Here is a 228198-nt window from a genome sequence, read left to right as displayed (position 1 = left end):
GGCGACCGTCTCGGCCACCAGCTGCTGCAGCGGGTGCGCGGGGTCGAGGTAGCCGGCGACGTCCCAGCCGTTGTGCGCGCTGGCGGCCAGCATCGCGGCGTGCTTGCCCGAGCAGTTCATCCGCACCCGGCTGCGCTGCTCGCCGGCGGCGATCAGCCGCTCGCGGGTGGGCTCGTCCTCGGGCCAGTCGACCGGGCAGCCGAGCGCGGACTCGTCCAGCCCGGCGGCGGCCAGCACCTCGCGGACGACGGCGACGTGCCGGTCCTCCCCGGTGTGGCTGCCGGCCGACAGCGCGGTCGCCTCGGTGCCCAGGTGCAGCCCCGACCGCCGGACGGCGAGCGCCTGCCACGGCTTGGTCGACGAGCGCGGCAGCACGGCGGTGTCCGCGTCGCCCAGGCGCAGCGCAACGGTGCCGTCGGCGGCGAGGCCGACCAGGGTGCCCAGGTGCCGGCTCTCGGGGAAGCCGTTGCGCTCCAGGACGGCGAGCTCGGCGTACGGGAACTCAGGCATGGATCTCCTCGGCGGCGAGCAGCGGGACGTCGGGGGTGCTCGGTGTGCGCCGGCGGCTGGCGTCCTGCAGCCGGCTGGCCAGGGCCGACAGCAGCCCGTTGACGACGAGGTACATGGCGGTGACGACCAGGAAGGTCTGCACCAGCAGGCGGTTGTAGGAGGCCAGCACCTGCGCCCGGAACAGCAGCTCGGTGAAGGCGACGACGTAGCCCAGCGAGGTGTCCTTGAGCAGGCTGACCAGCTGCGTGACCACCGAGGGGGTCACCCGGCGGACCGCCTGCGGCAGCACGACCAGCCGCATCGACTGCGCGCCGCTCATGCCGAGGCTGCGGGCCGCCTCGTCCTGTCCGCGGGGCAGGCTGAGGATGCCGGCGCGGAAGATCTCCGCGAACGCCGCGGAGTTGGCCACGGTCAGCGGGACGACGAGCTTCCACAGCAGCGGCAGGTCGATGCCGTAGCGGGGCAGGCCGAAGAGCGTGACGTAGATGAGCAGCAGCACCGGCAGCGCGCGGGCCACCTCGATGTAGGCGGTGGCCGGCCAGCGCACCAGCCGCACCCGGCTGAGCCGGCCCAGGGCCAGCAGCACCCCGGCCGCGGCCGACAGGACGGCGGTCAGCGCGGCCGCCAGGAGCGTGCCGCGGAGCCCGACGAGCAGGTAGGACCAGATCGGCCAGCTGGCGAAGGGCGCCCAGCGGTCGGCGTCGAGCTGCCCGTGCGAGGCGAACTCGCGCAGCGCGAGGACCAGCGCGGCGACGACCACCACGACGGTGACGCCGGAGGCGAGGGCGATCCGGCGGCGGGTGCGGGGGCCGGGTGCGTCGTACAGGACGCTGGCCGTGGAGGCCCGGCGGGGGCGGCGGGCGCTCATCGGGCGATCGCCACCCGGCGCTCCACCACGCCGCTGAGCAGCCCGATGGTGAGTGCGACCAGCATGTAGAGCACGCCGGCGCCGGCGAAGATCGGGATGGGCTGCGCTTCCACCAGGTTCACCTTGTTCGTGGCCGAGGTCAGTTCCACGACGCCGACCGCCGCGGCCAGCGCCGTGTTCATCACCAGCGCGATCAGCACGTTGCCCAGCGGCTGGACGACGGCGCGCACGGCCTGCGGCAGCACCACCAGCCGCAGGCTCTGCACGAAGGTCAGGCCCAGGGCGCGGGCGGCCTCGGCCTGGCCGAGGGAGACGGTGTTGACCCCGCTGCGCACCGCCTCGGCGACGTAGGCGGCCTCGTAGACCACCAGCACGACCACGACGGTGGTGGCCAGCGGCATCAGCAGGCCGACGTCGGGCAGCGCGAAGACGAAGAGCACCAGCAGCGCCAGGAGCGGGACGTTGAGGAACAGCTGGACGTAGCCGAAGGCGACGCCGCGCAGCACGGGCACCGGGCTGACCCGGGCGGCGGCGACGAGCACGCCGAGCACCAGGGCGCCGACGCCGGCGACGGCGGCGATCCACAGCGTGGTCAGCAGGCCCTGCAGCAGCGGGCCGGCGTTGTCGAGCAGGGCTTCCACGGGCGGTCTCCCTCAGGGGGCAGCGGGTCCGGTGGGGGACACGGCCCCGGCCCGGTCGTCGACCGGGCCGGGGCGTGCGGGGGTCAGGACCCGGGGACGGAACCGATCTCCGGCGGCGTCGGGGCCTCGCCCTGGACGACGGTGCCGAGGGAGTTCTGCCAGATCTTGGTCCAGGTGCCGTCGGCGTAGATCTGCTCGAGCCAGTCGTTGACGAACTGCTTCATCTGCGCGTCGTCGTGCTTGAGGCCGATGCCGTAGGGCTCGGAGGTGAAGGGGCTGCCCACCACGGTGATGTCCTTGTTGCTCACCGCGTCGCTGGCCAGCAGCGTGACGTCCTGGACGTAGGCGTCGCCGCGGCCCTGGGTCAGCGCCTGCACCGCCTGCGGGTCGGTGCCGAAGGTGATGATCTCGGCGTTGGGGGCCTTCTCCGGCACGGCGGTGACGGCCGGGGTGTTGGCCCCGACGATGACCTTCTTGCCGTCGAGGTCGTCCACGGTCTTGATGTCGGTGTTGCCGGTCTTGACCGCGATGGACAGCCCGGAGGAGAAGTACGGTCCGGCGAAGTCGACCTGCTCGGCCCGCTCCGGGGTGATCGTGTAGGTGTTGAAGACGACGTCGACGGTGCCGTTGGCCAGCAGCGCCTCGCGCGTCTCGGTCGCCGGCGGCACGATCTTCACCTTCGGCTCACCGAGGATGTAGGTGGCCAGCGCCTTGGCCATGTCGGCGTCGAAGCCGGTGACCTGGTCGGGGTTCGCCGGGTCCTGCTGGCTCAGCAGGGGGGCGTCGAGCGCCTCGGCCACGACCAGCTCGCCGCGCTGCTTGATCCGCTCCATGGTCGAGCCCGGCAGGATCGCGGCGACGTCGGCGACAGGGGCGCCGGCGAGCACGTCCTGGGCCGCAGCGGCGGCCGAGGACGGCGCAGCGCCGGGCACCGCGGAGGAGGCCGACTCCGAGCTGCCACCGCACCCGGTGAGTGCCAGGGCGAGCACGGTCGCGCCGATGGTGGGTCCCACCAGCGCACGGGGGCGCAGCCGGGAACGGGTCGTCGACATGGGGTTCCTCCTGTCCCGCCTGCGCGGGGTCGTGGGTCCTGTGGGGGTCGTGGGGTGGTGCGGGGTGCTGCCGGGGTGCGGGTGCGCCCCCGGGCGGTGCGGACCCGGTGCCTGGGCACCTCGGGCTCAGTGGGCGAGCACCTTGGACAGGAAGGAGCGGGCGCGTTCGGTGCGGGCGCCGGCGAAGAACTCCGCGGGCGTCGACTGCTCGACGATCTCCCCGGCGTCCATGAAGACGACCCGGTCGGCGACCCGGCGGGCGAAGCCCATCTCGTGGGTGACCACGACCATGGTCATGCCCTCGGCGGCGAGGCCGGCCATCACGTCGAGGACGCCGCTGACCAGCTCCGGGTCCAGGGCCGAGGTGGGCTCGTCGAAGAGCATCACCTTCGGCTCCATGGCCAGGGCTCGGGCGATGGCGGCGCGCTGCTGCTGCCCACCGGACAGCTGCGCGGGCAGCGCGTCGGCCTTGCCGGCCAGCCCCACCCGGTCCAGCAGCTCCAGGGCCCGGTCGCGGGCGACCTGCTTGGACAGCTTGCGGACGGCGACCGGCGCGAGCATGAGGTTGTCCAGCACGGTGCGGTGTCCGAAGAGGTTGAAGGACTGGAAGACCATGCCCACCTCGGAGCGCAGCCGGGCCAGCTCGCTGCCCTCCTCGGGCAGGGGGCGGCCGTCGATCTCGATCCGGCCGGAGTCGATCGTCTCCAGCCGGTTGAGGGTGCGGCACAGGGTCGACTTGCCCGAGCCCGAGGGGCCGACCACCACCACGACCTCGCGGGGCGCGACCTCCAGGTCGATGTCGCGCAGCACGTGCAGGTCGCCGAAGTGCTTGTTGACCCCGGAGACCGTGATCATCGCTGGCATCGTGTGTCGCTCCTCACCGGTCTCGCTCGGACGAGGCAGACATAAGTCCAATTTCTGGAGCATGTCAACGCAACACCGGGCAAAGTTCACAGAGCTGGTACAAAGTCCGCTGTGGCCACCGTCTCCTCCTGGACGCCCGACGGCCCCTCCTGGGCGCCGAGCGGACTGGTGGCGCCCGACTCGCCCGGGGCGGTGCTCCAGCTCGTCCGCACCGGGCACGTCTCCTCCCGCTCGGAGATCGCCCGGCTGACCGGCATCTCCGCCACGACCGCGGCCACCCGCGTCCAGGCGCTGCTCGACCACGGCTACCTCGAGGAGGCCGGGGAGGGCGTGTCCCACGGCGGGCGCCGTCCCCGCCAGGTGCGGCTGCGCAGCGCCGGCGGGGTGGTCGCCGCCGCCGACCTCGGTGGCTCGCACGCCGCGCTGGCGCTGTTCGACCTCGGGGGCCGGCTGCTGGCCGAGCGCTCGGCGTCGATCCGGGTGCAGGACGGCCCGGAGTCGGTGCTGGGCTGGGTGCACGGTCAGCTGGTGGAGATGCTCGCGGGCCTGGACGGGCCCGCGCCGCTGCACGCGGTGACGGTGGGGGTGCCCGGTCCGGTGGACGCCCAGGCCGGCCGGGTGGTCACCCCGGCCCGGATGCCCGGCTGGAACGGCGTCGACGTGCGCGCGCTGCTGGGGCGGCTGGTCGACGTCCCGGTGCTGGTGGAGAACGACGCCAACCTGATGGCGGTGGGGGAGTACGCCGCGACCCCGGAGCCGGGGCGCCACCTGGTGTTCCTCAAGGCCGGGTCGGGCATCGGCTGCGGGGTGGTCATCGACGGGCACCTGCACCGGGGGGCGCGCGGCGCCGCCGGCGACATCAGCCACGCCTCGGTCGGCACGCACTCCGACGTCCCGTGCTCCTGCGGCCGGATCGGCTGCCTGGACGCCGTGGCCAGCGGCGCCGCCCTCGCCCGCGACCTGGCCGCGGCCGGCCTGCCGGTCACCGACACCGCCGACGTGCTGCGGCTGGCCGCCGACGGCGAGCCGGTGTCCGCCCAGCTGCTCCGCTCCGCCGGGCGGGCCACCGGCGAGGTGCTGGCGAACGTGCTGAACTTCTTCAACCCCGACACCCTGGTGCTCGGCGGCCGGCTGAGCCAGGCCGAGCCGTGGGTCTCCGGCCTGCGCGCGGTCGTCTACGAGCGGTGCCTCCCGCTGGCCACCGACGCCCTGCAGGTCACCGTGACCCGCGCCGGGCCGCTGGCCGGCGTCATCGGCGGGGCGCACCTGGCGCTGGAGCACCTCTTCGAGCCCACCCGCGTGAACGCCGCCGTCGGCGCCGGTCCGGCCGCGTGAGCACGCCGGCACCGGTGGGCAGCTGGTTCGACCTCGGCGGACGGGTCGTGCTGGTCACCGGCGCCACCCGCGGCATCGGCCGCGAACTGGCCTTCCACCTCGCGGAGGCCGGGGGAGAGGTCGTGGCGACGGCGCGGACGCGAGAGGACGTCGCCGCGATCGAGGCCGAGGCCGCCGACCGCGGCCTGCCGGTCACCTCGGTGCTGCTCGACGTGCGGGACGTCGCCTCGATCGGTGCGGCCGTGGCCGAGGTCGTCGCCCGGCACGGCCGGATCGACGTGCTGGTCAACAACGCCGGGCTCGGCACCGCCCACCGCGCGCTCGACGTCACCGAGGACGACTTCGACGAGATGATGGCGGTGAACCTGCGGGGCGCCTTCTTCGTCAGCCAGGCGGTCGCCCGGGTCATGGTCCCGCGCGGCGGCGGCCGGATCGTGATGATCGGCTCGCAGGGCGGCCTGGTCGGGCTGCCCGACGCCGCGGTCTACTGCGCCAGCAAGGGCGGCCTCCACCAGCTGGGCAAGGTGCTGGCGCTGGAGTGGGCCGAGCACGGCATCACCGTCAACACGGTCGCGCCGACGTTCGTGCGCACGCCCGGCACCGCACCGCTGCTCGACGGCCCGGGGCTGCGGGACGAGGTGCTCGCCCGGATCCCGCTGGGGGTGCTGGGCACGCCCGCCGACGTCGCCGGCGCGGTGGTCTACCTGTCCGCGCCGGCCTCCCGGCTGGTCACCGGGACCGTCCTCGTGGTCGACGGCGGGTGGACCGCGCGCTGACCACCGGTCAGCGGGGCCGGGTCCCGAGCAGCGCGGCCACGCCGGCGAGGTCGTCGGCCTCCCGCCGGGGTGCCGGGCCGGCGGGGTCCAGCCGGTGCCCGGGCCGGCGCAGCCGGACCACCGGGACGCCGGCCTCCAGCGCCCCGCGGACGTCCCGCGCGGAGGTGGCCACGTGCACCAGCTCGCCGCCGGCCCGCTCCTGCGCCCGCCGGTAGAGCAGCGGGTCGGGCTTGTAGGCGCCCAGCCGCTGCGACGTCAGCACGCCGTCGTCGGCGACCAGGCCGGCCACCCGGGTCCGGGCGAACAGGTCGTCGTCGACGTTGGACAGCACGCCCACCCGGTGCGAGCGGGCGAGCGTGGCCAGCCCGTCGGGGACGTCGGGCCACAGCGGCCAGTCCCCGAGCGAGCCGAGCAGCTCCCCGGTGTCGGCGTCGGGGTCGCCGTCCAGCCCGAGTGCGGCGCAGGTGCCGGCCAGCGCCCGCCGGCAGTGCTCGGCGAAGGGGACCCAGTCGGCGAGCTCCCGTTGGGAGGCCTTGTTCCGGGCGTCCCAGTCGTCGTAGAGCTGCTCACCGGAGACGGGCCAGCCGCGGTCGGCGGCGAGCCGCCCGAGGGCGGCCGAGCCACCGGTGCGCGAGTCGATCAGCGCGCTGAACAGGTCGAGGGTGACCAGCGGGGCGGCGCTCACCCCAGCGGGGGGCGGCGCCGTCCGAAGCCGGTGGCCTGCTCGAACGCGTGCCCGACCTCCAGCACCCGCCGGTCACCCCGCGGCGGGCCGATGACCTGCAGGCCCACGGGCAGGCCGTCGGGGGTGAAGCCGCCGGGCACCGACAGCGCCGGGCAGCCGGTCGGGGTGATGATCGTGCAGGACCGCATCCACCCCAGGTAGTCCGCCTGGTGCTCACCGGCGATCTCGGTCGGGTACTCGACCTCGACCGGGAACGGCAGCACCTGCGTGGTGGGGGCGAGCAGCACGTCGTAGGAGTCGAACCAGGCCACGACGCGCTCGTACAGCCTGGTGTGGGCGAGCTCGGCGCGGCCCACGTCGGCGCCGGTCAGCTTCGCCCCGACCTCGACGTTCCAGCGGATCGACTCCTTGAACGACTCCGGCGTGCGGCGCACCCGCTCCCCGAAGGTCGCCTCGAACTGCCAGCTGCGCAGCACCTCGAACACCTGCTGGGCGTCGGTGAGGTCCGGGCACGCCTCGTCCACCCGGGCGCCGAGGTCCTCGAACACCCGGACCGAGGCCCCCAGGACCTCCAGGATGGCCGGGTCGACCGGGATGCGGCCGCCGAGGTCGGGCGCCCAGCCGATCCGCAGGCCGTCCAGGCGCTCGGGCAGCGGTGCCGCGAAGGGGGCGCCGTCGTCGGTCAGCGCGATCGGCACCCGCGGGTCGGGGCCGGCCAGGACGGACAGCTGCAGCGCCACGTCGGCGACGGTGCGGCCGAGCGGGCCCTGCACCTGCATCTGCGACCAGCCGATCGGCTGGGGGTGGGAGGGCACCCGTCCCGGCGTGGGCCGCAGACCGACGACGTTGTTGAAGGCCGCCGGGTTGCGCAGCGAGCCGCCCATGTCCCCGCCCTCGGCCAGGGGCACCAGGCCCGCGGCCAGCGAGGCCGCCGCCCCACCGGAGGAGCCGCCGGCGGACAGGCCGTGGCGCCAGGGGTTGTGGGTCACGCCGAAGACGGTGTTGAAGGTGTGCGAGCCCGCCGCGAACTCAGGGGTGTTGGTCTTCCCGACCCGGATCGCGCCGGCGGCCTTGAGCCGGGCGACCACGAGCTCGTCGTGGGCGGGCACGGTGTCGGCGTGCAACGGCGAGCCGAACGTCGTGCGCATCCCGCCGGTGAGGTGGGTGTCCTTGTGCGCCACCGGCAGGCCGTGCAGCGGGCCGACGGCCTCGCCGGCGGCCAGGGCGGCGTCCGCAGCGTCGGCTGCCGCCCGGGCGCCGGCGGCGTCCAGCGTCACGATCGCGTTGAGCCCGGGGTTGAGCTGCTCGATCCGCTCCAGGTGGGCGTCCAGCAGCTCACGCGCGGACACCTGCCGGTCGCGGAGGAGGGCGGCCAGCTCGGTCGCCGGTCGGGTGCACAGGTCGTCGTGGACTGCGGTCATCGTCGGCATCCCTGGTCGGTCGGCAGTGCCGGGCCCGGAGTGGCTCGCCAGGACACCTTAGCGCTGAGGTACCTGCCGGGGCGACCGTCGGTTCACGGTGCGGCGGGCGTGCGCCCCAGGGTGATGAGCAGCCGCCGCAGCAGGCCGGCGAGCTGCTGCTGGTCGTCGGTGCTCAGGCCGGACAGCAGCCGGCGCTCGGTCTCCAGGTGGTCGGGGAGCGCGGCGTCCAGGGCCTGCCCGCCGAGCTCGGTGAGCGTGACCAGCACCGCGCGGCCGTCGTCCTCGCTGGGCTCGCGGGAGATCAGGCCCTTCTCCTCCAGCCGGTCCAGCCGCTGGGTGATCGCGCCGGAGGTGACCAGCGCCGTGCGCATCAGCGCCGTCGGGGTCAGCTGGTAGGGCCGGCCCGCGCGGCGCAGCGCCGCCAGGACGTCGAAGGCGGCCGCGTCGAGACCGTGCCGGGCGAAGGTCTCCCGCTGGGCGAGGAAGACCTCGCGCTGGGCCTGGGTGACCCGGGCGATGACGCCCATGGGCGAGCAGTCCAGGTCCGGGCGCTCCCGCTCCCACTGCTGCAGGATCAGGTCCACCGCGTCCGCGTCCGCCTGCGCCATGGCGGTCATGGTAGCGACGCGGCGCCCGGGTCCCGCCCGCTCAGCGGAGGCGGTCACCGGCTGACCTGCAGGTCCGCGAGGTGCTGGGCCAGGGTGCGGGCCGGCCGGCCCAGCAGCGCCTCGAGCGCCCAGGGCGTGCCGGTGAACCCGTGCTCCCGGTACCAGTCGAACATCAGCCGGCGGCAGTGCGCGGCGTACTCCGCGACCGGGGGCACAGGTGTGTCGGGGACGACGTCCACCGCGGTGACCTCGCGGTCCAGCCGCCGGGCGAGCAGCCCGGCGATCGCCGGTGCGGTGAGCGGCTCGGGGCCGGCCACCTCGAACGTGCCGCCGTCCAGGCCGTCCTCGGTGAGCAGCACGGCCGCCACCTCGGCCACGTCCCGCAGGTCGACCAGCGACTGCCCGCGGGTGAGCCCCCACGGGCTCGGGAACCGCCCGGTCGCGGCGACGTCGGCCAGCCCCGCGTCGAGGTTGTCGGCGTAGGCGCAGGGACGCAGGACCCGCCAGGGCACGCCGCCGGCCACCACCGCCTCCTCGACCCGCTCCTTGGCGGCGTGGTGCGGCATGGCCCGCACCTGCGGGTGCAGCACGGACTGGTGGACGACCCGGCCCACGCCGGCCCGTTGGGCGGCCGCGAGCACCGCGAGGGAGCCCGACTCCTCCTGCGGGTCGAAGTTCGGCCAGATCAGGTGGACCGCCTGCGCCCCCGCCAGCCACGACGGCAGCCGGTCGACGTCCGTCAGGTCGGCCTGCACGACCTCCGCCCCGAGCGCCGTCAGCGCCGCCGAGGCGCGCGGGGACGACACCAGGGCGCGCACGGTGCAGCCGCGGGTGCGCAGCGCCCCGACCACGGCCAGCCCCGTGCGCCCCCCGGCGGCGGTGACGACGATCATCGGCTCAGAGGAAGTCGAACTCGTTGGCCGAGGCGCCACCGGACAGCAGCGCGTAGCCGGGACCGCGGTCGAAGAACGGCTCGACGTCGGGTCGGGCTCCCCGGACCTCGGCACGCAGCCGGTCGGTGGCGTCGGCGTCGACCGAGCCGTCCTCGCGCACCACCACGCCGTAGTCGCGGCGGGCGCCGTCGACGCTCACCTTGCGCCAGGCGATGTCCTGGAGCACCTCGTCGACCGGGCGCTCCAGCGGGTCGCCCCAGCCGCCGCCGCCCGTCGTCCGCACCCGGACGACGGTGCCGGCCCTGAGCGGCTCGGCGTCGGCGAGGGCGTCGACCTCGTGCTCGTCGGGCCCGCCGGGGTCGACGGTGATGGAGAACGGCCGGCCCGCCTTGCCGCCCTTGACGCCCCAGCAGGACAGGATCGAGCGGTCGGCGATGGACATGAAGTGGGCGTCGCGCAGCACCCGGATGTCCTTCTCGTAGCCGCAGCCCCCGCGGTACCGGCCCGGTCCGCCGGAGTCCTGCGCCAGCGCGAGCCGCTCGATCCGCAGCGGGAACCGGGACTCGGTGAACTCCGTCGGCAGGTTCCGGGAGTCCGGGACGACGTGGATCGTGTCCTCCCCGTCGGCGTAGTAGCGCCCGCCGGACCCACCGCCCAGCACCTCGCGCATCAGGTAGGGCTCGCCGTCGGCGTCGGTGCCGTAGACCCCGGTGTAGCGGATGGTCTCCTGGTCGGCGGGCATCCGGCCGCCGGTGGCCTTGGCCAGGACGCCGGCGAGCACCCCGAGCAGGCGCAGGATGACGAAGGTCCGCGCGTTGGTGGGTGCGGGGAAGACCGGCGTGAGCAGCGTGCCCTTCTCCGGGAAGCGCATCTCGATGAGCGGGACGACGCCCTCGTTGACGTCGAGCTGCGCCATCCGCTCCGGCGTCGCGGCGAGGTTGCGCAGGACCGGCGCCAGCCACTTCTTGAGGAAGTTGCCGTCGGCGTAGTCGCCGCAGTGGTTGATCGGGCCCTTGGCCTGCGGGCCGGTGCCGGTGAAGTCGATGACCAGCGGGACGTCGGCGGTCGAGTCCATGGTCAGCGTGATCCGCTGCCGGTGCAGCTGCGGCTCGTCGACGCCGTCGTGCTCGGCGTAGTCCTCCCACACGTAGGTGCCGTCGGGGATCTGGGACAGCACCTCCCGCCGGTACACCTCGGTCGAGCTGGTCAGGGTGGCCTCGAAGCAGGCCTCGATCGCCTCGACGCCGTAGCGGTCGAACAGCTCGCCGAGCCGCCGGGCGCCGGCCAGGCAGGCCGAGCACTCCGCGTCCAGGTCCGCGGCCAGCGAGTCCGGCATCCGCGAGTTGCGGGTCATGATCTTCAGGGCGCTCTCGTTGGGCACTCCGCGGTCCCACAGCTTGATCGGAGGGACCATCAGCCCCTCCTCGAACACGCTGGTCGCCGCCGACGGCATGGAGCCCGGCACCGCGCCGCCGATGTCGTCGTGGTGCCCGAAGGCCTGCACGAACGCCACGACGGTGGGCGCGCCGTCGACGTCGGCGAACACCGGGACCGTGACGCAGAGGTCGGGCAGGTGGCCGATCCCGCCCTCGGAGAGGTAGACGTCGTTGTGGAAGTACACGTCGCCCGGGGCCATGGTCGCGATCGGGTAGTCGCGCACCACCGGTTGCACGAGCGCGGAGTACGAGCGCCCGGTGAGCTTGCGCATCTGCCGGTCGTGGATGCCGGCCCGGAAGTCGTGGGCGTCCCGGATCATCGGCGAGCGGGAGGTGCGCCCGATCGACGTCTCCACCTCCTTCTCGATCGCCGCCAGCGTGCCCGCGACGATCTCGACGAGCACCGGGTCGGCCTGGGGCTTGCTCATCGCTGGGCCTCCTTGGTGAGCAGCAGGTTGCCGTGGGCGTCGACCGCGGCGGAGAAGCCGGGGTGCACCGGCACGGTCGAGCCGAACTCCTCGACGATCGCCGGGCCGGGGACCACGTCGCCGGGGGTCAGCGCCGTCCGGTCGTAGGTCGGGGTGTCGACCCAGTCGTCGAAGAAGACCCGGCGCCGTCCGGTGACCGCGCGGTCGGGACCGCCGTCCCCGGCGGGCAGCTCCACGACGTCGGGGCGGCGGATCGGGCCGATGCCGGTGACCCGCAGGTTCACCCACTCCACCGCCTGGCGCGGGTCGTCGGAGAAGTCGTAGCCGTAGAGCTGGCGGTGCGCGGCGTGGAAGGCCTGCGCCGTCTGCTCCGTCGCCTCCTCGTCCAGCTCGCCGTCGGGGACCGGCACCCGCACCTCGAACGCCTGACCGACGTAGCGCAGGTCGGCGTTGCGCTGCATCCGCTGGGCGGCCGGGCCGAAGCCCTCGCCCTCGAGCGCCGCAGCCGCCTGGGCCTCGAGGTCGACGTAGCCGGCCCGCAGCCGGTCCAGGTCCAGGTCGGTGTGCCGGGAGACCATCGTCTGCACGTAGTCGTTGCGGACGTCGACGGTGAGCAGCCCGAACGCGCTGACGTTGCCCGGGTTCGGGGGGACCAGCGTGCGCGGCAGGCCCAGGACGTCCATCAGCCGGCAGGCCAGCAGCGAGCCCGAGCCGCCGAACGTGGTGAGCGTGAAGTCGCGGACGTCGAGGCCCCGGGCCACGGTGACCTGCCGCAGCGCGTTGGCCTGGTTCCACGCCGAGATCTCCAGGATGCCGGTCGCGGCCTGCTCGACCGTGAGCCCGAGCGTGGTGCCGAGCGCCTCGAGCCCGGTGCGGGCGGCGTCGACCGACAGCGGGATCTCCCCGCCGAGCAGGTGTGGCGGGATCCGGCCGAGGACGACGTGGGCGTCGGTGACGGTGGGCTCCTCGCCCCCGTTGGCGTAGCAGATCGGGCCGGGGTCGGCGCCCGCGGACTTCGGTCCGACCTTGAGCGTGCCCTCCGGCGACAGCCAGGCGATCGACCCGCCACCGGCCCCGACGGTGACGACGTCGATCATCGGGATCTTGCTGGGGTAGTCGCCGACCGAGCCCTCGGTGGTGAGCGTGGGCTGGCCGTCGACGACCACCGTGACGTCGGTGGAGGTGCCCCCGCCGTCGCAGGTGAGCACCCGGTCGAACCCGGCGACCCCGGCGATCAGGGCCGCGCCCAGCGCCCCGGCGGCCGGCCCGGACAGCATCGTGGTGATCGGCTGGTGCACCACCTCGGCGGCCGACAGCACGCCCCCGTTGCTCTTCATCACGTAGAACGGCACCCCCGGCGCGAGCTCGTCGAGCCGGTGCCGGATGTTGCGCACGTAGGCGCCGACCCGCGGCTTCACCGCGGCGTCGACCAGCGTGGTCACCGAGCGCTCGTACTCGCGGTACTCGCGCAGCACCTCGCTGGAGATGGACACGACCGCGTCCGGGCACTCCTCGCGCAGGACCTCGAGCATGGCGCGCTCGTGGGCGTCGTCGGCGTAGGAGTGCAGGAAGCAGACGCCGATGGTCGTGATGCCGGCGTCGCGGAAGAACCGGGCGGCGGCGACGGCGTCCTCGCGGGAGAACGGGCGCACCTCGGCGCCGGAGACGTCGAGCCGGCCGCGCACCGTGCGCACCAGGTCCGCCGGCACGATCCGCGGCGGCTTGACCCAGAAGTAGCTGTTGCCGTAGCCGTCGGGCACCGACTGGCGGGCGATCTCCAGCACCGACTCGTAGCCCTCGGTGGTGATGAAGCCGATCCGGTCGAGCTTGCCCTCCAGCAGCTGGTTGGTCGCGACCGTCGTCCCGTGGCTCACCGCGGTGACGCTCGAGCCGTCCAGCCCCAACAGGTCCAGCACCTTGCGGACCCCGGTGAGGAACCCCTCGGCCGGGTCGGCCGGGGTCGAGGGCGTCTTGGTCGTGGCCGTGCGGCCGGTCTCCTCGTCCACGGCGACGACGTCGGTGAACGTCCCGCCGGTGTCGATGCCGATGCGGATCTGGCGGGCGCGGGCTGGTGTCCCCATGCAATTTACCTCAGCGTTGAGATGGTGTGGGCGGAAGGGTCCGGGAGGACGCCGGTCCGGTGCGGCGCCGGGGCGGCCGCACCGGACCGGGCGTCAGCGGCCGCGACCGAGGCGGGACCCGACCCAGACACCGAGCAGGGTCAGCAGGCCACCGCCGGCCACGCCGACCAGCAGCGGCCGTGCCTCGCCGGGCACCCACCCGCCCGAGGCCGCCACCGGCCGGGCCGACGGCGACCGCCGGGCCGGGGGAGCGGACGGGGACGACGGGGCCTGGGAGGCCGACTGCCCCTCGGCGCCGGTCGAGGACACCGCTGCTGCGCTCGCCACCGCCGACGGTGCCTCGGCGTCGTCCGACCGACCCGGGTTCGTGAGCTCCCCGTCGATCGCGGAGAAGAACTGCCCGGCCATCCGCTTGGCGACGCCGGAGATCATCCGCTGGCCGACCCCGGCGACCGCACCGCCGACGACGGCGTCCGCCGACCAGGTCAGCTCGGTGCCCTCGCCGGAGGGGGCCAGCCCGATCTGCACCGTCGCCCGCACCGATCCCGGGCCGCCGGACCCGCTGGCGTGCATGACGTAGGAGGAGGGCCGGTTCATGTCCGCGAGCCGGACCTCACCGGCGTAGGTGCCGCGGATGGCGCCCACCCCGGCCGAGACGGACATCGTGTAGCTGTCCTCGCCCACCTGGTCCAGGGAGAGGCAGCCGGGGATGGTGCGGGCCAGCACGGCCGGGTCGGTGATCACCGACCACACGTCCTCGGGTGGGGCACTGAGCACCGCACTGCCGTCGAGGTTCACGCGGGGACTCCTGTCGCAGTGGGGAGGCGGGGCACCTGTTCGCCGTCGGAGCGCATCAGGTCGTAGAGCTCGGTGGGGCTGATCGGCATCGCGGCGATCCGTCGGCCCACGGCGTCCTCGATGGCCGAGGCGATGGCGGCCGAGCCGGGGATCACCCCGGCCTCGCCGGCGCCCTTGATCCCCAGCGGGTTCAGCGGTGAGGGCGTCTCCTGGTGGTCGATGTCCACGTCGGGGACCTCGCTGGCGTAGGGCATGAGGAAGTCCATGAACGAGGCGTTCTGCAGCTGCCCGTCGCGGTCGTAGGCCATCCGCTCGTACAGCGCCCCGCCCACGCCCTGGGCCACCCCGCCCTGCACCTGGCCCTCGACGATCATCGGGTTGACCACGTTGCCGCAGTCGTGCACCACGGCGTACTGCACGACGTCGATCTCCCAGGTCGCCGGGTCGATCTCGACGACGGCCGCGTGGGCGCCGGCGGCGAACGTCGAGCGCAGCGGGGAGTAGTAGTCGGTGTACTCCAGGCCGGGGGAGTCCCCGACCGCGATCGGCGGCTTGGAGTCGTCGCCCGGCCCGGCGAACTGGGTGGCCTGCCGGGCCGCCTCGTCGAAGGCGTACCGCAGCGGGTTGGACAGCACGGCGACCGTGCGCAGCGGGATCGAGGCGCCCGGCGTCCCCTTGACCTGGACCAGGCCCTCGTCGATCTCCAGGTCGCCGGGGTCGGCCTCCAGCAGCTCCGCGGCGATGCGCAGCGCCTTCTCCCGCACCCCCTTGGCCGCCAGCGCGACCGCGTTGCCGCTGACCACCGCGGCCCGGGAGGCGAACGTGCCCACCGCGTAGCCGAAGCGCCGGGTGTCACCGGTGGTCACCTCGACGTCCTCCAGGGGCACGCCGAGCTCGGACGCCGCCAGCTGGGCGAACACCGTCTCGTGGCCCTGGCCCTGCGACGTCAGCCCGGTGGAGACCAGCACCTTGCCGCTGCCGAGCACCTCGACGTGCGCGCCCTCGTACGGCCCCGGGCCGGTGCCCTCGACGTACATCGCCATCCCGGCGCCCAGCAGCTTGCCCCGGGTGGCGGCCTCGGCCCGCCGCGCCTCGACGCCGGGCCAGTCGACCAGCGCCTCGAGCTTGTCGACCAGGCCGGGGTAGTTGCCGGAGTCGTAGACCAGCGGCCGGCCGTCCTGGAAGGTCATGCCCCAGTCGTAGGGGAACTGGTCGTTCTGGATCAGGTTGCGCCGCCGCACCTCCAGCCGGTCGAGCCCGCGCTCCTGGGCGATCCGGTCCATGGTGCGTTCCATGACGAAGGTGCCCTGCGGACGCCCGGCCCCGCGGTACGGGGTGACCAGCACGGTGTTCGTGTAGACGCTGTTGACCCGTGCCCGGTAGACCGGGATGTCATAGGGCCCGCACAGCTGGGTCGCGGTGTTGATCGGGACGATGATCCCGTAGTTCGTGTACGCGCCGTTGTCGTGCCAGACCAGGACGTCGAGGGCGGTGATGCGGCCGTCGTCGTCGTAGCCGACGGACACCTCCTGGCGCTGCTGCCGCTCGTGGGCGCTGGAGATGAAGTGCTCGCGGCGGTCCTCGACCCACTTCACCTCGTGACCGAGCTTGATGGCCGCCATCGGCACCAGCAGCTCCTCCGGCCACGGGTGCATGATCTTGACGCCGAACCCGCCGCCGACGTCGGGGGCGATGACCTCGACCTTCTCCAGCGACAGCTCCAGCTTCGCCGCGATCGCCGCGCGCACCGAGGTGGAGGCCTGGGTGCTGGAGTGCACCCGCAGCGCGGAGTCGTCGGCGTCCCAGCGGGCGTGCACGCCCTTGCCCTCCATCGGCATGGACGCGCTGCGCTCGAAGTACTGGGTGAAGCTCAGCGTGTGCACCGACGCCGCCAGGGCGGCCTCGACGTCGCCGCGTTCCTGGTGGTGCCGGGCGGCCACGTTGTCCGGGACGTCGGGGTGGACGGCGTGCACCGCGGCCTCGGCGGCGTCGACGCCGACCACCACGGGCAGCTCCTCGTACGTGACCTCGATCAGCGCAGCGGCGTCCTCGGCGACGTACCGGTCGACGGCCACCACCATGACCACGGCCTCGCCGACGTGGTGGGCGACGTCGCGGACGAGGGTGTACCCGGTGCGGGCGTGGGTGAGCTGCGGGTGCGGGATGAGCACCGGCAGCGGCTCGGCCATCGGGCCCGTGAGGTCCTCGTAGGTGTAGACCGCCAGCAGCCCGTCCACCTCGAGGGCCGCCGTGACGTCGATGTCGACCACCCGGGCGTGGGCGTACGGGCTGCGGACGAAGGCCGCGGCATAGGCGCCGGAGCCGATGTCGTCGAGGTAGCGGCCCTGGCCCACGATCAGCCGGGCGTCCTCCCGCCGGCGGACCGGCTCGCCGAACAGCTTCGTGGTCACCGGGTCGCCTCCGCGGCGGTGCGCATCTGCTCGGCGGCGTGCCGGCAGGCCTTCTTGATGTTGGCGTAGCCGGTGCAGCGGCAGAGGTTGCCGCCGACCAGCTCGTCGACCTCGTCCTCGGTGATCGGGACCGCGGGGTCCCGGGCGTCCAGGCCGGCGGCGATGGTGGTGAGGAAGCCCGGCGTGCAGTAGCCGCACTGCAGGGCGTGGCACTCCCGGAACGCCTCCTGGACCGGGTGGAGCACCTGCCCGCCCTGGTGGTCGGACCGGCTCAGCCCCTCGACCGTGGTGACCGCGGCGCCGTCGACCTGGACGGCGAGCACCAGGCAGGACCGCACCGGCGCGCCGTCGACCAGCACGGTGCAGGAGCCGCAGACGCCGTGCTCGCAGCCGGAGTGGGTGCCGGTCAGGCCGAGGTCGTGGCGCAGGGCGTCCGACAGCAGTCGCCGGACCGGGACGGTGACCTGCTGCGGGACGCCGTTCACCGTGACCGTGACGGTCCGTTCGGTGCTGGTGCTCCGTCCGGTGCTGGTGCTCATGGCCGGCCTCCTGGCTGGTCGGGTGGTGCGGTGGGGAGTGCGGGCCGTGCCCGGCGCGGCGCGGGTGTCACGCCGACCGCTCCAGCGCCTCGGCCGCCGCCGAGGCCAGGGTGCGTGCGGTGAGGGCGCCGACCAGCAGCCGGCGGTAGTCGGCGCTGGCGTGCAGGTCGCCGTCCGGGTCGACCAGCCCCTGGGCCATCGCGCCGGCGGCGGTCCAGTCGGCCGTGTCGACCGGTCGGCCGGCCACGGCGTCGGTCAGGTCGTGCACCTCGGGCACCAGCCCGACGGATATGTAGGCGGCCCGGGCCGAGGTCACCCGCCGGTCCTCGTCCAGGGTCACCACGACGCCGGCCCCGCAGACGGCGTAGTCGCCCTTGCGGCGGGACACCTCGGCGAACGCGGTGCCCGACCGGGGCGCCAGCGCGGGGAAGAAGGCCGAGGTGACCACGGCCGGGCCGTGCACCGAGGTCTCCAGCGGGCCGAGGAAGAACTCCGCCCAGTCCACCGACGACGAGCCGTCGGGCATGGCCACGGTCACCGAGCCGCCGGTGAGCGCCAGCACGGCGGTCATCTCCCCGGAGGGGTCGGCGTGGGCGATGGAGCCGACCGTCGTCCCGCGGTTGCGGATGGCCGGGTGCGCGACGTTGGCCGTCGCCCGGGCCAGCAGCGGCTGGACGGCGCTCGCCTCGGCCGACCTGAGCAGCTCGGCGTGCCGCACCAGGGCGCCCACCCGGACCCCGTCCTCCCCGGCCTCGATGCGGTCGAGGCCGGGGACCCGGTTGATGTCGACCAGGGTGGTCGGTGCGGCGAGCCGCATGTTCAGCAGCGGCAGCAGCGACTGGCCTCCGGCCAGCACCTTGGCGCCCTCTCCCTCCTCCGACAGGACCGCGAGCGCCTCGTCGAGGCTGCGCGGGTCGGCGTAGCTGAAGGGGGCCGGCTTCACCTGCCGACCGTGCCCTCTCCGGTCGTCCCCCGACGGCCCACCTGGTCCATCGAGGAGGGGTCGGGACTTCCGTGCCGGCCGAACTGGTCGGCCAGCGGCTCGCTGCTGCCGTAGGGCCCGGCCTCGGCCAGCAGCGCGGTGCGCATCTCGGCCGGGGCCAGGACGCGGGCCAGGTGCCAGCCGGCGACCGCCACGATCGACCCGAGCGAGATGCCGCCGAGCGAGTAGTTCTCGCTGAACACCAGCTGGACGTTGCCGATGCCGATGATGATCCCGGCGGCCAGCGGCACCAGGTTGATCGGGTTGGCGAAGTCGACCCGGTTCTCCTTCCAGATCTTCACGCCGAGCAGGCCGATCATCCCGTAGAGGATCACGGTGATCCCGCCGAGGACGCCGCCGGGCACGGCGTTGACCAGGGCGCCGAACTTCGGGCACAGGCCGAGCAGCAGCGCGACGACGGCGGCGACGTAGTAGGCCGCGGTCGAGTAGATCCGGGTGGCGGCCATGACGCCGATGTTCTCCGCGTACGTGGTCGTCGGGGAGCCGCCGACCGAGGTGGCGACGACGGTGGCGAGACCGTCGGCGAAGACCGCCCGGCCCATCACCGGGTCCAGGTCCCGCTTGGTCATCGCCGCGACCGCCTTCACGTGGCCGGCGTTCTCCGCGACCAGGGCGATGACGGCCGGCAGCACCAGCAGGCTGAAGTTCACCGAGAACGAGGGCGCGGTGAAGGTCGGCAGGCCGATCCAGTCCGCGGTGCCGACCCCGGAGAGGTCCAGCCGGTCGTGCGTGGTGGCCTCCGTGGCACCGCCGAGGACCGAGGTGATCGGCCCGGCCGTGGCGTCCAGCAGCGCGGACAGCAGGTACCCGAAGACCAGCCCGAGCAGGATCGAGATGCGGGCCCAGAAGCCGCGCAGCAGCAGCGAGGCGACGATGACGAAGGCCATCGTGGCCAGACCGACCCACTGGTCCTGGGGCCAGTAGGTGTTGGCCACCACCGGGGCGAGGTTGAAGCCGATGATCAGGACGACGGCGCCGGTGACCGCCGGGGGGAGCACGGCGTTGACCATCCGCGGCCCGAGCGCGCTGATCAGCACGCCGACCAGGGCCAGGACGATGCCCGAGACCAGGATCGCGCCCAGCACGTCGCCGGAGTCGCCCCCGCTGGCCCGGATGGCCACGACGCCGCCGACGAAGGCGGCGCTGGTGCCCAGGTAGCTGGGCACCCTGCCCTGCACGACCAGCAGGAAGATGATCGTGGCGATCCCGCTCATCATGATCGCCAGGTTCGCGTCCAGGCCCATGATCAGCGGGAAGACGAACGTCGCGCCGAACATCGACACGACGTGCTGGGCGCCGATGCCGATGGTGCGCGGCCACGACAGCCGCTCGTCCGGCGCGACCGCCCCGTCCACCGGCGGGGTCTTGCCGCCCTCGTAGAGCTTCCAGCCCAGTCCCAACGCCACAAGGTCCTCCTCGACAGGTGCGACACCGGACTCGACACCTGGGGTCCCGGAGCTCGCTGCAGGCAGGTCCTGGGCGCGTTCCGGGGGCGTCGATCGCCGCACCCGGAAGGTGTCACAGCTCACGTTACGACGGAAGTACCTCAGTGCTAAATCTTCTCGCTTTTTCCGGCGGCGTGCGTCCGCGGGGACACGTCCCGGACACGCGGGCCGGGACGTGCCGCGCGACCCCGGCCGGCGGGGTGGGGACGGCCGGGACCCGCCCGCGCGGCTGAGCCGTGCGGGCGGGTCCGGTGCCGGACGTGCGGAGGGGTCAGGCCGTGATGATCGCGGCGACCGGGCCGCCACCGGAGGGGCCCTGGTGCACCGCGGCCACGGACACGAACACGGCCGGGTCGCCGGTGACCGCCGCGGCCACCCCGCCCACGGTGGCCTTGATCTGCCGGTGCCAGAAGACGTCGGAGTCGTCCAGCATCGCGTTGCGCCGGCCGCGCACGTAGCCGGTCGGGTCGGCCTCGCACTTGAGGAAGACGTTGACCAGCCGGTCGCCCAGGTCGCTGGTGTGCGGCCGCTCGGGCAGGTCCAGCCCCGCGTTGCGGATGGCGGTCCAGATGCCGTCGGAGTCCAGCGCGTCGGTCATGACCGAGTGGCCGATCCGGTAGGCGCCGCCGTGCCCGCGGGCGTTGCCGACGACGATGATCTGCGCCCGGTCCAGCTCCACGCCGGAGGAGCAGGAGGCGACCGCGCTGAAGAGGGAGAAGTCGCGCATCACCTGCTTCTGCTCCGGCATCTCGATCTCCCCGAGGGCGAGGGCGATGCCCAGTGCCGTCGTCCCGTTGGAGAGGTCCATCGAGCCGTGCGGCTCGTCGTAGTAGGTCTCCTGGCCGCGGGCGTGCGCGTCCCGGATGGTCTCGATGGTCAGCAGCGGCGTCTTGGTCTGCACGTAGTGGACGTCGGCCGGGTCGGTGATGCCGGCCTCGGCCATCGCCCGCCGCACGCCCTCGGCGACCTTCTCGACCATGGTGAGCCGGCCGATGTCCTCGGGCAGCAGCGTCTCGCTCATCGCGAAGCCCACGGTCAGCCGCGGCTCGTCGGTCTTCTCGACCGAGTCCTCGGGCAGGGTGGCGAAGATCGTGGCGTGCGGGCTGATCACGCCGTCCGTGCCACCGGACCACACGATCGGGATCTGGCCGACCTCCTCGGCCGAGCGGCTGCCCTTGGCCAGCAGCACCTCGCGGAACGCGCGGTCGGCGATGATCCGCGTGTAGTCGTTGACGCCGCCGTTGCCCTCGGTCTTGCCGATGACGGCGACCACCCGGTCGGCCTCCATGACGCCGGTGTCGATCAGCGCGGCGAGCTCGGAGGCGTCGCTGACGTTGTGCAGGGGGACCTTGCGGACCTCGATCGGTGCGGGCATGGCGATCTCCAGGGGGTGAGGTGGATCGATCGGGCTGCGGTCGCCGACGACGCGGTGGCGTCGTCGTGGTGCGTCGTCGTGGTGCGTCGTCGTGGTGCGTCGTCGTGGTGCGTCGTCGTGGGGCGCCGGCCGCGGTGCTCCCGCCGCAGGCGACCTCGTCGAGACCCTAGCCCCGATTCCCTTAGCAGTGAACTACTTGTCGTGGCGCCCGTCACCTGTCGGCGGTGCGGTGGACGGGCCCGGCACCGCCGGTCAGCCGGTCCCCGGACCCGCCCCAGCGGGCGGCGACGATCTCCGCGGCGATGGAGACCGCCGTCTCCTCCGGTGTGCGGGCGCCGAGGTCCAGGCCGATCGGTGAGGACAGCCGGGACAGCTCGGTCTCGGTCAGCCCCGCCTCCCGCAGCCGCTCCAGCCGCTCGTCCGACGTCCGCCGGGAGCCCATCGCGCCGACGTAGGCCACCGGCAGCCGCAGTGCGACCTCCAGCAGCGGGACGTCGAACTTCGGGTCGTGGGTGAGCACGCAGAGCACGGTGCGCTCGTCGATGCGCCCGGCGTCGGCCTCGGCCTGCAGGTACCGGTGCGGCCAGTCCACGACCACCTCGTCGGCGTCGGGGAAGCGGCGGGTGGTGGCGAACACCGGGCGGGCGTCGCACACGGTGACCCGGTGGCCGAGGAAGGACCCCACCCGGGCGACGGCCGCGGCGAAGTCGATGGCCCCGAAGACGACCATCCGGGCCGGCGGGGCGTAGGAGGCGACGAACAGCGTCAGCTCGTCCCCGCGCCGCTCGCCGTCGACGCCGTAGGCCAACGTGGCGGTGCGGCCGGCGGCCAGCATGCCCCGCGCGTCGTCGGCGACGGCGTCGTCCAGGTGCTGCTCGCCGAAGCCGCCGGCGCGGCGGTCGGGCCACAGCACCATCCGCCGGCCCAGCCGGCCGGCCGGGCCGCGGACGCAGGTGACGACGGCGACCGGCTCGTGCGCGGCGACCGAGGCCGCCACGTCCCCGAGCTCGGGGAAGGTCTCCTGCGACACGGCCTCCACGAACACGTCCAGGACGCCGCCGCAGGTCAGGCCCACGGCGAACGCGTCGTCGTCGCTCACGCCGTAGCGCTGCAGGACCGGCGTCCCGGTGCCGACGACGTCGGTCGCCTGCTCGTAGACCGCGCCCTCGACGCAGCCGCCGGACACGCTGCCCACCGCGGTCCCGCCCGGACCGACCAGCATCGCGGCCCCGGCGGGCCGGGGGGCCGAGCGCCACGTATCCACGACGGTGCCCACCCCCACGGTCTCCCCGGCCCGCCACCAGGCGAGGAGGTCCTCGAGGACGTCCCTCATCCGACTGCTCCTCTCCGGTGCCGCGCGGGGGACGGGGTCCCCTCGCGGTCATCCTGCAGCAGGTGGCCGGGGGCCCGCCGCGGGCGGGCGGGCGGAGCCGGGACCCGCTCGATCACCCCGACCAGCTCCTCGAACGCGGCCATGCTGTGCCCGGACACGAAGGCGTCCACGCTCGGCAGTGCCGCGACCATGCCGGCGGCGAGCGGCTCGTAGCCGGGCCGCCCCTTGTGCGGGTTGACCCAGACGACCGCGTGGGCCAGCCGCCGCAGCCGGGCCATCTGCTCGCCCAGCAGCTCGGCCCCGCCCCGCTCCCAGCCGTCGCTGCACACCACGACCACCGCGCCGCGGGCGGTGCCCCGCTGCCCCCACCGGTCCAGGAACGCCTTCAGCACCTCGCCGATCCGGGTGCCGCCGGACCAGTCGGGGATCGCCTGCCCGCTGGCGGCCAGCGCCCGGTCGGGGTCGCGCAGCCGCAGCTCACGGGTGACCCGGGTCAGCCGGGTGCCGATGGTGAACACCTCGGTGGTGGACGGCCGCGCCCGGACGGCGGCGTGCGCGAACCGCAGCAGCGCGTCGGCGTAGGGGGTCATCGAGCCGGAGACGTCGACCAGCAGGACCACCCGGCGCGGTCGCGGGCGGGCCCGGTGGCGCACCAGCCGGGTGACCTCCCCGCCGTCGCGCAGGGCCGCGCGCACGGTCCGCCCGACGTGCACCGGGCCGTGCGGGGCCGGTCGCCGGCGCCGGGAGGGCCGCATCGGGGCGGCCGGGGCGAGCAGGGCGAACAGCCGCCGCAGCTGGGTGCGCTCGGCGGCGGTGAGCTCGCCGACGTCCCGGTGGCGCAGCGCCTCCGCGCCGCTGGCCCGGGTGGCGAGGTCGTCGGGCTCCTCGCCGTCCGGTGTGCCCGCGCCGGTGTCCAGCGGCGCGGAGCGCAGCACCCGCGGCCGCGCGGCCGGGACGGCCGGGCGGGCACGCGGGACCACGCCGCCGAACCAGGCGGGGAAGGCGGCGTCGTAGCGGTCCAGGTCGTCGGGGCTGCCGCACAGGGTCAGCCGGCCGGCCCAGTAGACGGCGGCCGGGTCGAGCACGTCGAGGTGCGCGACGGCGTCGAGCATCGCCGCCACCCGGTCGGGGGAGGCCGCGACCCCCGCGTGCCGCAGCGTGCGGGCGAACCCGAGCACGCTCGTGACCACGTCCCGCTCGGCCCTGTCCCGAGACCCGCCGCGGGCCGACGAGCGGTGCGGAGGACGGGGTCCTCCGTCAGCCGGCACCGAACAGCACCCCCGGGCCCGCAGCGCGGACCCGCTCGCCGTCCTCGCGGTACTTCAGCACCGCCCCCAGCGTGCGGGCCGCGGTGTCGGGGTCCAGCTCCCGGGCACCCAGGGCGTGCAGTGCGCTCGCCCAGTCCATCGCCTCGGCGACACCGGGGGGCTTGAGCAGGTCCAGCGCGCGCAGCCGGGCGGTGGCGGAGGCGACCTGGCGGGCGAGGGTCTCGGTGACCTCCGGCAGCCGGCGGCGCAGGATCGCCACCTCGCGGGTGAAGTCCGGGTGCTCGAGCCAGTGGTACAGGCACCGGCGCTTGAGCGCGTCGTGCACCTCGCGGGTGCGGTTGGAGGTGAGCAGCACCAGCGGCGGCGTCTGCGCCCGCACGGTCCCGAGCTCGGGGATGGTGATGGTGAAGTCGCTGAGCATCTCGAGCAGGAACGCCTCGAACTCGTCGTCGGCCCGGTCGACCTCGTCGATGAGCAGCACCGCCGGGGAGTCCTCCAGCGCCTGCAGCAGGGGACGGGCGAGCAGGAAGCGGCGGTCGTACAGGCCGGCCTCGAGCTCCGCCGGGTCGGTGGCGGTGCCGGCGGCCTCGGCGGCGCGCAGGTGCAGCAGCTGGCGGCCGAAGTCCCAGTCATAGAGGGCGGAGCTGGCCTCGAGCCCCTCGTAGCACTGCAGCCGGTACAGCGGCCGGCCGGTGACCTCGGCCAGCGCGTGGGCCAGTGCGGTCTTCCCGACGCCGGCCTCGCCTTCGAGGAACAGCGGGCGGTGCAGGGCCAGCGCCAGGTACGCCGCCGTCGCCAGGCCCTCGTCGGGCAGGTAGCCGGTCGCCTCCAGCGCGGCGGCGACGGCGGCGGGGTCGGTGAGCTGGTTCACAGCCGGAGCATCCCACCGCCCCGCGGCGGTCCACCGCCGGGGGAGCAGGCCGGCACCGGGCCGGCCTGCCCGCGCCGGTCAGAGCCGGGTCTGTGCCGGCGGCGACGTCGCCTCGACCGCCGTGAGCGCCTCGACCACCCGGTAGCTGTGCTCGGCGCCGCGCGGCACCGCCCAGGAGTCACCCGGGCCCAGGTCGAGCACGGTCGTGCCGAGGGTGAGCTCGACCCGACCGGACACGACGTAGCCGACCGTCTCGTAGTCGCGGGCGACCGGCGGCTCGGCCTCGCCCGGCTGCTGGTCGTCCCACAGCCGCAGCGCCACGGTGTCCGTGCCGGCCAGGAACCGCTGACCCATCGGGCCGGTCCGGGCGTCGTCCTTGCTCACGGTGTCAGGGGTGTTCTCGTCGGTGGCCATGACCGGGGTCTACCCGCGCAGCGCGCACGACACCTGCGTGGCGCAGCGCCGTCCGGCCACCGGTCAGTCGTCCTCCGCCGGCACCTTCCGCGCCCGGCTGGGCTGCACGCGCATCGGCTCGCCCGGCATCTTCGGGTAGTCGGGGGGATAGGGCATCTCGCCCAGGCCCAGGTCGCGCTCCTGACGGTCGGCCAGCTCGACCAGCGGCGTCAGGTCGTAGGCGTGGTCGGCGAGCCCGGCGTGCTTGTCCCCGACGGCGGCGAAGCGGGCCGGCATGGTGAGGACGTCGAAGTCGAACGGCGTGACGTCGGGCAGCTCGTCCCAGTCGACCGGGGCGCTCACCGGGGCGTGCGACCTCGCCCGGATCGAGTAGGCGCTGGCGATCGTGCGGTCCCGGGCCATCTGGTTGTAGTCGATGAAGATCTTCTCGCCGCGCTCCTCCTTCCACCAGTTCATGGTCACGCGGTCGGGGATGCGCCGCTCCAGCTCGCGGCCGAAGGCGATCACCGCCCGGCGCACCTCGGGGAAGGTCCAGCGCGGCAGGATCGGCACGTAGACGTGCACCCCGCGCCCGCCGGAGGTCTTCGGCCAGCCCTCCATGCCGAACTCGTGCAGCAGCTCCCGCACGTGCGGGGCGACCCAGACGGCGTCGGAGAAGTCGGTGCCCGGCTGGGGGTCCAGGTCGATGCGGATCTGGTCGGGCGCCTCGACGTCGGCCTTCGTCACCGGCCACGGGTGGAAGGTCAGCGTGCCCAGGTTCGCGCACCACGCGACGACGGCGACGGAGTCCGGCGCGATCTCGTCGGCGGTGCGGCCGCTGGGGAAGGTGATGTGCGCGGTCTGCACCCACTCCGGGGCGTTCTTGGGCACCCGCTTCTGGTAGAACGCGTCGCCGGTGTTGTCCATCCGGGTCGACAGCCGCGCGCCCTCGAACACCCCGCCGGGCCAGCGCTCCAGCGTCGTCGGCCGGTCGCGCAGCGCGAACAGGATGCCCTCGCCGACGGAGACGAAGTAGTTCACGACGTCGATCTTGCGGACGCCCTTGTCGCCGAAGTAGGGCTTCTCCGGGCTGCTGACCCGCACCTCGTGCCCGTCGAGGGTCAGGACGACGGCGTCCTTGCTGCTGGCCATGCGGCTCCGATCGGTCGGGCGGGTGGCGTCAGGCGGGGCAGGTGGTCCCCTCGGCCGGGACGACCAGGTCGACCAGGTAGGCGTCCACCGCCGCCGTCACGCAGTCGGTCTTGGGATAGGCAGTGTGCCCGTTGCCCTCCCAGGTGAGGAGGGTGCCGCTCGCCAGGCCCGCGGCCATGTCCTCTGCGCCGGCCAGCGGGGTGACCGGGTCGCCCTTGGTGCCGACGACCAGGATCGGCGCGCTGCCGGCGGCGTCGCGGGCGGGCAGTGGCGTGCGGGGTGCCTGCCACGGCGAGCAGGTGTAGAGCCCCAGCGCGGCGTCGGCGCCGAACAGCGGGTACTTCGTGTTCCAGTCGGCCAGCACGGTGCGCACCTGGTCGGCGGTGAACCGCTCGTCGGTGTCGGCGCAGGTCACGGCCACGTTGGCGTCGACGACGTTGGTGTAGGTGCCGTCGTCGTTGCGCCCGGTGTATGTGTCGGCGAGGGTGAGGATGCCGGCGGCGTCACCGTTGCGGGCGGCGGCCAGCGACTGGGCCAGCTGCGGCCAGGCGCTCGGCTGGTAGAGCGCGGACCGGATCCCGTTGAGCACCAGCCCGGGGGTGGCCTGCCGGGTCTCCCCGGCGCGGGTGCTCGGGACCGGGGTGGTGGCGGCCTGGGTCAGCAGGTCGGTGACGAAGGCGCGCGGGTCGCCGCCGATCGGGCAGCCGGCGAGCAGCCCGGTGCAGTTGGCGGCGAACGCGTCGAAGGCGGCCTCGAAGCCCTGTGCCTGCTGCTCGGCGAACTCCTGACCGCCTGCGTCGGGGTCGACCGCGCCGTCGAGCACCAGCGCCCGCACCCGCGCGGGGAACAGCTCCGCGTAGGTCGAGCCGAGCGTCGTCCCGTAGGAGTACCCGAGGAAGGTCAGCTGCTCGTCGCCGAGGGACTCCCGCACCAGGTCCATGTCGCGGGCACTGTCGACGGTGTCGAAGGCGCCGAGGGCGTCCTTGTACTTGTCCGCGCAACCGGCGGCGACCGCGTCGACCTGGGCGAAGGCGGTGTCCAGCGCGGCGGCGTCGGCGGTGCGCGGGTCGACGGAGAACAGCTGGTCCTTCTGCTGGTCGGAGATGCACTCGACCGGGGTCGACAGACCCGCGCCGCGGGGGTCGAGGCCGACGACGTCGAAGCGGCGCAGCACGTCCTCGGGCAGGGTGAGGGCCGACTGCACCGCCGCGTCGGTGGCCGACTGGCCCGGGCCGCCGGGGTTGACCAGGAGCGAGCCGATCCGGTCGGTCTGCCCGGCCAGCGTGGCGCGCACCAGGAACAGGTCCAGCGGGCCGCCGGCGGGGTCGTCGTAGCTGGCCGGCACGGTCGTCGTCCCGCACGAGAAGGCGATGTCGCGGTCGGCGCCGGGCCGCCCGGCGATGATCGTGTCGATGTCGGCGTCGCAGTCGGTCCACTGGACAGGCTGGGCGACCGGCGCGGCCGGCGCCGCCGACGACGAGGCGGCCGTGGCCGTGTCGTCCCCTCCGGAGGTGCACCCGGTGAGGGTGAGGGCGAGCAGGACGACGGCGGCGGCCAGGCGGCGGTGTCCGGTCATGATCACCCCAGGGTAGGAGCCGGAGCTGTGCCGGGCAGCCACGCCCCGCGCCTCAGCCGCCCAGCACCTCGGCGAGGTCGTAGTGCACCGGCACCTCCAGCTGCTCGTACGTGCAGGACCGGGCGTCGCGGTCGGGACGCCACCGCTGGAACTGCCCGGTGTGCCGCAGCCGGCTGCCTTCCAGCTGGTCGTAGCGGATCTCCACCACCAGCTCCGGACGCAGCGGCACCCACGACAGGTCCTTGCCGGCGTTCCAGCGGCTGGTCGCCCCGGGCATCCGGTGCTCGCCGTCCTCGCCGGTGACCGCGTTGGCCCAGTCCTGCCACGGGTGCCCGTCGAGGGCCTGCGCCCGGTAGGGGGCCAGCTCCTCGACCAGCTCGCCGCGCCGCTTGGTGGTGAAGGACGCCGCGACGCCGATGTGCTGCAGCGTGCCGTCGTCGTCGTAGAGGCCGAGCAGCAGCGAGCCGACGATGGGCCCGCTCTTGTGCCAGCGGAACCCGGCGACCACGCAGTCGGCCGTGCGCACGTGCTTGACCTTGGCCAGCACCCGCTGGTCGGGGGAGTAGGGCTGGTCACCACGCTTGGCGATCACCCCGTCCAGGCCCGCGCCCTCGAACTCGCGGAACCAGCGCTGCCCCACCGCGGGGTCGGCGGTGACGGTGCTGACGTACACCGGCGCCCGCACCCCGGCCAGCGCCTCGCGCAGCCGCAGCTGGCGCTGGGCGTACGGGGCGTCCATCAGCGACTCGTCGCCCAGTGCGAGCAGGTCGAAGGCGACGAAGGACGCCGGGGTCTCCGCGGCCAGCTTCGCCACCCGGGACGCCGCGGGGTGGATGCGCTGGAGCAGCGACTCGAAGTCCAGCCGGTCCCCGCGCGGGACGACGATCTCGCCGTCGACGACGCACCGTTCGGGCAGGTGCTCCAGGGCGGCGGCGACCACCTCGGGGAAGTAGCGGGTGAGCGGGCGCTCGTTGCGGCTGCCCAGCTCCACCTCGTCGCCGTCGCGGAAGACGATGCAGCGGAACCCGTCCCACTTCGGCTCGTAGAACCAGTCCTCGCCCACCGGCAGGGTGGCCGCGGGCTTGGCGAGCATCGGCTTGACCGGGGGGTTCACGGGCAGGTCCATGGCGTCAGTCAAGCAGTTCCCCGGCGTGGCGCGGGCGTGCCCGCGGACGGCGCGGCCGGGAGCGCCCCGTGCGGCCGCCGGGACCGCTAGCGTCGCCGGCGCACGGGGGGAGCGCTCTCATCGCCCGTCCCCGGCTGCCCAAGGAGCCACCCGTGGAGTCCCTCGCCCGGTTCGTCATCCGCCACCGGCTGTTCGTCGTCCTCGGCTGGCTGGTGCTCATGGTCGCCGGCGGCTCGGTCGCCGGCACGGTCACCGACCGCCTCACCTTCGACTTCTCGCTGCCCGGCCAGCCCGGGTACGAGGCGGAGGAGCAGCTCATCGCCACCTTCGGCGCGAGCACCGCCGACACCCTGGTGCCGGTGCTGACCGTGCCCGAGGGCAGCACCGTGACCGAGCGGGCCGCGGACGTCGCCGGCGTGTACGACGCGGTCCGTGCCGCGCTGCCGCAGGCGCGGGTCGTCGACCTGGCCAGCACCGGGGACGCCCGGTTCGTCACCGATGACGGCCGGAGCACGTTCGCCCTGGTGCAGGCGCCGCTGCCCCAGGGGTTCGGGCCCGGCATCGAGACACAGCTGCAGCCGGTGTTCGAGCAGGCCGCCGCGGCCGCCGGGCTGGACACCGGGCTGACCTCCTACGTGCTGCTGGCCGCCGGTGGGGAGACCGAGGGCCCCAGCGTGCTGGTCGAGACGCTGTTCGGCGCGGTCGGTGCGCTCGCCGTGCTGCTGTTCGTCTTCGCGTCGTTCCTGGCGCTGGTGCCGCTGCTCATCGCGGCGGTGTCGATCCTGACCACGTTCCTGCTCGTGCTGGGGCTGACCTACCTGACCGACGTCAGCTTCGTGGTGCAGTTCCTCATCGCGCTGGTCGGGCTGGGGGTGGCGATCGACTACTCGCTGCTGCTGGTGTCGCGCTGGCGGGAGGAGCGGGCGCACGGGCACACCAACGACGAGGCGGTGGTGATCGCCGCCCGCACCGCCGGGCACGCGGTGCTGGCCTCCGGGGTGACGGTGGCGATCAGCCTGCTGGCGCTGATCGTCGTCCCGGTGCCGTTCCTGCGGAGCATGGGCCTGGGCGGGATGCTCATCCCGCTGGTCAGCGTGGCCGTCGTGCTCACGCTGCTCCCGGCGCTGCTGTCCAAGATCGGTCCCCGGGTCGACTGGCCGCGGATCCGGCACGACGCGGTGGCCGCACGGGGCTGGACGGCGTGGGCGCGGCTGATCGTGCGGCGCCGCTGGGTGGCCGCGGGCGTGGCGCTGGTGGTGCTCGGACTGGTCATCGCGCCGGTGTTCGGGCTGAAGATCGGGCAGGCGAACACCGGGTCGCTGGCGCGCAGCGGGCCGTCCTTCGACGCGCTGCAGACCCTCGAGGCCGGCGGGGTCGGCAGCGGCGTGCTCACCCCCATCGCGCTGCTGGTGCCCGACGACCAGGCGCGGACGGCCGCCGACGCGGCGGCGGGGGTGGACGGCGTCCGGATGGCGGTGCCGGGCGGCAGCCGGAACGGCACGACGGTCGTCGACGTGGTGCCGGAGCAGGAGACGGTCGACAGCGCGAGCAACCAGGTGGTCGACGACGTCCGCACGGCGGTCGAGGGTGCGACCGGCGGCGAGGTGGGCGTCGCCGGCACCGGTGCGATCGTGCAGGACTACTTCCGGGCCGTGTACGACAACTTCCCGTACGTGCTGGCGCTGATCGCGCTGATCACCTTCGTGCTGCTGGTGCGCACGTTCCGGTCGGTGCTGCTGCCGGTCAAGGCGGTGCTGCTCAACCTGGTCTCGCTGGCCGCGGTGTTCGGCGCGGTGACGTTCTTCTGGCAGGAGGGCCACGGCTCCGACGCCCTGTTCGGGGTCTCACCGACCGGCGCGATCACCTTCTGGCTGCCGGTGATCATCTTCGCGTTCCTGTTCGGCCTGTCGATGGACTACGAGGTCTTCATCCTCGCCCGCATGCGGGAGGAGTACGACGACACCGGCAGCACGTCGGCGGCGGTGGTCACCGGGCTGGGCCGCACCGGCCGGCTGGTCACCTCCGCCGCGCTGATCCTGTTCTTCTCCTTCGCCGCGTTGGCGTCCTCACCCGGCGTCGACATCAAGGTGCTCGGGACGGCGCTGGGCGTCGGCATCCTCATCGACGCGACGCTGGTGCGGGCGCTGCTGGTGCCGGCGCTGGTCAGCCTGTTCGGCAAGTGGAACTGGTGGCTGCCCGCCGGCCTGGCGCGGGTGCTGCGGGTCGAGCCGTCACCGCTGCGCGACGAGCGCCCGGTGCCGGTGCCGGCCGAGGAACGCCCGTTCGCCCAGGCCTGAGCCGTGCGCCCGTCAGCTGCCCAGGGCGTACCGGGTGAACAGCACGTCGTCCTCGGTCAGCACCTGCGTCAGCCGCCCGCCCGCGGGCACGGGCAGGGGAGTGGGCAGCAGACCGGACCCGCCGCCCACCAGCAGCGGGGCGATCGACAGGTCCAGCTCGTCGACCACCCCGGCGGCCAGCGCGGCGGCGAACAGCGCCGGACCGCCCTCGCACAGCACCTGCGCCAGGCCACGGTCGGCGAGGCCGTCCAGCGCGGTGGGCAGGTCGACGTCGTCGTCCCCGCAGACCAGCACCACGACCCCGGCCGCGGCCAGGGCGGCGAGCCGGTCGGGGTCGGCGGCCGCGCAGGTCACCAGCAGGGTGGGGACGACGGCGTCGGTGACGAGCTGGTCCTCCGGTGACAGCGACGCCCGCCGCGACACCACCGCGATCGGGGCCACCGGCGGCCGGTCGAGCGCGGTCCGCAGCCGCCCGACCGCGGAGTCGGGGAGCACCGGGCGGTAGCCCTCCGCGGCCGCCGTCCCGGCCCCGACCAGCACGACGTCGGTCAGCGCGCGCAGCACCTGGAACACCCGGCGGTCACCGGGGGAGCCGAGCCCGCCGCTGCGCCCGTCGACGCGGATCGCGCCGTCGAGCGCAGCGACGAAGTTGACCCGCAGGTGCCGCCCGGCGGGGAGCCGGTAGGCCCCAGCCAGCTCGGCGTCGCCGTCGAGCGGGCCGGGGTCGGGCAGCAGTCGCCGCACGGGTCAGCGGCGGGTGGACAGCACCGCGGCGCTCTCCGCCGGCATGGTCACCACGCCGCCGTCGAGGGTCGGCATCTCGCCACTGGCGAACAGCACCTCGTCGGCGTCGACGTCCAGGTCGATCTCGCGCGGCTGGCCGGAGAGGTTGGCCACCACCCGCAGCGACCCGCGGCGCACCACCAGCCAGCGGTCGGCGTCGTCCCAGCTGACCGCCACGGCGTCCAGGTCGGGGTCGACCAGGTCCGGGTGCGCCCGGCGCAGCGCGATCAGCGCCTTGTGCACCGCGAGCACGTGCGCGTGCGGCTCCTCGGCGACCTCGGCCCAGTCCAGCTTGGACCGGGTGAAGGTCTCCGGGTCCTGCGGGTCGGGGACGACGTCGGCGTCCCAGCCGTGCTCGGCGAACTCACCGATCCGGCCCTCGGCGGTGGCCTTGCCCAGCTCGGGCTCGGGGTGGCTGGTGAAGAACTGCCACGGCGTCGAGGCGCCCCACTCCTCGCCCATGAAGATCATCGGCGTGAACGGGCTGGTGAGCACCAGCGTCGCGCCGACACCGAGCAGGCCGGGGGAGAGGGTCGCGGAGATCCGGTCCCCGACCGCGCGGTTGCCGATCTGGTCGTGGTCCTGCAGGTAGCCCACGAACTTCCAGCCCGGCAGCGCCTTGGTGTCGACCGGGCGGCCGTGGTGGCGGCGACGGAAGCTGGACCAGTCGCCGGCGTGGAAGTAGGCACCGGTGAGCACCTTGGCCAGCCCGCCCAGACCGCCGGCGGCGAAATCGGCGTAGTAGCCCTGCGCCTCGCCGGTCAGCTGGGTGTGCAGCGAGTGGTGGAAGTCGTCGCTCCACTGCGCGTCCAGGCCCTTGCCGCCGGCGACGCGCGGCGTGACCATGCCCGGGTCGTTGAGGTCGCTCTCGGCGATCAGCGTCAGCGGGCGGCCCTCGGCGACGGAGAGCTTCTCCACCTCGGTGGCCATCTCCTCGAGCACGTGGGTGGCCCGCTCGTCGACGAGGGCGTGCACGGCGTCGAGCCGCAGCCCGTCGACGTGCATGTCCCGCAGCCACATCAGGGCGTTGTCGATGATGTAGCGGCGCACCTCGTCGGAGTCGGGGCCGGCCAGGTTGATCGAGTTGCCCCAGCTGTTCGCCCCGCCCTCGGCGAAGATCGGGAAGAACTCGGGCAGGTAGTTGCCCGAGGGCCCGAGGTGGTTGTAGACGACGTCCTGGATGACGCCGATGCCGCGCTGGTGGCAGGCGTCGACGAGGCGCTGGTAGCCGGCCGGACCGCCGTAGCTCTCCTGGACCGCGTACCAGGCGACGCCGTCGTAGCCCCAGTTGTGCGTGCCGTTGAAGCCGTTGACCGGCAGCAGCTCGACGAAGTCGACACCGAGGTCGACCAGGTGGTCGAGGTTGCGGATCACGGCGTCGAAGGTGCCCTCGCGGGTGAAGGTGCCCACGTGCAGCTCGTAGACGACGCCGCCGGCGAGCGGGCGCCCGGTCCAGGCGCCGTCGCCCCAGCTGTACGCGGCGGGGTCGAAGCGGCGGGACAGCCCGTGCACGCCGTCGGGCTGCCGGCGGGAGCGCGGGTCGGGGCGCGCGGGCTCGGTGTCGTCGAGCAGGAAGCCGTAGTCGGACTCGGGCTCGGCCGGTGCGGTCACGCGCCACCAGCCGGCGTCGTCCCGCTGCATGTCGTGCACCTGCCCGTCGAGGGAGAGGCGGACCCGCTCGGGGAGCGGAGCCCAGACGGAGAACTCGACGGGCTGGGGCATGGAGGACCTCCGGGCGGTGGTGCGGGGGGAGTGGGAGAGCGGATCGATCATGCCCGCCCAGGCGGCTGGCGAACCGTCGCACCCGTCACCCGCCCCGGGACGGCGAACGGCCGGGCACCCCCACGCTGGGGTGCCCGGCCGTTCGTGCCGTGCGGGTCCGGGGCGAGCCCCGGGGTGGATCAGACGGCGAGCAGCTGACCGACGAAGATCAGGTTCGGGTTGCTGACGATGCCGCGGTTCTTGGCGTACAGCGACTGCCAGCTGGTGCCGTTGGCGGCCGCGATCTTGTTCAGGGTGTCGCCCGGCTTCACCGTGTAGTTGCCGGCTGCGGTCGCGGCCGGCGCCTGACGGGTGGAGCGGGTGGCGGCCGTGGTCTCCCGCGCGGCGGCAGCCTTGGCGGCAGCCTTGGGAGCAGCGGCCTTCGGCGCCGGGGCGGCCTTGGGGGCAGCGGCCTTCGGCGCCGGGGCGGCCTTGGGAGCGGCGGCCTTCGGAGCCGGGGCGGCGGCCTGGGGGGCGGCCTTCGGAGCCGGGGCGGCCTTCTGCTCGGCCGGGACGGCGGTGCTGCCGCCGGTCAGGCGCTTGCCGCAGGTCGGCCATGCGCCGACACCCTGGCCGGCGAGGACCTTCTCGGCCACGGCGATCTGCTCACCGGCGGAGGCCTGGTCGGCGCGCGGGGCGTAGGCGGTGCCGCCGTAGGCGGCCCAGGTGCCCTGGTTGAACTGCAGGCCGCCGTAGTAGCCGTTGCCGGTGTTGATGCTCCAGTTGCCGCCGGACTCGCAGGCAGCGACGCCGCTCCAGTCGTGCTCGGCGGCGGATGCCGTCGCCGTCCCGATGCCGACGGTGGCACCGAGGCCGACAGCGGCGGCCCCGACGGTGACCACACCGCCGCGCAGGACGCGACGAGCGAGGGCGTGACGGGGCTGAGAGTGCTTGGACATGCGTGTTCCTCCGATCACCGCCTGCGAGGTGAGCTGTCGGGTTCGGGCGATCGGTGCCCGGCCGCAGATCTGCGGCTTCACCCCGTAGACGCGCGGCGCTGGATGGGCGGCGCGTCGGATGTGGGTCCCCCGCCCCCGTCCGGAAGGGTCTGGTTGAGGTCACCGGCGGACGGGGCTGAGCGGTCCGGTGCCGCGCTCGGCCAGGAAGGCCCGAACGCGAGGACGACGGTAGGTGGACAACTGCCAACTGGCGAGCGGCGTGTCGCGGATCGACGGCGCGTCGCGGCGGAAATGTGACGACATGCGCACCGTCCAACGCCCTCCGAGACCATTTCGTTACGCACTGTCGACAGGTCGACCTGTCGACACACCGGTGGGAACACGGGTTGACACCGGGGTCCGCACCACCGGTCGGGGGTGGGTGCCCGACCGTCCACGACCGGTGGTGCCGCCACCAGGGGGACGTCAGGACGCACACCGGCCCCCTCGACCGGGTGGTCGAGGGGGCCGGTGACGCCCTGTGCCCGGAGGGACCGCAGGACCGTGCGTCAGTCGCGGACGAGCAGCGCCACAGGGAGGGCGGACAGCAGCTCGGACAGCTGCACCCCGGAGGCGTCGGAGACGACCCGGGCGCCGGTCAGCAGGTCCCGCCACGCGCCCGTGGGCAGCGGCAGGGTCGTGTCGCCCCAGCCGGTCTCCGCCAGGTGGGCCGGCAGCCGGGTGGCGACGGTGACGACGCCACCGCGGTCGAAGGCCACCACGTGGTCGGCCGCCGTGCCGCTGGCCGTCACCGGGGCGTACCCGGCGAAGGCCTCCGGGTGGTCACGGCGGTGCCGCAGGGCGCGGGAGACCACCAGCAGCTTGGCCGCACCGGTCTCGTCGACCTCGGGCACCCAGCCGCCGTCCAGCCGGGCGAGCAGCTCGCGGCGCTGGTCGTAGTCGACCGGACGGCGGTTGTCCGGGTCGACCAGGGAGAAGTCCCACAGCTCGGTGCCCTGGTAGACGTCGGGCACCCCGGCGATGGTCAGCTGCAGCAGCTTCTGGGACAGCGAGTTGCTGTACCCCAGCGGTGCGATCCGCTGCACGAACGCGGTGATCTCGGCGTTCGTGGTGGCGTCGTCGAAGGCGGCGTCGACCAGCGCGTGCAGCTGGTCCTCGAACTCCTGCACCGGGTTGGTCCAGGTGGTCGAGGTGCCGGCCTCACGGGCCGCCTTCTCCACGTAGGCGTGCGCCCGCTCCCTCGACAGCGGCCACGCACCGATGAGGTTCTGCCACACCAGGTGCGCCAGTGAGGCGTCGGCCAGCGGGTGCCGGGCGATGAGGCCCCGCACCAGCTGCGCCCACTCCTCGGGCAGCTCGGCCAGCACGGCCAGGCGGCTGCGCACGTCCTCGCTGCGCTTGGTGTCGTGCGTCGACAGCGTGGTCATCGACGCCGGGCGGCGCTCCGCGCGGCGCTGCTGCGCCTCGTGGAAGGTGGCGACCGTCGTCCCGAACTCGGCCGGGTCACCGCCGACCTCGTTGAGCATGACGAACCGCGCCCACCGGTAGTAGGCGCTGTCCTCCACGCCCTTGGCCATGACCGGGCCCGAGGTCTGCTCGAACCGGGTGGCCAGCTCGGTGCCGGCGCTGCCCAGCAGCGGGTGCAGGGCGTCGACGGCGGCGGCGAGCTCCGGCCGGCGGGCCTTGACCGCCGCCACCGTCTCGTCCAGGTACGGGCGGCCGTCGGGCAGGTAGCTGCGGTAGACCGGGAAGCTGGCCAGCAGCTCGGCCAGGCCCTCGGTCACCTGGTCGGCCGGCACACCGGTCAGGTCGCCGACGATGCGCTGCAGCCGGGCCACCTCCGAGCCGAGCATGCCGTCGGTGACCTCGCGCTTGCAGTCGTGGACCAGCTGGGCGTAGTCGACCGGGTGCCCGGCCAGCTCGCTGTCCAGGGCGGTGAACGCCGCCTCGCCGGCCGGGTCCACCAGCACCTCGTCGACCTCGGACAGCGCGTCGTAGCCCGTCGTCCCGGCGGTCTTCCAGGAGTCGGGCATCTCCTCGCCCGGCTCCAGGATCTTCTCCACGACGGTCCACCGGTCGCCGGTGGCGTCGGCGAGGCGGTCCAGGTAGCCCTTGGGGTCGGCCAGGCCGTCGGGGTGGTCGATCCGCAGTGCGTCGACCGAGCCGTTCTCCACCAGCTGCACGATCAGCGCGTGGGTGGCCCGGAAGACCTCCGGGTCCTCCACCCGCAGGCCGGCGAGGGTGTTGATGGCGAAGAACCGGCGGTAGTTGAGCTGGTCGTCCGCGCGGCGCCAGTCGACCAGCTCGTAGTGCTGCCGGCCGTGCACCTCCTGCGGGGTGCCGTGCTCGGTGCCCGGGGCGATGGGGAAGCGGTTGTCGTAGTACCGCAGCTCCCCGTCGACCACCTCCAGCGCGGAGACGTCGTCGGCACTGCCCAGGGTCGGGATGCGGATCTTCCCGCCCCCGAAGTCCCAGTCGATGTCGAAGGCGTCGGCGTGCGCGCTGTCGCGGCCGTGCTGCAGCACGTCCCACCACCAGCCGGACTCGTGCGCGTCGGCCACGCCCATGTGGTTGGGGACGAGGTCCAGCACCAGACCGAGGCCGTGCTCGTGGAGCTGCGCGACGAACCGGTCGAAGCCGGCCTGCCCGCCGCGCGGCTCGTCGATGTGCGCGTGGTCGGTGGTGTCGTACCCGTGCGTGCTCCCCGCCGCCGAACGCAGCAGCGGCGAGGAGTACGCGTGGGTGACGCCCAGGTCGGCCAGGTAGCCGGCCACCGCCGCGGCGTCGTCGAGGGTGAAGTCGGCGGTCACCTGCAGCCGGTAGGTGCCCGCGGGCACCGAACGCCGCCGGTTCGCGTCGGTGGCCGGCCCGGTCACGCCTGGGCCTGCAGGACGACGGTGGCGCGGGCGGCGACGGTGAGGGTCTCGCCGGCCTTGACGGTCACCGGCTCGACCTCCTCCAGCTCCGCGGTGTCGGCCACGACGGTCCAGCCGGCGGCGTAGTCGTCGCTGGGCATGGTGAACTCGATCGGCTCGTGGTGGGCGTTGAAGGCCAGCACGAAGCAGTCGTCGACCAGGTCCTCGCCGCGCTCGTCGGTCTCGCGGATGCCGTGGCCGTTGAGGTACATGGCCATCGACTTCGCGTAGCCGGCGTCCCAGTCCTCGTCGCTCATCAGCTCACCGGCCGGGGTCAGCCAGGCGATGTCCTGGACGGGGTCGCCCTCCTCGCGGCGCACCGGGCGACCGTGGAAGAACCGCCGGCGGCGGAACGTCGGGTGGTCGGTGCGCAGCTTGGTGACCAGCTTGGTGAACTCGAGGAGGCCCTCGTCGATGTTCTCCCAGTCGATCCAGGTGATCTCGTCGTCCTGGCAGTAGCCGTTGTTGTTGCCGCCCTGGGTGCGGCCCAGCTCGTCACCGTGCAGCAGCATCGGCACGCCCTGGCTCAGCATCAGCGTGGCGATGAAGTTGCGCCGCTGCTGCGCCCGCAGCGCGAGGATCTCCGGGTCGTCGGTCTCGCCCTCGACGCCACCGTTCCAGCTGCGGTTGTGGCTCTCGCCGTCGTTGTTGTCCTCGCCGTTGGCCTCGTTGTGCTTCTCGTTGTAGGACACGAGGTCGTTGAGGGTGAAGCCGTCGTGGGCGGTGACGAAGTTGATGCTCGCCACGGGGCGGCGGCCCGAGCCCTGGTAGAGGTCGGCCGAGCCGGAGATGCGCGCGGCGAACTCGCCGATCGTGGCGTCCTCGCCCCGCCAGAAGTCGCGGACGGTGTCGCGGTACTTGCCGTTCCACTCCGTCCACAGCGCGGGGAAGTTGCCGACCTGGTAGCCGCCGTCACCGATGTCCCAGGGCTCGGCGATGAGCTTGACCTGGCTGACGATCGGGTCCTGGTGGACCAGGTCGAAGAACGCCGACAGGCGGTCGACCTCGTGGAACTGGCGGGCCAGGGAGGAGGCGAGGTCGAAGCGGAAGCCGTCGACGTGCATCTCGGTGACCCAGTAGCGCAGCGAGTCCATGATCAGCTGCAGCGACTGCGGGGTCGCGACGTTCAGCGAGTTCCCGGTGCCGGTGGTGTCCATGTAGTACTGCTTGTCGTCCTCGACCAGGCGGTAGTACGCCGCGTTGTCGATGCCGCGGAAGGACAGCGTCGGGCCCATGTGGTTGCCCTCGGCGGTGTGGTTGTAGACCACGTCGAGGATGACCTCGATGCCCGCCTCGTGCAGGGCGCGGACCATGCCCTTGAACTCCTGCACCTGCTGGCCGTCGGTGTTCTGCGCGTACTCGTCGTGCGGGGCGAAGAAGCCGATCGTGTTGTAGCCCCAGTAGTTGCGCAGGCCCTTCTGCAGCAAGGTGTCGTCCTGCACGAACTGGTGCACCGGCATGAGCTCGATGGCGGTGATGCCCAGGTCGGTGAGGTGCTCGATGACCGCCGGGTGCGCGACGCCGGCGTAGGTGCCGCGGAGGTCCTCGGGCACCCGGGGGTGGGTCATGGTCAGGCCCTTGACGTGGGCCTCGTAGATGACCGTCTTGTTGTACGGGGTGCGCGGGGGACGGTCGACGCCCCAGTCGAAGAATGGGTTGACCACGACGGACTTCGGCATGTGCGCCGCGGAGTCGTCGTCGTTCGGCGAGCCGTCCTCGAAGCGGTAGCCGAAGACCGACTCGTCCCAGTCGATCTGGCCGTCGATGGCCTTGGCGTAGGGGTCCAGCAGCAGCTTGTTCGGGTTGCAGCGGTGGCCCTGCGCGGGGTCGTTCGGCCCGTGCACGCGGAAGCCGTAGCGCTGGCCGGGCTGGATGCCGGGGAGGAAGGCGTGCCAGACGTAGGCGTCCATCTCGGGGAGGCGGACGCGCTCCTCGTTGCCCTGCTCGTCGAACAGGCACAGCTCGACCTTCTCGGCCACCTCGCTGAAGATCGCGAAGTTGGTGCCGGTGCCGTCGTACGTGGCACCGAGGGGGTAAGCGGAACCGGGCCACACCTGGGTGGTCATGGGCTGTGTTTCCTCCTGCGCTGGGTGGCCCCGGTGATCGGGGCCGGGGACCGCGCGGTCGCGGTCCGGTGGGGTCGCGCAGCGCATGCCCGCCCGGGGCCCTCCGCACACCTGGGGTGATCAACGACATGACGGCGGCCGACGGGCGCCGGGCGGCCGGGCCCGGACACGACGACGCCCTCCGTGACGGGGTCACGGAGGGCGTCGCACGCAGTGCCGAGGACGTCGGTGCCACCGACCTCGCCCGCGTACGGGTGGCGCTGGTGGGCACCGTCTGTTCGTCCTGCGGGGAGCACGGTAGGGGGCCGGGTGCCGGGGGGACAAGTCGGCGCGGCCGTGTCGCGCGCGGGCGGCACACCACCCGTCCCAGGCGCAGCAGGAGCGCGCGTGCGCGACGGCGGGCGTTGTGTCGGAGGGTCGTCGTACCGTCGACGCCGTGACCGCATCAACCGAGCTCCGGCCCACGAAGGGCCGGTTCCGCGTCGTCAGCGAGTTCCAGCCCTCGGGCGACCAGCCCACCGCGATCAAGGCCCTCGCGGAGCGGGTGAACGCCGGGGAGACCGACACCGTGCTGCTGGGCGCGACCGGTACGGGCAAGTCGGCCACCACGGCCTGGCTGATCGAGCAGGTGCAGCGGCCCACCCTGGTGATGGCGCCGAACAAGACCCTCGCCGCGCAGCTGGCCAACGAGTTCAAGGAGCTGCTGCCCGACGCCGCCGTCGAGTACTTCGTCTCCTACTACGACTACTACCAGCCCGAGGCCTACGTCCCGCAGACGGACACCTACATCGAGAAGGACTCCTCGGTGAACGAGGAGGTGGAGCGGCTGCGGCACTCGGCGACCAACAGCCTGCTCACCCGCCGCGACGTCATCGTGGTCTCGACGGTCTCTTGCATCTACGGCCTGGGCACGCCGCAGGAGTACGTCGAGCGCGCGCTCAAGGTCAAGGTGGGGGAGCAGCGGTCCCAGGAGGAGCTGCTGCGCACCCTGGTCACCGAGCAGTACACCCGCAACGACCTCGCCTTCACCCGCGGCACGTTCCGGGTGCGGGGCGACACGATCGAGATCTTCCCCGTGTACGAGGAGCTCGCCTGCCGGATCGAGATGTTCGGCGACGAGATCGAGCGGCTGTACTACCTGCACCCGCTCACCGGTGAGGTCGTGCGCGAGGTCGACGAGCTGTTCGTGTTCCCGGCCACGCACTACGTCGCGGGCCCGGAGCGCATGGAGCGGGCGATCGGCAACATCGAGGCCGAGCTGGAGCAGCGGCTGGCCGAGCTGGACAAGCAGGGCAAGCTGCTGGAGTCCCAGCGGCTGCGCATGCGCACCACCTACGACATCGAGATGATGCGCCAGGTCGGGTTCTGCTCGGGCATCGAGAACTACTCCCGGCACATCGACGGCCGCGCCCCCGGTTCGGCCGGCGCCTGCCTGATCGACTACTTCCCCGACGACTTCCTGCTCGTCATCGACGAGTCGCACGTGACGGTGCCGCAGATCGGCGGCATGTACGAGGGCGACATGAGCCGCAAGCGCACGCTGGTCGAGCACGGCTTCCGGCTGCCCTCCGCGATGGACAACCGCCCGCTGAAGTGGGAGGAGTTCACCGACCGGATCCACCAGAGCGTCTACCTGTCCGCGACGCCCGGGCACTACGAGCTGGGCAAGGTCCAGGGCGACGTCGTCGAGCAGGTCATCCGCCCGACCGGCCTGGTCGACCCGCAGGTGGTCGTCAAGCCCACCAAGGGCCAGATCGACGACCTGGTGCACGAGATCCGGGTCCGCACCGAGAAGGACGAGCGGATCCTGGTCACCACGCTGACCAAGAAGATGTCCGAGGACCTCACCGACTACCTGCTCGAGCTCGGGATCAAGGTGCGGTACCTGCACTCCGAGGTCGACACCCTGCGCCGGGTGGAGCTGCTGCGGGAGCTGCGGCAGGGCGAGTACGACGTGCTGGTCGGGATCAACCTGCTGCGCGAGGGGCTCGACCTGCCCGAGGTCTCGCTGGTGGCGATCCTCGACGCGGACAAGGAGGGCTTCCTCCGCTCGGCGACCTCGCTGATCCAGACCATCGGGCGGGCGGCACGCAACGTCTCCGGCGAGGTGCACATGTACGCCGACAAGATCACCCCGTCCATGGCCCAGGCCATCGACGAGACGACCCGGCGCCGTGAGCGGCAGGTCGCCTACAACCTCGAGCACGGGATCGACCCCACGCCGCTGCGCAAGAAGATCGTCGACATCCTCGACGGCATCTACCAGGCCGCGGAGGACACCGAGGGCACCACCGAGCTGCTGGGTGGCTCGGGCCGGCAGCAGTCGCGGGGCAAGTCGCCGGTTCCCGGGCTGTCGTCGAAGAGCCGCGCCAAGGCCGGGTCGATCGACGTCCAGGGCCTGCCGCGCAACGAGCTGGCCGACATGATCACGAACATGAACGAGCAGATGCTCGCCGCCGCGCGGGAGCTGCAGTTCGAGGTCGCGGCCCGCCTGCGCGACGAGCTCAACGAGCTCAAGCGGGAGCTGCGCCAGTTCGACGCCGCGCACGCCTGAGGTGACGTCCCCACCATCCGGCACGGATGGTGGGGCGTCGCCGGGTGCTGCCGTGCAGCCGGCAACCGGTTCCGCGCCCTCGACCGACACCGGGGCTTCGGCGATCCTGAGCGCATGACCACCGTCGAGGAGCCCGGCTGGTACGGGGTGCGCTGCGTGATCGACCTCGGGGGTGTGGAGGAGGGACGGCTGTACGAGGAGCGCGTGACCATGTGGCGTGCGGATTCCTTCGAAGCCGCCATCGCCCTCGCCCTGGAGGAGGCGGCGGAGTACGCCGCCCTGTTCCCACCCGCCCGCTCGACCGACCTTGCTCAGGCCTACACGCTGTCGGACGTCCCGGGCCACGGAGCCGAGGTGTTCTCGTTGATCAGGGTGGACCCCAGGGACACCGACCCGTACCTGGACGCCTACTTCGACACCGGTCGGGAGCGTCAGGGGACATCGGGCTGACGTCCGTCGACGAGTGGGCCCAGATTCCGCCGACCGGCCGGGAACTCTCCGGACGTCCCGCCCGTTGGGCGCTGTGAACCGGCTGGGTACGGCGTCGATGACCTGCGCCCGGGTGGTTCGTGGAGGGGAGTATCCCTACGCGGCAACGTCGTCAACACGAGGTCCGATGACCTCCGGCGCTGCTGGTCGACCGAGGACGGTCGGCGGGAGAGACCTCCGGTACTGACACACGCTTGTCTACCGGAGGTACACCGTATGGACGTCCCCTTCTGGGTCTGGGCGATCACGATCGCCGGCATCGTCGGGATGCTGGTGTTCGACTTCGTCGGCCACGTGCGCACCCCGCACGCCCCCACGCTCCGCGAGTCGGCCATCTGGTCGGCGGTCTACGTCGGCATCGCCGTCCTGTTCGGCCTCGGCGTGCTCGTCTTCGCCGGGGGCCAGTACGGCGGTGAGTACTTCGCCGGCTACATCACCGAGAAGAGCCTGTCGGTCGACAACCTCTTCGTCTTCGTGCTGATCATGGCCAGCTTCGGCGTCCCGCGGATCGCCCAGCAGAAGGTGCTGCTCTTCGGCATCACCTTCGCGCTGGTCCTGCGCACGATCTTCATCCTCGTGGGCGCCGCGGCCATCGAGAACTTCAGCTGGGTCTTCTACCTGTTCGGCGCGATCCTCATCTACACCGCCTGGGTGCAGGCCCGCAGTGGCGGCCACTCCGAGGAGCAGGAGGAGTTCAAGGAGAACGGCGTCATCCGGCTGGTCCGCAAGCTGGTGCCCACCACCGAGGAGCACCACGAGGACCGGATGACGGTCAAGCTGCAGGGCAAGCGGTACATCACCCCGCTGGCCATCGCGCTGATCGCCATCGGCACCGCCGACGTCATCTTCGCCGTCGACTCCATCCCGGCGATCTTCGGCCTGACCCAGGAGACCTACCTGGTCTTCGCCGCCAACGCCTTCTCCCTGCTGGGCCTGCGGCAGCTGTTCTTCCTCATCGACGGCCTGCTCGACCGGCTGGTCTACCTGGCCTACGGCCTGGCCGTGATCCTGGGCTTCATCGGCGCCAAGCTCGTCATCCACGCCCTGCACACCAACGAGCTGTCCTGGATCAACGGCGGTGAGCACGTCACCGCGGTCCCGGAGATCCCGACCTGGCTGTCGCTGGCGGTCATCCTGGTGACCCTGCTGGTCACCACGGTCACCAGCCTCCGGCACGACAAGAAGGTGCGTGCCGCCAAGGCCGCGCGCACCGCTGCTGCCGGGCAGCACCCGGTGTCCGACGCGACGCCGGAGCCGGTCGAGTCCGGCCGACCGGCGGCGCCCCTCCCGAGGGACTGACCGCACAGCCCGCCCACACGGCGGGCACAGCACCACCCCGGGCCGGGGACGACCGACGTCGTCCCCGGCCCGTCGTGCAACCGCCACCGGGACTGCGACTCGTTGGCCTCTGCACCCGCGGTGCGCCCCGTACAGTCGCCTCCCGTGGAGCTCCCCGTCTGGTTCGAGATCGCGACGTTCGTAGGGCTGACCGTCCTGCTGCTGGCCGACCTCGCCCTCGTCGTCCGTCGCCCGCACGAGCCCTCCGCGAAGGAGGCGACCGGCTGGGTCGTCTTCTACGTGACGCTGGCACTGCTGTTCGGGCTGATCGTGCTCGCCGTCACGAACGGCACGTTCGCGACCGAGTTCTACGCGGGCTGGCTGACCGAGTACTCGCTCTCGGTCGACAACCTCTTCGTCTTCGTGATCATCATGGCCCGCTTCCAGGTGCCCAGGAAGCTGCAGCAAGAGGTCCTGATGGTCGGGATCATCATCGCGCTGGTGCTGCGCGGCCTGTTCATCCTGGCCGGCGCCGCGGTGATCGAGCGCTTCATCTGGGTGTTCTTCCTCTTCGGCGCCTTCCTCGTCTACACCGCGATCAACCTGGTCCGGAACCGCGACGAGGACGAGGACTACGAGGAGAACGGCTTCATCCGGCGCATCCGCAAGGTGCTGCCGATGACCTCCGGTTTCCGCGAGAACAAGATCCGGGTCAGCGAGAACGGCAAGAAGCTCTGGACGCCGATGATCGTGGTGTTCCTGGCGCTCGGCACCACCGACCTGCTCTTCGCCCTGGACAGCATCCCGGCCATCTTCGGCCTCACCCGCGAGCCGTTCATCGTGTTCACCGCGAACATCTTCGCGCTGATGGGCCTGCGCCAGCTGTACTTCCTGCTCGGTGGCCTGCTCAAGCGGCTGGTCTACCTGTCCCTCGGCCTGGCGGTCATCCTCGCCTTCATCGGCGTCAAGCTGATCCTCGAGGCGCTGCACGAGAACCAGTACCCCTTCGCCGGCCACCGCGAGCCGCTGGAGAGCGTGCCCACGATCCCGACCTGGTTGTCACTCACCGTGATCCTCGGGGTGCTCGTCGTCGCCACGGTGGCCAGCCTGCTCAAGACCCGCGGGGAGACCGCCGACGCCGACGAGACCCCGGCCGGCGCACCCGAGGTCGACACCGACAGCACCGGCCGCACCGCGCCGAACAGCGGCCCGGCCCCGGTCTCGCCGCGCGAGCCGCTGGGTGATCACCGAGACTGACGCGGCCCGCCGACATGGCGGGTCCTCCCGTCACTGAAGGTGAGCACAGCGAGTCATGGCCGGCCTGTATGGCAGCAGCACCACCCAGAACATCCCCAGGGTCGCCCTCGCCGAGCTGATCGGCACCTACTTCCTGGTGCTGGCCGGCACCTCGGTCGCGGTCACCGCGGTCCTGGGCCGGCCGGTCGCCGGCGGGCCGGCGGACACGCTGACCGTCGCCCTGGCCTTCGGCCTGGCCCTGGTGGCCCTGGTCAACGCGCTGGGGCACGTCTCCGGCGCGCACTTCAACCCCGCGGTCACCCTCGGACTCGCCGTCACCGGCAAGTTCCCGTGGTCCTACGTCCCGGCCTACCTCGTGGCGCAGGTCGTCGGTGCTGTCCTGGCCAGCCTCACCGTGTGGGCGACGTTCGGGGACGCGGCGCGGGACGAGGCGTCCCTCGCGGCCACCCTGCCGGCGGCCGACACCAGCCAGGTCACCGTTCTCGCCATCGAGGCGATCGTCACGTTCTTCCTCGTGCTGACCATCGTCTCGGTGGCCACCGATCCGCGGGTGCAGCAGTCGGTGGCCGGGCTGTCGGTGGGCTTCACCCTGGCCGTCTGCGTCCTCGTCGCCGGTCCGCTGTCCGGCGGCGCGGTGAACCCGGCCCGGGCGCTCGGCCCGATGCTCGTCTCCGGCCAGTTCGACGGCGTCTGGGCCTACGTGCTCGGGCCGCTCGTCGGTGGCATCGCCGCGGCCTTCTTCTACGCGCGCTTTCTGGCCAAGGGCGAGGAGCCCAGCCAGGCGGAGGACCCCGAGGGCGGCAGCGGCACCGGCGTCGTCAGCGGGGACTGAGCCCCGGTGCGACCGTCAGCGCGGGGGCACGACCCCGCGCTCGACGGTCGCACCGCCGACGGCCACCAGCTCGCCGTCCCGCCAGACCTCCCGCACCCGCCCGGCCAGACCCGACAGGTCGGTGGCGTCGCCGTCCAGGACGACGACGTCGGCGCGCTTGCCGGGCTCCAGGCTGCCCAGCTCGCCGGCCACGCCCAGCAGCTCGGCCGCCGACAGCGTGGTGGCGTGCCAGGCCTGCTCCGGGGTGAACCCGCAGTCGGCCATCAGGCCCAGCTCGACCAGGTTGTCCCCGTGCGGCCCGACCCCGCTGTCGGTGCCCATGGCCACCTTCACGCCGGCCGCGATGGCCCGGGTCACCGACTCGTCGTGCACCGCCTGCACGGCGCGGGCCTTGTCCACCACCGCGGTCGGCAGCTGGGCGCCGCCGGCCACCGCGGCGAGCACCGCGCGCGGGGCGGCCAGCGTGGGCACCAGCCAGGTGCCGTGGGCCAGCATCAGGTCGATGGCCTCGTCGTCGAGGTAGATGCCGTGCTCGATGGAGCGGATGCCGGCCCGCACGGCGGACTTGATGCCCTCGGCGCCCTGCGCGTGCGCCATGACGGCGACGTGCGCGGCGTTCGCCTCCTCGACCAGCACGTCCAGCTCCTCCGGGCGGAAGTGCGGGTGCCGCGGGTCGTCCCGGGCGGAGAGCACGCCGCCGCTGGTGGCCACCTTGATCACGTCGGCGCCGGCCCGCAGCAGCTCGCGGACGGTGCGGCGCATCTCGTCGGGCCCGTCGACGATCGTGCGCGGCCGCCCCGGGTGCGGGCCCATCAGCGGCAGCTCGGCGCCGCAGACGTGCCAGCCGTCGCCGTGCCCGCCGGTCTGGGACAGCATGCTGATCGCGATCTGCATCCGCGGGCCGCTGATCAGGCCCCTGCGCACGGCCTCCGCGACGCCCAGGTCGGCACCGCCGGCGTCGCGCACCGAGGTGATGCCCAGCGCGAGGGTGCGGCGCAGGTTGTGCAGCGCCTCGTAGAAGCCGTAGCTGAACGGCGTCTGCAGCGTCCGCATCAGGTCGACGCCGCTCATCATCACGTGCACGTGGCAGTCGAACAGGCCCGGCAGCACGGTCGCCCCGGTGCAGTCGACGACCTCGTCGCCGTCCAGGCCGACGCCCACCTCCACGATCCGGCCGTCCTGCACGGCGACGTCCGCGGGGGCCGCCGGGGCGCCCGTGCCGTCGAGGACCTGGCCACCGGAGAACACGCGTCGGGTCATGCCGGGAGCCTAGGACGTCACCCGTCAGCGTCACTCGGGCTCGGGACGCCCGCTGCAGCTGGGTTAGCGTGCCGTCATGCGGCCCACCGACCTGTCCCTGCTGCGCACCCCCGGCGTCGCGGCGGTGTCCCCGGACGGGACGACGGCCGTCGTCGCCGTCAGCCGGCTGGACCTGGAGGCCGACGAGTACCGCAGCCAGCTCTGGACCGTGCCCACCGACGGCTCCGCACCGGCCCGGCCGCTCACCCACGGCCACCGCGACTCCGCCCCGGCCTTCTCACCCGACGGACGCTGGCTGGCCTACCTGTCGGCCGGCCCCGAGGGCCCGGCGCAGCTGCACGTGCTGGCCACCGGCGGGGGAGCGGCCCGGTCCCTGACCGACCACCACCTGGGTGCGGGCGTGCCGGTGTGGTCGCCGGACTCCCGCCGGATCGCCTATGTGGCCCGGGTCCCGGAGGCCGGCCGCTACGGCACCGACCCCGGTGTGGCCCCGGCCGCGGAGGCGCCGCGGCTGATCACCACGCTCAAGTACCGCGCCGACGGGGTGGGCTTCACCACCGACCGGCGTCCGCACGTGTTCGTCGTCGACCTGCCGGCCGACACCGCCGAGGACGCCGTCGAGCGGCCCGTGCCGTTCCAGGTGACCGACGGCGAGTTCGACGACTCCGACGTCACCTGGCGCCCGGACGGCAGCGAGCTGGCGTTCGTCTCCGCCCGGCACGAGGGCGCGGACTCCGACCGCGTCAGCGACGTGTACGCCGTCCGGCCCGACGGCACGGGGCTGCGCCGGGTCACCGACTCCCGCGCGGCGGTGTCCCACCCGGCGTACGACCCCACCGGCCGCACGATCTACGCGACGGCTGTCCCCGACCTCGGGCCGCTGGGCCGGGACTTCGTCGGCCGCAACTCGACGCTGGTGCGGGTGGACGCCGCCGGTGGCCCGGTCGTGCCGCTGCTGGACCCGGAGCAGCACGACCGCGGCGACGAGACCCCGGCGACCGTGGTGGCCGACGGGGCGGTGTTCTTCGGTGTCCAGCGGCGCGGCGCGGTCGAGCTGCTGCGCGTGCCGCTGGACGGCGGCCCGGCGGAGCCGCTGGTCGACGGCCCGTACACGGTGCGCGGCATCGGGGTGGGCGGCGGCGTCGTCGTCGCCACCGTGGCCCACGACCGCTCGGCCGGCGAGCTCATCGCCATCACCCCGGGCCGGCGCCGGCTGATCACCGGCTTCGGTGCGCCGCTGCAGGCCACCGGCCGGCTGCACCGGCTGCGGGAGACCACGGCGACCGCGCCCGACGGGTACCCGGTGCACGGCTGGGTCACCACCCCGCCCGGTCCCGGCCCACACCCGGTGCTGCTCACCGTGCACGGCGGCCCGTTCGCCCAGTACGGCTGGACGCTGTTCGACGAGACGCAGGCCTACGTCGAGGCCGGGTACGCGGTGGTCAAGTGCAACCCGCGCGGCTCCTCGGGCTACGGCCAGGCGCACGGCCGGGTGATCAAGGAGCACATGGGCGAGCTGGACGCCGACGACGTGCTCGCCTTCCTGGACGCCGCCCTGCAGGACCCGGCGCTGGACGCCTCGCGGGTGGGCATCATGGGCGGCTCCTACGGCGGCTTCATGACCACGCTGCTGCTGGGCCGGACCGACCGCTTCGTCGCCGGCATCAGCGAGCGCGGGTTCAACGACCCGGTGAGCTTCGTCGGCTCCTCCGACATCGGGTTCTTCTTCCCCGACGAGTACGTGGGCACCGACCCCGAGCGGGTCGCGGCCCAGTCGCCGATGGCCGGCGCCCACCGGATCACGACCCCGACGCTGGTCATCCACTCCGAGGAGGACTGGCGCTGCCCGCTGGAGCAGGGGACCCGGCTCTTCGTGGAGCTCAAGCGGCGCGGGGTGCCCACCGAGCTGCTGCTGTTCCCGGGGGAGGGGCACGAGCTGTCCCGCTCGGGGACGCCGGGGCACCGCCGGGCGCGGCTGGAGCACGTGCTGCGCTGGTGGGGCCGCTGGCTGCCGACGACACAGAACACCTCCGCGGTGGCCGAGCTGCCGGCCGGGCGGTCGTCGTCCGTCCCGTCCGGGTCGTCGGCCGGGTCGTCACCGGCGGCCGAGCCGCTCACCGTCCAGGCGACCCGGCTGCCGTGACGACGCCCGAGCTGCTCGCCGCGGCGCCGGAGCTGGCGGCCACCGCGCTGCGGACGGTGCGGGAGGAGTTCCCCAACGCGCTGCGCGTCGACTACGCCCGTCCCGGCGACGCGCCGCACCGGCCGCGTGACCGGCACCCGGCGTTCTACGGCAGCTACGACTGGCACTCCGCCGTGGAGATGCACTGGGTGCTGGCGCGGCTGCTGCGGGTCGCCCCGGCGCAGGTCCCCGCTGCGGACATCCGTGCCCTGTTCGACGAGCACTGGACGCCGGCGGCGATCGCGGCCGAGGTCGCCTTCGCCGCGTCGTCACCGGGCTGGGAGCGGCCCTACGGCTGGGCCTGGGCGCTGACGCTGCACGAGGAGCTCGCCTCCTGGGCCGCCGAGGGCGACGAGGACGCGCGACGCTGGAGCGCGGTGCTGCAGCCGCTGGCCGACCACCTCCTCACCGCCTACGCCCGCTGGCTGCCGGCCGTGACCTTCCCGGTGCGGTACGGGCTGCACCCCAACGGTGCCTTCGGGCTGCTGATGGCGCTGCCGGCCGCCCGCCGGGCCGGCGTCGACGGGCTGTTCACCGACGCCGCCCGCCGGTGGTTCGGCCCCGACACCGGGGCCCCGCTGCGCTGGGAGCCCTCGGGGTCGGACTTCCTGTCCCCGGCGCTGGTCGAGGCCGTGCTGATGACGGCGGTGCTCCCGGACGCCGGCCCGTGGCTGGCGGGCTTCCTGCCGGACGGCGTGGCGCTGACCCCGGTGGTGGTGGGCGACGCCTCCGACGGGCAGACCGCGCACCTGCACGGGCTGAACCTGAGCCGGGCATGGTGCCTGCGGCGGCTGGCCGACGCGCTGCCGCAGCACCGGGAGCCGCTGCTGGCCTCCGCCGCCGAGCACGCCGCGGCCGCGCTGCCGCACGTCAGTGGCAGCGACTACATGGTGGAGCACTGGCTGGCCGCCTACGCCCTGCTGTACCTCGACGCGGCGTACTGACCCGGGGCCGCGGTCGTCGGATCACCGGCCGAGGCCCTAACGTGCAGGCATGGCGCTCATCTACCCGATCCGGTCCGACGCTCCCGAGCCCGATGAGGACTCGGAGCCGGTGTTCGAGGAGCTCGCCGCCGACCTGTCCGACACCTGGCTGGTGCAGATCGAGGCCGATGACGACGACGACGGCGTGTCGTTCGGCCCCATGGCGGCCCCTGCGGCCTTCGAGCTCGCGCTGGAACTCGACGACCGGCGTCCGGACTGGACGATCTCGGTCCTGCCGCTGCACGTCCCCGGGACGGCGGACGAGCTCATCGCCCTGTTCGACGACGAGGACGAGCTGGACTGACCTGCCTCCGGTCCGGCCGCCGGGAGGTCCGGCGGCCGGACCGGCCGGTCAGCGTCCGCGGCGCCGGAGCACCACGGCGCCGAGCAGCACGAGCACCGCTGCGGCCACTGCCTCGACCTCGCGCGCCCGGGCACTGGCCCGCAGGACGCCGAGCGCGTCGGGACGGGCCAGCCGGGTGCCCAGCAGTGCCCCGCACAGCGCGGAGTCGACCCCGGCACCGATCGTGACGACGTGCTGGGCGGGGGAGCGCAGCCGGGCGGTGAGCCCGACGTCGGCGAGCGCCCCGGCCAGGGAGCCGACGTCCGCCCGGCCCGGGCGGGTGCCGGTCCGGGCGGTGGCCGCGGCGCGGAGGCCCAGCACGAAGCCGCGGACGTCGTCGGCGACGACGTCCACGTCACCGCCCCGTGCGGTGATCCGCACCGGTGCGCCGTCGACCTCGAGCGTCAGGTCGCCCGTCAGGTCGAGGCGGCCCACCTCCGGGATCATCCCCGGGAGGCGTTCTCGGCGGTGGTGATGCGCAGCGTGCCGTTGAGCCGCCAGGTGGCGCGGGGGGCGTCGGCACCGGTCTCGCGGGGCACCTCGACCGTCATGTCGACGAACTCGTAGTTGATGGCGGCACCCTTGCCGGTGAGGTAGGACCACATCTCCTTGCCGAGGTCGGCGAAGCTGGTGCTGCCCTGCGTCTTGATGTCCCGCTGGCCGGTGGCTGCATCGGTGTTCGACATGCTCATGGGTGTCTCCTCAGCTCGGACGGAGGCGCGGGGGTGGCCCGGCACCTGGACCCCGCGGCTCCCGCCGCGGCATCGATCGCGCACTACCCGGTTGACTGTTCGCGAACCGCCCGGCGTCCGCCCGCCCCCGGTCCGGCCGGGACCGGCCGCCGCTCAGAGCCCGACGCTGCCCTGCATGATCCCGCCGTCGACGAACACGGTGGTCGCGGTCATGTACGAGGCCCTCCCCGAGGCGAGGAAGACGACCAGGTCGGCGATCTCCGCCGGGTCGGCCATCCGGCCGAGCGGGATCGCCGCGTCCAGCGTCCGCAGCGCCGCCGGGTCCTGCTCGGTCGAGGTGTTGATCGGGGTCCGCACGGCGCCCGGGGCGATGTTCACCACCCGGATGCCGTGCTCGCCCAGCTCGACCCCGGCGGTCCGGGTCAGCATCCGCAGCCCGCCCTTGCTCACGCAGTAGGCGACGTTGCCGGGCATCGGCCAGTCCTCGTGCACCGAGGAGATGTTCAGCACCAGCCCCGGGGTGCCCTGGGCGATGAACTGCTTGGCGGCGAACTGGGTGCCGAAGAAGGCGCTGGTGAGGTTGATGTCCATGACCCTGCGGAAGTCGTCCTCCGAGGTGTCCAGGATCGACGTCCGGGTCTCGATGCCGGCGTTGTTGACCAGCACGTCCAGCCGGCCGAAGGAGTCCACCGCGGTCTGCACCATGCGGTGCAGGTCGGCGGGCCGGCTCACGTCCGCCTCGACGCCCACGGCCCGCCCGCCGGCCGCCTCGACCTCGGCGATGATCGTCTCGGTCGCGTCCCCGTGGGACACGTAGTCGATGACGATGCTGGCGCCCTCGGCGGCGGCGGCGCGCACGATCGCCGCGCCGATCCCGCTGTTGCCCCCGGTCACGATCAGTGTCTTGCCCTCCAGCAGCACAACGGTCTCCTCGTCCTCGCGAGCGGTGGGCGCAGCTGCGCCTGCCCGCCGCGCTACCCGGGGCCGGGACCGGCACGCCCGCTCCCAGGGGACCCGCAGGAGACCTCCAGCCGGCCCGGCGTTTCCGTCGGGTGCCGGGCGCCGACGAGAGGTGCATGCCCCGGATCGAGGACCACGCCCTGCTGGGTGACCTGCACACCGCCGCCCTGGTGACCACCGAGGGGTCGATCGACTGGCTCTGCCTCCCGCGCTTCGACTCCCCGGCGTGCTTCGCGGCACTGCTGGACACCCCCGACGCCGGGCGGTGGCTGCTCGCACCCGCCGCGGGTGGGGTGTGCAGCGCCCGGCGCCACCGCGGCGACACCCTGGTGCTGGAGACCGAGTGGGACACCCCGGAGGGCCGCGTGCGGGTCGTCGACCTCATGCCGCCCCGCAGCGGTGACCCCACCGTCGTCCGGATCGTGGAGGGGCTGTCCGGTGCGGTGCCGATGCGCGGGGAGCTGCGGATCCGCTTCGACTACGGCCGGGTCGTGCCGTGGGTCCGCCGTCACGACGGCCGGGTGCAGGCCCTGGCCGGTCCCGACGCGCTGTGGCTGGACACCCCCGCCCCGGTCGAGGAACAGGACCGGTCGACGGTCTCGGAGTTCACCGTGCGCGCCGGTGACCGGGTCCCCTTCGTGCTCACCTGGGCCCCGGGTCACCGCCCGGCCCCCGCACCCGTGGACGCCGAGGAGGAGCTGGCCCGGACGGTCGCCTTCTGGGAGCGCTGGGTGGGGGCCGGTGAACGCGTGGGCGGGCGCCACGCCGCGGCGGTCACCCGGTCGCTGGTCACGCTCAAGGCGCTGACCTACGCCCCGACCGGTGGCATCGTGGCCGCCGCGACGACGTCACTGCCCGAGCAGCCGGGCGGTCCGCGGAACTGGGACTACCGGTTCAGCTGGCTGCGCGACTCGACGTACACGCTGCAGGCGCTGCTGGTCGCCGGCCACACCGAGGAGGCCCGGCAGTGGCGGGACTGGCTGCTGCGCGCGGTGGCGGGGGACCCCGCGGACCTGCAGATCATGTACGCCGTGGACGGCACCCGCCGGCTGCCGGAGCTCGAGCTGCCGTGGCTGCGCGGGTACGAGGGCTCCCGACCGGTGCGCACCGGCAACGCGGCCGCCGGTCAGCTCCAGCTCGACGTCTGGGGTGAGGTGCTCGACGGGCTGCACCTGGCGCGGGAGGCCGGCCTGGGCACGACCGACGCCGCGTGGGAGCTGCAGACCGCGCTGATGGAGCACCTGGAGGACCACTGGCAGGAGCCGGACGACGGCCTGTGGGAGATGCGCGGCGACCGGCGCCACTTCGTGCACAGCAAGGTCATGTGCTGGGTGGCCGCCGACCGGATGGTCCGCGGCGTGCGCGACCACGGCCTGCCCGGGCCGGCCGACCGCTGGGCGCAGCTGCGGGACACGATCAGGGCCGAGGTGCTCGACCAGGGGGTCGTCGACGGCCACTTCGTCCAGTCCTACGGCTCCACCGAGCTGGACGCCGCCCTGCTGCTCGTCCCGCGCGTGGGCTTCCTGCCCGGCGACGACCCGCGCGTCGTGGCCACCGTCGACGCCGTCCAGCGCGAGCTCACCCGCGACGGCCTGGTGCTGCGCTACCGCACCACCGCGGCCGGCGACGGGCTGCCGGGTGACGAGGGCGTCTTCCTGGCCTGCTCGTTCTGGCTGGTCGACGCCCTGCACGGCGCCGGACGGCGGGCGGAGGCCGCGGCGCTGTTCGAGCGGCTGCTGGACTGCCGCAACGACGTCGGCCTGCTGTCGGAGGAGTGGGACCCCGGGACCGGGCGGCAGCTGGGCAACACCCCGCAGGCCTTCAGCCACTTCGGACTGGTGGTCAGCGCGGCCCAGCTGCACGCCGGACGGACGCGGCGCAGCGACGAGCTGCCCGGCTGACCCTCACCACCCGCGGGCGCGCCACTCCGCCAGGTGCGGCCGCTCGGCGCCGAGCGTGGTGTCCGCCCCGTGCCCCGGGTGCACCCACGTGTCGTCGGGCAGGACGTCGAACAGCCGCTGCTCCACGTCGTCGATCAGGCTGGTGAACCGCGCGCTGTCGCCCTGGGTGTTGCCCACCCCGCCCGGGAAGAGGCTGTCGCCGGTGAACACGAGCGTGTCCGCGCCGTCGGCGCCCCGCCAGACCAGGGCGATGCTGCCCGGGGTGTGCCCGCGCAGGTGCACCACCTCGAGCACCTGGTCACCGACCTCGACGGTGTCGCCGTGCTCGACCGGCCGCGTCACCGGCACCGGCAGGTCGCCGGCGTCCGCGGGGTGGGCGACGGTCTGCGCGCCGGTCGCCCGGACGACGTCGGCGAGGGCCCGGTGGTGGTCCCAGTGCCCGTGGGTGGTGACCACGGTGCGCACGTCGGCGTCCCCGATGAGCGCCAGGAGCGCCGCCGGGTCGGCCGCGGCGTCGACGAGCAGCGACTCCCCGGTGGCCGTGCTGGTCAGCAGGTAGACGTCGTTCGCCATCTCGCTGACGGCCAGCTTGGTCACGGTCAGCCCGGGCAGCTCACGCCGCTGCGGCGGGCCACCGACCTCGACGTCCCCGGTGTACTGCTGGCTCATCCTGCTCCGATCGAGAACTGTCGGCGGTCCCGGCTAGGTTGCCCATCATGGACTCCGGGGCAGGTGCGGGTGCAGCCGCCGGCCCTGCCCGGCGCCGTCCTCCGGTGACCCGTGCCGGCGCCCGCGGGTGGTCTGCACCCGCCGGTGGCGCCCGCCGGCCCGGGGTCGTGCCCGGCCCGCCGCCGGGTCCTCCCGGCCGGGTCGCCCGGTCCCCGGACGCGTCTACCCTGGCTGGGCGGAGAGCCGGCACGGCTGCTGCCCCGGCGGCGGCCCGCTCCCGTACCCGACGTGCGAGCGGGGTCCGGCCGAGCGGTCCGGCCGACCGGGCCGGCGGGGGAGACCCAGCCGACACCGACCGCCGGGAAGGCCGGCTCCCAGGGGCCCGTTCCCCTGGGTGACGGACCACCCGCGCACCGCCACCACGCACCACCGGCCACCGCCCCGAGCGGGCGGGCCGCACCGGACCACTGCGACCGACAGGGATCACATGGACAGGCTCGTCGTCCGCGGCGCCCGTGAGCACAACCTCAAGGACGTCCACCTCGACCTGCCCCGCGACGCGATGATCGTGTTCACGGGGCTCTCCGGATCAGGCAAGTCGAGCCTCGCGTTCGACACGATCTTCGCCGAGGGCCAGCGCCGCTACGTCGAGTCGCTGTCGGCCTACGCCCGCCAGTTCCTCGGCCAGATGGACAAGCCCGACGTCGACTTCATCGAGGGGCTGTCGCCGGCCGTCTCGATCGACCAGAAGTCGACCAACCGCAACCCGCGGTCGACCGTCGGCACCATCACCGAGGTCTACGACTACCTCCGCCTGCTCTACGCCCGCGCCGGGCAGCCGCACTGCCCCAACTGCGGCAAGCCGATCTCCCGCCAGACGCCCCAGCAGATCGTCGACCAGGTCCTGGCCATGACCGAGGGCACCCGCTTCCAGGTGCTGGCCCCGGTCGTGCGCGCCCGCAAGGGCGAGTACGTCGACCTGTTCAGCTCGCTGCAGACCCAGGGCTTCTCCCGCGTCCGCGTCGACGGCACGATCCACCCGCTGACCGAGCCGCCGAAGCTCAAGAAGCAGGAGAAGCACACGATCGAGGTGATCGTCGACCGGCTCACGGTCAAGGAGAGCGCCAAGCGGCGGCTCACCGACTCCGTCGAGACCGCACTCGGCCTCGCCGGCGGGCTGGTCGTGCTCGACTTCGTCGACCTGCCCGAGGGCGACCCGGAGCGGGAGCGCACCTTCTCCGAGCACCTGGCCTGCATCGACGACGGCCTGTCCTTCGAGGCGCTCGAGCCGCGCTCCTTCTCCTTCAACTCGCCCTTCGGCGCGTGCCCGGAGTGCACCGGCATCGGCACCCGCAAGGAGGTCGACCCCGAGCTCGTCGTCCCGGACCCGGGGAAGAGCCTGGGTGAGGGCGCGATCGCGCCGTGGGCCGGCTCGATGAGCAACGAGTACTTCCAGCGGCTGCTCGGCGGGCTCGCCGACATGAACGGCTTCTCGATGAACACCCCGTGGGAGGAGCTCCCCGCGAAGGTGCAGAAGTCGGTGCTGCACGGGTCCCCCGACCAGGTGCACGTGAAGTACAAGAACCGCTACGGCCGCGAGCGCAGCTACTACGCCGCCTTCGAGGGCGTGCTGCCCTTCCTCGAGCGCCGCCACGAGGACACCGACAGCGAGTTCATGAAGGACAAGTACGAGGGCTACATGCGCGACGTGCCCTGCCCGGTCTGTCACGGCACCCGGCTCAAGCCGGAGATCCTGGCCGTCAAGATGATGGGCCGCTCCATCGCCGAGGTCACCGGGCTGTCGATCGGGGAGGCCTCCGAGTGGCTCAACGCCCTCGAGCTCGGTGAGCGCGAGCGGGCGATCGCCGTCCAGGTGCTCCGGGAGATCCAGGCCCGGCTGTCCTTCCTCGTCTCCGTCGGGCTGGACTACCTGTCCCTGGACCGCCCGGCCGCCACGCTGGCCGGTGGGGAGGCGCAGCGCATCCGGCTGGCCACCCAGATCGGCTCCGGGCTGGTCGGCGTCCTCTACGTGCTCGACGAGCCGTCGATCGGGCTGCACCAGCGCGACAACGTCCGGCTGATCGAGACGCTGGTCCGGCTGCGCGACATGGGCAACACGCTCATCGTCGTGGAGCACGACGAGGACACCATCAAGCAGGCCGACTGGATCGTCGACATCGGTCCGGGCGCCGGCGAGCACGGTGGCGAGGTCGTGGTCAGCGGCAGCTACGCGGACCTGCTCGCCAGCGAGCGGTCGATCACCGGCCAGTACCTGTCCGGTCGCCGGGAGATCACCATCCCCAAGATCCGCCGCGAGCGGACGCCGGGCCGCGAGCTGGTGGTCAAGGGCGCGCGGGAGAACACCCTGCGCGGCATCGACGTGGCGTTCCCGCTGGGCATGCTGGTCGCGGTCACCGGGGTCTCCGGGTCGGGCAAGTCCAGCCTGGTCAACGACATCCTCTACACGACCCTGGCCAACGAGCTGAACCGCGCGCGGATGGTCCCGGGCCGGCACCGCACGATCACCGGGCTGGACCAGCTGGACAAGGTCGTCGGTGTCGACCAGTCGCCGATCGGGCGCACGCCGCGCTCCAACCCGGCCACCTACACCGGGGTCTGGGACCACGTCCGCAAGCTGTTCGCCAGCACGTCGGAGGCCAAGGTCCGCGGCTACCAGCCGGGCCGGTTCTCCTTCAACGTCAAGGGCGGCCGGTGCGAGGCGTGCTCCGGCGACGGCACGCTGAAGATCGAGATGAACTTCCTGCCCGACGTCTACGTCCCCTGCGAGGTGTGCAAGGGCGCCCGGTTCAACCGGGAGACCCTCGAGGTGCACTACAAGGGCAAGACGGTCGCCGAGGTGCTCAACATGCCGATCGAGGAGGCCGCGGACTTCTTCGCCGCGATCCCCGCCATCGCCCGGTACATGCGCACCCTCACCGACGTCGGCCTGGGCTACGTCCGGCTCGGCCAGCCGGCCACCACCCTCTCCGGTGGTGAGGCGCAGCGGGTCAAGCTGGCCAGCGAGCTGCAGAAGCGGTCCAACGGCCGCACGATCTACGTGCTCGACGAGCCGACCACCGGCCTGCACTTCGAGGACATCAACAAGCTGCTGCAGGTCGTCCAGGGTCTGGTCGACAAGGGCAACTCGGTCGTCGTCATCGAGCACAACCTCGACGTGATCAAGAGCGCCGACTGGGTCATCGACATGGGCCCCGAGGGCGGTTTCCGTGGCGGCCAGGTGGTCGCCGAGGGGACGCCGGAGTTCGTCGCCACCGTGCCGGAGAGCCACACCGGCCGGTTCCTGGCCGAGATCCTGGACGCCGACGCGGTCGCCGCGGCGGCCGAGGGGCCGAAGAAGCGGGCCCGGAAGAAGCCGCAGCTGGCCACCGTGTCGGCCGGGGACAAGGCCAGCTGACCGGTCCGACCCCGTCCTGACGGCCCGTCGGCCGCGCCCGTGAGGGTGCGGCCGACGGGCCGTCGTCCGTCCTCGGGGCAGGGTCCCGGTCGTCGTCGACACCCGTGCCCGGGCGGCGCCCGCCGGAGTCGTGCAGGTCAGCGGCCCGCCCGGCGGGGGAGCGGCGGGCAGGTGGCGGCCGGCCCGCCGGACTGTCGGTGGACCGACCTAATCTGGACCCATGGCCGATCCGTCCTCGTACCGCCCAGCGGTCGGCAGCATCCCCGAGAGCCCGGGGGTCTACAAGTTCCGCGACCCGGCCGGCCGGGTCATCTACGTCGGCAAGGCCAAGAGCCTCCGGCAGCGGCTCAACAGCTACTTCGCCGACGTGTACGGCCTGCACCCGCGCACCCGGCAGATGGTCACCACCGCGGCCAGCGTCGAGTGGACCGTCGTCGGCACCGAGGTCGAGGCGCTCCAGCTCGAGTACAACTGGATCAAGGAGTTCGACCCGCGGTTCAACGTCCGGTACCGCGACGACAAGAGCTACCCCAGCCTCGCCGTGACGCTGAACGAGGAGTTCCCGCGGCTGCAGGTGATGCGCGGGCCCAAGCGCAAGGGCGTCCGCTACTTCGGCCCCTACGCCCACGCCTGGGCGATCCGGGAGACCCTCGACACCCTGACCCGGGTCTTCCCCGCCCGCACCTGCTCCAACGGCGTGTTCAAGCGGGCCGCCCAGATCGGCCGGCCGTGCCTGCTGGGCTACATCGGCAAGTGCGCGGCCCCCTGCGTCGGCCGGGTCAGCGCCGAGGAGCACCGCGAGATCGTCGACGACTTCTGCGACTTCATGGGCGGCCGCACCGAGCAGATGACGCGCAGGCTTGAGCGTCAGATGGCCGAGGCCGCCGAGGCGATGGAGTACGAGAAGGCCGCCCGGCTGCGCGACGACCTGGGTGCGCTGCGCCGGGCGATGGAGAAGCAGGCCGTCGTCCTCGGTGACGGCACCGACGCCGACGTGGTCGCCTTCGCCCAGGACGAGCTGGAGGCCGCCGTCCAGGTCTTCCACGTCCGCGGCGGCCGGGTCCGCGGCCAGCGCGGCTGGATCATCGACAAGGTCGAGGACGTCACCACCGGCCAGCTCGTCGAGCAGTTCCTGCTGCAGGTCTACGGCGGGGTCGACGAGCAGACCGGCACCGGCGAGGTCGGCGAGGCCGTGCCCCGTGAGGTGCTGGTCCCCGAGCTCCCCGACGACGCCGACGTCTACACCGAGCTGCTCAGCGAGCTGCGCGGTTCCCAGGTGTCGCTGCGGGTGCCCCAGCGCGGCGACAAGCGCAGCCTGATGGAGACCGTCGAGCGCAACGCCAAGGAGTCCTTCGCCCGGCACCGGGTGAAGCGGGCCAGCGACCTCACCGCGCGCTCGCTGGCGCTGTCGGAGATCCAGGAGGCGCTCGACCTGCCCGACGCCCCGCTGCGGATCGAGTGCATCGACATCTCGCACGTCCAGGGCACCAACGTGGTGGCCAGCATGGTCGTGTTCGAGGACGGCATGGCCAAGAAGTCCGACTACCGCCGGTTCGCCGTGGCGGCCGGCACCGACGACACCGCGGCGATGGCCGAGGTCGTCCGCCGCCGGTTCGCCCGGCACCTCAAGGACGAGGCCGACCGGCGCGACGAGCAGGGCGTCGCCGCCGAGGAGGGCCGGCCGCGCCGGTTCGCCTACCCGCCCAACCTGCTCGTCGTCGACGGCGGCCAGCCGCAGGTCGCTGCGGCCAGCCGGTCGCTGGCCGAGCTGGGCGTCGTCGACATCGCCGTCTGCGGGCTGGCCAAGCGCATGGAGGAGGTGTGGCTGCCCGACGACCCCGACCCGGTCATCCTGCCGCGCACCTCCGAGGCGCTCTACCTGCTGCAGCGCGTCCGCGACGAGGCGCACCGGTTCGCGATCACCTACCACCGGCAGAAGCGATCCAGCACCATGTTGGTCTCGCTCCTGGACGACGTCCCGGGGCTCGGCGAGACCCGTCGGAAGGCCCTGATGAAGCAGTTCGGATCGCTCAAGCGGCTGCGTGCCGCGACCGTCGAGGAGCTGACGGCGGTGCCCGGCATCGGCCGGCGCACGGCCGAGGCGGTGCTCGCGGCCGTGGCCGAGCCCGTCGAGCCGGGTTCGGCGGCCGACCGCGCCCCCGACGTGGTGGCCGAGGACGCCGTCGAGCTGGAGGAGGCGCCGGTCGGCGCCGCCGCACTGCCGGTGCACGCCGCCGCGGCGCCGCCGGTGCACGGTGCGGCCGCCGGCGACACCGCCGAGATCGGCCGGGTCCACCCGGTGGCGGGGAGCAGCTCGTGACCGCCGCGCCGGAGCCCGGTCCGGCCGGGGTGCCCGAGGACGTCCCGCCGCCGGACGACGCGGCGGTCGCCGAGCCGGCGCCGCTGGACGTCGTCGTGGTCACCGGCCTGTCCGGTGCGGGCAAGAACACCGCCGGCCGGGTGCTCGAGGACCTCGGCTTCTTCGTCGTCGACAACCTCCCGCCGGCGCTGCTGCAGCCGATGGTGGAGCTGGGCGCCCGCGGTGACGTGCGCCGGTTCGCCGCCGTCGTCGACGTCCGCAGCCGGGCGTTCTCCAGCGACCTGCAGGAGTCGATCCGCCAGCTCGCCGAGGCCGGGCACCGTCCGCGGGTGGTCTACGTGCACGCCCGCAACGAGGTGCTCATCCGGCGCTACGAGTCCAACCGGCGCGAGCACCCGCTGCAGGGCAGCGGCCGGCTGGTCGACGGCATCGACGCCGAGCGGGAGCTGCTCACCGGCATCGCCGGCGAGGCGGACCTGTGGGTCGACACCAGCGACCTCAACGTCCACCAGCTGCGGGCCACGCTGGAGTCCTCGTTCGTCGCCCACGGCGCCGCCCCCGAGGTGACGGCGACGGTGCTGAGCTTCGGCTTCAAGTACGGCCTGCCGCTGGACGCCGACCTGGTCGTCGACGCCCGCTTCCTGCCCAACCCGCACTGGATCCCCGAGCTGCGCCCGATGACCGGCCGGGACGCGGAGGTGCGCGACTACGTGCTGGGCCAGGACCACGCCGGGGAGTTCCTCGACGAGTACATGAAGGTGCTCGCCCTGCTGCTGCCCGGCTACCGGCGGGAGGGCAAGCGCTATCTCACCCTGGCCGTGGGCTGCACCGGCGGGAAGCACCGCAGCGTGGCGATCGCCGAGGAGTTCGCCCGCCGGCTCTCCACCGAGGGCGTGGCCGCCACGGCCCGGCACCGCGACCTGGGGCGCGAGTGAGCGACGCCGCTGGGCCGGTGCGGATCACCACGCCGCCCCCGGTGCCGGCCACCCGGCCCGCCCGCGCGCCCGGTCCCGGCGACGGACCGCGGGTCGTGGCGCTGGGCGGCGGGCACGGGCTCGCCGCCGCGCTGGCCGCCTGGCGGCTGCTCACCGGCAACCTGACGGCGGTCGTGACCGTCGCCGACGACGGCGGCAGCTCGGGGCGGATCCGGCGCGAGCTGCCCGTCCTGCCCCCCGGCGACCTGCGGATGGCGCTGGCCGCGCTGGCCGGCGACGAGCCGCGGACCCAGGAGATGGCTGCGCTGCTGCAGCACCGGATCGGCGGCGAGGGCGCGCTGGCCGGGCACCCCGTCGGCAACCTGATGCTCACCGGCTGGACCGAGCTCCACCACGGCGACACCGTGCGGGCCCTGCGCGCGCTGGAGGAGCTGCTGGGCTCCGTGGGCCGGGTGCTGCCGATGGCCGACGTCCCGCTGGACCTGGTGGCGACCGTGGCCAGCGTCGACCCCGACGACCCGCGGGAGACCCGGCGGATCCGCGGCCAGGTCGCGATCGCCTCCACGCCCGGCCGGGTGCGCGACATCCGCGTCTCCCCGGCCGACCCACCGGTGCACCCCGACGTGCTGTCCGCCATCGCCGGGGCCGACGTCGTCACCCTCGGCCCGGGCTCCTGGTACACCTCCGTGCTGCCGCACCTGCTGGTGCCCCGGCTGCGTGCGGCGCTGGCCGCGACACCAGCCCGGGTGGTCGTCGTGCTCAACCTCGAACCCCAGCCCGGGGAGACCGACGGGTTCTCCCCGGAGGAGCACCTGGGGGTCCTGCTCGCACACCTGGAAGGCGTGTCGTTGCACACTGTCATCGCGGATGCTGCTGCGGTTGTTGACCGGCGTGGTCTGCTGTCTGCTGTGCAGGGGTGCGGAGCGGAGCTGGTCCTGGCTCCGGTCGCTGCGCCCGACGACGCAGCACGGCACGATCCTCCTCGGCTCGCCGCCGCACTGGCCTCCGTGGTCGGTGCCCGGTGACCGCCGGGGGAGTGGCTGCGCACCGGGACGACCGGTGCACCTGCCGGCACACAGGGGGAGAGGAACACCGCTCATGGCGATGACTGCGATGGTGAAGGACGAGCTCTCCCGCGTGGAGTGCACGAAGACCTCCGAGCGCAAGGCCGAGGTGACGGCGCTGCTGCGCTTCTCCGGTGGCCTGCACATCGTGGGTGGCCGCGTGGTCATCGAGGCCGAGCTGGACACCGGCTCGGTGGCCCGGCGACTGCGCCGCGACATCAGCGAGGTCTATGGCTACACCAGCGGGGTCAGCGTGCTCGCCGGCGGCAACATCCGCCGCGGTGTGCGCTACCTGGTCCGGATCGCCAAGCACGGCGAGGGCCTGGCCCGGCAGACCGGGCTGGTCGACCAGCGCGGCCGGCCGGTGCGCGGGCTGCCGCCGTCGGTGGTCTCCGGTGGGATCGGCGACGCCGAGGCCGCCTGGCGCGGGGCCTTCCTCGCCCACGGCTCGCTGACCGAGCCGGGGCGCTCGTCGTCCCTGGAGGTCACCTGCCCCGGGCCGGAGGCGGCGATGGCGCTGGTGGGCGCCGCCCGCCGGCTGGGCATCGCGGCCAAGGCGCGCGAGGTGCGGGGCACCGACCGGGTCGTCGTCCGCGACGGCGACGCGATCAGCGCGCTGTTGACCCGGATGGGCGCCCACGACGCGGTGCTCGCCTGGGAGGAGCGGCGGATGCGCCGCGAGGTGCGGGCCACGGCCAACCGGCTGGCCAACTTCGATGACGCCAACCTGCGCCGCTCGGCGCGGGCCGCGGTCGCCGCCAGCGCCCGGGTCGAGCGCGCCCTGGAGATCCTGGCCGACGAGGCACCCGAGCACCTGCTCGTCGCCGGCCGGCTGCGGCTGGAGTTCGGGCAGGCCTCGCTGGAGGAGCTCGGCCAGCGCGCCGACCCGCCGATGACCAAGGACGCCGTCGCCGGGCGCATACGGCGTCTGCTGGCAATGGCCGACAAGCGGGCCAAGGACCTCGGCATCCCCGACACGGAGTCCGTCGTCACCGACGACATGCTCGCCCAGTAGTCGAAGGACCCCCTCGCCCCCCACGCCTCGCAGGCTCGGCGCGGGCCCCCGCGAGGGGGCCGGGCGCCGGGGCCCTGCAGACGGGCTGTACCCGCTGGTTGCTGCTGTCGGGCCCAGAACTCGATACGTCCGCGACGTCTGCCCGTGTGAGCCGGGGAGACGTCGCGGACGTCTGTGCGGGGTCCGGTGGAGCGTCGGACCGCCCGGTCGGGGCGCTCAGCGGAGCCCGTTAGGCTGCGTGCGAAATGTGGCCGCGCACACGTGCGGCCGACGGTTCCGCTGGGCCGACCGGGCCCGGCTGGGCGACGAGGTCTGGGAGGCCGCAGTGACGGTACGGGTCGGGATCAACGGGTTCGGCAGGATCGGCCGCAACTTCTACCGCGCAGTCGCAGCGAGCGGCGCGGACGTCGAGATCGTGGCGGTCAACGACCTGACCACGCCCGAGACGCTGGCGCACCTGCTCAAGTACGACTCCATCCTGGGCAAGCTGCCCGAGGACGTCTCGGTCTCCGGCGACGGCATCAAGGTCGGCGAGAAGACCGTCAAGGTGCTCGCCGAGCGCGACCCGGCCAACCTGCCCTGGGGCGAGCTGGGCGTCGACATCGTCGTGGAGTCGACCGGCTTCTTCACCAAGGCCGAGGACGCGCGCAAGCACGTCGACGCCGGTGGCGCCAAGAAGGTCATCATCTCCGCGCCGGCCACCGGTGACGACCTGACGATCGTCATGGGCGTCAACCACGAGCAGTACGACGGCTCGCAGACGATCATCAGCAACGCGTCCTGCACCACCAACTGCCTGGCCCCGCTGGCCAAGGTCCTCAACGACGCGTTCGGCATCGAGCGTGGCCTGATGACCACGATCCACGCCTACACCGCCGACCAGAACCTGCAGGACGGCCCGCACAAGGACCTCCGCCGCGCCCGCGCCGCCGCGTTGAACATCGTCCCCACCAGCACCGGTGCGGCCAAGGCCATCGGCCTGGTCCTGCCCGAGCTCAAGGGCAAGCTCGACGGCTACGCGCTCCGCGTCCCGGTCCCGACCGGCTCGGCCACCGACCTCACCGTCACCGTGGGCCGCGACGTCACCGTCGAGGAGGTCAACGCGGCCTACAAGGCGGCCGCCGACGGCCCGCTGGCCCCGTACCTGGTCTACACCGACGCCCCGATCGTCTCCTCCGACATCGTCACCGACCCGGCGTCGTGCATCTTCGACTCCGGCCTGACCAAGGTCTTCGGCAACCAGGTCAAGGTCGTCGGCTGGTACGACAACGAGTGGGGCTACTCCAACCGCCTGGTCGACTCCGTCGTCCTGGTCGGCTCGAAGCTCTCCTGATGCGGTCCGTCGACGAGCTCATCGCCGACGGGGTCTCGGGTCGGCGCGTGCTGCTGCGCGCCGACCTGAACGTCCCGCTGGACAAGAAGACCGGCGCGATCACCGACGACGGCCGGATCCGCGCCAGCCTGCCCACGCTGCAGGCGCTGCAGGCCGCCGGTGCCCGCGTCGTCGTGGCCGCGCACCTGGGCCGCCCGAAGGGCGCCCCGGACCCGCAGTTCTCCCTCGCCCCGGTCGCCGCGCGGCTGGGCGAGATGCTGGGTGCCCCGGTGACCCTGGCCGGCGACGTCGCCGGCACCGACGCCACCGCGAAGGTGGCCGGGCTCGCCGACGGCGACGTGCTGATGCTGGAGAACGTCCGCTTCGAGGCGGCCGAGACGTCCAAGGACGACGCGGTCCGCGGTGAGCTGGCCGACCGCCTGGCCGCGCTGGCCGACCTCTACGTCGACGACGCGTTCGGCGCCGTGCACCGCAAGCACGCCTCGGTGTACGACGTCGCGCTGCGCCTCCCGCACGCGGCCGGTCGGCTGGTCGCCCGCGAGCTGGACGTGCTGACGAAGCTCACCGAGAGCCCCGAGCGCCCCTACGTGGTCGTGCTCGGCGGCTCGAAGGTCAGCGACAAGCTCGGCGTCATCGAGGCGCTGCTGCCCCGGGTCGACAAGCTGCTGATCGGTGGCGGGATGACCTACACCTTCCTGGCCGCCCAGGGCCTGGAGGTCGGGAAGTCGCTGCTGGAGGCCGACCAGGTCGACACGTGCCGCCGGCTGCTGGCCGAGGCCGGTGACCGGCTCGTGCTGCCCGTCGACCTGATCAGCTCCACCGAGTTCAGCGCCGAGGCCACCACGCGGGTCGTGCCCTTCGACGGCATCCCGGCCGACGAGGAGTGCCTGGACATCGGTCCGGCGACCATCGAGCTGTTCACCCAGCAGCTCGCCGGCGCCCGCACCGTGTTCTGGAACGGCCCGGTCGGCGTCTTCGAGCTGGCCCCCTTCCAGGCCGGCACGCGGGGCGTGGCGCAGGCCGTGGCCGCCGTCGACGGTCTGTCCGTCGTCGGCGGTGGCGACTCGGCTGCCTCCGTGCGCACGCTGGGGCTCGACGAGGCCGCCTACGGCCACATCAGCACCGGTGGCGGCGCGTCGCTGGAGTTCCTCGAGGGCCGGGAGCTCCCCGGTCTCGCGGTCCTGGCCGACTGAGGCCGGCGACGATGGCGCGGACGAAGGCGACGCCGGTCCGGGAGGGCCGGCGTCCGCTGATCGCCGGCAACTGGAAGATGAACCTGACCCACCTCGAGGCGATCGGGCTGGTGCAGAAGCTGGCCTTCTCGCTCACCGACCCGCAGCTCGAGGCGGCCGAGGTCGTCGTCGTCCCGCCGTTCACCGCGCTGCGCAGCGTGCAGACGCTGGTGGCCGGCGACAAGCTGGAGATCGGGTACGGGGCCCAGGACCTCTCCGCCGCCGACGAGGGCGCCTACACCGGCGAGGTCAGCGGGGCGATGCTCGCCGCGCTGGCCTGCCGGTACGTCCTGGTCGGGCACTCCGAGCGGCGCACGCGGCACGGTGAGGACGACGCCGTCGTCGCCACCAAGCTGCAGGCGGCGCTGCGGCACGGGCTCGTGCCCGTGCTGTGCGTGGGGGAGGGGCTCGAGGTGCGCCGGGCTGATGCGCAGGTCCAGCACTGCACCGACCAGCTCGACCGCGCCCTGGCCGGGCTGAGCACCGAGCAGCTGCAGGGCGCCGGCCCGGGGTCGGAGATCGTGGTCGCCTACGAGCCGGTCTGGGCGATCGGCACCGGTGAGGTCGCCACCCCCGACGATGCGCAGGAGGTCTGTGGGGCGTTGCGGGCGCGGCTCGCCGAGCGTCACGGCCCCGAGCTGGCCGCGGCCGTCCGTATCCTCTACGGGGGTTCGGTCAAGGCCGACAACACGGCCGGGATCCTCGCCGGCCCGGACGTCGACGGTGCGCTCGTCGGCGGGGCCAGCCTGGACGCCGACCAGTTCGCGCAGATCTGTCGTACCGCCGCCGACGGCAGCTGACCGCCGCCGGCACCGACCGGGTGGAGCTCAGCCACGTTGACGTACCGCACCGCACGCCGGCCGACCGGCCCCGCCCCCGCTCCGGGGGCGAGGCGGTCGGCCGTCGTGCTCGCCGTGCTGGTCGCGCTGGCGGTGCTCACCGGGTGCAACGGCACCAACACCGGTGCTGCCGCGGTGCCCACCCAGGCCGGTGAGCCCGACAGCGGGGTGACCGGCGTCCGCGCACCGTCGGAGACCCCCGGCGGCACGCTGCGGCTGGTCGCCGGCCAGGTCGACAGCCTGGACCCGCAGCGGTCCTACACCCCTGGGGTCTGGAACCTGATGCGGCTGTACACCCGCACCCTGGTCACCTACCCCGCGACCCCCGGCAACACCGGTCAGCTGGTGCCCGACCTGGCCACCGACCTGGGCACCACCCCCGACGGCGGCCGCACCTGGACCTTCACCCTCCGCGAGGGCGTCCGGTTCGAGAACGGCCGGTCGATCACCTCCCGCGACGTCAAGTACGGCATCGAGCGGTCCTTCGCCTCCGAGGTCGTCGTCGGCGGTCCCACCTACGTGGTCGACCTGCTCGACGACGACGCCGACCCCTACCCCGGCCCCTACGTGGACGAGACGCCCGACCGGCTGGGCCTCCGGTCGGTCACGACGCCGGACGACCGGACGATCGTGTTCACCCTGACCAGCCCCAGCGTGGACTTCCCGTTCGTCCTGGCGCTGCCCTCCAGCAGCCCGGTGCCGGCGGAGAGCGACACCGGCGGGGCGTACGGCGACCACCCGATCAGCTCCGGGCCGTACATGATCACCTCGGTGGACGCCCAGGCCGGCATCGCGCTGCAGCGCAACCCGCAGTGGGACCCGGCCACCGACGACGTGCGCACGGCGCTGCCGGACACGGTGCTGGTGCGCACCGGGCTGTCCGGGGTGGCCCGCGACCAGGCGCTGCTGGCCGGCTCCGCCGACCTCGACCTGTCCGGCACCGGCGTGCAGCAGGCCACCACCAGCAGGCTCGCCGACGACGCGCTGGCCGGGCGGATCGACGACGTGACCACCGGGTCGGTCCGGCTGCTGGCCATGCCGACGACGGTCGCCCCGATGGACAACCGGGACTGCCGCGCGGCCGTGGCCGCCGTGGTCGACCGGGCGGCCGTGCAGCAGGCGCTGCAGGGCCCCAGCAACGCCGACCCCATCGCCCGCCTGTGGCCCAGCGTGCTGGCCGGTGGGCCGCAGGACGCCGAGCCCCGGCCCGACCCGGTCGCCGCCCGTGCCTCGCTCGCCACCTGCGGCCACCCCGAGGGGTTCAGCACGGTGCTCGCCGTCCCCGACGTGCCGGCGAGCGTCGAGGTGGCCCGGGTGCTGTCCGCCGCGCTGGCCGAGGTGTCGATCACCGCGGAGGTCCGGCCGCTGGACCCGAGCACGTTCTACGCCGAGATCAGCAACCCGGCCGCGGTCACCACGGCCGGCTACGGGATCGTGCTGGCCAACTGGCGGGCGGACTTCTCGACCGCGGCGTCCTTCCTGGTGCCACTGGTCGACGGGCACTCCATCCGCACGGTGGGCAACATCAACTACGCCCGGCTCGACGACGCCGGGGTCAACGGCCTGGTCGACGCGGCCCGTGCGGCTCCGGACCCCGCGGCCGCCGCGGACGCCTGGCGCCAGGTGGCCGAGGCGGTCCAGCAGACCGCGGCCTACGTGCCACTGGTCGAGACGCGGGTGCAGCTGCTGGCCGGTCAGCGGCTGCGCAACGGTGTGGTCATGCAGCCCTACGGCAGCTACGACGTCGCCACCGCCGGCGTCGGCTGACCGGATCCGTGGCGGGTCGGCCGGGCCGGGCGCGGGGTCCGTTAGGCTGGTCCGCTGAGAGCCCCGGACCACGTGGGTGGAACCTCACCCGCCGGCGTGGGCAGAGGACAGGAGACGGACGACGATGGAACTGTTCCTCAACGTGCTGCTGGCGCTGACCAGCGTCCTGCTGATCGTGCTCATCCTGCTGCACCGCGGCAAGGGCGGCGGGCTGTCGTCGATGTTCGGTGGCGCCGTCTCCTCGCAGCTGTCCGGCAGCTCCGTGGTGGAGAAGAACCTGAACCGGATCACCGTGATCGCCGGTCTGCTCTGGGCCGTCTGCATCATCGGCCTGGGCATCCTGATCAAGGCCTGAGCGAGGACCACCTCACCCTCCACCCCTCGCTCCGCTCGCGGCGGGACCCTGCGAGGGGGCCGGGCGCGGCCCCAACTCATCCCGGTTCGAGACGATCGTGTGCCGGTACCGGGGGACGCCGGATCGTGACCTGAGACTCCCTGTGAGGCCCTAGACTGCGCGGGCGGTGATCACTCAGTCACCGCGACGACGCGACGATCAGGGGGCCGCTCGTGGCAGGTGGGAACGCGATCCGGGGGAGCCGGGTCGGTGCAGGTCCGATGGGCGAGGTCGAACGGGGCGAGGCAGCGCCGCGCAACCGGGTCGGCTTCTGGTGTGCGAACGGGCACGAGTCGCGGATCGCCTTCGCGGCCGACATCGAGGTGCCGGAGTGCTGGGACTGTCCGCGCTGCGGGCTGCCGGCCGGCACCGATCAGCAGAACCCTCCGCCCGCACCGCGGACGGAGCCGTACAAGACGCACCTGGCCTACGTGCGGGAGCGCCGCTCGGACGAGGACGGTGACGCCCTCCTGCAGGAGGCGCTCGCCCGGCTGAAGGCCCGCCGCGGCGGCTGACGGAGGAACCCGCTGCTCACTGCAGCGAGGCGGTACGACACCGGCCCGGTCACCCCATGAGCAGCTGGGGTGACCGGGCCGGTGTCGTCCGGGGCTCGCCGGTCAGCGGCCGGGGAGCTCGCTGGCCGCGTCGGCGTCGAGCAGCCAGCGGGTGGCCTGCCGTCCGCGTGCACCCGCTGCGGGGAGGTCGACCGGTGCGGCGCCGCCCAGCGCGCGGGCGACGGCCGCGGCCTTGCCCTGCCCGCTGACCAGCAGCCAGACCTCCTCGGCCGCGGTGATCGCCGTGAACCCGAGGCTCACCCGGGTCGGCGGCGGCTTCGGGCAGTCGTGCACCGCGACGACCGGGCGGTCGTCGGTGGCGGCGGGGGAGTCCGGGAAGATCGAGGCCACGTGGCCCTCGGGTCCCATGCCCAGCAGCAGCACGTCGATCCGCGGCACGGCCGCGCCGTCCTCGGCCACCGCCGCTAGCTGCTCGGCGTACCAGGCCGCGGCGTCCTCGGGGGAGTCGTAGCCGGCGTCGGAGGAGGGCATCGGGTGCACCTTCTCCGGGTCGACGGTGACGTGGTCGAGCAACGCCTGCTGCGCGCCGAGCTCGTTGCGGTCCGGGTGGTCGACGGGCACCCAGCGCTCGTCACCCCACCAGACGTGCACCGCGGTCCAGTCGACGACCTCCCGCTCCGGCTCGGCCGCCAGCGCGGCGACCCGCTGGAGCACGGCGGTGCCGATGCCCCCGCCGGTGAGCACCACCGACGCCGTCCCGTGCACCGCCTGGGCGGCGGCCAGCCGCGCGACCAGCGCGGAGGCCACCGACCGGGCGAGGGTGTCGGCGTCGGGCTCGATCACCACGTCGGGGGTGGCCAGGCCGGCCTCGGCCAGGGCCTCGTCGACCTGCTCCCCGGGGGACTCCTGGCTCATCGCTTCCCGCCCTTCTTGCCGGTGGCGGCGTCGGCGGCGGGCGCGTCGGCGTCCTGGACCATCGACTGCTCGTCGGAGTCGTCGGCCGGGTCGTCGTGCTCACCGCTCAGGGCCACCTCGTCGGTGCCCTCCGAGGACGGCGGGACGGTCGGCAGCGGTGCGGCCGCACCGGTCGGCTCGTCCGGCTCCTCACCGACCACGGGCTTGTTGCGCATCGGGTCGAACCAGACGTGCTCGCGCAGCGCCGGACGGGCGGCGAGACCGGTCTGGCCGGTCACCACCTCGAGCGCCTCGCTGAACGGTTCGTCCTGGTCCAGCCGGCGCAGCTCCTCACCGATCAGCTCGCCCAGCGAGCGGTCCGGCAGCGCGACGACGGCCTCGGGCCGGTTCGGCTGCTGGATGACCGCACCGCCCTTGCGGTCGTCCTGCAGGCGCACCTCCTCGTCCTGGTCCAGCCGCAGCACCACCGAGTCGATGCCGGCCGGCCCCGGCACGCGGGTGCTGGGGACGACGCGGATGGAGGTGCCCGACCGGGAGGACAGCCAGCCGGCGACGAGCTGCGCGGTGGCGTTGTCGACGTCGCCCTGCACCTCGCCACCCAGGATCCGCACGGCCTCGGCCCGGCGACCGGACACGGAGTCCAGCGTGGAGGCCAGGGTCGCGCGCCAGGGGGTGCTGCGGGTCCAGGTCAGGTCGGTGTCGCCGGGGGCGTAGTCACGGGCCCGGATGTTCAGGGCACCGATCGGGTCGTCCGACATGGAGGAGTCGCTGATCCGGCGGTCGGCGATCACGCCGAGCGCGTCGGTGGAGACCCGCTCCGGCGGCGGGGCGTGCCACCAGGTGATCACCGGGGCGTCGGCGGCCAGCAGCGGCAGGACGACGGACTCCGCGTGCAGGCCGAGCCGGCCGTACATGCGCATCACCACCGCTTCACCGGGGCCGAGCCGCCCGCCCACGACCACCTCGGCGTCGAGGCGGGGGACCGGTGCCTCGACCTGCCGGCGCACCACGATCAGCAGCCGGCAGGGGTTGACCTCGGCGGCGGCGCTGGCGGCCTCTTCGGCCTCGGCGACCCGGCTCTCGTCGGCGACGACCACCAGGGTCAGTGCGACACCGCTCATCACCGCACCGCCGGTGCGCCGCTGGGCGGCCAGCTCCTTGACCACCGCGGATCCGGTGGTGTCCCACAGCGTCGTCACGACAGGCCTCTCTCGTAGGTCGGGTGCGCGGCGGCCGGTGCGTCCGTCGTCGTTCCGGTCACGGCCGGCGCCACGAGCGGCCCTCGGCGGCCAGCATGTCGTCGGCGGCCTTCGGGCCCCACTCCCCGGCCCGGTAGGGCTGCGGGGTGGTGTCGGCCCAGTACTCCTCGAGCGGGTCGATGACCGCCCAGGAGGCCTCGACCTCGGCGTTGCGGGGGAACAGCGTGGCGTCGCCGAGCAGCACGTCCAGCAGCAGCCGCTCGTAGGCCTCGGGGCTGGCCTCGGTGAACTGCTCGCCGTAGAGGAAGTCCATCGCGACGTCGCGGACCTCCATGACGCTGCCGGGCACCTTGGAGCCGAACTTCAGCGTCATGCCCTCGTCGGGCTGCACCCGGATCACCAGCTGGTTGTGGCCCAGCTCCTCGGTGTCGGTGGGCGCGAAGGGCAGGTGCGGTGCGCGTTTGAACACCAGGGCGATCTCGGTGACCCGGCGGGGGAGCCGCTTGCCGGTGCGCAGGTAGAACGGCACGCCGGCCCAGCGCCGGGTCTCCACGCCCAGCCGGACGGCGGCGTAGGTCTCGGTGGTCGAGTCGTCGGCGACACCGGTCTCCTGCCGGTAGCCGGTGGCGCGCTGCCCGGCCAGCCAGCCCTGCTCGTACTGGCCGCGGACGGCGTCGCGCTCCATGTCCTCGGGCGCGGGGACGGAGACCGCGCGCAGCACCTTGAGCTTCTCGGTGCGGATCTCCTCGGCGGAGAACTCCACCGGCTCCTCCATGGCGGTGAGCGCCAGCAACTGGAGCAGGTGGTTCTGCAGCACGTCGCGGGCGGCGCCGGTCTTCTCGTAGAAGCCGGCCCGGCCGCCGATCCCGACGTCCTCGGCCATGGTGATCTGCACCGAGTCGACGTGGTGACCGTTCCAGACGGGCTCGAACAGCTCGTTGGCGAAGCGCAGCGCCAGCAGGTTCTGGACCGTCTCCTTGCCCAGGTAGTGGTCGATCCGGAAGACGTCGTCGGCGGTGAACACCGAGTCGACCAGCGAGTTGAGCTCGCGACTGGAGGCCAGGTCGTTGCCGAAGGGCTTCTCCACGACCACGCGGCGCCAGCGGTCGGGGGTGCTCTCCGCCATCCCGGTGCGCTCCATCTGCTTGAGCACGGTGGGGAACATGGCCGGGGGGATGGAGAGGTAGAAGGCGGCGTTGCCGCCGATGCCGTGGCTGCCCTCGAGCTCGGCCAGGTTGGCGGCGAGCTCGTCGAAGGCGGCGTCGTCGTCGAAGGAGCCCTGGATGAAGCGGACGCTGCTGGCGAGGCGCTCCCAGACCTCCTCGCGCCACGGGGTGCGGGCGTGCTCGCGGGCGGCGGAGCGGGCCAGCTCGGAGAACTCCGAGTCGCCCCAGTCGCGACGGGCGAAGCCCAGCAGCGCGAAGTTGGTGGGCAGCAGGCCCCGGTTGGCCAGGTCGTAGACGGCCGGCAGGAGCTTCTTGCGCGACAGGTCGCCGGTGATCCCGAAGACCACCAGAGCGCACGGCTCCGGCACTCGGGGCAGCCGCCGGTCCCGCGGGTCACGCAACGGGTTGGTGGACATCGTTTCCGTCCTCGAGGGCTCGCAGGGGAGCGCCCGCCGTCCGGCCCGGCGGGCGACCCGGGCGGCGGGCGAGTGCGGGGGCGGTGCGTCCGGTCGCCCGGACGCACCGCCCCCGGCGGGTCACTTCTTGTCTTCGAGCTGCTCCTTGACGGAGGCGGTGAGCTCGTCCCACGCGTCGACGAACTTCTGCACGGCCTCCTCCTCGAGGACGCGGAAGACGTCGTCGAAGTCGATGCCGGCAGCGGCGACGTCGGCCATGACCTTCTCGGCCGCGGCGTAGGAGGACTGGATCGGGGTCCCGACCTGACCGTGGTCGGCGAAGGCCTGCATGGTCTTGCCGGGCATCGTGTTGACCGTGTCGGGGGCGGTGAGCTCCGAGAGGTACAGGGTGTCGGAGTACTCCGGGTTCTTGACCCCGGTCGAGGCCCACAGCGGGCGCTGCTTGCTCGCGCCCTTGGCCTCCAGCGCCTTCCAGCGGTCGGAGGAGAAGACCTCCTCGTAGGCCTGGTAGGCCAGCTGCGCGTTGGCCACGCCGGCCTTGCCCTTGAGCGAGGCGTCGGCGCCGCTGGCGTCCAGGCGCTTGTCGATCTCGGTGTCCACGCGGGACACGAAGAACGAGGCGACGGACTCGATGCCCTCGAGCGAGGCCTCCGGGTCCTCGGCCAGGCGCTGCTCGAGGCCGGCGAGGTAGGCGTCCATGACGGCGCGGTAGCGCTCGGTGCTGAAGATCAGCGTCACGTTGACGCTGATGCCCTTGGCGATCGTGGTGGTGATCGCCGGGAGGCTGGCCAGCGTGGCCGGGATCTTGATGAAGAGGTTCGGCCGGTCGACGAGCCACCACAGGTGGGCGGCCTCGGCGGCGGTGCCGTCCTCGTCGTGGGCGAGGCCGGGGGCTACCTCGAGGGAGACGCGGCCGTCACGGCCGGTGCGGGCGTAGACCGGCTCCAGCAGGTCGCAGGCGTCGCGGACGTCGGCGGCGGTGATGGTGCGCAGCGCCTCCTCGACGCTGACGCTGCGCACGGCCAGGGCGTGCAGCTGGTCGTCGTAGGACTTCGAGCCGCTGATCGCCGCGGCGAAGATGCTCGGGTTGGTGGTGACGCCGACGACGCTGGACTCGTCGACCAGCTTCTGCAGGTCACCGCCGTGGATCAGGTCGCGGGACAGGTCGTCGAGCCAGACGGCGACCCCCGTCTTCGACAGGTTCGCCAGGTTCTCGTTCTGTGCCATCTCACTGCCTTCCGTGGGGTGGGCGGGGCACCAGGCCTGGTGCCCCGCCCGAGAGTGTCTGTCGGCCCCGCTGCAGGGGCCCGCGCTGAGCTAGCGAAGCGTGGGGGGCAGCGGGGTCCTTACATCAGTGGTCGCCGGTGGCGGTCGAGGAGTAGACCCCGCCGCGGGCGACAGCGGCGCCGGAGGGCGGGTTGGCACCGTTGGCGGCTGCCTCGATGCTCTCCCGCGCGGCGGCGACGACGGCCTCGCCGGTCAGCCCGAACTCCTCGTAGAGCTTGGAGTAGCTGGCGCTGGCGCCGTAGTGGTTGATGCCGACGATCCGGCCGGCGTCGCCGACGAACTCACGCCAGCCCATGGGCACACCGGCCTCGACGCTGACGCGCGCCTTGACCGAGGGGGGCAGCACCTGCTCGCGGTACTCCTGGCCCTGCTCGGCGAACCACTCCCAGCACGGGATCGACACGACCCGCGTGGGGACGCCCGCGGCCTCGAGCTGCTCGCGGGCGGCGACGGCGATCTGCACCTCTGAGCCGGTGCCCATGAGGATGACCTCGGGCGTGCCGGTCGAGGCCTCGGCCAGCACGTAACCGCCCTTGGCGGTGCCCTCGGCCGAGCCGAACTCGGTGCGGTCGAAGACCGGCAGGTTCTGCCGCGACAGCGCCAGACCGGCGGGCCGGTCGTTGTGCTCGAGGATGGTCCGCCACGCGACCGCGGTCTCGTTGGCGTCGGCCGGGCGGACGAAGTCCAGACCCGGGATGGCGCGCAGCGCGGCGTAGTGCTCGATCGGCTGGTGGGTCGGGCCGTCCTCGCCCAGGCCGATGGAGTCGTGGGTCCACACGTAGGTCACCGGCAGCTGCATGAGGGCGGCCAGGCGCACCGCACCGCGCATGTAGTCGGAGAAGGTGAGGAACGTGCCGCCGTAGACGCGGGTGCCGCCGTGCAGGGCGATGCCGTTCATGACCGCGCCCATGGCGTGCTCACGGACACCGAAGTGCAGGGTGCGGCCGTAGGGGCCACCGGACCACGCCTTGGTCTGGCGGCTGGCCGGCAGGAACGACGGCTCGCCCTTGACCGCGGTGTTGTTGCTCTCGGCCAGGTCGGCCGAGCCGCCCCACAGCTCGGGGAGCTCGGGGTAGAGCGCGGCGAGCACCTCGCCGGAGGCCTTGCGGGTGGCGACGCCCTTGGGGTCGGCGTCCCAGCTGGGGAGCTTGTCCTGCCAGCCCTCGGGGAGGGTGCGGGTGGTCATCCGCTCCATCAGCGCGGCGGCCTCGGGGTTGGCCTGCTGCCACGCCTCGAACTGGGTCTGCCAGGCGGCCTGGGCCTCCTGGCCGCGGCTGACGGCCTTGCGGGTGTGCTCGATGACCTCGGCGGCGACGTCGAAGGTCTTCTCGGGGTCGAAGCCGAGCACCTCCTTGGTGGCCTTGACCTCGGCGTCGCCGAGCGCGGAGCCGTGGACCCCGCCGGTGTTCTGCTTGTTCGGCGACGGCCAGCCGATGACCGTGCGCAGCACGATGATCGAGGGCTTCGTCGTCTCGGCCTTGGCGGCGGCGAAGGCAGCGTCGATCGAGGCGAGGTCCTCACCGTCGGCGACGTGCTGGACGTGCCAGCCGTAGGCGGCGTAGCGGGCGCCGACGTCCTCGGTGAAGGCGATCGTGGTGTCGTCCTCGATCGAGATCTTGTTGTCGTCGTAGACCAGCACGAGGTTGCCCAGCTGCTGGGTGCCGGCCAGCGAGGAGGCCTCGCCGGAGATGCCCTCCTCGAGGTCACCGTCGGAGGCGAAGGCCCAGATGGTGTGGTCGAACAGGCTCTCGCCCTCGGCGGCCTCGGGGTCGAGCAGACCGCGCTCGCGACGGGCGGCCATGGCCATGCCCACCGCGTTGCCCACGCCCTGGCCCAGCGGGCCGGTGGTGGTCTCGACGCCGGCGGTGTGGCCGACCTCGGGGTGGCCCGGGGTCTTCGAGCCCCAGGTGCGCAGCGCCTGCAGGTCCTCGAGCTCGAGGCCGTAGCCGGCCAGGTAGAGCTGGACGTACAGCGTCAGGCTGGAGTGGCCCATGGAGAGCACGAAGCGGTCACGCGCCGGCCAGTTGGGGTCGGAGGGGTCGTGCTTGAGCCACTTCTGGAAGAGCAGGTAGGCGACGGGCGCCATGCTCATCGCGGTGCCGGGGTGGCCGTTGCCGACCTTCTGGACGGCGTCCATCGCCAGCACGCGGGCGGTGTCGATGGCCTTGCGGTCCAGGTCGCCGAAGCCCTCGGGGAGGGTCGGCTGCGGCTGGCGCGGCGACCCCGTGGGGGTGTCGCTGGCGGCCTCGGCCGGTGCCTCGGCGTTCGTGGACTGCGTGGCGGAGCTGCTGTCGGTGGTCATGTGGCGCTCGGTGCTCCCTCGGGGATCGGTCGATGTCGGACCCACCCGGGGGCTCGGGGGCGACCCTGCCCCGGGCGGACGACGGTGCACACCACGGCCGCCCCGGTCGGCGCGGTCGGAGGTCGTGACCGGAAGCGCGCCGTCGTCCTCGACGTCCGCCCTACCCGCATCACGCGCAGAGTCAACGTGATCAAACCCTAGTCATCCCAGGCGCTGCACAGAGGGAGGCGGGTTACAGTTGTCAGGCAAACCACATCCCGGCGGATAAGGACTCATCGGTGCCCTGCTGCCCGCGCGCGACCGCGCCCCTGGGCACCCGGTGACGGCGATCGCCGACCGGCCCGTCAGCCGGGCCCAGGCCCTGCGGTCCACCCGCGCGACGGTGGCCGCCTACGTGTCGCTGACCAAGCCCAAGCTCGTCGAGCTGCTGCTGGTCACCACGCTGCCGGCGATGATGCTGGCCTCCGGCGGCTGGCCGGGCACCGGCCTGGTGCTGGCCACCCTGGTGGGCGGGATGCTCGCCGCCGGGGCCGCCAACACCATCAACTGCTGGTTCGACCGCGACATCGACCGGCTGATGTCGCGAACCCGCGACCGGCCGATCCCCAGCGGGGTCATCAGCCCGCGCAACGCGCTGGTCTTCGGCGTCATCCTGGCGTGGGTCTCGCTGGTGCTGCTGGGCCTGTTCACCACGCCGCTGGCCACCGCGCTGGCCGCCGCGGCGGTGCTGGCCTACTCGGTGCTCTACACGATGGTGCTCAAGCGCCGCACCCACCACAACACCGTCTTCGGCGGCCTGCCGGGCGCGGCCCCCGTGCTCATCGGCTGGGCCGCGGTCACCGGGTCGCTGGACTGGCCGGCGGTGGTGTTCTTCGGGATCGTCTTCTGCTGGCAGATGCCGCACTTCTGGGCGCTGGCCAGCCGCTTCCGCTTCGACTACTTCCGCGCCGGGGTGCCGATGCTGTCGGTGGTCGCGGGTCCGGTCACCGTCGGGCAGCAGTCGGTCGCGTGGGCCTGGGGCACCCTGGGCACCTCCCTGCTGATGGTGCCCGTCACCCCGCAGCTCGGCTGGATCACCGGGCTGTCCACGCTCGGCCTGGGGCTCTGGTACGTGGCGGAGTCCCACGCCTGGCTGCGGCGGATCCGCTCCGGCGGTCCCGACCGGCCGATGAAGCTGTTCTCGGTGTCGATCACCTACATGACGCTGCTGTCGATCGCCCTGGTCGCTGACGTCCTCGTCTGAGGACGGACCCACCCGGCCCACCGGCGCCCTGCGCCGCGGTGAGCCGGCCGACGCTGTGCCCCACGAGCCCACTCCTCGCCGGGAACGGGCACCCGCCGCACAGTGCCCACGACCGGCGCGGGGGCGTCCGGGCGCGTGACCGGACGACGTCCGCCGTCCGTGGCGCGCGACGGCGGCGGACATCCGGGTATGACGTGACGGCCGACGCGGCCCTCACGGTCGAGTGCGGACGTCCGGTACGACGTCACAGCGCGGACGTCCAGGTACGACGTCACGGAGGACTCGGACTTCACGGTCGAGTGCGGACGTCCGGGTACGACGTCACGAAGGGCTCACCTCTCACGGTCGAGCGCAGGCGTCCGGGTACGACGTCACGGCCGACTCGCCTCTCACGGTCCCGCGCGGACGTCCGGCTACGGCCTTCCGGAGGGTTCGGCTCTCACGGTCGAGCGCGGACGTCCGGGACGACGTGACGGCTGATTCGCCCTCACGGTCCAGCGCGGCAGTCGGCCGGACGGGTTCGATCCGGACGACGAGTCACGGACGCCGCACGACACCAGGTGTCGCGGCCGGCGTGTTGCCGCGCCGGGTCCGGTGCGAAGGGGTGTCCCGCAGCGCCCATCAGGCGCGGTGCCGGACGGCGCCTCGGCCGCCCGGCCCGCCGTCAGCGGACGGCGGCGGAGACCGGGTGGGCCGACTCCAGCGGCACCTCGGAGGCCGGGCCGCGCACCGACCACACCAGCCGCGCGGTGTAGACGGTGATCAGCACCGCCCCGGCCATGTGCAGCAGCACCGCGACCACGGGCAGGTGCGTGAAGTACTGCACGTAGCCGATGACGCCCTGCAGGAGCTCGACCACGAGCAGGTCGCGGGCGGCCCGGCGGACCCGGCCGGGGGAGTCGGTGGCGGCCAGCGCGACCAGCAGCGCGACGGTCAGCCCGATCAGCAGGAACACGAAGTCGGCGTGCAGCTGGCTGACCAGCTCGGGGTCGAACCCGGTGCGCCCGGCGCCCGGGTCGCCGCTGTGCGGCCCGCTGCCGGTGACCACGGTGCCGACCACCTGCACGGCGGCGACCGTGGCAGCGATGCCGGTGACCAGCAGCGCGAACGGCCGCCGGACCACCAGCTGGCCGACGCCGGGTTCCCGCGAGCGCAGCCACAGGACCGTGGCGATCGCGACGAGCACCGCGGACACGAGGAAGTGCGCGGCGACCGTCCACGGGTTGAGGCCGGTCAGCACGGTGACGCCACCGAGCAGCGCCTGCGCCGGGATGCCCAGGAAGCTCAGCACGGCGAGCTTGCGCAGGTCCTTGCGGACCGAGGCGAAGACGGCGACCACGATCGCGATGGCGACGACGGTCACGGCGAAGGTGAGCAGCCGGTTGCCGAACTCGATCAGACCGTGGCCGGCGAGCTCGGGGGTGGGCCGGATGCTGCCGTCGGTGCACTCGGGCCAGGTGGGGCAGCCCAGACCCGACCCGGTCAGCCGCACGGCGCCGCCGGTCACGACGATCACGCCGTTGGCGATCACGTTGGCCAGGGCAATGCGGGAGACCATGGAGGGGTTCATCCGAGAGCGGAACGACGCGGGAAGAACCGTCACCGCACCGATGCTACTTACGTCAGTGCCCCCGCCGCCCGGCCCGATCAGCCGCCCGGCGTCCACCCCGACGCAGCAGACGTCCCCGAGCCCGGAACCGGGCCCTCGGGACGCCGTGAGCCGGGTGGAGAGGTGAGCACTCCCACATCCGACACGAGAGGTCCCTGTTCGCCATGACCAGTGGTTTCCCGGGTGGTCCCTTCGGGGGCAGCCCCTTCGACGACTTCTTCTCCGCCTTCTTCGCCTCCGGTGACGGCGGCCCCGGCGCCCGCCGGGGCATGCAGCGGGTGGACATCACCCAGCTGCTCAGCGACCACTCCCGCGAGGTGGTGTCCGCGGCGGCCCAGGCGGCCTCCCAGTGGGGCAGTGCCGACCTGGACACCGAGCACCTGCTCTGGGCGCTCGCCGGGCACGAGCCCACCAGCACCCTGCTCCAGCGGGCCGGCACCGACCCGGCCCAGCTGCGGGCCGCACTGGAGTCCCAGCTCCGCCAGGGCGAGCCGACCGGCCGGCCGGTGTCGCTGACCCCGGCGGCGAAGCGGGCCCTGCTCGACGCCCACCAGGTGTCCCGCGCCAGCGGCTCCACCTACATCGGCCCCGAGCACCTGCTCTTCGCCCTCTCGGTGAACCCCGAGTCCGGTGCCGGGCGCGTGCTCGGTGGCGCCCGGGTGACCCCCGAGGCACTGCAGCAGGCGGCGGCCGGCGGACCGGTCCCGACCCGGGGCGGCGCCGGCGGTGCCGGTGGCGCTGCGCCGGCGCCGTCGAACACCCCCACCCTCGACGAGTACGGCCGCGACCTCACCGCGCTGGCCCGGGACGGGAAGATCGACCCGGTCATCGGCCGCGCGCAGGAGATCGAGCAGACCATCGAGGTGCTCTCCCGCCGGAACAAGAACAACCCGGTGCTGATCGGCGAGGCCGGCGTCGGCAAGACCGCGATCGTCGAGGGCATCGCCCTGCAGATCGTCGACGGCGACGTCCCGGACTCCCTCCGCGGCCGCCGGCTGGTCGAGCTCGACCTCACCGGCCTGGTCGCCGGCACCCGCTACCGCGGTGACTTCGAGGAGCGGCTCAAGAAGGTGATGGACGAGATCCGCGAGCACAGCGACGAGGTCGTCGTCTTCATCGACGAGCTGCACACCGTCGTGGCTGCCGGTGGCTCGGAGGGCTCGGCCGGCGCGGGCAACATGCTCAAGCCGGCGCTGGCCCGCGGCGAGCTGCACGTCATCGGCGCCACCACGCTGGACGAGTACCGCCGCAACATCGAGAAGGACCCGGCCCTGGAGCGGCGCTTCCAGCCGGTCGTCGTCCCCGAGCCCAGCACCGCGGACACCATCGAGATCCTGCGTGGGCTGCGGGACCGCTACGAGGCCCACCACCAGGTGCGCTTCACCGACGAGGCGCTGGTCGCCGCGGCGGAGCTGTCGGCGCGTTACATCACCGACCGGCACCTGCCGGACAAGGCCATCGACCTGATCGACCAGGCCGGCGCCCGCACCCGGCTGCAGGTCAAGCGGCCCACCACCGACCTGCGCGAGCTGGAGCAGGAGGTGCAGCGGCTGCAGCGGGAGAAGGACCAGGCCGTCGCCGCCGAGCGGTACGAGCGTGCCTCGGCGCTGCGGGACGAGCTGTCCACGGCGCAGGCCGCCCTGGAGCGCGCGCAGGGCGGTGGCGAGGCCGGCATCCCCGAGGTCGGCGCGACCGACATCGCCGAGGTCGTCTCCCGGGCGACCGGTGTGCCGGTGGCCCAGCTGACCCAGGAGGAGCGCGCGCGCCTGCTGGGCCTGGAGGCGCACCTGCACGAGCGGGTGGTCGGCCAGGACGAGGCGGTCGAGGTGGTCGCCGAGGCCATCCGGCGCTCGCGGGCGGGCCTGGGCGACCCGGACCGGCCGATCGGCAGCTTCCTGTTCCTCGGCCCGACCGGGGTGGGCAAGACCGAGCTGGCCCGGGCGCTGGCGGAGGCGTTGTTCGGTGACAGCGACCGGATGGTGCGGCTGGACATGAGCGAGTTCCAGGAGCGGCACACGGTCAGCCGGCTGGTCGGCTCGCCTCCCGGCTACGTCGGGTACGAGGACGCCGGTCAGCTCACCGAGGCCGTGCGCCGTCGTCCGTACTCGGTGGTGCTGCTCGACGAGATCGAGAAGGCGCACCCCGACGTGTTCAACACGCTGCTGCAGCTGCTGGACGCCGGCCGGCTCACCGACTCCCAGGGCCGCACGGTCGACTTCAGCAACACCGTGGTGATCATGACCAGCAACCTCGGCTCGGAGGCGATCGTCAACGCCGGCCGCGGCCCGCTGGGCTTCACCGCCAACGGCGGCGGGGACGACCTCCGCGACCAGGTGATGCGGCGGCTGCGCGACGCCTTCCGGCCGGAGTTCCTCAACCGGATCGACGAGATCGTCGTGTTCCGGCAGCTGGAGACCGAGCAGCTGACCCGGATCACCGACCTGCTGCTGGACGAGACCCGCAGCCGGCTGGCGGTGCAGGGCATCGGCATCGAGTTCACCCCCGAGGCCGTGGCCTGGCTGGCCGAGCGCGGTCACGAGCCGGCCTTCGGTGCCCGGCCGCTGCGCCGGGCGATCCAGCGGGAGGTCGACAACCGGCTCTCCCGGCTGGTCCTGAGCGGTGAGCTGGGCGCCGGTCGGCACGTGACGGTCGGCGTCACCGACGGCGAGCTGGACCTGCAGGTCACCAGCGCCCCGAACACCGTGGCCGAGGCGGAGACGCCGGCCGCCGTCTGACGGCGGCGGTGTGGGGGTGGGTGCCGCGGTCGACCGTGGTGCCCACCCCCACACCGCCCAGGTCGGGTGCCTGGACCCGATGTGGTCCGGCCTCCGCAGGCACGGCTGCGTGACGTTGGTCCCAGAGAGCCCGCAAGCAAGGGTCACCTTGCTTGCGGGCTCTCGGATTAAGCACACAATCGTGTTGTGGAATCCACTGCGGCTGCTGCCGTCCCCGCCGGTGCGCCGGCCGAGGACGGCCGTACCCGTGACCGGGTGGGCGCGCTCCTGTTGGAGCACGGCCCCCAGTCGGCGACCGAGCTGGCGGCCCGGCTGGGCGTCAGCCCGGCCGCCGTCCGGCGGCACCTCGACGGCCTGGTCGCCGCGGGCCGCGTCGCCGAGCGCGAGGCGCCCGGTGGCCAGCGGGGGAGGGGACGACCGGCCCGCCGGTTCACCCTCACCGACGCCGGCCGCTCGGGCTTCCCGCACGCCTATGACGACCTGGCGCTGACCGCGCTGCGGTTCGTCGCCCAGCACGGCGGCCCCGACGCCGTCCGTGCGGTCGCCGAGCAGCAGCTGGCAGGCCTGGCCCAGCGGTGTTCCACCGCCGTCGACATCGCGGTGGAGGAGGCCGGCACCCAGCCGGTCGACCGGGCCCAGGTGCTCGCCACCGCGCTCACCGCGGAGGGCTACGCCGCGACCGCCTCGGCGATCTCCAGCGGTGGCCAGCTGTGCCAGCACCACTGCCCGGTGGCGCACGTGGCCGCCGAGTTCCCGCAGCTGTGCGAGGCCGAGACCGCGGTGATCAGCCGGCTGGTCGGCACGCACGTCCAGCGGCTGGCGACCATCGCCCACGGCGACGGCATCTGCACCACGCACATCCCCACCCAGCGCGTCCCGTCGACGGCCCAGCCGACGACGCGCGCCGGGAACAAAGCCCGCCCGATGGGCCCTGTACCTGCTGGTCGCGCCACGGCTCCCGGAGCCGGCGCCAGCACCCTGAGCACCCCCTCGATCGACCGGGAGAGGACCCCCGCATGACCACCACGCAGCCGGTGCCCAGCACGCCGATGACGCAGGACGAGACGATCGACTCGCTCGGCACGTACCAGTACGGCTGGGCGGACACCGACGTCGCGGGGGCCTCGGCCACCCGTGGCATCAACGAGGACGTCGTCCGCGACATCTCCCGCCGCAAGAACGAGCCCGAGTGGATGCTGGAGAAGCGCCTCAAGGCGCTGCAGGTCTTCGGCAAGAAGCCGATGCCCGACTGGGGCTCGGACCTGTCCGGGATCGACTTCCAGAACATCAAGTACTTCGTGCGGTCGACCGAGGCGCAGGCCGCCTCGTGGGACGACCTGCCCGACGACATCAAGAACACCTACGACAAGCTGGGCATCCCGGAGGCCGAGAAGCAGCGCCTCGTCTCCGGTGTCGCCGCCCAGTACGAGTCCGAGGTCGTCTACCACAAGATCCGTGAGGACCTCGAGGAGCAGGGCGTCCTGTTCCTGGACACCGACACCGCGCTCCGTGAGCAGCCCGAGCTGTTCCGCGAGTACTTCGGCTCGGTCATCCCGGCCGGTGACAACAAGTTCTCCGCGCTGAACACCGCGGTGTGGTCGGGTGGCTCGTTCATCTACGTCCCCAAGGGCGTGCACGTCGAGATCCCGCTGCAGGCCTACTTCCGGATCAACACCGAGAACATGGGCCAGTTCGAGCGCACCCTCATGATCATCGACGAGGGCGCCTACGTGCACTACGTCGAGGGCTGCACCGCGCCGATCTACAAGACCGACTCGCTGCACTCCGCGGTCGTCGAGATCATCGTGAAGAAGAACGCGCGCTGCCGGTACACGACCATCCAGAACTGGTCGAACAACGTCTACAACCTGGTCACCAAGCGGGCCGTGGCCCACGAGGGCGCGACCATGGAGTGGGTCGACGGCAACATCGGCTCCAAGGTGACGATGAAGTACCCGGCCGTGTGGATGACCGGTGAGCACGCCAAGGGCGAGGTCATGTCCATCGCCTTCGCCGGCGAGGGCCAGCACCAGGACGCCGGCGCCAAGATGGTGCACGCCGCCCCGCACACCTCCTCGACCATCGTGAGCAAGTCGGTGGCCCGTGGCGGTGGCCGCACCTCCTACCGCGGTCTCGTGCAGATCGACGAGGGCGCCTACGGCTCCAAGTCCACGGTCAAGTGCGACGCCCTGCTGGTCGACACGATCAGCCGGTCGGACACCTACCCCTACGTCGACGTCCGCGAGGACGACGTGTCCATGGGCCACGAGGCGACCGTCTCCCGGGTCAGCGACGACCAGCTCTTCTACCTGATGAGCCGGGGCATGTCGGAGGACGAGGCGATGGCGATGGTCGTGCGCGGCTTCGTCGAGCCGATCGCCCGGGAGCTCCCGATGGAGTACGCCCTCGAGCTCAACCGCCTGATCGAGCTGCAGATGGAAGGTGCCGTCGGCTGATGTCGGCAACAGACGAGACCAGTACCGCTGAACTGGCACACGAGGAGAAGGCCGCCCTCGCCGCGGAGCTGTTCGCTCCCGGCGTGGGCGCCCAGGCCGGTCCGCCGACCACCCCCGCGACGGCCACCGGGTCCGCCGGCGACACGCCCCCCGGGGCGCACTCGCACGGCGGCCCGGTGCTCACCGGGCAGCCGGTGCCCACCGGCTCCCCGGCGGAGCGCTTCACCTCCACCGACCCCGACGCCTTCCCGAAGCCCACGGGCCGGGAGGAGGAGTGGCGGTTCACCCCGCTGCGCCGGGCGCGCCAGCTGCTGGACGGCGCCCCCTCGGACGCGCGGCTGCAGGTGGACAGCGACCTGCCGGAGGGTGCGGTGCTGACCTCGGTGGAGGCCGGTGACCCGCTGCTCAAGGGCCTGCCCGAGCCGGTCGACCGGCTCGCCGCGCTCACCCGCCAGCGCAGCAACGGCGCCACGGTGCTCCGGATCGCCAAGGAGGCCGTGCTCGACCGCCCGGTCACCCTGCGGCTGTCCGGCACCGGCTCCGAGGACGTCGTGTGGGGCCAGCTGGTCGTCGAGGTCGGTGCGTTCGCGCAGGCGACCGTCGTCCTCGACCACGCCGGCCTGGCCAAGTACTCCGGCGGTGCGGCCTTCCTGCTCGGCGACGGTGCGCAGCTGACCGTCGTCTCGGTGCAGGAGTGGGCCCCCGGCACGGTGCACGGCGGGCAGTACGACTCCGTCGTCGGCCGGGACGCCACGCTCAAGCAGGTCGTCGTGACCCTGGGCGGTGACCTCGTCCGGCTGGTGAGCAACGTGTCCTACACCGGCACCGGTGGCTCCGCGGACCTCTACGGCCTGTACTTCGCCGACGAGACCCAGCACCAGGAGCACCGGCTCTGGGTCGACCACGCCACGCCCAACTGCCGCAGCAACGTCGTCTACAAGGGCGCGCTGCAGGGCGACAAGGCGCACAGCGTGTGGATCGGCGACGTCCGGATCCGTCCGGCCGCCACCGGCACCGAGACCTACGAGCTCAACCGCAACCTGGTGCTCACCGACGGCGCCCGCGCCGACTCGGTGCCCAACCTGGAGATCGAGACCGGCGAGATCGTCAGCGCCGGCCACGCCAGCGCCACCGGCCGGTTCGACGACGAGCAGCTGTTCTACCTCTGCTCCCGTGGAATCGACGCCGAGACCGCCCGCCGCCTGGTCGTCCGGGGCTTCTTCGCCGACGTCGTCCAGCACATCGGCATCCCGGAGCTGCAGGACCGGCTGATGGGCACGATCGACGCCCGCCTCGGTGCGCTCCCGGAGCTCGACGAGCAGCCGGTCGAGGTCGGCTGATGGCGTTCGAGCGCGTCTGCGCCGTCTCGGAGGTCCCCGAGGACGGTGCGCTGCGGGTCGAGCTGGACGACGTCGACGTCGCGGTCGTGCAGTTCGACGGCGACTTCTACGCCCTCCAGGACGTCTGCTCGCACGCCGACTTCCCGCTGACCGACGGTGACGTCGACGAGGTCGACGGCGCCCCCACGATCGAGTGCGCGCTGCACGGGTCCTGCTTCGACCTGCGGACCGGTGCCCCCACCAACCTCCCGGCGAACAAGCCGGTCCCCGTCTACCCGGTCCGGGTGGAGGGTGACGACGTCCTGGTCGACGTCGACGCCCCCCTCGCCGTGGCCGCATCCTGAGAGCGAGAACCCCGTGACCAGCCCCACCGCGACCCCGACCGCCTCCGGCCTGAAGGCCGGCAGCGTCCTGGAGATCCGCGACCTGCACGTCACCGTCGGCGACGGTGACGACGCCAAGGAGATCCTCCGCGGCGTCGACCTGACCGTCCGTGGCGGCGAGACCCACGCGATCATGGGCCCCAACGGCTCGGGCAAGTCGACCCTGGCCTACTCGATCGCCGGGCACCCCAAGTACACGATCACCGGCGGCACCGTCACCCTCGACGGCGAGGACGTCCTCGCGATGACCGTCGACGAGCGCGCCCGGGCCGGCCTGTTCCTGGCCATGCAGTACCCGGTCGAGGTCCCCGGCGTCTCGGTGTCGAACTTCCTGCGCACCGCGGCCACCGCGGTGACCGGCGAGGCCCCGAAGCTCCGCACCTGGGTCAAGGACGTGCGCACCGAGATGGAGGCGCTGGAGATGGACTCCGCCTTCGCCGAGCGCAACGTCAACGAGGGCTTCTCCGGTGGTGAGAAGAAGCGCCACGAGATCCTGCAGATGCGCCTGCTCAAGCCGAAGATGGCGATCCTCGACGAGACCGACTCCGGCCTGGACGTCGACGCGCTGCGGATCGTCTCCGAGGGCGTCAACCGCGCCAAGGCCGACAGCCCGGTCGGCGTCCTGCTGATCACGCACTACACGCGGATCCTGCGCTACATCAAGCCCGACTTCGTGCACGTCTTCGTGGCCGGTCGGGTCGTCGAGGAGGGCGGCCCGGAGCTGGCCCAGAAGCTCGAGGACGAGGGCTACGCCGCCTACGTCAAGGACTCGGCCGAGCAGGCCGCCACCGAGAAGACCGCCCTGGAGGCGACCCAGCAGTGACCCAGACCGTCTCGCGTCCCGCTGGGGCGCAGCAGGTGCCGCTCCCGCTGGACGTCGAGGCGATCCGGGCGGACTTCCCGATCCTGGGCCGCACGGTCCGGGACGGGAAGCGGCTGGTGTACCTCGACTCCGGCGCCACCTCGCAGAAGCCGCGCAGCGTCCTGGACGCCGAGCGCTGGTTCTACGAGAACGTCAACGCCGCGCCGCACCGCGGTGCCCACCAGCTCGCCGAGGAGGCCACCGCGGCCTACGAGGCGGCGCGGGCCACCATCGGTGCGTTCCTCGGCGCCCCGGAGAACGAGATCGTCTTCACCCGGAACAGCACCGAGTCGATCAACCTGGTCGCCTACGCGCTGTCCAACGCCGCCACGGCCAAGGAGCCGGAGTTCCGCCGGTACGCCGTCGGCCAGGGCGACGAGATCGTCGTGACCGAGATGGAGCACCACGCCAACCTGCTGCCCTGGCAGCAGCTGTGCGAGCGCACGGGCGCCACGCTGCGCTGGCTCGGGCTCACCGACGACGGCCGGCTGGACCTGTCGGACCTGGACACCGTGGTCAACGAGCGCACCAAGCTCGTCGCGGTCACCCAGCAGTCCAACATCCTGGGCACGATCAACCCGCTCGAGGGCATCATCGCCCGCGCCCACGAGGTCGGTGCGCTGGTGCTGGTCGACGGCGCGCAGTCGGTGCCGCACCAGAAGGTCGACGTCGCCGAGTTGGGCGCGGACTTCCTGGTGTTCTCCGGGCACAAGATGCTCGGGCCCACGGGGGTCGGCGTGCTGTGGGGGCGCTACGACGTCCTGGACGCGCTGCCGCCGTTCCTGACCGGTGGCTCGATGATCGAGGTCGTGCGGATGGAGGGCAGCACTTTCGCCGCCCCGCCGCAGCGCTTCGAGGCCGGCGTGCCGATGAGCGCGCAGGTGATCGGGCTGGCCGCGGCCGCCGACTACCTGACCGCGCTGGGCATGGACCGCGTGCAGCAGCACGAGGAGGTGCTCACCGGCTACGCCCTCGAGCAGCTCCAGGCCATCCCGGGCGTCACCGTGATCGGCCCGCCGGACACCGTCGCGCGCGGCGGTGCCATCAGCTTCACCGTCGACGGCATCCACCCGCACGACGTCGGCCAGGTGCTGGACGACCTGGGCATCGCCGTCCGGGTCGGGCACCACTGCGCCTGGCCGGTCGTGCGCCGCTACGGCGTGCCGGCCACCACCCGCGCCACGTTCTACGTGCACACCGGCTACGACGACGTCGACGCGCTCGTCGAGGGTGTCCGGGAAGCCCAGCGCTTCTTCGGTGTTGCACCTGACGTGACCGAGGGCGGGACGAACTGATGCAGCTGCAGTCGATGTACCAGGACATCATCCTGGACCACTACCGGAACCCCCACGGGCGCGGACTCCGCGACCCGTTCGAGGCCGAGGTGCACCACGTCAACCCCACGTGCGGTGACGAGGTCACCATGCGGGTGCACCTGGACGGCGACACCATCGCCGACGTCTCCTACGAGGGGCAGGGCTGCTCGATCAGCCAGGCCTCGGTGTCGGCGATGTACGACCTCGTCATCGGCAAGAGCGTCACCGAGGCGCTGGGCACCGGCGAGCACTTCATGACGCTGATGCAGAGCAAGGGCGACGCGGCCGTGGCCGAGACGCTCGAGGACGAGCTCGAGGACGCCATCGCGTTCGCCGGGGTCAGCAAGTACCCGGCCCGCGTGAAGTGCGCCCTGATGAGCTGGATGGCGCTCAAGGACGCGAGCGCCCGCGCACTCTCCACCAGCAGCGAAGGGAACTGACATGACCGAGCCCACCACCACCCCCGAGGGCGGTCTGTACGGCGGCAAGTCCGCGCTGCTGGAGGACGTCGAGGAGGCCATGCGCGACGTCGTCGACCCCGAGCTCGGCGTGAACGTCGTCGACCTCGGCCTGGTCTACGGCATCGACGTGGACACCGAGGCCAACGTGGCCATCCTGGACATGACGCTGACCTCGGCGGCCTGCCCGCTGACCGACGTGATCGAGGACCAGGCCCGGCAGGCCCTCACCGGCCCCGGCCTGGTCGAGGACATCCGGATCAACTGGGTCTGGATGCCGCCGTGGGGCCCGGACAAGATCACCGACGACGGCCGCGAGCAGCTGCGCGCCCTCGGCTTCCGGGTCTAGCAGTTGGCCTCTCCGCAGGGGCCCACGTCGAGCTCGCGAGGCGTGGGGGGCGGAGAGGTCCGTGCACTCCTCGAACGGCTGGCCGCGGGGGAGACCCCGCCGGCCGATGCCAGCGTGACGACCGTGCCGGCGCCCCTCGGGGCGCCGGCACTCGTCGTCGGGGGCACGGCCTGGCACGTGGTGGCCGCCGACGTCGACCCGGCGTGGGTGGCGGAGCAGGTCGCGCACGACCCGCTCGCAGCACCGCTGGGAGCCCGCTTCCTGACCGCGCTGGCCGGACCGCGTCGGGGTCGAGCCCGGCGTCCTGGACGCCGTCCTCGTGGCGCCGCCGGCCCCGGTCCAGCCGGGGGTGACGCTCGTGCCGGCCGACGTGGACGACCACCCGCGGGTGCAGCGGGCGCTGCGCCACCGCACCGACGTGTGCACCTGGACGACGCCCGACGGCTCGGCGCTGCTCGTCCTGGGCCGCGGCGTGGCCGGCCGCTGGGAGGCGAGCATCGAGGTGGACCCGGCCGCCCGGGGCCGTGGACTGGGCGCCGCCCTGGCCGCAGCAGCACCGGCGCTGCTGCCCAAGCCGGCCCCGCTGTGGGCCCAGGTCGCGCCGGCCAACGTCGCCTCCCTGCGCGCCTTCCTGGCCGCCGGATGGCGTCCGGTCGCGGGCGAGGTGCTGTTCGGCTCCTGAGTGCAGTGGCTGTAGCCACGTCGCATCAGCGCATGTCAGCGACGTGCGGGGCGGCCTTCCGCCGCCGGGTCTCGTAGCGCGCACCCGCACCCAGCAGCACGACGCCCACCACCAGGATCGTCAGCAGCCCCGGCAGCGGCAGCGACACGGCGAGCCGCCCGAGGGCCACCGTCACCACCGAGACCGCGCCCACCACGAACGGCGCCCGGATGCTGCGCGCGCTCGCCAGCGTCATCGCCAGCCCCGCGGCCGCCACCACCAGGACCAGCCGCAGCAGGCCGTCGTCGAGGACGGCCAGCACCACCGACGGCGCCGCTGCGGTCACCAGCCCCGGACCCCACGCCGGCCACGACCGCTCGGTCGCCAGAGCCCGCCCGGCGTACAGCAGCAGTGCGGCTGCAGCCGGCAGTGTGTAGGCCTCCGGCACGTGCACGCCGGCGTCGGCCGCGGCCAGCCAGGCCGCGCCGGCCAGGGCGGCACACCCACCGGCGCGGGCCGGCGTGCGGCCGGTCCGCGCGGCGTACCCGGTCAGCGCCGCACCCAGCACGGCGAGCCCGCCGGCGGCGGCCAGCAGGTCACCCGACCACCCGAGGTGGACGACGGCCAGCGCGCCGACCACCACGGCGGAGACGGCCAGCGGCACCTCCGACCGGGAGTGCCGGTCCAGGGACGCCGCAGCCAGGGCCACCACTGCCAGCACCAGCAGCTCGACCCCGGTGCGGCCGACCGCGGCGGTGCCGTCGGCCTCCAGCAGCAGTGCGGCCCCGGCCAGGCAGCCCACTGCGACGGGCAGCGCGCCCGGACGGTCGACCGGCTGCCGGGCGGCGACCAGCACGGCCGGGACCGCGGCGGCCATCAGCAGCAGGCCCAGCGCGGTCCACCGGCCCTCGAGCAGCAGCTGCCCGGCCGACAGCAGGGTGCAGGTGCCGGCCAGGGCCAGCCCGACCGGGCGGGCGAGCGCCTGCGGCCGCGGGTCGGCACGGGCGGCCACTGCCACCGCGACGGCGAGGCCCAGGTACCCGGCCGCGGGTGCGCCGGCGGTGCCGCTGGCCTGCAGCGTGCCGGCGATGCCGGTGCCGGCCACGACCCCGGCGACCACCGGGACCAGCGCCCGGGGGCCCAGCACTGGGCGCAGCGCGGACCGGGAGCGCAGCGCGGCCAGCCCGGCCGCGACCGCCACCAGCAGCGCGGCGGTCCCGGGGGCCCACGTCGTCCACACCTGGTGCACGCCGGCGGCGACCCCGGCGAGCCACCACGGGGCGGTGGTGGCCAGCGCGACCTCCGCCACCGGGCGGCGGGCGACCCGGCCCACCAGCAGCCCGGCCAGGGCGGTGCCCAGCACGAGGTCGGTGTGCCACCCGTGCTGCGTCAGCACGGCGAGCACGGCCAGCTGCGCGGCCAGCCACGCCCCGATCGGCCAGGCCGCCGCGGTGCGGGCGAGCAGCCCGGCCAGCAGCAGGACCGCGGCCAGGGCGCCGAGGAGCGCCGCGCGGCCGGTCGCCGGGCTGCCGGTCGACCAGGCGGCCATGACGGCCAGGACGACGGAGGCCGCGGCCAGGGTCTCCTCGCTGGTGCGCAGCCCACGGCGGCCGGCGGCCCAGGAGGCGACCGCGGTGCCCACGGCGAGCGCGGTGAGCAGCAGCTGCCCGAGGGGGCGCCCGACGGCGGCGAGCGAGGCGGCACCGGCGGCGGTGAGCGCGACCGCACCGGTGATCAGCAGCACCTGCTGGGGGCTGACCGGCCCGAGGCCGTCGGGGGCGTCGGGGGCCGGCGGCGGCGTGTACGGGGCGCCGACCGGTGGCGGGTAGACCACCTCGGGGTCCCGGCTCACCGCGCACCTCCTCCGCCGTCGGTCAGGCCGACCACGCTACGGGCGGGCGGTGCCGTCAGCTCATCTGCGCGACCCAGGCCACCGCCTCGCGGGCCTGCTGGCGCCGTCGCTCGTAGGTGGCGCCCAGCACGAGCAGCACCAGGCCGGCCGCGGCCAGCGTGAGCCAGCGCGGCAGCAGCGGCGCGTAGGGCCCCAGCCGGACGACGACCACGAACGCCAGGGCGCCGGCCCCCAGCACGAACGGCGCCTGCCGGTGGGCCAGCGTGCCCAGCACCACGCACCCGACCGCGGCGACCACCACCAGGACCAGCCGCAGCGCGCTGGGTGTGGCGACGACCGCGAACACCGAGGGGACCAGGGCCACGCCCACCGCCGCGCCCTCGGCGGCCCACGACGGCCCGCGGAACCGCAGCCGGGGGAGCGCGGCGACCAGCAGCCCGGCGGCGGCCGACAGCGTGTAGGCCTCCGGGGTCTCGACGCCGGCGCCGCCGACCGCTGTCCACGAGGCCAGCACCAGGTCCGCGATCGCCAGCAGCGCCACCGGCCGGCGGGAGGCGACCAGGGCGTAGCCGCCGGCCGCGACCCCGACCACGGCCAGCTGCAGGCCGACCTGGCCCCAGGCCGCGGCCGAGGCCGTGGTCAGGCCGGCGCCCGCCCCGGCCAGGGCCCCGGCGACGGCCGCGACCTGCTCCTCCGTGGTGCCGGCCCGCCAGGCGGCCACCGCGAAGGCGGTGGCGGCGACCAGGGTGAGCAGCAGGCCGGCGGTCGTCGAGGACACCAGCCCGCCCTCGCGGGCCAGCAGCGCCGCGACCGCCGGGGCCAGCAGCGCGACGCCGGTGGACCCGCTGCGCAGCACCGGCACCCGGACGGCGGCGAGGGCGGCCGGACCGACCACGGCGAGGACGAGAAGTGCCAGCGGACCGAACCGCTCGGCGTCCAGCAGCTGCTGGCCGGCGACCACGGCCAGCGCGACCGCGGCACCTGTCAGGACCCGCAGCACCGTCGGGTGCGGGCCCCGCACCGGCCGGGGCCCGGCCAGCAGGACACCGGCCGTGGCGAGGAGCAGGGCCAGCACCCCGCCCAGCACCGGCCCGGCCGGGCCGCTGAGCCCCAGCGACTGGCCCAGCGACAGGCCGACCACCGCGCCGGCCGCCGGCGCGACGCCCCGGGCCGGCACCGGCCGGCCGGTGACCCGGCGGTCGCGCAGCGCCGGCACGGCCACTGCGGCGGCCGCAGCCAGCAGGGCGGTCGCCGTCCACGCCTCGGGTGCGGTGCCCAGCTGGCCCAGCAGCAGGCCACCGGTCACGCCGGCGGCCGCCCACAGCGCCGCGAGCACCCGGGCGACCGGTCGCAGGACGCGCCGCAGCACGAGCACCAGGTCCAGGTCGACCGCCGCCAGGCCCAGGGCGACCGCGACCCCGGCCGGCCCGGCCGGCGCGTCGCCGGGCAGCAGCAGCAGCGGCACTGGCTGCACGGCGAGCAGGGCGGCCAGCGGCCAGGTGACGGTGGTGCGGGTGCCCCGGCCCAGGCCGAGCGCCACCGCGACGACGACCAGGCAGGAGACCGCCGTCCACGGCCGCAGCCCCACCTCGTCCAGGCCGAGCAGGCCCCGGGCGCGGGCGGCGCCCAGGTCGACGGCCAGCAGGGCCGTGCCCGCGGCGGCCAGCGCCTCCTCGGTGGCCCGCAGGCCACGGCGGGCGGCGAACGCCGACGCGGCGCAGGCCGCTGCCGTGCCGGTGAGCATGACGGTGGCCTGGAAGACCAGCCCGAACCGCGTCCAGCCCAGCGCCACGAAGGCCAGGGCCCCGGCGACGACCAGTAGTGCGCCCAGGCCCAGGAGCACCTGCTGCGGGCTCAGCCGGCGCCGCGGCGGGGGCGGCGTCCGGTCCGGTGGGGGGAGGGGCTGCCAGGGCGCGGCGGCGGGGACGAGCGGCTGGGCCGGGGGCCCGAGCGGGGGCGGTACGGAGGCCGGGGGCGCCGGGGTGGGGTCCGCGATCGGGGCCGGTGGCGGGACGAACGCGCCAGGGGTGGCCCGCGACGCCCCGGGAGCCGCGGCGCGCAGGGTGGCCAGCAGCGACTCGCGGTCGCGGGCGAGCTCGGTGAGCGTCGCGGTGATCCGGCCGACGACGTGCGCGGCCCGGCCAGCCGCGGGCAGCCCGCACACCGGGCAGGGCATACCGCCCGAGTCCAGCACCGGCGTCCCGCAGACCGGGCACGGCAGGTGCGGCAGGTGGCTGGGCGAGACCATGGCGGCATCCTGGCCGGTCCGGGACGTCCCCGGGGGCGGTCTCCACAGCGGCTCGCCCGCCCAGGTGACGTGGACGTCACCTGGGAAAGGGGTCGAGGTGGGGGTCGGAGGCGCCTATCCTGGGGTCAGTGATCACGACCACTGGCCTCGAGCTGCGCGCCGGGTCCCGCATCCTCATCAGCGAGGCGGACCTCCGGGTGCAGCCCGGCGACCGGATCGGTCTGGTCGGGCGCAACGGCGCCGGCAAGACCACCACCCTCACCACCCTGGCCGGTGAGCGCGTGCCGCACGCCGGCAAGGTCGACATCACCGGTGAGCTCGGCTACCTCCCGCAGGACCCCCGCAGCGGCGACCTCGACATCACCGCCAGCGACCGGGTGCTGTCCGGCCGCGGGCTCGACGTCCTCAAGGCGCAGCTGACCAAGGCGCAGGTCGCCATGGCCGAGCCGGCCGACGACACCGAGATGGACCGCGCCGTCCGGCTCTACGGGCGGCTGGAGGACCAGTTCGCCGCGATGGGCGGGTACGCCGCGGAGAGCGACGCCGCGCGGATCTGCACCAACCTGGGCCTGCCCGACCGGATCCTGGGCCAGCCGCTGCGCACGCTGTCCGGTGGTCAGCGCCGCCGCGTCGAGCTCGCCCGGATCCTCTTCTCCGACGCCGACACGTTGCTGCTCGACGAGCCGACCAACCACCTGGACGCCGACTCCATCGTCTGGCTCAAGGGGTACCTGGCCAGCCACCGCGCCGGCCTGATCGTGATCAGCCACGACGTCGACCTGCTGGCCGCCGTGGTGAACAAGGTCTGGCACCTGGACGCCAACCGGGCCACCGTCGACGTCTACAACCTCGGCTGGAAGCGGTACCTGGACGCCCGGGAGACCGACGAGCGCCGTCGCCGTTCCGAGCGCGCCAACGCCGAGAAGAAGATCGACGCCCTCACCGCGCAGGCGGACAAGATGCGCGCCAAGGCCACCAAGGCCAAGGCCGCGCAGAGCATGGACAAGCGCGCCCAGCGCCTGGCCGCGGGCCTGGCCGACGTCCGGGTGCAGGACAAGGTCGCCAAGCTGCGCTTCCCGACCCCGGCACCCTGCGGCCGCACGCCGCTGACCGCCGAGCACCTGTCGAAGACCTACGGCTCGACCGAGATCTTCGCCGGCGTCGACCTGGCCATCGACAAGGGCGCCCGGGTCGTCGTCCTGGGCTTCAACGGCGCGGGCAAGACGACGCTGCTGCGGATGCTGGCCGGCACCGAGCAGCCCGACACCGGTGAGGTCAAGGCGGGGCACGGGCTGCGGGTGGGTTACTACGCCCAGGAGCACGAGACGCTGGACATGGACCGCTCGCTGCTGGAGAACATGCGCTCGGCGGCACCGGGGTCCACCGACACCGAGCTGCGCAAGATCCTCGGTGCGTTCCTCTTCTCCGGGGAGAACGTCGACCAGCGCACCGGCACCCTCTCCGGTGGTGAGCGCACCCGGCTGGCCATGGCCACGCTGGTGATCTCCGGCGCCAACGTGCTGCTGCTGGACGAGCCGACCAACAACCTCGACCCGGCCAGCCGGGAGCAGGTGCTCGAGGCGCTGCGCACCTACGAGGGCGCGATCGTGCTGGTCACCCACGACGAGGGCGCGGTGGTCGCGCTCAACCCCGACAAGGTGATCATCCTGCCCGACGGCACGGAGGACACCTGGAGCCCCGACTTCGCCGACCTGGTCTCGCTGGCCTGAGGAAGGACCCCGCTGCCCCCCACGCCACGCTCCGCGCGGCGCGGGTCCCTGCAGCGGGGCCAGGACCTGCCGTGCACGGTCTTGTTGCGGTGGCCCCACTCCCGATGCTGGGTGATCATGGCGAGCAGGACGTCGGGGTCAGAGGGACCGCGGCGCCGGGGGAACAGCGGGCAGTCGTCGGTGCGAGCCGTCATGCCCCTGACACGGAGGGGAGTCATGGCCGACTCGAACACTGCAGACCTGGGCAAGGGCAAGCGGATCACCGGCGACGACCGGAACTCGCTGGCCGACGAGCTGCGGGAGCGGTACGCCGGCGGGGAGAGCATCCGCTCGCTGGCGACCTCGACCAACCGCTCGTACGGCTTCGTGCACCGGTTGCTGTCGGAGTCCGGGGCCTCGCTCCGCGGCCGCGGCGGCGCGAACAGGAACGCCAAGAAGTCCGCGTGACCGGGCGAGGGCGGGGGCCGACGGTGCAGACCGGCGCCGTCCGTCCCCGCCCGGCCCACCCGCACCCGGCCTGACCGCACGGGCCGGCCGACCGGCCCCGGTCCCGTTCCCGGTCGGCGGAACAGCCACCACCCCCCGCACGGTTCGACCTCGTGATCACGCCGTTGCAGCAGGGGGACCGCCATGAGCTCGCCGATGACCTCGATGGCCGCGATGCGGTCGTTCAGCAGCGATCCGTCGGTCACGAGCAAGCAGATCCCCAAGGGGACCACCCGCCGGATCCTGGGCATCGCCGGCCCGTACCGCCGTGAGCTGACCTGGTTCCTGTCCCTGGTGACCTTCTCCTCGGTCATCGGGGTGGCCACGCCGCTGCTCGCCGGCGACATCGTCAACCGGATCGCCGGCCTGCGGGGCACCTCCGGGGACGTCGTCCGGATCGCGCTGGTCATCGCCGGTCTGGCGGTGCTCGACGCCGGCAGCTCGCTGGCCCAGCGCTGGTACTCCGCGCGGATCGGTGAGGGCGTCATCTACGACCTGCGCTCTCGGGTGTTCACCCACGTGCAGCGGATGCCGGTCGCCTTCTTCACCCGCACCCAGACCGGCGCGCTGGTCAGCCGTCTGAACAACGACGTCATCGGCGCCCAGCGGGCGTTCACCTCGACGCTGTCGGGCGTGGTGTCCAACGTGATCGCGCTGGTGCTCACCGCCGGGGTGATGCTGTCCCTGTCCTGGCAGATCACCCTGCTGTCGATCGTGATGGTGCCGCTGTTCGTCGTCCCCGCCCAGCGGGTGGGCCGGAAGCTGCAGACGATCACCCGGGAGTCCTACGGGCTCAACGCCTCGATGAACGCGACGATGACCGAGCGGTTCAACGTCGCCGGCGCGCTGCTGGTGAAGCTGTTCGGCCGCCCCGAGGCCGAGGCCGCCTCCTTCCGCGGCCGCGCCGCCCGGGTGCGCGACATCGGGGTGCTGTCGGCCATGTACGGCCGCGCGTTCTTCACCGCGCTCACCCTGGTCGCCGCGCTGGCCACCGCCCTGGTCTACGGGCTGGGCGGCACGCTGGCGTTCGACGGCTCGCTGTCCGCCGGTGACGTGGTGGCCCTGGCGCTGCTGCTCGCCCGGCTCTACGGGCCGCTGACCGCGCTGGCCAACGTCCGGGTCGACGTGATGAGCGCACTGGTCAGCTTCGACCGGGTCTTCGAGGTCCTCGACCTGGAGCCGATGATCACCCAGGCCCCCGACGCCGTCCCGGTGCCCGACGACGACCGGTCGGTGGAGTTCGACGCGGTGTCCTTCCGCTACCCCGCGCCCAGCGAGGTCTCGCTCGCCTCGCTGGAGGACGTCGCCGTGCCGGCCCAGCACGAGTCGGCCGAGGTGCTGCACGAGGTGTCCTTCCGGGCCGAGCCGGGGCAGCTGGTGGCGCTGGTGGGCACCTCGGGGGCGGGGAAGTCGACGATCGCGTCCCTGGTGTCCCGGCTGTACGACGTCACCGCCGGCGCCGTGCGGGTCGGCGGGGTCGACGTCCGCCAGGCCACCAGCGACTCGCTGCGGGACGCCATCGGCGTCGTCAGCCAGGACTCCCACCTCTTCCACGACACGATCGGGGCCAACCTGCGCTACGCGCGGCCCGAGGCCACCGAGGAGGAGCTCTGGGCGGCGCTGACCGGTGCCCGGATCGCCGCGCTGGTGCACTCGCTGCCCGACGGCCTGGACACCGTGGTCGGCGACCGCGGGCACCGGATGTCCGGCGGGGAGAAGCAGCGGCTGGCCATCGCCCGGGTGCTGCTGAAGCAGCCGGGGATCGTGATCCTGGACGAGGCCACCGCGCACCTGGACAGCGAGTCGGAGGTGGCGGTGCAGCACGCCCTGGACGCCGCCCTGGCCGGCCGGACGTCGCTGGTGATCGCCCACCGGCTGTCGACGATCCGGGGTGCGGACCAGATCCTGGTGGTCGACGACGGGCGGATCGTCGAGCGCGGCACCCACGAGGAGCTGCTGGCCGCCGGTGGGCACTACGCCGACCTGTACCGCACCCAGTTCGCCCCCGGTCCGGCCGCCGCGACGCTGTAGCCGTCCGGTCACTCCCGGTCGCGGCACAGCTCATCGACACCGTCCCGTCACGTCGTTGCCACCTCCGCGTGGGACCTTCGCACCGACGACCGACGTCTCTCCCGAGGACAGGGGCCCCACGATGACCGCTCAGAGCTGGCACTCGATCGCTTCCGGCAAGCCCTACCTGGTGACCGGCTCCTCCGCCGGCGCGGTCACCTCGCTGGACCAGTTCCTCGGTGACGCCGAGTTCTCCATCGACGGGGAGGGCGGCCCGGTGCTGGTGCGCGGGCACGGCGTCCCGCTCGAGGGCAAGGTGCGGTTCCACGAGAAGAGCGAGATCGGCGGCAAGGACGTCCGCGTGTGGCACGTCAGCGCCGACGAGCGCGGCATCGTCGCGGAGTCCATCGCCGCGTTCTGACCCGCCGGCCGCAGTGCCACCCGGCAGCGGGTGGCACTGCGGACCGGTCGGTCACACCCGCTGCGGCGCGGGGTCGGCGGGCGCACGGACGGGCGCACTACCGTCACTCCCGACCCACTCGCACCACCCGCAGGAGCACATCCCTTGAGCGCAGGCCATCCGCAGGACACCCAGATCCGCGCGCTGTACGCGCGGTACCTGGCCGGCTGGAACCAGCGCAGCGGCGTCACGGTCTCCTCGGTGTTCGCCGACGACGGCGAGCTGATCGACCTCGACGGAACGCTGCGCAGCGGCCGGCTGAGCATCGCCGCCGACATGCGCCGGATGTTCGCCGAGCACGCCACCCCCACCTTCGTCGGCGTCGTCCGCTCGGTGCGCCGGCTCGCCGACGGGGTGGTCCTGCTGCACGCGGTGGCCGGCATGGTGCCCCCCGGCGCGGACGGCGTCGACCCGGCGCTGCACACCGTGCACGCGCTGACCGCGGTCGAGGACGCCGGCCGGTGGAAGATCGCCCTGCTGCAGAGCACCCCCGCCCGCTACGGCGGCCGTGCCGACGCGGTGGCCGCACTGACCGCGGAGCTGGACGCCGCCCGGTGAGGGTGCTGACCTCGGTGGCGGAGCTGCGGTCCGACCCGCCCGACGTCCTGCTCGACGTCCGCTGGGCGCTGGGCGACCCGCACGGCCGCGAACACCACCGGGCCGGACACCTGCCCGGCGCCGTCTTCGTCGACCTGGACGCCGAGCTGTCTACACCGCCCTCACCTGCGCAGGGACGCCACCCGCTGCCGTCGTTACAGCGACTGCAAGCAGCTGCGCGGCGCTGGGGCGTCTCCGCAGGCTCGCGGGTCGTGGCCTACGACGCCGGGGCAGGCGTGGCCGCCGCCCGCGCCTGGTGGCTGCTGCGCTGGGCGGGTGTCGAGCAGGTGACGGTCCTCGACGGCGGGCTGGCTGCCTGGACCGCCGCGGGCGGGGAGCTGGAGCAGGGCGACGTCGTCCCGCTGGTCGGGGACGTGGAGCTGACCGGTGGCGGCATGCCGGTGCTGGACATCGACCAGGCCGCCGCCCTGCCGGCTGCCGGCGGGGTGCTGCTCGACGCCCGCGCCGCCGAGCGGTACCGCGGCGAGGTCGAACCGGTCGACCCCCGGGCCGGTCACGTGCCCGGCGCCGTCAGCGCACCCACGACCGACAACCTGGACGCCGACGGCACGTTCGCTGCTGCGGCTGCACTCAGCGACCGGTTCGCCCGGCTCGGCGTCCGGCCCGGGACGCCGGTCGGTGTGTACTGCGGTTCGGGGGTGTTCGCCGCCCACGAGGTCGCCGCGCTGGCGATCGCCGGCATCGACGCCGCGCTGTGGCCGGGGTCGTGGTCGCAGTGGTCGAACGACCCCGACCGCCCGGTCGCCACCGGCGCCTGAAGCTCGGTCCAGGCGCCGGCCGGTCGTCCCGAGCTCGCGAGGGACGAGGAGGACGGGGTCCTTCCTCAGCTGGTCGCTGCGACGTCCCGGACGAACTGCGTGGACCGCTCGCGGAGCCCGGCGATCCGCTCGGCGACGACCTGGTCGGCGACCGCCTCGATGCCGTCGCCAGACTCGGCACTGGTCGGGGGCCGGCGGACGTTGCGCGAGCAGGACAGGTCCTCGCAGATCAGCGTGCCGATGGTGTTGCCGTCGCGCCCCGCGCTCCCGCCGCGTCGGGCGACCCACAGGGTGGCCCGGACGGAGGCGAGGTCGCGGCACCAGCTGCACATCGCCGAGCGTCGCCGTCCGCTGGCCGGGGCGGGGCTCGCCCGCAGCAGGACGCCGGTCGGCCGGTCGTCGAGCTCGAGGACGACGTAGGCCGACAGCGGGGAGCGGCGGTCGCGCCAGCCCAGGTACTCGAGCCGGTCCCAGGCGACGGCGTCGAGGTCGGGCAGGGCGGCCTGGGTGACCTCGCGGCGGCTGGCGTTGAGGAAGGACGAACGGATCTGCTTCTCGGTCAGGCTGTGCACGGTGGTGTCTGCTTCCGGTCGGTCGGGACCGCCGGCCGGGCAGAGGGGTGCACCGGCGGCGGGAGGGGAGGACGTGCAGGGGCGTCCGTCCGCGACCTGCCCAGCGCAGCACGCACCCGCGCGCGTGCGCGAGTGGAGCTCAGCAGGTGGGCGGGCGCCGGACGCAGGTCCGGCTCGGGTCCGTGCAGGCCACGACGGCCACCTCACGATCCGCGCCCGGACTGCGCACCTGTTCGCTCCTCGGCTCACTCCCCGGTCCCGTGACCGGTTGCCCCGATGCTACGACGCCGGGCAACCGGGTTCCCGGATCAGCCCAGTGCGGCGTCGTACCGGTCGACGAGGACCGCGGCGATGCGCTCGTCGGGCAGCAATGGCGCCGTGACGCAATCGGCTCCGGCGCCCTGGAGCTTGTCGTGGAAGTGCCCGGGAGCCAGCAGGTAGGCCGCGACCACCACGCGCTGTGCACCGGCGGCGCGGGCCGCGGCCACCGCGTCGGGCACGGTGGGCTTCGCGGCCGAGCCGTAGCCGGTGGTCACCGGTCCGGTCCAGTGCTCCTGCAGCATGGCGGCGGTCGCCTCGACGTCGGCGACCGACCGGGCGTCGCTGGAACCGGCGGCAGCCAGGACGACCGCGTCGGTGAGGTCGGCGCCGGCCTCGCGCAGCCGGTCGGCGAGCACCGCGGCCAGCCGGGCGTCGGGGCCCAGCGGCCGGGCGGCGACCGCGCCGGGGTGGGCGGAGACGGCGCCGGCGATGTCGACGTGCACGTGGTACCCGCCGGACAGCAGCAGCGGGACGACGACGGCCGGCGTCTGCGACCCGGCCAACCCGGCCACGACGTCGACCACCGTGGGCGGCTGGACGTCGACGAACGCCGCCGTGGTGCGCAGCCCCGGCCGCAGCGCCCGCGCGGCCAGCGCCAGCTCACCGATCAGCCGCCGTCCGGTGGGGTTGCGGGTGCCGTGCGCGCAGGCGACGAGGACCGGTCGGCCAGGTTGCTGCTCCGTCATGACGGCCTTCCTGCGCGGTGTGGGGGTGGCTGGCGCGGTAGACCGCGCGGGGAACCCCCACGAGGCGCAGGCCGGGCGGTGTTCAGAGGGCCCTCGTGCTACCGCCGTCGACGGTGAGCATCGTGCCGGTGACGTAGGAGGCGGCGGGGGAGAGGGCGAAGGCGGCGACCCGGCCGAACTCCTCCGGGCGGCCCACTCGGCGCAGCGGGATGGCGGCCTCGGTGCGGGCGCGGGCGGCGGCCGGGTCCCCGGACGCGGACTCGATCTCGGTGATGCGGTCGGTGGCGATCGTGCCGGGCAGCAGCCCGAACACCCGGATGCCGCGCGGGCCCAGCTCGTCGGCCAGCGCCTTCGCCGTCATCGCCAGGCCGGGGCGCAGCCCGTTGGAGACCGCCAGCCCGCCGATCGGCTGGCGCACCGAGGTGGACAGCACGAAGCCGAGCGAGGCGCCGTCGGCCAGGTGCGGCACCAGCGCCCGGACCAGCCGCAGCGGCCCGAGCAGCACGCTCTCGACCCCGGCCCGCCAGGCGTCCTCACCGACGTCGAGCACCGAGCCGGGCGGGGGACCACCGACCGAGATCAGCGCCCCGTCGACCCGGCCGAGCTGCGCCAGCGCCTCACCGACCAGCGTCTCGGCGGCCGCTGGGTCCGCCAGGTCGGCGGCCACCCCCGCGGCGAGCGGGCCCAGGGCCTCGACCGCCGCGGAGACGCCGTACGCGTCCCGGGAGCTGATCAGCACCCGGGCACCGTCGGTGACCAGTGCCTGGGCGGTCGCCAGCCCCAGCCCCCGGCTCGCGCCGGTGAGCAGGTAGCCGCGACCGCCCAGACCCAGGTCCATCGGGTCAGGCGCTGACGGTGCCGCGCAGCGAGCGCAGCACGTACTGCATGATCCCGCCGTTGCGGTAGTAGTTCGCCTCACCGGGGGTGTCGATCCGGACGCGGGCGTCGAACTCGACGGCCGGACCATCGGACGGCTGGGCCTTCACGTGCACCGTGCGCGGGATCCCGCCGTCGTTCAGCGCGGTCACCCCGGTGATCTCGAATGCCTCGTCACCGGTCAGGCCGAGGGACTCCCGGCTCTGGCCCTCGGGGTACTGCAGCGGCAGCACGCCCATGCCGATGAGGTTGGAGCGGTGGATGCGCTCGTAGCTCTCGGCGATGACGGCCTTGACGCCCAGCAGCGCCGTCCCCTTGGCCGCCCAGTCGCGGGAGGACCCGGAGCCGTACTCCTTGCCGGCCAGCACGACCAGCGGGATGCCGGCGTCGATGTAGGCGCGCGAGGCGTCGTAGATCGAGGTCGTCTCGCCGGTCAGGTGGTTCTTGGTGACGCCGCCCTCGGTGCCGGGCACCAGCTGGTTGCGCAGCCGGATGTTGGCGAAGGTGCCGCGGATCATCACCTCGTGGTTGCCGCGGCGGGAGCCGTAGGAGTTGAAGTCGCGGCGCTCGATGCCGTGCTCGCTCAGGTACTTCCCGGCGGGGGAGTCGCCCTTGATCGAACCGGCCGGCGAGATGTGGTCGGTGGTGACCGAGTCGCCGAGGACGGCGAGGGTGCGGGCGCCGGTGATGTCGGTGACCGGGGCCGGCTCGGCCGGCATGCCCTCGAAGTACGGGGGCTTCCGGACGTAGGTGCTCTCGGCGTCCCACTCGAACGTGTCACCGGTGGGGGTCGGGAGGTCCTGCCACTGCTGGGTCCCGGCGAAGACGTCGGCGTAGTCGTTGCTGAACATCTCGGCGGTGACCGACTCGTCGATCGTCCGCTGCACCTCGTGCGGCGAGGGCCAGATGTCGCGCAGGTAGACCGGCTGGCCGTCGGTGCCCGTGCCCAGCGGCTCGGTCGTCAGGTCCAGGTCCATCGTGCCGGCGAGCGCGTAGGCGATCACCAGCGGCGGGGACGCCAGGTAGTTCATCTTGATGTCGGGGTTGATCCGGCCCTCGAAGTTGCGGTTGCCCGAGAGGACGGAGACGACGGCGAGGTCGGCGTGGTTGACCGCCTGGCTGACCGGCTCCGGCAGCGGGCCGGAGTTGCCGATGCAGGTGGTGCAGCCGTAGCCGACCAGGTAGAAGCCGAGCTTCTCCAGGTACGGGGTCAGGCCGGACTTCTCGTAGTAGTCGGTGACGACCTTCGACCCGGGGGCCAGCGTCGTCTTCACCCACGGCTTGGTCGACAGACCCGCCTCGACGGCCTTCTTGGCCAGCAGCGCGGCACCGATCATCACCGAGGGGTTCGAGGTGTTGGTGCAGGAGGTGATCGCGGCGATCACCACGTGCCCGTGGTCGACCTCGGTCTCGGTGCCGTCCTCCATGACCACCTTGGTGGGCTTGCGGGTGCGGCCGGAGTCTGAGCCGGTGACGGCCTCGTGCGGCTTGCCGGCGTCGCCGTTGCCGGTGGCGAACGGGCTGGCGGGGTCGGAGGCCGGGAAGGTCTCCTCGACGGACTCGTCGACCGTGGAGGTCTCCGCCGCGGCGTCGTCGGGGTCGCTGTCACCGTCGGGGGCGTAGGTGGGCAGCGCCTCGCGGAACGCCTCCTTGGCCTCCGTCATCGCGACCCGGTCCTGGGGGCGCTTGGGCCCGGCGATGGAGGGGACGACGGTCGACAGGTCGAGCTCGAGGTACTCGGAGAAGGCCGGCTCACGGTCGTCGTCGTGCCACATGCCCTGGGCCTTGGCGTAGGCCTCGACGAGGGCGATCTGCTCGGCGGAGCGGCCGGTGAGCTGGAGGTAGCGGATCGTCTCACCGTCGATCGGGAACATCGCGGCGGTCGAGCCGAACTCCGGGCTCATGTTGCCGATCGTGGCCCGGTTGGCCAGCGGGACGGCCGAGACGCCGGCGCCGTAGAACTCCACGAACTTCCCGACCACGCCGTGCTTGCGCAGCATCTCGGTGATGGTGAGGACCAGGTCGGTGGCGGTGGCGCCGTCGGGCAGCTCGCCCGAGAGCTTGAAGCCGACCACGCGGGGGATGAGCATCGACACCGGCTGGCCGAGCATCGCGGCCTCGGCCTCGATGCCGCCGACGCCCCAGCCCAGCACGCCCAGGCCGTTGACCATGGTGGTGTGGGAGTCGGTGCCCACGCAGGTGTCGGGGTAGGCGAGAGTGCGGTCACCCTCGGCGCGCGGGAAGACCACGCGGGCCAGGTGCTCGATGTTGACCTGGTGGACGATGCCGGTGCCCGGGGGGACGACCTTGAAGTCGTCGAACGCGCCCTGGCCCCAGCGGAGGAACTGGTAGCGCTCGCCGTTGCGCTGGTACTCGATCTCGACGTTGCGCTCGAACGAGTCCGGCGTGCCGAAGACGTCGGCGATGACGGAGTGGTCGATGACCAGCTCGGCCGGGGCGAGCGGGTTGATCTTCTGCGGGTCGCCGCCGAGGTCGGCCATCGCCTCGCGCATCGTGGCCAGGTCGACGATGCACGGGACGCCGGTGAAGTCCTGCATCACGACGCGGGCCGGGGTGAACTGGATCTCCTGGTCGGGCTCCGCGGACGGGTCCCAGTTCGCCAGGGCGCGGATGTGGTCGGCGGTGATGTTCGCGCCGTCCTCGGTGCGGAGCAGGTTCTCCAGCAGGACCTTCAGGCTGAAGGGGAGCTTCTCGCTGCCCTCCACCGCGTCGAGCCGGAAGATGTCGTACTCGGTGCCGTCGACGTCGAGCGTCTGCCGGGCCCCGAAGCTGTCCTTGCTGGCTGCCACTGTCTGCGCCTCACCCTCGCTGGTCATGCGCGCGTCCTGCGCCTCGATGTGCCACCCCCGATCATCCCAGCCCGGTCCGCCGCACGCCGACCAAGGCTGCCCTTCCCTCACCCACAGTGGGCGACGTCGCCACCCTCCGCACCGGCGGGGTCCTCCGAGCGATGGCCCCGGGCGGTGTCCCCCGGACGGGGGAGATCCGGCCGGGGGCCTGCGCTCCCGCCCCGATCCGGTCGATGGGCCCGGGAGAGCACATCCGCGACGGATGTGCCGGGACTGGTCGAGACCGGCGCCGCGAGCAGGTGGCGCCGGGCAACGGAGGAGTCGAGCAGTGCGGGCACGAGTGGGAACGCAGATCGGTACCGGACGGAACGGGCGGCGCTGGCTGCAGCGGACGCTGGCCGCGGGCACGGTCGCCGCGGCCTGCCTGGTCGTCGCGCCGGGCGTGGCAGCAGCCGCGCCGGTCAACCCCAGCGACCAGCAGATCAGCGCAGCCGAGCAGGCCAAGAGCGAGGCGGCCGCCCAGGTCGGCCGGATCACCGCCGACCTGGCGCAGGCACAGTCGGCCGCCGCCGGCGCGGCCGCGCAGGCCGACATCGCGCTGCAGGACTACGAGGACAAGCAGACCGCCTACGACGAGGCGCGGGTGGCAGCCGACGCCGCAGCCGCCGCCTCGGCCCAGGCCGACGTCCAGCTGCAGGGTGGGCGCGACGCGGTCGCCTCCTTCGCCCGGGACAGCTACAAGCAGGGCAGCACCTCCTCCGGGGCGCGGGCGCTGATGACCGCCGGCGGTCCCGCCCAGCTCATCGAGCGGGCCGCCCTGCTCGACGCCGCCGGCGAGCACCGCACCGACGTCCTCGCCGAGCTCACCGTGCTCGAGCAGCAGGCCACCGCCGCGGAGCAGACCGCGCAGGGCGCCGTCGGCCAGGCCGAGGCGCTCAAGACCGAGGCGGCGACGCTGCTGGCCGGTGCGCAGGAGCAGAAGGTCGCTGCCCGCGAGCAGGCCGCCGCCCTGGCCGTGCAGCAGGACCAGCTGGAGGACCGGTTGGTGGAGGCGCAGCAGGTGGCCCTCGGCCTGGCCGGTGCGCGCAAGGCCGCCGAGGAGTACGCGAAGGCGCAGGCCGCGGCCCCGCCGCCGGCGGCCCCGCAGCGCGCCGCGGCGGCCCCGGCCACCAGCAGCAGCAGTGCCCCGGCCGCGTCGGCGGGCAGCAGCGCACCCGCGGCGAGCAGCAGTGCACCCGCGGCGGGCGCCCCCAGCAGCGCCCCGGCCGCGCCCCGCGCGACCACCCCGGGCCCGTCTCCGGCCCCGGCTCCGGCGCCGGCTCCGGCTCCGGCCCCGGCGCCCGCCAAGCCCCCCGTCGCGCCGGCGCCCGCGGCGCCGAAGCCCGGCGGCACCTCCGCCGACGCGCCGTCCGGCTCGGCCGTGCAGAAGGCGATCGCCGCGGCCCGCACCCAGCTGGGTGTCGCCTACTCCTGGGGCGGCGGCGGCAGCAACGGGCCCAGCTTCGGCATCTCGCCGGACACCGGCGTCTGGGGCTTCGACTGCTCGGGCCTGACCCAGTACGCCTACGCCAAGGCCGGCGTCGCCATCGGCGGCACCAGCCGCGACCAGTGGTGGCGCTTCCGCGACCGCACCGTGGCCCGCGCCGACCTGCAGGCCGGTGACCTCGTGTTCTGGGCCACCGGGAACGACTACACGTCGATCTACCACGTGGCGCTCTACCTGGGCGGCAACCAGGTCGTCCAGGCGCCGCAGAGCAACGACGTGGTGAAGGTCAGCACCATGTGGTTCGGCAGCGACTACTTCGGGGCCGTGCGCCCGACCGGCTGACGAGGACTCCCGGCAGGCCCTGCAGGGGGCCGGCGGGACCGGGGGGAGGGGCGTCGGGCAGCCACGGGGGGAGCTGCCCGACGCGGTGCCCAGGCTAGCAGCCCGGGCACCGCGTCGGGCGGTTCCGCGCAGCGCCGACGCGGGCCGTCGCCGGCGCCGTGCCGGTGGCCCGCACAGCCGGGTGTAGGAGACTGGGCGAGTGACCGCTGCCGCCAGCCAGTCCGTCCCCGAACAGCCCACCCCGCCGTCGGTCGACGCCGCTCTCCTGGAGCGCGCACTGTTCGAGGTCAAGCGGGTCATCGTCGGTCAGGACCGGCTGGTGGAGCGGATGCTCGTCGGTCTGCTGGCCCGCGGGCACGTGCTCCTGGAGGGCGTCCCCGGGGTGGCCAAGACCCTCGCGGTGGAGACGCTGGCCACCGTCGTCGGCGGCCACTTCTCCCGCCTGCAGTTCACCCCCGACCTGGTGCCCGCCGACATCATCGGCACCCGCATCTACAAGTCCGGGCAGGACGCCTTCGCGACCGAGCTCGGCCCGGTGTTCGCCAACTTCGTGCTCGCCGACGAGATCAACCGCGCACCGGCGAAGGTGCAGTCGGCGCTGCTCGAGGTCATGGCCGAGCGTCAGGTGTCCATCGGCGGCGTGACGCACAAGCTGCCCGACCCGTTCCTCGTGCTCGCCACCCAGAACCCGATCGAGAACGAGGGCGTCTACCCGCTCCCCGAGGCCCAGCGCGACCGCTTCCTGCTCAAGGTGCTCGTCGACTACCCGAGCCCGGAGGAGGAGCGGGAGATCATCTACCGGATGGGCTCCACCCCGCCGCGCGCGGAGGCGGTCCTCGGCCCGGACGACGTCCGGCGGCTGCAGCGCACCGCCTCGCAGGTGTTCGTGCACCACGCGCTGGTCGACTACGTCGTCCGGCTGGTGGTGGCGACGCGCGCGCCGAACGAGCACGGCATGCCCGACGTGGCCGGCTGGGTCTCCTACGGGGCCAGCCCGCGTGCCTCGCTGGGCCTGATCGCGGCCAGCCGGGCGCTCGCGCTCATCCGCGGCCGGGACTACGTGCTGCCCCAGGACGTCCTGGACGTGACCGCCGACGTGCTGCGGCACCGGCTGGTGCTCTCCTACGACGCGCTGGCCGACGGCGTGCCCGCCGACCACATCGTCAAGCGGGTGCTGCAGAGCGTGCCGCTGCCGCAGGTCACCCCCCGGCAGCGCGCCGGTGGGTTCGGCCCGGGCAACCCCGGTGGCCCGATGGTGCCGGCCCCGAACGGCCAGTACGGCCCGCCCAACGGTGCCCAGCAGCCGGTGCCCGCCGGCGTCCCGGGTCCCTACGGCCAGGCTCCCCAGGGCTCGACCGACCACCGCTTCGCCGGCGGTCAGGGGACGGGCCAGCAGGGGACGGGCCCGCAGGGCGGCCGTCCCGACGGCGGCTCGGGCCCGCAGCCGGGATGACCGCCACCGGTCCGGCGGGGTCCTCGGCCAGGGACGGCGGCGCCCCGCCGCACTTCGGCGCGGGGAGCTCGACCGCGGTGCTGCTGCGCCGGCTGGAGCTCACCATCCGGCGCCGGCTCGACGGGCTGCTGCAGGGCGACCACCTCGGGCTGGTGCCCGGGTCGGGCAGCGAGGCGGGGGACTCCCGCACGTACCACCCCGGGGACGACGTGCGCCGGATGGACTGGGCGGTGACCGCGCGCACCCAGTCACCGCACGTGCGGGAGACCGTCGCCGACCGCGAGCTGGAGACCTGGGTCGTGCTGGACCTCTCCGCCAGCCTGGACTTCGGCACCGCGGACTCCGAGAAGCGCGACCTGGCGATCGCCGGGCTGGCCGCCGTCGGTCACCTCACGGTGCGGGGCGGCAACCGGCTGGGTGCGGTCGTCACCACCGGTGAGCGGGTCGACCGGTACCCGGCGGTGCCCGGCCGGCTGGCCCTGGACCGGCTGCTGCGCAAGGTCGTGGAGACCCCGCGGGCGGCCGGTGGCCGCCGCGGTGACCTGGCCGCCGCCCTGGACTCCCTCAGCCGCCCGCCCCGCCGCCGCGGCCTGGTCGTGGTGGTCTCGGACTTCCTCGGCGACCTGGACTGGGAGCGACCGCTGCGCGGGCTGTCCGCCCGGTACGAGCTGCTGGCCATCGAGGTCGTGGACCCGCGCGAGCTCGAGCTGGCCGACGTCGGGCTGCTCACCGTCGTCGACCCCGAGAGCGGGCAGACCCTCGAGGTGCCCACCGGCAACGCCGACGTCCGCCGCCGGTACGCCGAGGGCGCGGCGGCCCAGCGCCGCGAGATCGCCGCTGCGCTGCGCCGGGCGGGTGCCGGGCACCTGCGGCTGCAGACCGACCGCGACTGGATGGCCGACGTCGTCGCCTACGTCGCCCACCGCCGGCGCGCCGGCAACGGAGGAGCCTCCCGATGACCTTCCAGTCCCCGTGGTGGCTGGCCGCGCTGCTGGCCGTCGTGGCGCTGGTCGCGCTGTACGTGGTGCTGCAGCTGCGCCGGGCGAGGTACGCCGCGCGCTTCACCAACGTGGCGCTGCTCGGGTCGCTGGTGCCCAAGCGGGCCGGGTGGCGCCGGCACGTCGCCTTCGGCCTCGTGGCCGCCGGCCTCGCGGTGCTGGTGACCTCGCTGGCGGTGCCGAGCACCGAGGTCCGGGTGCCGCGCGAGCGCGCGACGGTGATCATGACCGTCGACGTGTCGCTGTCCATGCGCGCCACCGACATCCAGCCCGACCGCTTCCAGGCCATGCAGGTCGCGGCCAAGCAGTTCGTCGACGTCCTGCCCGCCCGGATCAACCTGGGCCTGGTGTCCTTCGCCGGGACGGCGACCACGCTGGTCACCCCGACGACCGACCGCGAGCAGGTGCGCGCGGCGATCGACAACCTGCAGCTGGCCGAGGCGACCGCGATCGGTGAGGCGGTGTTCACCTCGCTGACCGCGGTGGCCAACTTCCAGTCGACCCTGGAGACGAGCGGGGAGGAGGTGCCCCCGGCCCGCGTGGTGCTGCTGTCCGACGGCTACAACACCGTGGGCCGGGAGACGACCCAGGCGGTCGAGGCGGCCAAGGCGGCGCAGGTGCCGGTGTCGACGATCGCCTTCGGCACCGACTACGGCGTCCTGGACCTCAACGGCGAGCGCTTCCCGGTGCCGGTCGACCGCTCGACGCTGGAGGACATCGCCGACGAGACCGGTGGCAGCTACAGCGAGGCCGCCAGCGCCGCGGAGCTCGAGCAGGTCTACGAGGACCTCGGCAGCCAGATCGGCTACACGACCGAGGCCCAGGACATCAGCCCGTGGTTCGTCCGCGGCGGCCTGCTCTTCGCCTTCCTCGGCGTCGTCGCCTCGCTGCTGTGGACCAACCGGCTGCTCTGACGCGACGAGGGCCCCGGCAGCGGTGCTGCCGGGGCCCTCGTGGCCTCGCTGCGGGGGGCAGCGAGGTCCTTCTTCAGACGGTGAAGCCGCGCTGGCGGCGGACGAGCTTCTTCAGCATGAAGATCGTCTGCAGCACGGTGACCAGGTAGAGCACCGGCCAGCCGATCGACAGGATGGCCGACTGGACGCCGACGCCCTGCTGGCTCCAGGCGAAGATCAGCACCGCGAAGGTGGCGGCCGCGCACAGCGCCGGCATCACGTAGGCCGAGCCACGGCCGCGCTCGGCGGCTGCCTGCGCCGCCCAGTTGTCCTTCTCCACCCGGGCCAGGAACTGCACCCAGGCGGAGACGAAGTGGCCCATCCGGATCCACATGTACAGCTCCGCCGGCGCCATCAGCAGGGCGTAGAAGATGTCCGAGGCGCTCTTGTCGTGCATCGAGGCGGCGATCCGCAGGTTGAGCAGGGTCGCCACCGCCGGCGGGATCAGCCACACCGGGTTGAACACGAACGCGTCGATGGACAGCGCGGCGGCCAGCAGCAGCAGGAACGCCATCCGGCTGCTGATGTTGAACAGCATCGAGATGTTCTCGTACCAGCGCAGCCGCAGGTTCGGGTGCAGGGGCTGGCCCTTGTTGTCCCCGCGCTGACCCGGCCACAGCAGGTCGATGCCGCCGAAGTTCCACTTCACCTGCTGGCCGTGCAGGGCCCGCAGGTCGGTCATCGGGCCCACGAAGGCCCGCGCCCGAGCGCTGATCTTGGTGTTGAAGCCGGCGTCCTTGATCTGCAGCGAGAGCTTGGAGTCCTCGACCTCCGAGTCGCGCACCCAGGGGGCGGACTGGTGGTGGCGGTACATGACGGTCTCCAGCGCGCGGACGCTGAACAGGCTGCACTGCCCGCCGAGCACGGCCATGTTCCGGCCGCGGACCAGGTTGTCCATGTTGAACCCGGCGAACTGCGCGCGCTGGCCGGCGACGAGGAACTTCGCCATCGCCCCGTGCACCTTGGTCTTGTCGAAGCTGTAGACGGCCGACAGCCCGCCGATGCGCGGGTCGGTGACCATCTCCTTCTCCAGCCACTCGACGCAGCGCCGGTCCAGGGTGGTGTCGCCGTCGACGCCGAGGATGTAGTCGTACCCGCGGCTGAGGTGGTAGCCGATGTTGAGGGCGCCGACCTTCTTGTCCGGGTTCTCACCGATGTCGTGGACGTGCACCACCGTGCGGAACAGCTCGCCCTTGACGACCCGCTCGTGCGCGCCCTCGAAGGTGCGGGCGATCTCCGGGGTGTCGTCGTCGGTGTTGTTGATGATCACGTGGATCACGTCGGGCAGCCGGGTCTGCGCCAGCAGCGAGGTGAGGACGGCGGCGATGGTCCCCTCCTCGTTGTAGGCGGGGACGATGCAGCTGATGGTGGCCGTGCGGCGTTCGTTGCCGCCCCGGAGGTCGGCCCACTCGTCGGGGACGAGGGAGGAGACGTCCGGCGGCACGACGGTGCCCCGGGCCAGCAGCTGGATGCGGTCGGTGGCCCGGCGCATGCCCGGGACGACGAGCTCGGTCATGTGGTCTCCTGCGCGAGGGGCAGCTCGATGCTGTCCTGGACGGTCTGCCGGAAGTACTCGCCCGAGCCGGGAGCGGTCTCGACGAGCAGGTCGAACTGGACGTAGACGGTCAGCTCGGTGGCCGTGGCAGCGGACGGGGCCACGTTGAGGGCGCTGGTGTAGCTGAACGGCGGGGTGAGGACGAACTCGCCGCGGTCCTCGGTGACCGAGGTGCGGGCGGTGCCGTCGTCGGCGGTGGCCGCGAAGCGGGTCACCTTGATCTCCTGCTCAGCTGTGCCGCCCTCGACGTGGGCGGACAGCTGGATCGTCTTGGCGTCCGCGGCCGTCCAGGCGGCGGCCTCCTGGTCGGTCCACCAGTCGATGACGACGGCGCGGTCACCGGCGGCCACGGTGTGGGTGACCGACCCGGTGTCCAGGTCGCCGGCGGTGCGGGGCGGGGTGGTCGGCGTGGCGGCCACCGGGGCCACGGGGGGCGCCGGAGCCGCGGTGGTCGCAGCTGCCGAGGTGGGCGCGGCCTTGGCCAGCCCGGGGCTCATGCCGACGTCGGGCAGCTCGCAGCCGGACAGCAACACCCCGAGCGTCAGCGCCACCCCGAGCCCCGCGAGGCCCCTCCTGGCTCGTCCTGCCCTCATCGGGTGCACCCCTTCTCGCGCTGCTGGTCCGTGCGGCGTCGGCCGCGGCGGTGGTCGGACGACCGCGCAGCTGGAGGACGGCGGTGGCCACGTGCTCGAGCGATCGTCACCGACGGTAGAGACGAGTCAGGACGCAGTCACGGAACGTCACGCGACCGGGCGACGGGGACGCACCGGACGGGTGAGCGACCCCGGTCGTCCGTGACCGGGGTCCCGCGCGGGCACGCCGGCCCATCGACAGTGCAGTCGTTCCACCGATGCGCGCCCGGATCGGGCGGACGCACGATGCAGGCGCGACGACGTGCGCGCCCACGGCAGGTGCCGCCCGCCACGCCGTCGCACCGGGTCCGACCGCGGACCCGTCCCGCTGCCACCAGGAGGACGTCGTGTCCCACATCCCAGGAGTCCTCGCCCGCCGGTGCCTGCGCCCGGCGCTCGTCGGCACCGCCGCCCTCGTCCTCGCCGGCTGCTCGGGTGGCACCGACGACGCCGCCTCCGCCCCCACGTCCGGGGCCGCCCCGGCAGCCGCGTCGTCTTCAGCCGACCCGGCCCCGGCGTCGGGCTCGTCGAGCTCTCCGGCCGAGAGCTCGCCGGCCGGTGGCACGACGAGCTCCCGCCCCGCGGGCGGGACGTCGTCGGCCGCGGCCCCGGGCACCGCCACCGCGGGACCGGACCGGTGCCACACGAGCGAGCTCACCGCCTCGCTGACCGGTGGCGACTCCGGCGCGGGCCAGCGCGGGGCCACCGTCGTGCTGCGGAACACCGGTGGCCGCACCTGCGACGTCGAGGGCTTCGGCGGGGTCGGGCTGCTGGACGCCGCCGGGCGCGCGCTGCCCGCGCAGCAGGTCCGGCAGGACGCCCCGGCGCCCACGCTGCTCACCGTGGCCCCCGGCGCGACCGTGGTGTCGCAGCTGCAGTGGACCGTCGTGCCCGGGGACACCGACCCGGCGGCGGGCTGCCCGACCCCGGCGTCCCTGTCGGTGATCCCGCCCGACGAGCGTGACCCGCTGACGGCGACCTGGTCGCTCGGGCCGGTCTGCGACGGCGGGCGGCTGGAGCAGCAGGCCTACGTCGCCGGCTGAGCCCCGCGGGGCCCGGCGGCGGTCGCCGGGCCCCCTCCGGGGTCAGACCAGCGGCACGACCTGGGTCGGGATGCCGAGCAGGGCCCGGCTGTAGACCTCGCGGTTGAGCGCCGGCGTCACCAGCGGGTGGCGGGTCACGACGCTGACGTCGCGCCAGAGCCGCTGCACCGGGTTGTCCAGGGCGAAGGAGCCGGCGCCGCCCACGTCGAGCAGCAGGTCCATCGTCTCCCGCGCGGCGCCGGAGATCCGGGCGGCGTCCATCCGGACCCGTGCGGCGACCGGCTCGCCGAGCGGTGTGCGCTCGGAGGTGGCCCGTTCCACGTCGTCGACCCCGCGCTGCAGGTGCAGTCGCATCGTGTCCACCAGGGACGCCGCCTGTGCCATCGCGGCCTGCACGCTGGGGGAGTCGACGGCGTTGCGGTAGACCGACGAGCCCACGGACCGGCCGCGGGAGAGCAGGGCCGTGGTGTGCTCGAGCGCCCCCTCGGTCATCCCGACGACGGTCGCTGCCGCGGTGAGGACGGCGACGGACATCAGCGGCGGCCGGGGCGACCCGTCCGGCCCGGTGCCGCTGGTCACCTCGGGCAGGGAGACGACCCGGTGGTCGGGCACGAAGGCGTCCTCGACGGCCACCGTGTCGCTGCCGGTGCCCTGCATGCCGGCGACCGACCAGGTGCGCTCGACGGTGACGTCGGTGGCGGGCAGCAGGGCCAGGACGACGTCCACGGTGGCACCGCCGGCGTCCAGCACCGGCACGGTCACGACCACCCAGCCCACGTGGTGGACCCCGGACAGCGGACGCCAGCGGCCGCTGACGACGAGCCCACCGGCGACCCGGCGGGCGGTGCCGGACGGGACGAGGTTGGCGGCGACCCCGGCAGCGGGGTCCTGGGCCCACACCTCGCGCTGGGTCCGGTCGGCGAGCTGGGTGGTGAAGAGCCCGGAGGTCGACAGGATCATCGTGACCCAGCCGGCCGAGCCGTGCCCGCGGGCCAGCTCGCGGTGGACGCCGACCGCGGTGGCCAGGCCGGCGCCGGGGCCGCCCAGCGCCCGGGGGGTGTGCAGGGAGAAGAAGCCGGCGTCGTGCAGCGCGGTGGTGACGTCGTCGGTCAGCCGGCCCTGCTCGTCGGCCGCTGCCGCCCGGGAACGCAGCAGCGGCACCAGCCGGCGGGCCTGCTCGACCAGCGCCGTCCCGCTCGTGCGGACCGGGTCGGCGGGGTGCCCGGCATAGGGGTCGTGGGTCAGAACGGACATGGCGTCCTCCAGTCGGTGCGGGGTGTCCTCGACGCTAGGAACGCCCGCTCCGCCGGGCATCCGTGCTGCTGCTGAACTGCCGCACCTCCGGCCGGGACGGGACTCCCGTGCCAGCACGCATGCACGCGGCGGCCGGGCCGAGGACGGTCGGGGCAGCGCGGCTCCGACGGCCGGGCAGTGGGCGAGGTGACGTGATGAGCAGCCGGATCGACCCCGAGCGCACCGGGCAGCGGCCCGGTGCCCACCGGGCGGCGCCGCGGCGGTCTGCGGCGGGCAGGGAACGGACGCCGGGTCAGCAGCCCCGCGGGTCCGGGCGGCTGGACCTGGACCTGCAGCCGCCGGTCGCGCTCGTGGCCGGCACCTGGGACGACGACGGCCGCTCGGTGACCCGCGCCCTGCTGCGGGCCGGCTTCCGGGTGGTCGGCCCCGTCCCGGGCACCGGTGCGGACACCCCTCAGCTGGTGGTGCTGCCCGCCGGTGCCGCGGCGGAGGCGACGGCAGCGGTGCACCGGCTCGCCGACCGGTACACCGGCAGGTCGGTGGAGTGCGGGGTGGTCGGCTCACCGGTGGGCCCGGGCGCCGGCCCCGACCCCGACTCGTCGGCCGGCGTCCGGGTGGTTCTGCTGGACAGCGGCACCCCGGCGCAGCGCGAGGCGGCCGCCGGCGGTCTCGCGGCGGTGGTCGGAGTCCTGGTCACCCGCGTCCTGGCGGCGGACCCGGCCGGGCGGTCGTCGGAGCCGGCGTCCCGCGGGACCCGCTGAGCGTTCGCGCCGTCCGCCGGCCGGTCAGCCGGTGGGGAACAGCAAGTCGACCGCCGGGGACCGGCGCACCCGGACGTCGCGCCCGGCCAGGGCCGCGGCGTCGAGGTGGTCGCGGACCAGCTCCAGCGCCGCACCGCTGAGCGAGGTGACCGAGCCCGCGTCGAGCACCTCGATCCGCGCCGGCTCCCGGCCGTAGCGCTGGTGGAAGTCCGCGACGACGCGGGCGTCCACCGCGCCGGCCAGGCACAGCGCGCGGCCGTCGGCGGTGTTCAGCAGCCGGACCAGCCCGCGCACCGGCGCCGGGGGAGACGTCACCGCACCAGTGTGCGGCCCGCGGCTGTTGACCGCGCGGGGGTGCGGGGCGGCCACCGACTACCTTCATGGGCGGTTGTCCCAGGCGAGCAGTGAGGTGGATCGAGTGGGCAGGTCGGTGCTGGTGACCGGTGGGAACCGGGGGATCGGGCTGGCCATCGCCCGTTCCTTCGCCGAGGCGGGTGACTCCGTGGCGGTGACCCACCGCGGCAGCGGGGCGCCGGAGGGGCTGTTCGGGGTCGAGTGCGACGTCACCGACACCGCGGCCGTCGACCGCGCGTTCACCGAGGTCGAGGAGCACCAGGGCCCGGTCGAGGTCCTGGTCAGCAACGCGGGCATCACCCGCGACGGGCTGCTGCTGCGGATGGGCGAGGACGCCTTCACCGACGTCATCGACGCCAACCTGACCGCCGCCTACCGGGTCGCCAAGCGCGCGGCGCCGAAGATGGTGCGCGCCCGAGCCGGGCGGATGATCTTCATCTCCTCCGTGGTCGGGCTGAGCGGCTCGGCCGGGCAGGCCAACTACGGCGCCAGCAAGGCCGGCCTGGTGGGCTTCGCCCGCTCGGTCGCCCGCGAGCTGGGCAGCCGCAACATCACCGCCAACGTGGTGGCGCCGGGGTTCGTGTCGACCGACATGACCGCCGAGCTGCCCGAGAAGCGGCAGCAGGAGATCCTCGGGCAGGTGCCGCTGGGGCGGTACGCCGAGGCAGACGAGATCGCCGGCGTCGTCCGCTTCCTGGCGGGCGACCAGGCGGGTTACATCACCGGGGCCGTCGTCCCGGTCGACGGCGGACTGGGGATGGGGCACTAGGCATGGCGACCGAGGCAAAGGGCATTCTCGAGGGCAAGACGATCCTGGTGGCCGGGGTGCTGACCGAGGCCTCGATCGCGTTCGCGGCGGCCCGGATCGCCCAGGAGCAGGGCGCCACCGTCGTCCTGTCGAACTTCGGCCGGGCGCTGTCGCTGTGCCAGCGGATCGCCAAGCGGCTGCCGCAGGAGGCGGCCGTGGTCGAACTGGACGTGACGAACACCGAGCACCTGGCCACCCTGGCCGACCGGCTGCGCGAGCACCTGGGCGCCGACGCGCGCCTGGACGGCGTCGTGCACTCCATCGGCTTTGCGCCGCAGGAGGCCATGGGCGAGGGCTTCACCGAGGTGGCGTGGGAGCACGCCGCCACGGCCTTCCAGGTCTCCACCTGGTCGCTGGCCAGCCTCACCCAGGCCTGCCGACCGCTGTTCGGCGACACCGCCGCCGTGGTCGGGCTGACCTTCGACGCCACGGTGGCCTGGCCGGTCTACGGCTGGATGGGGGCGGCCAAGGCCGCACTCGAGTCCACCTCCCGCTACCTGGCCCGCGAGCTCGGCCCGGAGGGCGTGCGGGTCAACCTCGTCGCCGCCGGCCCGCTGCGCACCATGGCCATGAAGTCGATCCCGGGCAGCAACCAGTTCGAGGAGGCCTGGGAGGGCCGCGCTCCGCTGGGCTGGTCGGTCACCGACACCGAACCCGCCGGCAAGGCCGTCGCCGCGCTGCTGAGCGACTGGTTCCCGGCGACCACCGGCGAGATCGTGCACGTCGACGGCGGCTTCCACGCGGTGGGGGTGTGACCGCCCCCGTAGACGCCCGTCCGCAGCACCCGCTGCCGGACGGCGTCTCGATCACCCCGGCCGGGCAGCAGCCCAACGAGGACCCCTCGCTCGCCGTCCGCAACAACGGCGGCGTCGCCCCCTCCTCCGAGCCGGCCCCGGCCGGACGGCGTGAGGCGCTGCTCGTGCTCGGCTTCGGCGGCCCCGAGGGCCACGACGACGTCATGCCGTTCCTGCTCAACGTCACCCGGGGCCGCGGCATCCCGCCGGAGCGCCTGGAGGAGGTGGCCGAGCACTACCACCACTTCGACGGCGTCAGCCCGATCAACGAGCAGAACAAGGCCCTCGTCGCAGCACTCGAGGGCGAGCTCGCCGCCGTCGGCATCGACATGCGGATCTACTGGGGCAACCGCAACTGGGCGCCCTACGTCGAGGACGCCTGGCGGCAGATGGCCGACGACGGCGTCCAGCACGCCTACGTGCTCGCCACGTCCGCTTACGCCTCGTTCTCCGGGTGCCGGCAGTACCACGAGGACGTCGCCCGGGCCCGCGTCGCGCTGGAGTCCGACCCCGGTGCCCCTCCCGGCCCGACCGCGGAGAAGCTGCCGCACTACTTCGACGCCCCGGGCTTCGTGCAGGCCAACGCCGAGGCCCTCGCCGCCGCCATCGCCTCGCTGCCGGAAGAGCTGCGGGACGGCGCCCGGCTGGTCGCCACCGCGCACAGCATCCCGAACGCGATGGCGTCGGTCGCCGGACCGCAGGGCGGTGCCTACGAGGCCGAGCTGATGGCCGCAGCGCAGGCCGTCGTCGACGCCGCCGCACCGGGCCGGTCCTTCGACCTCGTGTGGCAGAGCCGCAGCGGCCCGCCGTCGGTGCCGTGGCTCGAGCCCGACGTCAACGACCACCTGCGGGCGCTGGCCGAGAACGGCGAGCAGGCCGTCGTGGTCTTCCCGGTCGGGTTCATCAGCGACCACCTCGAGGTCATCTGGGACCTGGACAACGAGGCCGAGGAGACCGCCGGCGAGCTCGGCCTGGCCTTCGCCCGCGCCGGGACGGCGGGCACCCACCCGGCGTTCGTCACCTCGCTGCGTGAGCTGCTCGAGGAGCGTCGCGCCGGCGGCGAGCCGCGGCTGGGCACCAACTGCCCGGCGTTCTGCTGCTTCGTCCAGCGCCCGTCCGCCCGCCCGGCGGCCGCCGCCACCTGAGGGACGGCCCCGCTGCCCCACTCGCCGGCTCGTGGCGGGACCGGGCAGCGGGGCCGGTGTCCGCGTTGCACGCCCTGCGTGCGCGTTGCCCGTGCCGCGGCACGTGCAGTGCGCACGGAGCGCGTGCAACGAGGTCCTGCGGCTACGGGCGCGGGACCCAGTTGTAGGCGGCGACGGTGGCCTCGCGGACGGCGTGGGCCAGCGGGCGCAGCGCCTCGTCACGCCGGGTCGCCTGGGCGTGGGTGACCGCAGCGCCCGGGGCGTCGGCCATCGCCAGGTCCAGCACCCGGGACAGCCGCTGCGCCCGGCCCAGCAGCGAGGCCGCGAGCTGGTCGTGGTCGTCGGGCAGGCCCGGTGCGTGCACGGCCCGGGCCAGGCCGGCCAGCAGCGCCGGGACCTCGGGGTTCCACCGTGCGAGGTCCAGGGCGGCGAGGGTGCGGGCGGAGTCGCCGACGGCGAGGTCCAGGGCGCCGGAGACCGAGCGCAGCGTGCCCTCGACCGGCGGGGCCGCGGGCGGGGCGCCGTCCAGCGGCACCGCCGTCCAGGAGACGACCTCCGGGCCCAGCTCCTCGGGCACCAGCGCGATCCGGGTGCCGACCGCGGCCTGCCCGGACTCCAGCGCCAGCGCGACCAGCGAGGGCAGTGCGGGCACGCCCCGGGTGTCACCGGGCACGGGCAGCACCAGCCGCAGCCGCTGCTCGCCGAGGCCCCGCAGCGCGGTCAGCGCCCAGCCCAGCGGCACGGCCTCCTCGGTGCCCGGCAGGCCGACGACCCGGTGCCCGGTGTCGCCGACGAGGGCGTCGAGGGCCTCGTCGAAGGAGGTGCGTCCGGTGAGCCAGGCGGTGGCCCAGACGGCGAGACGGCCGGCGGCGATGTCGTGCACGGTTGCCCACGTTACGACGTCCGCGGAACAGCCCGGAGCCGGGCGGTGGCGAGCCGGGCGGTGGCGGGCCGGCTGCCGCGCGTGTGCACCGGTCGGGTGGAGGAGGGCGTGCCAGACTCGGAGCGTGCCCGCCTGGTTGCTGTGGTTGATCGCCGCGGGGCTCCTCGCCGCCGGTGAGGTCGCCAGCCTGGACCTGGTGCTGCTCATGGTCGCCGGTGGCGCCCTGGGCGGCATGACCGCGGCGCTGCTGACCGACAGCGTGCCGGTGCAGCTGCTGGCGTTCCTCGTCGTCTCGGTGGGGCTGCTGGCCGTCGTCCGGCCGGTGGCCAAGCGGCACCTGGTCGACCGGACGCCCCAGCAGATCGACGGCGTGCAGGCCCTCGTCGGGCGCACCGCGGTGGTCAGTCAGCGGGTCGACGGCAGCGCCGGCCAGGTGCGGATGGGCCACGACGAGTGGTCGGCCCGCACCCAGCTCGACGGCGAGGTCTACGAGGTGGGCGTCGAGGTGCGGATCGTGCAGATCGAGGGCCCCGTCGCCTACGTCGGGCACACCTGACGGGTGGTCTGCGGGTGAGGTCACCACCCCGCACGCGGCGGACGGTGCACCATCGGGGTCACGCACCACCTCCGAGGAACGGAGCACCGTGGAACCCGCACTCATCGCACTGATCGTCATCGTGCTGCTGGCCGTCGTCGTCCTGGCCAAGAGCGTGACGATCGTCCCGCAGGCCCAGGCCAAGGTCGTCGAGCGGCTCGGCCGCTACAGCCGCACGCTGAGCCCCGGCCTGGCCCTGCTCGTGCCCTTCGTCGACCGCGTCCGCGCGACCATCGACCTCCGCGAGCAGGTCATCTCCTTCCCCCCGCAGCCGGTGATCACCGCCGACAACCTGCAGGTGGGCATCGACACCGTCCTGTACTTCCAGGTCACCGACCCGCGACTGGCCGTCTACGGGATCGCGAACTACATCACCGGCATGGAGCAGCTGACCACCACCACGCTGCGCAACGTCGTCGGTGGGCTGAACCTGGAGGGTGCGCTCACCGGCCGGGACGGCATCAACTCCCAGCTGCGCGACGTCCTCGACGGCACCACCGGCCCGTGGGGGCTGCGGGTGGCGCGGGTGGAGATCAAGGCCATCGACCCGCCGGCCTCCATCCAGGACTCGATGGAGAAGCAGATGCGCGCCGACCGCGACAAGCGCGCGGTCATCCTCACCGCCGAGGGGCAGCGGCAGTCGGCGATCACCACCGCCGAGGGCCAGAAGGCCGCGGCCATCCTGTCGGCCGAGGGCAAGAAGCAGGCCGCGATCCTCGACGCCGAGGCCGAGCGGCAGAGCCGGATCCTGCGCGCCGAGGGTGAGCGGGCGGCGCTGTTCCTGCAGGCGCAGGGCCAGGCCAAGTCGATCGAGACGGTCTTCCAAGCCATCCACGACGGCAAGCCCGACTCCGGCCTGCTGGCCTACCAGTACCTGCAGACGCTGCCGAAGATCGCGCAGGGCGACGCGAACAAGATGTGGATCGTCCCCAGCGAGTTCAGCAAGGCGCTGGAGGGCCTGGGCCGCCTCGGTGGCTCCGACGGCGAGCAGCGCTCCTGGATGGACGTCGACCGTGCCCCGGCCGCCGCGGGCAACGGTGCGTCGGCGCCGCCGCCGGCAGCCGCACCGGCGGCACCGGCCCAGTCGCTGGACACCAGCACCTGGTTCGACTCCAACCTGCCGCCGGCCGCCGACCAGCCGGAGGCGAAGATCTCGCTGTCCAGCATCGGCGTCGAGCCGAGCCTGCCGAGCACCCCGGCCCCGGCGCGGCCCTCGCTCGCGCAGGCCACCGAGGAGGCCCGCACCACCCCGCAGCTGGGCAGCGGCGAGGCCCCCGAGACGCCGTGACCCGCTGAACGGCAGTGGCCCAGGACCGGATCGGTCCTGGGCCACTGGCGTTCAGCGGTGCTAGTCCTTGAGCAGGCCCTCGCGGAGCTTGGCCAGGGTCTGGCTGAGCAGCCGGGACACGTGCATCTGCGAGATGCCGATGTCGGCGGCGATCTGCGACTGCGTCATGTTGCCGAAGAACCGCAGGATGAGGATGCGGCGCTCACGGGCCGGGATGGTGGCCAGCAGCGGCTGCAGCGACTCGCGGTACTCCACGCCCTCGAGCGCGGCGTCCTCCTCGCCCAGCGTCGCGGCCAGGGTGGGGGAGTCCTCCTCGCCGGAGAGGCGCTCGTCCAGGGAGCTGCTGCGGTAGGCGTTGGCCACCGCCAGGCCCTCCAGGACCTCGGCGCGCGGGATGCCCAGGTGCTCGGCCAGCTCCGACGGCGTCGGGGCGTGCCCGTTCTTCTGCGACAGCTCGCTCACCGCGGCGTTCAGCGACAGGTGCAGCTCCTGCAGCCGGCGCGGCACGCGCACCGACCAGCCCTGGTCGCGGAAGTGCCGCTTGATCTCCCCGGTGATCGTGGGGACGGCGAAGGACAGGAACTCCACACCGCGGGTGGGGTCGAACCGGTCGATCGCGGCGATGAGCCCGAGCGTGCCGACCTGCAGCAGGTCGTCGAAGGGCTCGCCGCGGTTGCTGAACCGGCGGGCGAAGTGCCGGACGAGGGGCAGGTGCTCCTCGACCAGGATCTCCCGCAGCCGCTCCCGGCGCGGGTCGCCCTTCTCCAGGCTCGCCAGCTCGACGAACAGCGGAGCGGTGCGCTCGGCCCGGTTGCGGTTCTCCGACACCGGGACCGCGACGGGCGCGTCGGCCGTGACGGCCTGCAGGTCCGGCGCGGTGTCGGTGCTGTTCACGGCGTGCAGGTCGGGGGACGTGTCGGTCACCGCGGGCAGGTCCGGTGCGGTGTCGGTGGACTCGGTGGTCATGTCGGTGGCCTCCGTGGCAGTGGCCGGGGAGGCCGGTGGGGTCGAGACCCCCGGCGCCGCGGTCGCGGGGTTCCGGGGCCGCACGGGCCCACCCTGGTCGAGGACGGCGTCGTCGGCGGCCGGAACGTCCGTGGCAGCCGACCGGGTCACAGTGCGACCGACGCGTACTGGCGCAGCTTCTTCACCAGCGCGATGCGGGCCACCGCGCTGCCGGAGCCGTCGCCGGCCACGACGGTGGCCTGGGTGCTGGGGCCGGCCTCGACGGTGTCGACCAGGGTGTGCAGCACCGCCCAGCCGAAGCCGTCGCGCGGGACGTCGACGCCGGGCTCGGTGGGCACCCAGGCGTCGATGCGCAGACCCTCGCGGAAGGCCTCGAAGACCACGGTCAGCGGGGAGTCGCCGAGGGCGACCGAGGACAGCGTGGCGCAGGCCTCGTCCACCGCCAGGCGCAGGTCCTCCACCGCGTCGAGGTCGAAGTCCATCCGCATCGCGAGGTCACCGGCCATCGCGCGCACCGCGGGCAGCTGGGTCGGCGAGGTGGGGACCCGCAGTTCCAGCCGCTCGGGGCGCCGCTCGCCGGTGGCGGCAGCCGTCGTGTCGACCATGCGTCGTTCGCTCCTTCGTCGTCCCCGTGCTCCCGGTCGGGAGAGCGGCGGTCCTTCCTGGTGCACCCGCCGCGACACCGGCTCGGGGCGCGCGCAGGACAGCAGCCCCGCGGACGGCGCCCGGGCCGGGCCCGGCGACGTCGACGGTAGCTGCTCCGACAGCCTGTCATGCCCACGGCCCGGAGGGCGAAACGAGTCCCGCCGGTTCCGGTCGGTGGTGGCCCGAACGGGCGACTCGCGACCCCTCCGTGTTTGAGGCGACCCGGTCGTGCCCACCTGACCGGGGTGAGACTCCGCCGCAGTGACGTGCACGCCAAGGGCTGGACCAGGCGGCGCGCCGGGCGCAGCTTCGCCTACTACGACTCCGACGGCGTCCTGATCCGTGACGAGCGGCTGGACCGGCTCCGGTCGCTGGCCATCCCGCCGGCCTGGAAGGACGTCTGGATCTGCCCCTGGCCCAACGGCCACATCCAGGCCGTCGGCACCGACGCCGCGGGCCGGCGGCAGTACCGCTACCACGACGAGTGGCGGGTCAAGCGGGACGCCGCCAAGCACGAGCGGGTGCTGGAGATCTCCCGCGAGCTGCCCGACGTCCGGGACGCGGTGGTCGCCGCGCTGCGCACCCGCGGGCTCAACCGGGACCGCGTGCTGGCCTGCGCGGTGCGGCTGTTGGACCTGGGCGCCTTCCGGATCGGCAGCGAGCAGTACGCCGAGGACAACCACACCTACGGGCTGGCCACGCTGCGCCGCGAGCACGTCTCGGTCCGCGGCGAGCGGGTCTTCTTCCACTACCGGGCCAAGCACGGCATCGAGCGTGAGGTCGAGCTGCTGGACCGGCCCACCGCCACCGTCGTCCGGGCGCTGCTGGAGCGCCCCGCCGACCAGGGCGAGGAGCTGCTGGGCTACCCGCTCGAGGACGGCAGCTGGCACGACATCACCAGCGACGAGATCAACGCCTACCTCAAGGAGATCAGCGGCGCGGAGATCACCGCCAAGGACTTCCGCACCTGGAGCGCCACCGTGCTGATGGCGGCCACGCTGGCCGAGCAGCCGAAGCCGGCGGGCAAGACCGCCCGCAACAAGGTGGTCAAGCAGGCCTACGTGCGGGTCAGCGAGCAGCTGGGCAACACCCCGACGGTGGCGAAGAACAGCTACGTGGACCCGCGGGTGGTCGACCGGTGGGAGCACGGGGAGTCCGTCGCGGACGCGCTGGCCGAGGCCGCGCAGGCCCCCGACGACCGCACCGCCCAGCGCACGATCGAGGCCGCCGTCTGCGCGATGCTCACCCCCTGAGGGAGGACCCCGTCGCCCACGACGGGCCGAGACGACGACGGCGCCCCACCGAGGTGGGGCGCCGTCGTCGTGTCTGGGGCCGATGGCCCCGGGGGTGCTGTGCCGGTCGGTCAGGCCTTCTCGGCGATCGTGAACAGGTCGATCAGGCCGGTGACCTCCAGCGGGCGGGTCACGGCGCGGGTGTTGGCCACCAGCCGCAGACCGACGTCGCGGGAGCGCGCCGACTTCTGGGTCTCCACGAGCACGGCCAGACCGGCCGAGCCGAGGAACTGGACGCCGCACAGGTCGATCACCAGCGCGGTGGGCTGCTGCTCGAGCTGGGTGTCCAGGGACGCCCGGAGTACGGGGGCGGTGAACGTGTCGACCTCGCCGACGACGGTCACGGTGACCGTGCCGTCGTCGTCGGTGGACGTCGACAGCGTGATCACGTCGTCGAAGGGCGCTTCGTTCGAGTCAGCCGGGGCCGACACGTCGCGCGAGCCCTCGGCGGGTGAGTCGGATGAGGTCACGGACTGCAGCTCCTCTCAGCGGCGATGCCCCACGGGCATGCCTTCGCCGGGTCAATGTACTGCTGGACTGGTTCCGGGCGGGGCGTGGCCTCGGGGCATCGAGGTTCCGGGCACGACCTGCCCGGGGGCCGGGCAGGCAGCGGCTGGCTGCTCAACCGTGGCGCCCAACCTAGTCGGGCCATGATCGCCGCACCACTCCAGGACCCGGGCGGGGGTCGCCCGGGTCCTGGACACACAGGTGGGGTCAGGTGTTCTCGATGACGTGGACGGCGCTCTCCTCGGGACCCTCGCCGCCGGAGCGGGCGTCGGCGAAGGCCTCGACGTCGTCACCGGTGCGGTTGGTGCCGGAGTCGCTGAGGGCGTCGGTGTCCTCGTCCTCGTCGAGCTGGGCGAAGGCCCGGTCGGGGTCCTCGGCCGGGCGGACGTCGGCGGCGTCGTCGGGCACCTCGCGCTCGAGTCGGGCCGACAGCGACTCGCCCTCGGCCTGCTCGCGGGCGGTCGTCCCGAAGTCGACGGTGGCGTTGGCCCGCTCGCCGGGGACCGGCTCGAACTGCGGGTCCTCGGCGCGGGCGGCGGTCTGCAGGTCGTCGTCGGCGATGTCGGGGACGCCGTCGTCCTCGTAGGAGATGTCCCGGGCGGTCTGGCCCTCGGGGCCCACGTAGCCGGTGACGCCGTCCCGGGCGCCGGTCTCGCCGCGCTCGTCGTCGGGGAAGTCGGCGTCGTTCAGGGCCCCGTCACGTGCGGCCTGGTCGATCGCGGCCTGGTCGACCGGGGTCTCGTCGTTCGATGCGGTCATGGCGGTGCCTCCGTTCTGCGCGCCCGGGGGCGGGCGCGCTCGTCCGTCCAGGAGGACGGGGGAGCCGGTCGGGTGACCGGCGTCGTGAGCGACCCCTACCCGGGCGCCCTGCCGCCATGCGTCCCACGTCTCGGGCCGACGGCGGCATGGCCGGCGGCACGCCGGGTACCGGCCGGGCATGGCGATCACGGACGAGGTCCAGCGGCTGACGTCACCGGTGCGGCGGTGGGCGAAGGTGCAGAAGCACGAGTACTCCCCGGACGAGGACCGCCCGCTCGGCGGCCTGCTCGGCGCGATGGGCACCTACCTCACCCTCACGGCCGCCGGCGCTGCCGCGGTGCGGGCCTCCGGCCGCGAGCTGCCCACCCGCATCCCGCTGGGCGACGCCGTCCTGCTGACCGCGGCGACCTTCCGGATCGCCCGCACGATCGCCAAGGACCCGGTCACCAGCCCGCTGCGCGCGCCGTTCACCAGCTTCCAGGGGCAGTCCGGCGAGGCGGAGATCGCCGAGGGCATCCGTGAGCACGGGGGCGTCAAGCACGCGATCGGCGAGCTCGTCACCTGCCCGTTCTGCCTGGCCCAGTGGGTGGCGACGGCGCTGGTGTTCGGCTACGCGACGGTGCCGAAGGCGACCCGGCTGGCGGCGCTGACGATGACGATGGTCGCGGTGGCCGACGTCGGGCAGTTCGCTTACGACTCGCTGCAGCAGCAGGCGATGTCCGGCGGGGACGACGACTGACCCACCGGTGACGCTGCGTGCCCACCGCCGGCGCTGTCGGCGCTGGGCACGCAGGGCGGGCCGGTCACCCCTCCGGGTGGTCCACTGCGCAGCGTGACCGTTCCAGCATGCCGGACGGGCCCCGCCGCACCTATCCTGTGATCTTGTCGGGTGCCGTGGGGCCCTGAGGACGGGAGGCCGGGCATGCGGTCGATCTGGCGTGGTGCGGTCTCCTTCGGCCTGGTCTCCATCGCGGTGAAGCTGTACTCGGCCACCGAGGACCACGACATCCGCTTCCACCAGGTGCACAAGACCGACGGCGGGCGGGTCAAGTACCAGCGCGTCTGCTCCGTCGACGGCGAGACGGTCGAGTTCAACGACATCGCCAAGGGCTACGAGCTGCCCGACGGTCAGCTGGTCGTGCTGACCGACGAGGACTTCGACGAGCTGCCGCTGGTGACCACCCGGGAGATCGAGGTCCTGCAGTTCGTCGACCAGGCGCAGATCGACCCGATCCACTTCGAGAAGACCTACTACCTCGAGCCCGACGGTGTCGCGACGCGGCCCTACGTGCTGCTACGCACCGCGCTGGAGAACGCCGGCCAGGTGGCGATCACCAAGATCGCGATCCGGCAGCGCGAGTCGCTGGCCGCGCTGCGCGTGCTCGACGGGGTGCTGGTGCTGCACACCATGCGCTGGCCCGACGAGATCCGCCGTCCCGGCTTCGCCTTCCTCGACGACGAGGTCACCGTCCGCCCGCAGGAGCTGGCGATGGCCGAGTCGCTGATCTCCACCATGGCCGGCGACTTCGACCCCACCGCCTTCACCGACGACTACCGCGCGGCCATGCAGGCGCTGCTGGAGGCCAAGCAGACCGGCGGTGAGGTGCAGGCCGCCCCCGAGACCGCCGACACCGGCGGCGGCGCCGTGGTCGACCTGATGAGCGCGCTGCGCCGCAGCGTCGAGCGCGCCGGCGGCACGGCCCCGAAGGCCGCAGCCGACGAGGCAGCGGACGACTCGGACGACGACGCGACGGCGAAGCCGGCGAAGCGCGCGCCCGCGAAGAAGGCAGCCGCGAAGAAGGCAGCACCGGCCAAGGCACCGGCGAAGCGCGCTCCGGCGAAGAAGGCCGCCGCGGCGACCGGACCGGCCGAGGAGCCCGCGAAGCCGGCCAAGCGCGCGCCCCGGGCCCGCAAGACGGCCTGACCCGGTGGCCGCCGACCCACTGGCCACCTACCGCGCCCGGCGCGACCCGGCCCGCACCGCCGAGCCGGTCCCGCCGGCCGGGCAGCCGCTGCCGCAGGGCGAGGACGACACGTTCGTCGTCCACGAGCACCACACGCCGCGCGGGCGCACCGGTGAGCGCGTGCACTGGGACCTGCGGCTGGAGCGCGGCGGGGTGCTGCGGAGCTGGGCGGTGCCCAAGGGCCCGCCGCTGGAGCCCGGGCTCAACCGGCTCGCCGTCCCGACCGAGGACCACCCGCTGGAGTACGCCTCCTTCTCCGGCACCATCGCCGCCGGCGAGTACGGCGGCGGGGTGTCGACCATCTGGGACGCCGGCCGCTACGCGACCGAGAAGTGGACCGACGCCCACGTCACCGTCGCCTTCGACGGCTCCCGGCTGACCGGGCGCTACCGGCTGTTCCGGCTGCCCGACGGCACCTGGAACCTGCGCCGGCTCGACCCCGACCCGGTGACCGAGGCGCCGGTGGCCGGGGTGGCCGAGGACCTCGCCCCCATGCTCGCCGCGATCGGTGAGCTGCCGGGCGCCGACGACCCGCGTTGGGGCTACGAGTTCAAGTGGGACGGCGTCCGGGCGCTGGCGCACGTGCGGTCAGGCCGCGTCCGGCTGCGGGCGCGCAGCGGCAACGACGTCACAGCCACCTACCCCGAGCTGCACGCCCTCCCGGCGGCGCTGGCCGGGCGGGACGCCGTCCTCGACGGCGAGGTGGTGGCGCTGGACGACCGCGGGCGCCCGGACTTCGGGCTGCTGCAGGGCCGGATGCACCGCACCGGGCCCGAGGTGGCCCGGATGGCCGCCGCAGCACCGGTCAGCTACCTCGTGTTCGACCTGCTCGCCCTGGACGGCGAGAGCCTGCTCGGGCTCACCTACACGCAGCGGCGGGAACGGCTCGACGCCCTGGGCCTGGCGAGCGACCGCTGGACCACCACCCCGTGGTTCGTCGGCAACGGCGACCAGGTGCAGGCGGCCAGCGTCGAGAACGGGCTGGAGGGCGTGGTCGCCAAGCGGCTGGACTCGACCTACCGGCCGGGCGGGCGCGGACCGGACTGGCGGAAGGTGAAGAACCTGCGCACCCAGTCGGTCGTCGTCGGCGGCTGGCGACCGGGCGCCGGACGGCGCGCGGGCGGCATCGGCTCGCTGCTGCTGGGCGTGCACGACGACGACGGCCGGCTGGTGTTCGCCGGGCACGTGGGCACCGGGTTCACCGCGCGGGCGCTGGCCGACCTGGCGCCGCTGCTCACCGCGCGGGCGGCGTCCCCGTTCGCCGACGCGCTGCCGCGCGAGGTCACCCGGGACGCGCACTGGGTGGAGCCGACCCTGGTCGGGGAGGTGGCGTTCGGGGAGTGGACCCGCGAGGGCCGGCTGCGGCACCCCTCCTGGCGCGGCCTGCGCGACGACCTCGACCCGGACGACGTCGTGGCGGAGCCTTGAGCCGCCAGCGGGTGCACATCGAGGGCCGCGAGCTTAAGGTGTCCAACCTGGACAAGGTGCTGTTCCCCGAGGTCGGGTTCACCAAGGCGCAGGTCATCGACTACTACGTGCGGATCGCGCCGGTGCTGCTGCCGCACGTGGCGCACCGGCCGGTGACGTTCACCCGGTGGCCGAACGGGGTCGACGGGCAGGCGTTCTTCGAGAAGAACAACGCCCGGCACTCCCCGCCGTGGGTGCGCACCGTGACCGTGCCCTCGCCCGGCTCCACCAAGGGCCGCGAGACGCTGGACATGGTGCTGCTGACCGCCGTCCCGGACCTGGTCTGGTCGGCGAACCTGGCGGCGCTGGAGGTGCACGTGCCGCAGTGGCAGGTCGGCGCGCGCGGGCAGTCGAAGCTGCCGGACCTGCTGGTGCTCGACCTCGACCCGGGTCCGGGCACCGGCGTCACCGAGTGCGCGCAGCTGGCGCACCGGCTGCGCGAGCGGCTGGTCGACGACGGCCTGGACCCGGTGGTCAAGACCTCCGGCTCGAAGGGGCTGCAGGTCTACGCGCCGATCCGGGTGCGCGACGCCGACCACCCCAGCCGGTACGCGAGGGCGCTGGCCCAGGAGCTGTCGGCGGAGACCCCCGAGCACGTGGTCTGGCGGATGGAGAAGGCGCTGCGCCCGGGCAAGGTGCTGCTGGACTGGAGCCAGAACAACACCGCGAAGACGACGGTCGCGCCGTACTCGCTGCGCGCCCGGCCGCTGGCCACGGTGTCGACCCCGCTGGCCTGGGCCGAGGTCGACGCGCTGCGCGCCGGGGCCGACCCGGGGTCCTTCCGCTTCCGCACCGAGGACGTGCTGGCCCGCGTCGAGGTCCACGGCGACCTGTTCGACGTGGGGGCCCGCCGGCGGGCGTCGCTGCCCGCGCGCTGACATCTGCGATCTCGTGGCCTCCCGGCGCCGGAGGCCACGAGATCGCAGATGTCACCGGGCGGACGGGGCCGTGGGAGCCCCGACAGCCCGTTCTGCCACGATCTCGCGCATGTCAGCGCCCTCCGATGCCCGCCTCGCCGACGTCGGACGGCTGGTCGTCCGCTGCCCCGACCGGCCGGGGATCGTCGCCGTCCTGTCCCGGCTGATGGCCGACGCCGGAGCCAACATCACCGAGTCCCAGCAGCACTCCTCCGACCCGGTCGGCGGCACGTTCACCCTGCGGCTGGAGTTCGTGCTCACCGACCTGGCCACCCGGCGGGTGCAGCTGGAGGCGGCGCTGGCCGGGCTGGCGGGGGAGTGGCAGTTCACCTGGCGGCTCACCGAGGCCGCCCGCAAGCCGCGCGTGGCGGTGTTCGTGTCGAAGGCCGACCACGTGCTGCAGGAGCTGCTCTACCGGGTCGGCTCCGGTGACCTGCGCGCCGAGGTCGCCGCCGTGGTCTCCAACCACCCCGACCTGGAGCCGGTCGCCCGCGCCGCCGGGGTGCCCTTCCACCACGTGCCGGTCACCCCCGACACCAAGGACGCCGCCGAGGCCCGGGCGCTGGAGCTGGTCGGTGACGTCGACCTGGTCGTGCTGGCCCGCTACATGCAGATCGTGTCGGCCGACTTCTGCAGCCGGTTCCCCGAGCGGCTGATCAACATCCACCACAGCTTCCTGCCGGCGTTCGTCGGCGCGAACCCGTACCGGGCCGCGCACGACCGCGGTGTGAAGCTGATCGGGGCGACCGCGCACTACGTGACCGCCGAGCTCGACGCCGGCCCGATCATCGAGCAGGAGGTCGCCCGCGTCGACCACCGCGCCACGGTCGAGGACATGCGCCGCATCGGCCGCTACGTCGAGCGCCAGGTGCTCGCCCAGGCCGTCACCTGGCACGTGGAGGACCGCGTCATCGTCGAGGGCGACCGCACCATCGTCTTCGCCTAGCCGTTCCCCCGGCGCTCGCCGAGTGGGCAGTTGCGGTCGTCGACACGTGACGGCGCGCCGGGCGGGACGACGCCAACTGCCCACTCCCTGCCTCGGCCGGCGTCCGGTGGTGGTCGCCCGTCGGGCGGCGTTCACCCGTCGTTGATTTGACTCAGTCAAGACAACGGGGTTGGGTGGGCGCGTGGAGACGGCCTGGGACGACCAGCTGCGGACGGCGGGGTTGCGCGTGACGCGCCCCCGGCTGTCGGTGCTGGGCGTGCTCGCCGAGCACCCGCACGTCGACGCCGACACCATCGCCACCGCGGCCCGCGCCGTGCACCCCTCGATCTCGCCGCAGGCGGTCTACGGGGTGCTCAAGGCGCTGGTCGGGGCCGGCATGGCCCGGCGCATCGAACCGGCCGGCGGTCCTGCGCTCTACGAGCTGCGGGTCGGTGACAACCACCACCACCTGGTCTGCCGGGGGTGCGGGGTCGTCGCCGACGTCGACTGCGTCGTGGGCGAGGCCCCGTGCCTGGCCCCGTCGGACACGGCGGGCTTCGCCGTCGACGAGGCCGAGGTCGTCTTCTGGGGACTCTGTGCCGACTGCCAGGTCGAACGCAGCCGGCACGGGCACGGAACAGGTACAGCAACGATCCGAGAGGGAGTGGGCACATGACCGACGTCGCATCGCAGGGCCCCGCAGCCAGTGAGGCCGACCGGCCTGTCCTGACCAACCGTCAGGGCCACCCGGTCTACGACAACCAGAACTCGCGGACGGTGGGCTCCCGCGGCCCGGCGACCCTGGAGAACTACCAGTTCCTGGAGAAGATCAGCCACTTCGACCGCGAGCGCATCCCCGAGCGCGTCGTCCACGCCCGTGGCTTCGTCGCCTACGGCGAGTTCGAGGCGACCGGCCAGTGGGGCGACGAGCCCATCGAGCGCTACACCCGCGCCAAGCTATTCAACACCCCGGGCAAGAAGACGCCGCTGGCGATCCGCTTCTCCACCGTCATCGGCGGCCGGGACTCCTCCGAGGCGGCGCGCGACCCGCGCGGCTTCGCGGTGAAGTTCTACACCGAGGACGGCAACTGGGACATCGTCGGCAACAACCTCGCGGTCTTCTTCATCCGCGACGCCATCAAGTTCCCCGACGTCATCCACTCCCTGAAGCCGGACCCGATCAGCTTCCGCCAGGAGCCGGCCCGCATCTTCGACTTCATGTCGCAGACGCCGGAGTCGATGCACATGCTGGTCAACCTGTTCTCCCCGCGTGGCATCCCCGCCGACTACCGGCACATGCAGGGCTTCGGCGTGAACACCTACAAGTGGGTCAACGCCCAGGGTGAGACCAAGCTGGTCAAGTACCACTGGCAGCCCAAGCAGGGCGTCAAGAGCCTGACCGACGCCGACGCCGCGGTCATCCAGGGCGGCGACCTGGGCCACGCCTCCAAGGACCTCTTCGAGGCCATCGAGCGCGGCGACTTCCCGCAGTGGGACCTCTACGTCCAGCTGATGGACGACCACGACCACCCCGAGCTGGACTTCGACCCCCTCGACGACACCAAGGTGTGGCCGGAGAACGAGTTCGAGCCCAAGCTGGTCGGCACGATGACGCTGAACCGCAACGTCGACGACCACCACAACGAGAACGAGCAGAGCGCGTTCGGCACCGGCGTCCTCGTCGACGGGATGGACTTCTCCGACGACAAGATGCTGGTCGGCCGCACGTTCTCCTACTCCGACGCGCAGCGCTACCGGGTGGGCCCGAACTACCTGCAGCTGCCGGTCAACTCGGCCAAGAACGCGGTCGTGCAGACCAACCAGCGCGGCGGCCAGATGTCCTTCGGCGTCGACCTCGGCCCGGGCCAGAACCCGCACGTCAACTACGAGCCCTCCATCACCGGTGGGCTGCGTGAGGACACCTACCCCACGCACGACGAGCAGGGCCCGGAGATCACCGGCCGGCTGACCCGCAAGCGGATCGAGCGCACCAACGACTACACCCAGGCCGGTCAGCGCTACCAGCTGATGGAGCAGTGGGAGAAGGACGACCTGGTCGCCAACCTCGTCACGCTCATCGGTCAGGCCATCCCCGAGGTGCAGCAGCGGATGGTGTGGCACTTCCTGATGTGCGACGACGAGCTCGGTGCCCGCGTCGGTGAGGGCCTCGGCATCACCGCCGACGACGTCCGTGGCCTCAAGCCGCTGCAGACCCAGACGCTGTCCGACGACGAGCTGGCGCGTGCGGCGAACCTGGGCAAGAACGGCCCGCGGGACGTCACCGGCCTGACGATGACGCACACCGTGCCGAACGAGCGCCTCGCGCTCGCGAAGTGACCTGACGGGGCCCAGGCCCCGGCGCCACCTGCGGGCCACGACCGGATCCCGGTCGTGGCCCGCAGTGCCGTCCGGGGTGGCTACCGTGCTCGTCATGGACGTCGTCACCGGGCTCTACACGGCACTCGGCACCCGGGACGCCGACGCCCTGGTCGCACACCTGGCCGACGACGTCGACTGGCCCGAGCCGGTGCACGGCGGGCGGCTGCAGGGCCGGGACGCGGTACGGGAGCACTGGCTGGCCCAGTGGGCGGTCCTGGACATGACGATGCGCCCGCGGCGGGTCCGCGACCTGCCCGACGGCCGGGTCGAGGTGCTCGTCGAGCAGGTCGTGCGGGACGCCGACGGCGACCTGCTGGGCGGTGCCACCGTGCTGCACACCTACGCGCTGCGTGGCGGCCTGGTGACCCGGATGGACGTCGGCGACCCGCTGGACGGCCTCACCCGCTGAGCGGGCGCACCGGCGGGCCGGGCGTGCCGGTCAGTCCGTGGGCTTGTCGTCCTGCTCGGCGAGGAACTGCTCGATCTGCGCACCGAGCTCCTCGCCGCTGGGCATCTGGCCGCCGAAGCCCAGCAGGCCGGTGTCCTCGCGCGAGGCGGTGAAGTCGTCGAACTGCTGCTCCAGCTGCGCCACCACGGCGGTGTTCTCACTCGACCGGGCGATCTGCTCGTCGACCTCGGTGCGGTTGGCCTCCGCAGCCTCGCGCAGCGTCTCGGTGGGCACGTGCAGCCCGGTGAGCTTCTCCAGGTGCTCGAGCAGGGTGAGCGAGGCAGCCGGGTAGGTGGCCTGCGCCAGGTAGTGCGGCACGTGGGCGCCCACACCCAGCGCGTCCACGCCGGCCTCACCGAGCCGCAGCTCCAGCAGGGCGCCGACACTGCCCGGCACCCGCATCTCGCCCCAGTAGACCGGGTAGGCCTCGATCAGCTGACGGCGTGTGGCGTGCGCGGTGACCGTCACCGGCCGGGTGTGCGGCACCGGCATCGGGAAGGCGTGCAGCGCGACCACCGAGGTCACCCCGAGCCGGTCGACCAGACCCATGACGGCGGCGACGAACCGCTCCCAGGCGTAGTCCGGCTCGGCGCCGTGCAGCAGCAGGAACGGCGTCCCGGCGTCGTCCTCGAGGGCGTAGAGCGCGATCTCGGGGGAGACGATCGACTCGTAGCGGTCGCCGGAGAAGACGATCCGCGGCCGGTGGCCGCGGTAGTCCACCAGCGCGTCGACGTCGAAGCGCGCGATCACCTCGTTGGGGAGGGCGTCGAGCAGGTGCGCACCGGCGAGCGCACCGGCGTGGGCGGCGTCGAACTCGCCGGCCAGGTCGTGGACGAGCACCAGCCCGCGGCGCTCCTCGGGTGAGCTGACCGACGCCTCACGGATGAGGAACGGCTCGGCCGGGGGGAGGACCTCGACGAGGTCCTCCGGTCGCTGCGGCACGGGGTCTCCTCCTGGTTCGACTGCCTCCGGGGTGGCCGGGGCGCTCTCAGCGGTGAAGGCGCAGGTGGCGCGCGGCATTCCCGATGAGCCCGACCCGGCGGCCCTCGGCGGTGGTGCCGGCGTCCTCGGCGCCGTCGGAGTCGGGGTTGACCATCGGCTCGCTGTCGACCTTCTCCGCCTGCCGGCGCACCAGCTGGGCACCGGAGGAGTCCCCGGCCAGCTGCTGGCTGGTGCCGTCGGCGGCGACCTCGGGGGTGAGCCCGTCGAGGATGTCGCGGCCGTAGCGGTAGAACACGGCGATCAGCGCGGCCACCGGCACCGACAGGAACGCACCGATGATGCCGAACAGGCTGCCCCCGGCGGTGACCGCGAGGATGACCACGGCGGCGTGCAGGTTCAGCCCACGGCCCTGGATGATCGGCTGGAGCACGTTGCCCTCGAGCTGCTGCACCGCCACGACGACGCCCAGGATGATCAGCGCCTTGGTGAAGCCGACGGTCACCAGGGCGATCAGCACCGCGAAGGCGCCGGCGGTGAACGCACCGATGATCGGCACGAACGCGCCGAAGAAGGTCAGCACGGCCAGCGGCAGCACCAGCGGGACGCCGACGATCCACAGCCCCAGGCCGATGAAGAACGCGTCGACGAACCCGACCAGCGCCTGCTGGCGGATGAACTCCGACAGCGTCGACCAGACCTTCACCGACAGCGCCGCCACGTGGGGTGCCGCCCGCGGGCCGGTCTGCGCGGCCAGCCACGGCACCCACTTGGGGCCGTCCTTGAGGAAGAAGAAGGACAGCAGCAGCGCCAGCACCAGGTTGAGCAGGATGTTGCCGACGGTCGCCGCGGTGCTCGCGGCGTAGCCCGCGATCTGGGTGGCGTTGCTCTGCACCCGGTCGATCAGCGTCTGGACGGCGTTGCCCAGCTGGTCGTCGTCGAGGTTGAAGGGGGGCCCGGCCGCCCAGTTCTGCACCTCCTGCAGACCGCCGCTGAACTGGTTCGCGACCTCCTCCACCTGGTCGACCACCTGCGGGATGATCACCGCGAAGGTGCCGCCGATGGCGCCGAGGAACACCAGCAGCACGGTGGCCGCGGCCAGGGCCGGAGGCCAGCCGTGGTTGCGCAGGAACCGGGTCGCCGGCCACATCACCGTGGTGAAGAGCAGGCCGAGGGTGACCGGCAGCAGCACCACCCACAGCATGCCGAAGACGTAGCCGAGGATGACCACGGCGACGGTGATGAGGATCAGCTGCGCCGAGGCGATGGCGACGCTGCGGGTCGCCGCCTGCATCTTGCGGGTGCGGTCGGGACCCGGTGCGGGAGCACGGGTGCTGGCGCTGTCGGGACCCTCGTCGGCGCTGGTGCTCGTCGCTCCGCTGCCCGGGGCTGGAGTGGGTTCGGTGGGCTCGGCGGAGCGGTCGTCGGGCATGGGGTGATCCCAGCACATCCCGGGCCGGCGCACGTCCTGAACGGCCGGGGTCACACCGCGTCCGGCGGACCGTCGTACCCGCGTCGTAGGTTGCCCTCATGCCGAAGACCGCCACCGCCGACCGCGTCGAGCGCGACGAGCTGCTCGCCTTCCTCCGCCCCCGGCACAAGGCCCTGCTGATGACCCGCCGCGGTGACGGCGGCCCGCAGTTGTCCCCGGTGACCTGCGGCGTCGACGAGGCGGGGCGGGTCGTCGTCTCCACCTACCCGCAGCGGGCCAAGGTGGTCAACGCCCGGCGCGACCCGCGGGTGTCGCTGTGCGTGCTCTCCGACGACTTCGACGGCCCCTGGGTGCAGGTCGACGGCACCGCCGAGGTCCTCGACCTGCCCGAGTCCGTCGAGCCGCTGGTCGACTACTTCCGCGCGATCAGCGGCGAGCACCCCGACTGGGACGAGTACCGGGCGGCGATGGTGCGCCAGGGCAAGTCGCTGCTGCGGGTGACGATCGAGCGCTGGGGGCCGGTGGCCACCGGCGGCTTCCCGCCCGCCCTCACCGGCGCCTGACCGCGACCCGCCAAGGCCAGGTCCTTGCTTTCAGCCGTGCAAGCTGCTGGACTTGCGGGGTGCCGTTCGTGCTGACCGTCGACCAGAAGGGCAGTCGCCGTGCCCCCGACCGGGTGCCCGGTGCGCTGAGCGTGCTGTCCGGGGTGCCCACCGTGCTGCGCTTCGAGCGCACGGCGGGTGACGAGTTCCAGGGGGTGCTGGACGACCCCGCGGCGGTGGTCGACGTGGTGCGCCGGCTGGTCCGCGACGGCGACTGGAGCATCGGCGTCGGCGCCGGGCCGGTGCAGACCCCGCTGCCCAGCAGCACCCGCGCCGGCGCCGGTCCGGCCTTCCTCGCTGCCCGGGCCGCGGTGGAGGCGGCCAAGCGGCGCCCGGTGCGCATCGCCGTCCGGGGTGTGGTCGGCGAGCCGGCCGGCGACGCCCAGGCGGTGCTGACCGCGCTCGCCGCGCTGGTCGAGCGGCGCAGCGTCCAGGCGTGGGAGGCCATCGAGCGGGTCGAGGCCGGCCGCACCCAGGTCGAGGCCGCGGCCGAGCTCGGGGTCACCCGGCAGGCGGTGGGGCAGCGGCTGGCCGCCGGGGGCTGGGAGATCGAGCGCGACCTGCGCCCGGTCGCCGTCCGGCTGCTCGCCCGGGCGGCGGGGTGAGCGCCCGGTGAGCATCGCCGCGCTCGTGCTGCTCGGGGTGGTCATCGTCGCCGGGGCGCTGCTGACCCCGCGCAGCGACCGCCGCCGCAGCCCGCTGGGAGCGGTGTTCCTGGTGCTCGTGCTCGGGGTGGCCGCCGCGCTCGCCTGGCGCACCGGTCGGCTCAGCGACGAGGTCGAGACCGCCGGGGTCCTGCTGTCGGTCGGCGCGGCGGCCCTCGGGGGCGGGCCGGTCACCACGGCCGTGCTCCGCGCGGCCGACCCCGACCGCGGGCCGGACCGCCGGCGCGCCTCGGACCCCGAGGTGCTGCGCGGCGGCACCTGGATCGGGGTGCTCGAGCGCACGGCCGTCGCCGCGGTCGTGCTGGCCCAGTACAAGGAGGGCCTGCCCGTGCTGGTCGCGGTCAAGGGGCTGGGCCGGTTCAACGAGCTCAAGGCCCCGGTCGCCGCCGAGCGCTTCATCATCGGCACCCTCGCCAGCGGTCTGTGGGCGCTGGCCTGCGTCGGGGTGAGCGTCCTGCTGCACGGCTGACCCGCCGTTCCTCGGTGGTGCCACGGATGCGGGCCGCCGGCGGGGAGCCGTTGACTGCGGTGGTGACCGTGACCGAGTCCTCCGACCCGCGCGTGACCCCGTCCTCCGACATCTGGCCGGTGCAGGAGCTCGTGCTGCGCACACCCCGCCTCGAGGTCCGGGCGCCGACGCCCGACGAGCTCTTCGCGCTCGTCAGGGTGGCCGGCAACGGGCCGCTGGAGACCACCATCCCCTTCCTCGCCGTCGCGACGGACAGCCCGGTCGAGCGGGCCCGCCGGACCCTGCAGACGTTCTGGTCGTCGTTCGGGTCGCTGCACGCCGACTCGTGGCAACTGCACCTGGTGGCGCTGCAGCGCGGCCAGGTGGTCGGGATGGTCAACCTCCGGGCTCAGGACCTCGCCGGGACCCGCGAGGTGGCTACCGGGTCGTGGGTGGTCCCCGGCCACCGGGACGCCGGCGTGGGCACCGAGATGCGGGCGGCGGTGCTGCACCTGGCGTTCGGCGGGCTCGGGGCGCGGTGGGCCACCTCCGAGGCGTCGCTGGACAACGGCCGCTCGCTGCGGGTCTCCGATAAGCTGGGGTACCGGGCCGACGGGCTGCGCGTGCGCGCCGGCGCCACCGGCCCGGAGGTCCTGCAGCGGCTGCGGCTCACCGCGCAGGACTGGTCGGCGGTGGCGCCCCGGTACCCCGTCGAGGTGACCGGCCTCGAGGCGTGCCGGTCGCTGCTGGGTGCCCCGACGGGACCGGGGTCACCGCTCAGTCGGTGAAGACCTCGATCTGGGCGCCCATCTCCACGAGGCGCTCGTAGAGCTGCTCGTAGCCGCGGGCGATGATGTCGACGTTGCGCAGCACCGAGTCGCCCTTGGCGGCCAGCATCGCCAGCAGGATGACCACCGCGGGCCGCAGCGCCGGCGGGCAGACGATCTCCGCACCCGACCAGCGGGTGGGGCCGTTGACCAGCACGCGGTGCGGGTCGAGCAGCCGGACGTCGGCACCCAGGCGGGTCAGGTCGGACAGGTGGATCGCCCGGTTGTCGTAGACCCAGTCGTGGATCACGGTCTCGCCGGTCGCGGTGGCGGCGATGACGGCGAAGAACGGCAGGTTGTCGATGTTGAGGCCCGGGAACGGCATCGGGTGGATCTTGTCGATCGGCGCCCGCAGCTGCGAGGGGTGCAGCGTGATGTCGACCAGCCGGGTGCGGCCGTTGTCGGCGGCGTACTCCGCAGACAGGTCGTAGCGCAGGCCCATCTCGGTCAGCGTCGCCAGCTCGATCTCCAGGAACTCGATCGGCGCCCGGCGCACGGTCAACTCCGACCCGGTCACGATGCCGGCGGTCAGCAGGCTCATCGCCTCGACCGGGTCCTCGGAGATCGTGTAGTCGACGTCGGCGTCGAGCACCGGTGCGCCGGTGACCACCAGCGTCGTCGTCCCGAAGCCGGAGATGCCGACGCCGAGCTTCTCCAGGTACAGGCACAGGTCCTGGACCATGTAGTTGGAGCTGGCGTTGCGGATCGTCGTGGTCCCGTCGTGCCGGGCGGCGGCCAGCAGGGCGTTCTCGGTGACGGTGTCGCCGCGCTCGGTCAGCACGATGGCGCGGTCGCGGGCCTCCGGGCGGGTGACCGTGGCGTGGTACTCACCGGCGTGCGCCTCGATCTGCAGGCCGAAGTGCCGCAGCGCGATCATGTGCGGCTCGATGGTGCGGGTGCCGAGGTCGCAGCCGCCGGCGTAGGGCAGCTCGAACTCCTCGGCGCGGTGCAGCAGCGGGCCCAGGAACATGATGATGCTGCGGGTGCGGCGCGCGGCGTCGGCGTCGATCGCGGCCAGGTCCAGCTCCGCGGGGACGACGAGGGTGAGGTCGCGGCCGGCGGCGTCCCAGGTGGCCTGGACGCCGATCGAGGTGAGGACGGCGAGGATGCGGTCGACCTCGACGATGCGGGAGACGTTGCGCAGCGTCGTCCGGCCGCGGTTGAGCAGCGAGGCGCACAGCAGGGCGACCGCGGCGTTCTTGGAGCTCTTCACCGTGACGCTGCCCGACAGCGGGGTGCCGCCGCTGACTCGCAGGTGGGTCGGGCCGGAGCGGCCGACGGTGATGAGCTCGCTGTCCAGCGCCGCCGACAGCCGGCCGAGCAGCTCCAGGGTCAGGTTCTGGTTGCCCTGCTCGATGCGGGCGATGGCGCTCTGGCTGGTGCCCAGTCGCTCGGCGAGCTGTAACTGGGTGAGCCCGTGGTGGCGCCGGGCATCGCGCACCAGGGTGCCGATCTGGCGCAGGGACTGACCGGTCGCTTCCTCGGTGATCGTCATCGGGACAGAGGATATCTCACAGATGAGATGTTGCACGGGGTGGCCGTGGCCGTCCGGTCTGTCACCATGCGGCATGGGCGTCGTCTGGGGAGTCGTCGGGCTGGTGGTCCTCGCCGTGCTGGTCGCGGCCTGGCGGATGGACGCGGCCGCGCGCCGTCGGTCCACCCGGGTGGCCCACCACTCCGACGTCTGGTCCCAGGTGCGGGAGAGCCGCCGGGACGCCGAGGTCGTGAACCCGCTGGCGACCGACTACTCGTGGACCAGCTGGAGCCGCCGCAACCGGCGCTGATGATCTCCCGGTTCCGTGGGCGGTGTGCGCGGGGGATGATGACCCGGCCGATCCGGCACCACCTGCGAGGAGTCCCTGTGTCCCAGTCCCCGGCCCCGACCGGTGCGGTCGCCCACCCCGAGCTGCTCGCCGTCTACCTCAACGACCACATCGCCTCGGCGGCCGGTGGCATCGAGCTGGTCACCCGGATGATCGGGGCCAACCGGGGGAGCGTGCACGAGGCGGGTCTGCGGCAGCTGCTGGACGAGCTGCGCCAGGAGAAGACGGACCTGACCGCGATCGCGGGGGCGCTCGAGCTGCCGGTGCGCCAGTACAAGCAGGTCGCGGTCTGGATCGCGGAGAAGGCCAGCCGGCTCAAGCTCAACGGCCACGTGCTGACCCGGTCGCCGCTGTCCGGGCTGGTCGAGTTCGAGTTCCTCGCCTCGGCGGTGCGCGGCAAGCGCAGCGGCTTCGAGACGCTGCGGATCGCCGCGACGGTGGACCGCCGGATCGACCCGGTGCTCGTCGAGTCGCTCATCGACCAGGCCCACCGGCAGTACCTGTGGCTCACCGACGCCCGCCGCGAGGTCGCTGCCGGCGTCTTCGGCGGCGACCCGGCCGTGGTCGCGGAGACCACCGAGGCCTGAGCCCGGGGGCCCGTCGCGCGGCCGGTGCGGTGCGCAGGTAGACACGGGGCATGTGCCACGACCACGACAGCCGCCCGCCCGCGCCGCCCCGCTCCGGGGACGTCGCCGAGCGCGGCACCCTCGAGCTGACCGCCGCCGACGGCAACCAGCTCTCCGCCGCCTACGCCGCACCGGCCGGCCCCGCCACCGCCGGGGTCGTCATCCTCCCCGACATCCGCGGCCTGCACCCCTACTACGTCGCGCTGGCCGAGCGGTTCGCCGAGGCCGGCCTGCCCGCGGTCGCCGTCGACTACTTCGGCCGCACCGCCGGGCTGGCCGAGACCGGCACCCGCGCGGACGACTTCGACTGGCAGCCGCACATCCCGCAGACCACCCCCGAGGGCATCGACGCCGACACCACCGCCGGCATCGAGTACCTGCGCAGCCGCACCCGCCCCGACCTGCCGGTGGTCACGGTCGGCTTCTGCTTCGGCGGCAGCCACGCCTGGCGTCAGTCCGCCGCCGACGTGGACCTGGCCGGCAGTGCCGGCTTCTACGGCCAGCCCAGCCGGGTCGGGGAGGCCGCGCACGCGGCGCGGAAGCCGGTCGTGATGCTCATCGCCGGTGGCGACTCGGTCACCCCGCTCGCCGACCAGCTGGAGCTCGCGGCCACCATGCGCGCCGCTGGCGCCGACGTCGACGACGTGGTCTACGACGGTGCCCCGCACTCGTTCTTCGACCGCGCGTTCGGCGAGTGGGCCGGTGCCTGTGACGACGCCTGGCAGCACGTGCTGGCCCTCACCGACCGGGTCGCCGTCCGCTGAGGCGTGCGAGGCGGGCCCGGTGCACGACCGGGCCCGCCTCCTAAGCTCGACGCGTGAGCGAACCGATCGAGCAGCGGCAGGAGCCCATCGAGCAGGGCGTCCTGGACCTCGCCGTCCGGGTGTTCGGGCTGGCCCGCGCCGGCGAGGCCGAGGAGCTCGCCGCCTACGTCGACGCCGGGGTGCCCGCGAACCTCACGAACGAGAAGGGCGACACCCTGCTCCTGCTGGCCGCCTACCACGGCCACCCGGAGACGGTCGCCGCGCTGCTGGCGCGCGGTGCGGAGCACGGCCGGTACAACGACCGCGGCCAGACACCGCTGGCGGCCGCGGTGTTCAAGCAGTCCGCCGAGACCGTCCGCGTCCTGCTGGCCGCCGGCGCCGACCCGGACGCCGGGCAGCCCAGCGCCCGCGCGACGGCCGCCTTCTTCGACCTCCCGGCGATGACCGCCCTGCTGGAGGGCCGCCCGGCCTGACCGGGCTCAGCGCGCCGTCGGGTCGTGCGGGGCGGCGGCGACGTCGGCCGCCTCGGCGGCGGAGGGCTCCCGCACCGGCTCCGGCCGCAGGGCGCGGCGGCTCGGCAGCAGGCTGGTGAGCAGGCCGACCGCGACGCAGGTGCCCACGCCGACCCACGCGATGGTCGAGTAGCCGCTGCTGGGCGGGAAGGCGGCGCCCGCGGGCGTGGCGGCCTCGAGCACGGTGGCCGACAGCGCGCTGCCGACGGAGAACCCGACGTAGCGCATCACCTGGTTGAGGCTCATCGCGCTGCCCGTCTCCGACCTCGGGACGGCACCCACGATCAGCCCGGGCAGCGCGGCGAACATGATGCCCACGCCCAGGCCCACGACGGTCATCGCCAGGAACAGCTGCCAGAGCTCGTCGCGCAGCAGGCCGAACAGCAGCTGCCCGACCCCGAGCACCACGGCGGCCAGGGGCAGCACCACGCGGGGCCCGTGCGAGCGGTCCAGCCGCGACGCGATCCGGCTGGCGGAGAAGCTGGCGAGGGAGAACGGCAGCAGGATCAGCCCGGCCACCACGATCGAGGTGCCGAAGCCGCCCGCGGCGACCGGCTCCTGGGCCAGCCGCGGCACCGACGACAGCAGCAGGTAGTTCGCCAGGCCGACCAGCAGCGCCGTGCCGTGCGCGGTGGCGGCGTCGCGGCTGCGGGCCAGCCGCAGGTCGACCAGCGGGGCCGCGGCGCGCAGCTGCCAGACCACCCACGAGGCCAGCGCGACCACCGTCAGGGCGGCCAGCCCCAGCACCTGCGGTGACGTCCAGCCCCAGTCCTCCGCCTCGCCGAGGGCCAGCAGCCCGGCGGCGAGCCCGGTGCCGAGCAGCAGCGCACCGAGCACGTCGAGCCGGCGCGGCGGGACGTCGGGGGAGGCCGGGTAGACCACCGCCGCGGCGGCCAGCGCGACCGCGCTGGCCGCGGCGCCGAACCAGAACGCGGCGTGCACGCCACCGGCCTCGGCGATAGCCCCGGTGAGCGGGTAGCCCAGGCCCACCCCGGCGGCGACGGTGACCGACAGGGCGGCGACAGTCGACCGGGACCGCTCCCCGCTCAGCGCGGTGCGGGCGGTCGCGATCGCCAGCGGGGTGAGGCCCAGCCCCAGGCCCTGCAGCGCGCGACCGCCGATCAGCCAGCCCAGCCCGAGCGGCAGCGCGGCCAGCACGCTGCCGGCCAGCACCACCGCCAGGACGACGAGCACCACGGTGCGCCGGTGCCGGCCGTCGCCGAGCCGGCCGATCACCGGGGTGGCCACCGCGCCCACGAGCAGGGTGACGGTCAGCGACCACTGCGCGCTCGGCACCGAGACGTGGTTGGCCTCGGCGATCGCCGGCACCAGCGGCGCGCCCAGGCTGCTGATGACCGCCACCAGCATCGCCAGGTAGACCAGCACCGGCACCAGCAGCGGGCGGGTGGGGGAGCGCTGGGCGTCGACCGTTGTCACGTGCACCAACCCTAGGCCGCGTCCGGGGTGCCCCGGGACGTGTGCTGGGCCACGCTGGGTGCGTGACCGACCGCCGAGCGTCCTGCATCGTCCCGCCGCTCCTGCTGCAGCGGCTGCTGGAGAGCCGGGACGCCGGTGTGCGCGCCGCCGCCCTGAGCACCCTGCTGACCACGACCCGGCTGCGCGGTGAGCGGGTGGTGCGCGCCTCGCAGGTGGGCAGCCCGCCACCGGCACAGGCCCGCCGGACGATCTCCGACTGCCAGCACCGCACCGACCTGGCCACCGCGGTGGTGGCCCGCACCGAGGACGGCCCGGTCTCGGCCGACCCCTCGGTGAACGCCGCGTTCGACGGCTTCGGCACCACTCGCGACTACTACCGGCAGGTGCACGACCGGAACTCGATCGACGACCGTGGCATGCGCCTGGACGGCTACGTGCACCGCGGCGTGGCCTACCAGAACGCCTTCTGGGACGGGCAGGAGATGGTGTTCGGCGACGGGGACGGCGAGGTGTTCACCGACTTCACCGGCTCGCTGGACGTGATCGCCCACGAGCTGACCCACGGCGTCACCGAGTACACCAGCGGTCTGGAGTACTCCGGGCAGTCCGGCGCGCTCAACGAGTCGGTGTCCGACGTCTTCGGCTCGGTGGTCAAGCAGTGGTCGCTGGGCCAGACCGCCGCTGACGCCGACTGGCTGATCGGTGCCGACGTCTTCACCCCGGCGATCGGCGCCGACGCGCTGCGGTCGATGCGGGCGCCGGGGCAGGCCTACGACAACGAGCTGCTCGGCAAGGACCCCCAGCCGGGTCACCTGCGCGACTACGTCGACCTGCCCGACACCGAGGAGGGCGACAACGGAGGGGTGCACGTCAACTCCGGCATCCCCAACCACGCCTTCTACCTGGCCGCCACCGGCATGGGGGGCCGGTCGTGGGAGGGCCCGGCGCAGATCTGGTACGCCGCGCTGCTGGCGTCGTCCCGGACGGCGGACTTCGCCGCCTTCGCCGCCACCACGGTCGCCCAGGCCGCCGCGCTGTACGGCGCCGACGCGCGGGAGGCGGTGGCCGCGGCCTGGGCCGGCGTCGGGGTGCAGCCGGGATGAGGGTGTCGCTCGCGACCTCCGGCGGCTTCGCGGCGGCCCTGCAGCTGGGGCGCCCGCCGCTCGTGGTGGACGCCGCCGACCTGCCCGCCGCGGACGCCGATCGGCTGGGGGCCCTCCTCGCCGCCGTCCGGCAGGAGGTCCCGCCCGAGGACGACGGGCGGGCCCGGGACGCGGGGACGAGCACCCTCAGCGTGGACGACGCCGGGACGACGACGGTGCTGCGCCGCTCGGACGCGGCGTCGACCGCGGCCTGGGAGGAGCTGCTCGACTGGGTGCGGCAGCACGCGTGAGCTCAGGACAGGGCGTGCGCCGCGCCCGCCGCGTCCAGCGCCCCGGCCAGCGCCGCCACCGCCATGGCGACGAGGGGCGCGCGCTGGGCCGGCGGGCAGCCGGCACCCACCCAGGACAGGCAGGCGGCGTCGAGGAACCCGAGGTAGCCGTGCAGCGCGTGGTCGGCGACCGGGTCCGCCGCCAGCCCGAGGATGCCGCGCAGCAGCTCGACGTAGCGGTCGCGCGCCCGGGCACGCAGCTCCGCGGCCGCCGGCACGTCGGAGTGCGCGTCCCGCAGCGGCGCCGCCCAGCCGACGGGGGAGTTGCTGATGACCTCGAGGTAGACCTCGATCGAGGTGGCCAGCCGCAGCCGGGGCGCCGCCCGGGGGCCGAGCGCGGTGTCGGCGGCGACCTGGCGGGTGAGCAGCTCGTCGATGCCCTCGGTCACCACGGCCACGTACAACCCGGTCTTGCTGGTGAAGTACCGGTGCACCAGCGCCTCCGACGAGCCCGCGGCCGCGGCGATGCCCGCGACGCTGACCGCGGCGTAGGGCGCCGTGGCGAAGGACTCCCGCGCGGCGTCGAGGATGGCGGTCCGCCGCTGCTCGGGGTCCAGTCGCCGGCGGGGGAGCCGATCGGTCCGGGGCACGGTGGCAACGCTAGTGAGGTACGGTCAGTTGCGCTAGTGAGCCTCGATCACTTGGAGACGTGACATGCCCGACTGGGTGCAGGACGCGGTGTGGTGGCAGGTCTACCCGCTGGGCTTCGTGGGCGCGGAGAAGGAGGCCACCGAGGTCGTCACCTCCCGGCTCGGCCACGTCACCGACTGGCTGGACTACGCCGTCGAGCTCGGCGCCAACGGCCTGGCACTGGGCCCGGTGTTCGCCTCCAGCACGCACGGCTACGACACCGTCGACCACGGCCGCATCGACCCCCGACTCGGCGACGACGAGGACTTCGACGAGATGGTGGAGGAGGCGCACGCCCGCGGCCTGCGGGTGCTGCTCGACGGCGTCTTCAACCACGTCGGCCGTCAGCACCCGGCCTTCACCGCGGTGGTCGAGCGCGGGCCCGAGGCGCCGTCGGCGGCCTGGTTCCGGCTGCGCTGGCCCGCGGACTGGCAGCCCGGCGTGGTGCCGGGGTACGACACCTTCGAGGGCCACGACCAGCTGGTCGCCCTCGACCACTCCGCGCCCGTGGTCGCCGACTGGGTCGCCGAGGTCATGACCCACTGGCTCGACCGCGGTGCCGACGGCTGGCGGCTCGACGCCGCCTACGCCGTCCCGCCCGCCTTCTGGGCGACGGTGCTGCCGCGGGTGCGCGAGGCGCACCCGGAGGCCTACGTCGTCGGGGAGGTCATCCACGGCGACTACGCCCGGATCGTCACCGAGTCGGGCATGGACTCCGTCACCCAGTACGAGCTGTGGAAGGCCGTCTGGAGCTCGCTCAACGACGGCAACCTGCACGAGCTGGCGCACGCCCTGGGCCGGCACGACGGCTTCCTCGACACGTTCGTGCCGATGACCTTCGTCGGCAACCACGACGTCACCCGGATCGCCAGCCGGCTCACCGACCCGCGCCACCTGCCGCACGCCCTCGCCGTGCTGTTCACCGTCGGCGGGACGCCGTCGGTCTACGCCGGGGACGAGCAGGCGTTCACCGGGGTCAAGGAGGACCGGGCCGGTGGGGACGACGCCGTGCGACCGCCGTTCCCGGACAGCCCCGAGGAGCTCGCGCCGTTCGGGGAGCCGACCTTCCGGCTGCACGAGCAGCTGATCGGCCTGCGCCGGCGGCACCGCTGGCTGCACACCGCCCGCACGACGATGCTGCACCGGGACAACCGGCAGCTCAGCTACGAGGTGACCGGCGACGGCGGCCGGCTCGTCGTGGCGCTCAACCTCGCCGACACCCCGGCCACGCTGCCCGCACCGGGCGCGGGCGCGGTGCTGGCCGGCGCGGGTGAGGTGCGCGGCGGCGCCGTCCGGCTGGACGCCCACGGCTGGGCCGTCCTGGACGGGTGAGCAACCGCACAGCCCGTCCGGGAAGCACCGGGCGCGCGGCGGCGTCGTCCTCGTACGTGACTGACACCCGGCCGTCCTCGCGCGCCTATGCGATGTGGGCGGTCGGCCTCCTCGCCTACGTCGTCGCCATCTTCCAGCGCGCCTCCCTCGGCGTGGCCGGGGTCGAGGCGCAGGAGCGGTTCTCCGCCGGGGCGTCGGCGGTCTCGCTGTTCCTGGTCCTGCAGCTCGCGGTCTACGCCGGGCTGCAGGTGCCGGTGGGCATCGCCCTGGACCGGTTCGGCTCGCGGCGGATGATCCTGGCCGGCGCGCTGACGATGTCGGTGGGCCAGCTGGTGCTCGCGCTGGCCACCGACGTGCCCACCGCGGTGGTGGCCCGGGTGCTGGTCGGCGCGGGCGACGCGATGACGTTCATCAGCGTGCTGCGGCTGGTGTCGCTGTGGTTCCCCGGTCGCACGGTCCCGGTGGTCACCCAGCTGACCGGCATCATCGGCCAGCTCGGGCAGATCGCGGCGGCCTACCCGCTGGTGCGGCTGCTGCACTCCGCCGGCTGGCAGCCCACCTTCCTCGGCGCGGCGGCGATGGGCGTGCTGGCCGCGGTCCTCGTGCTGGCCGCGTTGCACGACGCCCCGCCCGGCGCCGTCCCCGCCCCGGCGGCCGGCATGGCCCAGGTGCGCCGCAACCTGGTGGACACCTGGCGCGAGCCGGGCACCCGGATCGGGCTGTTCACCCACCTGGTCACCCAGTTCTCCGGCACCGTCTTCGCGCTGCTGTGGGGCTACCCGTTCCTGACCACCGGCCAGGGGCTGTCCGCCGGCGTCGCCGCCACCCTGCTCAGCCTGCTGGTGGTGGTGGGCATGGGCTTCGCGCCGCTGCTGGGCCGGCTGGTCTCCCGGTGGCCGCTGCGCCGGTCCAACCTGGTGTTCGGCATCCTCGGCCTCACCGCGGCGACCTGGACCGTCGTCCTGGCGTGGCCGGGCCGGGCGCCGCTGTGGCTGCTCGTCCTCCTGGTGGTCGTGCTGGCCACCAACGGGCCGGGCTCGATGATCGGGTTCGACTTCGCCCGCACCGAGAACCCGGTCGAGCGCTCCGGCAGCGCCAGCGGCGTGGTCAACGTCGGTGGGTTCATCGCCTCGCTGCTCACGGTGCTGGCCATCGGCTTCGTGCTCGACCTGATGACGCCGGGCAGCTCCACCGCCTACTCGCTGGACGCCTTCCGGGCCGCCTTCGCCGTGCAGTACGTGTTCTGGGCGATCGGGCTCGTCGGGGTGCTCACCCACCGCCGCCAGCTGCGCGCCCGGCTCGCCCGCGACGGCGTGGTGCTGGCCCCGCTGGCCGTCGCCGCCCGCGCCCGGCTCCGCGGCGGCTCGGCCTACGAGGTCTCGCGGCAGGGCTGACCGCCCACCCCGCGGGCCGGCTCGCGGTCGACCTGCTCGGCGGTCCACGCGGGGTCCTCCAGCGCCAGCAGGTGCCCGGCGCCCGCGCGCACCCGGAACGCCCAGTCCGGCCGGGTGGCGGCCAGCGCCGCGGCCCGGTCGGCACGGGACAGGGGGTCCTCGGCACCCTGCAGCCACAGCACCGGGACGTCGACGGCGGCCAGCGTCCGCCGCCAGGACCCGGCGTGGCCCAGCAGCGCCATGGTGTCGACGATCCCGGCCCACTGCTGCGCCTGGGCACCGGCGGCGTCCGCCCGGCCGGCCCGCCGCCGGGTCTCGGCCACCGAGGCGGCGACCGCCTCGGCCGGCACCCGCTCGGGGTGCAGGGTCGCCTGCCGCAGCTGCTGGTCGACCACCTGCTCGGGGGAGAGCGCGGCCAGCCGGTGCCGCACCGCGGCGGCGACCCCGGGCAGCCGGAGCAGTGCCCGCCGGGCCAGCAGGGCGACGTCCAGCCGGCCCTGCCCGCCGGGCACCGGCGGGGCGAGCAGCACCAGCCGGTCGACGGTGTCCGGGTGCTCGGCGGTGTGCTGGAGGGCGAGCACCCCGCCCATCGAGTGACCGAGCAGCACCACCGGGGCACCGACCACCTCGGTGAGGAAGCGGTACAGCATCCGGCGGTCGGCGGCCAGGCCCCGGCGGGAGACCGGCAGCCCGCTGCCCCCGTGCCCGAAGAGGTCGACGGCGAGCACCCGGTGCGTCCCGGCCAGCCGCGGGCCCAGCAGCCCCCAGTTGAGCGCCGACCCGCCCAGGCCGTGCACCGCGACGAGCACCGGGGCGCCGGCCGGGCCACCGAGGTCGAGCCAGTGCACCGGGCCGTCGAGGTCGGTGACCGTCGAGGTCGCCCCGGGCGGCCAGTCGGCGGGGCGGGCGGTGGTCGTAGCGGGCTGGGTCACGGCTGCTCCTCGGTCGGTGGTGCCGGCACCGTCCCGCGGGGGCGGGTGGGCGCGCACCACCCACCCGGCCGGGCCACCCGGGGTCAGCCGAGCCCCAGCTCCCGTCCCCGCCGCACCGCGTCCGCCCGGCAGTCGACGCCCAGCTTGCGGTAGAGGCTCGCCACGTGGCCCTTGACCGTGTTGACCGACAGGTGCAGCTCGCCGGCGACCTCCCGCCGGGTCAGCGGCCCGGCCAGGGCGCGCAGCACGGACACCTCCCGGTCGGTGAGCGGCTCGGCCAGCACCGCCCGGCTGTGCTCGGCGGCCAGGCCGCCCGCCTGCCGGGTGAGCTCGCCGATCGGTCCGGACAGGTCCAGCGCGGTGTCCGCGACCGCCTCGCGGGCCTGGTCCAGCAGGGCCAGCGCGGCTGCGCCCTCACGGGTGGCCACGGCGACGCGGGCCGCGGCCACGAGGACCAGCGCGGCGACGGCCGGGTGGGCCTGCACCGCCACCAGCCGGGCCGCCCGGGCCGACCGCCGCCGGGCGCCGGTGAGGTCGCCGGCCCGCTCGTCGAGCAGCGCGCCGGTGGCGTGCAGCAGCGCGACGGCCGGTGCCGCGGCGTCGGCGAGCTGCTCCTCCACGGCGGCGGCCTCGGCCGCGGTCGTGCGCAGCAGCGCCGCCGCGGCGTCGGCGTCACCGCAGGCAGCCCGGCACCAGGCCAGCAGCCCGGCGACCTCCAGCCGTGAGGAGGCCGGCAGCACCTCGACCGCCGGTGCGCTCCAGGCGGCCTCCAGCACCGCGCGCGCGTCGGCGGGCGTGCCGGCGGCGAGCAGGGCGCCGCCCAGCGCCACCCGCGCGACCACCCAGCCCGGCAGCGCCGGGTCGGTCTCGACGTCCACCGCCCGGACGGCGCTCTCCCGCGCGGCGGCCGGGTCGCCGGTGCTGCCGTACACCGACCGCAGGGCGGCGATCGCCCCGGCGCTCGAGGCGAAGCCGGGGTACCCGGGGTCGGCGTCGGGCAGGGCGCGCTCGGCCCGGTCCAGCAGCCCCGGGACCCGCTCCAGCCGGCCGGTGACCCCGGCGGCCCAGGCCAGGGAGACCAGCAGCGGGACGTCGAGGGTGGTCCGTGGTCCGAGCCGGTCACCGAGCTGGGCGAAGACCCCGACCCGCCCGGCGGCGATGAACCAGGCGGCGTGCGCCACGAGCACGGCGGCGGCCCCCGGGGCGTCCCCGGCGGCGAGCCGGGCACGCACCGCCTCCTCGGGCAGCCCGTGCTGCAGCGACCAGTCGGCGGCCCGGCGCTGCAGGTCCGCGACCCGGGCGGGGGAGTCCGCCGCCCGCAGCACGGCCGCCCGGACGAGCGGGTGTGCCCGGTACCAGCCGCCGCCGGTGGCCGAGACCAGGACGCCGTCGCGGTCCAGCGCGGCCAGCCGGGCGGTGGAGCCCGCGGTGTCCAGCGCCGCGTCGCACAGCGACCCCGACACCCGGTCCAGCGCCGCGGCGCACAGCAGCAGGTCCCGGCTCTGCGCCGGCAACCGCTCGAGCACCTCGGCGGTCAGGTACTCCACCGCCGTCCCCTCACCGGGCGGCTCCGGCGGAGTGCGGCCCTCGGCCCGGTCGCGCAGCGCCAGCCCGCCCAGCACCAGGCCGGCCGCCCAGCCCTCGGTGCGGCGCAGCAGGCCGGTCACCGCGGCGGGGTCGGGCACCCCGCGCACCAGCCGGGACAGCAGCTCGCGGGCCTCACCGCCGGTCAGCCGCAGGTCCGCGGTGCCCACCTCGGCCAGCCGGCCCCGGGCGCGCAGCCGCGGGACGCCCACCGGCGGTGCCGAGCGGCTGCCCAGGACCAGGTGCAGCGGCGCCGGGAGGTGGTCGACGAGGAAGTCCAGCCCCTCGGTCACCGGCCCGGCGGGCACCTCGTGCACGTCGTCCAGCACGAGCACCAGCCGGCCGCGGTGGGCGGCGAGCCCGTTGAGCAGCTCGGGGACGGCGACGGCGAGCGGGTCGACCGACGGCACCGCCAGCGCTGCGGCGGCCCGGGCGGTGGCCGCCGGCGCCACCGCGGCCAGGGCGGCCACGACGTGCGCCCAGAACCGGCCGGGGTCGTCGTCGGCGGCGTCGAGGGTCACCCAGGCCAGCGAGCCGGCCGGCTGCGCGGACGCCCAGGCGGCGAGCAGGGTCGTCTTCCCCTCACCGGCCCCGGCGGTCACCGTCGTCACCGGGACGTCGCGTGCGGCGTCGAGCCGGCGGGTCAGCCGCGGGCGGGGCACCAGCGAGGCCGGCGGCGGGGGGACGGTGAGCTTGACCGCCAGCACCGGTCCCGCGGCGCCGTCCGTGCTGGTCACGGCAGTGGTCTACCGGGCCGGGCCCCCGGCGTCCAGCCCCGGGGCGTCTTCGCCGACCCCGCACCCGACCGGGCGGCGACGGTCAGCCGGCGCGCAGCCGCAGGCCCTGGCCGGGGCGCAGCTGGGCGCACCGGTCGACGTCGGCGTCGGTGACGTAGCCGATGACCGGGTAGCCGCCGGTGACCGGGTGGTCGGCGAGGAAGAGCACCGGCGTGCCCGACGGGGGCACCTGCAGCGCGCCGCGGACCATCCCCTCGCTGGGCAGCTCCCCGGCGCGCAGCCGCTCCAGCGGGACGCCGTCCAGTCGCAGCCCGACCCGGTTGCTCTCGCTGGTGACGCTCCACCGCTGCCCGGTCAGCGCGCTCCAGCCGGCGGGGCCGAACCAGTCCGCGCGCGGGCCGGGGAGGACCGCGACGGTCAGGTCGCCGGCCGAGGGGTCGGGCACCGCGGCCAGGTCGACCCCGGGCAGCGGTGCGGCCGGCGCACCGACCGGCAGCACGTCCCCGGCGGCGACGACCGCCGGTCCCAGGCCGGCCAGGACGTCGGTGGCGCGCGACCCCAGCACCGGCGGGACGGCGATCCCGCCCCGCACCGCGAGGTAGGTGCGCAGCCCGGCGGCCGGGGCGCCCAGCCGCAGTTCGGCACCGGCGCGCAGCAGGGTCGGGGCGTCGTGCGGGGAGCCGGGGCAGCGGGCGCCGGTGGTGACCACGAGCAGGTCGGTGTCCGCGCGGACGGCGAGCCCGCCGAGGGTCACCTCCAGCACGGCGGCGTCGAGGGGGTTGCCCACCAGCCGGTTGGCCAGCCGGGCCGAGGCGCGGTCGGCGACGCCGGAGCGGCCGATGCCCAGCGCGGCCTGGCCGGGCCGGCCCTCGTCCTGCACCGTGGTCAGCGGGCCCGGGGCCAGCACGGTGAGGCTCACGACGTCCCCCTCACGACGCCGCCACGAAGCGCACCCGGGTGCCCGGTCGCAACAGCGCCGCCGGGTCGCGGTCCAGGTCGAAGACGGCGACGTCGGTGCGGCCGATGAGCTGCCAGCCGCCGGGGGACTCGCGCGGGTAGACGCCGCTGAACTCCCCGGCCAGCGCGACCGAGCCCGGCGGCACCTTCGTGCGCGGGGTCGACCGGCGCGGCACGTCCCAGGCGCCCCCGGGCTGGACCAGGTAGCCGAACCCGGGCGCGAAGCCGCAGAAGGCGACGGTCCACGCCGCCCCGGTGTGCCGCTCGACCAGCTCGCCGGGGGTGAGCCCGAGCAGGTCGGCGGCGTCGGCGAGGTCGGCGCCGTCGTAGTGCACCGGCAGCTCGACGGTCTCCCCGTGCTGCCGGTCCCCGGGGCGGGGGACCGTCGTCCGCACGGCGTCGGCGACCGCGGCCAGGGTCGTGCGCGCCGGGTCGGTCACCAGCAGCACCGTGCGGGCCGCGGGCACCACGTCGACGACGCCGGCGGGCGGGGCGTCGGCCAGCGCGGCGTACAGCGCCAGGACGTCGTCGAGCCCGTCGAGCTCGACCAGCAGCGCGGCGCTGCCGCTGGGGAGCAGCCGCATCAGGCGAACGGGGTCAGGGCGACCCCGGCGGTGGTCAGCGCGGCGCGCACCTGCCGGGCGATCTCGACCGCGCCCGGGGTGTCGCCGTGCACGCAGATGGAGCCCGGCGTGAGGGTCAGCTCGCCGCCCTCGACGTCCCGGACCGGCTCGCCGGCGGCCATCGCCACGCACCGGGCGGCGATCTCGGCCGGGTCGTGCAGCACCGCCCCGGGCAGCCGGCGGGACACCAGCGTGCCCTCCGGGGTGTAGGCGCGGTCGGCGAACGCCTCGTGCACGACGGTCAGCCCGGCCTCGGCCGCCAGCCGGAGCCATGCCGAGCCCGGCAGCCCCAGCACCGGCAGGGTCGGGTCGAGCGCGACGACCGCGGCGACCACCGCGGCGGCCTGCTCCTCGTGGTGCACGATCGCGTTGTAGAGCGCCCCGTGCGGCTTCACGTAGCGGACCCGGTCGCCGGCGATCCGGGCGAAGGCCTGCAGCGCGCCGACCTGGTAGACCACGTCGGCGGTGAGCGCCTCGGGCTCCATGTCGATGAACCGGCGGCCGAAGCCGGGGAGGTCGCGGTAGCCCACCTGCGCGCCGATCGCGACCCCGGACTCGACCGCCTTCGCGCACACCCGCCGCATGATCGCGGCGTCGCTGGCGTGGAAGCCGCAGGCGACGTTGGCGCTGGTGACCACGCCGAGCAGGGCGTCGTCGTCGCCGAGGGTCCACTGGCCGAAGCCCTCGCCGAGGTCGCTGTTGAGGTCCATGCCGCTCTCCTTGCCCGGTCGGCCGGTCAGCGGAACAGGTCGATGACCGGCTGCACCGACCGGACGGCCAGGAACAGCGTCAGCAGCCAGGCGACCCAGCCGATCACCAGCAGCCAGCGCGGGTAGCGGTAGCCGTTGAGCAGGTCGGTGCGGCGGGTGGCCACCCACAGCAGGACGGCGATGCCGATGGGCAGCAGCAGCCCGTTGAACGCCCCGGCGAACACCAGCAGCGTCGTCGGTGCGGTGCCGATCAGCAGGTAGACGGCCGTGGTGACCGCGATGAATGCGACGACGAGCAGGGTGCGCGTGCGGTCCGACGTCGTCCGGGAGGTCACGAAGGACACCGACGTGTAGCTGGCACCGATGACGCTGGTGATCGCCGCGGCCCACAGCACGATGCCGAACACCCGCAGGCCCACCTCGCCGGCGGCTTGCTGGAACGCCGAGGCGGCCGGGCTGGCCGGGTCGAGGGCCGCACCACCGGCGACGACGCCGAGGATGGCCAGGAACAGCACCACGCGCATGACCGCGGTGATCAGGATGCCGGTGATGGAGCCGCGGGTGATGTCGCGGACGTGGTCGGCACCGCTGACGCCGGAATCGAGGAGCCGGTGTGCGCCGGCGTAGACGATGTAGCCGCCGATCGTGCCGCCGACCAGGGTGGTGATCGCCAGGAAGTCCACCTGCTCGGGCAGGACGACGTTCTTGAGCGCCTGACCGACGGGCGGGCCGGAGGTGATCGCGATGTAGGCGGTCAGCGCGATCATCGCGATCCCCAGCACGACGACGATCCGGTCGACGGCGACGCCGGCCTTCTTGCTGAGGAAGATGCCGATCGCGATCAGTGCCGACAGGGCTCCGCCGAGCTTCGGGTCCAGCCCGAGCATCGCGTCCAGGCCCAGCCCGGAGCCGGCCACGTTGCCGATGTTGAACACCAGCCCGCCGACGAGCAGGAAGGCGGCCATCACCCAGCCGAGGCCCGGGGCGACCAGGTTGCCCAGCTCCTGGGCGCGGCGGCCGCTGACGCCGATCACCCGCCAGACGTTCAGCTGCAACGCGATGTCGACCAGGATCGAGATGACGATCGCGAAGGCGAAGGCCGCGCCCAGCCGCACCGTGAAGGTGGTGGTCTGGGTGATGAAGCCCGGCCCGATCGCCGAGGTGGCCATCAGGAACATCGCGCCCAGCAGGGTGGAGCGGGTGCTGGTGGCCAGCCGCCCGCCCGGTGCCGGTGTCGTGGTGCCGTGCGACTCGTGCGCCATGGGAGCTCCCCGGTCGGGTCGGTCGGGACCGCACTGCGGCACCCGTCGGGGCGTCGTCCCCTTGGCGGGTGAACCTAGAGAGTTGTTGAACAATCCGACAAGAGGATCGCTGCACATTTAACTGCCGCGACACACGCCGACCGGGCAGGATGGCCGCATGACCGACGCGCACGACGAGGGCTGGCTGCGCACCGTCGCCTCCGAGGTGCGCAGCTTCGACCGGTCCAGCACCGCCGAGCGGGTCGCGGAGCTGCTGCGCGCCCGGGTGATCGAGGGCGACCTGCCCCCGGGCACCCGGCTGAGCGAGGAGCAGCTGGTCGAGGTCCTGCACGTCTCCCGCGGCACCCTCCGCGAGGCGTTCCGGCTGCTCACCCACGAGGGCCTGCTGGTGCACCGGCTGCACCGCGGCGTGTTCGTCCCCGAGCTCGACGAGGACGACCTGGTCGACCTGTACCGGGCCCGCCGCGCCATCGAGGGCGGCGTCGTCCGGCGGCTGGAGGGCACCGACGCTGTCGCGTTGCGGCCGCTGCACGACGCGGTCGCCGCCGGTGAGGACGCCACCCGCCGTGGTGACTGGCCCGCCGTCGGGACGGCGAACATGCGCTTCCACCTGGCCCTGGTGGCGCTGGGGCGCAGCCGGCGGCTGGACGAGACGGCGGCGCGGCTGTTCGCCGAGCTGCGGCTGCTCTTCCACACCATCGACAGCCCGCGCTCGCTCCACGAGCCCTACGTGCAGCGCAACCGGGCGCTGCTGGACCTGCTGGCCGCCGGTGACACCGAGCAGGCGGCGAAGGAGCTCGACGCCTACCTGCACGACTCCGAGGCGCAGCTGCTCTCCGTCCACCGCGACTCACCCCGGAGGAACCCGTGACCGCCACCCTGCCCGCGGCCGACCCGGCCGCCGCCCGCGCGCACTTCCGCGACGGGCTCGCCGTCCCCTCCTCGGGCTGGGCGCCCGGGCACACGCAGGCCAACCTCGTCGTCCTCCCGCGGGAGTGGGCGTACGACATGCTGCTGTTCGGCCAGCGCAACCCGCAGCCGGTGCCGCTGCTGGACGTCACCGACGCCGGGTCGTACCGCACGGCCCTGGCCCCGGACGCCGACCTGCGCTCCGACCTGCCCCGCTACCGCGTCTGGCGCGACGGCGAGCTGGTCGCCGAGCCGACCGACGTCACCGACCTGTGGACGCCGGACCTGGTCGCCTTCCTCATCGGCTGCAGCTTCAGCTTCGAGACCGCCCTGCTGGACGCCGGCGTCCCGGTGCGCAACATCGAGCAGGGCCGCAACGTGTCGATGTACCGCACCGACCGGCAGTGCCGGCCCGCCGGGCGGCTGTCGGGCCCGCTGGTGGTCTCCATGCGCCCGGTGCCCGGCTCCACGGTCGCCACCGCGGTGCAGGTCACCGGCCGGATGCCCCAGGTGCACGGTGCGCCCGTGCACGTCGGCGACCCGGCGGGCCTGGGCATCGCCGACCTCGCGCAACCGGACTTCGGCGACCCGGTGGAGCTCGCCGACGGCGACGTCCCGGTCTTCTGGGCGTGCGGGGTCACCCCGCAGGCGGCGCTGATGGCCTCGCGCCCGCCGTTCGCGATCACCCACGCGCCCGGGCACATGTTCGTCACCGACGTCCCGGACGCCGTCTACCGCCAGCTCTAGGTCAGCCCTGCCGGACGTCCTCGGCGCAGCGGTCGAAGGCCGCGGTGTTCTCCGCGGCCTCGGCGCTGCTGAGGGCCCCGCCGCCGGGGGCGCTGACCGGTCCGCCGGTCCAGCTGAGGTCCAGGCCCGAGGGCGCCAGGGTCACCCGGAAGCCCTGCGGGGTCAGGCAGTCGCGCAGCCGCAGCCAGTAGGCGGCGTTCCGGTCGGGGTGCAGCGGCACCCCGCGCAGCGGCGCGTTGAGGGTCCGCGGCGCACCGGCGCCGACGATCTGCCCGTCGCGGTAGGCGATGGCCACCCCGGCGTGGTCGACCAGCGGCGTGGCCACCTCACCGAGGGAGACCCCGTCGACGACGGGCAGCTCGGCGTAGGAGCGCACCAGCCGGCCGGTGGCGTCGCGGTCCTGGCCGGGGGAGTACTCGACCCGGTCGCCGGGCAGGCCGACGACGACCAGCGGCCCGGTGGGCCCGCTGGCGTCCTGCAGCGTGATCGGCACGTCCGGTGCGGCGTCGCCGGTGCCCAGCCACAGCGTCAGCCGCTCCGGCGGCGCGCCCGCGCGGCCGGCGAACCAGGCGGTGCGGAACCCGTCGCCGACCCGCCCCATCACCAGCGCCCAGCGGTGCCCACCGGGGACGTCGCCGGCGAACAGCACCCGGCGGGTGTCCGCAGGAGGCGAGAGCACCCCCAGCGCCGCGTTCGGCGGGCTCGCCCACTCGATGGCCGCCACCCCGGCCACGAACTCCGCGTCCCCGGCCAGCGACCCGCGGGTGGGGACGTCATACAGCGAGGGGCCGGCCGGCTCCACCACGTCGGCGGCCGGCGGGGGCGCCGGCTGCGCTGCCGGGCCGGGGAGCGCGGCCAGGACGGCGACGGCGACGGCGACCGCTGCGGCCGCGGTCCTGCCCGCGTGCCGCCGGCGGCGCCGGGTGCTCAGCGCGAGCGCGCGGGCGGCGGTGTCCGCGGGGCGGGGCGCGTGCCGGGCGAGGAGGGTCAGCCGGTCCCGCAGGTCCTGCTGCACGTCGGGCACCCGGGCTCCCTCCCTCGGCGTCCCCGCGATCCTCCCTCGTCCCGGCCGCCGGCCGCTGGGTCAGTCCGTGGCGGGTCCGAGGTAGCAGGCCTCGCTGGCCCGGTCCCGCTCGGCCTCCTCGGCGCTGGAGAGCGCACCGGTCCGCGGGTCCTCGAAGTAGACGCCCGCGCTCGGGGGTGCGGCTTGCACCGTGAACCCCGCCGCGGTCAGGCACTCCGCGACCGCCGTCGGGTCGGGCGGGGTCTCCGGGAAGTCGGTGGGCGTCCACGGCGGGGTGCCCGTGTTCAGGATGATGCCCACCGGGGTGCGCACGCCGTTGCGGAGCTGGACCAGCTCCGCGGACGTGTCCGGGCCGAACGCGACCGGGGTCTTCACGAGGCCGACGAGCGCGCCGTCGACCTCGCGCAGCTCGGTGAACTCCCGCCCCAGGCTGCGGTCGGGGGCGCGGTCGAGGGTGGCGGAGTACTCCGCACCGACCCCCGGGTCGGCCAGCACCACGAGCGGTCCGGTCTCCGCGGACACGTCCATGAGCGCGAGCGGCAGGCCCCGCGCGTAGCCGGTCGGGCCGTAGGCCTCCGACAGCTCCGCGGGCGCCGCGCCCCGCGGACCGGCGAACCAGTTGATCACCCACTGCGAGCCGCTGCGGGCCATGACCACGGCCCAGCGGTGACCGCCCGGCACGTCCGCGGCGTAGACCACCCGGCGCGAGTCGGCGTCGGCGGGCCGGGAGAGCTCGATCCCACCGGACGCCGACGACCACGGCAGCGCCGCCACCGCGGCCAGGAACCCCGGGTCGTCGGCGAGCGACCCGCGCGGCGGCTGCTCGTAGACCGCCGGCGGCCGGGGTCCCGAGGGCGCCGTCGCGGCGGCCTGGACGGCGGGCACCACGTCGGCGGGCCGGGCGAGCGTCGCGGCGGTCCCGAGCACGGCCACCGCTCCGGCGGCGGCCACCCAGCGGACCGCACGGACCCTGCGGCCGCGGTTCACCGCGAGCACCCGCTGGGCCGTGCCGTCGCCGTCGGGGAGCGGCGCGCGCTGGGCGAGGCGGGTCAGCCGGGCGCGGACGTCCTGGTGCCCAGCCGGCCCGTCCGTACCCGCTCGCGCCATGGGGGCGTCCGTCACTGGTCAGCCCCCGTCCGCCTGCACGTGGCAGGCCGCGGCCGCCTCGTCCCGGGCCGCGACCTCGGCGCTGGTGATCTCGTCGCGGTCGCTCTCCGACCAGGCCACATCCTGGGCGCCCGGGCCGTCCTGCACCCGCAGCCCGAGCGCCGTCAGGCACTCCGCCACCACCGCGTCCTCCGGTGGCTCGCCGACCCCGTCGTACCAGCTGTCCCACGGGGCGTGGGTGTAGTGGACCTCGTAGACCTGCGACCGGCTCGCGCCGCGGACCTGGTACAGCTCCCCGGCGTCGTAGGTGAGCGGCGTCGTCACCGAGCCCAGCAGGGCGCCGTCGACGACCGGGAGCGGGTCGAAGTCGCGGACCAGCCGACCGTCGGGCGCGCGGTCGCGGCCGGGGGAGAACTCGGCCGAGACCCCGGGCTCGGCGAGCACCAGGAGCGGGCCGCGGCCCTCGGAGGCGTCCATGACCGCCAGGGGGGCCAGACCCGACCAGGGGAGGGGCGCGTAGGCCTCGACCAGCTGGGACGGGGCGGCCCCGCGCGGGCCGGAGAACCAGTTCACCGCCCACTGTTGCTGCCAGCGGGCCATCACCACGACCCAGCGGTGCCCGCCGGGCACGTCGGCGGCGTAGACGACCCGGCGGCTGTCCGGTTCGACCTGGCGGAGGGCTCCGGAGGCCGGGTCGAGCACGCCCGACCACGGCAGCGCCGCCGCCTGCGCGAGGAACCCGGCGTCGTCGGCGAGCGACCCGCGGGCCGGCTGCTCGTAGACCTGCGGTGGCGGGGTGCCCGCGGAGCTGCTCGGAGCCGGCTGCGCGGCTGCGACCACCTCCTCGGGCCGGGCGAGGGTGGCAGCGGTGCCGAGCACGACGACGGCCACGCCGGCGGCGACCCACCGGGCTGCGCGCAGTCTGCGGTGCCGGTTGGTGGCCAGCGCACGGTCGGCGGTGTCGCCGCTCCCCGGCACCCCGGCCGCGAGCCGGCGCAGTCGGGCGGCGACGTCGTGCGCGTCGGTGCCGTGCGCGTCGGTGGAGCGCAGGTCGGTACCGGGCACGTCGGTACCGGTCACGTCGGCCTCCGGTAGATCGCCCACGGGTCGTCGTCTGCGGCGGGCACGGACCCGGCGGGCAGGGACCCGGCGGGCGCGGGGGCGGCAGGTGCGGCGGCGGGCACGGGTGCGGTTCCGGCCGGAGGTGTGGCGGTGCCCGGGCGGCGGAAGGCGGCGTCCGGGTCGCCGTCCGCGCGCGGCCCGCGGGCCCAGACGCTGGTGGCGGGCGGCACGGCCACCGGCACCGGCTCGGGGTGAGCGTCGGGTGCGGGGTCGGGCTCGAGCAGGTCGCCGAGGGTCTGCACGGCGGTGTCCAGGGCGTCGGCCACCACGCGAGGCGAGCGGCCCAGCAGCTCCGCGACCGTCTCCTCGTCCTGCCCCTCGACCAGCCGGAGGACGACGACCGCACGGGCGGTGGGGCCGAGGGCGGTCAGTGCGGCCAGCCAGCGGCGGTCACCGGGGTCGAGGCGGTCGACGGCGGGCCGGTCGTCGTCCGGTCCGTCCAGGGTGCCGATGGTCCCGCCGGACGCGGAGAGCCGGGTGCCCCCCAGCGCCGCGGTGACCAGTGCCGTGCGGGTGTCGGCCAGCGCGTCGGCGGGCGTGGACAGCCGGCGCCAGCGGCGGTGGGTGCGGGCCAGCGCGGCGACCACCAGGTCGTCGGCCTGCGCCGGGTCGCCGGTCAGCAGCAGGGCGGTGCCGCGCAACTGCTGCTCGCAGTCGGCGACGAAGGTCGCGAAGTCGTCGGTCTGCCGGTCCATCCCCGTCCTCCGTTCGTCGCCGCACTGTAGGGGGCCGGAACCGTTCCGTCAGCCAGGCGGCACACTCGGCGGTGATGACGTCACCCGATCCCACCGTCGTCGCCCGGCTGCGCGCGGCCGGCTGTGTGTTCGCCGAGGACGAGGCGGTGCTGCTCGAGGCCGCCGCACAGACCCCCGCCGAGCGCGACGGGCTGGTCGCCCGCCGGGTGGCGGGGGAGCCGCTGGAGCAGGTGCTCGGGTGGGCGGAGTTCTGCGGGCAGCGGTTCGTCGTCGAGCCGGGGGTGTTCGTGCCACGCCGGCGCACCCAGCTGCTGGTCGACGCGGCCGTGGCGGTGGGCGGCCCGGGTGCCGTCGTCCTGGACCTGTGCTGCGGGGTGGGCGCGGTCGGTGCCGCGGTCGCCACCGCGCTGGGCGGGGTCGAGCTGCACGCTGCCGACGTCGACCCCGCGGCCGTCCGCTGCGCGCGGCGCAACCTGGCCGGGCTCGGGGCCGTGTACGAGGGCGACCTGTTCGACCCCCTGCCGGTCGCGCTGGCCGGCCGGGTCGACCTGCTGGTCGTCAACGCCCCCTACGTGCCCACCGCCGCGATCGCGCTCATGCCGCCGGAGGCGCGCGACCACGAGGCTCGCGCGGCGCTCGACGGCGGCGCGGACGGGCTCGTCGTGCACCGCCGCGTCGCCGCCGGCGCGCGGCGCTGGCTGGCACCGGGCGGGACGCTGCTGATCGAGACCAGCCGGCGGCAGGCGCCGGGCACGCAGGCGCTGGTCGCCGGAGCCGGCCTCGCCGCTCGGGTGCTCACCGACGACGAGCTCGACGGCACTGCGGTCGTGGGCCGGCTGGGCTGACAGCCCTCCGACCCGACCGGAGCCGGACGACGGTCGAGACCTGCCCGTGGCGCTGTGGGCAGGTCTCGACCGGTGGGCGACCCAGGAGGGCCGGCCCGGGTGTCAGGAGGGCTGGACGCCGAAGGCCGTCGCGAGCTTCTCGATCTTGCGGGCGCGGCCGAGCCGGGGCAGGTCGCTGCCGTCGCGGATGACCTGGCCGCGGGCGTCGAAGTCGGCCAGGAAGTCGCGGGCCCAGGCCACGTCGGAGGGTGCGGGGCTGATGACCTCGTTGATCACCGGCAGCTGGTCGAGCTGGAGGCACAGCTTCCCGGTGAGGCCCAGGGAGACCGTCAGCGCCGACTGCTCGCGCAGGATCGGGTGGCTCGCGCTCACCGTGGGGCCGTCGATCGGGCCGGGCAGGCCGCCGACCCGGCTGGCGATGACCAGGCGGGAGCGCGGGTAGGCCATCGCCAGGTCGTCGGCGCTGGTGCCGGTGTCGCGGCGGTAGTCGCCGCTGCCGAAGGCCAGCCGGAAGGCGCCGCGGGCCGAGGCGATGTGCACGGCCTCCTCGATGCCCAGGGCGGACTCGACCAGCGCGAGCACCGGGGTCGCGCCGCCGAGCCGGTCGAAGGTCTCGGTGACGTGCTCGGCGGCCTCGGTCTTGGCCAGCATGACGCCGGCGAGGCCAGGCACGCCCTTGAGCTCGTCGACGTCGTCGGACCAGAACTCGGTGGACCGGTCGTTGATCCGCACCCAGGCGCGCTTGTCGCCGGAGGAGAGGTAGTCGACGACGTCGGAGCGGGCGCCCGGCTTGCGGGCGGGGTCGACGGCGTCCTCGATGTCGAGCACGACCTGGTCGGCCCGCGACGCGTGCGCGTCGTCGAAGAGCTCGGTACGGGCGCCGTTGACCAGCAGCCACGAACGGGCGATCCCGGGGTCCACGCTTCTGCCTCTGTGCACGCGGACATTGTGGCGGGGGCCACCTCCGGCGTCTCCTCCGGGGTCACCGGTGCCCGTGGAACCGGTCACGCCGCGGTGCGCCCGAGCCGGTCCAGCAGGCCCAGGTGCCAGTCGACGTCGACCCGCCGGCCGCTGGACCCGCGGGGCCGGACCAGGTCGAAGCGCACCAGCTCCGGGTCGCGGCCCGGCCGGCGGGAGTCGGCCCACAGCAGCGCCAGGTGGTCGCGCCGTGGCGGGCCGACCGGGACGACGTCCAGGGCCAGCTGCAGGTGCAGCTGCGCGGTGGGCTGCTGGGCGTAGTAGTCGCGCAGGCCCTGGGTGTCGGCGGCGGGCAGCTCGCCGTCCTCGGAGTGCCAGACCCGCAGCACCTCGGTGGGCGTGCGGAGGATCAGCCCGCTCATCGGCAGGCCGAGGTTGTCGTTGCCGGGTTCCAGCAGCTCCAGCTGGGTGCCGAACGGGTCGTCGTCGTGCTCGGCGTAGGGGCGCAGCTGCTCCATCGCCTCGCGCCGGACCAGCTGGTGGTCGAGGTGGCGGTCGGCGGAGGGCAGCCAGCCGTGCTCGGCGTGGATGGCCCGGCTGACGGTGAGCCCGCGGAGGAGGGCGTCGCGCACCTCGACCAGCAGCGGGTGCAGCCGGCGGACGACGGCGTCGGAGGGGTGGTCCACGGGCAGGAGTGTGCCGGGCGGGTCCGACGTTCCCGGCAGACTCACCGGCCGTGTCCTCCTCCGCGCGCCCGCTCACCCTCGTCACCGGCGGCAGCCGGGGGATCGGTGCGGCCACCGTCGTGCACCTCGCCGGCCTGGGCCACGACGTCGTCGTCGGCTACCGGAGCAGTGCAGCCGAGGCCCGGGCCGTGGTGTCGGCCGCGGAGGCGCTCGGGGCGCGGGCGGTCGCCGTCCGGGCCGACGTCGCCGACCCCGACGACGTCGACGCGCTGTTCGACGTGGCGGCCGGGCTCGGCCCGCTCACCGGGCTGGTGGCCAACGCCGGGCTCACCGCACACCTGGGCGACCTCGCCGACACCCCGGTCGAGGTGGTCCGGCAGGTGCTCGACGTCAACCTGCTCGGCGTCGTCCTCTGCGTGCGGCGGGCGGCTCAGGTCATGTCGCGGCGGCGGGGCGGGGGCGGCGGTGCGATCGTCACCGTCTCCTCGAGCGCGGCGACGCTGGGCTCACCGCACGAGTACGTGCACTACGCCGCCGCGAAGGCCGGCGTCGACGCGCTGACCACGGGCCTGGCCAAGGAGCTCGCGGACGACGGCGTGCGGGTCAACGCGGTCGCGCCCGGGCTGGTGCGCACCGGCATCCACGCCGGGGCCGGGGACGCCGGGCGGCTGGACCGGGTCGTCGCTCGCGTGCCGATGGGGCGGGCGGGGGAGCCCGACGAGATCGCCCCCGCCATCGCGTGGCTGCTCGGGCCCGAGGCGAGCTACTGCACCGGCGCCGTGCTGCGGGTGGCCGGCGGGCTGTAGGTCGGCGGGTGCGCCCGTCGTCGTCCGGGCGGTGCGAGGTGGGCTGTGGGTCGCCGGGTGTGCAGCCGGAGGGCTGCTGGTCGCCGGTCGCGCCCGTTGCTGTCCGGTCGGCGGGCGGCGCGTCACCAGGCCGGGACGGTGCCGTCCGGCTGCAGGAACTCGAGGCGGTTGCCCACGGGGTCGTCGACGTAGCACCGGCGGTGCCCGGGGAAGTCGCCGTCCCAGCGGACCTCGATGCCGGCGGCGGCGAGCCGGGCGACCAGGGCGTCGATGTCGCGCACCAGGATGCCCGGGTGGGCCTTGCGGGCGGGGCGGAAGTCGGCCTCGACGCCGAGGTGCAGCTCCAGGACGTCGCCCCGCACCCAGAGTCCACCGCGGGCGGCCAGGGCCGGCGGCTTGGGCACCTCGGTGAGGCCGAGGACGCCGACGTAGAAAGTCCGGCAGGCGTCCTCGCTGCCGGCCGGGACGGCCAGCTGGACGTGGTGCAGCGCGAACCCCAGGGGCGTCTCGGCGTGCGGCCCGTAGCCGTGAGCGGTCACGGGACGAGCTTGCCGGAGGGGCGCACCCGTCGCCCGGACGGCTCACCGGCACGGCCGCTGCGCCGTCGTCGTCGGGGGCTGTCGCGGCCTCGTCCGGGACGGCGGAACTGTCGTACCCCTCGCATAGCTTCGGGTCGTGTTCAGCGGCTACGGGGTGGGGATCACGGTCGTCGACCGTGCCGAGCTCCGGGGCGCCTGGCCGCCGCCTCCACCTGGCGTCACGCGGCGGCGGTCGCGGCTCTCGGAGCTGCTGGCGCCGGAGTCGTTCTGCGAGTCCGAGCTGGTGCGGGAGATGGGTGCGGTCGCCGACGGGCGGGGGCAGTTGGCCGCCTACGACGCGTTCCTGATCGCGCAGATGGCTGCCCGCCGTCCGGCGCAGACCGATCTGACCGAGGACCAGCCCGGCCACGGGGTGGAGGGCTGGGCGCCGACTCGGGTGCCGGTGGGTGTCTCGGAGTTCCTGGTCGACGAGCTGGCGCTGATGCGTGGCATCTCGCTGGCGGCAGCGACGGGGTTGGCGGAGCGGTCGCTGGCACTGGTGCGCGAGCTGCCCGCCACCTGGGAGGCGCTGGCCGACGGGCTGGTGGACGAGCCGCGGGCGAACGCGATCGTGCGTGCGCTGGCCGGGCAGTCGCAGTCAGCGGGTGGTCCGGTGGAGCCCGCGGTCGTGGCCGAGGTCGAGGCGCAGGCGCTGGAGTGGGCGCATGCGGGGGAGACCCCGGCACGGTTGCGGGAGCGCACTGCCGCGGCGCTGATCGCCGTCGACGCGGCGGCTGCTGACCGGCGGCGGAAGAAGGCGGAGCGGGCGGCCGATGTGCGGGTGCGGTCGGTCGGTGACGGCATGTCGGAGCTGATCGCGGACCTGCCGACACCGGTCGCCGCCGCGTGCCGGGAGACCGTCGACCTCTACGCGCGGATGGCGAAGGACGACGGCGACGAGCGGCCGATCGGTCAGCTGCGCGCGCTGGTCCACGCTGACCTCATCCTGCGGCCGTGGGACACCAGCCGGGAGCCGGTGACCGCGCACCTGCAGCTCGTCGCCCCACTACCGGCCATGGGTGAGGGTGCGGGCGGCCGGGCCATGACGCAACGCTCGCCGGCCTGGTCGCCGACCGCCCGCGACGCCGGTCGGTCACCGACCGAGCCACGCTCACCCGACCCGGCGGGCACGGCGACCGAGCCGCCCACACGCGACCCGGCGGGGGCGCCGACCGAGCCCCCCACGCGCGACCCGGCGGGGGCGCCGACCGAGCCGCTCACACGCGACCTGGCGGAGGCGCCGATCGAGCCGCCCGCCCGCGACCTGGCGGGGGCGCCGACCGACGAGGACGCCGCGTCGGTGGACGGTGCACCGATCACCCACCAGCAGCTCCGCGAGCTGTTGGAGCAGTTGGACTCGCTCTGCCCCGGCGGGCTGCAGGCGCCGACGGGCGGCACCCTGGACATCTCCCTGGTCGACCCGGCCACCGGCGAGCTGCGGGCGACCGTCACCCGACCGGAACTGCAGCGTCTGGTCCGCCGCGGCTGTCCGCACCATCCGCGCGATCGGCGGGACGAGACCCGAGCGGCCCGGCCGGAACCCGACGGTCCTGCAGCGGGGCAGTGCGCTTGCCCGATGCTCGACCGGCCAGGGGCGGTCGACCGCTACACACCCAGCCCGGCGCAGCGCCGTTTCGTCCACGCCCGCGACCGCACCTGCCGCCATCCCGGTTGCCGGCGCCCCGCGGCCCGGACCGACCTCGACCACGTCGAGGCCCACGCCGCCGGCGGCGCGACGGACTGCGCGAACCTGTGCTGCCTGTGCCGCAGGCACCACCGGCTCAAGACCCACGCCCCCGGCTGGCGGTTCGTCATGTCCACCGACGGGGTCCTCTCGGTGACCACGCCCAGCGGGGTGACCCGCACGACCCGGCCACCGGGCCTCCGGCTGCTCACCGGACGGCAGCCGCTCACCCCACTGCAGCTCGCCACGACCGGCAGCCCACCCGACGCAGACGACCCGCCACCCTTCTGACCACCACGCAGGCGGGGTGCCGACCGGACGAGGTGCGCCGCTGCTCGCGGTCGGTGCCGCAGGGCGCGCCCCCGGCGCCGGGCGGTCGGCGGGGCAGGCTGCGCACGCGCCGCCGACCACTCACCCGCGCCGATGACCACTCGCCCGCGCCGACGAGGACATCGCCTCGGGTGGTCCCACGACGACGTCACGGGTGGGCCGTGGTCTGCCGATGAGGTGCTCGTGATCCGTTCCCACACCGTGGAGAGCTCGCCGCGGAGCCCCCAGTGGTTCGACTCGGCGCACCAGGCCGACATCCTCGCCGCCTTCGACACCCACCTGGCCAGCGGACTGCACGACCGCAGTCCGTTCACGCCCCGCCCCGAGCGGGTGCGTGAGCTGGGTCAGCTCGCCGCCGCCAGCACGCTGCCCGCCCGGGCCGCACTGCTGCGGTGGGGTGCGCTGCCCGCCGCGGTCCGCAGTGAGCTGCTGACCAGTTGGTACGGCTCCGTGCGCACCAGCTCCGCCGCCTGACGCACCTGCCGTCCACCCTGCCCGTGCAGGGTCGGACAGGTCGCCCGCCCCGGCCGCCGCACGGCCCGTCACGGGCACCCAGCCGGTCTGCGGCCCGTCACGGTCGCCCAGCCGGTCTGCGACCCGTCACGGTCGCCCAGCCGGGCTGCGACCCGTCACGGTCGCCCAGCCGGTCTGCGGCCCATCGCGTCCGCCCAGCCGGGCTGCGACCCGTCACGGTCGCCCAGCCGGTCTGCGGCCCATCGCGTCCGCCCAGCCGGGCTGCGACCGGTCACGGACGCGGGACGTTGCGCAGGTTCGCCCGCGCCAGGTCGATCATCTTGCCGACCCCGCCGCCGAGCACCATCTTGGTCGCCGACGTCGCGAAGCCGCGGATCTGCTCGCCGGTGATGGCCGGCGGGATCGACAGCGCGTTGGCGTCGGTCACGAACTCCATCAGCACCGGCCCCGGCTGCGCCAGCCCGCGCTGCAGGGTCTCCCGCACCCGCGCCGGGTCCTCCACCCGGTAGGACGGGATGCCCACGGCCGCCGCGATCGCGGCGAAGTCCGTCGGCTCGTGGTCGGTCTCGAAGTCCGGGATGCCGTCGACCAGCATCTCCAGCTTCACCATGCCGAGCGAGGCGTTGTTGAACAGCACGATCTTCACCGGCAGCCGGTGCAGCCGCACCGTGATCAGCTCGCCGAGCAGCATCGCCAGCCCGCCGTCCCCGCTCATCGAGACCACCTGTCGGCCCCGGTCGGCGAACTGCGCGCCCACCGCGTGCGGCAGCGCGTTGGCCATCGAGCCGTGCCGGAACGAACCGATCACCCGCCGGCGCCCGTTCGGCGTGAGGTAGCGCGCCGCCCACACGTTGCACATGCCGGTGTCGACGGTGAACACGGCGTCGTCGGCGGCCAGGTCGTCCAGCTGCGCGGCCACGTACTCGGGGTGGATCGGCCGCATCCGCTCCACCTCGTGGGTGTAGGCGCCGACCACCTTCTCCAGCGCGTGCGCGTGGTCGCGCAGCATCCCGTCGAGGAACGTCCGGTCGGTCCGCCGCTCCAGCAGCGGCAGCAGCGCGCGGATCGTCTCCCCGACGTCCCCGTGGACGGCGACCTCCAGCGGGGTGCGCCGGCCCAGGTGCGAGGCGTCGGCGTCCACCTGAGCCGTCCTCTTCTGCGGCAGGAAGTTGACGTAGGGGAAGTCGGTGCCCAGCAGCACCAGCAGGTCCGCCTCGTGGGTCGCCTTGTGCGCGGCGCCGTAGCCCAGCAGCCCGTTCATCCCCACGTCGTAGGGGTTGTCGTACTGGATCCACTCCTTGCCACCCAGTGCGTGCCCGACCGGCGCCAGCACGTGCCCGGCCAGCGCCATGACGTCGTCGTGCGCGTCCTTGCAGCCGGCGCCGGCGAACAGCGTCACCGTCCCGGCGGCGTTGATCGCGTCCGCCAGGGCCTGCACCTGCGCCGGGTGCGGCCGCACCGGCGACGGCTCGGTCACCATCGCGCTGGGCACCGTGGGCCCGCCGGACTCCTCCGCCGCCAGGTCACCGGGCAGGACGACGACGGACACCCCGCGCTTGCCGACCGCCGTCTGGATCGCCACCCGCAGGTTGTGCGGCATCTGCTTCGGCGTGACGACCTCGCACCAGTAGGAGCACTCCTGGAACATCCGCTCGGGGTGCGTCTCCTGGAAGAACGCCATCCCGATCTCCTGGGACTGGATGTGGGAGGCGATCGCCAGCACCGGTGCACCGCTGCGGTGCGCGTCGAACAGGCCCTGCAGCAGGTGGGTGTTGCCCGGCCCGCACGACCCGGCGCAGACGGCCAGCTTCCCGGTCACCTGCGCCTCGGCGGCCGCGGCGAAGGCGCCGCCCTCCTCGTTGCTGACGTGCACCCACTCGATGCCCTCGGTGTGCCGGACGGCGTCGACCACCGGGTTGAGGCTGTCGCCGACGACGCCGTAGATCCGCTCGACCCCGGCGTCCCGGAGCATCTGGACGAGCTGTTCGGCGACGGTGGGGTTCGGCATGGGTGCACTCCTCGGCCGGGTCCGCAGCCGCGGGCCGGCTGCTGCCGCCCCAGTCTCTGCCGCCGAGCTGGACGCCACCTGGCGGGACGGCACCTGGCTGGACGTCAGCTCGTCAGTCGCGCTCCTACTCGCGGCCGCACACCGGGCAGCGTCCGTCCGGGGTCGGCTCGGTCAGCCGCCCGCACGCCGGGCACACCCGGTCCAGCCAGCAGGCCGGGTCACCGCCCTCGGGGTCCCGAGAGGGAGGCGACGGCTCCACGGCGAGAGGTCAGTCCTCGTCGGGTGGGGCGAATCGGGCGAGGGCGTCCATCGCCGGGCAGGTGTAGTACGCCCCGGTGAGCGGGGTGAGGAAGCCGGTGAGCCCGTCCCGGATGCCGTCGGCGGCCCCGGCCATGCGGCGCAGCATCTCGGTCATCCGCCACTGGTCGCGGGCGAAGCCGACGAACGCCGTCCCGTGGTCGGTGACGCCGCCGTAGGCCACGTTGCGCCGGAAGATCTGCTTCTCCTCGCCGTCCACCTCGACGGTGGTGCGGGCGACGTGGGCGCTGGGCAGCTGCTCGTCGTCGGGGATCTCGATGCTGTCGGGCTTGGTGCGGCCCATCATCCGTTCCTGGCCGTACTCGCCGAGGGACTCCCAGGCGGCGGTGTCGTGCCGCCACACCTGGAACAGCACGATGCTCGCCCCGGCACCCGGTTCCCCCATGGGGACGGCGGCCACCTCGGCGGCGGTGAGCAGCGAGGGGTTCTCGGTGCCGTCGACGAACCCGGTCAGGTCGCGGTCGTGCCGGTACAGCCAGCCGGTCACCTCGCGGCCGACGGCGGCCACCCCGGCCAGCGCGGCGAGCACCTGGCGGGCGTTGTCGAACACCGCCGTCCGGTCGCCGCCGGCGATCCACACCCACGCGTCGTGCTGGGTGGCCGGCATCCGGTAGCCGCCGGCACCGACGAGGTCCTCGGTCCAGCTCGCCGCGTCGGCGGGGGCGTCGGTGGGGGAGACCTGCGCCCACAGCTCGGGGCGGAAGCCCACCACGACGTTCACCCCGCCGACGGAGGACAGCGGCCCGGTGAGGCCGGCGACGGCCCGCACGAGCTCCTCGCCCGTGCGGTCCGGCTCCAGGTCGAGCTCGAGGTAGCAGTGCTCGGGGGTGCCGAGGGCGAAGATGCCGGGCTGGGCGGTCACCCGACCAGCCTGCCCTGTCCGCTCCCGGCGCCCGCGTCAGCCCTGGGTCGGCGGCTCGTCCTTGCCGGCCTCCTCGAGCGCGTCGGCCTCCTCCTTGGTCTTGTGCACGGCCTTGGGGGCGTGCTCGGCCGGGCCGTAGACCGTGTACAGCACCAGCGGGTTGACGCCGGTGTTGAGGAAGTTGTGCTTCTTGCCGGCCGGGACGACGACCAGGTCGCCCTGCGCCACGTTCTTCTTCTGGCCGTTGACGATCGCCTGGCCGGTGCCGCTGACGAAGGTGAGGATCTGGTCGACCTCGTGGATCTCCTCGCCGATCTCGCCGTCGACGGGGATGGTCATGATCACGAGCTGGGTGTGCTCGCCGGTCCAGAGGACCCGCCGGAAGTCGGCGCTCTGCTCGGCGACGGTGGCGATGGTGAAGTGCTCCATGGACCTCGTCCTCCTCCTCGGTGCGGGCGGCAGGGGCTGCCGCCGGTCGATCCCCAGTCAAGAGCACCGGAGGCCCGCGCGCGATCCGAGGTGATCTTCGCGGCCGCCACCACCTGCGGGCGCTGGTGTCGGTGCGGTAGGACAGGCTGTGCGGGCCAGGGCGTCCTGGCGTCCGGCAGCGGCCGGGCAGGTGCACCGGACACAGGAGGACGTCGTGAGCGAGCAGGCAGCTGCTGGACCCCAGGCCGAGCGGGACGAGGCGGCCGCCGAGCTGACCGTCGCCGACAACGAGGCGGTCTCCTCGCGGGCGGTCGTCGCCGGTGGCGTGGTCGTCGGCCACGACGGCTCCGACCACGCCCGCGACGCGCTGGTCTGGGCGGCCACGCTGGCCGAGCGCGCGTCCTGGCCGCTGCACGTCGTGCGCGCCTGGCGGATCGCCACCGCGCCGCAGCCGGCCAGCTGGGAGCCCGGCTTCGTGCCGCCCATCACCGACTACGAGGCCGCCGTGCAGGCCGACCTCGAGGCCGACGTCGCCGAGCTGCTGGGCGCCGAGCGCGCCGCCGGCGTCACCTGTCACGTGGTGCACGCCGCGCCCGCGCAGGCGCTGATCGAGGCCGCGGAGGGTGCGGACCTGCTGGTCGTCGGGGCCCGTGGCCGCGGCGGCTTCGCCGGGCTGCTGCTCGGCTCGGTCAGCGACCAGGTCACCCGGCACGCCCCGTGCGCGGTGACCGTCGTCCGCGACGGCGGCGAGGACTGACCGGGATGCCGGAGCCGCGCGAGGTCTCGCCGGAGTTCCTGCGGGCGCACACCACGCCGGCCCGGCCCACGCTGGTGCCCGAGGTGCAGCTGCTCGTCGCCGACGACGTCGTCGCGCTCTGGGAGGCCATGGAGACCGAGGGCGGCGGCGCCGGCCAGGACCCGCCGTTCTGGGCCGCCGCATGGCCCGGCGGGCAGGCGCTGGCCCGGCACGTGCTCGACCACCCCGAGCTCGTCGCCGGGCGCCGCGTGCTCGACCTCGGCGCCGGCAGCGGGCTGGTCGCCGTCGCGGCGCTGCTCGCCGGGGCGACCGCGGTCGTGGCCAGCGACATCGACCCCTACTCGCACACCGCGATCGCACTCAACACCGAGCTCAACGGGGTCACCGGGGTCGAGGTCGTGGGCGACGTGCTGGGCGAGGACCCGCCCGAGGTGGACGTCGTCCTGGCCGGGGACGTCTGTTACGACCGGGACATGACCGCCCGCGTGCTGCCCTTCCTGGGCACCGCCTGGCTGCGCGGCGCCACGGTGTTCCTCGGCGACCCCGGGCGCGCCTACGTGCCCAAGGAGGGCCTGCTCTCCCAGGCCGTGTACGACGTGCCGGACGCCGACGGGGGTGAGATGCGGCGGACGACGGTGTGGCGACTGCCCTGAGCCGTCGGTCACACGCGCCCCACTGGCCCGTGCGCGACCTGGTCAAACGTGGCAGAACCCGACAAATCTGCCGCCGGGGATTGTCACGGCCACGTCACGGCCTCTACCTTGGCCGAGTCCGGTCGGACGTCAGGTCCCCACCCGGGGAGCCCGCGCCGGATGCCGCCGAGTCGCTGTCCGCAGGCGATCCGGGGACCCACCGCAGCACTGGGGTGAATCTCGCTCCGGGCCTCCCCGCCCGGAGCGCGTAGGGCGCCTTCCCGCCCGAATCCGTCAGCTAACCCGGTAGGCGGCCGCGGAAGACCAACGGAGCCCACCCCCTCGATGTCCCGTCGTACCACCGCGCGCGCCCAGGACCAGCAGGCTCCCGCGACCGACGTCCTCGACCTCCCGGCCACCGCCGTGCTGGCCGCCCCGGCAGTCGCGCCGCGTACCGACCGGCGGCTGGGCCCCGCGGGGCTGCGCCGCCCCGCGCTCTACGCCGCCGTCGCCGCGGCCGGCGCGATCATGGTCGGCGTCCTCACCGCCGGTCAGCACGACGCCCTGGCCGACGCGCCCGCCGAGCCGGTGAGCGTCGCGGCGCAGCTCGGGCTCAGCGCCCAGCAGGCCGACCTGACCGTGTCGCAGGGGCAGGTCGGGCAGCGCCTCGAGGCGCTCGCCGGCAACCGCAGCCAGCGCGAGGCCGAGCAGGCCGCCGCCGCCCAGGTGCAGGCCGCCGCCGACCAGGCCGTGCTCGACGCCAAGGCGGCGGAGGAGGCCAAGGCAGCGGAGGAGGCCAAGGCGGCGGAGGAGGCCAAGGCGGCGGAGGAGGCCAAGGCGGCGGAGGAGGCCAAGGCGGCCCAGGAGGCCCAGGCCAAGGCCGAGGCCGACGCGAAGGCCGAGGCCGACGCGAAGGCGGCAGCCGAGGAGGCCGCCGCCGCGAAGGCAGCAGCCGCCGAGAAGACGACGTCGTCGTCGAAGAAGAGCGCCCCCGCGGCCGAGACCGCCGCGGACACGGCCGAGGACACCGCCGCGGACACCCCGGCCGCCACGTCCTCGGGACGGTCGGGCTCCTTCCAGGACTACGCGCTGGACCAGCTCGGCGGTGACAGCCGCGAGTTCGGCTGCCTGGAGAACCTGTGGGGCAAGGAGAGCGGCTGGAACCCCAGCGCCCAGAACCCGCGCAGCACCGCCTACGGAATCCCGCAGTTCCTCGACTCGACCTGGAAGAGCACGGGGATCGCCAAGACCTCCGACGGCTACCGGCAGATCGACGCTGGCCTGGTCTACATCGACTCCCGCTACGGTTCGCCCTGCGGCGCCTGGTCGCACTCGAAGTCCACCGGCTGGTACTGACCCCACCTCGGGACGAGGCCCCCTCTTCCTGACGCTGCGGTGGTCGGGCAGTATCGAGCGGTTCGACCACCCAGACCACAGGAGCGCACAACGTGGGCAAGCACCGTGCAGCCGAGGGACAGGTGTCGGACTTCGACGCCGCCACCAGTGCCCTGGCCGACGTCACCGGCGACTACACGGTCGACGTCGCACACACCCGGATCGGCGTCCGCGCCCGGCACGCGATGGTGACCACCGTCCGCGGTGCCTTCACCGAGTTCTCCGGCACCGCGCACCTGGACACCGCGCACCCGATCGCCAGCAGCGTCGACCTGCGCATCGCCACCGCCAGCATCGACACCGGCACCCCCGACCGCGACGCGCACCTGCGGTCGGCGGACTTCCTCGACGTCGAGCAGTACCCGGAGATGCGCTTCGCCTCCACCGAGGTCGAGCAGGTCGACGACGAGGTCTACCGGGTGACCGGCGACCTCACCATCAAGGACGTCACCCGGTCGGTCTCGATCGACTTCACCCTCACCGGCTCGGCCCAGGACCCGTTCGGCAACACCCGGGTGGGCTTCGAGGGCGCACTGGCGATCAAGCGCAGCGACTGGCAGCTGACCTGGAACGCGGTGCTGGAGACCGGCGGCGTGCTGGTCAGCGACCGGGTACAGATCGAGTTCGACGTCTCGGCGATCAAGGTCGGCTGACGACCGGCGCGGACGGGCGATGAGTTCGGCCTCCGCGGGTGGTCTCCTCCTCACACACCCTGAGGAGAGGACCCACCATGCCCGTCCAGACACCCTGCCTGTGGTTCGACGGCGACGCCGAGCAGGCCGCGACCTTCTACACGTCGGTGTTCCCGAACTCGGCGGTGACCGACGTCCGCCGCAACCCCGACGGGTCGGCGCTCGTCGTCGAGTGGACCCTCGACGGCCAGCCGTACATGGGGCTGAACGGTGGTCCGGGGCAGTCGGCCTCCTGGGCGCTGAGCCTCTCGATCTCCTGCACCGACCAGGCGGAGGTCGACCACTACTGGGACGCGCTGTCCGAGGGGGGCGAGGAGAGCATGTGCGGCTGGCTGCGGGACCGCTTCGGGTTCTGGTGGCAGGTGGTGCCGACCCGGCTGGTCGAGCTGGTGACCGACCCCGATCCCGACCGTGCGCGCCGGGCGCAGCAGGCCATGCTCGGCATGCACCGGATCGTCGTCGCTGAGCTGGAGGCGGCGGCCGACGACGCGGCCGCCGCCCCCGCGGGGGTCACTGCCCCCTGAGCAGGTCCTCGAACGAGGTCGTCGGGTCGGCGAACGGGTCGGCGGGCCGGCTGCTCACCGGCTGCCCGGCGACCAGCCCGGCCAGCTCGCCGGCGGCCCGCTCGATGCGGGAGGCCAGCGTCTGGTCCACCCCGCCGCCGGCCCAGTCGTCGGCGGCGGCGAACACCGCGGTCGGCACGGTGACCGCGCGCAGGTAGGAGAACAGCGGGCGGACGGCGTGCTCGAGCACCAGCGAGTGGCGCGGGCTGCCCGCGGTCGCCCCCATGAGCACCGGCTTCCCGGTGAGCGCGTCGTTGTCCAGGACGTCGAAGAACGTCTTGAACAGCCCGCTGTAGCTGGCGGAGAACACCGGCGTGACCGCGATCAGCCCGTCGGCGCCGACCACCGTGTCGACCGCCGTGCGCAGGGCCGCGTTCGGGAAGCCGGTGACCAGGGCGTCGGCGAGGTCGTGGGCGTGCGCGCGCAGCTCCACGACCTCGACCGTCGCGTCCTCGCCGCGGGCCTGCAGCGCGGCCACGGTCGCCGTCGTCAGCCGGTCGGCCAGCAGCCGGGTGGACGACGGGACGCTCAGGCCGGCGCTCAGCACGGCCAGGGTGCGGGTGGTCATGCCCGCGCCCCCTCCACGGTCCGGCCGGTGACGTCGTCCAGCGCGTGCACGGTGGTGTCGTGCGCGCCACCGGCGGCGGCCACCAGCGAGGCGTGCGTCGGGGCCTCGGGCACGTGCGCGGGCTTCAGCGCGGCGAACTCCCGGCGCAGCACCGGCACGACCTCCTCGCCCAGGACGTCCAGCTGCTCCAGCACCGTCTTCAGCGGCAGCCCGGCGTGGTCGATGAGGAACAGCTGGCGCTGGTAGTCACCGACGTAGTCGCGGAAGCCGAGCGTCCGCTCGATCACCTGCTCCGGCGAGCCGACGGTCAGCGGCGTCTGGGAGGAGAAGTCCTCCAGCGAGGGCCCGTGACCGTAGACCGGGGCGTTGTCGAAGTAGGGGCGGAACTCCCGGACGGCGTCCTGGCTGTTCTTCCGGATGAACACCTGACCGCCCAGGCCCACGATCGCCTGGTCGGGATCGCCGTGGCCGTAGTGGGCGTACCGGCGGCGGTAGTACTCGACCATCCGCTGGGTGTGCTCCTTGGGCCAGAAGATGTGGTTGTGGAAGAAGCCGTCGCCGTAGAAGGCGGCCTGCTCGGCGATCTGCGGGCTGCGGATGGAGCCGTGCCAGACGAAGGGCGGGACGCCGTCCAGCGGGCGCGGGGTGGAGGTGAAGCCCTGCAGCGGGGTGCGGAACCGCCCCGACCAGTCGACGACGTCCTCGCGCCACAGCCGGCGCAGCAGCTGGTAGTTCTCCACCGCCAGCGGGATGCCGTCCCGGATGTCCTTGCCGAACCACGGGTAGACCGGGCCGGTGTTGCCGCGGCCCAGCGTCAGGTCGACCCGGCCGTCGGAGACGTGCTGCAGCATCGCGTAGTCCTCGGCGATCTTCACCGGGTCGTTGGTGGTGATCAGCGTCGTGGCCGTCGACAGCTGCAGCGTGGAGGTCCGCGCGGCGATGTACCCCAGCGCCGTGGTGGGGGAGGAGGGCACGAACGGCGGGTTGTGGTGCTCGCCCATGGCGAAGACGTCGAGTCCGACCTCCTCGGCCTTGAGCGCGATGGCGATCATCGCCTTGATGCGCTCGGCCTCGGTGGGTGCCCGGCCGGTGGTCGGGTCGGGCGTGACGTCGCCGACGGTGAAGACCCCGAACTGCATGGCGTGCTCCTCGTACTGGTCGTTGAGAGTGCAACTACTGCTCGGTGGAACCCTGCCACACCCCGGGCCATTCCCCGTCAGCCGGGCAGTGCGGCCAGCTCCGTCTCGATCAGCGCCACGGAGTCCGCGGGGTCCAGCGCCATCCGGCTGATCAGGTCGAAGGCCTGGGTGTAGCGGTGCACCTCGGCCTCGGCGTCGAGGAAGAAGATGCGGGTCTTGTTCTCCAGGTAGACCGCGTCGGCCGTGGCGGTGGCCAGGGAGTCCAGCACCGAGAACGACCCGGCGGTCACCGGTGGCAGCCCGGCGGAGAAGGGGAGCACCTGCAGCCGCACCCCGGGCCGGGCGGCGACCTCGACCAGCCGCCGCAGCTGCCCGCGGCGCACCTCGGTGTCCCGGGCCGGGTCGCCGGGGACGACGCACCGGCGCAGCACCGACTCGTCCAGCACCGCCGACAGCGTCACGGCCCCGCCGTCCCGGTCGGCGTCGAGGACCTCCTGCCGCCGTCGGCACACCTGCACCCGGCGCTCGACCTCGGCCGGGGACGGCCGCTCCCAGGTCGACAGGATCACCTCGCGGGCGAAGTCCGGTGTCTGCAGCAGCGCGTGCGGGACGAGTGCCCCGTAGCAGCGCAGTGCCCGCGACCCGGACTCCATCCGGATGAGGTTGGCGTAGCCGGGGGAGAGCGTCTCGGCGTAGGCGTCCCACCAGCCGCGCGGGCGCGCCGAGGGCGCGAGCCGCCGGAGCAGCCCGGCCTGCGGCTCCGGCACGCCGTAGAGCTGCACGAGGCGCTCCAGGTCCGCGCCGCTGACGCCGCTGCGGCCGGTCTCGATCCGGGACACCTTCGACGGTGACCAGCCCAGCGCGGCAGCGACGTCCTTGCCGTGCAGCTGCGCGGCCGTGCGCAGCACCCGCAGCTCGGCGGCCAGCCGGCGCTCGCGCACCGACGGCGTCTCGATGACCGACATGCCGGCAGCGTGGGCGTGTGCGTGCAATCTTGCAAGTGGCCTTCCGTCCACCGGGGGAGCGGTGCGACCTTCTGCGCAGCAGTCGTCCCGCCTCTCCCACCTGTAAGGACGGACAGCGATGACCAGCACCCGCACCGACCCCCACGCCCTCGCGGCGCTGACCGGCGGCCCCGCCCGCGTGGTCGACACCGCGGTCGTCGGCCTCCTGGCCCGCGGCTCCCTGCAGGTGGACGACGCGGGTCTGCTGCGCGCCACCGGCGCCGTCCCCGCGCACCCGGTCGAGGCCGCGGTGCACGAGCTGGTCGGTGGCATCCGACGGTCGGCGCCGACCGTCCGGGCCCGGCTGGAGGACGACCCGCGCGTCCTGGCCGTCGCCGACCGGCTGGTCGCCGAGGGCCTGCTGCGGGCGAACCCGTGGGCGTGGGTCTCCGGCTCCCGGCCCGCCCGGGTGCCCACGGCGGTCGGCCGGCGCCTGCTGGCCGAGGCGCGGGCGCAGGAGCCGGCCACCGACGAGCTCCGGGTGGCGCTCGACGGGGTGCGCGCGATGACCGACCGGGCGCGCTGCGAGCTCGTGTTCGGCGCCGCCCCGGGGCGGCGGCGGACCGGCGGACGTCGACCCCGGTCGTCCGGGTGGTACGACGGCGGGGTGTCGGGGACGCCGTTCCTCGCCTGGGGCGGTGGGGACAGCGGCGGTGGCGGTGGCTGGGGCGGTGGCGGTGGCTGGGGTGGTGACGGCGGGGGCTGCGGCGGAGGTGACGGCGGTGGCGGCGGGGGTGGTGGCTGCTGACCTCCGGCGCCGGGGCCCCGGGCGTCCGGGGCCCCGTGCACCGGGGGCCCGGGCTCACCCGCTGTGACCGGTGCCGGCGGCGCCGCCCCGTTGGGGGGAGTTCCGCCGGATGTGCTGGAGAGGAGTCCCCGCCGCGCCGAGGCTCTGGTCAGGACGCACGGATGCGTCCTGTCGGGCGACGGGAGGAGGCCCCCACGTGCCAGCGCGGACGCGGGTGGTGGACGAGCACGAGGTGTCCGCCGAGATCGTCGCGACGGTCTTCCACGGCGTGCGGGTCAGCGACGCCATGGCCATCCTCGTCGTGGAGCCGGTGGACGGCGTCCTGCGCGTCAGCTGGGGCAACGAGAAGGCCGTCGGGCTGCTCGGCCTCGCCCTGGAGGACCTGCGCGCGCTCGCCTTCCACGTGCTGCTGCCGTCCCTGAGCCCCGCCGAGCTCAAGCTGCTGCTGCGCCGCGAGCGCGCCGTGAGCATGGCGCTGCCGGTGCGCTGCGCCAGCGGTGCGGTCGTCGACTGCGCGGTCACCGCCGTCCCGTCGGCGGCCGGACGGCGCTGGAGCGTGCGGCTGAGGTCCACGGCCAACGAGACCGAGCGCGCCCTGCGGGCCACCGCCGACGCCTCCGAGCGCCGGTTCTCCACCCTCACCGAGCGCTCCCCGGTGCCGACCCTGCTCTCGGAGCAGGGCATGCGCCTGGCCCACGTCAACGACGCGTTCTGCACCCTCGTCGGCGCGCAGGCCGAGCAGCTGCTGGGCACCGGCTGGATGACCACCGTGCACCCCGAGGACCTCGACGGCGTCATCGAGCAGGCCGTGGCCGTGCTCGACGGTGGCGAGGGCGAGGCACGGGCGCGGCTGGTCCACGACGACGGCGGCGTGCGGACCACGGTCATCCGCTTCTCCCACCTGTTCACCCCCGGGGTGGGCGCGGGCTTCGTCGCCACGATCGAGGACGTCACCGACCGGCTGGCCTTCGAGGCGCGGCTGGCCCACCAGGCCAACCACGACCCGCTCACCGGGCTGCCCAACCGCACGCTGCTGGCCGACCACGTCATCGACCACTTCACCCCGGGCGGCGGCGGCAGGCTGGCCTGCATCTTCCTGGACCTGGACGACTTCAAGGTCGTCAACGACTCCCTCGGCCACGCCGCCGGCGACGAGCTGCTGGTCGAGGTGGCCCGCCGGCTGCGCGCCACCGTGCGGCCCGGTGACCTGGTGGCCCGCTTCGGCGGCGACGAGTTCGTCGTCGTGGCCGAGGACGTCGACGAGGACGACGCCGTGGCGCTGGCCGAGCGCATCGGCGCCGCGCTGCGTGACCCGATGACCCTCGGCGGGGTCGACGTGCGGCCCACCGCCAGCGTCGGGGTCACCGTGCAGACCGCCGAGCACGTCGCCGCCGAGGAGCTCATCCGCGACTGCGACATCGCCATGTACCAGGCCAAGGCCGGCGGCAAGGGCCGGATCACCGTGCTGGACCAGCACGCGCGCGCCGAGGCCCGGGACAAGCTGCGGCTGGTCGCCGACCTGCGCGACGCCATCGAGCGCCGCGAGATCCGCTGCGTCTACCAGCCCATCTTCAGCACCGCCGACGGTCAGCCCGTCGCCGTGGAGACCCTGGCCCGCTGGGAGCACCCCGAGCGCGGGCCGATCAGCCCGGTCACGTTCGTGCCGCTGGCCGAGGAGACCGGCCTGGTGTCCGGGCTCGGCCTGCTGGTGCTCGACGAGACCTGCCGGCAGCTGGCCGAGTGGGACGCACAGCTGGGCGAGGCCGCACCTGGCCGGGCCAACGTCAACGTCTCCGCCCTGCAGCTGGACGCCCACCTCACCGGCCACGTGCAGTCGGCGCTGGAGCGGCACGGCCTGCGCCCGCACCGGCTGTCGATCGAGCTCACCGAGTCGGCCCTGATGAAGGACCCCGCCTCGGCGCGCGAGGTCCTGCAGCAGCTGCGCGCGCTCGGCGTCCAGGTCTCCATCGACGACTTCGGCACCGGCTACTCCTCGCTGGCCTACCTCCGGCACCTGCCGCTGGACTGCCTCAAGGTCGACCGCTCCTTCGTCGCCGAGCTCGCCGACGGCCACCCCGAGATCACCTCCGCGATCATCGCGCTGGCCGGCAGCCTCGGGCTGTGCACCGTCGCCGAGGGCGTCGAGACGCTGGAGCAGGCCGAGGAGCTCACCCGCCTGGGCGCCACCTACCTGCAGGGCTTCAGTCTCGCCGAGCCGCTGTCGGCCGCCGACGCCACGACCTGGTTCGCCGAGGCCGGTGCCACCGGGTGACCAGCCACCGGCCGACCACCGCCCGGTTCCCCGCCCCCACCGCCCCGCCCCGCACCGCAGACCTGGAGCACCCGTGACCTCCCTCGCCACGCCCACCCTCGCCGTCGCGCCGGTGTTCGACCTCGAGCGCGTGCTCGCCAGCATCGACACCATGGCCGCCCAGCGCCCGGTCGCCGCCCAGATCGTCTCGATCGCCAACAGCGACGACGCCAGCGCCGGGGAGCTGTCCCGCATCCTGGCCAGCGACGTCGCGCTCGCCGGCCGGGTGATGAAGCTGGCCAACTCCGCCTTCTACGGCATGCGCGGGCGGGTCACCTCGCTGCAGTTCGCGGTCACCGTCATCGGGTTCGCCACCGTGCGCACGATGGCCACCGTGGCGCTCACCGACCTGGACGACGAGTCGCGGCTGCCCGAGGACTTCTGGGAGACCTCGACCAGCCTGGCGCTGGCCGCCTCGACGCTGGCGCCCCGCTTCGCCGAACGCCCGCAGGACGCGCTGTGCCTGGGACTGCTCGCGCAGATGGGCGTCGCGCTGCTGCACCACAACGACCCCGACGGCTACGGCGAGCTGTGGACCGCTGAACGGTCCTTCGACGGGCGGCGGGCCGCGGAGGTGCAGCGCTACGGCATCTCGGCGCTGCGGCTGACCTCGGTGGCGCTGGAGCAGTGGGGCTTCCCGATCGGCATGCTCGTGCCGCTCAAGCAGGTCGGGGACCTGAGCTCCTTCTCCGGTGCGCTGCTGCGCTCGGCGTTCGAGGTCGCCGCCCGGCTGGTCGACCGCCACCACGAGGAGCTGCCCATCGAGCGGGTCAGCTGCGGCCAGCTGCGCGAACGCGACCTCGCGCCCGTGCTGGAGCAGGTGCGCACCGACGCCGCGGAGCTCCGCCAGGCGCTGCTGGGCTGACGGGAGGGTCCCGCGCCACGCTCTGCGCGGCGAGGGGCCGGTGGTTTGCCGGTCAGCCTGTGCGGGGACGGCGTGGTGATGCGGCTGGACGCGAGCACCCTGCACGACCTCGGGCCTGAGGTGTCCGTCCCCGGCTACGACCGCAGCGCGGTGCGGACCGGCATCGTGCACCTGGGCGTCGGCGGCTTCCACCGCTCGCACCAGGCGATGTACCTGGACCGGCTGATGGAGCAGGGACAGGCGCTGGGGTGGGGCATCTGCGGGGTGGGGGTGCTGCCCTCGGACGCCCGGATGCGCGACGTCCTCACCGCCCAGGACGGGCTGTACACGCTGGTGCTCGCGCACCCCGACGGCTCCCTGGAGGCGCGGGTGGTCGGCTCGATGGTCGAGTACCTGCTCGCCCCCGACGACCCCGAGGCCGTGCTGGAGAAGATGGCCGACCCGCAGGTGCGGATCGTGTCGCTCACGGTCACCGAGGGCGGGTACAACACCACCGGCGTCGGCTCCTTCGACCTCACCGAGCCCGGCGTGGTCGCCGACCTGCGGCCCGGCGCCGTCCCGCGCACGGTGTTCGGGCTCGTCGTCGAGGCGCTCGCCCGGCGCCGCGCGCGCGGCGTGCCGCCGTTCACCGTCGTCTCCTGCGACAACATGCCCGGCAACGGCGACGTCGCGGCCGACAGCTTCACCGCCTTCGCGCGGGCGCGGGACCCCGAGCTGGGCGACTGGGTGGCGGGCAACGTGCGCTTCCCCAACTCGATGGTCGACCGGATCACCCCGGGCACCAGCGACGCCCAGCGCGAGGAGGTGGCCCGCCGGTTCGGCGTGGACGACGGCTGGCCGGTCATCGCCGAGCCCTATGCGCAGTGGGTGCTCCAGGACGACTTCGGCCTCGGCCGCCCGCCGCTGGAGGACGTCGGCGTCCAGCTCGTCGCCGACGTCGAGCCCTACGAGCTGATGAAGCTGCGGCTGCTCAACGCCAGCCACCAGTGCATGGGCTACCTGGGCATGCTGGCCGGCTGGACGTTCATCCACGACGCCTGCCAGGACCCTGCGGTGCGGGAGCTGCTGCTCGGCTACATGACCGAGGAGGCCACGCCCACGTTGGCGCCGGTGCCCGGCATCGACCTGGAGCGGTACCGCACCGACCTGCTCGCCCGCTTCTCCAACCCGCACGTCCGCGACACCCTGGCCCGGTTGTGCGTCGACAGCTCCGAGCGGATGCCGAAGTTCCTGCTGCCGGTCGTCCGCGAGGACCTCGCCGCCGGCCGCGACGTGACCCGTGCGGCGGTGGCGGTCGCCGGCTGGGCGCGCTGGGCGGCCGGCACCGACGACGCCGGGCAGGAGCTCGAACTGGTCGACCCACGTGCCGACGCGCTGCGGGCCGCCGCCCGGGAGGACGACCCGCTGGCCTTCCTGCGGCTGCGCGCCGTCTTCGGCGACCTGGCCGACGACGAACGGTTCACCGGGCCCTACCGGCGGGCGCTGGCCTCGCTGGCCGAGGTCGGTGCCGCCGCGACCGTGCAGGCCGCCGCCCGCGGCACCCTGCGCTGACGCGGCGCCGCCCCGAGGGGGAAGGTGGGGGCGTGTTCGACATCGACTTCATGGCCCTGCTGTGCCGCGAGGCGCTCCGCGAGCGCACGCCGGCCCTGATCGCCGAGGCCTGCGCCTGGTCGGTCGGGCTGTCCGACCACCCGCACCTCCACCGGGTCCGCGGCCGCCTGGTGCCCAGCGGCTCGACACTGGGCGCCCGCGCCGCCAACGGCCAGCCGCTGGGTGCCGAGGACGACGGCCGGCTCGAGCTCGGCGACGCCCGGCCCGGCAGCTTCCAGGACGCGCTGAACGCGATCGGCGCCGACGGTGTCCTGTACGCCGAGCGCTTCGACCGCGAGCTCGTCGAGCCGTTCGTGCTGGACACCTGCCTGCAGGCCGCCGAGCGGGCCCGCACCACCCGCGCCGCCGAGTGGGCCGAGCTGGTCGACGAGCTCGGCGAGGAGGGCGCCGACCTGGTCGAGGTCGTGCGCGTGGGGGAGTGGGAGGCGCCGCTGCGGATCGACGCCGAGCACCTCGCGCTCGCCGCACTCGGCGCCGTCCCGCTGGTCGAGGTCGAGGCCGAGGGGCTGCCGCTGTCGCTGGTGCGCGCGGCGGAGGCGGTGACCCGGGCGGCGGCACCCGTGCCCGCGCCGACCGGCCCGGCGGCCGACGAGCTGGCCGGTGCGCTGTTCCTCGCCGAGGCCGCGATCTCCGGCTCCGGGCTCACCGTGCCGGTGCCGCTGGCCCAGGCCGACCGGCTGCTGGAGGTGCTGCTGGCCGAGGGGCTGCTGCCGGAGGAGGTCCCGCCGCTGCTGTCGCAGCTGCCGGTCGAGCCGGTCACGGCCGCCGAGGTCCGGGCCACCCTCGCCGCGCTGGGCGGCTGACCCCGCCGGTCAGCGCCCGGGCAGCCGGACGACGTCGGCGTCGACCCCGTGGTCGTGCAGCCGGCCCGGCGCCGGGCTGTCGTAGACGACCAGCAGCCGGTCGGAGCCCAGCAGGCCGATGCCCTCGGCGTGGTCGTCGCCGTCACCGTAAGGCAGGTCCAGCTCACGGGTCAGCGCGTCGTCGCGGACCACCTGCGGCGCCTCGGCGGTGAGCGCGTCGTGCCAGCGGTACACGCGCACCGGGCCGTCGAGGTCCATGGTCGGACCGGCCAGCACCAGCAGGTCGTCGCCGTCCGGGCACAGGTCGCGCACGCCGAGCCCGGCCATCCGCAGCACGTGCGTGCGGTACCGGCGGCCGTCCGGGAAGGGGCGCAGCCGCAACCGGCGCGGGTGGTCGGGGTCGGTCTCCGGGCGCAGCTCCAGCACCACCGCCCAGCCGCGCAGCACCGGGCCGCGCAGCCCCAGCAGCACCCGGTCGCCGGCCACCGCGATGCCCTCGACGTCCAGGCCGTTGTCCTTGCCCGGGATCGGCAGGAAGGGCGCCAGGTGCTCGTCGTCGGCCAGCAGGTCGCGGAGGTCCTCGCCGTGCGCGCCGAAGACCGCGGCGCGGTGCTCGACGCCGTCGACGGTCAGCTCCCGCACCGGCGTCGGCAGGCCGTCGACGGTGGCCACCGGGATCCGCACCAGCACCTGGCGGTTGGCCTGGCCGGAGACCCTGGCCAGCCGGCGCAGCGCCTTGTCGCCCTCGTGGTGGTCCTTGACCCGCTTCCGCCGCAGGCTGTGCGAGCCGACCGCCCAGAGGAAGTCACCGTGCCGGGCCAGCCCCTCGACGTCGGCCTCCTCGTCGGCGTCCCCACCGGGCAGGTCGACCAGGTCGGCGAGCCGGTGACTGGTCTGCCCGCCGTAGCCGTCCGCGTCGGCGACCAGCCGCTCGACGGTCGCCGTCTCGTCACCGGCCACCCACAGCACCGGCCCGTCGCTGCGCACGGCGGAGAGGTTGGTGTGCGTGCCCGCCGCGCGGGCGTCGGCGGAGAAGGAGAGCCGGACGGTGCGTTCGATGCCCACGCCGTCAGCCTGGCACGAGCCGGCCGGTTGGCGGCCGCCGTGCCGGGCACTGCCCCGGGGACGTGGTCGAGCAGAGGGAGCACAGCGGGATGAGCGAGCAGGGCAGCGTGCTGGTCACCGGCGCGGGCGGGGTCATCGGCTCCGCCGCGGCCGACGAGTACGCGACGGCGGGACGGCGGGTGCGCGGGCTGAGCCGGCGGGCGCCGCGCGAGGACGCCGGCTGGGAGCACCTGGCCGTCGACCTGCGGGACGCCGACGCCGCCCGGGACGGCCTGGCCGCGGCCGGCGACACGACGCACCTGGTGTTCGGGGCCTACGCCGAGCGGCCCACCGCCGCGGAGCTCTCGGAGGTCAACGTCGGGATGCTGCGGAACACCCTCGACGGGCTGGCCGCGGCCGGCGCGCCGCTGGAGCACGTGACGCTGTACCAGGGCGGCAAGGCCTACGGGGCGCACATGGGGTTCTTCAACACCCCGGCCAAGGAGCGCGACCCGCGGATCGTCCAGCCGAACTTCTACTACGACCAGGAGGACCTGCTCCGCGAGGTCGCCGCCGAGCGCGGGTTCCGGCTCACCGTGCTGCGGCCCGAGGGCGTCATCGGCTACGCCGTCGGCAACCCGATGAACCTGCTGATGGTGATCGCCGTCTACGCCGCGATCAGCAAGGAGCTCGGCCAGCCGCTGCGCTTCCCGGGGAGCCTGGCCGCCTACGACGCCCTGTACCAGGTCACCGACGCCGAGCTGCTGGCCCGGGCGACCGTGTGGGCGGGCAGCGAGCCGGCCGCCGACGGCGAGGTCTACAACGTGACCAACGGCGACCAGGTGCGCTGGCGGCACCTGTTCCCGGCGTTCGCCCGTGCCTTCGGCATGGAGCACGCCGAGCCGCAGCCGGTGCCGCTGGTCGAGGCGATGGCCGGCCGCCGCGACGTGTGGGAGCGGCTCGCCGCCCGGCACGACCTGCTGCCCACCCCGTTCGAGGACCTGGTCGGCTGGGAGTTCGGCTCGTTCATCTTCAATTCCGGCTTCGACAACGTGACCTCCACGATCAAGCTGCGCCAGGCCGGGTTCGCCGACTGCCTGGACACCGAGGACCGGTTCGTCGAGCTGTTCGGCCAGCTGGCCGACCGCAGGGTGGTCCCGCCGCTGCGCTGATCCCGAGGCTGCGCGGCCGAGCGCCGACCGCGGGCTGGTGGCGGTCTCCGGTACCCGGTGGCCGCCACCAGCCCGGTCTCGACGGTCGCCGTGCCCGTACGGTCGCGGCGTGGCTGACGAGGACGACCTGACCCAGTGGACCCCGGCCGGGGCTGAGCGGCTGCGTGTCGCGGGGGCGGAGCTGGCGGCGGCGGTGACCGCGCACGCCGCGGCGGTGGCGGCGGTGAGCGGTGAGGACGGCGTGCCCGAGCTGCTGGCCGCCCACGACCGCCTGCTGCCCGCGGTGCTGGCCTATGCCGACGCACAGCTGGACCTGACCGGTGGCGACTTCCCGTTCGGTGTCCTGCACGACGTCGACCAGGACCAGGAGGTCGAGGACCTCGGCATCGACCTGCGTGACCCGCAGCCCCCGGCCGTCCCCGCCCCCGCCCCTGAGCTCTCCGGCGTCACCGCGGTGACGGTGCTGCAGCGGCACGACCTGCAGGTCACCGACGAGGCCGCGGTGCTCGCCGCGGCGGGGGAGGACGACCTGGGGTCGGCGCTCGCCCGGCTGGCCCGTGCCGGTGGCTGGAGCGCCGTCGGCGGGGAGCCGGGCCTGCGGTCCACGGCACGCTCGGTCCTGGTGGTCGGCTCGGCCGTCGCGCCCGGCGAGGAGCCCGACGAGGACGGCGGCGAGCTGCTGTACTCCCACCAGGACGTCTTCCCGGACTGACCCGACGGTCAGGCCGGGCGCATGCTCCCGGTCCGCAGGAAGCGGGAGTGCCAGCTCAGCGCCTCGTCGAGCAGGTGCGGGGTGTGCCGCCCGTGCGCCCCGTGCAGGGCGCGCTCGGTGTAGTCGGTGAGCGCAGCCCGGTAGTCCGGGTGCGCGCAACGGTCGATGACCTGCCGGGCGCGCTTGCGCGGGGACAGCCCGCGCAGGTCGGCCAGTCCCTGTTCGGTGACGATCACGGCCACGTCGTGCTCGGTGTGGTCGACGTGGGAGACCATCGGCACGATCGCGGAGATGGCCCCGCCCTTGGCCGTCGACGGGCTGACGAAGGCGGACAGGAACGCGTTGCGGGCGAAGTCGCCGGAGCCCCCGATGCCGTTCTGCATCCGGCTGCCCATCAGGTGCGTGGAGTTGACGTTGCCGTAGACGTCGGCCTCGATCATCCCGTTCATGGCGATGACGCCGAGGCGCCGCACCAGTTCGGGGTGGTTGCTGATCTCCTGCGGGCGCAGCACGATCCGGTCGCGGAACTCCGCGACGTGGTCGGTGAACTCGGCGATCGCGGTGGGGCTGAGGGAGAACGCGGTGGCGGAGGCGAAGGTGAGGGTGCCCGACCGCAGCAGGTCGAGCATGCCGTCCTGGACCACCTCGGTGTAGGCGGTCAGGTTCTCGAAGCGCGACTCCTGCAACCCGGACAGGACGGCGTTGGCCACGTTGCCGACGCCGGACTGCAGCGGCAGCAGGTCGACGGGCAGCCGGCCGCGGGAGACCTGGTGCTCCAGGTACTCGATCAGGTGCCCGGCGATGGCGCGGGCGGTGTCGTCGGGCGGGCTGAACGGGGTGTTGCGGTCGGGGGCGTGCGTCTCCACCACCGCCACCACCTTCGCCGGGTCGACCCGCAGGTGCGGGACGCCGATCCGGTCGCTGGGGTGGGTCAGCTGCACCGGACGGCGGTGCGGCGGCAGCGCCGTCCCGTAGTAGACGTCGTGCATGCCGTCCAGGGCCTCCGGCTGCCACGAGTTGACCTCCAGCACCACCCGGTCGGCCAGGTCCAGCCACGTCTTGTTGTTCCCGACCGAGGAGGAGGGGACCAGCTCGCCGTCGGCGGTGATCGCACTGACCTCGACGACGGCGACGTCCAGCGGGCCGAGGAAGCCCTCCCAGGCGAGCTGGGCCACGTGGGACAGGTGCACGTCGAGGTAGTCGACCTCACCGCGGTTGATCGCCTCCCGGGTCACCGGGTCGGACTGGTAGGGCAGTCGCAGGCCGATGCCGCCGGCGGCGGCGAGCGCCCCGTCCAGCTCCGGTGCGGTGGACGCGCCGGTCCAGACGTCGACCTGGAACGGCTGCCCGGCGGCGTGCGCCTGCGTGATCCGGCGGGCCAGCGCCGGCGGCAGCTCCTTGGGGTGGCCGGCCCCGGTGAAGCCGCTCATGCCGAGCGTGTCCCCGGGGGAGACGAGGGCAGCCGCCTCCTCGGCCGGCACGACCTTCCGGGCGAAGTCGGGGTGCTGGATGCGGCTGGAGCCGGACATCGGTCCTCCTCGTCGGCGGCCACCCGGGGCGGTGCCGGAGGTCTCGGTCCGACGCTAGGTGGCCACCGGGGGTCCCGCTCGCCCGGGGCGCGGGCGAGCGGGACCGGGGTCAGCGCGCGGTGCGGGGCTGGTCGCTGCGGGCGCCGAGCTCGGCGACCGGGCCGCTGATCTTCCGGCTGCCCTTCAGCGAGACGAAGGACGTCTCCAGTGCGACGGTCGCCTGCGGGTCCAGCCGCGGGTCGAGGGCCAGGCCCTTGTCGCCCTTGCTGCGGATGAACCAGAAGTCGGCCTGCACGCGCTCGGGCGTGACGTCCAGGACGACGTACCCGTGGCCGATGCCCTCGAGGTACCGGACCCAGGGGTTGGTGGCCTGGAAGCCCGCCGTCGCCGCCTGCGCCGCGGCCGCGGAGCCACCGAGGGACTCCTTGAACCCGTTGCTGGTGATCGAGGGGCAGACGAACTCCACCCCGACGGAGTTGCCGTCGACCGGGTACCTGGCCCAGTCGGTGGGCAGCTCGTTGGCCCACGAGGAGTGGATGTCACCGGTGAGCACGACCGGGTCGGTGCCCCCGGAGGCGGCCATCGCCGTGAGCACCGTGCGCTGGTCGGCCTGGTAGCCGTCCCACTGGTCGGTGTTGAACACCTGCCCGCCCACCACGCCGGCGCGCGGGACGGCGAAGACGCGGGCGAACACCGTCTGGTTGCCCACCAGGTGCCACGCCGTCCTCTTCGCGGTGAGGCCCTTGGTCAGCCAGGTCATCTGCTGGGTCTCGGGCAGGTGACGGTCCCGGTCGGCCAGAGCCGGGTTGACGGCGCCGCCGACGGTCGCCGGCACCTGCGCGGCCCGGTTCTGCCGGGTCTCGATGACCGACAGCTCGGCCAGGTCGCCGAAGCTGTAGCGGCGGAAGAACTGCTGGCCCTGGCTGGCCTGCGGCTGCCACATGGCGGGCTCGCGGATCGGCATCCACTCCAGGTAGGCGCGGAAGGCGCGGGCCCGGCGCTCCTGGAAGTTGCCCTCGGGGCGGATGCCGGCGGGCTTGCCCGGCTCGGTGTAGGCGGTGTCCGGGTCGTCGTCGCGCTCGTGGTTCTCCGCGCCCGAGGCATAGGCGTCGTTGGTGATCTCGTGGTCGTCGAAGATCACGATCCACGGGTGCTTCCGGTGGCTGGCCTGCAGGTCGGGGTCGGTCTTGTAGAGGGCGTGCCGGGTGCGGTAGTCCGACAGCGACACCATCTCGGTGGCCGGCTCGTGGTCGCGGATGCCGATCAGCGCGTTGGGGCCGTACCGGTCACCGGAGCCGGCGACCCCGGCGATGCGCGGGTCGTTGCCGTACTCGTAGAGGTAGTCGCCCAGGTGCAGGACGAAGTCCAGGTCGTCGCGGGCGGCGATCCCGCGGTAGGCGGTGAAGAAGCCACCCGTCCAGTTGCTGCAGGAGACGAACGCCATGCGCAGCGCGTGCAGCTGGCCGGCCTCGTCGGGTGCGGTCTGGGTGCGTCCGACCGGGGAGGTCTGGCCGACGGAGGTGAACCGGTACCAGTAGCGGGTGTAGGGCGTCAGCCGGCTGACCACGACCTTGATGGTGTGGTCGCGGCTGGCGTCGGCCACGACGTCGCCGCGGCGCACGATCTTCGTGAAGCCCTCGTCGGCGGCCAGCTCCCAGCGGACGTTGACCGCCGGGCCCTTGCCGCTGCCGGGCAGGGCGTCGGGGGTGGGGGTGATCCGGGTCCAGAGCAGCAGCTCGGTGGCGGTGGGGTCGCCGCTGGCGACGCCGAAGCCGAAGACGCCGGAGCGGGCGGTCTCGGCGACGGCTGCGCGGGCGGCCTCGGCGGACATGCCGCCGAAGGTGAGGGCGGCGGCCGTGACGGCCCCGCCCTTCAGCAGGGTGCGGCGGGACAGGGGGGCATCGAGGGCCATGCCGGGACTGTTGCGGGGCCGGACGACCGTGGCGCGGTCCCCGGGTGAACGGACGGCGGCGTGCGGCTGGCCGGTCGGCGGTGGCCCCGGCGTGTCCGGGGACTCCGTTTCACCGGTCCGGCCCCGGGCAGGTGCAGAGGGCCCGGCGAGCCCAGCCGGACGGCCGAGCGCCTCCGTGGCACGCCGCCGTCCGGCCGTGGCCCGCGACCTCGCACCGACGGGAGCCCCCCATGGCCATCGCCACCATCAACCCTGCCACCGGCGAGACGTTGAAGACCTTCGAGCCGCTGACCGACGACGCGCTGGAGGACAAGATCGCCCGCGCGTCGACCGCCTTCGCGAGCTACCGGCTCACCAGCGTCGAGGACCGGGTCGGCTGGCTGCGCGCGGCCGCCGACGTGCTGGACGCCGACACCGACGACGTCGCCGCGCTCATGACCACTGAGATGGGCAAGACGCTGTCCAGTGCGAAGGCCGAGGTGGCCAAGTGCGCCAAGGCGCTGCGCTACTACGCCGACCACGGCCCGGCGATGCTCGAGCCGCAGCAGCTGGACGCCGACGCGGTGGACGCGCAGCAGGCCTACGTCAGCTACCAGCCGCTCGGCGTCGTCCTGGCGATCATGCCGTGGAACTTCCCGCTCTGGCAGGCCATGCGCTTCGCCGCCCCGGCGCTGATGGCGGGCAACGTCGGCCTGCTCAAGCACGCCAGCAACGTCCCGCAGACCGCGTTGTACATGGAGGAGCTGTTCCGGAAGGCCGGCTTCCCGGCCGACGTCTTCCAGACGCTGCTGATCGGTTCGAAGACGATCGAGCGGGTGCTGCGCGACGACCGCGTGGTCGCCGCGACGCTGACCGGCAGCGCACCGGCCGGGCAGTCGGTGGCCGCGATCGCCGGTGACGTGCTGAAGCCCACGGTGCTGGAGCTGGGCGGCTCCGACCCGTTCATCGTGATGCCCTCGGCGCACCTGGACACCGCCGCCGAGGTGGCCACCACCGCGCGCAACCAGAACAACGGGCAGTCCTGCATCGCCGCCAAGCGCTTCTTCGTGCACCGCGACGTCGCCGAGGAGTTCACCCGGCTGTTCGCCGAGAAGATCGGTGCGCTGACCGTCGGGGACCCGATGGACTCCAGCACCGAGATCGGCCCGCTGGCGACCGAGTCCGGGGTGGACGACGTGGACGACTACGTGCAGGACGCCGTCAGCAAGGGCGCGACCGTGGTCGTCGGCGGCAAGCGCGTCGACGGGCCCGGCTGGTTCTACGAGCCGACGCTGCTCACCGGGATCACGCCGGAGATGAAGCTGTACGCCGAGGAGGTCTTCGGGCCGGTCGCCGCGCTGTGGACCGTCGACAGCCTGGACGAGGCCATCGAGATCGCCAACAGCCACCCCTACGGCCTGGGCTCCAACCTGTGGAGCGAGGACGAGGGCGAGCGCGCCGAGTTCGTCCGCGACATCCAGTCCGGCATGGCGTTCATCAACGGCATGACGTCGAGCTACCCGGACCTGCCCTTCGGTGGGGTCAAGCAGAGCGGTTACGGCCGCGAGCTGACCGAGCTGGGCATGCGGGAGTTCATGAACGCCAAGACCGTGTGGGTCGGCGCCCCCAGCAGCGAGCAGGAGAACGGCAGCACCGCCGGCCAGGCCGGGGAGTGATCAGCCGACCGGACGGACCGGGCGATTCCGGTCCGTCCGGTCCGCTGCCGTTCCGGCGGGTGACCTGACGACCTGTCAGGCGCCGGTGCGGCGCCGTCCGGCCAGGCCGGTGACGAGGGCGGCCCCGGCGGCCAGCAGCGCCACGATCGCGACGACGAGGCCGGCGACCGCGGTCCCGGACGGGCCGTCGTCGGTCGTGGCCGCGGCGGCGCTGGTGGCGGTCGTGTCCGCGGGGGAGTCGGCGACGACGCCGCCGGCGGTGTCCCCGCCCGGCGCGGTGAGCTGCAGGACCGGGGCGGGGTGCTCGGGCTCGGCCTGGCCGGCGACGGCCGGCTCGATCCAGGCCACCTCGGACCCGTCGCTGTAGGTCTGCACCGCCGGCAGGCTCAGCGACCCCGTCTCCGGCAGCGGCCCGGCCAGGATGGTGAAGGTCTGGTACTGCCCGGGCGCGATGGCGGCCGAGGGGTCGGCGGTCCAGACCACCTGCGAGATGGCCTCGGTGACCTCGCCGTCGTCGGTCTGCACCGGCGTGGGGAGCGTCGTCGTCTCGGTGCGCGCCGTCCAGCCCGGCACCGGCTTGACGCTGACCGAGGCCAGCGGGGTGTCGGTGGGCAGCTTCACGGCCAGCTCGGTCGTGGAGAGGGTGTCGCTCTCGGTGGGGACCCGGAAGGTGAGCTCGCCGTAGCCGCCGGGCGCGGCGTCGGCCGAGCTGACCCGGACGTGGGCGGAGGCGGACCCCACCCCCAGCGCCACGACGGACAGCGCGGTCGCGGCGACGACGGCCGAGGAACGGGTCAGGATGTGCAAGGGTTCTCCCTGGGTGGTGCGCGAGGGCCGGCCACTGCCGGCACACCCAGGCAGTCGTCCCGCCGGGGCGCTCAGTTCCCGGGTCCGGGCAACGGGTCGAGGACGGCCCCGTGCAGCACGCCGCCACGCACCCGCCCGCCGGCGTCCCGGCGCGACGCGCGCACCAGCGGCCGGGCGGCCGAGAGCAGGGCGAAGACGGCGATGGTCACCAGCACGATCGTCGCGCCCGACGGGGTGTCGGCGTAGAAGGAGACCACCGTGCCGGTGACCGCGACGGTGACGCCGACCAGCACGGCGACGACCAGGCTGGCCCGGAAGCTGCGGGCGACGAGCTGGGCGCACCCGGCCGGCAGCACCATCAGCGCGCTGATCAGCAGCAGGCCGAGCACCCGCATCGACAGCGTCACCGTGCCCGCGGTGACCACGGCCAGCAGCAGGTTCAGCCGCAGCACGGGCAGGCCGCTGGCCGTCGCGTGCTCCTCGTCGAGGGCGACGGTGAACAGGTGGCGGCTCAGCCCGATCGTCACGCCCAGCACCACGACCGCCATGACGGCGAACACGACCAGGTCGGTGCGCGTCGTGGTGGTCAGCGCCCCGAACAGGTAGCTGTCCAGGTTGGCCGGCGTCCCGGCCGGCGCCCGGGTGACCACGACGACACCGCCGGCGATCCCGCCGTAGAACATGACCGCCAGTGCGACGTCGGTGCTGGCCGAGCGGCGGCTGCGCAGCAGCTCCAGCACGACGGCGCCGCCGACCGTGGCCACCAGCGCGGTGAGCACCGGCGCCGTTCGGGTCGCCAGGCCCACGGCCACGCCCAACAGCGCGACGTGCCCCAGCCCGTCGCCGATCAGCGACAGCCGGCGCTGCACCAGGTAGACGCCGACCGTCGGCGCAGTCAGCCCGACCAGGACGGCGGCCACCAGCGCCAGCTGCATGAAGTCGTAGCTCAGCACGCGTCCTCGACCGCCGTCCCGCCGACGGTGACCGTGCGGCTGATGACCGATGCCAGCGGGCCGGTCTCGTGGACGACGACCACCACGGCCGTCCCGGTCGCCGCCAGCCCGGCGAGGGTGGCGGCCAGGACCCGCTGGTTGCCGGCGTCGACGCCGGCGGTCGGCTCGTCCAGCACCAGCAGCTCCGGGTCGCCGGCCAGGGCGCGGGCCACGAGCGCGCGCCGCTGCTGTCCACCGGACAGCTCGGCGACCGGGCGCCGGTCGAGGCCGGCCAGACCGACGCCCTCCAGGGCGCAGTCGACGGCGCACCGGTCGACCTCGCGGAAGCGCCGCCACGGGCCCACCCGGCTCAGCCGGCCGGAGGAGACCAGCTCGCGGACGGTGACCGGGACGCTGCCCACGACGGTGGACCGCTGCGGGACGTACCCCACCCGCTGCCAGTCGCGGAACTGCCCGCGGGGCTGCCCGAACAGCCGCACCTCGCCGGCCAGCACGTCCGACAGCCCGAGCAGGCCGCGCACCAGCGTGGACTTGCCTGCACCGTTGGGCCCGCACACGGCCAGCACCTCGCCAGGGTGCACGGTCAGGTCGACCCCGCGCAGCACCGGCCGCCGTCCGTGGCCGAAGGCGGCGCCGCGCAGTTCCAGGACGGCACCGGTCGGCGCCGCCGGGGGAGCGGCCGGCCGGGCGGGGCGGGAGCTCAGGAGCACTGCTGACCTGCCCGCAGGCTCGCCAGGTTCGACCGCATGACCTGCAGGTAGTCCGTGCCCTGCGAGGCGTCGGTCAGCCCCTCGATCGGGTCGAGCTGCCGGGTCTGCGCGCCGGTCTCGCGGGCGACGGTGTCGGCGACGGCCGGGCTGACCAGCGTCTCGAAGTAGATGGTGGACACCCCGTGCTCGCGGACGAAGGCAGTGGCGCCGGTGAGCGCGCTGGGCGCCGGCTCCTCGTCCGGGGCCAGCCCGCTGATGCCCACCTGGTGCAGGCCGAAGGCCTCGGCCAGGTAGCCGAAGGCGCTGTGGCTGGTCACGATGTCACGGCTGGCGCAGGTGGCCAGACCGGTGCGGAACTCGGTGTCGAGGGCGTCCAGTTGTTGGCGGAGGGCGGCGGCGTTGGCGGTGTAGACCGCGGCGCCGGCCGGGTCCACGGCGCCCAGCCGCTCGGCGAGCGCGTCCCCGACCGCGGCCATCCGCATCGGGTCGTGCCAGAAGTGCGGGTCGGTCACCGCCCCGTCGCCGGGGTCGTCCCCGCCGGCGTGTTCGTCGCCGGCGTGCTCGTCCCCGTGCTCCGGGGAGTAGACGAGGTCCAGGTCGGCCGCGGCGCCGGCGTCGAAGGCGTGGTCGCCGGCCTGCTGGTCGACGGCGGCGTCCACCGAGGGCTGCAGCGTCGGCAGGTAGACGACCAGGTCGGCACCGGCGGTCGCGGCGACGTCGCCGGGGGTCAGCTCGTACTCGTGCGGCTCGGCCGCCGGTGGGGTGAGCGAAGTGACCGTCGCCCGGTCGCCGGCGACCTGCTCGCTGAGCCACTCCAGCGGGTAGAACGACGCGACGACGCCCAGCCGGCCGTCGCCGTCCGCGGTCGGCTCCGCGCCGTCGGCCGGTGCGCACCCGGCCAGCGCAGCCGAGCCGGCACAGGCCAGCGCCACGAGCAGCGGGAGACGCGGGCGGGTACGAGGAGGGCGGGTCGTTCGCATGCCGACACGATCACCTACCTGACAACGATTGTCAAAATCGTGGACAGGCGTCCGCAGGTCGCCCACAGCTGCCGTGGGTACCGTCCGCGGGCGTGCAGCCACCGACACCGGCCGGCGGGTCGGACACCTCCCCGCCCCCGGCTCCCGCGCCGGACGGGTCCGTGCCGCGGCGGTGGCTGGCGGTGGAGCTCTGGCTGGTCATGGGGCTCTCGCTCGGCGCCTCCGGCGTCCGGGCCCTGGTCGCGCTGGTGGCCGCGGTGGCCACCGGGGTGCCGCTGGGAGAGCAGGCCGCCGTGCTCAACGGCTCGCTCGCGCCCGGGCGACCGGTCCTCGACCTCGTGCTGCAGCTGGTCCGGCTGGCGGCGTCCCTGGTGCCGGTCGCGCTGGCCCTGCACCTGCTGACCCGCTCCGGGGAGGGCGCCCGCACCATCGGGCTGGACCTCTCCCGCCCCCGCCCGGACCTGCTGCGCGGGGTCGCCCTCGCCGCGCTGGTCGGCGGCACGGGGCTGGCCTTCTACCTCGCCGTGCACGCGCTGGGGGCGGACCTCACCGTGGTCGCCGAGGACCTCCCCGACGTCTGGTGGCGGGTGCCGCTGCTGGTGCTGTCCGCCGCGCAGAACGCCGTGCTGGAGGAGGTGCTGGTGGGTGGGTACCTGCTGCACCGGCTGCGCCAGCTGGGCTGGGGCGACGGCCGGGCGCTGGCGCTGAGCGCCGTGCTGCGGGGCAGCTACCACCTGTACCAGGGCCTCGGTGGGTTCGCCGGCAACCTGGTCATGGGGCTGCTGTTCGGTCGGCTGTACCAGCGCTGGGGGCGGGTGGGCCCGTTCGTCGTCGCGCACACGCTCATCGACACGGTCGCCTTCGTCGGCTACGCGGTCCTGGCCGGACACGTCTCCTGGCTGCCGACCCCACCCGGCTGACCGGGTGGGACCGGACGTCGTCCGATCCCACCCGGCCCGGTCAGCCCTCCGGCGCCGCCGTGGTCGCGAGGACGCCGTCCGGCTCGATCGCCGGGTAGTCGCGGCGCACCCCGCGGTAGCGCACCAGCCGGGCGGAGTTGCCGGCCACCGCCACCGAGGAGGCGTTGTGCAGCACCGCCGCCAGCACCGGCGACAGCGCGCCACCGCCGGCGACCAGCAGCCCGATGCCGTTGACCGCGATCGACATGCCGTAGTTCTGCCGCACGATCTGCAGCGTCCGGCCGCCCAGCTCGCGCAGGTCCAGCAGGTGGCGCAGGTCGTCACCGACCAGCGCGACGTCGGCGGTCTCCACCGCGACGTCGGTGCCCGAGACGCCCATCGCGATGCCGATGTCGGCCGCGGCGAGCGCGGGGGCGTCGTTGGTGCCGTCGCCGACCATCGCCACGGTGTGCCCGTCGGCCTGCAGCGCGGTGACCGCGTCCTGCTTGTGCTCCGGGAGCACCTCGGCCTGCCACTCGGTGATGCCCAGTTCTGCGGCGACGGCCGCGGCGGTGGCCGCGTGGTCACCGGTCAGCATCACGATCCGGCGCACCCCGGTGGCCCGCAGCTCGGCGAGCACCTCGCGGGCCTCCGGGCGGATCTCGTCGCGCAGGCTCACCAGCCCGACCAGCTCGCCGTCGACCGCCAGCAGCAGCGGCGTCTCGGTGGCCGCGCGCAGCGTGGTCAGCCAGGTCGCCGCGTCCTCGCCGACCGCGACGCCCTCGCCGGCCATCAGTGCCTCGCTGCCCAGCAGCAGCACCCGGCCGTCGGCCTGGGTGCGCATGCCCAGGCCCAGCAGCACCTCGCACTCCTCGTGCGGCGGGATGAACACGTGCCGCTCCTCGGTCGAGCGGATCACCGCCTGGGCCAGCGGGTGCCGGGAGTGCACCTCGGAGCTCGCCGCGTACCCGAGCACCTCCTCCGGCGTCCAGTCGTCGGAGAAGGAGACGACGTTGGTGACCACGGGCCGGCCGATGGTGAGCGTGCCGGTCTTGTCGAACACCACGGCGTCGACGCGGCCGGCCGCCTCCAGGTGCGCGCCGCCCTTGATCAGCACGCCGCGCGAGGCGCCGTTGCCGATGGCCGCGCTCACCGCGGTGGGCGTGGACAGCCCCACGGCACAGGGGCAGGCGACCAGCAGCATCGTCATCGCCCGGCGCACGTCGCGGGTGACCAGCCAGGTCAGCGTGGCCAGCGCGAAGGACGCCGGCACGAAGCGGGCGGAGAAGGTCTCCCCGACGGTCTGGATCGGCGCCCGGTCGTCCTGGGCCTGCTCGACCCGGGCGATGATCCGGCCGATCGCGGTGTCCGAGCCGGTGGCCGAGGCGCGCACCACCAGCCGGCCGCGCAGGTTCACCGAGCCCGCGTGCACCGTGTCGCCGGCGGCCACCGAGACCGGCAGCGGCTCGCCGGTGATGGCGGCCTGGTCGACGACTCCGGTGCCCTCGACGACCTCACCGTCGACGGCGATGGTGGCCTGGTCGTGCACGACGACCAGGTCACCGACCCGCAGCTGGGCGAGGTCGACCTGGCGCTCGACGTCGGGGGCGCCGTCCACGCCGGGCACCAGCACCCAGGCGGTGGTCTCGGTGCCGGCGAGCAGCGCGGAGATCGCCCGGCGGGTGCGCCGCAGGGTGAGGGTCTGCATCCACTCGCCGATGTTGAGCAGCCACAGCACGGTGAGTGCGACGACGTTCTCCCGCAGCAGCAGGCTGGCGAAGGTCGCCGCCGTGACCAGGGCGTCGGTGCCGGCCGTGCGTCTTCCGGCGAGCGCGCCGAACGCGCCCTTGACGAACGGGTAGCCGGTGAACAGCGTCAGCGCGCTGGCCACCAGCCGGCTGCGCCCGGACAGCACGGGCGGGCGGCCGAAGCCGTAGCGCCGGACGCCCAGCAGGGCGAGGGCGGCCCCGCCGATGCCGATCCGCAGCAGCTCGGTGTTGGCGACGTCGGCCGAGCGGGGACGGCGGGCGACCACCGCGTCGGCCGACAGCTCCCCGGCGCCGGCCACCACGGCGAGCACCTCGGCCCGGTCGGCGTCCGGGGTCAGCCAGACCACGACCTGCCCGGTGCCCGGGAACGCCTGCGCGGCCAGCACGCCGGGGACGCCGTCCAGGGCGTCCTCCACCTGGACCGCGCGCGACGGGGAGCCGGTCAGCGCCGGGACGGCGATGCGCACCCGGCCGCCGGCGTCGGCGACGACCGCCGGCGGCGTGGGCGTCGCGGCGGTCATCAGTGGCTGTGGTCGTGGCCGCCGGTGGACCGGTCGGCCGGCGGGGGAGCCTGCTCGCCCAGGTCGGCGTAGGCCTGCGCGCGGACGTCGCCGGCGGCCAGCCGGGCACGCTCGACGGCGGTCTCGGCGCGGCGGGTGCCCAGGATGCCCAGCCGGGTGGCGGTGACGGCGATCCGGCGGGGGAGGCTGCCGCCCTCGCCGCGCTCGGCGGCCCGGACGACGGCGACGCCGACCACACCGGTGGCCACCGTCCCGGCGGCCTTGCGCAGCAGTCGGCCGGCGGTGGCGGTGCGGTTGGTCGTCGACTCGGCCATGGACGGGCTCCTCGGTTCGGGGGTGGGGACTTCGTGTGCCCAGCCACGGTAACGGGAACCATGGTCACGGTCGACGCGAGGCCGAACCGGCCGACCGCTGCCGGGAGCACTGGACCGGGGTGTCCCGGACCGCCGGAGGAACCCGGTCGACGACACGCCGAGCTGGATCGCTTACGCTAGCGGTAACCGTTGTCATTCTTGGGAGAAGTTCATGCGCATGGTCCAGTCGGTCGCGGCAGCAGCCGCCGCGTCGTCGCTGCTGCTGCTGGCCGCGTGCGGTTCCGACGACGCGTCGGCCGCGGGCGCCGCCGGGTCGTCGTCGTCCTCGTCCGACGGCGTCTCCGTCGTCGCCTCGACCAACGTCTACGGCGACATCGTCTCGGCCATCGGCGGCGACGACGTCGAGGTCACCTCGGTCATCTCCGACCCGTCGGCGGACCCGCACTCCTACGAGGCCGACACCCGCACGCAGCTGGCCGTCTCCGACGCCGACCTGGTCGTCGCCAACGGCGGGGGCTACGACGACTTCATGCAGACGCTGCTGTCGGCCAGCGACTCGAAGGCGAAGGTCGTCGACGTGGTCGCGCTGTCCGGCCGGGAGGCCGAGGCGCAGGCCGCGGGCGAGGAGCTCAACGAGCACGTCTGGTACGACTTCGCGACCGTGCTGAAGCTGTCGGACGAGATCGTGTCCTCGCTCAGTGCGATCGACGCCGCGCACGCCAGCGACTACGCGGCCAACGGCGCCGACTTCAAGGAGAGGGTGCAGGGCCTCATCGACGGCGAGGCCGCCGACGAGCCGAGGACCTCCGGCGCCGGCGTCGCGATCACCGAGCCGGTGCCGGGCTACCTGCTGGACGCCCTGGGCGCGGAGAACCGCACGCCCGAGGAGTTCTCCGAGGCCATCGAGGAGGGTGGCGACGTCGCCCCGGCCGTGCTGCAGGAGACCGTCGACCTGTTCTCCGGTGGGCAGGTGAAGGCGCTGGTCTACAACGAGCAGACCACCGGCCCGGAGACCGAGCAGGTGCTGTCGGCTGCCAAGGCCGCCGGCGTCGCCGTCGTCCCGGTCACCGAGACGCTGCCCGAGGGCGAGGACTACGTTTCCTGGATGCAGAGCAACCTCGACGCCGTCGCCGCCGCGCTGTCGTCCTGACCGCCTGATGAGCACCAGCGCGGGCGTCCGCCCGGACGCCGCCGCCCCGCCGCTGTCCACCCGGGGGGCGGCGGTGGCGTTCGGCGCCCGGACGCTGTGGAGCGGTCTGGACCTGGACGTGGCGCCGGGGGAGTTCCTCGCCGTCCTCGGCCCGAACGGGGCGGGCAAGTCGACGTTCCTGCGGGCCGTGCTGGGTGAGCAGCCGCTGTCCGCCGGCACGATGTCGGTCGTCGGGCGGGCGCCGGGCCGCGGCAACCGGTCCGTCGGGTACGTGCCGCAGCAGAAGACGCTCAACGTCGCCACCCCGCTGCGCGCCCGCGACCTGGTGGCCCTGGGCATCGACGGCGACCGGTTCGGTCTCCGGCTGCGCAGCCGCGCGGACCGGGCGCGGGTCGACGAGGCGCTGTCAGCGGTCGGGGCGACCGCCTACGCCGACGCGCCGATCGGGCTGCTGTCCGGCGGTGAGCAGCAGCGGGTGCGGATCGCCCAGGCGCTCGTGGGCGACCCGGCGCTGCTGCTGTGCGACGAGCCGCTGCTGTCGCTGGACCTGCGGCACCAGCGCGCGGTCAGCTCGATGATCGACCGGCGGCGCCGCGAGCACGACACCGCGGTGGTCTTCGTGACCCACGAGATCAACCCCGTGCTCGACATGGTCGACCGGGTCCTCTACATCGCCGGCGGCCGGCACCGGCTGGGCACCCCGGCCGAGGTGCTGACGTCGGAGTCGCTCAGCGACCTCTACCGCACGCCGGTCGACGTGTTCACCGTGCGCGGCCGGATCGTCGTCGTCGGCACGCCCGACCACCCGGTCGAGGCCGGCCGCGGGCACGACCACTCCCACCACCCCGACGTCACGGTGGAGCACCGATGAGCGACTTCTTCTCCTTCGACGACTACGGCCGGCTGCTCGGCCTGGTGCACAACTCCCTCATCGCGGCGGCGCTGCTCGGCGTCATCGGCGGGCTGGTGGGCGTCTTCGTGCAGATGCGGGACATGCAGTTCGCGGTGCACGGCATCGCCGAGCTGTCCTTCGCCGGTGCGGCGGCCGCGCTGCTGCTGGGCGTCAACGTCGCGCTCGGCTCGGTGCTGGGCTCGCTGCTCGCCGGTGCCCTGATCGGGGCGCTGGGCATCCGCGCCCGCGACCGCAACTCCGTGATCGGCGTCCTGATGCCCTTCGGGCTCGGGCTGGGCGTGCTGTTCCTCGCGCTGTACGAGGGCCGGGCGGCCAACAAGTTCGGGCTGCTCACCGGGCAGGTCGTCTCCGTGGCCGGTGAGCAGCTGGGCTGGCTGATCAGCCTGTCGGTCGTGGTGGTCATCGGCCTGGCGGTCATCTGGCGCCCGCTGACCTTCATCAGCGCCGACCCCGAGGTCGCGGTCGCCCGTGGCCTGCCCGCCGGGCTGCTGTCGGTGCTGTTCACCGTGCTGCTGGCGCTCGCGGTCTCCCTCGCCGTCCAGGTGGTGGGGGCGCTGCTGGTGCTCTCCCTGCTGGTGACCCCGGCGGCCGCGGCGTTCCGGGTGACCGCCTCCCCGGTGCTGGCCCCGGTGCTGAGCGTCGCCTTCGCCGTCACCTCCGCCGTCGGCGGCATCCTGGTGGCGCTGGGCACCAGCGTGCCGATCAGCCCCTTCGTCACCACGATCAGCTTCCTGATCTACCTGGTGTGCCGGCTCAGCTCCCGGCGGCGGGTGCGCCGCGGGTGGGGGAGCCGGGACGACGAGCCCGCCGAGCAGCCGGCAGTCGACAACAGTTCTCACATGGCGCTACCGTGATGTCATGACCGCAGCACCGAGCAGGGAGCTGGTCGCCGCACCCGGCGCCGACCCGGACACCGTCCAGGCCGCCAGCGCGCTGCTCGGTGCGCTCGCCGCCCCCATGCGGCTGGCGATCATCGCGCTGCTCGACCAGCACGGAAGCCGCTGCGTGCACCAGCTGGTCGACGCCCTCGGGGCGCCCCAGCCGCTGGTCTCCCAGCACCTGCGGGTGCTGCGCGGGGCGAGCCTGGTGGTCGGCGAGCGGCGGCACCGCGAGGTGCACTACGAGCTGGTCGACCCGCACGTGGCGCACATCGTCCGGGACGCGCTCGCGCACGTGTCGCACGCCGCCGCGCCCGCCGCCGAGGGCTGCACGACCGGGGATGGGACGATGCCGCGATGATCCGCAACACCCGCCAGCGCGCCGCCGTGGTGGCCGTCTTCGACGCACTCGACGGCTTCCACAGCGCCCAGGAGGTGCACGCCCGGATGCGCGCCGCCGGCGACAGCATCGGCCTGTCGACGGTCTACCGGGCGGTGCAGGCCCTCGTCGACGACGGCGAGCTCGACTCCATCCGCACCGACAACGGCGAGGCCATCTACCGCCGGTGCAGCACCACCCACCACCACCACCTGGTCTGCCGCAGCTGCGGGCGCACGGTGGAGGTCGAGGGGCCCACGGTCGAGCGCTGGGCCGACCGGGTCGCCGGCGAGCACGGCTTCGTCGACGTCAAGCACACCCTGGAGATCTTCGGCACCTGCGCCGCCTGCCACCGGGTGGCGAGCCAGGCCCAGCCGGCGACTGCCGACAGCTGAGCCCGGCGGTCGCGCGCCGGTCAGCCCTTCCCGCGCGCGACCCGCTCCTCGTGGCCCACCCGCGAGTGCCGGTAGCCGTAGAGGGCGTAGATCACCAGTCCGATCAGCAGCCAGGCCAGGAAGCGCAGCCAGGTCTCCACCTCCAGGTTGAGCATCAGGTACAGGCACGCCAGCGCGGACAGCACCGGGACGATCGGGGACAGCGGCACCCGGAACGACCGAGGCAGGTCCGGCCGGGTGCGGCGCAGCACCGGGACGGCGATCGACACCAGCACGAACGCGAACAGGGTGCCGATGCTGACCAGGTTGGCCAGGCTCTCCAGCGGGACGAAGGTGGCCGTCACCAGGACCGCGGCCGCGTAGACCAGCGTCATCCGGACCGGGGTGCCGGTGCGCGGGCTGACCTTGGCGATCGCCGGCGGCAGCAGCCCGTCGCGGCCCATGGCGAAGCCGATCCGGCTGACCGTGAGCAGGTCGACCAGGATCACCGACGTCAGCCCGGCCACGGCGGCGAGCGAGATCAGCGACGACGCCCAGCCCAGCCCGACCTGGTCGAACGCGTCGGCGATCGGTGCGCCGGCGTCGATGTCGGTGTACTTGACCATCCCGACGACCACGAACGCGACGCCGATGTAGAGCGCGGTGGCCACCCCGAGGGTGCCCAGCAGTCCCAGCGGGACGTCGCGGGAGGGCTTGCGGGTCTCCTCCGACAGGTTCGCCACCGCCTCGAAGCCGGTGTAGGCGAAGAAGACGACGGCGGCCGCGGTGAGCACCCCGCCGATGCCGAACGTGGCCGGCTCCAGCCCCGCGATGAGCGAGATCAGCGGCTGGGCCAGGCCACCGGTGTCCTCCGACGGCTGGCCCGCGGGGACGAACGGGGTGAGGTTGGCGCCCTTGACGAACCAGATGCCGGTGACCACGACGAACACGCAGACGGCGACCTTGACGACGACCAGCACGTTGGTGACCCGCGCCGACTCCTTGATGCCCAGCACCGCGACCAGGGTCAGGACGACGACGATGAACGCCGCGCCGACGTTGCCCGTCGCTTCCTCGCCGAACAGCGAGGGCGGCAGGTCCAGCAGGTTGCCGATGTAGGCCGACCACCCGCGGGCGACGACGGCGGCGCCGAAGGCGAACTCGAGGAACAGGTCCCAGCCGATGACCCAGGCCAGCAGCTCGCCGGTGGTGGCGTAGGCGTAGGTGTACGCGCTGCCCGCGGTCGGCACGCTCGAGGCCAGCTCGGCGTAGCAGAGCGCGGCGAGCAGGGCGACGACCCCGGCCAGGGCGAAGCTGATCACCACGGCCGGGCCGGCGGTCTCCCGGGCCTGGATGCCGGTGAGGGTGAAGATGCCGGTGCCGATGACCACGCCGATGCCGAAGCCGATCAGGTGCCGGGCGCTGAGCCGTTTCTGCAGGTGGCCGACGGAGCCGGTACCGGCGTCGTCGTCGGAGCCGACGTCGGACTGGATGGCCTCGAGGGACTTCGTCCGGAACAGTTGCACCGCGCCACGCTAGGGCGCGATCAGCGGCGGCGCCGCTCGAAGGTGGTCCCCGCCCACTGGACGGGACGGGCGAGCCCCGCGGGCAGCCGGGTGCCCGCGTCGCCGGTGGCCGCGGTGAGCTGGGGCTGGACGAGGAACAGCGCGCCGGTGAGGTCGGCACCGCGCAGGTCGGCGGCCCGCAGGTCGGCCCCGAGGAGGTCGGCCCGCCGCAGGTCCGCACCCCGCAGGTCGGCGCCGATCAGGTACGCGCCGCGCAGGCTCGCGCCACGCAGCTGCGCCCCGCGCAGCGAGGCGCCCATCAGGTCGGCGCCGCGCCGGTCGCGCGCCCGGCCGGGCACGTCGGCGCGGACGGTCTCGCTGACCTGGTCCAGCAGCGCGCCGACCTCGGCGCGCAGGCTCCCGGCGTCCAGTGCCACCAGGTCCGGCGCCGGGGCGAGGGTGTGCTGCTCGGTGCGGGCGCGGGCCGTCTCGACGGCGGCGCGCAGCGGCCCGTCGGGGAGCAGGGTGGCGGCCTCGATGAGGTGCCAGAGCAGCTCGGTCAGCTGCCGCATCACCGGGAACACCGCGAACATCGTCGTCGCCGTCCCGGGGTCGGACCGCCAGTCGGCGCCGCCGAGGGTCTGCTGGGTGACCCGCTGGCCGGCGCCCAGGCAGTCGAAGACCGTGCAGCCGGGGAAGCCCCGGTCGCGCAGCCGGTCGTGGATGCCGCAGCGGGAGTCGCTGCGCAGGTTCGGGCACGGGGTGCCGGCCGGCTTGTCGATCGCGAAGTCGGCCGAGGCGGCGAACGCCGGGGCCACGCAGCACAGCCCGACGCAGCGGCTGCAGTCGGCGGTCAGGTCGGCGCGCAGGGCCGCCAGGTCGGGCGCCGCCGGGTCGGGCGCCGTCGGCGAGGGGGGAGGCGGCACGGTCACCGGCCGACTGTAGGTGCCGGGTACGGCCGCCGTGGCAGCACGCCGCTACCGCCTGCGACGGCGCGCGACACCGCTCCCGACGACCCGTTGAGCGCCGACCGACGGGGCGAGGAAGGTGTCCGGCGTCACAGCAGGTCCACAGACGCGGGGGAGATCGAGAGGGAGCTCGATGAGGCGTTCCAGGAAGACCGCCGTGCTCGTCGCGGCCGGCGCCGCGCTGGTGGTGCTGCCGGCGACCCCGGCGGGCGCCGGTGGCGGCCACGGTCACGGCGCACCGGTCAGCACCGTGGCCGGCGGGCTGGACGGTCCCCGCCAGCTGAGCGACTACCGGGGCGACCGGGTCGTGGTCGCCGAGTCCGGCAGCGGGGAGGTGTCCTCGGTCTCGCTGCGGTCGGGCAGGGTCGAGACCCTGCTCAGCGGGCTCGCCACACCGCAGGGCGTGGACTACGACCGGGGCCGGCTGTACGTCGCCACCGGGGAGGCCGGACCGCCGGCGGAGGGCGAGGAGCCGGCGCCGCCGCTGCCGGGGGCCAGCTCCCTGGTGGTCGCCGAGCCCGGCGGCGAGGTGCTGCAGACCATCGACCTGCTGGCCTACGAGCTGGCGGCCAACCCCGACGGCCAGCTGCAGTTCGGCCCCGACGGCGCGCCCGTCGACGCGCTGTCCAACCCCTACGCCGTGCTGGCCCAGGGTCGGCGGGTGCTGGTGGCCGACGCGGGCGCCAACGCCGTCCTGTCGGTCGACCGGCACAGCGGCGAGGTGTCGACGTTCTTCGTCCCGCCGCTGGTCACCGACGTCCCCGGTTGCGCCGGCGCGGAGAACAACCCGGGCACCGTCGGCTGCGACCCGGTGCCGACCGGCATCGCCGAGGGCCCGTGGGGCGAGGTGTACGTCAGCACGCTGGGCGCCGACGTGCCCGGCGCGGGCCGGGTGTACGTGCTCTCCCCGCGCGGTCGCGTGCTCGACGTGATCGAGGGGCTCACCGCGCCGACCGGGCTGGCCGTCGACCGGCGCGGCACGGTCTACGTGTCGAACGTCGGGGAGGGGGCGCCGGAGGGTGAGCCGGGTCCGGACTTCGACCCGGCCACGGTCGGTGAGGTCACCAAGGTGACCCGGCACGGCGAGCGCAGCACCGCCCAGGTCACCATGCCGACCGGCCTGCTGGCCCGGGACGGCGGGCTCTACGCCTCGGCGTGGAGCGTCACGGAGTTCCTCGGGCTCCCGGCCGACGCCGGTGAGGTCGTGCGCGTCGGCCGCGGCGCGTTCACCCCGGTCGGCGGCTGAGCCGATCCGCCGCCGGCGGGGTCAGGACGCGCTGCAGACGCAGCCGCGCCGGGTCCCGCCGGCGGTGGTGGCCAGGCAGAACCGGACGCCGATCCGGTCGTGCGCGCTCATCGGGTGCGCGCAGGCCGGGCACCCAGGGGCCTCGGGCACGCCGGCGTGGGCGGCCTCGGGGGCCTCGGCCAGCGGCGGGGCGTCGCTGGCGAAGGGCGAGGTGGTGGCGGACGGGGATGCGGTCATGGCACTGGCCTGACTCCGCCGACGGCGCGGCGGGAGGAGTGCGCGGCGCCCGACGGTCGTCGGGACCTGGCGCGAGTTGGACCGTGACCCCGACGCTACGCCGTGAGGGAGAGCCGGCCGGCCGGTCAGCCCCGGGTCGCCAGGTGGGCCCGCAGCGCGGCGACCACCATCGCGTGGTCCTCGACCTGCGGCAGCCCGGAGACCACGACGACGCCGACCGGGCCGACGTCCCGCACGATCACCGGGAAGCCGCCGCCGTGGGCCACGTAGCGCTCGGGGTCCAGGCCGAACTCCGCCTCGAACGTCGTCCCGGCCTCCCGGGAGCGCTGCCCGACGTACAGCGAGCTGTGCCCGAACCGGTGCACCGTGGCGGCCTTGCGGGCGATCCAGGTGTCGTTGTCCGGCGTCGCGCCGGGCAGTGCGGCGTGGAAGAGCTGGTGGGAGTGCCGCGAGATCTCGATCGCGACCGGCAGCTGCTCGGCCTGCGCACGGGCGACGAGCGCCGAGCCGAGGGCCCAGGCGTCGTCGTTGGTGAAGCCGGGCAGCTGCAGCTCGGCCTCCTGGGCGGCGAGCTCGGACAGGGCGGGGAAGTCGGTCATGGTCGGACCTCGGTCACGTCGAAGGTGCGGGTGGGGGACACGTACTCGTCCTGCGCGGCGACCAGCAGGATCTCGCGGGAACCGGCCTCGGCGGTCATCCGCAGCAGCCCGAACACCGAGGCCGCCGCCGCACCCAGGGCCTGCTCGGCCGACCGGGTGCGCAGCCAGTGCGCCAGGAACAGGGCGGCGATGGCGTCACCGGCGCCGTTGACCGACACGTCCAGCCGCGGCGTGCGCACCCGGAAGTGCCGGCCGCCCTCGGACGCGAGCAGGTCGACGGCGTCGTCGGGGGTGTCGTCGGTGACCAGGGATGTGGTCAGCACGACCCGCGGGCCCAGCGCCTGGACGACGGCCACGGCCTCGGCGACCTCGGCCAGCGTGCGGGTCTCGCGCTGGGCGAGCAGGTCGAGCTCGAAGTGGTTGGGCGTGACGACGTCGGCGGCCGGGACGGCGACCTCGCGCAGGAACTCCGGGATGCCGGGGCGGACGAACACCCCGCGCCCGACGTCGCCGATCACCGGGTCGCAGCACCACACGGCGTCGGGGTTGGCGGCCCGCACCTTCGCCACCGCGCCGAGCACCGCGTGGCCGATGTCGGCCGAGCCCAGGTAGCCGGACAGGACGGCGTCGCAGCTGCCGAGCACGCCGCGGTCCTCGATGCCCTGCACGACCTCCTCGACGGCCTGGCCGTCGAAGACCCGCCCGGTCCAGGCGCCGTAGCCGGTGTGGTTGGAGAACTGCACGGTGTGCACCGGCCAGACCTCGATGCCCAGCCGCTGCAGCGGGAAGACCGCCGAGGCGTTGCCCGCGTGCCCGTAGGCCACGTGCGACTGGACGGACAGGACGTTCACCATGCCGCCGACGATGGCACACGCCGTCCGGACCACCGCGAGCTCCCGTTCGGCGTCGTCTGCCCGCCCGTGTCCCAGATCACCTGCACGAGCACAGCCGGGACTCAGGGTGAGCGACGCGCCGTCGACGCGCCGAACCTAGCAGCTTCCGGAAGTTGTTGATGCGTTGGGCCGTCACGCCGGGTGATCGGCGGGCGTCTGACCGACCCCGCGGGCAGACCGACCGGAGATGACGAGACCGTTGACCCCGGATTGCAGCGATGTTTCACTTCCGCGCAGTGCCGAGCGACTTCCGACACTTTCCGTTACCTCCACCCGAGCACCGCCGCCCGAGGAGAACGCCACACATGGGACAACGTCGTCTGGGAGCCGGGGCACTGTGCCTCGCCATGGCCGGAGGGGTGGGCCTGCTGGCCGCCCCCGCCGCGTCCGCCGCCCCCTCCACTGTCTTCGAGACCGGGTTCGAGTCCGGCACCGCCGCCTTCTTCGGCCGCGGTGACGCGAAGGTCGCCGTCAGCACCGCCGAGGCCCACACCGGCACGTCGAGCCTGCTGACCACCGGCCGCTCGCAGGCCTGGAACGGCCCCGCCCTCGACGGGAAGACGCTGATGCCGGCCGGCACCTACGACATCGAGGCCTGGGTCAAGCTGCCCGCCGGCTCCGGCGCCGACCAGGTCTCGCTGAGCGTCGCGCGCACCCCGTCCGCCACCGGCACGACCAGCTACGACTCGGTCGCCTACCAGGTCGCCGTCAACGACACGGGCTGGACCAAGGTCAGCGGCCGCTACACCTTCGCCACCGCGAACAGCAGCCTCGAGGTCTACCTGGAGAGCCCCGACGCGACCCAGCAGTTCTTCCTCGACGACGTCCGCATCGTCGGCGAGGCCGCCGCGCCCGTGACGCCGGGCACCGCACTGCCGCTGTCGACGGACTTCGAGTCCGGCCTGCAGGGCTGGGCCCCTCGCGGTGACGCGAAGGTCGCCGTCACCGCCGGCGCCGGCCGCAACGGCACCGCCGGGCTGGCCGTGACCAACCGGCTGCAGAACTGGCAGGGCCCGGCCATCGACGTGACGAAGAACGTCGCGATCGGCCAGGCCGTGCGCGTCTCGGTGTGGGCCAAGCTCGCCCCGGGCCAGGCGCCGGCGTCCCTGCAGCTGTCCGTGCAGCGCGACAAGGGCACGGTCACCAACTACGAGGGTGTCGGTGGCGCCGCCGCCGTCGTCTCGGCCGACGCCTGGACCCAGCTGACGGGCACCTACGTCCTGGGTGCGCCGATCGACAAGGCGCAGCTGTACGTCGAGGGCACCGCCAACGTCGCCTTCACCATCGACGACCTGACGTTGACGCCGATCGTGGAGGAGCCGATCCAGGACGTCCCGGCGCTCAAGGACGTGCTCGGTGCGCAGGGCTTCGAGCACGTGAGCACCGCCATCGACTCGCGGGAGACCGTGGGCCGGCCCTCGAAGCTCTACACCAAGCAGTTCAACTCCTTCACCCCGGAGAACGACGGCAAGCCCGAGAGCACCGAGCCGACGCAGGGGAACTTCACCTTCGGCAACCTCGACCGGCTGCTGGACTTCGCCGACGCGAACAACGTGCAGGTCTACGGCCACGTGCTGTTCTGGCACTCCCAGACCCCGGCCTGGTTCTTCCAGGACGACGTGGACCACCACACGCTGACGAACTCCGCGGCCGACCAGGCCACGCTGCTCAGGCACATGGACGCGCACGTCAAGGGCATCGCCGACCACGTCAACGCCCGCTACGCAGCCAGCGGCAAGCCCGTCCCGATCTGGGCCTGGGACGTGGCCAACGAGACGATCGAGGACGGCGCCAACGGCAACGCCCACGACATGCGCAACAGCCCGTACTACCGGGTGCTGGGCGAGCAGTGGGTGGCCAAGGCCTTCGGCATCGCCGACAGGTACTTCCCGCAGCAGAAGCTGTTCCTCAACGACTACAACACCGAGATGCCCACGAAGCGGGCCGACTACCTCGAGCTGATCGACTCGCTGGTGAAGGCCGGGGCGCCGATCGACGGGGTGGGCCACCAGGCGCACGTCGACTTCAGCCGGCCGATCGAGTGGCTGGACGACTCGCTCACCGCCGTCGAGCAGCTCAGCGCCCGCACCGGGCACCCGCTGCTGCAGGCGATCACCGAGCTGGACGTCAGCGACTCGGCGGAGAACAACGGCGCCGACGTCAGCGCCGGCACCGTGCCGCAGCACCGCCCCGGGATGGCCGACCAGGCCGAGGCCGAGACCGAGGTCGGCTACTACTACCGCGACCTGTTCGACATGCTGCGCACCCACAGCGACTCGATCCAGTCGGTGACCTTCTGGGGTCTGGACAACGCCCGCAGCTGGCTGCGGACGTGGCCGGCGGCCCGCCCGTGGGAGGCGCCGCTGCCCTTCGGTGACCAGCTCGAGGCCAAGCCCGCCTACTGGGGCATCGTCGACCCGGAGCAGCTCGCGGCGCGTCCGAGCGACCAGCTCGCGCCCCGCATCGCCGGGCACGACACCGTGTACGCCACCTCCATCAGCACCAAGGGCGCGACGGTGACCTACGCGGTGACCGCCGGCGACACCCGCGACGGCGCGGTCACCCCGGTCTGCACCCCGCCGTCGGGCTCGCTGTTCCCGATCGGCACCACCAAGGTCACCTGCACCGCCACGGACAGGGCCGGGAACACGGCCAACCCGGTGAGCTTCGACGTGGTCGTCACCGCGCCGCCCACGACGACGAAGCTGTACTCACAGATCAACAACGGGTCGGTCGTCCGGGCCAACGTGAAGCAGAACGTCCAGGTGGTCGTGCAGTTCGGCAACAAGGGCACGGGCACGCTCGTGGGCAGCTCGTTCGCCCTCAGCTGCACTCAGAAGTCCGGTCCGGCGATGAAGCTGGAGCTGGCCCCCGGGTCGGCCCAGCAGGTCACCAACCGCGACTACCCGGCCGAGCAGAACGCCACCTTCCAGCTGCGGGGCACCCCCACGCAGGTCGGGACGGCGACGTTCGACTGCACGCTGACGATGACGGACAGCTTCGGCGCGAAGGTGACCAGCACGAACACGGTCACCGTCGACGTCCGGAAGTGACCTTTCCCCGTCCGGGGCGCTGACCGCGTCCCGGACGGGACCCGAACAGGCCGAGGCCCCCGCTCACCGTCGAGCGGGGGCCTCGTGCCGTCGGGAGGTCAGTCGCGGCCGGCGGTGCGGGCAGCGGTCACCTGTCGGCGGGCGACGGCCGCCCACTCCTCCAGTGGACCGGGGGCGTCCCACACCCGGTCGACCAGGTAGAGCCCCCGGGTGGGTGTCGTGGCGCCCAGCTCGACCAGTACCGGCTTCAGCAGCAGCTCCGGCGCCAGCGCGTGCGTCGGCCCCCCGCCGAGCATGAGCGGGACGGCGACCACCCCGGCCAGGTCACCGGTGCCCACCTGGTCCAGGAACAGCTTCAGCAGGCCGGTGTAGGTGGCCTTGTAGGTCGGGCTCGCCACGACGGCGACCTCCGCCCGGCGCAGCGCCTCGACGGCCTCGGCGACCGCGGGGTCACCCCAGCCCAGCAGCCCGGCGCCCAGGTCGACGACGTCCACGACCCGGTCCGGCGGTGCGCCGGTCAGCTCGGCCACGACGCGCTCGGCGGCGGCGCGGGTGCGGGAGTTCGGCTTCGGGTTGCCCACGACGGCGATGGTGGTCACGACACAAAGCCCATCACATCGGTCGGGATTGACGACAGGCAGCGTGCCTGCCAGTCTGGAGCCAGGTCACGAGTGCCAGCGTTCAGCCCCGGCTTGCTGGCCGGCAACCCTCCTCCGCGAGCGGGTGCCCCGGGTGACGACCTGGCGGCTGCAGCACCGCAGCCGCAAAGCGCGGACCCGTGCCCCGGGTCCCCGGCCCGCAGGAGCACCCCCATGTCCAGCGCACTCCTCTGTTCCCCGGTCCCCACCGCCGTGCCCGGCGCCCTCCCGCTGCTGCCGGTCGTCGGCGCCGCGACCCAGGTGCCGCTCGTCCCGGGCGGCAGCACCCGCTACGTCGACCTCGACACCGCCGCCAGCGCGCGGGCCCTGCAGTCGGTCGCCGACCGGGTCGCCGAGGCGCTGCCGCTCTACGCCAGCGTGCACCGCGGCGCCGGGTACCTCTCGCAGGTCTCCACCGCGCTCTACGAGTCGGCGCGCTCGACCGTGGCCGGGTTCGTCGGTGCCCGGGCGGACGACGTCTGCGTGCTCACCCGGCACAGCACCGACTCGCTGAACCTGCTGGCCGGCGCCGTCCCGGCCGGGGCCGCCGTGCTGGTGCTCGACTGCGAGCACCACGCCGACCTGCTGCCCTGGCAGCGCCGCGGCCCGGTGACCGTCCTGCCCACCGGCGACACGGTGGTGGCCACCCTGCGCGCCCTCGGCGCGGAGCTGGCCGCCGCCCCGTACGCGCTGGTCGCGGTCACCGGGGCGTCCAACGTCACCGGTGAGTCGCTGCCGCTGGCGGAGGTCGTCGAGCTCGCACACGCCGCCGGTGCCCGGGTGGTCGTCGACGGCGCGCAGCTGGTGCCGCACCGCCGTTTCTCCCTCGCCGCCACCGGTGCCGACTACGTCGTCTTCTCCGGGCACAAGACCTACGCGCCGTTCGGTTCCGGGGCGCTGGTCGGCCGCCGCGACTGGCTGGACGCCGCACCGGCGTACCTGGCCGGCGGCGGTGCGGTCACCGAGGTGACGGTCGAGGAGACCAGCTGGGCGGCCGCCCCGCACCGGCACGAGGGCGGCTCGCCGAACGTGCTCGGCGCCGTCGCGCTGGCCGCGGCCTGCGACGCGCTGGCCGCCCTCCCCGCCGGTGCCCTGGAGGAGCACGAGCGGGCGCTGCGCGCCCGGCTGACCGCCGGCCTGGCCACGCTGCCCGGCGTCCGGGTGCTGCGCATCTGGGCGGACTCCGACGAGCCCACCGGGGTCGTGTCCTTCACCGTCGCCGGCTCCGACCCGGGGCTGGTCGCGGCGTACCTGTCCGCCGAGCACGGCATCGGCGTGCGCGACGGCCGGTTCTGCGCCCACCCGCTGGTGGCCCGGCTCGGCGTGCCCGAGGGTGCACTGCGGGCCAGCGTCGGGGTGGGCAGCACCCTCGCCGACGTCGACCGGCTGGTCGCCGCCCTCGACGCCTACCTCAGCGAGGGGCCGCAGGCGGACTACGCGCAGGTCGCCGGGCGTTGGCAGCCGGTGGACGACCCCCGGCCGCTGGCCGGGCTGGCCGGCGCCGACCCGGCGGCGGTCGCCCGCGGCGCCGGCTGCGGACCGTCCCGGGCCTGACCGCCCGGCCTGACCCCCGATCCCCAGGAGCACCGATGACCCTCACCGAGACCCCCACCGAGACCCCCACCGACAGCGCGTTCGCCGACGAGTGGCGCAGCTGGCACGCCCAGCACGAGGCCGCCCGCGCCGACGGCCACGGCTTCCTGGCGATCACCGGCCTGACCTGGCTCACCGGTGAGCCGCAGCGGGTCGCCGGCGTCCCGGGGGAGTGGTGGACCGGGCCCGGCGGACCCGTGGTGCGGCTCGCCGACGGCGAGGAGCTCGTCGCCGACGGTGCCACCGTCTCCGGGGAGCACGCGTTCGGCGAGATCCCCGAACGCGGTGGAGTCACCGCGGTGGTCGGGGACGTCGTCATCGAGGTCGCCCGCCGGGGCGGGTCCGACGTCGTGCGGCCGCGCGACCCGGCCAACCCGGTGCTCGCCGCCTACACCGGCACGCCCACCTACGCCCCGGACCCGCGCTGGCAGGTGACCGGCACGTACGTGCCCTTCGACCAGCCGCGCCCGACCACCGTCGGCTCGGTCGTCGAGGGCCTCGAGCACGTCTACGACGCCCCCGGCCGGATCGAGTTCACCCTCGACGGGCAGCAGCTGGCGCTCACCGCCTTCGAGGGGCTGACGTCGGACTCCTTCATGGTGCTGTTCACCGACGAGACGTCCGGGGTCACCACCTACGCGGCGAACCGGTCGCTGAAGGTCGGGGCACCCGCCGCCGACGGCACGGTGACCGTGGACTTCAACCGGGCCACCAACCTGCCGTGCGCCTACACCGTCTTCGCCACCTGCCCGCTGCCGCCGGCGGAGAACCGGCTGCCGCTCGCGGTCGAGGCGGGGGAGAAGAAGCCCGCCGCCTGACCCCCGGCACAGCACAGCGGCCGGCCACCTCGCACGAGGTGGCCGGCCGCTGTGCTGTGCCCGGGTGGTCAGCCGCGGGGCTGGACCTCGCCCATCGGGCCCCAGCCGGACAGCTCCGGGGAATCGACGTACATGATCGACGGGGTCGCCGACACCCAGTCCGGCATCTCGGCGATCGCCTTGGAGAAGTGTGCCGAGGCGGTGTGCACCGCGCCGGCCTCGGCGTCCCGGAAGCCCTCGACGAGCACCCAGGTGTGCGGCTCCTCGACGCTGCGGGACCACTCGAAGAACACGTTGCCCGGCTCGGCGCGCACGGCGTCGGTGAACTCGCCGACCAGCTCCGGCCAGCGGTCGTCGAACTCGGGACGGACGGGCCACTTCACCACGATGAGGATCACCCGGGCAGCCTAGGAGCCGCCCGCGACGCGACGGCCGGTCACCCCGGGAGCGGGGTGACCGGCCGTCGTGGTCGGTGCGGCGGGTCAGGAGGCGACCGAGGGGTTGACCTCGGGTGCCTCCACGGCCTCGTCGGTCAGGCCCCAGCGTTCCAGGGTCTTCGCGTAGCTGCCGTCGTCGAACGCGTGCTGCAGGCCTGCCTCGAACGCGTCGACCAGCCCGTTGCCCTTGAGCGAGGTCGCGGCCACGTAGGTGGTGTTGGGCCACCCGGCGTTCACCGTGCCCACGATGCTCACCGTCTTCTTGCTCTCCTGGTAGACGGCGTTGGGGTTCGGGCCGAGGTAGGTGTCGACCCGGCCGGAGGAGATGGCCAGCAGCGCATCGGCGGCGTTGGCGTAGTAGTCCAGCGTCGCCGGCGCCAGGCCCGCGGCCTCGTTGGCCTTGTTCCAGTCGAGCAGGATCCGCTCCTGGTTGGTGCCCGAGCCCACGGCCACGGTCAGCCCGGCGATGTCCTTCGCCTCGGTGATCGCCAGCGTGCTGTCGGGCTTCGCGGTGAAGGCCATGATCCCCTGCCGGTAGGTGGCGAAGTCGAACAGCTCCAGCCGCTTGGCGTTGACGCCGACGTTGCTGAACACCGCCTCGACGTCCCCGCTCTGCACCGACAGCGGCCACTGCTCCCAGGAGACGTTGCGGACGTCGAGCTCCAGGCCGAGTGACTGGGCGACCAGCGAGGCGATGTCGACCTCGCTGCCCACCACCGTGCTGTTGTCGTCGGCGAGGAAGGCCAGCGGCGGGTCGCCGGCGCCGACGATGCCGACGGTGAGCTTGCCGTCGGCGGAGATCGCGTCGGGCACCAGCGCCTCCGCGTCGGGGTCGGCGGTGGTGGTGACGCGGCCGGACTGCGCCGCGCTGGTGTCGACCACGAGCGCCTGCACGGCGCCGGCCTCGCTGGTGCCGGCCTGCTGGGCCTCGATGTCGGCCGAGCTGCTGCACGCCGACAGCAGGGTCACGGTGGACAGCAGCAGGGCGCTGGTCACCGGCAGGGCGGGACGGCGGCGGCGGGTTCGGGTGCGGGTCATGGTGGTGCCTCTCGTGGTGGTGTGGGGTCGGACGGCGGGCGGGGTCATCAGGAGCCCAGGCCCGGCGGGTTGGTGCGGGACTCGGCGACGGCCTCGGCGCCCAGGCCCCAGCGGTCGAGCACCTGTCGGTAGCTGCCGTCGGCGATCGCGCCGTTGAGCGCGGCGGTGAACGCCTCGGCCAGCCCGTTGCCCTTCTCGGTGGCGACGGCGATCTCGGCGGTGTCCGGCCAGCCGCCGTTGGTCGTGCCGGCGATGGCGACGTCCTGGGGGCTGGTCGCCGCGCTGTAGGCCGCGGTGGCGTTCGGCCCGACGTAGGTGTCGAGGCGGCCGGACTGCAGGGCCAGCACCGCGTCGTTGTAGGACTCGTAGTAGTCGATGGTCACCGGCTCCAGCCCGGCTGCGGTGTTGGCCCGGTCCCAGGCCAGCAGGATCTGCTCCTGGTTGGTGCCCGAGGACACCCCGACCCTCAGCCCGGCGACGTCCTTGGCCTCGGCGATGGTGCGGCCGCTGTCGGCCCGCACCAGCCAGCCCAGCTGGTCCACGCGGTAGGAGGAGAAGTCGAACAGCTCCTTGCGCTTCTCGGTCACCGTGACGTTGGAGATGGTGGCGTCGACCTCGCCGGACTGGGTGGCCAGCGGCCAGTTCGACCAGTCGTTGACCACCAGCTCCAGCTCCAGGCCCAGCGCGTCGGCGACCAGGGTGGCGATGTCGGTCTCGTTGCCGATGACGGTGGCGTTGTCGTCGGCGAAGAAGGCCAGCGGGACGGCACCCTGGGTCACCGAGACCTGCAGCTTCCCGTCCGGGAAGGCCCCTGCGGGCAGCAGGTCGATCGCGGCCTGGTTGCGCTGGGTGTGCACCCGGTCCTGCTCCGGGGTCGTGTTCACCACGAGGGCGTCGGTGGTGACGCCCTCCTGGACGGCGGCGGCCTGCTCGATGGCGCTGGAGCTGGTGCACGCACCGAGGGCCAGCGCGGACACAGCGGCCAGGACGGTGACGAGCGGGGCTCGCCGGCTGCGTGCGGTCACGTTCGTTCTCTCCTCGAGGTCGGTCCGCGGGCGCAGACCATCGCCGGACGGCGCACGGTGCGCCGGCCGAAGGGGGTGTGGGGGTCCGGGCCCCGGCGCGGTGGCGCCGGGGCCCTCGTTCAGAGGACGCGGGCGAGGAAGGCCCGGGTGCGGTCGTGCTGCGGGGCGTCGAGCACCTGCTCCGGCGGGCCCTGCTCGACCACCCGGCCGTCGTCCATGAAGACGACCTGGTCGGCGACCTCGCGGGCGAAGCCGATCTCGTGGGTCACCACGATCATCGTGGTGCCGGTGCGGGCCAGGTCGGTGATGACCTCGAGCACCTCGCCGACCAGCTCCGGGTCCAGCGCGGACGTCGGTTCGTCGAACAGCAGCACCGCCGGGCGCATGGCCAGGGCCCGGGCGATGGCCACCCGCTGCTGCTGCCCACCGGACAGCTGCCGCGGGTAGGCCCCGGCGCGGTCGCCGAGCCCGACCCGGGCCAGCAGGTCGCGGGCCTCGGCCTCCACCTCGGCGCGCGGCCGGCCCTGGGCTGCGACCGGTGCCTCGACCACGTTGTCCAGCGCGGTCAGGTGCGGGAAGAGGTTGAAGGACTGGAAGACGAAGCCGAACCGGGTGCGCTGGCGCAGCAGGTCCTTCTCCGGCAGCTCGTGCAGCCGGTCGCCGTCCCGGTGGGCCCTGCGGCGGTAGCCGACCAGCTCGCCGTCCAGGGCGATGAAGCCCCGGTCGACCTTCTCCAGGTGGTTGATGCTGCGCAGCAGCGTCGACTTGCCCGAGCCCGACGGGCCCAGGACGACGGTGACCGTGCCCGGCTCGACCACCAGGTCGACCCCGTGCAGCACCTCGACCCCGCTGTAGGACTTGTGCACGCCGTGCACCTCGACCCGGCCCGGGCGGGCCGTGACCGCGGTCATCGGGTGGCCCCGCGGGGGGCACCGAAGCGGGCGAGGACACCGGTCAGCTCGGAGCGCACCCGCTGCAGCGGGGTGGGCGGCAACGCGCGGACCGCGCCCCGGGCGTAGTGCCGCTCCACGTAGTACTGCACGACGGTGACGACGGTGGTGAGCACGATGTACCAGATCGCGGCGACCACCAGCATGGGCAGCACCCGCTGGGTGCGGCCGTAGATGACGCTGACGGTGTAGAAGAGCTCACCCAGGGCCAGCACGTAGACGATCGAGGTGCCCTTGAACAGGCCGATCACCTCGTTGACCGCGGTCGGCACGATGGTGCGCATGGCCTGCGGGAGCACGATCCGGGTGGTCTGCCGGCGGCGGGGGATGCCCAGGCTGGCGGCGGCCTCGTGCTGGCCGGCGTCGACGGACAGGATGCCGGCCCGCACGATCTCGGCGGAGTAGGCGGCCTGGTGCAGGCCGAGCCCCAGGATCGCGGCGCCGAACTTGTCGATCAGCGAGAGCGTCGGGACGCTGACGAAGGACGGGCCGAACGGGATGCCCAGGTCCAGGTGCTGGTAGAGGTAGGCGAGGTTGTACCAGAGCAGCAGCTGCAGGATCAGCGGCACGGAGCGGAAGACCCAGGTGTAGCCCCAGCTCACCGCCCGCAGCAGCGGCGAGCGGCTGAGCCGCATCAGCGCGAGCACCGTGCCGAGGGCGAAGCCGACCACCGCGGTGATCGCCGTCAGCTCGATGGTGGTGAGCACGCCGCGGACGATCGACTCCTCGGTCAGGTAGGCGCCCACGACGCCCCACTCCCACCGCGGGTTGGTGACCAGGCTGTTCACCACCATCGCCAGCAGCACGGCCACGGCGGCGGTGGCCACCCAGCGGCCGGGGTGCCGGGCCGGCACCACCTTCAGCTGGTCGAACGGGGTGCCGGCCGGGGGTGCGGTGGCCGGCCGGGTGTCGAGGGTGGTCACGCGGGGTCTCCCAGGTGCTTGGTGAAGGCGTACAGGCGGTCGGCGACCGGCAGGCCGCGCAACGTCTCGAGGTCGGTGGGGCGGGGGACGGCGGGGTCGAACAGCGGCGTCCACCCCGTGGCGAGGTACAGGTCGCGAGCCTCGGGCTGGCGCGGGCCGGTGGTCAGGTACAGGCCCGGGTAGCCGGCCGCGGCGGCCCGCTGCTCCAGCTCGGCGAGCACCCGGCGGGCCAGGCCGCGGCGGCGGTGGGTGGCGGCGGTCCACATCCGCTTCACCTCCGCCGCACCGGAGGGGTGGGTCATGAAGGCGCCGCCGGCGACGGGCGTGCCGTCCTCCAGCAGCAGGACGAACGCCCCGGACGGCGGCAGGAACGCCTCGGCCGGGTAGCGGGTCATCTCCTCGGCGGCGCCGCCGAACAGGTCGCCGTAGCGGGCGTCGTACTCGGCGGTCAGGTCGTCGAACAGCGGCGCGGCCAGCGGGTCGTCGGGGTGGACGTCGACCACCTGCAGGTCGGCGGGGGACAGGGACGTGGGCATGCGTCAGGTGCTCCTGGACGGTGAGGAGGGCGCGCCCGCGGACCGCCGTGCGGACGGCGGGCGGTGCGCGCGGGTCAGCGCTGGGACGAGGTCAGCGCGGGGACGAGGTCAGCGCCGGGGGAGGCGCCGCTGCGTCAGCGACAGAGGGCGCTGTCGGTGCGGAGCAGGTCGACGGCGAGGCGGCCGACCAGGTCGGTGGAGACGCGCTCGACAGCGGGGCTGTCGGCGGAGGCGGCGCGGCGGCCGGTCTGTCCCACGGTGTGCTGCTCCTCGTTCGTCCCCTCGGGAGGGGAGGCCACTGCTTGCCGGGACGCGGGTCGCGCTCGGCCAGGTCGTCACCCGGGGCACCCCGTCGCAGGGAGGGTTGCCGGCCAGCGAGCCGGGGCTTGTCGCTGGCGCTCAGGACCTGGGGGGACCATAGGGGCACCACCCGCTTGTCGTCAAACACCATCGGTTTGGTAGACATTGCGGCGGGCGACACGCCACAGCGGGGAACAGCCCGCCGGCCGGGTCCCGTTCCCCCACAGAGCAGTCCACGAGACGGACGACGAGAGGAGACGCACGTGCCCAGCACCGCCCTGGTCCGCCGCCGGCACGTCGACCTCCTCCGCACGGCGAGCGCGCAGTGTCTGCGGACGGTCACGACCTCGCGTCCCTGACCCTCCGTCTCCCGGAGCCCGCATGTCCGTACGGCCGCACTCCCGCACGTCCAGCCCCTCGGTCGCCGTCGTCGGCGCCGGTCCCACCGCGATCGGCCTGCTCGAGCGGTTGATCGCCAGCGCGCCCGAGCTGTCGGGCTCCGAGCGCCTGCAGGTGCACCTCGTCGACCCGCACCCGCCGGGTGGTGGCCGCGTGTGGCGCGCCGCCCAGCCCTCCCTGCTGTGGGCCAACTCCCTGGCCGCCGACGTCACCGTCGTGCCCGACCCGTCGGTCACCGTCGAGGGCCCGGTGGGCGAGGGCTCCACGCTGTGGCAGTGGGTCGAGGCCGTCGGCCGCGCCCTGCCCGCCGGTGACCCGATCGGCGACGAGGCCCGGCGTCTCGCGCCGAACGGCTTCCCGTCCCGGCCGCTGGTCAACGCCTACCTCGGCTGGGTGCTCGCCCAGGTCGTCGAGTCCGCCCGCCCTTGGGCCGACGTGCACCTGCACACCGGCACCGCCGTCGACGTCCGGGTGGCCGACGACGGCGTGACCGTGGTGCTCGCCGACGGCCGCGAGGTGTCCGCCGACCGCGCCGTCCTGGCCCAGGGCCACCTGGACGCGCACGCCACCGACGAGGAGGCCGCGACCGCCCGGCGCGCGGCCGCGGCCGGCGCCACCTACCTGCCCACGGCCTACACCGCCGACCTGGACCTGTCGGTCCTGGCGCCGGGGGAGCCGGTGCTCGTCCGTGGGGCGGGGCTGGCCTTCACCGACCTGATGGTGCTGCTGACCAGCGGGCGCGGCGGGCAGTTCACCCCCGACGGGGACCGGCTGCGCTACCTGCCCTCGGGCAGTGAGCCGGTGCTGCACGTCGGCTCCCGCCGCGGGGTGCCCTACCGCGCCAAGCTCGGCTACGTCTGGGCCGGCCCGCCGGTGCCGCTGCAGTTCTTCACCCCGGCCGCCGTGGACGCGCAGTTCGGCGACCGCCCGCTGGACCTGCGCGCCGACCTGGCCCCGGTGATCGCCCGCGAGCTGGGCTGGGCGCACTACACCGAGCTGTTCCGCGCCCACCCCGAGCGGACGGCGCTGCCCTGGGCGGAGTTCGCCGAGCGGTACGCCGCCACCGACGACCCGGTCGCGGTGGCCGCGCTGGTGCAGGCCGCCGTCCCCGACCCGGCCGACCGCTTCGACCTGGCCGCCCGCGACCGCCCGCTGGCCGGGGCCCGGTCCGCCGACGCCGAGGCGCTGCAGGAGACGGTGCGCGACCTGGTGCGCGCCGACCTGACCCGCTCGGCGGACCCCGCCCACAGCGCCGACGCCGCCGTCTTCACCGCGCTGCTGTACTGCCACGGCACCCTCGCCGGGCTGGTCGGCGCCGGGCGGCTGACGCCCCGCTCGGAGGCCGAGGACGTCTCCGGCTGGTGGATGAACCTCTTCAGCTACCTGGCCAGCGGACCGCCCGCTCCCCGGCTGGCCGAGCTGCTGGCGCTGTCGGAGGCCGGCGTGCTGCGCTTCCTCGGCGCCGACGCGCAGTTCGAGCTCGACACCGCCGCCGGGGTGTTCCGCGCCCGGTCCGCGAGCGTCGAGGGCACCGTCGAGGCCCGCGCGATGGTCGAGGCCCGGGTGCCCGCGCCTTCGGTCGCCGCCACCCCCGACCAGCTGGTCACCGCCCTGCTCACCCGCGGCGTGGCCGCGGAGAAGGTGCTCGCCGACCCCACCGCCCCCGGCGGGGTCCGCAGCACCGGACGGCTGCACGTCGACGCCGACCAGCGGGTCGTCGACGCGACCGGCCAGGCTCAGGAGCGCCTGTTCGCCCTCGGCTTCTGGACCTCCGGTGCGCAGGTCGCCGCCTTCGCCCGGCCCCGCACCAACGCCCCCTTCTTCCGGCAGAACGACGCGCTCGCCCGCCGGCTGTGGCGCGCGCTCGTCCCCGCCGCCGTCCCCGCCGCCGCCTGACCTCTGGAGTCCCCGTGCCCACCCCCCTCCACCTCGCCGTCGCCCTCGACGGCGCCGGCTGGCACCCTGCCGCCTGGCGCGAGCCCGACGCCCGCCCCACCGAGCTGCTCACCCCCGGCTACTGGGTCGACCTGGTCACCGAGGCCGAGCGCGGCCTGCTCGACCTGGTCACCTTCGAGGACGCCTTCGCGCTGCAGTCCGGCGACCGCTGGGCCCCCGACGAGCGCACCGACCAGGTGCGCGGCCGGCTCGACGCCGTCCAGGTCGCCGCCCGGGTCGCGCCGCTGACCCGGTCCATCGGGCTGGTGCCGACCGCCGTGGTCACCCACACCGAGCCCTTCCACCTGTCCAAGGCGATCGCCACGCTGGACTTCGTCAGCACCGGCCGCGCCGGTGTCCGGGTCCGGGTCGGCGCGCTGCCGGCCGAGGCCGCGCACATCGGCCGCCGGCAGCTGCCCGACCTGCGCGAGCTGGACCCCGCCGACCCGGTCGCCCAGGCCGGACTGCGCGAGCTGTTCGACGAGGCCGCCGACTGGGTCGAGGTGCTCCGCCGGCTCTGGGACAGCTGGGAGGACGGCGCCGAGGTCCGCGACGTCGCCACCGGCCGCTTCGTCGACGTCGGCAAGCTGCACTACGTGGACTTCGCCGGCCCGCACTTCTCCGTCCGCGGTCCCTCGATCACCCCGCGCCCCCCGCAGGGCCAGCCGCTGGTGGCCGCACTCGCGCACCAGGCCGTGCCCTACGAGCTGGTCGGCCGCAGCGCCGACCTCGGCTTCGTGACGCCCACCGACGCCGCCGACGCAGCCCGCATCCTGGCCGAGATCCGCACCGCGCAGGCCGCGGCCGGGCGCGCGGAGGAGACCGTGCACGTCCTCGGCGACCTCGTCGTGTTCCTGGACGAGGACGAGGCCACCGCCCGCTCCCGCAAGGACCGCCTCGACGAGCGGGCGGGATCGGAGTACACCAGCGACGCCGCCGTCTTCGTCGGGACGCCGTCCGGCCTGGCCGACCTGGTCGCCGACTGGACGCAGGCCGGGCTGTCCGGGCTGCGGCTGCGGCCGGCCACGCTGCCGCACGACCTGCGCCAGGTCACCACCGCGCTGGTGCCCGAGCTGCAGCGCCGCGGCCTGTTCCGCACCGCCTACGAGGCGTCCACCCTGCGCGGCCTGCTCGGGCTGCCGCGCCCCGCCAACCGCTACGCCGCGGTCTGAGGAGACGACCATGACCAAGCAGGTGCACAAGCAGGTCCATCTGGCCGCGCACTTCCCCGGCGTCAACAACACCACCGTGTGGAGCGACCCCGCCGCCGGCAGCCACATCGAGTTCGAGTCGTTCCGCCGCTTCGCCCAGGCCGCCGAGCGCGGGAAGTTCGACTTCATGTTCCTCGCCGAGGGCCTGCGGCTGCGGGAGCAGAACGGCGCGATCTACGACCTCGACGTCGTCGGCCGCCCCGACACCTTCACCGTGCTCGCCGCCGTGGCCGCGGTCACCGAGCACCTCGGGCTGGCCGGCACGATCAACTCCACGTTCAACGAGCCCTACGAGGTGGCCCGGGAGTTCGCGACGCTGGACCACCTCTCCGGCGGCCGGGCCGCGTGGAACGTCGTCACCTCGTGGGACGCCTTCACCGGGGAGAACTTCCGCCGCGGTGGCTTCCTGCCGCAGGACCAGCGCTACGAGCGGGCGCGCACGTTCCTGGCCACGGCCATGGAGCTGCTCGACTCCTGGCGCGGTGACGAGATCGTGGCCGACAAGGAGACCGGGGAGTTCCTGCGCACGCCCACCCCCGGCCGGTTCGCCCACTCCGACGCGCACTTCGACATCAGCGGCCAGTTCGACGTCCCGCGCAGCCCGCAGGGCCGCCCCGTCGTCTTCCAGGCCGGTGACTCCGACGAGGGCCGCGAGTTCGCCGCCTCGGGTGCGGACGCCATCTTCAGCCGGCACGGCACCAAGGAGGCCGGGCAGGCCTTCTACGCCGACGTCAAGGGCCGGCTGGCGAAGTACGGCCGGACGCCCGAGGAGCTGCTGATCCTCCCGGCGGCCACCTTCGTCGTCGCCGACACCGACGCCGAGGCCGCCGAGCTCGCCGCCGAGGTGCGCAAGCAGCAGGTGTCGGGGCAGACAGCGCTGCGCAAGCTGGAGGAGGTCTGGAACCGCGACCTGTCCGGCTACGACCCCGACGGCCCGCTGCCCGAGGTCGACCCGCTGGTCGGGGAGAACACCGTGGCCAAGGGCCGGGCCAGCGTGCGGATGAACCGCGACCCGCTCGCCGTCGCCGTCGCCTGGCGGGAGCAGGCCGAGGCCAAGGGGCTTTCAATCCGCGAGCTGATGATCGAGGTCAGCAGCCGGCAGAACTTCATCGGCAGCCCGGCCACGGTCGCCGACCAGATCGACGACCTCGTGCAGTCCGACGCCAGCGACGGCTTCATCCTCGTCCCGCACATCACCCCCGGCGGGCTGGACGTCTTCGTCGACACCGTCGTCCCACTGCTGCAGGAGCGCGGCGTGCACCGCACCGACTACACCGGGACGACGCTGCGCGACCACCTCGGCCTGGCCCCGCTCGGCGGCACCGCGTGACCGCTCCGCTGGCCGAGGAGTTCCGCGCCGTCATGGCCGGGGTGGCGACGCCGGTCTCGGTGGTCACCACGCTCACCGACGGCTCCCCGCACGGGACGACGGTGAGCGCGTTCGCCTCGCTGTCGATGAGCCCGCCGATGGTCCTGGTGTCGTTGGACCGGGGCTCGGAGCTGCTGTCCCGGCTGGCCGTGGACAGCGTCTTCGGGGTCAACGTGCTCGGCAGCGGGCAGGCCGCGCTGGCGCTGGCGTTCGCCCGCAAGGGCAGCGACAAGTTCACCGGCGTCGACTGGGTGGCCGAGGACGGCGCGCCCCGGCTGACCGGCAGCCCCGGCTGGCTGGCGTGCACGGTGAGCCAGCTCGTCGCCGGCGGTGACCACGTCATCGTGCTGGGCGAGGTGCGCGCCGCGGCGCGGGAGGACCTGGCGCCGCTGACGTACCACGCCCGCACGTTCGGCACCCACGCCGCGGCGGTCTGAGGGCGGCTCTCTGCCGGGGTGGTCCGGGGGTCGCCTCCGGCCGCGGCTGTCCGCGGCCCGCTCTCAGCCGCGGCGGCGGGCGGCGACGGCGAGCAGGTCGCGGGCCGGGCCGGCCGGCAGCTGTGCCGCGCCGGCCCACACGGCGCGGAGCCGGCGGGTCAGCGGCAGCCCGGGCACGGGGACCTCGACCAGCCGGCCGTCGGCCAGGTCGACCGACACCGCCAGGTCCGACAGGACTGCCGGCCCCAGTCCGGCGCGGACGGCCTCGCGCACGGCCGTGCCGGTGCCGAACTCCATGGCCGGGGGAGCGAGCGGGGTCACCGCGCCGAGCGCCGCGTGCAGGGCGTCCTCCAGCGCGCGCCGCGTGCCGGACCCCGGCTCGCGGACGACGAGCGGGGTGGCCGCCAGCTCCGCCGCGGTCACCGGACGCCGCCGACCGGCCCACGGGTGCCCCGGCGGCACGACGAGCACGAGCCGGTCTGCAGCGACGTCCCGGTGCTCGAGCCCGGGTGGCGCGGCGGGGCCCTCGACGAAACCCAGGTCGGCCGCGTGGGTGCGCACCAGCTCGGTGACCGCGTCGCTGTTGGTGGCCGTGAGCATGACCGTCGGCGGTTCCGTGCCCGCCGGGGTCTGCCCGCGCAGCGCCGCCAGCCAGCGCGGGACCAGGTGCTCGGCGACGGTCATGCTGGCCGCCAGGCGCAGCCGCGCCGACCCCTCGCGCCGCAGTGCCGCCACGCCGTCGTCCAGCTCCCCGGCGGCCGACACCACCCGGTCGGCCCAGGCGACCAGCGCCCGCCCGGCGTCGGTGAGCCGCGAGCCGGTCGACCCCCGGTCCAGGACGGTCAGGCCCACCTGCCGCTCCAGGCCGGCCAGCCGGGCGGACGCGGCCTGCTGGCTGACGCCGTGCACCCGCGCCGCGGCGCCGATGCTGCCGGTGCGGGCGACGTCGAGGAGCAGCTCGAGGGCGGCGATGTCCGGGACGTGGCTGCTCAGCGGCACGTCCGGAGCGTAGCCGTCACAACCTCCGCTTGTGGCCGGACAGGTCGCAGCCGCCTACCGGGCCGCACCGCACCGGGCGAGTCTCGGTGCCGTGACCGCCACGACCGACCTGCCCGTCGAGCTGCCGCCGGCTCCGTCCCCGCGCCGCCCGGTGACGTCCGCGGGAGCCCGCCGCCCGTCGCTGGCCGACGTGGGCCCGAACTGGTTCGCCTCCGTCATGGGCACCTCGATCGTCGCCACCGCCGCGGCCGGGCTGCCCGTCCAGGTGCCCGGTCAGCGGGTCCTCGCCCAGCTGGTCTGGGCCCTCGCCGGGCTGCTGCTGCTCGCGGTCTGCGCGGCGACCGCCGGGCACTGGCTGCGCCACCCCGAGCGCGCCCGCGCCCACGCCCGCGACCCGGTGATGGCGCACTTCTACGGCGCGGTGCCGATGGCGCTGCTCGCCTGGGGGGCCGCCACGATCACCGTGGGCCGGGACGTCGTCGGCGATCGGGCAGCGGTCGACCTGGACGTCGTCCTCTGGCTGGTCGGGACGGTGCTCGGCCTGGCCGTGGCGGTCGCGGTGCCGTACCGGCTGTTCACCCGGTACGAGGTCGGCGACGAGGCGGCGTCCGGGGGCTGGCTGATGCCGGTCGTGCCGCCGATGGTCAGCGCGGCCACCGGTGCCGCGCTCGTGCCCCACACGCCGGCCGGGCAGTGGCGGCTGGCGCTCACGGCCGGCTGCTGGTCGATGTTCGGTCTCAGCCTGCTGGCCAGCCTGGTGGTCATCACCCTGCTGTGGGGACGGCTGGCCCGGTACAAGGTCGGGGCCGCGGCCGCGGTGCCGACGCTGTGGATCGTGCTGGGCCCGCTCGGGCAGTCGATCACGGCGGCCAACGCGCTGGGCGCGCAGTCGGACCTGGTGTGGCCGCCGCCCTACGCGGCGGCGTTCCGCGCCCTCGGCCTGGTGTACGGGCTGCCGGTGGAGGGGTTCGCCCTGATGTGGGCCGCCGTCGCGCTGGCGGTCACGGTGCGCACCGCCCGGCACCACCTGCCGTTCTCGCTGTCCTGGTGGTCGTTCGTGTTCCCGGTCGGCACGATGGTCACCGGGACCTCGGCGCTGGCCGGGCACAGCGGCCTGGACTGCCTCAGCGTCGCCGCCGCCGTCCTCTTCCTGGGTCTGTTCGGCGCCTGGGCCGTGGTGGCGGCGCGGACGGCGCGGGCCGTGTGGACCGGCGCGCTGCTCGGCGGTCCCGTTCGGGTCTGACAGAGTTGGCCGCCGCCCGCCCGACCCGTGGAGTGACCGTGACCAGCGATCCCGTCTCCCCGCCGGCCCCCGTCAGCATGCGGGCGGCGACCCGTGCCTGGTTCCTCATCTCGCTGCAGACGTTCGGCGGCCCGGCCGGGCAGATCGCGGTCATGCAGCGGACGCTGGTGGAGGAGAAGCGCTGGATCGGGCAGCGCCGGTTCCTGCACGCGATGAACTACTCGATGCTGCTGCCCGGCCCGGAGGCCCAGCAGCTGGCCACCTACGTCGGCTGGTTGATGCACGGCACCCGCGGCGGGCTG

209 protein-coding genes, 1 pseudogene and 4 riboswitches (2 of these 214 only partly in view) are annotated in these 228198 nt (G+C 74.2%); of the genes and pseudogenes, 108 read left to right on the top strand and 102 right to left on the bottom strand.

Annotated features, from left to right (window positions below; genetic code table 11):
• From KUM42_RS02945 to KUM42_RS02925, 5 genes are all read right to left on the bottom strand, one after another.
• On the bottom strand, positions 1-510 hold the 5' portion of the coding sequence (locus KUM42_RS02945; RefSeq protein WP_237494832.1) for an asparaginase. It extends 474 nt beyond the left edge of the window; the window shows 510 of its 984 coding nt (coding positions 1-510); its start codon is at positions 508-510; its stop codon lies off the left edge, out of view.
• The gene (locus KUM42_RS02940) at positions 503-1378 is read right to left on the bottom strand and encodes an amino acid ABC transporter permease (RefSeq protein ID WP_237494831.1); all 876 of its coding nucleotides are present in this window, start codon (positions 1376-1378) and stop codon (positions 503-505) included. Before KUM42_RS02940 ends, KUM42_RS02945 begins: the two co-directional genes overlap by 8 nt.
• Entirely contained in the window at positions 1375-2019 is a 645-nt protein-coding gene (locus tag KUM42_RS02935; RefSeq protein WP_237494830.1) for an amino acid ABC transporter permease, read from the bottom strand. Before KUM42_RS02935 ends, KUM42_RS02940 begins: the two co-directional genes overlap by 4 nt.
• An 83-nt stretch (positions 2020-2102) precedes the next feature.
• Positions 2103-3071 carry a glutamate ABC transporter substrate-binding protein gene (locus tag KUM42_RS02930; RefSeq protein WP_237494829.1) on the bottom strand — a complete coding sequence of 323 codons (969 nt, stop codon included), beginning with the start codon at positions 3069-3071 and terminating at the stop codon, positions 2103-2105.
• A gap of 126 nt (positions 3072-3197) precedes the next feature.
• Positions 3198-3926: an amino acid ABC transporter ATP-binding protein gene (locus tag KUM42_RS02925; protein ID WP_237494828.1), complete on the bottom strand. Its 729-nt coding sequence runs from the start codon at positions 3924-3926 to the stop codon at positions 3198-3200.
• A gap of 120 nt (positions 3927-4046) precedes the next feature.
• Between KUM42_RS02925 and KUM42_RS02920 the strand changes: the two genes are divergently transcribed.
• Both KUM42_RS02920 and KUM42_RS02915 read left to right on the top strand, forming a co-directional pair.
• Positions 4047-5270 carry an ROK family transcriptional regulator gene (locus KUM42_RS02920; protein ID WP_237494827.1) on the top strand — a complete coding sequence of 408 codons (1224 nt, stop codon included), beginning with the start codon at positions 4047-4049 and terminating at the stop codon, positions 5268-5270.
• The gene (locus tag KUM42_RS02915; protein ID WP_237494826.1) at positions 5267-6046 is read left to right on the top strand and encodes an SDR family NAD(P)-dependent oxidoreductase; all 780 of its coding nucleotides are present in this window, start codon (positions 5267-5269) and stop codon (positions 6044-6046) included. Before KUM42_RS02920 ends, KUM42_RS02915 begins: the two co-directional genes overlap by 4 nt.
• 7 nt (positions 6047-6053) lie before the next feature.
• On the opposite strand, the gene KUM42_RS02910 is transcribed toward KUM42_RS02915, so the two are convergent.
• The 19 genes from KUM42_RS02910 to KUM42_RS02820 form a co-directional block, all read right to left on the bottom strand.
• Positions 6054-6731, bottom strand: a complete 678-nt coding sequence (locus tag KUM42_RS02910; protein WP_237494825.1) for a haloacid dehalogenase — start codon at positions 6729-6731, stop codon at positions 6054-6056.
• Positions 6728-8152: an amidase gene (locus tag KUM42_RS02905; protein WP_237494824.1), complete on the bottom strand. Its 1425-nt coding sequence runs from the start codon at positions 8150-8152 to the stop codon at positions 6728-6730. Before KUM42_RS02905 ends, KUM42_RS02910 begins: the two co-directional genes overlap by 4 nt.
• 92 nt (positions 8153-8244) lie before the next feature.
• Positions 8245-8760 carry a MarR family winged helix-turn-helix transcriptional regulator gene (locus KUM42_RS02900; RefSeq protein ID WP_237494823.1) on the bottom strand — a complete coding sequence of 172 codons (516 nt, stop codon included), beginning with the start codon at positions 8758-8760 and terminating at the stop codon, positions 8245-8247.
• A 53-nt stretch (positions 8761-8813) separates the two neighbouring features.
• Entirely contained in the window at positions 8814-9653 is an 840-nt protein-coding gene (locus KUM42_RS02895; RefSeq protein ID WP_237494822.1) for an SDR family oxidoreductase, read from the bottom strand.
• 4 nt (positions 9654-9657) lie between these two features.
• Positions 9658-11517: a hydantoinase B/oxoprolinase family protein gene (locus KUM42_RS02890; RefSeq protein ID WP_237494821.1), complete on the bottom strand. Its 1860-nt coding sequence runs from the start codon at positions 11515-11517 to the stop codon at positions 9658-9660.
• Complete coding sequence (locus KUM42_RS02885) at positions 11514-13598, bottom strand: hydantoinase/oxoprolinase family protein (RefSeq protein ID WP_237494820.1); 2085 nt, start codon at positions 13596-13598, stop codon at positions 11514-11516. The genes KUM42_RS02890 and KUM42_RS02885 overlap by 4 nt, the downstream gene beginning before the upstream one ends.
• Positions 13599-13691: 93 nt before the next feature.
• The gene (locus KUM42_RS02880) at positions 13692-14396 is read right to left on the bottom strand and encodes a carbon monoxide dehydrogenase subunit G (protein ID WP_237494819.1); all 705 of its coding nucleotides are present in this window, start codon (positions 14394-14396) and stop codon (positions 13692-13694) included.
• Complete coding sequence (cutA, locus tag KUM42_RS02875; protein ID WP_237494818.1) at positions 14393-16807, bottom strand: aerobic carbon-monoxide dehydrogenase large subunit; 2415 nt, start codon at positions 16805-16807, stop codon at positions 14393-14395. The genes KUM42_RS02880 and cutA overlap by 4 nt, the downstream gene beginning before the upstream one ends.
• On the bottom strand, positions 16804-17346 hold the full coding sequence (locus KUM42_RS02870; RefSeq protein WP_237494817.1) for a (2Fe-2S)-binding protein: 543 nt from the start codon (positions 17344-17346) through the stop codon (positions 16804-16806). Before KUM42_RS02870 ends, cutA begins: the two co-directional genes overlap by 4 nt.
• A gap of 67 nt (positions 17347-17413) precedes the next feature.
• Entirely contained in the window at positions 17414-18289 is an 876-nt protein-coding gene (locus KUM42_RS02865) for a xanthine dehydrogenase family protein subunit M (RefSeq protein ID WP_237494816.1), read from the bottom strand.
• Entirely contained in the window at positions 18286-19755 is a 1470-nt protein-coding gene (locus tag KUM42_RS02860; RefSeq protein ID WP_237494815.1) for a uracil-xanthine permease family protein, read from the bottom strand. Before KUM42_RS02860 ends, KUM42_RS02865 begins: the two co-directional genes overlap by 4 nt.
• A 310-nt stretch (positions 19756-20065) precedes the next feature.
• Positions 20066-21169, bottom strand: a complete 1104-nt coding sequence (locus KUM42_RS02855; protein ID WP_237494814.1) for a ring-opening amidohydrolase — start codon at positions 21167-21169, stop codon at positions 20066-20068.
• 211 nt (positions 21170-21380) lie between these two features.
• Entirely contained in the window at positions 21381-22502 is a 1122-nt protein-coding gene (locus KUM42_RS02850) for an XdhC/CoxI family protein (protein WP_237494813.1), read from the bottom strand.
• Positions 22499-23692 carry a VWA domain-containing protein gene (locus KUM42_RS02845; RefSeq protein ID WP_237494812.1) on the bottom strand — a complete coding sequence of 398 codons (1194 nt, stop codon included), beginning with the start codon at positions 23690-23692 and terminating at the stop codon, positions 22499-22501. The genes KUM42_RS02850 and KUM42_RS02845 overlap by 4 nt, the downstream gene beginning before the upstream one ends.
• Positions 23693-23759: 67 nt before the next feature.
• Positions 23760-24641 (bottom strand): MoxR family ATPase, encoded by an 882-nt coding sequence (locus KUM42_RS02840; protein WP_237494811.1) that lies wholly within the window; start codon positions 24639-24641, stop codon positions 23760-23762.
• 78 nt (positions 24642-24719) lie between these two features.
• Positions 24720-25055: a cupin domain-containing protein gene (locus tag KUM42_RS02835; protein WP_237494810.1), complete on the bottom strand. Its 336-nt coding sequence runs from the start codon at positions 25053-25055 to the stop codon at positions 24720-24722.
• 63 nt (positions 25056-25118) lie between these two features.
• Entirely contained in the window at positions 25119-26186 is a 1068-nt protein-coding gene (gene ligD / locus KUM42_RS02830; protein ID WP_237494809.1) for a non-homologous end-joining DNA ligase, read from the bottom strand.
• A gap of 28 nt (positions 26187-26214) precedes the next feature.
• The gene (locus KUM42_RS02825) at positions 26215-27762 is read right to left on the bottom strand and encodes an alpha/beta hydrolase (protein WP_237494808.1); all 1548 of its coding nucleotides are present in this window, start codon (positions 27760-27762) and stop codon (positions 26215-26217) included.
• Positions 27763-27814: 52 nt separating this feature from the next.
• Positions 27815-28888: an ATP-dependent DNA ligase gene (locus KUM42_RS02820; RefSeq protein WP_237494807.1), complete on the bottom strand. Its 1074-nt coding sequence runs from the start codon at positions 28886-28888 to the stop codon at positions 27815-27817.
• Between the two features lie 152 nt (positions 28889-29040).
• Here KUM42_RS02820 and KUM42_RS02815 point away from each other — a divergent pair, with 152 nt between their 5' ends.
• Positions 29041-31185 carry an MMPL family transporter gene (locus KUM42_RS02815; RefSeq protein ID WP_237494806.1) on the top strand — a complete coding sequence of 715 codons (2145 nt, stop codon included), beginning with the start codon at positions 29041-29043 and terminating at the stop codon, positions 31183-31185.
• Between the two features lie 12 nt (positions 31186-31197).
• Here KUM42_RS02815 and KUM42_RS02810 read toward each other — a convergent pair whose 3' ends face one another.
• From KUM42_RS02810 to glgX, 5 genes are all read right to left on the bottom strand, one after another.
• A complete protein-coding gene (locus KUM42_RS02810; protein ID WP_237494805.1) occupies positions 31198-31929 on the bottom strand; it encodes a dihydrofolate reductase family protein in 732 nt (243 codons plus the stop codon).
• A gap of 3 nt (positions 31930-31932) precedes the next feature.
• A complete protein-coding gene (treZ, locus tag KUM42_RS02805; protein ID WP_237494804.1) occupies positions 31933-33690 on the bottom strand; it encodes a malto-oligosyltrehalose trehalohydrolase in 1758 nt (585 codons plus the stop codon).
• A 179-nt stretch (positions 33691-33869) separates the two neighbouring features.
• Complete coding sequence (locus tag KUM42_RS20225; protein ID WP_304610738.1) at positions 33870-34628, bottom strand: transglycosylase family protein; 759 nt, start codon at positions 34626-34628, stop codon at positions 33870-33872.
• A gap of 3 nt (positions 34629-34631) precedes the next feature.
• A riboswitch (cyclic di-AMP (ydaO/yuaA leader) is annotated at positions 34632-34793 on the bottom strand.
• 383 nt (positions 34794-35176) lie between these two features.
• The gene (treY, locus tag KUM42_RS02790) at positions 35177-37504 is read right to left on the bottom strand and encodes a malto-oligosyltrehalose synthase (RefSeq protein ID WP_237494803.1); all 2328 of its coding nucleotides are present in this window, start codon (positions 37502-37504) and stop codon (positions 35177-35179) included.
• The gene (gene glgX, locus KUM42_RS02785) at positions 37501-39609 is read right to left on the bottom strand and encodes a glycogen debranching protein GlgX (protein WP_237494802.1); all 2109 of its coding nucleotides are present in this window, start codon (positions 39607-39609) and stop codon (positions 37501-37503) included. Before glgX ends, treY begins: the two co-directional genes overlap by 4 nt.
• A 436-nt stretch (positions 39610-40045) precedes the next feature.
• Between glgX and uvrB the strand changes: the two genes are divergently transcribed.
• The 5 genes from uvrB (at position 40046) to KUM42_RS02760 (ending at position 46019) form a co-directional block, all read left to right on the top strand.
• On the top strand, positions 40046-42163 hold the full coding sequence (gene uvrB / locus KUM42_RS02780) for an excinuclease ABC subunit UvrB (protein WP_237494801.1): 2118 nt from the start codon (positions 40046-40048) through the stop codon (positions 42161-42163).
• Positions 42164-42277: 114 nt separating this feature from the next.
• On the top strand, positions 42278-42613 hold the full coding sequence (locus KUM42_RS02775) for a hypothetical protein (protein ID WP_237494800.1): 336 nt from the start codon (positions 42278-42280) through the stop codon (positions 42611-42613).
• A gap of 255 nt (positions 42614-42868) precedes the next feature.
• Positions 42869-43951, top strand: coding sequence for a TerC family protein (locus KUM42_RS02770; RefSeq protein WP_237494799.1), 1083 nt, complete (start codon positions 42869-42871; stop codon positions 43949-43951).
• 144 nt (positions 43952-44095) lie between these two features.
• Complete coding sequence (locus KUM42_RS02765) at positions 44096-45187, top strand: TerC family protein (RefSeq protein ID WP_237494798.1); 1092 nt, start codon at positions 44096-44098, stop codon at positions 45185-45187.
• 55 nt (positions 45188-45242) lie between these two features.
• Complete coding sequence (locus tag KUM42_RS02760; protein WP_237494797.1) at positions 45243-46019, top strand: MIP/aquaporin family protein; 777 nt, start codon at positions 45243-45245, stop codon at positions 46017-46019.
• Positions 46020-46034: 15 nt separating this feature from the next.
• On the opposite strand, the gene KUM42_RS02755 is transcribed toward KUM42_RS02760, so the two are convergent.
• Entirely contained in the window at positions 46035-47279 is a 1245-nt protein-coding gene (locus KUM42_RS02755) for an amidohydrolase family protein (RefSeq protein ID WP_237494796.1), read from the bottom strand.
• A gap of 76 nt (positions 47280-47355) precedes the next feature.
• Between KUM42_RS02755 and KUM42_RS02750 the strand changes: the two genes are divergently transcribed.
• Genes KUM42_RS02750 through KUM42_RS02740 form a run of 3 tightly spaced genes read left to right on the top strand, consistent with a single transcriptional unit; the run spans position 47356 to position 50748 of the window.
• The gene (locus KUM42_RS02750; protein ID WP_237494795.1) at positions 47356-49422 is read left to right on the top strand and encodes a S9 family peptidase; all 2067 of its coding nucleotides are present in this window, start codon (positions 47356-47358) and stop codon (positions 49420-49422) included.
• Positions 49419-50405: a DUF2891 family protein gene (locus tag KUM42_RS02745; protein ID WP_237494794.1), complete on the top strand. Its 987-nt coding sequence runs from the start codon at positions 49419-49421 to the stop codon at positions 50403-50405. Before KUM42_RS02750 ends, KUM42_RS02745 begins: the two co-directional genes overlap by 4 nt.
• Before the next feature lie 49 nt (positions 50406-50454).
• Positions 50455-50748 carry a hypothetical protein gene (locus KUM42_RS02740; protein ID WP_237494793.1) on the top strand — a complete coding sequence of 98 codons (294 nt, stop codon included), beginning with the start codon at positions 50455-50457 and terminating at the stop codon, positions 50746-50748.
• 48 nt (positions 50749-50796) lie between these two features.
• On the opposite strand, the gene KUM42_RS02735 is transcribed toward KUM42_RS02740, so the two are convergent.
• From KUM42_RS02735 to KUM42_RS02725, 3 genes are all read right to left on the bottom strand, one after another.
• Positions 50797-51222: a hypothetical protein gene (locus tag KUM42_RS02735; RefSeq protein ID WP_237494792.1), complete on the bottom strand. Its 426-nt coding sequence runs from the start codon at positions 51220-51222 to the stop codon at positions 50797-50799.
• An 8-nt stretch (positions 51223-51230) separates the two neighbouring features.
• Positions 51231-51479, bottom strand: a complete 249-nt coding sequence (locus KUM42_RS02730) for a hypothetical protein (RefSeq protein ID WP_237494791.1) — start codon at positions 51477-51479, stop codon at positions 51231-51233.
• Positions 51480-51632: 153 nt separating this feature from the next.
• Positions 51633-52400: a glucose 1-dehydrogenase gene (locus tag KUM42_RS02725; RefSeq protein WP_237494790.1), complete on the bottom strand. Its 768-nt coding sequence runs from the start codon at positions 52398-52400 to the stop codon at positions 51633-51635.
• A gap of 155 nt (positions 52401-52555) precedes the next feature.
• Between KUM42_RS02725 and KUM42_RS02720 the strand changes: the two genes are divergently transcribed.
• Positions 52556-54340, top strand: a complete 1785-nt coding sequence (locus KUM42_RS02720; protein WP_237494789.1) for a glycoside hydrolase family 15 protein — start codon at positions 52556-52558, stop codon at positions 54338-54340.
• Between the two features lie 3 nt (positions 54341-54343).
• On the opposite strand, the gene KUM42_RS02715 is transcribed toward KUM42_RS02720, so the two are convergent.
• Positions 54344-55009: an MBL fold metallo-hydrolase gene (locus tag KUM42_RS02715; RefSeq protein WP_237494788.1), complete on the bottom strand. Its 666-nt coding sequence runs from the start codon at positions 55007-55009 to the stop codon at positions 54344-54346.
• 487 nt (positions 55010-55496) lie between these two features.
• Between KUM42_RS02715 and uvrA the strand changes: the two genes are divergently transcribed.
• The 11 genes from uvrA to KUM42_RS02660 all read left to right on the top strand — a co-directional run bounded on the left by uvrA (position 55497) and on the right by KUM42_RS02660 (position 69838).
• The gene (gene uvrA / locus KUM42_RS02710; protein WP_237494787.1) at positions 55497-58424 is read left to right on the top strand and encodes an excinuclease ABC subunit UvrA; all 2928 of its coding nucleotides are present in this window, start codon (positions 55497-55499) and stop codon (positions 58422-58424) included.
• A 220-nt stretch (positions 58425-58644) separates the two neighbouring features.
• Positions 58645-60744 carry an excinuclease ABC subunit UvrC gene (gene uvrC / locus KUM42_RS02705; RefSeq protein WP_237494786.1) on the top strand — a complete coding sequence of 700 codons (2100 nt, stop codon included), beginning with the start codon at positions 58645-58647 and terminating at the stop codon, positions 60742-60744.
• Complete coding sequence (gene rapZ, locus KUM42_RS02700; protein WP_237494785.1) at positions 60741-61679, top strand: RNase adapter RapZ; 939 nt, start codon at positions 60741-60743, stop codon at positions 61677-61679. Before uvrC ends, rapZ begins: the two co-directional genes overlap by 4 nt.
• Positions 61676-62704, top strand: coding sequence for a uridine diphosphate-N-acetylglucosamine-binding protein YvcK (yvcK, locus tag KUM42_RS02695; protein ID WP_304610737.1), 1029 nt, complete (start codon positions 61676-61678; stop codon positions 62702-62704). The genes rapZ and yvcK overlap by 4 nt, the downstream gene beginning before the upstream one ends.
• A gap of 73 nt (positions 62705-62777) precedes the next feature.
• Positions 62778-63758, top strand: a complete 981-nt coding sequence (gene whiA / locus KUM42_RS02690; RefSeq protein WP_237494784.1) for a DNA-binding protein WhiA — start codon at positions 62778-62780, stop codon at positions 63756-63758.
• A 325-nt stretch (positions 63759-64083) separates the two neighbouring features.
• The gene (gene gap, locus KUM42_RS02685) at positions 64084-65091 is read left to right on the top strand and encodes a type I glyceraldehyde-3-phosphate dehydrogenase (RefSeq protein WP_237496627.1); all 1008 of its coding nucleotides are present in this window, start codon (positions 64084-64086) and stop codon (positions 65089-65091) included.
• Complete coding sequence (gene pgk, locus KUM42_RS02680) at positions 65091-66284, top strand: phosphoglycerate kinase (RefSeq protein WP_237494783.1); 1194 nt, start codon at positions 65091-65093, stop codon at positions 66282-66284. Before gap ends, pgk begins: the two co-directional genes overlap by 1 nt.
• An 11-nt stretch (positions 66285-66295) precedes the next feature.
• A complete protein-coding gene (gene tpiA, locus KUM42_RS02675) occupies positions 66296-67123 on the top strand; it encodes a triose-phosphate isomerase (protein ID WP_237494782.1) in 828 nt (275 codons plus the stop codon).
• Positions 67124-67228: 105 nt separating this feature from the next.
• Positions 67229-68929: an ABC transporter substrate-binding protein gene (locus tag KUM42_RS02670; RefSeq protein ID WP_237494781.1), complete on the top strand. Its 1701-nt coding sequence runs from the start codon at positions 67229-67231 to the stop codon at positions 68927-68929.
• Between the two features lie 124 nt (positions 68930-69053).
• Complete coding sequence (secG, locus tag KUM42_RS02665; protein ID WP_237494780.1) at positions 69054-69284, top strand: preprotein translocase subunit SecG; 231 nt, start codon at positions 69054-69056, stop codon at positions 69282-69284.
• Between the two features lie 212 nt (positions 69285-69496).
• Entirely contained in the window at positions 69497-69838 is a 342-nt protein-coding gene (locus KUM42_RS02660; protein WP_255557535.1) for an RNA polymerase-binding protein RbpA, read from the top strand.
• A gap of 102 nt (positions 69839-69940) precedes the next feature.
• On the opposite strand, the gene pgl is transcribed toward KUM42_RS02660, so the two are convergent.
• The 5 genes from pgl to tkt all read right to left on the bottom strand — a co-directional run bounded on the left by pgl (position 69941) and on the right by tkt (position 77123).
• A complete protein-coding gene (gene pgl / locus KUM42_RS02655; RefSeq protein ID WP_237494778.1) occupies positions 69941-70753 on the bottom strand; it encodes a 6-phosphogluconolactonase in 813 nt (270 codons plus the stop codon).
• Positions 70750-71952, bottom strand: coding sequence for a glucose-6-phosphate dehydrogenase assembly protein OpcA (locus KUM42_RS02650; RefSeq protein ID WP_237494777.1), 1203 nt, complete (start codon positions 71950-71952; stop codon positions 70750-70752). The genes pgl and KUM42_RS02650 overlap by 4 nt, the downstream gene beginning before the upstream one ends.
• Before the next feature lie 58 nt (positions 71953-72010).
• A complete protein-coding gene (gene zwf, locus KUM42_RS02645) occupies positions 72011-73534 on the bottom strand; it encodes a glucose-6-phosphate dehydrogenase (protein ID WP_237494776.1) in 1524 nt (507 codons plus the stop codon).
• Positions 73535-73654: 120 nt separating this feature from the next.
• Positions 73655-74761 carry a transaldolase gene (gene tal / locus KUM42_RS02640; RefSeq protein WP_237494775.1) on the bottom strand — a complete coding sequence of 369 codons (1107 nt, stop codon included), beginning with the start codon at positions 74759-74761 and terminating at the stop codon, positions 73655-73657.
• A gap of 124 nt (positions 74762-74885) precedes the next feature.
• Positions 74886-77123, bottom strand: a complete 2238-nt coding sequence (gene tkt, locus KUM42_RS02635) for a transketolase (RefSeq protein ID WP_237494774.1) — start codon at positions 77121-77123, stop codon at positions 74886-74888.
• A 319-nt stretch (positions 77124-77442) separates the two neighbouring features.
• Between tkt and KUM42_RS02630 the strand changes: the two genes are divergently transcribed.
• A complete protein-coding gene (locus KUM42_RS02630; RefSeq protein ID WP_237494773.1) occupies positions 77443-78366 on the top strand; it encodes a heme o synthase in 924 nt (307 codons plus the stop codon).
• A gap of 664 nt (positions 78367-79030) precedes the next feature.
• Here the strand turns inward: KUM42_RS02630 and KUM42_RS02625 are convergent.
• On the bottom strand, positions 79031-79924 hold the full coding sequence (locus KUM42_RS02625; protein WP_237494772.1) for a heme A synthase: 894 nt from the start codon (positions 79922-79924) through the stop codon (positions 79031-79033).
• 215 nt (positions 79925-80139) lie between these two features.
• On the opposite strand from KUM42_RS02625, the gene KUM42_RS02620 reads away from it, so the two are divergent.
• The 10 genes from KUM42_RS02620 (at position 80140) to KUM42_RS02575 (ending at position 90556) form a co-directional block, all read left to right on the top strand.
• On the top strand, positions 80140-82710 hold the full coding sequence (locus tag KUM42_RS02620) for an ATP-dependent Clp protease ATP-binding subunit (protein ID WP_237494771.1): 2571 nt from the start codon (positions 80140-80142) through the stop codon (positions 82708-82710).
• Positions 82711-82896: 186 nt separating this feature from the next.
• Positions 82897-83730 carry a metalloregulator ArsR/SmtB family transcription factor gene (locus tag KUM42_RS02615; RefSeq protein ID WP_237494770.1) on the top strand — a complete coding sequence of 278 codons (834 nt, stop codon included), beginning with the start codon at positions 82897-82899 and terminating at the stop codon, positions 83728-83730.
• Positions 83727-85166, top strand: a complete 1440-nt coding sequence (gene sufB / locus KUM42_RS02610; protein ID WP_237494769.1) for a Fe-S cluster assembly protein SufB — start codon at positions 83727-83729, stop codon at positions 85164-85166. Before KUM42_RS02615 ends, sufB begins: the two co-directional genes overlap by 4 nt.
• Positions 85166-86506 carry a Fe-S cluster assembly protein SufD gene (sufD, locus tag KUM42_RS02605; RefSeq protein WP_237494768.1) on the top strand — a complete coding sequence of 447 codons (1341 nt, stop codon included), beginning with the start codon at positions 85166-85168 and terminating at the stop codon, positions 86504-86506. The genes sufB and sufD overlap by 1 nt, the downstream gene beginning before the upstream one ends.
• Positions 86506-86850, top strand: a complete 345-nt coding sequence (locus KUM42_RS02600) for a non-heme iron oxygenase ferredoxin subunit (RefSeq protein ID WP_237494767.1) — start codon at positions 86506-86508, stop codon at positions 86848-86850. The genes sufD and KUM42_RS02600 overlap by 1 nt, the downstream gene beginning before the upstream one ends.
• A 13-nt stretch (positions 86851-86863) precedes the next feature.
• Entirely contained in the window at positions 86864-87712 is an 849-nt protein-coding gene (gene sufC / locus KUM42_RS02595) for a Fe-S cluster assembly ATPase SufC (RefSeq protein ID WP_237494766.1), read from the top strand.
• Complete coding sequence (locus KUM42_RS02590; RefSeq protein WP_237494765.1) at positions 87709-89046, top strand: cysteine desulfurase; 1338 nt, start codon at positions 87709-87711, stop codon at positions 89044-89046. The genes sufC and KUM42_RS02590 overlap by 4 nt, the downstream gene beginning before the upstream one ends.
• Positions 89046-89507: a Fe-S cluster assembly sulfur transfer protein SufU gene (gene sufU, locus KUM42_RS02585; RefSeq protein ID WP_237494764.1), complete on the top strand. Its 462-nt coding sequence runs from the start codon at positions 89046-89048 to the stop codon at positions 89505-89507. Before KUM42_RS02590 ends, sufU begins: the two co-directional genes overlap by 1 nt.
• Position 89508: 1 nt before the next feature.
• Positions 89509-89874 carry a metal-sulfur cluster assembly factor gene (locus KUM42_RS02580; protein ID WP_237494763.1) on the top strand — a complete coding sequence of 122 codons (366 nt, stop codon included), beginning with the start codon at positions 89509-89511 and terminating at the stop codon, positions 89872-89874.
• 358 nt (positions 89875-90232) lie between these two features.
• Positions 90233-90556, top strand: a complete 324-nt coding sequence (locus KUM42_RS02575) for a GNAT family N-acetyltransferase (RefSeq protein WP_237494762.1) — start codon at positions 90233-90235, stop codon at positions 90554-90556.
• 25 nt (positions 90557-90581) lie between these two features.
• On the opposite strand, the gene KUM42_RS02570 is transcribed toward KUM42_RS02575, so the two are convergent.
• On the bottom strand, positions 90582-92387 hold the full coding sequence (locus KUM42_RS02570; protein ID WP_237494761.1) for an SCO7613 C-terminal domain-containing membrane protein: 1806 nt from the start codon (positions 92385-92387) through the stop codon (positions 90582-90584).
• A gap of 55 nt (positions 92388-92442) precedes the next feature.
• Positions 92443-94635, bottom strand: coding sequence for an SCO7613 C-terminal domain-containing membrane protein (locus tag KUM42_RS02565; RefSeq protein WP_237496714.1), 2193 nt, complete (start codon positions 94633-94635; stop codon positions 92443-92445).
• 128 nt (positions 94636-94763) lie between these two features.
• On the opposite strand from KUM42_RS02565, the gene KUM42_RS02560 reads away from it, so the two are divergent.
• The 6 genes from KUM42_RS02560 to KUM42_RS02535 all read left to right on the top strand — a co-directional run bounded on the left by KUM42_RS02560 (position 94764) and on the right by KUM42_RS02535 (position 100697).
• Positions 94764-96365, top strand: coding sequence for an ABC-F family ATP-binding cassette domain-containing protein (locus KUM42_RS02560; RefSeq protein WP_237494760.1), 1602 nt, complete (start codon positions 94764-94766; stop codon positions 96363-96365).
• Positions 96366-96581: 216 nt separating this feature from the next.
• A complete protein-coding gene (locus tag KUM42_RS02555; RefSeq protein ID WP_237494759.1) occupies positions 96582-96812 on the top strand; it encodes a helix-turn-helix domain-containing protein in 231 nt (76 codons plus the stop codon).
• 183 nt (positions 96813-96995) lie between these two features.
• Positions 96996-98882: an ABC transporter ATP-binding protein gene (locus tag KUM42_RS02550; RefSeq protein WP_237494758.1), complete on the top strand. Its 1887-nt coding sequence runs from the start codon at positions 96996-96998 to the stop codon at positions 98880-98882.
• A gap of 121 nt (positions 98883-99003) precedes the next feature.
• Positions 99004-99282: a hypothetical protein gene (locus KUM42_RS02545; RefSeq protein ID WP_237494757.1), complete on the top strand. Its 279-nt coding sequence runs from the start codon at positions 99004-99006 to the stop codon at positions 99280-99282.
• A gap of 144 nt (positions 99283-99426) precedes the next feature.
• Entirely contained in the window at positions 99427-99879 is a 453-nt protein-coding gene (locus KUM42_RS02540) for an SgcJ/EcaC family oxidoreductase (protein WP_237494756.1), read from the top strand.
• Positions 99876-100697, top strand: coding sequence for a sulfurtransferase (locus tag KUM42_RS02535; protein ID WP_237494755.1), 822 nt, complete (start codon positions 99876-99878; stop codon positions 100695-100697). Before KUM42_RS02540 ends, KUM42_RS02535 begins: the two co-directional genes overlap by 4 nt.
• A 65-nt stretch (positions 100698-100762) precedes the next feature.
• Here KUM42_RS02535 and KUM42_RS02530 read toward each other — a convergent pair whose 3' ends face one another.
• The 4 genes from KUM42_RS02530 to KUM42_RS02515 all read right to left on the bottom strand — a co-directional run bounded on the left by KUM42_RS02530 (position 100763) and on the right by KUM42_RS02515 (position 105989).
• Positions 100763-101269 carry an FBP domain-containing protein gene (locus KUM42_RS02530; protein WP_237494754.1) on the bottom strand — a complete coding sequence of 169 codons (507 nt, stop codon included), beginning with the start codon at positions 101267-101269 and terminating at the stop codon, positions 100763-100765.
• 308 nt (positions 101270-101577) lie between these two features.
• Entirely contained in the window at positions 101578-102276 is a 699-nt protein-coding gene (locus KUM42_RS02525; protein ID WP_237494753.1) for a sirohydrochlorin chelatase, read from the bottom strand.
• A gap of 82 nt (positions 102277-102358) precedes the next feature.
• Positions 102359-103114: an SDR family oxidoreductase gene (locus KUM42_RS02520; RefSeq protein ID WP_237494752.1), complete on the bottom strand. Its 756-nt coding sequence runs from the start codon at positions 103112-103114 to the stop codon at positions 102359-102361.
• 4 nt (positions 103115-103118) lie between these two features.
• Complete coding sequence (locus tag KUM42_RS02515; RefSeq protein WP_237494751.1) at positions 103119-105989, bottom strand: aconitate hydratase; 2871 nt, start codon at positions 105987-105989, stop codon at positions 103119-103121.
• Positions 105990-106302: 313 nt separating this feature from the next.
• Between KUM42_RS02515 and KUM42_RS02510 the strand changes: the two genes are divergently transcribed.
• The 4 genes and pseudogenes from KUM42_RS02510 (at position 106303) to KUM42_RS02495 (ending at position 111155) form a co-directional block, all read left to right on the top strand.
• Complete coding sequence (locus KUM42_RS02510; RefSeq protein ID WP_237494750.1) at positions 106303-107790, top strand: NlpC/P60 family protein; 1488 nt, start codon at positions 106303-106305, stop codon at positions 107788-107790.
• A gap of 265 nt (positions 107791-108055) precedes the next feature.
• Positions 108056-108985 (top strand): annotated as a pseudogene (locus tag KUM42_RS02505) (AAA family ATPase); the annotation flags it as partial.
• Between the two features lie 254 nt (positions 108986-109239).
• Positions 109240-110202 carry a DUF58 domain-containing protein gene (locus tag KUM42_RS02500; RefSeq protein ID WP_237494748.1) on the top strand — a complete coding sequence of 321 codons (963 nt, stop codon included), beginning with the start codon at positions 109240-109242 and terminating at the stop codon, positions 110200-110202.
• Positions 110199-111155: a VWA domain-containing protein gene (locus tag KUM42_RS02495; protein ID WP_237494747.1), complete on the top strand. Its 957-nt coding sequence runs from the start codon at positions 110199-110201 to the stop codon at positions 111153-111155. Before KUM42_RS02500 ends, KUM42_RS02495 begins: the two co-directional genes overlap by 4 nt.
• 73 nt (positions 111156-111228) lie before the next feature.
• Here KUM42_RS02495 and KUM42_RS02490 read toward each other — a convergent pair whose 3' ends face one another.
• Together KUM42_RS02490 and KUM42_RS02485 are read right to left on the bottom strand one after the other, a co-directional pair.
• Positions 111229-112710: a glycosyltransferase gene (locus KUM42_RS02490; RefSeq protein WP_237494746.1), complete on the bottom strand. Its 1482-nt coding sequence runs from the start codon at positions 112708-112710 to the stop codon at positions 111229-111231.
• Positions 112707-113342, bottom strand: coding sequence for a hypothetical protein (locus tag KUM42_RS02485; RefSeq protein WP_237494745.1), 636 nt, complete (start codon positions 113340-113342; stop codon positions 112707-112709). The genes KUM42_RS02490 and KUM42_RS02485 overlap by 4 nt, the downstream gene beginning before the upstream one ends.
• Positions 113343-113728: 386 nt before the next feature.
• Here KUM42_RS02485 and KUM42_RS02480 point away from each other — a divergent pair, with 386 nt between their 5' ends.
• The gene (locus KUM42_RS02480) at positions 113729-114424 is read left to right on the top strand and encodes a DUF4232 domain-containing protein (protein WP_237494744.1); all 696 of its coding nucleotides are present in this window, start codon (positions 113729-113731) and stop codon (positions 114422-114424) included.
• 42 nt (positions 114425-114466) lie between these two features.
• Here the strand turns inward: KUM42_RS02480 and KUM42_RS02475 are convergent, their stop codons facing one another.
• On the bottom strand, positions 114467-115678 hold the full coding sequence (locus KUM42_RS02475) for an acyl-CoA dehydrogenase family protein (RefSeq protein WP_237494743.1): 1212 nt from the start codon (positions 115676-115678) through the stop codon (positions 114467-114469).
• A 194-nt stretch (positions 115679-115872) separates the two neighbouring features.
• Between KUM42_RS02475 and KUM42_RS02470 the strand changes: the two genes are divergently transcribed.
• Positions 115873-116439 carry a hypothetical protein gene (locus tag KUM42_RS02470; RefSeq protein WP_237494742.1) on the top strand — a complete coding sequence of 189 codons (567 nt, stop codon included), beginning with the start codon at positions 115873-115875 and terminating at the stop codon, positions 116437-116439.
• A 24-nt stretch (positions 116440-116463) separates the two neighbouring features.
• Here KUM42_RS02470 and KUM42_RS02465 read toward each other — a convergent pair whose 3' ends face one another.
• Positions 116464-116754 carry a hypothetical protein gene (locus KUM42_RS02465; RefSeq protein WP_237494741.1) on the bottom strand — a complete coding sequence of 97 codons (291 nt, stop codon included), beginning with the start codon at positions 116752-116754 and terminating at the stop codon, positions 116464-116466.
• Positions 116755-116857: 103 nt separating this feature from the next.
• On the opposite strand from KUM42_RS02465, the gene fabG reads away from it, so the two are divergent.
• The 3 genes from fabG to KUM42_RS02450 are packed head-to-tail and all read left to right on the top strand — an operon-like array spanning position 116858 to position 119540.
• The gene (fabG, locus tag KUM42_RS02460; RefSeq protein WP_237494740.1) at positions 116858-117562 is read left to right on the top strand and encodes a beta-ketoacyl-ACP reductase; all 705 of its coding nucleotides are present in this window, start codon (positions 116858-116860) and stop codon (positions 117560-117562) included.
• Positions 117563-117564: 2 nt separating this feature from the next.
• Positions 117565-118356 carry an enoyl-ACP reductase FabI gene (fabI, locus tag KUM42_RS02455; protein WP_237494739.1) on the top strand — a complete coding sequence of 264 codons (792 nt, stop codon included), beginning with the start codon at positions 117565-117567 and terminating at the stop codon, positions 118354-118356.
• Positions 118353-119540 (top strand): ferrochelatase, encoded by a 1188-nt coding sequence (locus tag KUM42_RS02450; protein ID WP_237494738.1) that lies wholly within the window; start codon positions 118353-118355, stop codon positions 119538-119540. The genes fabI and KUM42_RS02450 overlap by 4 nt, the downstream gene beginning before the upstream one ends.
• Before the next feature lie 142 nt (positions 119541-119682).
• On the opposite strand, the gene KUM42_RS02445 is transcribed toward KUM42_RS02450, so the two are convergent.
• Positions 119683-120423: a hypothetical protein gene (locus KUM42_RS02445; RefSeq protein WP_237494737.1), complete on the bottom strand. Its 741-nt coding sequence runs from the start codon at positions 120421-120423 to the stop codon at positions 119683-119685.
• 124 nt (positions 120424-120547) lie between these two features.
• Between KUM42_RS02445 and KUM42_RS02440 the strand changes: the two genes are divergently transcribed.
• Positions 120548-120979, top strand: coding sequence for an NfeD family protein (locus tag KUM42_RS02440; RefSeq protein ID WP_237494736.1), 432 nt, complete (start codon positions 120548-120550; stop codon positions 120977-120979).
• Between the two features lie 88 nt (positions 120980-121067).
• Positions 121068-122306 (top strand): SPFH domain-containing protein, encoded by a 1239-nt coding sequence (locus KUM42_RS02435; protein WP_237494735.1) that lies wholly within the window; start codon positions 121068-121070, stop codon positions 122304-122306.
• 60 nt (positions 122307-122366) lie between these two features.
• Here the strand turns inward: KUM42_RS02435 and KUM42_RS02430 are convergent, their stop codons facing one another.
• Both KUM42_RS02430 and KUM42_RS02425 read right to left on the bottom strand, forming a co-directional pair.
• Complete coding sequence (locus KUM42_RS02430; protein ID WP_237494734.1) at positions 122367-123272, bottom strand: RNA polymerase sigma factor SigF; 906 nt, start codon at positions 123270-123272, stop codon at positions 122367-122369.
• 146 nt (positions 123273-123418) lie between these two features.
• On the bottom strand, positions 123419-123877 hold the full coding sequence (locus tag KUM42_RS02425; protein WP_237494733.1) for an ATP-binding protein: 459 nt from the start codon (positions 123875-123877) through the stop codon (positions 123419-123421).
• A gap of 285 nt (positions 123878-124162) precedes the next feature.
• Between KUM42_RS02425 and KUM42_RS02420 the strand changes: the two genes are divergently transcribed.
• On the top strand, positions 124163-125170 hold the full coding sequence (locus tag KUM42_RS02420) for a DNA topoisomerase IB (RefSeq protein WP_237494732.1): 1008 nt from the start codon (positions 124163-124165) through the stop codon (positions 125168-125170).
• Between the two features lie 110 nt (positions 125171-125280).
• Here the strand turns inward: KUM42_RS02420 and KUM42_RS02415 are convergent, their stop codons facing one another.
• Both KUM42_RS02415 and KUM42_RS02410 read right to left on the bottom strand, forming a co-directional pair.
• Positions 125281-125679, bottom strand: coding sequence for an STAS domain-containing protein (locus KUM42_RS02415; RefSeq protein WP_014740101.1), 399 nt, complete (start codon positions 125677-125679; stop codon positions 125281-125283).
• Positions 125680-125923: 244 nt separating this feature from the next.
• Positions 125924-126475, bottom strand: coding sequence for a hypothetical protein (locus KUM42_RS02410; RefSeq protein ID WP_237494731.1), 552 nt, complete (start codon positions 126473-126475; stop codon positions 125924-125926).
• A gap of 178 nt (positions 126476-126653) precedes the next feature.
• Between KUM42_RS02410 and KUM42_RS02405 the strand changes: the two genes are divergently transcribed.
• The 8 genes from KUM42_RS02405 to KUM42_RS02370 all read left to right on the top strand — a co-directional run bounded on the left by KUM42_RS02405 (position 126654) and on the right by KUM42_RS02370 (position 134536).
• Positions 126654-127214: a DUF1360 domain-containing protein gene (locus KUM42_RS02405; protein ID WP_237494730.1), complete on the top strand. Its 561-nt coding sequence runs from the start codon at positions 126654-126656 to the stop codon at positions 127212-127214.
• Positions 127215-127397: 183 nt separating this feature from the next.
• Positions 127398-128399 carry a Ku protein gene (locus KUM42_RS02400; protein WP_237494729.1) on the top strand — a complete coding sequence of 334 codons (1002 nt, stop codon included), beginning with the start codon at positions 127398-127400 and terminating at the stop codon, positions 128397-128399.
• A gap of 4 nt (positions 128400-128403) precedes the next feature.
• Positions 128404-129867 carry a non-homologous end-joining DNA ligase gene (gene ligD, locus KUM42_RS02395; protein WP_237494728.1) on the top strand — a complete coding sequence of 488 codons (1464 nt, stop codon included), beginning with the start codon at positions 128404-128406 and terminating at the stop codon, positions 129865-129867.
• On the top strand, positions 129864-130784 hold the full coding sequence (gene ligD / locus KUM42_RS02390; protein WP_237494727.1) for a non-homologous end-joining DNA ligase: 921 nt from the start codon (positions 129864-129866) through the stop codon (positions 130782-130784). The genes ligD (KUM42_RS02395) and ligD (KUM42_RS02390) overlap by 4 nt, the downstream gene beginning before the upstream one ends.
• 109 nt (positions 130785-130893) lie before the next feature.
• Positions 130894-131769, top strand: a complete 876-nt coding sequence (purU, locus tag KUM42_RS02385) for a formyltetrahydrofolate deformylase (protein ID WP_237494726.1) — start codon at positions 130894-130896, stop codon at positions 131767-131769.
• A 181-nt stretch (positions 131770-131950) separates the two neighbouring features.
• Positions 131951-132424 (top strand): Fur family transcriptional regulator, encoded by a 474-nt coding sequence (locus KUM42_RS02380; RefSeq protein WP_237494725.1) that lies wholly within the window; start codon positions 131951-131953, stop codon positions 132422-132424.
• The gene (locus KUM42_RS02375) at positions 132421-134085 is read left to right on the top strand and encodes a catalase (RefSeq protein ID WP_237494724.1); all 1665 of its coding nucleotides are present in this window, start codon (positions 132421-132423) and stop codon (positions 134083-134085) included. The genes KUM42_RS02380 and KUM42_RS02375 overlap by 4 nt, the downstream gene beginning before the upstream one ends.
• A 94-nt stretch (positions 134086-134179) precedes the next feature.
• On the top strand, positions 134180-134536 hold the full coding sequence (locus tag KUM42_RS02370) for a nuclear transport factor 2 family protein (protein ID WP_237494723.1): 357 nt from the start codon (positions 134180-134182) through the stop codon (positions 134534-134536).
• A gap of 30 nt (positions 134537-134566) precedes the next feature.
• Here KUM42_RS02370 and KUM42_RS02365 read toward each other — a convergent pair whose 3' ends face one another.
• The gene (locus KUM42_RS02365; protein ID WP_237494722.1) at positions 134567-135517 is read right to left on the bottom strand and encodes a proteasome assembly chaperone family protein; all 951 of its coding nucleotides are present in this window, start codon (positions 135515-135517) and stop codon (positions 134567-134569) included.
• A 46-nt stretch (positions 135518-135563) separates the two neighbouring features.
• Positions 135564-136946 (bottom strand): AI-2E family transporter, encoded by a 1383-nt coding sequence (locus KUM42_RS02360; protein ID WP_237494721.1) that lies wholly within the window; start codon positions 136944-136946, stop codon positions 135564-135566.
• A gap of 98 nt (positions 136947-137044) precedes the next feature.
• Here KUM42_RS02360 and KUM42_RS02355 point away from each other — a divergent pair, with 98 nt between their 5' ends.
• The 4 genes from KUM42_RS02355 (at position 137045) to KUM42_RS02340 (ending at position 139449) form a co-directional block, all read left to right on the top strand.
• Positions 137045-137509 (top strand): PPOX class F420-dependent oxidoreductase, encoded by a 465-nt coding sequence (locus KUM42_RS02355; RefSeq protein WP_237494720.1) that lies wholly within the window; start codon positions 137045-137047, stop codon positions 137507-137509.
• Positions 137510-137568: 59 nt separating this feature from the next.
• Positions 137569-138153: a helix-turn-helix transcriptional regulator gene (locus KUM42_RS02350; protein ID WP_237494719.1), complete on the top strand. Its 585-nt coding sequence runs from the start codon at positions 137569-137571 to the stop codon at positions 138151-138153.
• A 7-nt stretch (positions 138154-138160) separates the two neighbouring features.
• A complete protein-coding gene (locus KUM42_RS02345) occupies positions 138161-138682 on the top strand; it encodes a hypothetical protein (protein ID WP_237494718.1) in 522 nt (173 codons plus the stop codon).
• A gap of 68 nt (positions 138683-138750) precedes the next feature.
• Positions 138751-139449, top strand: a complete 699-nt coding sequence (locus KUM42_RS02340; RefSeq protein ID WP_237494717.1) for a GNAT family N-acetyltransferase — start codon at positions 138751-138753, stop codon at positions 139447-139449.
• Here KUM42_RS02340 and KUM42_RS02335 read toward each other — a convergent pair.
• Positions 139439-140983: a UDP-N-acetylglucosamine 1-carboxyvinyltransferase gene (locus KUM42_RS02335; RefSeq protein WP_237494716.1), complete on the bottom strand. Its 1545-nt coding sequence runs from the start codon at positions 140981-140983 to the stop codon at positions 139439-139441. The genes KUM42_RS02340 and KUM42_RS02335 overlap by 11 nt on opposite strands.
• Positions 140984-141056: 73 nt before the next feature.
• Between KUM42_RS02335 and KUM42_RS02330 the strand changes: the two genes are divergently transcribed.
• The 4 genes from KUM42_RS02330 to KUM42_RS02315 all read left to right on the top strand — a co-directional run bounded on the left by KUM42_RS02330 (position 141057) and on the right by KUM42_RS02315 (position 143174).
• Positions 141057-141272 carry a hypothetical protein gene (locus tag KUM42_RS02330; RefSeq protein ID WP_237494715.1) on the top strand — a complete coding sequence of 72 codons (216 nt, stop codon included), beginning with the start codon at positions 141057-141059 and terminating at the stop codon, positions 141270-141272.
• A 77-nt stretch (positions 141273-141349) separates the two neighbouring features.
• Positions 141350-141898 carry a hypothetical protein gene (locus KUM42_RS02325; RefSeq protein WP_237494714.1) on the top strand — a complete coding sequence of 183 codons (549 nt, stop codon included), beginning with the start codon at positions 141350-141352 and terminating at the stop codon, positions 141896-141898.
• Positions 141899-141948: 50 nt separating this feature from the next.
• Positions 141949-142701 (top strand): dienelactone hydrolase family protein, encoded by a 753-nt coding sequence (locus tag KUM42_RS02320; protein ID WP_237494713.1) that lies wholly within the window; start codon positions 141949-141951, stop codon positions 142699-142701.
• A gap of 53 nt (positions 142702-142754) precedes the next feature.
• Positions 142755-143174, top strand: a complete 420-nt coding sequence (locus KUM42_RS02315) for an ankyrin repeat domain-containing protein (RefSeq protein ID WP_237494712.1) — start codon at positions 142755-142757, stop codon at positions 143172-143174.
• Between the two features lie 6 nt (positions 143175-143180).
• Here KUM42_RS02315 and KUM42_RS02310 read toward each other — a convergent pair whose 3' ends face one another.
• Positions 143181-144650 (bottom strand): MFS transporter, encoded by a 1470-nt coding sequence (locus KUM42_RS02310; protein WP_237494711.1) that lies wholly within the window; start codon positions 144648-144650, stop codon positions 143181-143183.
• Positions 144651-144712: 62 nt separating this feature from the next.
• On the opposite strand from KUM42_RS02310, the gene KUM42_RS02305 reads away from it, so the two are divergent.
• Positions 144713-145753: a M4 family metallopeptidase gene (locus KUM42_RS02305; protein ID WP_304610735.1), complete on the top strand. Its 1041-nt coding sequence runs from the start codon at positions 144713-144715 to the stop codon at positions 145751-145753.
• A complete protein-coding gene (locus KUM42_RS02300) occupies positions 145750-146043 on the top strand; it encodes a protealysin inhibitor emfourin (protein WP_237494710.1) in 294 nt (97 codons plus the stop codon). The genes KUM42_RS02305 and KUM42_RS02300 overlap by 4 nt, the downstream gene beginning before the upstream one ends.
• Positions 146044-146045: 2 nt before the next feature.
• Here the strand turns inward: KUM42_RS02300 and KUM42_RS02295 are convergent, their stop codons facing one another.
• Complete coding sequence (locus KUM42_RS02295) at positions 146046-146672, bottom strand: TetR/AcrR family transcriptional regulator (protein WP_237494709.1); 627 nt, start codon at positions 146670-146672, stop codon at positions 146046-146048.
• A 64-nt stretch (positions 146673-146736) separates the two neighbouring features.
• Between KUM42_RS02295 and KUM42_RS02290 the strand changes: the two genes are divergently transcribed.
• Both KUM42_RS02290 and KUM42_RS02285 read left to right on the top strand, forming a co-directional pair.
• On the top strand, positions 146737-148044 hold the full coding sequence (locus tag KUM42_RS02290) for an alpha-amylase family glycosyl hydrolase (RefSeq protein ID WP_237494708.1): 1308 nt from the start codon (positions 146737-146739) through the stop codon (positions 148042-148044).
• Between the two features lie 56 nt (positions 148045-148100).
• Entirely contained in the window at positions 148101-149438 is a 1338-nt protein-coding gene (locus tag KUM42_RS02285; RefSeq protein ID WP_237494707.1) for a nitrate/nitrite transporter, read from the top strand.
• On the opposite strand, the gene KUM42_RS02280 is transcribed toward KUM42_RS02285, so the two are convergent.
• The 6 genes from KUM42_RS02280 to KUM42_RS02255 all read right to left on the bottom strand — a co-directional run bounded on the left by KUM42_RS02280 (position 149414) and on the right by KUM42_RS02255 (position 156243).
• Positions 149414-150370: an alpha/beta fold hydrolase gene (locus KUM42_RS02280; protein WP_237494706.1), complete on the bottom strand. Its 957-nt coding sequence runs from the start codon at positions 150368-150370 to the stop codon at positions 149414-149416. The genes KUM42_RS02285 and KUM42_RS02280 overlap by 25 nt on opposite strands.
• 83 nt (positions 150371-150453) lie before the next feature.
• Positions 150454-152691 carry a LuxR C-terminal-related transcriptional regulator gene (locus KUM42_RS02275; protein WP_237494705.1) on the bottom strand — a complete coding sequence of 746 codons (2238 nt, stop codon included), beginning with the start codon at positions 152689-152691 and terminating at the stop codon, positions 150454-150456.
• Positions 152692-152773: 82 nt separating this feature from the next.
• On the bottom strand, positions 152774-153610 hold the full coding sequence (locus KUM42_RS02270) for a biotin-dependent carboxyltransferase family protein (RefSeq protein ID WP_237494704.1): 837 nt from the start codon (positions 153608-153610) through the stop codon (positions 152774-152776).
• A 10-nt stretch (positions 153611-153620) separates the two neighbouring features.
• Positions 153621-154232 carry an allophanate hydrolase subunit 1 gene (locus KUM42_RS02265; RefSeq protein WP_237494703.1) on the bottom strand — a complete coding sequence of 204 codons (612 nt, stop codon included), beginning with the start codon at positions 154230-154232 and terminating at the stop codon, positions 153621-153623.
• Positions 154232-154981 carry a LamB/YcsF family protein gene (locus tag KUM42_RS02260; protein ID WP_237494702.1) on the bottom strand — a complete coding sequence of 250 codons (750 nt, stop codon included), beginning with the start codon at positions 154979-154981 and terminating at the stop codon, positions 154232-154234. Before KUM42_RS02260 ends, KUM42_RS02265 begins: the two co-directional genes overlap by 1 nt.
• Positions 154982-155007: 26 nt before the next feature.
• The gene (locus tag KUM42_RS02255) at positions 155008-156243 is read right to left on the bottom strand and encodes an NRAMP family divalent metal transporter (RefSeq protein WP_237494701.1); all 1236 of its coding nucleotides are present in this window, start codon (positions 156241-156243) and stop codon (positions 155008-155010) included.
• Between the two features lie 157 nt (positions 156244-156400).
• Here KUM42_RS02255 and KUM42_RS02250 point away from each other — a divergent pair, with 157 nt between their 5' ends.
• Together KUM42_RS02250 and KUM42_RS02245 are read left to right on the top strand one after the other, a co-directional pair.
• Entirely contained in the window at positions 156401-157114 is a 714-nt protein-coding gene (locus tag KUM42_RS02250; protein WP_237494700.1) for a GntR family transcriptional regulator, read from the top strand.
• Positions 157111-157899, top strand: coding sequence for a putative hydro-lyase (locus KUM42_RS02245; RefSeq protein ID WP_237494699.1), 789 nt, complete (start codon positions 157111-157113; stop codon positions 157897-157899). The genes KUM42_RS02250 and KUM42_RS02245 overlap by 4 nt, the downstream gene beginning before the upstream one ends.
• A gap of 1 nt (position 157900) precedes the next feature.
• On the opposite strand, the gene KUM42_RS02240 is transcribed toward KUM42_RS02245, so the two are convergent.
• Genes KUM42_RS02240 through KUM42_RS02225 form a run of 4 tightly spaced genes read right to left on the bottom strand, consistent with a single transcriptional unit; the run spans position 157901 to position 161847 of the window.
• Positions 157901-158923 (bottom strand): hypothetical protein, encoded by a 1023-nt coding sequence (locus KUM42_RS02240; protein ID WP_237494698.1) that lies wholly within the window; start codon positions 158921-158923, stop codon positions 157901-157903.
• Between the two features lie 60 nt (positions 158924-158983).
• The gene (locus tag KUM42_RS02235) at positions 158984-160030 is read right to left on the bottom strand and encodes a hypothetical protein (protein WP_237494697.1); all 1047 of its coding nucleotides are present in this window, start codon (positions 160028-160030) and stop codon (positions 158984-158986) included.
• A gap of 18 nt (positions 160031-160048) precedes the next feature.
• Positions 160049-161110: a hypothetical protein gene (locus KUM42_RS02230; protein ID WP_237494696.1), complete on the bottom strand. Its 1062-nt coding sequence runs from the start codon at positions 161108-161110 to the stop codon at positions 160049-160051.
• Entirely contained in the window at positions 161107-161847 is a 741-nt protein-coding gene (locus KUM42_RS02225; protein ID WP_237494695.1) for a hypothetical protein, read from the bottom strand. The genes KUM42_RS02230 and KUM42_RS02225 overlap by 4 nt, the downstream gene beginning before the upstream one ends.
• A 74-nt stretch (positions 161848-161921) precedes the next feature.
• Between KUM42_RS02225 and KUM42_RS02220 the strand changes: the two genes are divergently transcribed.
• Positions 161922-162692: a putative protein N(5)-glutamine methyltransferase gene (locus KUM42_RS02220; protein ID WP_237494694.1), complete on the top strand. Its 771-nt coding sequence runs from the start codon at positions 161922-161924 to the stop codon at positions 162690-162692.
• A 102-nt stretch (positions 162693-162794) separates the two neighbouring features.
• Here KUM42_RS02220 and KUM42_RS02215 read toward each other — a convergent pair whose 3' ends face one another.
• Together KUM42_RS02215 and KUM42_RS02210 are read right to left on the bottom strand one after the other, a co-directional pair.
• A complete protein-coding gene (locus tag KUM42_RS02215; RefSeq protein WP_237494693.1) occupies positions 162795-163631 on the bottom strand; it encodes a CoA ester lyase in 837 nt (278 codons plus the stop codon).
• Between the two features lie 65 nt (positions 163632-163696).
• Positions 163697-164296 carry a hypothetical protein gene (locus tag KUM42_RS02210; protein ID WP_237494692.1) on the bottom strand — a complete coding sequence of 200 codons (600 nt, stop codon included), beginning with the start codon at positions 164294-164296 and terminating at the stop codon, positions 163697-163699.
• 50 nt (positions 164297-164346) lie between these two features.
• Here KUM42_RS02210 and KUM42_RS02205 point away from each other — a divergent pair, with 50 nt between their 5' ends.
• Positions 164347-165102 (top strand): SDR family oxidoreductase, encoded by a 756-nt coding sequence (locus tag KUM42_RS02205; RefSeq protein ID WP_237494691.1) that lies wholly within the window; start codon positions 164347-164349, stop codon positions 165100-165102.
• 122 nt (positions 165103-165224) lie between these two features.
• Here the strand turns inward: KUM42_RS02205 and KUM42_RS02200 are convergent, their stop codons facing one another.
• Positions 165225-165641 carry a VOC family protein gene (locus KUM42_RS02200; protein WP_237494690.1) on the bottom strand — a complete coding sequence of 139 codons (417 nt, stop codon included), beginning with the start codon at positions 165639-165641 and terminating at the stop codon, positions 165225-165227.
• 136 nt (positions 165642-165777) lie between these two features.
• Between KUM42_RS02200 and KUM42_RS02195 the strand changes: the two genes are divergently transcribed.
• Positions 165778-167655, top strand: a complete 1878-nt coding sequence (locus KUM42_RS02195; RefSeq protein WP_237494689.1) for an HNH endonuclease signature motif containing protein — start codon at positions 165778-165780, stop codon at positions 167653-167655.
• 222 nt (positions 167656-167877) lie between these two features.
• Positions 167878-168168 (top strand): hypothetical protein, encoded by a 291-nt coding sequence (locus tag KUM42_RS02190; protein WP_237494688.1) that lies wholly within the window; start codon positions 167878-167880, stop codon positions 168166-168168.
• Between the two features lie 271 nt (positions 168169-168439).
• Here KUM42_RS02190 and KUM42_RS02185 read toward each other — a convergent pair whose 3' ends face one another.
• From KUM42_RS02185 to KUM42_RS02175, 3 genes are all read right to left on the bottom strand, one after another.
• Positions 168440-170176, bottom strand: a complete 1737-nt coding sequence (locus KUM42_RS02185) for a pyruvate dehydrogenase (protein ID WP_237494687.1) — start codon at positions 170174-170176, stop codon at positions 168440-168442.
• A 268-nt stretch (positions 170177-170444) separates the two neighbouring features.
• A complete protein-coding gene (locus tag KUM42_RS02180; RefSeq protein ID WP_237494686.1) occupies positions 170445-171356 on the bottom strand; it encodes a Dyp-type peroxidase in 912 nt (303 codons plus the stop codon).
• Between the two features lie 36 nt (positions 171357-171392).
• Complete coding sequence (locus tag KUM42_RS02175) at positions 171393-171785, bottom strand: cupin domain-containing protein (protein WP_237494685.1); 393 nt, start codon at positions 171783-171785, stop codon at positions 171393-171395.
• Positions 171786-171999: 214 nt separating this feature from the next.
• Between KUM42_RS02175 and KUM42_RS02170 the strand changes: the two genes are divergently transcribed.
• The 5 genes from KUM42_RS02170 (at position 172000) to KUM42_RS02150 (ending at position 175785) form a co-directional block, all read left to right on the top strand.
• Complete coding sequence (locus KUM42_RS02170) at positions 172000-172542, top strand: universal stress protein (protein ID WP_237494684.1); 543 nt, start codon at positions 172000-172002, stop codon at positions 172540-172542.
• Between the two features lie 5 nt (positions 172543-172547).
• Positions 172548-173195 (top strand): methyltransferase, encoded by a 648-nt coding sequence (locus tag KUM42_RS02165; RefSeq protein ID WP_237494683.1) that lies wholly within the window; start codon positions 172548-172550, stop codon positions 173193-173195.
• Between the two features lie 153 nt (positions 173196-173348).
• A riboswitch (cyclic di-AMP (ydaO/yuaA leader) is annotated at positions 173349-173502 on the top strand.
• 17 nt (positions 173503-173519) lie between these two features.
• Positions 173520-174530 (top strand): lytic transglycosylase domain-containing protein, encoded by a 1011-nt coding sequence (locus tag KUM42_RS02160; protein WP_237494682.1) that lies wholly within the window; start codon positions 173520-173522, stop codon positions 174528-174530.
• A 92-nt stretch (positions 174531-174622) separates the two neighbouring features.
• Positions 174623-175222 carry a YceI family protein gene (locus KUM42_RS02155; RefSeq protein WP_237494681.1) on the top strand — a complete coding sequence of 200 codons (600 nt, stop codon included), beginning with the start codon at positions 174623-174625 and terminating at the stop codon, positions 175220-175222.
• 77 nt (positions 175223-175299) lie between these two features.
• Positions 175300-175785 (top strand): VOC family protein, encoded by a 486-nt coding sequence (locus KUM42_RS02150; protein WP_237494680.1) that lies wholly within the window; start codon positions 175300-175302, stop codon positions 175783-175785.
• Here KUM42_RS02150 and KUM42_RS02145 read toward each other — a convergent pair.
• The 3 genes from KUM42_RS02145 to KUM42_RS02135 all read right to left on the bottom strand — a co-directional run bounded on the left by KUM42_RS02145 (position 175772) and on the right by KUM42_RS02135 (position 178496).
• Positions 175772-176392, bottom strand: a complete 621-nt coding sequence (locus KUM42_RS02145; protein ID WP_237494679.1) for an FMN reductase — start codon at positions 176390-176392, stop codon at positions 175772-175774. The two genes, KUM42_RS02150 and KUM42_RS02145, sit on opposite strands and share 14 nt — an antisense overlap.
• Positions 176389-177531, bottom strand: coding sequence for an LLM class flavin-dependent oxidoreductase (locus tag KUM42_RS02140; protein WP_237494678.1), 1143 nt, complete (start codon positions 177529-177531; stop codon positions 176389-176391). The genes KUM42_RS02145 and KUM42_RS02140 overlap by 4 nt, the downstream gene beginning before the upstream one ends.
• A 77-nt stretch (positions 177532-177608) precedes the next feature.
• Positions 177609-178496, bottom strand: coding sequence for a helix-turn-helix transcriptional regulator (locus KUM42_RS02135; RefSeq protein WP_237494677.1), 888 nt, complete (start codon positions 178494-178496; stop codon positions 177609-177611).
• A gap of 118 nt (positions 178497-178614) precedes the next feature.
• Between KUM42_RS02135 and KUM42_RS02130 the strand changes: the two genes are divergently transcribed.
• From KUM42_RS02130 to KUM42_RS02105, 5 genes are all read left to right on the top strand, one after another.
• The gene (locus tag KUM42_RS02130) at positions 178615-179283 is read left to right on the top strand and encodes a TIGR04222 domain-containing membrane protein (RefSeq protein WP_237494676.1); all 669 of its coding nucleotides are present in this window, start codon (positions 178615-178617) and stop codon (positions 179281-179283) included.
• A gap of 196 nt (positions 179284-179479) precedes the next feature.
• Positions 179480-181555 (top strand): bifunctional diguanylate cyclase/phosphodiesterase, encoded by a 2076-nt coding sequence (locus KUM42_RS02125; RefSeq protein WP_237494675.1) that lies wholly within the window; start codon positions 179480-179482, stop codon positions 181553-181555.
• A gap of 73 nt (positions 181556-181628) precedes the next feature.
• On the top strand, positions 181629-182459 hold the full coding sequence (locus KUM42_RS02115) for an HDOD domain-containing protein (protein WP_255557531.1): 831 nt from the start codon (positions 181629-181631) through the stop codon (positions 182457-182459).
• A 78-nt stretch (positions 182460-182537) separates the two neighbouring features.
• On the top strand, positions 182538-184010 hold the full coding sequence (locus tag KUM42_RS02110) for a mannitol dehydrogenase family protein (protein ID WP_237494674.1): 1473 nt from the start codon (positions 182538-182540) through the stop codon (positions 184008-184010).
• Positions 184011-184042: 32 nt separating this feature from the next.
• Positions 184043-184873, top strand: a complete 831-nt coding sequence (locus KUM42_RS02105) for a hypothetical protein (protein WP_237494673.1) — start codon at positions 184043-184045, stop codon at positions 184871-184873.
• 9 nt (positions 184874-184882) lie between these two features.
• Here the strand turns inward: KUM42_RS02105 and KUM42_RS02100 are convergent, their stop codons facing one another.
• Positions 184883-185938 (bottom strand): DUF3616 domain-containing protein, encoded by a 1056-nt coding sequence (locus KUM42_RS02100; RefSeq protein ID WP_237494672.1) that lies wholly within the window; start codon positions 185936-185938, stop codon positions 184883-184885.
• Between the two features lie 89 nt (positions 185939-186027).
• Between KUM42_RS02100 and KUM42_RS02095 the strand changes: the two genes are divergently transcribed.
• A complete protein-coding gene (locus KUM42_RS02095; protein ID WP_237494671.1) occupies positions 186028-187089 on the top strand; it encodes an SDR family oxidoreductase in 1062 nt (353 codons plus the stop codon).
• Between the two features lie 109 nt (positions 187090-187198).
• Positions 187199-187801 carry a hypothetical protein gene (locus KUM42_RS02090; protein ID WP_237494670.1) on the top strand — a complete coding sequence of 201 codons (603 nt, stop codon included), beginning with the start codon at positions 187199-187201 and terminating at the stop codon, positions 187799-187801.
• A gap of 8 nt (positions 187802-187809) precedes the next feature.
• Here KUM42_RS02090 and KUM42_RS02085 read toward each other — a convergent pair whose 3' ends face one another.
• Both KUM42_RS02085 and KUM42_RS02080 read right to left on the bottom strand, forming a co-directional pair.
• Complete coding sequence (locus KUM42_RS02085; RefSeq protein ID WP_237494669.1) at positions 187810-189330, bottom strand: acetyl-CoA hydrolase/transferase family protein; 1521 nt, start codon at positions 189328-189330, stop codon at positions 187810-187812.
• Between the two features lie 109 nt (positions 189331-189439).
• The gene (locus KUM42_RS02080) at positions 189440-191242 is read right to left on the bottom strand and encodes an alkaline phosphatase (protein WP_237494668.1); all 1803 of its coding nucleotides are present in this window, start codon (positions 191240-191242) and stop codon (positions 189440-189442) included.
• A 230-nt stretch (positions 191243-191472) separates the two neighbouring features.
• Between KUM42_RS02080 and KUM42_RS02075 the strand changes: the two genes are divergently transcribed.
• Positions 191473-192897, top strand: coding sequence for an NADP-dependent succinic semialdehyde dehydrogenase (locus tag KUM42_RS02075; RefSeq protein ID WP_237494667.1), 1425 nt, complete (start codon positions 191473-191475; stop codon positions 192895-192897).
• Between the two features lie 75 nt (positions 192898-192972).
• Here the strand turns inward: KUM42_RS02075 and KUM42_RS02070 are convergent, their stop codons facing one another.
• The 4 genes from KUM42_RS02070 to KUM42_RS02055 all read right to left on the bottom strand — a co-directional run bounded on the left by KUM42_RS02070 (position 192973) and on the right by KUM42_RS02055 (position 196347).
• Complete coding sequence (locus tag KUM42_RS02070) at positions 192973-193704, bottom strand: YcnI family protein (protein WP_237494666.1); 732 nt, start codon at positions 193702-193704, stop codon at positions 192973-192975.
• Positions 193705-193775: 71 nt separating this feature from the next.
• A complete protein-coding gene (locus KUM42_RS02065; RefSeq protein ID WP_237494665.1) occupies positions 193776-194657 on the bottom strand; it encodes a metal ABC transporter permease in 882 nt (293 codons plus the stop codon).
• Entirely contained in the window at positions 194651-195367 is a 717-nt protein-coding gene (locus KUM42_RS02060; RefSeq protein WP_237494664.1) for a metal ABC transporter ATP-binding protein, read from the bottom strand. Before KUM42_RS02060 ends, KUM42_RS02065 begins: the two co-directional genes overlap by 7 nt.
• The gene (locus tag KUM42_RS02055) at positions 195358-196347 is read right to left on the bottom strand and encodes a metal ABC transporter substrate-binding protein (RefSeq protein WP_237494663.1); all 990 of its coding nucleotides are present in this window, start codon (positions 196345-196347) and stop codon (positions 195358-195360) included. Before KUM42_RS02055 ends, KUM42_RS02060 begins: the two co-directional genes overlap by 10 nt.
• Before the next feature lie 92 nt (positions 196348-196439).
• Between KUM42_RS02055 and KUM42_RS02050 the strand changes: the two genes are divergently transcribed.
• Positions 196440-197267 carry a CPBP family intramembrane glutamic endopeptidase gene (locus KUM42_RS02050; RefSeq protein WP_237494662.1) on the top strand — a complete coding sequence of 276 codons (828 nt, stop codon included), beginning with the start codon at positions 196440-196442 and terminating at the stop codon, positions 197265-197267.
• Positions 197268-197307: 40 nt separating this feature from the next.
• On the opposite strand, the gene KUM42_RS02045 is transcribed toward KUM42_RS02050, so the two are convergent.
• Together KUM42_RS02045 and KUM42_RS02040 are read right to left on the bottom strand one after the other, a co-directional pair.
• Complete coding sequence (locus KUM42_RS02045; protein ID WP_304610733.1) at positions 197308-199536, bottom strand: cation-translocating P-type ATPase; 2229 nt, start codon at positions 199534-199536, stop codon at positions 197308-197310.
• Positions 199536-199850, bottom strand: a complete 315-nt coding sequence (locus KUM42_RS02040; RefSeq protein ID WP_237494661.1) for a DUF1490 family protein — start codon at positions 199848-199850, stop codon at positions 199536-199538. The genes KUM42_RS02045 and KUM42_RS02040 overlap by 1 nt, the downstream gene beginning before the upstream one ends.
• Positions 199851-200061: 211 nt before the next feature.
• Here KUM42_RS02040 and KUM42_RS02035 point away from each other — a divergent pair, with 211 nt between their 5' ends.
• The 5 genes from KUM42_RS02035 to KUM42_RS02015 are packed head-to-tail and all read left to right on the top strand — an operon-like array spanning position 200062 to position 203565.
• Positions 200062-201000 carry a metal ABC transporter solute-binding protein, Zn/Mn family gene (locus tag KUM42_RS02035; protein WP_237494660.1) on the top strand — a complete coding sequence of 313 codons (939 nt, stop codon included), beginning with the start codon at positions 200062-200064 and terminating at the stop codon, positions 200998-201000.
• Positions 201001-201007: 7 nt separating this feature from the next.
• Positions 201008-201871, top strand: a complete 864-nt coding sequence (locus KUM42_RS02030; protein WP_237494659.1) for a metal ABC transporter ATP-binding protein — start codon at positions 201008-201010, stop codon at positions 201869-201871.
• Entirely contained in the window at positions 201868-202767 is a 900-nt protein-coding gene (locus KUM42_RS02025) for a metal ABC transporter permease (RefSeq protein ID WP_237494658.1), read from the top strand. Before KUM42_RS02030 ends, KUM42_RS02025 begins: the two co-directional genes overlap by 4 nt.
• 4 nt (positions 202768-202771) lie before the next feature.
• The gene (locus tag KUM42_RS02020) at positions 202772-203152 is read left to right on the top strand and encodes a metalloregulator ArsR/SmtB family transcription factor (RefSeq protein ID WP_237494657.1); all 381 of its coding nucleotides are present in this window, start codon (positions 202772-202774) and stop codon (positions 203150-203152) included.
• Complete coding sequence (locus KUM42_RS02015; protein ID WP_237494656.1) at positions 203149-203565, top strand: Fur family transcriptional regulator; 417 nt, start codon at positions 203149-203151, stop codon at positions 203563-203565. Before KUM42_RS02020 ends, KUM42_RS02015 begins: the two co-directional genes overlap by 4 nt.
• A gap of 20 nt (positions 203566-203585) precedes the next feature.
• Here KUM42_RS02015 and KUM42_RS02010 read toward each other — a convergent pair whose 3' ends face one another.
• Positions 203586-205070: an APC family permease gene (locus KUM42_RS02010; protein WP_237494655.1), complete on the bottom strand. Its 1485-nt coding sequence runs from the start codon at positions 205068-205070 to the stop codon at positions 203586-203588.
• Positions 205071-205090: 20 nt separating this feature from the next.
• The gene (locus KUM42_RS02005) at positions 205091-205981 is read right to left on the bottom strand and encodes a pentapeptide repeat-containing protein (RefSeq protein ID WP_237494654.1); all 891 of its coding nucleotides are present in this window, start codon (positions 205979-205981) and stop codon (positions 205091-205093) included.
• A 169-nt stretch (positions 205982-206150) separates the two neighbouring features.
• On the opposite strand from KUM42_RS02005, the gene KUM42_RS02000 reads away from it, so the two are divergent.
• Positions 206151-207263 (top strand): ScyD/ScyE family protein, encoded by a 1113-nt coding sequence (locus tag KUM42_RS02000; protein ID WP_237494653.1) that lies wholly within the window; start codon positions 206151-206153, stop codon positions 207261-207263.
• 21 nt (positions 207264-207284) lie between these two features.
• Here the strand turns inward: KUM42_RS02000 and KUM42_RS01995 are convergent, their stop codons facing one another.
• The 3 genes from KUM42_RS01995 to pdxY all read right to left on the bottom strand — a co-directional run bounded on the left by KUM42_RS01995 (position 207285) and on the right by pdxY (position 208953).
• Positions 207285-207500: an RGCVC family protein gene (locus KUM42_RS01995; RefSeq protein ID WP_237494652.1), complete on the bottom strand. Its 216-nt coding sequence runs from the start codon at positions 207498-207500 to the stop codon at positions 207285-207287.
• 125 nt (positions 207501-207625) lie between these two features.
• Entirely contained in the window at positions 207626-208099 is a 474-nt protein-coding gene (locus KUM42_RS01990; RefSeq protein ID WP_237494651.1) for a heme-degrading domain-containing protein, read from the bottom strand.
• Positions 208096-208953, bottom strand: coding sequence for a pyridoxal kinase PdxY (pdxY, locus tag KUM42_RS01985; RefSeq protein WP_237494650.1), 858 nt, complete (start codon positions 208951-208953; stop codon positions 208096-208098). The genes KUM42_RS01990 and pdxY overlap by 4 nt, the downstream gene beginning before the upstream one ends.
• Before the next feature lie 386 nt (positions 208954-209339).
• Here pdxY and KUM42_RS01980 point away from each other — a divergent pair, with 386 nt between their 5' ends.
• Entirely contained in the window at positions 209340-212045 is a 2706-nt protein-coding gene (locus KUM42_RS01980; protein WP_237494649.1) for an endo-1,4-beta-xylanase, read from the top strand.
• A gap of 98 nt (positions 212046-212143) precedes the next feature.
• Here KUM42_RS01980 and KUM42_RS01975 read toward each other — a convergent pair whose 3' ends face one another.
• Positions 212144-212644 (bottom strand): NADPH-dependent FMN reductase, encoded by a 501-nt coding sequence (locus KUM42_RS01975; protein WP_237494648.1) that lies wholly within the window; start codon positions 212642-212644, stop codon positions 212144-212146.
• Between the two features lie 64 nt (positions 212645-212708).
• Positions 212709-212822, top strand: a riboswitch (SAM riboswitch).
• A 35-nt stretch (positions 212823-212857) separates the two neighbouring features.
• On the opposite strand from KUM42_RS01975, the gene KUM42_RS01970 reads away from it, so the two are divergent.
• Together KUM42_RS01970 and KUM42_RS01965 are read left to right on the top strand one after the other, a co-directional pair.
• On the top strand, positions 212858-214237 hold the full coding sequence (locus KUM42_RS01970) for an aminotransferase class V-fold PLP-dependent enzyme (RefSeq protein WP_237494647.1): 1380 nt from the start codon (positions 212858-212860) through the stop codon (positions 214235-214237).
• A 35-nt stretch (positions 214238-214272) separates the two neighbouring features.
• Entirely contained in the window at positions 214273-215094 is an 822-nt protein-coding gene (locus KUM42_RS01965; RefSeq protein WP_237494646.1) for a DUF1684 domain-containing protein, read from the top strand.
• A gap of 68 nt (positions 215095-215162) precedes the next feature.
• On the opposite strand, the gene KUM42_RS01960 is transcribed toward KUM42_RS01965, so the two are convergent.
• The 7 genes from KUM42_RS01960 to KUM42_RS20100 all read right to left on the bottom strand — a co-directional run bounded on the left by KUM42_RS01960 (position 215163) and on the right by KUM42_RS20100 (position 220260).
• Complete coding sequence (locus tag KUM42_RS01960; protein ID WP_237494645.1) at positions 215163-215492, bottom strand: putative quinol monooxygenase; 330 nt, start codon at positions 215490-215492, stop codon at positions 215163-215165.
• 84 nt (positions 215493-215576) lie between these two features.
• Positions 215577-216569 carry a transporter substrate-binding domain-containing protein gene (locus KUM42_RS01955; RefSeq protein ID WP_237494644.1) on the bottom strand — a complete coding sequence of 331 codons (993 nt, stop codon included), beginning with the start codon at positions 216567-216569 and terminating at the stop codon, positions 215577-215579.
• 47 nt (positions 216570-216616) lie between these two features.
• Positions 216617-217594, bottom strand: coding sequence for an ABC transporter substrate-binding protein (locus KUM42_RS01950; RefSeq protein WP_237494643.1), 978 nt, complete (start codon positions 217592-217594; stop codon positions 216617-216619).
• A gap of 119 nt (positions 217595-217713) precedes the next feature.
• On the bottom strand, positions 217714-218505 hold the full coding sequence (locus KUM42_RS01945) for an amino acid ABC transporter ATP-binding protein (RefSeq protein WP_237494642.1): 792 nt from the start codon (positions 218503-218505) through the stop codon (positions 217714-217716).
• Positions 218502-219467: an amino acid ABC transporter permease gene (locus KUM42_RS01940; RefSeq protein WP_237494641.1), complete on the bottom strand. Its 966-nt coding sequence runs from the start codon at positions 219465-219467 to the stop codon at positions 218502-218504. Before KUM42_RS01940 ends, KUM42_RS01945 begins: the two co-directional genes overlap by 4 nt.
• On the bottom strand, positions 219464-220003 hold the full coding sequence (locus KUM42_RS01935) for a GNAT family N-acetyltransferase (protein WP_237494640.1): 540 nt from the start codon (positions 220001-220003) through the stop codon (positions 219464-219466). The genes KUM42_RS01940 and KUM42_RS01935 overlap by 4 nt, the downstream gene beginning before the upstream one ends.
• A gap of 134 nt (positions 220004-220137) precedes the next feature.
• Positions 220138-220260, bottom strand: coding sequence for a hypothetical protein (locus KUM42_RS20100; protein ID WP_255557530.1), 123 nt, complete (start codon positions 220258-220260; stop codon positions 220138-220140).
• A 36-nt stretch (positions 220261-220296) separates the two neighbouring features.
• Positions 220297-220410: riboswitch (SAM riboswitch) on the bottom strand.
• A gap of 156 nt (positions 220411-220566) precedes the next feature.
• On the opposite strand from KUM42_RS20100, the gene KUM42_RS20380 reads away from it, so the two are divergent.
• Genes KUM42_RS20380 through KUM42_RS01915 form a run of 5 tightly spaced genes read left to right on the top strand, consistent with a single transcriptional unit; the run spans position 220567 to position 225654 of the window.
• Positions 220567-220662 carry a putative leader peptide gene (locus tag KUM42_RS20380; RefSeq protein ID WP_370629330.1) on the top strand — a complete coding sequence of 32 codons (96 nt, stop codon included), beginning with the start codon at positions 220567-220569 and terminating at the stop codon, positions 220660-220662.
• A gap of 22 nt (positions 220663-220684) precedes the next feature.
• Positions 220685-222598 (top strand): FAD/NAD(P)-binding domain-containing protein, encoded by a 1914-nt coding sequence (locus tag KUM42_RS01930; RefSeq protein WP_237494639.1) that lies wholly within the window; start codon positions 220685-220687, stop codon positions 222596-222598.
• Positions 222599-222612: 14 nt separating this feature from the next.
• Complete coding sequence (locus tag KUM42_RS01925; protein ID WP_237494638.1) at positions 222613-223809, top strand: LLM class flavin-dependent oxidoreductase; 1197 nt, start codon at positions 222613-222615, stop codon at positions 223807-223809.
• A 10-nt stretch (positions 223810-223819) separates the two neighbouring features.
• Positions 223820-225178, top strand: coding sequence for an NtaA/DmoA family FMN-dependent monooxygenase (locus KUM42_RS01920; RefSeq protein WP_237494637.1), 1359 nt, complete (start codon positions 223820-223822; stop codon positions 225176-225178).
• Positions 225175-225654, top strand: a complete 480-nt coding sequence (locus tag KUM42_RS01915) for a flavin reductase family protein (protein WP_237494636.1) — start codon at positions 225175-225177, stop codon at positions 225652-225654. Before KUM42_RS01920 ends, KUM42_RS01915 begins: the two co-directional genes overlap by 4 nt.
• A gap of 63 nt (positions 225655-225717) precedes the next feature.
• Here the strand turns inward: KUM42_RS01915 and KUM42_RS01910 are convergent, their stop codons facing one another.
• Positions 225718-226653, bottom strand: a complete 936-nt coding sequence (locus KUM42_RS01910) for a LysR family transcriptional regulator (RefSeq protein ID WP_237494635.1) — start codon at positions 226651-226653, stop codon at positions 225718-225720.
• Between the two features lie 91 nt (positions 226654-226744).
• Between KUM42_RS01910 and KUM42_RS01905 the strand changes: the two genes are divergently transcribed.
• Both KUM42_RS01905 and chrA read left to right on the top strand, forming a co-directional pair.
• On the top strand, positions 226745-227896 hold the full coding sequence (locus tag KUM42_RS01905) for a TDT family transporter (protein ID WP_237494634.1): 1152 nt from the start codon (positions 226745-226747) through the stop codon (positions 227894-227896).
• A gap of 38 nt (positions 227897-227934) precedes the next feature.
• Positions 227935-228198, top strand: partial view of a chromate efflux transporter gene (chrA, locus tag KUM42_RS01900; protein ID WP_237494633.1) — the 5' end (the start) only. It continues 1095 nt past the right edge of the window; only the first 264 of its 1359 coding nucleotides appear in the window; it begins with the start codon at positions 227935-227937; the stop codon falls past the right edge of the window.

Origin of the sequence: Modestobacter sp. L9-4 (assembly GCF_019112525.1) — a bacterium.
Classification (GTDB): Bacteria; Actinomycetota; Actinomycetes; order Mycobacteriales; family Geodermatophilaceae; genus Modestobacter.
This window is presented reverse-complemented; position numbering and strand designations above follow the sequence as displayed.

Coding starts and splice junctions, on each gene's coding strand:
- KUM42_RS02940 (WP_237494831.1), bottom strand. CDS start 1,378: ATGAGCGCCCGCCGCCCCCGCCGGGCCTCCACGGCCAGCGTCCTGTAC.
- KUM42_RS02930 (WP_237494829.1), bottom strand. CDS start 3,071: ATGTCGACGACCCGTTCCCGGCTGCGCCCCCGTGCGCTGGTGGGACCC.
- KUM42_RS02925 (WP_237494828.1), bottom strand. CDS start 3,926: ATGATCACGGTCTCCGGGGTCAACAAGCACTTCGGCGACCTGCACGTG.
- KUM42_RS02905 (WP_237494824.1), bottom strand. CDS start 8,152: ATGACCGCAGTCCACGACGACCTGTGCACCCGACCGGCGACCGAGCTG.
- KUM42_RS02900 (WP_237494823.1), bottom strand. CDS start 8,760: ATGGCGCAGGCGGACGCGGACGCGGTGGACCTGATCCTGCAGCAGTGG.
- KUM42_RS02895 (WP_237494822.1), bottom strand. CDS start 9,653: ATGATCGTCGTCACCGCCGCCGGGGGGCGCACGGGGCTGGCCGTGGTC.
- KUM42_RS02890 (WP_237494821.1), bottom strand. CDS start 11,517: ATGAGCAAGCCCCAGGCCGACCCGGTGCTCGTCGAGATCGTCGCGGGC.
- KUM42_RS02885 (WP_237494820.1), bottom strand. CDS start 13,598: ATGGGGACACCAGCCCGCGCCCGCCAGATCCGCATCGGCATCGACACC.
- KUM42_RS02870 (WP_237494817.1), bottom strand. CDS start 17,346: ATGAGCACCAGCACCGGACGGAGCACCAGCACCGAACGGACCGTCACG.
- KUM42_RS02855 (WP_237494814.1), bottom strand. CDS start 21,169: ATGCCCGCACCGATCGAGGTCCGCAAGGTCCCCCTGCACAACGTCAGC.
- KUM42_RS02850 (WP_237494813.1), bottom strand. CDS start 22,502: ATGAGGGACGTCCTCGAGGACCTCCTCGCCTGGTGGCGGGCCGGGGAG.
- KUM42_RS02835 (WP_237494810.1), bottom strand. CDS start 25,055: ATGGCCACCGACGAGAACACCCCTGACACCGTGAGCAAGGACGACGCC.
- ligD (WP_237494809.1), bottom strand. CDS start 26,186: ATGGCCAGCAGCAAGGACGCCGTCGTCCTGACCCTCGACGGGCACGAG.
- KUM42_RS02825 (WP_237494808.1), bottom strand. CDS start 27,762: ATGACCGGACACCGCCGCCTGGCCGCCGCCGTCGTCCTGCTCGCCCTC.
- KUM42_RS02820 (WP_237494807.1), bottom strand. CDS start 28,888: ATGGACCTGCCCGTGAACCCCCCGGTCAAGCCGATGCTCGCCAAGCCC.
- treZ (WP_237494804.1), bottom strand. CDS start 33,690: ATGCCCCAGCCCGTCGAGTTCTCCGTCTGGGCTCCGCTCCCCGAGCGG.
- KUM42_RS20225 (WP_304610738.1), bottom strand. CDS start 34,628: ATGTCCAAGCACTCTCAGCCCCGTCACGCCCTCGCTCGTCGCGTCCTG.
- glgX (WP_237494802.1), bottom strand. CDS start 39,609: ATGACCACCCAGGTGTGGCCCGGTTCCGCTTACCCCCTCGGTGCCACG.
- KUM42_RS02775 (WP_237494800.1), top strand. CDS start 42,278: ATGACCACCGTCGAGGAGCCCGGCTGGTACGGGGTGCGCTGCGTGATC.
- KUM42_RS02770 (WP_237494799.1), top strand. CDS start 42,869: ATGGACGTCCCCTTCTGGGTCTGGGCGATCACGATCGCCGGCATCGTC.
- KUM42_RS02760 (WP_237494797.1), top strand. CDS start 45,243: ATGGCCGGCCTGTATGGCAGCAGCACCACCCAGAACATCCCCAGGGTC.
- KUM42_RS02755 (WP_237494796.1), bottom strand. CDS start 47,279: ATGACCCGACGCGTGTTCTCCGGTGGCCAGGTCCTCGACGGCACGGGC.
- KUM42_RS02750 (WP_237494795.1), top strand. CDS start 47,356: ATGCGGCCCACCGACCTGTCCCTGCTGCGCACCCCCGGCGTCGCGGCG.
- KUM42_RS02740 (WP_237494793.1), top strand. CDS start 50,455: ATGGCGCTCATCTACCCGATCCGGTCCGACGCTCCCGAGCCCGATGAG.
- KUM42_RS02730 (WP_237494791.1), bottom strand. CDS start 51,479: ATGAGCATGTCGAACACCGATGCAGCCACCGGCCAGCGGGACATCAAG.
- KUM42_RS02720 (WP_237494789.1), top strand. CDS start 52,556: ATGCCCCGGATCGAGGACCACGCCCTGCTGGGTGACCTGCACACCGCC.
- KUM42_RS02715 (WP_237494788.1), bottom strand. CDS start 55,009: ATGAGCCAGCAGTACACCGGGGACGTCGAGGTCGGTGGCCCGCCGCAG.
- uvrA (WP_237494787.1), top strand. CDS start 55,497: ATGGACAGGCTCGTCGTCCGCGGCGCCCGTGAGCACAACCTCAAGGAC.
- uvrC (WP_237494786.1), top strand. CDS start 58,645: ATGGCCGATCCGTCCTCGTACCGCCCAGCGGTCGGCAGCATCCCCGAG.
- whiA (WP_237494784.1), top strand. CDS start 62,778: ATGGCGATGACTGCGATGGTGAAGGACGAGCTCTCCCGCGTGGAGTGC.
- pgk (WP_237494783.1), top strand. CDS start 65,091: ATGCGGTCCGTCGACGAGCTCATCGCCGACGGGGTCTCGGGTCGGCGC.
- tpiA (WP_237494782.1), top strand. CDS start 66,296: ATGGCGCGGACGAAGGCGACGCCGGTCCGGGAGGGCCGGCGTCCGCTG.
- secG (WP_237494780.1), top strand. CDS start 69,054: ATGGAACTGTTCCTCAACGTGCTGCTGGCGCTGACCAGCGTCCTGCTG.
- pgl (WP_237494778.1), bottom strand. CDS start 70,753: ATGAGCCAGGAGTCCCCCGGGGAGCAGGTCGACGAGGCCCTGGCCGAG.
- zwf (WP_237494776.1), bottom strand. CDS start 73,534: ATGTCCACCAACCCGTTGCGTGACCCGCGGGACCGGCGGCTGCCCCGA.
- tal (WP_237494775.1), bottom strand. CDS start 74,761: ATGGCACAGAACGAGAACCTGGCGAACCTGTCGAAGACGGGGGTCGCC.
- tkt (WP_237494774.1), bottom strand. CDS start 77,123: ATGACCACCGACAGCAGCTCCGCCACGCAGTCCACGAACGCCGAGGCA.
- KUM42_RS02625 (WP_237494772.1), bottom strand. CDS start 79,924: ATGGTCTCCCGCATTGCCCTGGCCAACGTGATCGCCAACGGCGTGATC.
- KUM42_RS02620 (WP_237494771.1), top strand. CDS start 80,140: ATGACCAGTGGTTTCCCGGGTGGTCCCTTCGGGGGCAGCCCCTTCGAC.
- sufB (WP_237494769.1), top strand. CDS start 83,727: ATGACCACCACGCAGCCGGTGCCCAGCACGCCGATGACGCAGGACGAG.
- sufD (WP_237494768.1), top strand. CDS start 85,166: ATGTCGGCAACAGACGAGACCAGTACCGCTGAACTGGCACACGAGGAG.
- KUM42_RS02600 (WP_237494767.1), top strand. CDS start 86,506: ATGGCGTTCGAGCGCGTCTGCGCCGTCTCGGAGGTCCCCGAGGACGGT.
- sufU (WP_237494764.1), top strand. CDS start 89,046: ATGCAGCTGCAGTCGATGTACCAGGACATCATCCTGGACCACTACCGG.
- KUM42_RS02580 (WP_237494763.1), top strand. CDS start 89,509: ATGACCGAGCCCACCACCACCCCCGAGGGCGGTCTGTACGGCGGCAAG.
- KUM42_RS02565 (WP_237496714.1), bottom strand. CDS start 94,635: ATGGTCTCGCCCAGCCACCTGCCGCACCTGCCGTGCCCGGTCTGCGGG.
- KUM42_RS02555 (WP_237494759.1), top strand. CDS start 96,582: ATGGCCGACTCGAACACTGCAGACCTGGGCAAGGGCAAGCGGATCACC.
- KUM42_RS02550 (WP_237494758.1), top strand. CDS start 96,996: ATGAGCTCGCCGATGACCTCGATGGCCGCGATGCGGTCGTTCAGCAGC.
- KUM42_RS02545 (WP_237494757.1), top strand. CDS start 99,004: ATGACCGCTCAGAGCTGGCACTCGATCGCTTCCGGCAAGCCCTACCTG.
- KUM42_RS02525 (WP_237494753.1), bottom strand. CDS start 102,276: ATGACGGAGCAGCAACCTGGCCGACCGGTCCTCGTCGCCTGCGCGCAC.
- KUM42_RS02520 (WP_237494752.1), bottom strand. CDS start 103,114: ATGGACCTGGGTCTGGGCGGTCGCGGCTACCTGCTCACCGGCGCGAGC.
- KUM42_RS02515 (WP_237494751.1), bottom strand. CDS start 105,989: ATGACCAGCGAGGGTGAGGCGCAGACAGTGGCAGCCAGCAAGGACAGC.
- KUM42_RS02500 (WP_237494748.1), top strand. CDS start 109,240: ATGACCGCCACCGGTCCGGCGGGGTCCTCGGCCAGGGACGGCGGCGCC.
- KUM42_RS02495 (WP_237494747.1), top strand. CDS start 110,199: ATGACCTTCCAGTCCCCGTGGTGGCTGGCCGCGCTGCTGGCCGTCGTG.
- KUM42_RS02490 (WP_237494746.1), bottom strand. CDS start 112,710: ATGACCGAGCTCGTCGTCCCGGGCATGCGCCGGGCCACCGACCGCATC.
- KUM42_RS02485 (WP_237494745.1), bottom strand. CDS start 113,342: ATGAGGGCAGGACGAGCCAGGAGGGGCCTCGCGGGGCTCGGGGTGGCG.
- KUM42_RS02475 (WP_237494743.1), bottom strand. CDS start 115,678: ATGTCCGTTCTGACCCACGACCCCTATGCCGGGCACCCCGCCGACCCG.
- KUM42_RS02470 (WP_237494742.1), top strand. CDS start 115,873: ATGAGCAGCCGGATCGACCCCGAGCGCACCGGGCAGCGGCCCGGTGCC.
- fabI (WP_237494739.1), top strand. CDS start 117,565: ATGGCGACCGAGGCAAAGGGCATTCTCGAGGGCAAGACGATCCTGGTG.
- KUM42_RS02430 (WP_237494734.1), bottom strand. CDS start 123,272: ATGACCACCGAGTCCACCGACACCGCACCGGACCTGCCCGCGGTGACC.
- KUM42_RS02425 (WP_237494733.1), bottom strand. CDS start 123,877: ATGGTCGACACGACGGCTGCCGCCACCGGCGAGCGGCGCCCCGAGCGG.
- KUM42_RS02410 (WP_237494731.1), bottom strand. CDS start 126,475: ATGACCGCATCGAACGACGAGACCCCGGTCGACCAGGCCGCGATCGAC.
- KUM42_RS02405 (WP_237494730.1), top strand. CDS start 126,654: ATGGCGATCACGGACGAGGTCCAGCGGCTGACGTCACCGGTGCGGCGG.
- KUM42_RS02400 (WP_237494729.1), top strand. CDS start 127,398: ATGCGGTCGATCTGGCGTGGTGCGGTCTCCTTCGGCCTGGTCTCCATC.
- purU (WP_237494726.1), top strand. CDS start 130,894: ATGTCAGCGCCCTCCGATGCCCGCCTCGCCGACGTCGGACGGCTGGTC.
- KUM42_RS02375 (WP_237494724.1), top strand. CDS start 132,421: ATGACCGACGTCGCATCGCAGGGCCCCGCAGCCAGTGAGGCCGACCGG.
- KUM42_RS02370 (WP_237494723.1), top strand. CDS start 134,180: ATGGACGTCGTCACCGGGCTCTACACGGCACTCGGCACCCGGGACGCC.
- KUM42_RS02360 (WP_237494721.1), bottom strand. CDS start 136,946: ATGCCCGACGACCGCTCCGCCGAGCCCACCGAACCCACTCCAGCCCCG.
- KUM42_RS02355 (WP_237494720.1), top strand. CDS start 137,045: ATGCCGAAGACCGCCACCGCCGACCGCGTCGAGCGCGACGAGCTGCTC.
- KUM42_RS02335 (WP_237494716.1), bottom strand. CDS start 140,983: ATGACGATCACCGAGGAAGCGACCGGTCAGTCCCTGCGCCAGATCGGC.
- KUM42_RS02330 (WP_237494715.1), top strand. CDS start 141,057: ATGGGCGTCGTCTGGGGAGTCGTCGGGCTGGTGGTCCTCGCCGTGCTG.
- KUM42_RS02320 (WP_237494713.1), top strand. CDS start 141,949: ATGTGCCACGACCACGACAGCCGCCCGCCCGCGCCGCCCCGCTCCGGG.
- KUM42_RS02300 (WP_237494710.1), top strand. CDS start 145,750: ATGAGGGTGTCGCTCGCGACCTCCGGCGGCTTCGCGGCGGCCCTGCAG.
- KUM42_RS02290 (WP_237494708.1), top strand. CDS start 146,737: ATGCCCGACTGGGTGCAGGACGCGGTGTGGTGGCAGGTCTACCCGCTG.
- KUM42_RS02265 (WP_237494703.1), bottom strand. CDS start 154,232: ATGCGGCTGCTCCCCAGCGGCAGCGCCGCGCTGCTGGTCGAGCTCGAC.
- KUM42_RS02260 (WP_237494702.1), bottom strand. CDS start 154,981: ATGGACCTCAACAGCGACCTCGGCGAGGGCTTCGGCCAGTGGACCCTC.
- KUM42_RS02255 (WP_237494701.1), bottom strand. CDS start 156,243: ATGGCGCACGAGTCGCACGGCACCACGACACCGGCACCGGGCGGGCGG.
- KUM42_RS02250 (WP_237494700.1), top strand. CDS start 156,401: ATGACCGACGCGCACGACGAGGGCTGGCTGCGCACCGTCGCCTCCGAG.
- KUM42_RS02235 (WP_237494697.1), bottom strand. CDS start 160,030: ATGGCGCGAGCGGGTACGGACGGGCCGGCTGGGCACCAGGACGTCCGC.
- KUM42_RS02225 (WP_237494695.1), bottom strand. CDS start 161,847: ATGGACCGGCAGACCGACGACTTCGCGACCTTCGTCGCCGACTGCGAG.
- KUM42_RS02220 (WP_237494694.1), top strand. CDS start 161,922: ATGACGTCACCCGATCCCACCGTCGTCGCCCGGCTGCGCGCGGCCGGC.
- KUM42_RS02185 (WP_237494687.1), bottom strand. CDS start 170,176: ATGCCGAACCCCACCGTCGCCGAACAGCTCGTCCAGATGCTCCGGGAC.
- KUM42_RS02175 (WP_237494685.1), bottom strand. CDS start 171,785: ATGGAGCACTTCACCATCGCCACCGTCGCCGAGCAGAGCGCCGACTTC.
- KUM42_RS02165 (WP_237494683.1), top strand. CDS start 172,548: ATGCCGGAGCCGCGCGAGGTCTCGCCGGAGTTCCTGCGGGCGCACACC.
- KUM42_RS02160 (WP_237494682.1), top strand. CDS start 173,520: ATGTCCCGTCGTACCACCGCGCGCGCCCAGGACCAGCAGGCTCCCGCG.
- KUM42_RS02150 (WP_237494680.1), top strand. CDS start 175,300: ATGCCCGTCCAGACACCCTGCCTGTGGTTCGACGGCGACGCCGAGCAG.
- KUM42_RS02145 (WP_237494679.1), bottom strand. CDS start 176,392: ATGACCACCCGCACCCTGGCCGTGCTGAGCGCCGGCCTGAGCGTCCCG.
- KUM42_RS02140 (WP_237494678.1), bottom strand. CDS start 177,531: ATGCAGTTCGGGGTCTTCACCGTCGGCGACGTCACGCCCGACCCGACC.
- KUM42_RS02135 (WP_237494677.1), bottom strand. CDS start 178,496: ATGTCGGTCATCGAGACGCCGTCGGTGCGCGAGCGCCGGCTGGCCGCC.
- KUM42_RS02130 (WP_237494676.1), top strand. CDS start 178,615: ATGACCAGCACCCGCACCGACCCCCACGCCCTCGCGGCGCTGACCGGC.
- KUM42_RS02110 (WP_237494674.1), top strand. CDS start 182,538: ATGCGGCTGGACGCGAGCACCCTGCACGACCTCGGGCCTGAGGTGTCC.
- KUM42_RS02095 (WP_237494671.1), top strand. CDS start 186,028: ATGAGCGAGCAGGGCAGCGTGCTGGTCACCGGCGCGGGCGGGGTCATC.
- KUM42_RS02085 (WP_237494669.1), bottom strand. CDS start 189,330: ATGTCCGGCTCCAGCCGCATCCAGCACCCCGACTTCGCCCGGAAGGTC.
- KUM42_RS02080 (WP_237494668.1), bottom strand. CDS start 191,242: ATGGCCCTCGATGCCCCCCTGTCCCGCCGCACCCTGCTGAAGGGCGGG.
- KUM42_RS02075 (WP_237494667.1), top strand. CDS start 191,473: ATGGCCATCGCCACCATCAACCCTGCCACCGGCGAGACGTTGAAGACC.
- KUM42_RS02055 (WP_237494663.1), bottom strand. CDS start 196,347: ATGCGAACGACCCGCCCTCCTCGTACCCGCCCGCGTCTCCCGCTGCTC.
- KUM42_RS02045 (WP_304610733.1), bottom strand. CDS start 199,536: ATGACCGCCGCGACGCCCACGCCGCCGGCGGTCGTCGCCGACGCCGGC.
- KUM42_RS02040 (WP_237494661.1), bottom strand. CDS start 199,850: ATGGCCGAGTCGACGACCAACCGCACCGCCACCGCCGGCCGACTGCTG.
- KUM42_RS02035 (WP_237494660.1), top strand. CDS start 200,062: ATGCGCATGGTCCAGTCGGTCGCGGCAGCAGCCGCCGCGTCGTCGCTG.
- KUM42_RS02030 (WP_237494659.1), top strand. CDS start 201,008: ATGAGCACCAGCGCGGGCGTCCGCCCGGACGCCGCCGCCCCGCCGCTG.
- KUM42_RS02025 (WP_237494658.1), top strand. CDS start 201,868: ATGAGCGACTTCTTCTCCTTCGACGACTACGGCCGGCTGCTCGGCCTG.
- KUM42_RS02020 (WP_237494657.1), top strand. CDS start 202,772: ATGACCGCAGCACCGAGCAGGGAGCTGGTCGCCGCACCCGGCGCCGAC.
- KUM42_RS02015 (WP_237494656.1), top strand. CDS start 203,149: ATGATCCGCAACACCCGCCAGCGCGCCGCCGTGGTGGCCGTCTTCGAC.
- KUM42_RS02000 (WP_237494653.1), top strand. CDS start 206,151: ATGAGGCGTTCCAGGAAGACCGCCGTGCTCGTCGCGGCCGGCGCCGCG.
- KUM42_RS01995 (WP_237494652.1), bottom strand. CDS start 207,500: ATGACCGCATCCCCGTCCGCCACCACCTCGCCCTTCGCCAGCGACGCC.
- KUM42_RS01990 (WP_237494651.1), bottom strand. CDS start 208,099: ATGACCGACTTCCCCGCCCTGTCCGAGCTCGCCGCCCAGGAGGCCGAG.
- pdxY (WP_237494650.1), bottom strand. CDS start 208,953: ATGGTGAACGTCCTGTCCGTCCAGTCGCACGTGGCCTACGGGCACGCG.
- KUM42_RS01980 (WP_237494649.1), top strand. CDS start 209,340: ATGGCCGGAGGGGTGGGCCTGCTGGCCGCCCCCGCCGCGTCCGCCGCC.
- KUM42_RS01970 (WP_237494647.1), top strand. CDS start 212,858: ATGTCCAGCGCACTCCTCTGTTCCCCGGTCCCCACCGCCGTGCCCGGC.
- KUM42_RS01965 (WP_237494646.1), top strand. CDS start 214,273: ATGACCCTCACCGAGACCCCCACCGAGACCCCCACCGACAGCGCGTTC.
- KUM42_RS01955 (WP_237494644.1), bottom strand. CDS start 216,569: ATGACCCGCACCCGAACCCGCCGCCGCCGTCCCGCCCTGCCGGTGACC.
- KUM42_RS01945 (WP_237494642.1), bottom strand. CDS start 218,505: ATGACCGCGGTCACGGCCCGCCCGGGCCGGGTCGAGGTGCACGGCGTG.
- KUM42_RS01935 (WP_237494640.1), bottom strand. CDS start 220,003: ATGCCCACGTCCCTGTCCCCCGCCGACCTGCAGGTGGTCGACGTCCAC.
- KUM42_RS01930 (WP_237494639.1), top strand. CDS start 220,685: ATGTCCGTACGGCCGCACTCCCGCACGTCCAGCCCCTCGGTCGCCGTC.
- KUM42_RS01920 (WP_237494637.1), top strand. CDS start 223,820: ATGACCAAGCAGGTGCACAAGCAGGTCCATCTGGCCGCGCACTTCCCC.